Origin of the sequence: Curtobacterium sp. PhB128, from assembly GCF_004340725.1 — a bacterium.
Classification (GTDB): domain Bacteria; phylum Actinomycetota; class Actinomycetes; order Actinomycetales; family Microbacteriaceae; genus Curtobacterium.
Genome location: NZ_SLUR01000002.1, coordinates 170,461 through 394,462 on the forward strand (window position 1 = coordinate 170,461; position 224,002 = coordinate 394,462).

Genomic DNA, 224,002 nt, shown 5'->3' on the forward strand with positions numbered 1-224,002 from the left:
CGCGCCGCCGGTGCCGTGGGCTACACGGTGCTCATCGAGCAGACCGCGAGCGGTGTGCGCGAGGCGGACGCGATCACCCGGATGCGCGAACACTCGATCGACGGCATCATCTACAGCCCGCTGACGGTGCGGTCGAGCGATGCTCCTGCGCTCGAGGTGAAGTTCCCCCTCGTGGTGCTCGGCGAACCGATCCCGGACAGTCCGGTCACGTTCATCACGATGTCGAACGCGGACGCGCTGCACGACGCGACGGCGCACCTGCTCGACGCGGGCCGTCGTTCGATCGCCTTCATCGGTTCCGAACCGTCGGGGCCGGTACGGACGGCGCAGGAGCGGCTCCGCGGGTACCGCGAGGCGCTCGTCGAGCAGGGCGTGGCGTTCCGACCCGAACTCGTCGTCCCCACGGCGCTCTGGCACCGGGCTGAGGGGGCAGCGGCGGCGCGGGCACTGCTCGACTCCGGCGTCGAGGTCGACGCGATCGTCTGCTGCAACGACGCCCTGGCGCTCGGGGCGATGAGCGCGTTGCAGCTCGCCGGTCGGACCGTGCCGGACGACGTCGCGGTCGTCGGCTTCGACGACATCGAGGAGTCGGCGTACGCGACGCCCGCACTGACCACGGTGTCGGCCGACCTGGACCGGGTCGCGGAGACGGCGGTCGGGGTCCTCGTCGAGCAGCTCGAGGAGGACGCGGCCGTCGGTCCGGGCGTGCTGCGCTCGCCGCATGCGCTGGTCGTGCGGGCGTCGTCGGCGCCCGTCGCCGTGGAACGCACGGTCTCCGCCTGAGGTCTTGACCTGCCCGTCGAGCACAGACTACTGTCCAGATTTACACCGGTGTAAATCCGGCATGGACGAGGTCCCGCACACCGAAGTGCGGGACGGATGGCAGGTTTTCGATGAAGAAGCACATCGCGGTCGTCGCGCTCGCAACAGCGGCGGCGATCTCCCTGGCCGGGTGCGCCGGCTCCCCCGGATCGTCCGCGAACGCCCACGTCGACCTGACGTTCTGGCACGGGTACACCGAGGCTGACGGCAAGGTCCTGGACGGCATCGTCAAGGACTTCAACGAGTCGCAGGACAAGGTCACGATCACGACCCAGACGAAGACGTGGGCGGTCATCGACGACACGATGCTCCCCGCGCTGACGGCGAAGAAGGGCCCGGACATCGTCGCGATGACCTCGGACCGACTGCCCGTCTACGCCGAGAAGAAGGCCCTCGTCGACCTGAGCGACTTCTACGACGACGACACCAGCAACACCGGCGAGCTCAAGGAGCAGGCCGTCGCGATGGAGCAGGTCGACGGCAAGGAGTACGGCGTCCCGAGTGGCTTCGTGCCCCTGTCCGTGATCTACAACAAGAAGCTCTTCGCCGAGGCCGGCATCGACGCGTTCCCGACGACGTGGGACGAGTGGGTCGCCGACGCGAAGAAGCTGACGAAGGACGAGAACGGCGACGGCACCCCGGAGCAGTACGGGCTCGTGCTGCCGGACCACCAGACGGTCGGCAACGGCATCTGGCCGAGCCTGTTCGCGGGCAACGGCGGCTCGATCACGAACGACGCCGGCACGAAGTCGACGATCGACTCCGCTGCGAACGTCGAGACGCTCGAGTACTGGGCGAAGGCGATCCGGCAGGACAAGATCTCGCCGACCGGTGTCGACGGCATCGCGGCCGACAAGCTCTTCACCGCCGGCAAGACCGCCATGGAGATCGGCGGCCCGTGGATGGCCGGCGTCGCGAAGGCGTCCGACATCGACTACGGCATCGCCGCGATCCCGGCCGGGCCGAAGGCGCAGGTGGCCTCCGCCATCGGCATCTCGCTCGGCGTGACCGCACAGACCGACGACCCGAAGCAGGCCGCTGCCGAGGACTTCCTGCGGTACTTCAACGAGAAGAACGTCGCGACCAAGTGGGCGCTCGGGTCGGGTTGGCCGTCCCTGCGCACCGACGTGACCGCCGCCGACGTCGACGCGAACCCGACCGTCGCGGCGCTGACCGGTCTGCCCGGCACGACGATCCCGCTCCTCCCGGGCGTCGTGAACAGCGGTGACGTGCTCACCGCCCTCGACACCGCGACGCAGAAGTCGATCGCGGGCGGCGACCCGGAGTCGCTCCTCGGCACCGCCGACACCGACGTGCAGTCAGCCCTGAAGTAGAGGACCACGATGACCACGCAGCAACTCGGCCGACGCCGTCGGTACCGACCCCCGGGACAGCTCGGCGGCCGGACGCCCCTGAACGGGACCTTCCGCCGCCGTGCGACCGTCGTCGGCTTCCTCGCACCCGCGATCGTCATCCTCGGGGCGTTCGTCCTGTGGCCGATGCTCTCGGCACTGCGGCTGTCCTTCACGGACGCCAGCGGCTTCGGTGACCCGAGCTGGGTCGGCTTCGCGAACTACGTCCGGGTCTTCACCGACCCGGACGTGGTCCGCTCGATCGGCAACACGGCGCTGTACTCGGTGCTGTTCACGCCGGTCGCGATCGCCGTGGCGCTGGTGCTGGCCCTGGCGCTCAACCACCCGGCGCTGCCGTTCCGCGGGTTCTTCCGCTCGGCGCTGTTCCTGCCGTTCATCGTGTCCCTGGCGGTCGCCGCGTTCGCGTGGTCGTACCTGCTCGACCCGCAGATCGGCCTGCTGAACCACTGGCTCCAGGTGGGCGGCATCCGGCTCGGCAACGTCCTGCAGGACCCGACGCTCGCCATGCCGACCGTGGTGCTCGTCGCGGTCTGGAAGAACTTCGGCTTCTACATGGTCATCTTCCTGGCGGGGCTGCAGGAGATCCCGACCAGCCTGTACGAGGCGGCGCAGCTGGACGGCGCGAACGGCCGCCAGCGGTTCGCGAACGTGACGTTCCCGATGCTCAGCAACACCATGGCGTTCGTCGTCATCGTCGCGCTCATCGCCGCACTGCAGGCGTTCGACCAGATCTACGTCCTGACCGGCGGCGGGCCGTACCGGTCCACCGAGACGATCGTCATGCAGATCTACCAGTCCGGGTTCAAGGACCTCGACCTCGGCTTCGCGTCCGCACTGGCGTACGTGCTGCTCATCGCGACCCTGCTGCTGAGCCTCGTGCAGTTCCTGTTCTTCGGCAAGCGCGGAGAGGACACCGCATCATGACCGCACTCCCCCGTCCGGCCACCGCGGTCCGGCGCAGGACCGTGGCCCGTCGCCCACCGTCGATGCGCTGGCTCGGCTTCGCCGCGGTGCTCATCGTCACCCTCGCGGTGCTGCTCCCCGTGCTCGTCATCGTGTTCACGGCGTTCAAGCCGGCGAGCGAGGTGAACGCCTACCCGCCGACGCTGTTCCCGCACACGTGGACGCTCGACAACTTCCGGGCGATCTTCACGCAGCTGCCGTTCGGCCGGCTCATCCTGAACAGCTTCGCCTTCGCCGGCGGGGTGACCGTCTTCGCGCTGGCGTTCGACGCGCTCGCCGCCTACGCGCTGGCCCGGCTCGACTTCCGGGGCAGCAAGGTCCTGCTCATCGTGATCATCGCCAGCCTGATGATCCCGTTCCAGGCCACCCTGATCCCGATCTACCAGCTCGTGTCCGACCTCGGGTGGGTGAACACCTTCGCCGGCCTCATCGCACCGCGGGCGGCGGACGCCTTCGGCATCTTCTTCCTCCGGCAGTTCTTCGTGTCGCTCCCCCGCGACCTCGACAACGCGGCGCGCATCGACGGTGCGTCCGAGTGGCGGATCTTCCGGAGCGTCATCCTGCCGAACGCCGTACCGGCACTGCTCACCCTCGGCATCTTCACCTTCGTCAACAACTGGAACGACCTGCTCTGGCCGCTGGTGTTCACCACGGACCAGGACATGGGGACCATCACCTCGGGGCTGACCCTGCTGACCGGACCCGGCGGCATCATCCCGCAGGGCGTGATGATGGCCGGCGCCCTGATCGCCGTGCTGCCCCTCGCCGTCATGTTCCTGCTCGTGCAACGCCGCTTCATCGAGAGCGTCGCCAGCACCGGGCTCAAGTGACGACGACCCCGCGCGGTCCCCTCGGGGACGCGCCCACCACGAAACGAGACACCATGCACTGGTCCGACGACGGACGGCTGCACTTCGCCCTGGGCATCGAGGACACCTTCGTCCCGCAGGCCCGTCCGGGCGAGCGCCCCATCGACGAGTACGAACTCACCGACCACTACCGGCAGTACGCCGCCGACCTCGGCCTGGCCGTCGACGTCGGCGCCGAGCTGCTCCGCTGGGGCGTGCCCTGGTACCGGGTCGCCCCCGAGCCCGGTGTGTGGGACTGGTCGTGGGTCGACGATGTCATGCAGCGCTTCCGTGGGACCGGCCTGCGGCCCGTCATCGACCTGCTGCACTACGGCACACCGCTCTGGCTCGACGGTCAGTTCGCGAACCCCGACTACCCGGCGCACGTCACGGAGTACGCCGCCCGGTTCGCCGCCCGGTACGGCGACGTCGCGACCGACTACACGCCCGTCAACGAGCCCGTCATCCACGCCCTGTTCTCCGGCGAGTACGGGTACTGGCCCCCGTACCTGACCGGTGCCGAGGGTTCTGCCCGGATCGCCTCGGCGCTGGCGAAGGGGTTCGTCTCCACCCAGCACGCGATCGCCCGTGAACTCGGAGACGCCGCCACCTTCGTGCACGTCGACGCCGGCATCCGGTACGTCGGCGACGTCGATGCCCCCGAGCACCGCGACACCGTGGCGCGGCTCCGCGCCCAGACGTTCCTGGTCGAGGACCTCGTGACCGGCGGCGTCGACGACCACCATCCGCTCGTCGGACGGCTGCGCTCCGGCGGGGTCACCGACGCTGACCTGGACTGGTTCCGCCAGCACGCGGTCCGGCCGGACGTGATGGGCGTCAACTACTACCCCCTGCACTCCACCGAGGTCTTCGAGGCCGGCGTCCACCACGGCGGCGGCTTCGCGGACCCGCGTCCGTACCGGGACACGGGGGCCGAGGGACTCCGCGACGTGCTGACGACGTACGCCGAGCGGTACGGCGCCCCGGTCATGCTGACCGAGACGTGCGTCACCGGGTCCGTCGACGAACGCATCGGCTGGCTCGACGGCTCCGTGGCCGCCGTGCACGAGCTCCGTGCCGAGGGCGTCCCGGTGGTCGGGTACACCTGGTGGCCGCTGTTCGACATGTACGAGTGGACCTGGCGGCACACGGACGCACCCCGCCAGGAGCACCTGCTCACGATGGGCCTCTTCGACCTCGTCGAAGACGGCGACGGCGGGCTCGACCGCCGTCGCAACCCGGTCGCCGACGCCTTCGCCGCGCATGCGCGGCAGGAACGAGCCGTGGCAGCGGCCCTGTCGGCGACCCAGTGACGGACGGGAGGCGCGGGTCGGGTCGGTCCCGTGCCTCCCGTCCGCCCCGCACCACGTCTCAGGCCGCGACCGCTCCGTCTGCCGGCTCGCGCAGGGCCGGGCAGTGCTCGGCAGTCGGGTGCTCGCTGATGGCGATGACCTCGTCGAGCCGGCCACGCGCGGCCTCGAGCTCCGCCATCTGCGCCGTGATCCGGTCGCGCTCGGCGACGAGCAGCGCGAACGACTCCGGTGTCGTGTGGCCGCTGTCCACGCACGGCAACAGCTGCACGATGGTGCGGCTCGGCAGACCGGCGGCGAACAGCTGCTGCACGAGCTGGACGCGTTCGACCGCCGGGGTGTCGTAGACGCGCTGCCCGCTGGTGGTCCGAGACGCGGTGAGCAGTCCCTGCTCTTCGTAGTACCGCAGCGAGCGCACGCTGGCACCCGTCTCTGCGGCGAGGTCGCCGATCCGCATGCGGACTCCGATCCGGGGCTTGCCCCTGACATCGATGTGAGGTCTTAGCGTAACCGAGCCGCCGCGGGAGAGACCCGCGCGGCAGGAAGAGACACCATGGACATCGCTGGATCGGTCGCACTCGTCACGGGCTCGAACCGGGGCATCGGACGCCGCTTCGCCCTGCAGCTGCTGGAGCGCGGCGCCACCAAGGTCTACGCGACCGCACGCCGACCCGAGCTCGTGGACATCGAGGGCGTCGTGGCGCTGCCGCTCGACATCACCGACCCGGCGTCGGTCGAGGCGGCGGCCGCAGCCGCCGGCGACGTCACCCTGCTCGTGAACAACGCGGGCATCTCGACGACGGGCTCGCTGCTCACTGACGACCTGACCGATGCGCGCCGCGAGATGGACACGCACTACTGGGGGAACCTCGCGATGATCCGGGCGTTCGCACCGGTGATCGAGCGGAACGGCGGCGGCGGCATCGTGAACGTCCTGTCCGCACTGTCCTGGTTCGTCTACCCGGGATCCGGCGCGTACGCGGCGGCGAAGGCCGCCGAGTGGAACCTGACGAACGCCGTCCGGTTGGAGCTCGCCGGCAAGGGGATCAGCGTGCAGGGGCTGCACCTCGGGGCGGCGGACACGGACATGATGGACGGCTACGAGGGGCCGAAGGTCGACCCGGCCGACGTGGCGCGGGCCGCGCTGGACGGTGTCGAGCGGGGTGCGGCCGAGGTCGTCGTCGACGAGTGGAGCAGCGCGGTGAAGGCGTCGCTGTCGCAGGACCCGTCGGCGTTCTACGCGCAGTTCGCCTGAGCAGGGTGACGCCGGGGCGTGGTGGAGCCCCGGCGTCGGGCCGCGGCTGGGAGTGCTCACATCCGCGGGTCCCACACTGACGCCACGGTGTCGCCGTACCGAGTCCGAGATCCTCTCGAGCTCCCGCGGGGAACCGCCAAGGGAGTCATCATGACGGACCAGTCCGAGGCGGCCTCGACGCCGCTCGCGCTCACGAGTGTGGTGGCCTCCGGCCTGCCCACCGAGCTCGGCAAGCCCACGGCGGCGAAGTACTACGACGTCCCGGCGGTGTTCAACCGCCGACCCGACGCAGCCGAGATGGCCGGCCTCCGCGGTGCCGACGGACACGCGCAGCTCGTGACGGCCGGCTACCCCGACGTCACGCTCGACGTGCAGGACCGTCGTCTCGTCATCGGCAACACGAACCTCGGACAGCTCGAACGCGGTCTCGCCACGGTGGTGGCGACGATCGTCGACGTCGTGAGCCGGGCGTCGTTGTTCGACAAGGAGCAGGTCCGTGACGCAGCGCGCATCGAGTTCGACGACCGCACGGCCCGGGCCCGCGAGGTCACGCGAGCGGCGGAGCGGATCCACTTCGTGCCGGAGCCGTCGCGCGTCAGCGCGGGCTGACCGTGTCCGCGCGGGTCGACGTGCCCGGCGGGCGACGCCAGCGGGGCACTGCGCTAGCGTTGCAGCACGCGGGGACCGGATCAGCCCCGTGTTCACGGACCCGGATGGTTTCCTCGCGATGAACGACTTCACGACGGCAGTCTCCGCACTGCAGGCCGCACCCGACGGCACCGACATGTGCCCGCCGTTCCTGACGACGCTGCCCGTGACCGGGGTCGGCATCTCCACCCTCGGCAACCCACTCGGGTCGGCGACGGTGTGCGCGAGCGACGCGCGCGCCGCGCGGATCGACGAGATCCAGTTCGACCTCGGCGAGGGCCCGTGCTGGCAGGCGTTGACGACCCGCCGCCCGGTCCTGGAGTCCGACCTGTCCGGCACGACGAACACCGACTGGCCCCTCGCGCTCGAGGAACTCCTGCGCGCCGGGGTCGGGGCGGTGTTCTCGTTCCCGATGCGCATCGGGACGATCCCCGTCGGCGCCGTCGACCTGTCCGTGGACAGCGAGCGCACCCTGACCGTGGGGCAGATCCGCGGCGCCGTGGAGCTCACCGAGGTCGCAGCCCGTCGGGTGCTCCGTGGTGCCCTGCTCGCTGCGGCCGCCGACGGTCGTGCCGACATGGGCACCAGTCGCTACTCCCGACGAGAGGTGCACCAGGCGACCGGCATGGTCGCAGCACAGCTCGGGGTGGACGTCACCGACGCCCTCCTCGTGCTGCAGGCGCACGCCTTCGCCACCGAACGCACCGTCCGCGACGTCGCCACCGACGTCATCGCTCGCCGCATCGACCTCGCCCGGCCGTACGGTTCCGAGAACTGAGGAGCACGCACCATGGCACCGACCCGCGAGCGCCGGCTCATCGACACCTTCGTCACGCTGACCGACACCCTCGTCGACGAGTACGACGTCGTCGACCTGCTGCAGAACCTGGTCGACAGCGTCGTCGACATCTTCGACGCCTCGGCGGCCGGCATCCTGCTGGCCAACCAGCACCAGGAACTCGAGGTCGTGGCGTCGACCAGTGAGCGGTCCAGCTTCGTCGGACTCCTGCAGCTCGACGCCGGCGAAGGGCCGTGCGTGGAGTGCTTCGCGACCGGTCGTCCGGTGTCCGTCAGTGACCAGGCGGAGATGCAACGCCGGTGGCCGACGTTCGCGGCCGCGTCCGCCGAGTCGGGGTACGCGTCGGTGCACGCGATCCCGATGCGGTTGCGGGACACCACGCTCGGGTCGCTCAACCTGTTCCGCGAGACCGAGGGGGCGCTGAACCGCGACGACGCCCTGGCTGCACAGGCCCTGACCGACGTCGCGACCATCAGCATCCTGCAGCAGCGGACCCTGCAACACGCGGCGCTGACGCAGGCGCAGTTGCAGCGAGCCCTCGACAGCCGGGTCGTGATCGAGCAGGCGAAGGGCTTCGTCGCGTACACGCACTCGGTCGACACCGAGGCGGCGTTCGAACTGCTGCGGCAGTACGCGCGGTCGAACCAGGAGCGCCTCGCCGACGTCGCCCGAGCCATCGTCGAACGCCGCCTGGTCCTCCCCGCCTGATCCCGTGTGTCCCCGGTCCGGGCCGGCGTACGATCACGAGCAAGTCGTAGCCCCGGACCCCGGTTGCAGGCGCAGCACTGGATCCAGGAGGAAAGCATGGGCGACGAACTGGTCGTACCGACGGGCTACCGGAAGACCGAACGACGGTCGCCTCGGACCGACACCACCTCGACGTACACCGCGCTGCTCGCGCAGGTCCGCACCGCTGGGCTGCTCGGTCGCCGCACGGGCTGGTACTGGGGCCTCATCGCAGTGCTCGCCGCGCTGCTCGGCATCACCGGCGGGGCGTTCGCCGTGCTCGGCGGCTCCTGGTACCAGTTGATCGTCGCCGGGGTGCTGGGCGCACTGTTCACGCAGTTCGCGTTCCTGTCGCACGAGGCCGCCCACCGACAGGTCTTCGCGTCGCACCACTGGAACGACCGAGCGGCCCGGTACGCCGGCACGTTCCTGACCGGCATCAGCTACGCGTGGTGGATGAACAAGCACACCCGGCACCACGCCAACCCGAACACCGTCGGCAAGGACCCCGACATCTCGTTCGACGCGATCTCGTTCCGACCCGAGGACGCTGCCAGCCGGACCGGGTTCCTGCGTGTGCTCGTCCGCGTGCAGGGGTACGCGTTCTTCCCGATGCTCCTGGTCGAGGGTGTGAACCTGCACTGGCAGTCGATCCGCACGTACACGAGCCGTGGCCCGGTGAAGCGACGGTGGGCCGAGGGATCGGTCTTCGTCGGCCGGTTCGTGCTCTACCTGGGTGTCGTGTTCTGGTTCCTGCCGGTCGGCCTGGCCTTCGCGTTCCTCGGTGTGCAGCTCGCCGTGTTCGGGTTCCTCATGGGGATCGCGTTCGCGCCGAACCACAAGGGCATGCCCGTCATCGAACCCGGCCGCCGCGTGGACTTCTTCTCGCGCCAGGTCCTGACCTCGCGCGACATCGGTGGTGGCGCCTGGGTCGAGTACTTCATGGGTGGCCTGAACCACCAGGTCGAGCACCACCTGTTCCCGAGCATGGCCCGACCGAACCTGCGGGCCGCCCGGGACATGGTCCGGAAGTACTGCGCGGACCAGGACGTGCCGTACACCGAGACGACGCTGGTGCACTCCTACGTCATCGTGGTCCGCTACCTCAACGAGGTCGGTCTGGCGGCTCGCGATCCGTTCGCGTGTCCGATGGTCGAGCGGCTGCGCTGACCGACCGCGACGGCTGGGCGCTTCCTGTCCTGTTGGCGCAGCCCTGGACCTGACGGGGCTCATCGGCGAGCATGGACCCGATCAGGGACGGCGGGCACAGGGGCCCACCGCGGGAAGGGCAACCATGCGTCCTGTCAGGAACACGCTCACCACCGGAGCGGTCATCGCACTCGTCGTCGGCCTCACCGCGACGGCGGCACCCGCGCAGGCGGCGACGCCGGGGGCATCCACGCCGGGGGCCGGTACCCGCTGCGCCACGGGGACGCTCTCGGTGCAGACGCTCCGGTCGGGGTGCACGGTCTCGTCGGGCACGGTCGCGCTGCCGGACGGCCGCACCTTCGCCGTGCCGGCACCCGGTGAGAGCGTGATGGCCAGCAGCTCGGCTGCGCCGGGTGCTCCGGAGCTGGCGGAGGTCGTCATCGCGAACACCGGCACCGGCGGTGTCGCGGTCCGCATCGACGAGGGGTGGAGCGGTTCGGCGCCCGCCGTGCGCCGCGAGCAAGCGAGGAGCGCGGCGGCCAGCGCCGCCGCCAGCTCACCCGCGGCACCGGCCGCCACGGCCGCGGCCACCACCAAGTGCACCAGTACGGCCAACGCACGGAACCCGTACCGCTGGTCGAGCACGGTGCAGTGGTACTACAACGAGTCCGGCCAGAAGTCGTCGTACGCCAAGGACGCCCTGCGCAAGGCGGCGAACGCGTGGACCGGCACGATCGCGTCGTGCGACCGAACCGTGACCTCGTCGGCCCGGAACTCCTACGTGCGCCTGGCAACCCAGGTGCCCGGGCTCACCGACAAGGGCGGCTGCTCGGGGAGCAACGGCTACAGCGTCGTCGGATGGGGCAAGCTCCCTTCCGGCACCCTCGGCGTGACGTGCGTCTGGTACGACGGCAACGGCATTGCGAAGGAGTCCGACCAGCGGTACGCCACCAGCTACAAGTGGAGCTCGACGACCGCCTGCTCGGGCGCACGGTTCGACACCCAGGCCGTCGCCACCCACGAGTGGGGACACCTGTACGGACTCGGCCACGTCAAGACCGGAACCGGTCAGGTCATGGAGCCGTCCGGCGGGTACTGCGACACCGGCTCACGCACGCTCGGGCTCGGCGACATGACCGGCATCGCAGCGATCTACTGAAGCGCGGCTGCGGGCCGCGGGCCGTCGTCAGACCCCGTCGGGGTCCTCAGACAGCGTCGGCGCGGAGGAAGTCCGCGATCGGGGTCGATCCCGAGTTGAACCGGATGGTGTTGCCCGCCGTGCCGGGGGTCTCGAGCACGTCGGCGATCACGTGTGCGACGTCGCCGCGCGGCACGTCGCTCGACGAGCCCGCCCAGTCGACCGAGCCGGTGGCGTCGTCGTCCGTCAGGGTGCTCGGCGCGACGATGGTCCACTGCAGACCGGAGTCGCGCACCACGGCGTCGGCGATCGCCTTCGACTGCGCGTAGGCGAAGAAGTCGTTGTCCTGCGGTACCCCGTGGTCGAGCTGCGACCCGGACCACGACACCATGACGTAGCGGTCGACGCCGGCCTGCTTCGCGCCCTGCACCGACAGGATCGCGGCGTCGCGGTCGATCGCCCAGGTGCGGTCGACGGACCCGCCGCCGGCACCGGCCGACCACACGACGGCGTCGTGCCCGTGGACGAGCTCCGCGAAGTCGGTCAGGGACTGCTGCTGGATGTCCGCGACACGGGGTTCGCCGCCGTGGGCACGGATCTCGTCGGACTGGTCCGCGTCGCGGATGACCGAGGTGACCGAGTGGCCGCGGTCGCTGAGGATGCGGGTGGTGAGGAGTGCGACCTTGCCGTGGCCGCCGAAGACGATGACGTTGCTCATGCGGCGGACGATACTCGGGCCGGCTCAGTACCCGCAGTCCGTGAGGACCCTCGGAGCGCTCGCGGCCCGCGTGCGTACGGTCGGACCTGATCACGACTGGAGACACGATGAGCAAGCAGCACGAGCAGCACACCCTGGTCCGCACCCTGGTGCTCGGCATCCTGAGCGGCGGCCGCAGTGCCACCCCACTCGCGGTGCTGGCGCTGAACCACGACCGGTCCTCGCTGAAGGGGTCGTGGCAGGACTGGAAGGTCTTCAGCACCCCGCTCGGCCGCGGGCTGCTCGTCGCCTCGGCCGTCGGTGAACTCATCGGCGACAAGCTGCCGATGACCCCGAACCGCATCTCCCCCGCCGGCCTGATCGGCCGCATCGGGTCCGGTGCGCTCGTCGGCGCAGCACTCGGCACGACCGGCAAGCGCGACCTGCGCATCGAGGGCGCTCTCCTCGGCGGCGTCGGTGCGATCGTCGGGTCGTTCGTCGGGTGGGGTGCCCGCAAGCTCGTCGGTGCCACCACCCGCCTGCCCGACCCGGTCGTGGCGCTCGCCGAGGACGCCGCGACCATCGCCGGCTCCGTGAAGGTCATCACCGCCGACTGATGCGCATCGTCGTCATCGGAGCCACCGGCCACATCGGCACGTTCCTCGTCCCCCGCCTCGTCCGCGCCGGTCACGAGGTCGTCGCCATCAGTCGCGGCACCAGCACCCCCTACGCCGACTCCAACGAGTGGCAGCGGGTCGAACGCGTCACCGCGGACCGTGAGCAGGAGGACCGCGACGGCACGTTCGGAACGCGGATCGCTGCGCTCGGCGCCGATGCCGTCGTCGACCTGGTCTGCTTCACCGAGCCGTCCGCCGCCGCCCTCGTCGAAGCGCTCCGCGGCACGGGGACGCACCTCGTGCACTGCGGCTCGATCTGGCGCGCGGGTGCATCCCGTGTGCTGCCGATCACCGAGGACGACTTCACGCCGCCCTTCGGCGACTACGGCGTGCAGAAGGACGCGATTGCCCGGACGCTCAAGGCAGAAACCGCGTCAGGGGGTTTGGCGACCACGACGCTGCACCCGGGTCACATCAGCGGTCCGGGCTGGATGCCGATCGGTCCGCTCGGCAACCTCGACCCGTCGGTGCTGACGAGGCTGTCCGCCGGCCAGGCGATCAAGGTCCCCGGTCTCGGCGCCGAGACCATGGCCCACGTGCACGCGGACGACGTCGCGCAGGCCTTCCAGCTCGCCGTCGAACGCCGCGAGGCGGCGGTCGGCGAGGACTTCTTCATCACGGCCCCGACGGCGCTCACCGCGCGTGGGTACGCCCACCTGGCAGCGTCGTGGTTCGGCCAGGAGGCCCGGCTCGAGTCCGTCAGCTGGGACCGGTTCCGCGAGACCACCGCTCCAGAACACGCTGGTGCCAGCTGGGAACACCTGTCACGCAGCCAGGTGTTCAGCGTCGAGAAGGCCCGCCGTCTGCTCGGTCACGCGCCCGGGTTCACCGCCGAACAGACGGTGCTCGACGCCGTCCGCTGGCAGGTCGACCACGACCAGCTCGAGGTCGCCGGTCCCCTCGTCGTCTGAGTGACCGGCCGCGACCTCAAGCGGCGGGCGCACCCTCGTTCACGGCGGCGAGCCCGTTGAGCGTCCGCGGGTAGCCGATCACCGGCACCAGGACGGTGAGCACGTCGAGCAGCTGCTGCCGGGTGTTCCCGACGTGCAGGTTGCCCGCGACGTGTCCCGTGACCTGCGCGTCCGCGCCGCCGAGCGCGACGAGGACCGCGAACGTCAGCAGCTCACGCGTCGGCAGGTCGAGCCCGTCCCGTCCGACGGTGTCACCGAAGCAGTTGCCGGACAGGAACCGCTGGAAGTGCACGGTGTCGTCGGCTGCGTTCTCGTACATCGCGTCGACACGTCCGGCGCCGACGACGGCGCTCTGGACCGCACGGCCCCGTTCGAGTCGGTCGTCGGGGGTGGTCGTCGACCGGCCCGGGAGCGGCAACTCGACACCGCGCGCGATCAGCACGTCGTTGGTGATCGTGAGGAAGTCCGAGGCGCGTGCGGACCCGACGTAGGCGACGGCCTGGTACCCGATCTCCTTCGCCTCGACCGGGGTCAGTGACTCGTCGAGCGCGGTGTCGAGCAGCTGTCGGAAGGCGGACTGCGCGCCGGCGGCGATCATCGCGCCGAGCTGCACGACCGCGCGGTCGTGGCTGTTGAGGGACGCGTGCTGCAGCGTCTCGTCCACGAAGTCGGCGTGGTACTGGGCGAACTCGGGGTCGGTCTCGGCGAACGTCATGTCCCCGACGCTACGACCGCCCCGCCGACCGAGGGAGGTAAGGGCCTCCCCCCTTTCGCCGTGGGTGACCGGCCTAGCGTGGCAGCCGTGCCCGGCGAGACCCGCGGGCACGGAGAGGAAACCATGGAGTACCGCCAGCTCGGACGCACCGGCGTCGAGGTGAGCCCGCTCGCTCTGGGCACCATGATGTTCGGTCCGTGGGCGAACGCCGACGTCGACGACTCGATCCGGATCATCCACCGCGCCCTCGACGCGGGCATCAACTTCGTCGACACCGCCGACGCCTACTCGGACGGCGTCTCCGAGGAGATCGTCGGCAAGGCCATCAAGGACCGCCGTGACGACGTCGTGCTCGCCACCAAGTTCTTCATGCCGATGGGTGAGGGCCCGAACCGCTCCGGGGGCTCGCGCCGCTGGATCATGCAGGAGGTCGAGAACTCCCTGCGCCGCCTCGGCACGGACCACATCGACCTGTACCAGGTGCACCGTCCGTCCCCGACGACGGACGTCGAGGAGACCCTGGGCGCCCTGACCGACCTGGTCCGCCAGGGCAAGGTCCGGAACATCGGATCGTCGTCGTACTCGGGCGCCGAGATCGTCGAGGCCCAGTGGACCTCGGAGCGCCGTGGCCTGGAGCGCTTCCGCACCGAGCAGCCGCCGTACTCGATCCTGGTGCGCGGCATCGAGGAGGACGTCCTGCCGACCACGCAGCGCTACGGCATGGGCACCCTCGTCTACAGCCCGCTCGGCGGCGGCTGGCTCAGTGGCCGCTGGCGCAAGGACGCTCCCGGGACCCCGACGGCGAAGCACCGCCCCGCGGCCCGGTTCGACATGTCGACGCCCGCGAACCAGCGGAAGCTCGACATCGTCGAGGAACTCGCACTCCTGGCCGAGTCGCAGGACATGTCCCTCATCGAGATGTCGCTGGCGTGGGTGATCCGGCACCCCGGCGTCACGAGCGCGATCATCGGCCCGCGCACCATGGAGCAGCTCGAGTCGCAGCTCCCCGCCGCTGACCGCGTGCTCAGCGACGAGGTCCTGGACCGCATCGACGAGCTCGTCGCACCGGGCGTCACGATCAACCCCGACGACAACAGCTACGGGCAGCACACCCTGGTGCCCGCCGCACGTCGCCGGTGAGCGGCCTGACGGTCCTCGTCGTCGGGGCGACCGGCAGCGTCGGTCGCCTCGTCGTCGCGGAGTCGGTCCGCCAGGGGCACACCACCCGTGCCCTCGTGCGTGATGGGGCGCGAGCCGGTCGGCTCGACCCGGCCGCCGAGGTCGTCGTCGGCGACCTCACCCGCGCGGACTCGCTCCGCGACGCGGTGGCCGGCATCGACGCCGTGGTGTTCACCCACGGCGCGGCCTACGGCAGCGACGACGCCGAGGCGGTCGACTACGGCGCGGTCCGGAACGTCCTGACCGCGCTCGACGGTCGCCCGGTGCGCATCGCGCTGATGACGAGCATCGGCGTCACGCGACGCGGTACGACGCACGACTGGAAGCGCCGCGGCGAACGACTCGTGCGCGCCTCCGGCAACGCGTACACGATCGTCCGGCCGTCGTGGTTCGACATGAACGGCCCGGACCAGCTCGAGGTCACGTTCCTGCAGGGTGACACCCGTCACGCGGGCAGCCCTGCGGACGGGGTGATCGCCCGGCGGCAGATCGCGCGGGTCCTGGTCGACGCGCTGACCACGGAGACCGCTGTCGGCCGGACGCTCGAACTCGTCGCCGAGCGCGGTCCGGAGCAAGCCGACCTCGGGCCGGTGTTCGCGGCGCTCGACCCGGACACGGGTGTCGACGGGGTCCGCGACCAGGAGAACCAGCCGCTCGACGCGGAACCCGCGGCAGTCCGTCAGGACCTTGCGGACGCACGCGGCTGACCGAGACGCGACCGAGTGGTGGACGGGAGGCCCGTGGCGGCATCGCCACGTCCCTCCCGTCACGGCCGGCGCGCCGCTGGCGCGTCACGCCGGAACCGGCGGGTGGGGCCCACCTCCCGTCCGCCCTGTCGATGCGTCAACGACGTCGGAACAGCTCGCCGAGGTGCCACGGGCCGGGCGCGAGCCGCACAGCGGCCTCGGCACGCACGCGCTCCTCGAGCGCACGGTCGCGGGTCAGGTCGTGGATCTCCTGCTCCGCGCGCCAGCGGAACCGCAACCGGCCGAGGAACCCGAGCGGTGCGGCGGCTGCGGTCGTCGGGACGGACTCGGTCTCGCTCATGCGTCCTCCGGTTCCGGGACGGCTGCGGCCGTCGTGGCGACGAGGTTCGCGAGCAGCTGCAGGCGTTCCTCGGACGGTGAGCCCGGCTCGGTGCCGTAGGCGATGAGCGTCAGACCGGTGTCGGTCGCGAGCTCCATCGTCTCGTACGTCAGGTCGAGGTCGCCGACCTCGGGGTGGTGCACCCGCTTCGAGCCGTTCAGGTGTCGCATGACGCCGTGCGCGGCCCAGCGCTGCCGGAACTCCTCGCTGCGGGTGGAGAGCTCGCCGATCAGGTCGGTCAGTCCCTTGTCGTACGGCGACCGGGCTGCCTCGGCACGGAGCACGGCCACCATGTCGCTCGCGACGACGTCCCAGTCGCGCCAGAACTCCTGACCGCGTGGGTCGAGGAACGCGAAGCGGGCGGTGTTCGGGGTGCCGGCGGGGTCGAGGAACAGCGGCGAGTAGAGCGCACGGGCCAGGGCGTTGCCGGCCAGGAAGTCGGAGCGGCCGTTGCGCACCCACGCGGGCATGGTCATGCCGTCGAGCATGCGCTGCACGTTCGGTCGGACCTTCGACGTCGGGGGCTTCCGCCGCGTGGTCGCCGAGGCGTTCTGCACGCGGGCCAGGTCGAACAGGTGCGCGTGCTCGGCGTCGTCGAGGCGCAACGCGCGCGACAGCGACTCGAGCACGCTCTCCGAGACGCCGGTGAGGTTCCCGCGCTCGAGGCGGATGTAGTAGTCGACGCTCATGCCGGCGACGAGCGCGAGCTCCTCGCGGCGGAGACCCTTGACCCGTCGGGCGCCACCGAAGTCGGGCAGGCCGACCTGCTGCGGCGTGACGCGCTCGCGGCGGGTGCGGAGGAAGTCGCGCACTTCGCTCTTGGTGTCCATGCGTCCACGGTAGGACGGTGCCGGGCGGGGAAGAAGGGGTTGCTGGTACCCGTCAGGGTCAGGGGCACCGGCCTAGCGTCGTGGGCATGGACACACTCACCCTCAACAACGGACTCGAGATCCCCGCGATCGGCTTCGGCGTGTTCCAGAGCGCACCCGACGAGACCGTGGACGCGGTCCGCACGGCACTGGAGACCGGGTACCGCCACATCGACACCGCCGCCGCGTACGGCAACGAACGCGAGGTCGGCGAGGGCATCCGCGCCTCCGGCGTCGACCGCGACGAGATCGTGGTCGAGACGAAGATCTGGGTCTCCGACTACGGCTACGACGAGACCCTGCACGCGTTCGAGAAGGCCACCGGCAAGCTCGGGTTCGACCGCGTCGACGTGCTGATCCTGCACCAGCCCGCGCCGGACCGCTTCGAACGGACGGTGCAGGCGTACAAGGCGCTCGAGACGCTGTACGCCGACGGTCGGGTCGGAGCGATCGGCGTGAGCAACTTCATGCCGCACCACCTGCAGTCGCTGCTCGACGCGACCGACGTCATCCCGGCGCTCAACCAGGTCGAGCTGCACCCGTACTTCACGCAGCCGGACGTGCAGCGCGCCGACGCGGAGCACGGGGTCCTCGACCAGGCGTGGTCCCCCATCGGCGGGATCACCTTCTACCCGGGCTGGGGTGACGAGCGGGTCAGCGTGATGGACGACCCGACGATCCGGACCATCGCCCAGACGCACGGCAAGACGCCGGCTCAGGTGATGCTCCGCTGGCACGTGCAGCAGGGGCGGAACGCGATCCCGAAGTCGACGAACCCCGGACGGATCGCTGAGAACTTCGACGTCTTCGACTTCGTGCTGTCCGACGACGACCTCAGGGCCCTGGACGCGCTCGACACGGGCCGCCGGAACGGCCCGGACCCCGACGGTGCGGACACGAGCCGCTTCGAGCGGGTGATCCCGGAGGCCTGACGCGACCAGGAGACGGCCAGGAGGCCCGTGGCGGCGCCGCCACGGGCCTCCTGGCCGTCACGGGGTCGGCTCTCAGGCGAGCGGGTCGCCGTCCGGCGGCTCGTCCGTCCTCGTCGGGGCGCCCGGCACGGCGCGCTCCGGCAACCAGATGACGAAGGTCGACCCGTCGGAGCCGCGACTCTCGAGGCGGAGGCGGCCCTCGTGGCTCTCCACGATCTGGCGCGCGATCGACAGCCCGAGGCCGCTGCCGGTGGAGGCGTCCGAGGACTCCCGGTAGAAGCGGTCGAACACCCGTGGCCGGGCATCGTCGGCGATGCCGGGGCCCTCGTCACGCACCGCGAGCCACGCCCACCCACGGACGCTCCCGACGCCGATCGTCACGGTGGAGCCGACGGGTGCGAGCCGGACGGCGTTCGAGAGCAGGTTGCCGAGTGCGCGCGACAGGGCGTCGGGATCGGCGAACACCACCGGGCCACCGTGGATCCGCTCGCGGATCGTGAGGTCGCGGCGGCTCGCCAGGATCCCGTACTCCGCAGCAGCGGACGCGGCCAGCCGCGCGACGTCGACGTCGCGGTCGGTGAAGGCCTCGGACCGGGTGCGGGCGGTCGCGAGCAGGTCCTCGAGCAGGCGGCTCATCCGCCGGGTGGACTGCAGCACGACGTCGGCTGACGCCTGCCGTTCGGCCGGGGTGGCGGCGTCGTCGGCGAGGACGGCCTCGACGTTCGACTGCACGACGGCGACGGGGTTCCGCAGTTCGTGGGAGACGTCCTCGACGAGCATCCGTTCGGCCCGGAACGCGCGGTCGAGCCGGTCGAGCATCCCGTCGATGGTGTCGGCAAGGGTGTGCAGCTCGTCGGGAGGTCCTGACGCGTCGATGCGGCGTGACAGGTCGGTCGCGGTGATCTCCTGCGTCGCCCGGGTGATCGCACCGACGGGGCGGAGCGCGCGGCCGGCGACCCACCAGCCGATCGCCAGGCTCAGGACGAACATCACGACCAGGGCGATGATCGAGTACTGCTGCAGCGACTGCAGGGACGTGTAGTTGACGGCGCGCTGCACCGTCTCGAGGTCGGCGACCTGGAACTGCTCGCCGGGCTTGTAGACGATCGTGCCGTCGGCGGCCTTGTAGAACTTCTTCACCGTGACGGGGTTGAGGGGCTCGGCGCTGACCGTGCTCGACAGGGCGACGTAGACGGCGGCGAGAGCGAGTGCGGTGATCCCGAACAGGACGGCGCTGTACGTCAGGGTCAGGCGCATCCGGATCGTGCGCGCCCAGGCCGGCAGGCGCAGGAACCGGCGGTGGCCGGCCTCGCGCCTGGCGCGGTCGAGCGCGCTCACGACGCAGCGCCGGCCGCGCCGACCGCCCGTACCGGCGCGGCTGGCGCTCCGAGCGTCGACGGGTCCCCGGTGCCGTCCTCGGTGAGTTCCCGGAGCCGGTACCCGCGGCCGACGACGGTCTCGATCGCCGGCTCTTCGTCCGCGACGCTGAGCTTCCGGCGGAGCGTGCCCACCGTGACCCGGACGGTCTGCGTGAACGGGTCGGCGTTCTCGTCCCACACGTGCTCGAGCAGTTCCTCTGCCGACACCACGTAGCCGACACGGCCGAGCAGGTACCGCAGCACCCCGAACTCCTTCAGGGTCAGCGCGAGTTCGCGGTCGCCACGGCGCGCGAGCTGCCGCGCGGTGTCGACGACGATCGGGCCGTCGACGAGCACGGAGGACGCGGCCTCGCCCGAGCGCCGGGTGAGTGCGCGCATCCGGGCGGTGAGCTCGACGAGCGCGAACGGTTTCACCAGGTAGTCGTCGGCACCGAGGTCGAGCCCGCGGACCCGATCGCGCAGCTGGCCGCGGGCGGTGAGCATGAGGATCCGTGGGCCGGGGCCACCGGACCCACCGGGTTCGCCGGTCGACCGGAGTTCGCCGGCGAGCTCGAAGCCGTCCCCGTCCGGCAGGTTCACGTCGAGCAGGACGATGTCGTAGTCCGTGACGGCGAGCTTCCCGCGGGCGTCCCCGAGCGTGCCGGCGGCGTCGACCGCGTACCCCTCACGCTGCAGGGCGACGCGCAACGCGGTCACCAGACCGGCTTCGTCCTCCACCATCAGCACGCGCATGCCTCACGGTAACCAGGGCGGCTGGGCGACTGACAGGTACTGTCCGTTCCCCCTTTTCGGTCCGGTTTCGATCCGGCTTCCCGTCGTTTTCGCCCCTGGCGACTGGAGTGGGACGCACCCGAACGACAGGAGGACACCATGACCGAAGCCGCCCACGCCGACCCGTACACGACGCCGTCCGCGTCAGCCGTCCTCGAACGCGCACTGTTCGAGGTCAAGCACGTGGTCGTCGGCCAGGACGCCATGGTCGAACGGATGATGATCGGGCTGCTCGCCCGGGGCCACGTGCTGCTCGAGGGCGTCCCCGGCGTCGCGAAGACCCTCGCGGTGCGCACCCTGGCCACCGTCGTCGGCGGGGACTTCGTCCGCCTGCAGTTCACCCCCGACCTGATGCCGTCCGACATCGTCGGCACGCGGGTCTGGCGGCCGTCCACCGAGACCTTCGACGTCGAACCCGGACCGGTGTTCGCCAACCTCGTGCTCGCGGACGAGATCAACCGCGCTCCCGCCAAGGTGCAGTCGGCGCTGCTCGAGGCGATGGCCGAGCAGCAGGTCTCGATCGGTGGGCAGACCCACCGGCTCCCCGACCCCTTCATCGTGCTCGCCACCCAGAACCCGATCGAGAACGACGGCGTGTACGCGCTCCCCGAAGCGCAGCGCGACCGCTTCCTGCTCAAGGTCGACGTCGACCATGCCGACGAGCTCGGGGAGCTGACCATCGTGCAGCGGATGAGCGCCGACCGGCCACGCGCGCAGCAGATCCTGACGGTGCCGGACATCGTCCGGCTGCAGGCCGAAGCCGAGCAGGTCTTCGTGCACCACGCGGTCGCCATGTACGCCGTGCAGCTCGTGATGGCGACCCGCCACCCGCACCGGTACGGCGTGCACACCCTCGACGGAGTGCTCGAGTACGGCGTCAGTGCCCGCGGGTCGCTCGGCCTGGTCGCCGCGGCCCGTGCGCTCGCGCTCCTCCGGGGCCGCGACTACGTGCTGCCCGGTGACATCGCGGACGTCGCCTCCGACGTGCTCGCGCACCGCCTCGTGCTCACCTTCGACGCCGTCGCCGACGGCGTCGACCCCAGGACCGCTGTGGAGGCCGTGCTCGCGGCCGTCCCGCAGCCTCGGATCGCGGCGTCCGAGGACCCGAGCGCGGTCGCGGCGGGCGGTGACGTGCGGTACCCCCCAGCCGCACCGACCCCCGCCGCGGCCGCTTCCACCCCGTACGAGGCGACGCCGTGAGCGACGACGCACGGCTCCGCCGCCTCGAGCTCACCGTCCGGCGCCGTGTCGACGGCACGGTGCACGGCGACCACCAGGGCCTGTCCCTCGGCACGGGCAGCGACCCCGAGGAACTCGTGCGCTACCAGCCCGGGCACGACGTCCGCCGGATCGACTGGAACGCCACGGCTCGCGCCGGCGAACCGTACGTCTGGCTCACCCGCGCTGAGCACGCGCTCGAGACGTGGGTGCTGGTCGACCGTTCGCCGAGCATGGCCTTCGGCACCACCGACCGTGAGAAGGCCGACGTCGCCACCTGGACGGCGGCGGCGATCGGCCTGCTCACCACCGGCGCGGGTGACCGGGTGGGACTCGGCGTCGTCGGGCCCGAGGGGATCCGCTGGACCCCTCCGGGCGCCGGTCGCACCACCGCCCGCCGCGTGCTCCGTGCCGATCCGGGCCCCCGCGACGGCGTCCCGACGACCGACCTGGCCGCAGCGCTCCGCGTGTTCGCCGCCCAGGCGCCCCGCCGCGGTCTGCGGGTCGTCATCAGTGACCTGCTCGACCAGCCGGCGACCGACAGCGCGCGGCTGCCGTGGGAACCCGCCCTGCGTCGGCTGTCGGCACGCCACGAGGTCATCGTCGTCGAGGTGCTCGACCCCCGCGAGCTCGACCTGCCCGACGTCGGCGACGTCGTCTTCGTCGACCCGGAGTCCGGCGCCCAGCGCGTCGTCGCCACCTCGGACCGGGCACTCCGCACCGCTTACGCCGCCGGAGCAGCCGCCCACCGCGCGGCCACCGCCACCGCCCTCCGCGCCGCCGGGGCCGACCACCTGGTCCTGCGCACCGACGATGACCTCGGCCGCGAACTCACCCGCTTCATCCACCGCCGGCACCGCACGCCCGCCCGATCGGCACGGAGGACCCGATGACCTTCCTCACACCCTGGTTCCTGCTCGCCCTGGTGCCGGTGGCGGCGCTCGCCGTCGCGTACCTGCTCGTCCAGCGCCGACGCCGGCGGTACGCCGTGCGCTTCGCGACCCTGCCGATGCTCGACAAGCTCGTCCCGAAGCAGCCCCGGTGGCGTCGGCACCTGCCCGCGGCGCTCGTCCTGGTCGGCCTGACCGCCCTCGGCTTCGCCGGTGCGCGCCCCGAGATCGACGTCCGGGTGCCCTACGAGCGTGCCACGGTCATCGTCGCGATCGACACGTCCGGCTCGATGCAGGCCGACGACGTCGACCCGAACCGGCTCGAGGCCGCCAAGTCCGCCGCCGAGTCCTTCGTCGCCGAGATGCCGGAGACGTTCAACGTCGGGGCGATCGCCTTCGCCGGCGGCGCGGACGTCCTGGCTCCGGCCACCCGCGACCACGAAGCGGTCCGGGAGGCCATCGCCGGGATGGACGACGGCGGCGGTGGGACGGCGATCGGCGAGGCCGTCTTCGAGGCGGTCGGCGAGGTCGACCGCCTCAGTGACGAGGGTGCCACCGGCTCGGCGTCGCCGTCCCCGACCCCCGGCGGGTCCGGGGAACCGGAGCGCATCCCGGCGCGACTCGTGCTGCTCTCCGACGGCGCGAACACCACCGGGCGCGAACCCGCCGCGGCCGCCGAAGCAGCTCGCGAAGCCGGCATGCCCGTCTCCACCATCGCCTACGGCACCGACTCCGGGGTCGCGAACCTGTGGGGGACGCAGCAGGCCGTCCCCGTCGACGAGACCTCCCTCCGCCAGCTCGCGGACGAGACCGACGGACGGTTCTACCGGGCGTCCAGCACCGACGAACTCCGCGAGGTCTACCAGGACATCGGCTCGTCGATCGGTTGGCACGAGGAACCCGTCGAGATCACACCATGGCTCGCCCTGCTCGGCATGCTCCTCGCCCTCACCGCCGGCGCGCTCTCCCTCCGCTGGTTCGCCCGCATCGTCTGAACACGAGGACACGACCATGAGTGACACCCCTCCCGGCATCGGCCGGCCCGCAGGTCCACAGCACTGGTCCACCGGCGCACCGCCCGAGCGATCTGCGCGACCAGACGGCGGACGGGAGGCCCGGGACCAGCTCGCAACGGGCCTCCCGTCCGTCCCCACGCCCGTCCAGGGCCCCCCACCGGACCCGGCCACCCGCCGGTCCGAGTTCGACGAGCCGGCACCGCGCCGCGAGCGGCGGGGCGGCGGCCGGACCGCGACCGTCCTCGTCGCCGCGCTCGTCCTCGGCGGCACCGCGGGGGTCACCGGCGCCCTGCTCGTCACCCCGGACTCCCCGGTCAGCGCCCCGGTGGCCGGTCGGCAGCAGTCCGGTACGTCCGGCTCGTCGGGGACGTCCGGCTCGTCCGGCGGTACTGCGACCGACGCCGAGGACGCCGCCCAGCGGATGCTGCAGAGCGTCGTGCAGGTCCGCACGACCGGCGGGAGCGGCTCCGGCTTCGTCATCGACGACGCCGGACACGTCATGACGAACCACCACGTCGTCGACGGATCGTCGGCCGTCCGGCTCGTACTGCCCGACGGCACCAGCACCGATGGCCGGGTCGTCGGCAGCGACGAGGACAGCGACATCGCGGTCATCGAGGCGACCGGCCTGACCGTGCCCGCAGCCGACCTCGGACGCAGCGCCGACCTGCGGATCGGCGAGTCCGTCATCGCGGTCGGGTCTCCGCTCGGCCTGAACGGCACCGTCACCTCGGGCATCATCAGCGCCCTCGAACGGACCTCGCAGCGATCGGCGCAGCCGCTCGTGCAGACCGACGCGTCGATCAACCCCGGCAACTCCGGCGGGCCGCTCGTCGGGCTCGACGGCCGCGTCGTGGGGGTGAACACGTCGATCGCGACGCTCGGCTACTCCTCCGGCAACATCGGCATCGGCTTCGCGGTGCCCATCGACGATGCCGCACGGATCGCGGACGACATCATCCGGGGCTGACGCTCCGCGGGGCACCGCTCATCCGGGGCTGACCGCGCTGCGCGCACGTTCCGCGATCTGCTCCGTCGCCGCCCACGAGGCGAGCAGGCGGAGTGCGTCGGCGGTCGGGCTGCCCGGGGTCGCCGGGTAGATCGTGAGCGCGAGCCCGGGGTCCTCGGCGAGTTCGAGCGTCTGGAAGTGCAGCTCGAGCGGACCGACGACGGCGTGCCGGAAGGACTTCACGCCGGCGTAGTGGCGGCGGACGTCGTGCGCGGCCCACAGGGCGCGGAAGTCGTCGCTCCGCATCGACAGCTCGCCGATGAGGGCTGCGAGGTCGCGGTCGTTCGGCGTGCGGCCGGCCTCGCGCCGCAGGATCGCGACGTTCGTGTGCGCCGCCCGCTGCCAGTCCTGGTAGAAGTTCCGGGCCTGCGGGTCGAGGAAGATGAAGCGCGAGAAGTTCATCGGCCGGGCCGGTGCAGCCACCAGGTCGGAGTGCATCGCGTAGCCGAGCGCGTTGGCGGCGACGATGTCCTGCCGGTTGTTGATGATCATCGCCGGCGCATCGGTGATGACGTCGAGCAGGTACTGCAGCTCCGGGCGGACGGCCGCCACCGGCACGACCTTGCCCGCGCGCCGCGGTGTCGCGTTCTGGTGCCGGGACAGGTCGCGCAGGTGCTCGAGCTCGGCGGCGTCGAGCTGCAGTGCGCCGGCGACGGCCTCGAGCACGCTGTCCGAGACGCCCTGCAGGTTCCCCCGCTCCAGCCGCGTGTAGTAGTCGATGCTGACGCCCGCCAGCCGTGCGACCTCTTCGCGCCGGAGCCCGGTGACCCGACGGCGGGTGCCGAACGTCTCGACCCCGGCTTGCTCGGGGGTGATGCGGGCGCGACGGCTGGACAGGAAGTCGCGGGCTTCGTCGCGGTGGTTCATGCCGTCACGGTAACCGGCTGGGCAGCGTGCGAGCGAGGGGCTGCCGGAACCCCTGTGGCAGCGCTCCGTCGGCTCACCCCTCGGCGCGGGTCAGCGGCACGGACACGATGCGGTCGTCGCCCTCCGCAGGGTCACCACGGCCGTCGGTGTTGTTCGTGACGAACCACAGCGTGTCCGACGGCCCCTCGAGCACGGTCCGGATCCGGCCGAAGTCGCCCTGGAAGTACTCGGTCGACGTCCCCGGGTCGTCCGCCGGGATCGCCCGGAGCACCTCGCCGCGCAGGTTGGCCACGAACACGGTGTCGTCGACGACCGTCAGGCCGCTCGGGGACGCCTCGTCCGTCGACCACTGCTGCACCGGGTCGACGAAGCCCTGGTCCTCGCCGCCCTCACCCTCGACCTCGGGCCAGCCGTAGTTCTCGCCCGCCTCGATCACGTTCAGCTCGTCGAGGGTGTTCTCGCCGAACTCCGACGCGAACATCGTGCCGTCGGAGGACCACCCCAGGCCCTGCACGTTGCGGTGCCCGAGGCTCCAGACGGGTGACCCGTCGAACGGGTTGTCGTCCGGCACGTCGCCGTCCGGGGTGAGCCGCAGGATCTTGCCCGCGAGCGAGTCCTCGTCCTGCGCGTCACTGCTCGTGCCGGCGTCCCCGACGCTGGCGTAGAGCATGTCGTCGGGGCCGAACGCGATGCGGCCGCCGTCGTGGAACGTGTTCGACGGCAGTCCGTCGATGATCGTCGTGGCGTCGCCGAGCGCCCACGACCCGGCGCTGCCCGTCAGTTCGAACCGCTGGATCCGGTTGCCGTCTTCGGCCGTCGAGTACACGAACAGGTCGTCGTCGTGCAGGGCCAGCCCGAGCAGCCCGCCCTCGCCGCCGTGGCTGACGCCGTCGACGGTGCCGACCTCGCGCGTCGTGCCGTCGTCCTGCAGCTCGAGGACCTTCGCGGAGTCGCGTTCGCTGACCAGGGCGTCGCCGTCGTCGCCGGTGCGGACGACCGACCACGGTGCTTCGAGTCCGGTGACCACGTCGCTGGTGTCGCCGTCGAGCGCGATCTGCCCGGTGGGCAGGTCGGCGGGGGCGGTGGCGCGGGCGCTCGCCGACGAGCCGCGGTCGTCGTCCGGTGCGGCATCGGCGCAGCCGCCCAGGGCGAGGGCGGCCACCGCGGCGATGCCCGCAGCGGACCAGCCGCGTCGGGCTCGGGTGGGGTTCGGGCTCGGGTGCGGGTTCGGGTGTTCGCTGCTGTCCACGGTGGTCCTCCCGGATCGTGCGTCGATCACACACGTCGTGTTCGGGAAACGGCTGAGGGGTACGGCCGGCACCTCCCTCCGGTGCGCACATCGGCCTACCGTCGGGGCCATGGAGATCCAACCGAAGCAGCCGACCGTCAAGAACCCGGCCGCGCAGTTCACCGGCGACGTGTACCTCGACGCCATCGCCAGCCCGAAGGAAGCCGGCCAGTCGATGACCGTCGCGAAGGTCCGGTTCCTGCCCGGCGCCCGCACCGCCTGGCACTCGCACGCCATCGGCCAGACCCTGCACGTCACCGAGGGCGTCGCGCGCATGGGTACCCGTGACGGCGGCGTGTTCGAGGTCCAGCCGGGCCAGACCGTCTACACGCCTGCGGGTGAGGAGCACTGGCACGGTGCGACCCCGACGGACTACATGGAGCACCTCGCGATGCTCGACCTCGCCGACGACCCGGCGACCACCACCACCTGGCTCGAGCACGTCACCGACGAGGAGTACTCCGCATGACCACCATCGCCATCATCGGGGCCGGCAAGGGCCTCGGTCTCGCCGTCGCCGAGCGCTTCGGCCGCGAGGGCTTCTCGATCGCCCTCGTCTCCCGCAACCAGGACCGCCTGGACGGCCTCGCCGCGTCGCTGCGCGAGCAGGGCATCACGGCGGCCGGGTTCGCCGCGAACGTCCGTGACGGCGATTCGCTCCGCAGCGCCCTCGAGCGTGCGACCGAGCAGCTCGGCCCCATCGAGGTGCTGCAGTACAGCCCGCTCCCCGCCAAGGAGTACATGCGTCCGGTGCTCGAGACCACCGCGGAGGACCTGGTCGGCCCGATCGAGTTCTCGGTCTACGGCTCGGTCAACGCGGTCCGCCAGGTGCTGCCCGGCATGCGCGCGATCGGCCACGGCACGATCCTGTTCGTGAACGGCGGCAGTGCGGTGCGTCCCGGCGCCCGGGTCACCGGCACCTCGGTCGCCTTCGCTGCCGAGAGCGCCTACGCCCAGCTCCTGCACGACGCCGTGCGCGACGAGCAGGTCCACGTCGGTCAGCTCATCATCCCGTTCGGCATCGACGACGGGCAGCCGGAGCACTCCGGCGAGTCCATCGCGGATCGTCTGTGGGCGATCCACTCGGAGCGCGGCGAGTTCCGCACGTACGCGGAGGCGCTGCCCGACCCCGCTTGAGCGCGATGCGCGCCGCATCGAGTGAGCAGAAGGCGACGAGTCCGAGCGCGTGACCCGTCGCCTTCTGCTCACTCCGTGGCGGACGGGAGGCCCGGTGCCAGCTGGCCACGGGCCTCCCGTCCGCCCTGGGGTCACGTCGAGAGCACCGCGACGGCACGCGCGGCGCGTGCGGCGACCGCGGCCGCCGTCGGGGCCGGAGCCAGGCCGAGGAGCCGCTCGCGGTGGAGCTCCCCGAGCAGCAGGGTGAAGAGCTCGGCGGCGGTCTCCGGAGTCGCTCCGGCGCGGACCAGGGCCTGCTGGGCGGCGAGCGGGCCGGCCTCGTGGAACTCACGGGCGAGCTCGGGTGACCGCGTCGACTCCGCGATGACGAGCCGGTGCAGGGCGATAGCACGGTCCGAGAACAACGCGCTGCCGATCGCTGTAGCCGTGGACACGAGGTCCGCCGTGGGCTGGTCGGCGTACGGGTGCTGCCGCCGGACGACCGCTCGGAGGATCGCGGGCTTGTCGCCGAACGCCGTGTAGAGCGTGCGCTTGGTGACCCCGGCCTCGGCGGCGATGCGGTCGAGCGCGACCCCCGCGAACCCGTGCTCGAGGAACAGTGCGGCCGCGACGTCGAGGATCCGCTCGTCACGGGCGGTCCGCTCGTCGGCGGTCGGACGTCCACGCTTGTTCACAGACCCATCCTAGCGGTAATGATACGCTCCCGTTTCATTACCGAGGAGGGTTCATGACCGATGTGGTCTGTCACGTGGCGATCGCCGACGACTGGGAGATGAGCCGCGGGTTCGGCGAGTACGAGGTGTCCACCCGTGGTGTGCCGCTCGAGCCCGGCGGGTACGTCCGTGCCACCACGCCCGACCGGGTGTCCGAGGTCGTCACCGAGCGGTACGGCGACCTCGCGCTGCCCCTGCTCCGGATCGACCTGAGCGTCGAGGGGCTCGCAGCTGCGGGGGTGCCGGTCGAGTGGGTCGACGGTCTCCCCCGGGTGCGCGGTCCGATCCCGATGGACGACGAGGTCGTACTGGCCGAGGTGCCCATCCCGAACGTGTGACCACTTCGTGAGCAGAAATGGTCGAGTCCGCCGACGGCCACCCGACCATTTCTGCTCACGAAGTACCGCGCCCTAGGCTGGAAGCGATGTCCAGCGTCCTCCTCACCGTGCACGTCGTGGCGGCGCTGCTCACCCTCGGGCCCGTCGCGGTCGCCGGGAGCATGTTCCCGAAGCCGGCCCGCGCGCTCGTCGTCGATCCGGGCGACCAGGGGGCCCGAGCGGTCGCCGGGGTCCTGCACCGGATCTGCCACGTGTACTCGATCATCTCGCTCGCGGTTCCGACCTTCGGCACGGCCCTGGCGTTCGAGGTCGGGGCACTCGACGAGGCGTGGCTGCTCGTCTCGATCGGTCTGACCGCGGTGGCTGCGGGGATCCTCGCGCTCGGGGTCCTACCGGAACAGCGCGAGGTCCTGCGCGGGAACGGGACCGAGCGCTCGCCGCGGAAGCTCGCGGCCCTGGTCGGCCTGTTCAACCTGGTGTGGGTCGTCGTCGCCGTGCTCATGGTGGTGCAGCCCGGCGCCTGACTGGGCCGCACCACGGCAGCAGCACGCACTGTGCCGCCCCGCCTCAGTGCGCCCGCCGCACCGCCACCCGGCGTCGGCCGTGCGCGGTGAGCCATGCCCCTGCCGTCACCAGGAGCGGCAGACCGATCCCGAGCAGGGCCAGCATCGACCAGTCCGGCACGAACGGCATGTGGTTCGACCCGACCGCTGGCTCCGTGAACCGCAGGGTGAGTGCCCGCATCGGCAGCAGCCCCAGCAGGGTGCCGATCACCGCGCCCACCGAGGCCAGGATCGCTGCCTGCCAGGTCGACACCCGCCGTCGCAGTCGTGGTGCGGCACCGATCGCGTCGAGCACCTCGTCGTCTCGGCGCCCGTCGGACCGCGCGAGCCCGATGGCCACCGCCGTCGCACCGATCGTCACCGCCGCGGCCAGCGCGAGCACGATCGCCCGGATGAGCGCGCCGTTGTCGACCGGCCCGGCCTCGTAGGCGAACTGCGGGCCGTCCCACCGAGCGCGGTCCGCGCCACCGAAGCTCTGCCAGGCGGAACTCAGCTCGTCCCACTGCTCGGGCGCGATGTCCCCGGGCAGCGTCGTCACGAGCATGCCGTCGACGGCGCGCACCCCGTAGTGCGCAGCGGTCGCCTTCGTCATGAAGACGCCGACCTGGATCCGCGGCGACTGCACGTCGAGCACGGCCGGGATCGACACGCTGGCGTCCGGTTTCGTCGTCGTCGTGATCGTCGGGCTCTCCCACGTGCGGTCGTGGAACGTGTCGATGCGGACGGCACCGTCGTGGGCGTACTCCGGCCACAGTGACACCGCCTTGCCGCCCTCGAGTGCATCCCGCACGGCAGCAGACGGTCGGTGTCCGGTGAGCACCGCGTAGTCGTCGACGGTGCCCGTCCAGATGTGCGGGACGGTCGCGTCAGCGGTGTCGAGGTAGTACGAGCACGACGTGGAGTCGTAGCCGTCGCAGTCGAAGTCCGTCCACCGGTGCGGCATCGTCACGGACGACGGGGTGTCGCCCGCCCAGCCCTCGGCCACGCCGAGCACCCGGATCCGGTCGTGGTCGAGCACCCGCGCCACGACCTTCGCCGCGTGCGCCGTCAACGCCGCGTCGTGCCCGCTGGCGGCACCGTCCTCGCTGGACAGCTGCACCTCGGACGTCGCGACCCCGACCGCCGTCGTGTACTCGTACCCGCGGACGTACTGCGCGTGGCTCGACGCGCTCCACGTGATCACGACCGACGCGACGAACACGACGCTCATCACACTGGCGAGCACCGGCACCGTCCGGACCGGGTTGCGCCGGGCATCGCGGGCGGCCAACCGAGCCGACAGGCCCAGGCGTGCGGACATCCGGGACACCAGGGCCAGGAGCCACGGCGAGCAGATCGCGATGCCGAGCTGCATCAGGCACGGCCCGAGCGCGACCCCGGCACCGGCCACCCACGCCCAGTGGTCGTCCTGTACCCGGCGGTCGTTGAGCATGAGCACCCCGGCGCCGCAGGCCAGCGTCATCACGGCACCCGCGATGATGAGCACCGGCCCCCAGATGCGTCGCCGACGACGAGCAGGACGGTCGACGGGCGCGGGTCGGAGTGAACCCCGCAGCGCCGCGAGCACGTTGATGCGGGTGGCGGCCCGAGCGGCGACGAGTGCGGAGACCAGCCCGGCCAGGACGCCGGCGGCCGCGACCACGAGCAGCAGGAGCGGTGGCACGTGCAAGCCGGGGAACGACACGACGTCGCCGTTGTCGATCAGGCGGAACACCGCGACGCCGATCCCGGTGCCCACCGCGACGCCGAGGACGGCGCCGATGGACCCGAGCACGAGGCCGGACCCGGCGACGATCGTCCGGACGAACCGCTTGTCCCCGCCGACGCTCGTGACGATCGCGTACGAACGGGTGTCCGCCCGGGTGCCGACCAGGAACGCGGCCCCGGCGAGCAGCGCGACCTCGAACATCGCGAAGACCCCGAGCAGTGCCATCGCGCCGAGGTACCAGCCGAGTGACGAGCTCATCTGGCCGCCGGGCAGGCGGGCATCCGGCGGATCGAGCACGACCGGGCGGGACTGCACGACGATGCCGTGCGCGTTGAGCTGCCGGATCTCCGACCAGGTCGGCGCGTCCGACGGCAGGTAGACGGTGACGTCGGTCAGACCCGCGTCGTCAGTGGTCTCGGTCGTCGACAGGGTCGTCCCCCACGGCAGGAACACGCCCTGCTCGCTGGGCGCCGAGCCGAGGTCGCGCATCGTCCCGGTGATCGTGAACCGCTTCGTGACGGGATCGGTGATGTCGACGGTGTCACCGATGTGAGCGTCGAGCCGGTCGAGCGTCGCCGGCGTGACCATGAGTTGGTTGCGCGCGGTCGGCGCCGAACCGTCGAGGACACGCCAGTGGCCCTCGAGCGACGGGTCCCAGACGCTGCCCTCCACCGCGGCCAGGCCGACAGGTCCCTTGGGTCCCTGCACCACGACGGGCGTGCCGCCGACCGGGATCGACAGCGCACCGTCCGGCACGTGGGCGAGCACGTTCGCGAACGGCGGGTCCTCGTCGGCCTCCGTGACCGGGCTGTTCCGCTTCGCATCGGTGAACTGCCACTGCACCGGGTCCTGCCGCATGCCGGGCAGGTCCGGTCCAGACACCCGCATCTGCGCCGCTGCCTTGCCGAGGTCGTAGTCCAGCGACTCCGCGGTCGTGGGCTGCGTCGACTGCACGACGACCGCCACCGCGGCGAACCCGGCGGTGGGGATGCCGATGAGCGCGATGATCAGCGCCGCTCGTCCGGCCTTCGCGAAGGCCAGTCGACGCCCCAGACGGAGCGCCGGTCGGAGGGCGAACGGCGTCCGGCCGGTACCGGGACGCCGACGCCGGCTCACGACGCGGTCCGGTCCGACAGGGCGAGCTCCACGCCCGAGTACACGGTCTCGTCGACCACGCGACCGTCGCGCAGGAAGACGATCCGGTCCGCCCAGGCAGCGTGCCGGGCGTCGTGGGTGACGAGCAGTGCGCCGGCTCCGGCGTCCACGTGTCGTCGGAGCATGCGGAGCACGACCTCGCCGGTCTGCGAGTCGAGGGCACCGGTCGGTTCGTCCGCCAGCACGAGCCGACGTTCGCCGACCACGCCCCGGGCGATCGCGACGCGCTGCTGCTGCCCGCCGGACAGGTCGTCCGGGTAGGCGTCGCCGCGGTGTGCGAGTTCGACGTTGTCGAGTGCCAGTTCCGCGGCGCGGCGGGCCTGCGAGGCCTTCCAACCGTCGAGCTCGAGTGGTAGCGCCACGTTCTCGACCGCGGTGAGCGACGGGATCAGGTTGAAGTCCTGGAACACGAACCCGATGAGGCGACGGCGGAGGGCCGCGAGTTCCTTGGCGGGCCGGTCGGACACGAACTCGCCGTCGATCAGCACTTCGCCGCTCGTCGGCGGCAGCAGGGTGCCGGCGCAGGCGAGCAGCGTCGACTTGCCGGAGCCCGAGGTCCCCATGACGGCGACCATCTCACCGCGCTGGACGGCCAGGTCGATGCCGGCCAGTGCCGTGACGGCCTTCGCGCCGGAGCCGTAGTGCACGCTGACGGCGTCGAGCTGCAGGAGCGGTGCGGCGCTCACCGTGCACTCCGCGCGGTGTCGGCAGCGGCCGGGGACGAGGAGCCAGCGTCGGTCGCCGGGTGGTCGTCCGGCCGGTACCGCGCCACGGTCGACTCCACGTGGTCGAGCCACCGCACCTCGGCCTCGGCCTGGAACACCATCGACTCGAGCACGAGCGACCACGCCAGGTCGGTCGCGGGATCGGTCGTGCGCTTGAGTCGGGTCAGGTCCTGCAGGTTCCGGATCGCGGCACCGCGCTGCACCTGCACCAGACGCGCGACGTCGACGCCGGGCACCGTCACGGCGAGCGCGAACTTGATCGCGAGTTCGTCACGACCGCGCTTGGCGGGCACCGGCTCGCTGAACCAGCGCGCCACTTCCCCGCGACCCGCGTCGGTCACCGTGTAGACGACGTGGCCGTCGTCGTCGGTGTCGCCGCGGGCCACGAGGCCGTCGCGTTCCAGGCGGTCGAGTGTCGTGTAGACCTGGCCGATGTTCAGCGGCCAGCTCCCGCCGGTGCGGTGCTCGAACTCCCCCCGGAGCTGGTACCCGTACCCGGGTCCCCCCACCAGCAGCGCGAGTACGCCCATCCGTACGCTCATGACACTTCCCCCGTCTCTCGTCCACCATGGACATACCGAGTATGCCCATACCGCGTATGCATGCGCAACCAGAAGACGGACTGGAGGCCCGTGGCGGTGTCGCCACGGGCCTCCAGTCCGCCGTCTCGGTCGCGTCCGCGACCCCGGGTCAGGAACCCAGCTTCGACAGTTCCTCGAACTCGTCGTCGGTCAGCTCGATGGTCGCGCCCTGCAGGTTGTCCTCCAGGTGCGAGACGCTCGAGGTACCCGGGATCGGGAGCACGACGGGCGAGCGCTTGAGCAGCCACGCGAGGGCGAGCTGCGCCGGGGACGCACCCTTCCGCGACGCGATCTCGGTGAGCGGGGAGTCCTCGCCGGTCAGCCCGCCGGTCGCGAGCGGGAACCACGGGATGAACGCGATGCCCTGCTCGGTCGACCAGTCGAGGAGCTCTTCGGCGTCGCGCTTCTGCAGGTTGTACAGGTTCTGCACGGAGACGATCGTCGCGATCTCCTGGGCAGCCTTGACGTCGTCGACCGACACCTCGGACAGGCCGATGTGCCGGATCTTGCCCTCGTCCTGCAGCTTCTTCAGCTCGCCGACCTGGTCCTCGAGCGGGACCTTCGGGTCGATGCGGTGCAGCTGGAACAGGTCGATGCGCTCGAGGCCCAGACGGCGGAGGCTCATCTCGGCCTCCTGACGCAGGTACTCCGGACGGCCGACCGGCGGCCACTCGTTCGGGCCGGTCCGGGTGAGTCCGGCCTTCGTCGCGATGACGACGTCGTCCCCGTAGGGGTGGAGCGCCTCGTGCAGGAGCTCCTCGGCGACGTACGGGCCGTACGAGTCGGCGGTGTCGAAGAAGTCCACGCCGAGCTCGACGGCGCGCTGCAGCACGCGGACGGCCTCGTCGTGGTCCTTCGGAGGTCCCCAGACGCCGGGGCCGGTGAGCTGCATGGTGCCGTAGCCGAGGCGGTGGACCTCGAGGTCGCCCCCGATGCGGAAGGTGCCGGAGGCGGCGGCCGGACGGTTCGTGGTGTCGGTGCCAGTGGTCATGTCCCCGGTCTACGCCGGAGGCGTTGCCGGTCCCTGAGTCGGTGTCCCCCGCCGCTCCGACCGGTCCGGACGCGGGTGCGGCGTCTCACCCCGTTCCAGCCCTGCGACGAGCTTGGTCAGCCGGTTCGTCCGCGAGGTCGCACTCGGCGCGGTCGTGATCCGGTGCAGCACGGCGTACCGGTTCGTGCCGTCGAGCTCGGCGAACAGGGCGGCTGCCGCGGGTGACGCGTCGAGCGCGGCCTGCAGGTCCTCGGGGACGGTGGCGGTCGCCGGCCCGGCGTACGCGCGGTCCCACCGGCCGTCGCCCTTCGCCCGGTCGATCTCGGCCTGCCCGCGCTCGCGCATCCGGCCGTCGGCGATGAGCGTCGCCACGAGCCCGAGGTTGCGCTGCGACCAGAGTGAGGCCTTCCGCCGCGGGGTGAACCGCTGGCGGTAGGTCGTGTCGTCCCGCCCACGCCGCTGCCCGTCGATCCAGCCCGAGCACAGTGCCTCGTCGAGGGCGGTGTCGTAGGTCAGGGTCGTCGGCTCGGTGACGCCCTTCTTCGCGAGCACGAGCCACACCCCGTCCGCGTCACCCTCGTGCGCGTCGAGCCAGGCGCGCCAGGCAGCGACGTCCGGCAGCACCAGGTCGACGATGTCCATGCGGTCATCGTAGGACGGTCCGCCGGCCGGCCTTGGGCCCGGTCGACTTTCGCGCTGAGCGACAGTTCACGGCGTGCAGGACGCGTGAAGTGTCGCTGGGGCCGAAACCCGGACCGTGCGTCAGACCCAGTTCGGCTGGTCGAGCACGCCCGTCGGGTCCGCCTGTTCGGCGATGCGGTGCAGACGCGAGGTGTTGTCCCCGAAGTACGCCGACGGGTCCGTGATCGCCGCGTCGCAGTAGTTCGCGTACGCCGCGTCGCCCCACGCCGGCCGCATGGCCCGTCGGAACCCCCGCACGTACGCGTCGAACGGTGCAGGGTCCGCGCCGTCGGCGAAGACCGCGGTGTACTGCACTGTCATGAGCGCGGACCGCCACGGGAACGCCGAATCGGTCCGGCCGATGTCAGCCACGACGCCGCCGAGGGCGTCGAGCGCGACCCCGCCCTCGAGGTTGCCGTCGACGTCGCCCGCCGCGGCCGCCCGGGCGACGAGCACGTCGATCTGCGCGTCGGTGAGCTTCGCCGATCCGATCGACGACGTCGCTGCCTCGGACACCCGCTGCGGCTTCCCCGCCAGCGCGGACATCGCGGCGCCGTAGGTGAGCACCTGCCCGGTGTGGGCGAGGGGCTTCGCACCGGTGGCGGCGATGAAACCGTCGACGGAGGTGTCGGCGCCGGTCTTCGATCCGGTCCACACGCCGGTCACGGTGACCGTCGGGGCGGTGTGCCGACTGCCGTTCAGCAGCTTGAGCGTCGACCACAGCTTCGGGTCGGCGGTGGGCGCCCAGTCCTGCCAGGCGCGCACCACGGCAGCGGCGGCCGACCACGCGAACGTGATGGTGAAGAGCAGGACGGGAGGCGCGGCCTGCGTCCGGTACGTCAGTGCGGTCACGACGCCGACGGTTCCACCGCCCCCACCGCGGCAGGCCCAGAACAGGTCCGGTTCGCTGGACGTCGAGACCTCGTGCACGGCGCCGTCCGGAGTGACGAGCGTCACGCCGGTGAGCTGGTCGCAGGTCAGCCCGAACGAGCGGACGAGCACGCCGACCCCACCGCCGAGGGTGAGCCCGCCGATGCCGACGGTCGGACAGGAGCCGGCGCCGATCGCCCGTCCGGCCTTCGCGAGCGCGGCGTAGACGTCCCCGAGCTGCGCACCCGGGCCGATCGTGACGGTGTCGTCGTCGTGCAGTTCGATGCCGTCGAGGTCCTGCGTGCTGATCACGAGCGACCGCGGGACGTCGGTCCCGGGTGCGCCGCCGGCCGACCAGCCCGTGTACGAGTGCCCGCCCGCGCGCAGTGCGACGGGGGTGCGGGTGTTCCGCGCGAACGCGAGACCGGCCTGCACGTCCGGAGCCCCGGCGACGCGCAGGATGCCCTGCGGGTCGGCGTCGTCGTACCGCGGGTTCTCGAGCACGCGGGCGCTGTCCCACCCGTTCGACCCGGACCGGAGCACCGTGCCGGAGACCGCGGCGGCGAGGGCGTCCCACGAGTCGGGGCCACCGGGTGTCGGTGTGCTCGTCGGCTCGGCGGAGCCGCTGGAAGTCGGTCGCGGCGAACCCGACGGAGCGGGACCCGGCCGGCTGCACGCCGCCAGGACCCCGGCGAGCCCGAGTCCGACGCCCCCGGCGAGCAGGGCGCGCCGGGTCGACGTGCGGCTCACGAGCCGGCGAGTCCCCCGCTGGCACCGGTGATGCCGGGGTGTGCAGACTTCGCGAGGCCCTCGGTCATCGAGTGCGCCGCTTCGGCGTCGGCGAGGGATCGGGCTCCGAGGGTCGGGTCGACGGGTTCGAGGTGGGCGAGGCGCTTCGCACGACGGCGGTTCTGCACCTCGAGCACGGTGAGCAGCGCGGCGACGGCCACGACCACTCCGATGACGATCCACATGACGACCATGACGTTCCCCTTCCGTCCGGGGCATCCACCCCGTGCTCGCAGCGTAGCGCCGGCGGTGCGATGCCATCCAACGGAGCCGGGATCTGTCGCCGTTCCGTGACCGTCAGGCGGTGCTGCTGATCCGGACGGCACCAGCCCACCCGTGCACCCACGCGGGCAGTTCACGGTCGGCCGGTGCTCCGCCGACGGCGTCGAGCAGGTCCGCCATCGGGACCGTCCCGCCGGCGCGGCGCAGGAACCGCGCCTGCACGACGGCACGGGCGACGACGGCTCCGCGACGGACGAACGTCTGCTCCAGGTACACGGCCCGGTCGTCGACGCCGAGCACCCGGGTCACGAGCTCGAACCGCTGCCCGAGCGTCAGGGACCGCTTGTACGTGATGGTCTGCGCCGAGACGACCGGGTACCAGCCGCGCTCCGCGATCGCGCCCCAGAACCCCGACCGCAGCATCAGGTCGAGCCGCCCGAGGTCGAGCATCGACAGGTACTTCCCGTTGTTGACGTGCCGCAGCGGGTCCAGGTCGGTCAGGGTCACGCGGAACGGTGTGCGTGCCTCGTCCCAGAGCGACGGCCGCCGTCCACCCGTCGTCGGGCGGAGCCGGACACGCAGGCGCAACAGGAACAGCCGGAAGTACAGGTTCACGCCCCGATCACACCAGAAGGCCGCGCTGCCCCGCGTGGACCTTGGAGGATCCACACGAACGGTGCCCGTGTCTGACCGGCACAGGCAGTGCCTTCCTCCGAGCGGTGCTCCCGGAGTAGACCTGCACCATGCAAACACGCAAGCTCGCAGACCTCGAGGTCGGACCCGTCGGCCTCGGCACCATGGGCATGAGCGCCTTCTACACGGGCGCCGGCACCGACGACGCGGAGTCGATCCGCACCATCCACCGCGCGATCGACCTCGGCGTCACCCTGTTCGACACGGCCGAGGCGTACGGCCCCTACACGAACGAGGACCTGCTCCGCCGGGCCCTCGCCGACCGCCGCGACGACGTTGTGATCGCGACGAAGTTCGGTCTCATCACCCACACCGCCGGTGAGGAGACGCCCGCTACCGGCCGCGGCATCAGCTCCGCACCGGAGTCCGTGCGCGAGGCCCTCGAGGGGTCCCTGCGGCGCCTCGGCACCGACCACATCGACCTGTACTACCAGCACCGCGTCGACCCGGCCGTCCCGATCGAGGACGTCATCGGGCAGCTCGCCGGCTTCGTGCAGGAGGGCAAGATCCGGCACATCGGCCTGTCCGAGGCCGGTCCGGAGACGATCCGGAAGGCCCACGCGGTCCACCCGATCACCGCCCTGCAGAGCGAGTACTCGCTGTGGACGCGCGACCCCGAGGGTGCGGTGCTCGACACCCTGCGCGAGCTCGGCATCGGACTGGTGCCGTACTCGCCGCTCGGCCGCGGATTCCTGACCGGTGCGATCACGAAGCCGTCCGACCTGGACTCCGACGACTTCCGCCTGGCGAACCCGCGCTTCCAAGAGGAAGCGTTCGCGCAGAACATGCGCATCGTCGACGCCGTCAAGAAGATCGCTGCAGAGGCCGAAGCCACCCCGGCCCAGGTCTCCCTCGCTTGGCTGCTCGCCCAGGGCGACGACGTCGTGCCGATCCCGGGCACGAAGCGCGTGTCGCGCCTCGAGGAGAACGTCGGTGCCGCCGACCTGACCCTCACCGCGGACCAGGTCACGCGCCTGTCGGCGCTCCCGGTCCCGACCGGCGACCGCTACCCCGACATGTCGACCATCGGTCGCTGACGCAACCGGATGACGGCCGGGAGGCCCGTGGCGGATCCGCCACGGGCCTCCCGGCCGTCTCGGCGTGCGTTTCGGGCGCTGGTCCGGTGACCGACGCGACCCACGCCCGTCATCCCGGGGAAACACGGGGTGCATAGCGTCCGGAGCACAGGGAAACCACCGCTCGAAGGGGACGCCATGACGACCACGAAGACACCGCGCGCGACACCGACCGAGGACGGCGTCGACTCCGTCCCACCGCTCGCCAGGCTCCTGCCGCTCGGCCTGCAGCACGTGCTCGCGATGTACGCGGGCGCGATCGCCGTGCCGCTCATCGTCGGTGGGGCCCTCGGCTTCGACAGCGCCGACCTGGCGTTCCTCATCAGCGCCGACCTGTTCGTCGCGGGCCTCGCCACGATCGTGCAGTCCGTCGGCTTCTGGCGGTTCGGGGTCCGGCTGCCGCTCGTGCAGGGCGTCACCTTCGCCGCCGTCGGCCCGATGATCGCGATCGGCACCGAGCACGGCATCACCGCCGTCTACGGGGCGACGATCGCGTGCGGCGTGTTCATGGTGGTCGTCGCGCCGTGGTTCGCGCAGCTCGTCCGGCTGTTCCCACCGATCGTCACCGGCACGGTCATCCTGATCATCGGTCTGTCGCTCATGAGCGTCGCCGCCGGCTGGGTCACCGACGGCGGCAAGGACGGTGCTGCCGACCCGCTCGACGTCGCGTTCGCCGCCGGGGTCCTGCTCGCGATCGTCCTGGTCGAACGGTTCGCCCCGCGCGGGCTCGCCCGGGTCTCGGTGCTGTCCGGACTGCTGCTCGGCACGGTCGTGGCGCTGTTCGTCCCCGGCATGGTCGACGGGTCGGGCATCGGCGACGCGGGCTGGTTCGCCTTCGTCACGCCGTTCCACTTCGGGCTGCCGACGTTCGACCTCGCCTCGATCGTGTCGATGCTCGTCGTCGGGCTCGTGATCATGACCGAGACCACCGGCGACATGATCGCGGTCGGCGAGGTCACCGGGCGTCCCGTGTCGAAGCGCACGCTCGCCGACGGTCTGCGCGCTGACGGACTCGGCACCGTCGTCGGCGGGGTGTTCAACACGTTCCCGTACACGGCGTTCGCGCAGAACGTCGGGCTCGTCGCACTGACCGGCGTTCGCTCCCGGTACGTGGCGACGGCGGCCGGCGGCATCCTCGTGGTGCTCGGGCTGGTGCCGAAGGTGGCCGCGGTGGTCGAGGCGATCCCGCACGCGGTGCTCGGCGGTGCCGGTGTCGCGCTGTTCGGCATGGTCGCGGCGTCGGGCATCAGGACGCTGTCGAAGGTGCGGTTCGACAACCGGAACGTGCTCGTGGTGGCGCTGCCGCTCGGCATCGCGCTGCTGCCGACCGTCGCCCCGGAGATCTACGGGCAGTTCCCGACCTGGTTCACGCTGGTCTTCGACTCGGGGATCTCGGCCGGTGCCGTCGCGGCGATCCTGCTCAACCTGCTGCTCGGGTCGCGTTCCGTGGCCGAGCGGTACGGCGAGGACCCGGCGGTCGGTTCGTACGACGGGGTGCGGTCGACGGCGCCGATCGCGCTGCCGCGCGAGGAGCCCTCGGCCTAGACGAAGGCGGGCAGGTGCTCCCACGCTCGGGGCGCCTCGGCCACGCCGTCGCGGACGACCGTCCCCTCGATCAGCCCGTAGGGACGGTCGGCCGCGATGAACACCTCGTTCTCGTTCGCCAGGTCGAACGGCGACAGGTCCACGACGAAGTGGTGCTTGTTCGGCATCGCGAACCGCACCTCGGCGAGTTCGGGCCGCAGTTCGATCGCCGCCCGCCCCATCTCCCACAGCGTCTGCTGCAGGGCGAGCGAGTGCACCGTGGCGAACTGCTCGAGCATCACGGCGACGACTTCCTCGTACAGGTGGTCGTAGTCGATCCCGGCCTCGACGGCGGACGGCAGGTACCGCCACCGCGCCGTGACCTCGGTCGCCATGATCCGGTCCGTCGTCTCCGGCAGGGTCGTGAACCGCGACCGCGGGAACCCGTGGAACTCGGAGCCGGTCGACTTCAGGACGACCAGGTCCTTGACGCCGCCGGTGACGTGGCGCTCGCCGCCCTCGACGTGCACCGTCGCCAGACGGGTCCCGGTGCCGGTGCGGCGGAACGAGTGGTCGTGCGGTTGTCCGTCGACCGTGATGCGTTCCCACGGGTGCACCTCCGCCTGCCAGAGCCCGCCCTCGACCCAGTCGAACTCGCTCGTGAACTGGTCGGCGAGCAGGGCGAGGAAGTCCTCCGGAGCTCCGACGCCGTGCTCCTTCGCCAGGGCGAACACGGTGTTCTTCTGGGTGTCCGTCGCGACGATCCGGGAGTTGTCGCCGCTGGTGAACGACCCGGCGAACGCCTCGCCGATGAGCTGCGACGTCACGGTCAGGTCGGCGATCTCGTGCCGGTCCCCGTGCCGGGTCACCCGCACCAGGCGGTTCTCGGCCTTGCCGTACTTGTTCGGTCCCAGGTGGACGGTGGTCTCCGACATGGCGGTCAACTCCCTCGGTAGGTGCTGTAGGCGAAGGGGCTCAGCAGCAGCGGGACGTGCAGGTGCTCGGTTCCCGTGACGCGGAACGCCACGGTCACGAACGGGTGGAAGGTCGGCACACCGGCGGCGGCGAAGTACGGGCCGGTGTCGAAGCGCAGCACGTGGTCGGTGCGCGCGAGCACGTCGGGGCCGAGTGCCGCACGGCCGTCGGTATCGGTCGAGCCGGTCGCGACGACGTCACCGTCCACGGTGCTGAGCGTCAGGCCGACGCCGACCGCCGGGGTGCCGGTGGTGGCGTCGAGCACGTGCGTGGTCAGGTGCGGCACGGCGAAGGTCGCACGGATGCGGTGCAGGGCGATGTCGGCCAGGGCAGCGGCGGCCTCGCGCGTCTCGACCGCCGGGTCGCCCGCGAGGCGCCGGTCGAGCTCGGCCAGCAGCTCCTCGGGGGTCCGACCGGCGGCCCGCACCAGGAACACCCGCCCGAACCGTTGCTCGTACGCGACGTTGCCGTCGGCGATCCGGCCGGCCACCTCGTCGCCGGCGGTGCGCATCGACGACTGTTCGCGGGCGGACGAGGCATCGGTCGTCCGCTCCCCGATCCGCGGGTGCTGCGCGAGGGCGTGGTCGAGTTCCGGCCCACCCCACGACGCCGACTCGGCACGTGCCCGGTCGAGCAGCGCCGGCACCGAGCCGAAGGGGCGCGCGGCCACCAGGGCGTCGACCCAGGCGGGCACGTCGGCCCAGCTCCGGATCACCGCCGCGGCGTCGGGGGCGGTCGCGTCGTCGAGGTCGCCGAGGTCCATGTGGCGAGGCTACGGAACGACCGTTTCACCCGCGTTACCGGGCGGTTTCCCCCGCAACGCGACCCGCGGCCCTGAAACGGTCGCGTCTGCCGGACGGGAGGCCCGTGGCGGCCCCGCCCCGCGCCTCCCGTCCGCCGTCCGTCGCGTTGCGGACGCGAGACGCCGGCGGCTCAGACCTCGGCGGCTCAGACCTCCGTGGCGAAGGACGCTGCGCGCAGCTGCAGGTCCTCGATGCGCCGCAGGCGCGCGGCCTCGACGTCGTAGCCCTCGTAGGCGGGCGGCGGCAGCTTCCGGACGTTCCGCGAGCACTGGAAGTCCTGGCAGACGAGCGTGCCGACGGTGTCGCCGTTCCGCCCCGCCTTGCCGGACCGCTTCGCGCTGTAGAACACGACGTCGTTCGGCAGCTTCACGTCCTGGCACCACGAGCACTGGGCCCGCGAGCGCGACGAGGCCTCGGCCTGCCGGAACACGATGCCGACGAGCGTTCCCTCGAGCGTCGGTACGACGGCGTACGCACGCCGACCGATCTTCGGGTCGCGCCAGCCCAGGAAGTCGAGGGCGTCCCAGTCGATCGTCTCGAAGTCGGCGGGCAGCGTGATGTCGGTCGTCTCCTTGCGGGAGGCGTTGACGAAGGACGTGCGGAGGGTCTTCTCCGTGATGGGGAGCATGGTGCATCGCTTTCGAGCGGGCCCGGGGCGTGCGGACGCACACCGCACCGGGCGGAAGGAGGTCAGGGTTCGACGAGGGCGGCCGTGCCTGCGGGCACGACCGGGGGCCTCACGCCCTGATGCCGGCGTTACGGGCGCCGACCACCTCCTGGAAGCTCACGCGACCAGCCTACGTCGACGTGTCAAGCGGTGGGGACGGCCGTCACCAGGACGAGGGCGCCCTCGTAGGTCGGCCGGATCCGCAGCGCCCCGTGCCGCCGGTCCCACTCGCCGGAGTCGAGCGCGGTGCGGAGGGCGGCCACCGACCGCCGTGCGGTGAGCTCGTCGACGAAGCTCCACGCCGAGTTCGCCTTCCGGGCGCCCGGGTCGAGCAGGCGCTCCGGCCGGGCGTAGTACGCCTCGGAGAAGCCGTCGACGCACGTGAACGGGATCGGCAGCGGGGTGTTCGTGACGGTGTCGTCGCCCAGTGCGGCGGCGATGCGGTCGAGCGCGGGGTAGCGCCGGGCCTCGGTCGCCATCACCTCGGGTGCGTACTCGGCGAGCCAGAAGTCCTCGACGCGGGCCGGGTCGCACGTCAGGATCACGACCGGACCCCGGGTCACCCGGCGCAGCTCGGCCAGCCCGCGCTCGAGGTCGCCCCACTGGTGCACCGAGAACGTCGTCATCGCGGCGTCGAACGTGTCGTCGTCGAAGGGCAGGTCCTCGGCGGTGGCGTCGATCGCCCTCGACAGGGTGTCCGGCCGTTGGGCGCGCATCGACGCCGAGGGTTCGACCGCCGTGACGTCGCGATCGGTCGGCTCGTAGGATCCGGCACCGGCACCCACGTTGAGGACGGTGCGGGCGTCGCCGAGGGCCTTCGCGATCGCCCGGGCGAATGTCGGTTCGGGGCGCCGGTACTGCCGGTAGTCCTGCCCGATGCGGGCGTAGTCGGCGTCCCCCGCTGATCCGTCCGTCGTCCTCGTCACGGCCCCAGCCTACGAACCGTGCGCCGGGCCGACCAGCGGTTCAGTCGACCGACTCGGACTCGGACTCCGCCGCGCGCAGGGCCGCGTACTGCTCGGCCCGTTCCGTCGCGGCCCAGGTGCCGAGCAGGGCCAGCGACCGCTCGGACTCGCTGCCCGGCTCGGCCGAGTACGTGAACAGGGTCAGGCCGGGGTCGGCGACCAGGTCGAGCGCCTCGTACGCCAGGCGCAGCTCGCCGACGATCGGGTGGTCGATGCGCTTCCCACCGGCGCGCTGCAGCCGGACGTCGTGTGCTGCCCACCAGCCGCGGAACTCCTCGCTGCGGGTGGAGAGCTCCCCGACCAGGGTGATGAGTCCGGGCTCGCACGGGTTCGACACCGCAGCCGCCCGGAGCACGGCGACGGCGTCCTTCGCGGTCTGCGCCCAGTCCGGGAAGAAGTCTCGGGCAGCGGGGTCGAGGAACGTGAAGCGTGCGGTGTTCACGGGACGCCCCGGGCCGGCGAACATCGGCGAGTACAGCGCGCGACCGAGCTCGTTCGTCGCGACGACGTCACCGCGTTCGTTCCGCACCCAGGCAGGCGCGCCGGTGATGGCGTCGAGCAGGCGCTGGACGCCGGGGCGGACCCGCGTGGGGACGGTGCGGTGCATCGTCTTGACGCCGGAGTTCGCCAGTCGGGTGAGGTCCCACAGGTGGACGCGCTCGTCCTCGTCGAGCTGCAGGGCGCTCGCGAGGCCCTCGAGCACGCTGTCCGAGACCCCCTTGAGCGATCCACGCTCGAGCCGTGTGTAGTAGTCGACGCTCACGCCGGCGAGCATCGCGACCTCGTGCCGTCGCAGCCCGGGGACGCGTCGGACCCCGCCGCCGAACGACGGCATGCCGACCTGCTCGGGGGTGAGCCGCGCTCGCCGGGAGGACAGGAAGTCGCGGATCTCGTTGCGCACGTCGATACCCATGGGGAGAGCGTACGTGGCGGCGCTGTCCGTCCGGCAGGCACTGGCGGTACCCGCCGGGCGGACGGGAGGCCCGTGGCGGCGCCGCCACGGGCCTCCCGGTCAGCTGCGCGGAGTTCAGAGCGTGACGTCGGCCGTGATCCGGACGCGCGCCACGCGGTGACCGTCCATGGCGGTCACCTCGAGGCGGTGTCCGCCGGCGGCGACGACGTCGCCGACCTCCGGCACGCGGTCCAGGTGGACCTGGACGAGGCCGCCGACGGTCTCGTAGTCACCGTCGGGCAGCGCCGGACCGCCGTCGGCGACGAGGTCCTCGAGCACCGTGGACCCGTCCACGCCGTCGTGCTCGGCCGTGGGTTCGTCGTACTCGTCGCGAATTCGGCCGACGAGGTCCTCGAGCAGCGCCTCGAGCGTGACCATGCCCGCACTGCCGCCGTACTCGTCCACCACCAGGGCGATCTGGTGCCCGTCGGTCCGCATGTCCGCGATCGCGCTCGACAGCGACTTCGTCTCCGGCAGTGCGAGCACCGGGCGTACCAGGGTCGACACCGGTGCGGACGGGGCGCTCGGACGGAGCAGGTCGCGGAGGTGCACGAAGCCGTCGACCTCGTCGCGTCCGCCGGAGGTCACGAGGTACCGGGTGTGCCCGACCTCGATCGCGTGGTCGGTGGCCTCGGCGATGGTCAGCGCGGCGTCGATCGTGGACACGTCGTACCAGGGGCGCATCGACTCGCGCAGGATCCGGTCACCGGCGTCCAGCGCACTCCGGGCGATCCGGCGGCCCTGCTCGTCGACGCCGGTGTGCTCGTCGACGAGGCCGCGGAGCTCCTCGGTGCTCATCGACTCGCTGCGGGCGTACGGGTCGCCACCGAGTGCGCGGACGACCAGGTTCGTCGAGGCCGACAGCACCCAGATCACCGGGCGCATCAGGGTCGCGAAGCGGTCGAGGGTCGGTGCGACGAGCATCGAGAAGCCCTCGGCCCGCTGCAGGGCGAGTCGCTTCGGCACGAGCTCGCCGAACACGAGCGACAGGTAGGCGATGACGAGGGTCATCAGCACGAGAGCGACCGTCTCGGCAGCTCCCTGGCCGAGCCCGAGCCCGGTGAACACGGGTGCGACGTCGGGCGCGATCGACGAGGCGCCGTACGCGGCGGAGAAGAACCCGGCGACGGTCACGCCGATCTGCACGGCCGCGAGGAACCGGTTCGGGTCACGCCCGAGTTCGGCGACCCGCAAGCCACGGGAGCCCCGGCGTTCGAGTTGCTGCAGCTGCGACTCACGGAGCGAGACGAGTGCGATCTCGGCGGCGGCGAACACTCCGCCGACGAGCACGAAGAGGATGACGAGCCCGAAGGCGATCCAGGTGTCGGCGCCCATCAGCGGGCAGCTTCCTCGGATCGACGACGGGCGGGCGGTCTGTGGTGATCGTCCATGCCTGTGAGTCTGCACAGGGCAGCTGTGACGTCACCCCACCAGCGCTCGACGTCTGCTGTGCGTCCGGGGTGGGTGGTGTCGGGGGCTACGTCGTCAGTGAGCGGCCGATGCGGGCTTCGAGCCACGCCTCGGGGTCGATCGGGGTCACGCCGTCCATCAGGACCTCGAGGTGCAGGTGCGCACCGGTCGAGACGCCGGAGGAACCGACGAGTCCGATGAACTCGCCAGCCTCGACCTGGTCGCCGACCTTGAGCGGCGACGACCCCGGGATCATGTGCCCGTAGAGCGTCGACACCTGGCGGCCGTCGATCTCGTGGTCGATGATCACGGCGTTGCCGTACGAGAAGTACGTGCCCGAGATCCGGACGGTGCCCGCGGCGACGGCACCGATGGCCGTGCCCATGCCGGGCGTGAAGTCGAGTCCCTGGTGCAGGGAGGAGCACGCGCCGCACGGTGCCGAGCGGTAGCCGAAGCCCGAGCTCATCTGCACCGGGCCGGGGAACGGGGAGCGGACCGCGCCGCCGTACGAGACGGCTTCGCCCGCGATGCCACTCGTGTCGGCCGTGCCGCCGGTGGTGACGATCCGGCGCGTCGTGCCGCCGCCGACGGTGAACCCGTCGCGGTCGAGCCCGGTCGCGGTGACCGCCTGGGTGACCGCGTAGTCCTGGGTGCGCACGATCGGCGCGATGGTCGAGGTCGCCATCGAGGTGCCGGCGCTGGCGTGGGCGGGCATCGCCGAGGCGGCGAACATCGCGATCGCCGCAGCCGCGCTGGTCAGGGTGATCCGTCCGGCACGACCGGACCGGGAGGCCCGTGGGGCCTTCGTGACGCTCGTCACGGTGGCAGCGGGGCGGCGGACCACGCGCGTGATGCGGGTGTCGACGTGTTCGGTCGTCGCGCGGGCTGCGGTGGCGCGGCGGCCGACGGGCTTCGCGACCTTGGCGGGCTTCGCGACCTTGGCGGGCTTCGCGACCTTGGCGGGCTTCTCCGGCTTGTCCGCTCGGCGCTGGGGCTTCCGGGCTGCGGCGCGCTCCGCCTCGAGGGCAGCGCGACGGGACAGGTGCACCACCGGGGTCTCCGGGTGCTGGTCGAGTTCGGGTGCAGTCGTCATGGCCGCCCACCATTCTGCACGACTCTGTCGCTTTGTACAGGCCCCACCGTGATCTTTTCGTTACCGCGGGGCTGGGAGGCACCTGATCACCGCGGGCCCCGACGTCCCCCGGCCGTCCGACATCGGTAGCGTCGTGGGAAAGCGACGGAAGGACCCGCACCATGGCCCGATCGCCGCGAGAGCGGCCCGCGCAGGTCGACCTCGGCACCGCCGACGTCGTGCTCGCCGGCACCCAGGAACTCCTGCCCGTGCTCCGCGCTGCCGCGGTGCGCGCGGGCATCGACGCCGCACGCATGCGGGTCATCGGGGTCGACGACCTGCCGGACCCCGAGGAGACCTGGGACGCCGAACTCGCGGTCATCGCGATCCGGCGCCCCGGTGACGACCCCGCGTTCCACCGTGCGCAGGCGGCCGCTGAGCTCATCGACCCGCTGCTCGTGCCGCACGCCGTCCGGATCGTGGTGACGGTCTCGGGACTGACACGGCTCGCGCCCAAGGTCGAGCGCACCCTGACGTCCGAGGTGCTCCACCAGATCGACGCCGCATCGGCGCCGTCGGGGTTCGAGCGGCCGTTCCGCAGCATGCGGATGCGGCTCGGGCTCGCAGCACTCCGGGCGGCCGGCGTCCGGGTGTTCCGCGTCTCGATCGGCACCTGACCGGCCTGGCCGTCGTCAGCGGGCAGGCGCCCCGCGGAGTTCGAGGGCGATCTGCTCGGCGTCGAGGTTCTGCAGCATCGACTCGAGCACCTCGGCGTCGAAGGTGCCGTCGTCGCGGGCGTCGAGGATCGCGGCGCGTTGTGCCTCGAGCACGGCGAGCCGCCGCGCCTTCTCGCGGCCCATCCACGCGCGGAGTTCCGCCGGATCGGCTGCCTCCAGTTCCTCGCGCGTCCGGGGGCCGGCTTCGCTGGTACCGGGGACCTGCTCCGCCGCGGTCCGCATGAGTTCCAGCAACCGCCCGCGTTCCTCGGTGTCCTTCGCGGCGGTGTCCGGCACCGGTGCGGCGATCCGACGGAGCAGCGGGCCGATCGTGCTGCCCTGCACGACGAGCGAGAGCAGGGCCACCGCGAACGCGACGAACACCAGGAGCGACCGTTCCGGAGTGTCCGTCGGCAGGGTCTGCGCCGCCGCGACGGTCACCGCGCCGCGCATGCCCGCCCAGACCACCGCCGTGCCCTCGCGCCAGCCCAGCGGTGCCGTCGTGTAGTACGCGATGTCCGCCAGGGTTCGCCGGACGCGTGTCGTGAACCGGTCGAGTTCGCGCTCCGACGGCGCCCGGTTGCCCGGTCGGTGCTCGCGGATCACCTCGCTCATCGCGTCGCGGTCGCCGGCGTGCATCTCGGCGAAGCGGTCCTGCATCCGCTCACCGCGCTTGGCGGCCGCCGACAGCGCGAACAGGAGCGGCACGACGTACGCGGTCCGGACGAGCACGGTGAGCACGAGGGCGCCGACGGCGATGAGCAGCGCCGGGCCGATGCCGGAGTGGTCCTCCTGCACGTCGCGGAGGATCGTCGCGAGTTCGAGCCCCATCGTCAGGAACACCGCGCCCTCGAGCACGAGCTCGATGGTCTGCCAGTTCTGCGCGTCGGACAGTCGGTGCCCCGGCGGGAGCTTGCGCGGTCCGACGATGCCGGTGAACAGCCCCGCGACGACAGCGGCGACGAGTCCTGACCCGCCGAAGTGCTCGGTCGGTACCGCGGCGACGAACGGCACCGCGAAGGACAGCGCCGTGTTCACCGCTGCGCTCGGCACCCGGGAGCGCACGAACACGTTCAGCCAGCCGACGAACCAGCCGATGACCACCGCGATGGCCACGGCGCCCGCGAAGTCGCCGAGCGCTCCCCAGAACGAGAACGACGCGGCAGCGGCCACGATGGCCGTCCGCAGGAGCACCAGTGCGGTGGCGTCGTTGAGGAGCGATTCACCGTCGAGGATCGAGATCGCCCGGCGCGACACCGAGGTCTGCTTGACGATCGACGTCGCGACGGCGTCGGTGGGACTCACGATCGCACCGAGGGCGATCCCCCACCAGAAGCCGAGGCCCGGGACCACCCAGGCGAAGAAGAGCCCGAGCACGAGGCTGCTCGCGACGACGAGCAGCACCGACAGCCCACTGATGGCACCGAACTCGCGCCGGAAGTTCATCGACGGCATCGACACCGCCGACGAGTACAACAGCGGCGGCAGGACTCCGGCGAGGATCCACTCGGGCTCGATCTCCGCGTTCGGGATGAAGGGCAGCAGGCTCGCGACGACCCCGACGGCGACGAGCACGAGTGGCGCCGCGACCCCGATGCGGGGCCCGAGCACGGCGGCACCCGCGATGGCGATGACGGCGATGACGCCGACCACGAGGAGTTCGGTCACCGGTCCAGCGTGGCACCGTCCGCGCGATCAGGTCCTGTCGGGCTCACCGCTGTGGAGAGACCCCGCCTGGACCGAAGGGTGTGGAGGGGCGGCGTGGGCGACGACCGCGACGCTGCCGACGGCGAGCACGAGCGCCAGCGCCCCGGCGCTCACCGCTGTGCCGATGCGGCGGAGTCGGGAGCGTCCACCGCGGTCACGCGGGGCGAACCGTGCCAGCCCCCGGCGCGGTTCCGGCCCGACGAGCCACGGTCCGGAACCGTCGACGTCGTACGAGAACGGCCCCGAGCCGTCCGGCGCGTACCGGTACGGGCCGCTGCCGTCCGAGGCGTAGGCCGAGCGGAGGTCCTCCGCGGTCCACCCGAAGTCCTCCGGTGTCTCACGTGTCGTCGCCATGATCGCCCTCCTGCGGCTCTGGAACTGCGGAAGACCAGTCCACCGAGCGTTCCTATGAGCCGACAGTGCGCCTCCAGGACGTCTGCCGAGTACCTGCCGGACGCAGGCCGGACCATGTATCTTGATGTCGAGACATCCCGCACCACGAGTAGCGTGGACGTACCGACGGTCGAACAAGGGAGTACCCGCCAGCATGGCCAAGATCATCTACACCCTCACGGACGAGGCGCCGTTCCTCGCCACCCACTCCTTCCTCCCGGTCATCCAGGCCTTCGCCGGCACCGCTGGTGTCGACGTCGAGACCCGCGACATCTCGCTCGCCGGCCGGATCATCGCCCAGTTCCCGGAGCGGCTCACCGACGAGCAGCGCGTGGACGATGCCCTGGCCGAGCTCGGCGAGCTCGCGAAGACCCCCGAAGCGAACATCATCAAGCTGCCGAACATCTCGGCGTCGATCCCGCAGCTCAAGGTCGCGATCAAGGAACTGCAGTCGCAGGGCTACGACCTGCCCGACTACCCGGACGAGCCCACGACGGACGAGGAGCGCGACGCCCGCGCCCGCTACGGCCGCGTCCAGGGCAGCGCCGTCAACCCCGTGCTGCGCGAGGGCAACTCCGACCGCCGCGCTCCCCTGTCCGTCAAGAACTACGCCCGGAAGCACCCGCACCGCATGGGTGCGTGGAGCGGCGACTCGAAGACGAACGTCGTCACGATGGGCGTCGACGACTTCCGCTCGAACGAGAAGTCCTGGATCGCCCCCGCCGACGACGTCCTGACGATCACGTTCGTCGCCGAGGGCGGCGAGACCCAGGTCCTCAAGCAGTCGATCCCCGTCGTGCAGGGCGAGGTCGTCGACGGCACCGTGCTGCACGTCGCCGCACTCGAGGCCTTCCTGCAGGACCAGATCCAGCGCGCCGCAGCCGAGGACATCCTGTTCTCCGTGCACCTCAAGGCGACGATGATGAAGGTCTCCGACCCGATCATCTTCGGCCACGTCATCAAGGCGTTCTTCCCGTCGGTGTTCGAGCGCTTCGGTGCCGACCTGGCCGCCGCCGGGCTCACCCCGAACGACGGTCTCGGCTCGATCCTCGCGGGGCTCGACGCCCTGCCGAACGGCGCGGAGATCAAGCAGGCCTTCACCGACGGCATCGCCGCGGGCCCCGAGCTGGCGATGGTCGACTCGGACAAGGGGATCACGAACCTGCACGTCCCGAGCGACGTCATCGTGGACGCCTCGATGCCCGCGATGATCCGCACCTCCGGCCACATGTGGGGCCCGGACGGCGACGAGCACGACACCCTCGCCGTGATCCCGGACTCGAGCTACGCCGGCATCTACCAGACCGTGATCGACGACTGCCGCGTCAACGGTGCCTTCGACCCGGCGACGATGGGCTCCGTGCCCAACGTCGGGCTCATGGCGCTGAAGGCCGAGGAGTACGGCTCGCACGACAAGACCTTCGAGGTCCCCGGCGCCGGTGCCGTCCGCGTGACGAACGCCGCCGGTGACGTCGTCATCGAGCACGACGTCGAGCCCGGTGACATCTGGCGCGCCTGCCAGACCAAGGACATCGCCATCCGCGACTGGGTCAAGCTCGCGGTCACCCGTGCTCGCGCCTCGGAGACCCCGGCCGTGTTCTGGCTCGACGAGACCCGGGCGCACGACGCGAACCTGATCGGTCTGGTCCGCCAGTACCTGGGCGAGCTCGACACCGAGGGCCTGCAGATCGAGATCCTCTCGCCGGAGGACGCCATGCGTTTCTCGCTCGAGCGCATCCGCCGCGGCGAGGACACCATCTCCGTCACGGGCAACGTGCTGCGCGACTACCTGACCGACCTGTTCCCGATCATGGAGCTCGGCACCTCGGCGAAGATGCTCTCCGTCGTCCCGCTGCTCGGTGGCGGCGGCCTGTTCGAGACCGGTGCCGGTGGCTCCGCCCCGAAGCACGTCCAGCAGCTCGTGCAGCAGAACTACCTGCGCTGGGACAGCCTCGGCGAGTTCCTCGCCCTGGCGGTCAGCCTCGAGCACCTCGCCGGCGTGACGGGCAACGAGCGGGCGAAGGTCCTCGGTGAGACGCTCGACCGTGCCACCGGGACCTTCCTCGAGCAGGACAAGTCCCCGGGCCGCAAGCTCGGCTCGATCGACAACCGCGGCAGCCACTTCTACCTGGCCAAGTACTGGGCCGAAGAGCTCGCGGCGCAGACGACGGACACCGAGCTCGCAGCGTCGTTCGCCGAGATCGCGGGCAAGCTCGACGCGCAGGAGCAGCAGATCGTCGAGGAGCTGAACGGCGTGCAGGGCCACCCGGCCGACATCGGCGGCTACTACCGCCCGGATGACGCCAAGACGAGCGCGGTCATGCGCCCGTCCGCCACGTTGAACGCGACGCTCGCCGCGCTCTAGACGCACGCACCTGACGGACGGGAGGCCCGGTGCCAGCTGGCACCGGGCCTCCCGTCCGTCAGTGGTCGCGACCAGGGCCGCGCATCGTGAGCAGAAATGGTCGGGTCCGCATCACGAACCCGACCATTTCTGCTCACGAAGTCACGCGGGGCGGGCCCGCCGCCAGCAGCACCACGAAGACCAGAGCGACCGCCACGACCCCGATGACGACCGCGACTGCGGGGCGACGCACCACGAAGAACAGCAGACGGTCCCAGAAGCCCGAGCGCGCGTCGGGTGAGCGGCGCCACGGGCCCTCGAGCATGCCGCGTCGGGCGACCGCGACCTCGAACGGCACCGTGGCGTACGGCACGACGGCACTCGCCCAGCCGAGTACGAGTGCCCCGAGGGTCCAGCGCTGGTTGACCGCGACGACGGTCGTCACGACGAGGTACGCCAGGAACACGAAGCCGTGCACCCCGCCGCCGATCCGGACGCCCCAGTCGCCGGCGTCCAGGCCGTACTTGAGCACCATCCCGGCGATGAGCATGGTCCAGGTCACGAGTTCGGCGACCGCGGCGGCACGGAACAGGGAGCGGGGAGTCATGCCCACATCGTCGCGGACGTGTCCCGGGAAACCCCCGACACTCCGGTGGTCGTATCGATTCGACGCCCGGGGAGGCTAGCGTTGGAGCCATGTCAGTGCCGACCGAGAACCGTCCCCTGAACATCGTCGTCTGGAACGAGAACGTGCACGAGACCCGCGGTGACGCGACGGTCGTCGGGCACTACCCCGACGGCATGCACACCGTGATCGCGGCAGCGCTCCGCGAGCACCACCCCGACGCCACCGTGAGCACCGCCACGCTGCAGGAGCCCGACCACGGCATCACCGCCGAGCGCCTGGCCACGACCGACGTCCTGTTCTGGTGGGGCCACGCCGCCCACGACGAGGTCAGCGACGCCGTCGTCGACCTGGTCGTCGACGCCGTGCACGCCGGCATGGGCCTGGTGGTGCTGCACTCCGGGCACTACTCGAAGCCGTTCAAGCGCCTGATGGGCACCACCTGCTCGCTGAAGTGGCGGAACGACGGCGAACGCGAGCTCGTCTGGACGATCGCGCCGGAGCACCCGATCGCCGCCGGGGTGCCGCACCCGATCGTGATCGACCGGCAGGAGATGTACGGCGAGTTCTTCGACATCCCGCGCCCCGACGAAGAGGTCTTCCTGTCGACCTTCGCCGGCGGCGAGGTCTTCCGGTCCGGGGTCGCCTACCGCCGCGGTCTGGGGAAGGTCTTCTACTTCTCCCCCGGTGACCAGGAGTACCCCGTCTACCACCACCCGGACATCCAGCGCGTGCTGTCGAACGCGGCGGCGTGGGCCGCTCCGGTGTCCGAGCGACGCGAGTTGACGGCCGACCAGCACCCGCGGGACTGGTTCCTGACGGAGGGTGCGGGTAGACAGGGCGCATGACCCAGCTGGACCCCGCCGCGCACCGGACCGCCGTCGTCGAGGCACTCGGTGTCCTCGGCAGTGGCCCGGAGGAGCGGTTCGACCGCATCACCCGCATGACCCAAGAGGCGTTCGGGGTCCCGCTGACGTTCCTGAACCTGGTGCACGGCAACGTCGTGACGGCGCAGTCGACGCAGGGCTGGCGGCAGGGCGGGAGCGCCCCGGCGGAGCAGGTCTTCTGCTCGACGACGGTGCTCACGAACGAGCCGATGGTGGTGCCGGACGCGCTGCTGGACCCCCGGTTCCGCGACCTGGCGGCGGTCACGGAGCAGGGCATCCGGTTCTACGCCGGAGCCCCGTTGTCGATGCTCGACGGCACCCGTGTCGGCACGCTCTGCATCATGGACGCGACCCCGCGCGAGCTGTCGGCGGCCGACCTCGACCTGCTGCGTGACCTCGCACGGTGGGCGGAGCGCGAACTCGGCCACGCGATCGACCGCGATCGGGTGACCCGCGTGCTCGAGGGCCTGGTCCCCGGACCCGTCGAGGTCCCCGGACACGACCTCGACACCCTGGTGCTCCGCACGGAGGACGGCGGCGGGGACGTCGCCGACTGGCGACTCGCCACCGACGGTGCGCTGCACGTCACCATGGGCAGCGTCGCGGCGGCCGGACGCGCGTCCGGCCTGCTGGCCTCCGCGGTCCGCGGTGCCGTCGTCGCACGCACCGAGACCGCCATGCAGGACGCGATCGGCGGCCTGGAGGCCCAGATCACCGCCGACCTGTCCGCTGCGGACGCCGTCGGCTCGCTCTTCCACCTGCGGCTCGACCCGACGTCGGGGCACGTCGTCTTCGGGGACGCCGGCCACGGCCTCGCGGTGCTCGTCCGCGCCGACGGCACCAGCCGGGCGCTGCACTCGCTCGACCTGCCGCTCGGCCTGCAGCCGGAGTCCGTGCCGCGGTCCCCCGCCACGCTCGACCTGGCGGCGGGCGACCGGCTCGTGGTGTGCACCGAGGGCGTCCTGGCGCTCGAGGGGATCGGCCACCTCGACGATCTGGCCGCCCTGGTCGCTGCCGAGCCGACCGGTGCCGCGGTCGTCGAACGGGTCCGCGCCCTGGCGCCGGCCGGCGCAGCCCACGACGTGACGCTGGTCGTGCTCGGGCGGCGCTGAACACCGTCCGACGACGACGACGACGACGCCGCTGCCGCTGCCGCTGCCGCTGCAGTCGTGCGCCGCGGTCAGGAGCGGAAGCGGTCCTGCCGTGATCGCGGTGCGCCGGTGAGCGCGACGACGAGCAGCGTGGCCAGCAGTCCGAAGCCCGCGAGCTCGATGCCGAGGCCGGCGAGCTGCCAGTAGGCACTGCCGACCACCTGCGGTTGCGTGATCGACTCGGGCCACCACGCGTCGATCAGCGGGAACGAGCTGGGGAACGGGTCGAGGCCGAACACCACGAGCCCGCCGAGCAGCAGGACGACACCGAGCAGCGCCATCACCCCGCGGGAGCGCCCGAGCATGTGCACGACGAGCGCGGCTGCCATCCCGGCGAGCCCGACGACGGCGATCAGGAACGCGAGCACGACGATGGTCTGCGGCGCGAGGGCCACCCAGTCGAGCACCGCGATCGGCAGCAGCAGCCACCGTCCGGTCCGCGCCCACCGCGCGGGGTTCCGCCATCCGTCCATGGCGGCCAACCGTAGGGCACCCGCCCGAACGCGGGCCGTGCGCAGCCCCGGAGCGGGACTACGATCGGGAGGTGATGGCGCAGGACGGACGCACCCGGCAGCAGCGGGCGCTCGAGACCCGCGCGGCGATCATCGGGGCCGCGGCCGCCGAGTTCGACGAGCGCGGGTACCTCGGCGCGTCGATGGACGGCGTCGCCGAACGGATCGGGCTGACCAAGGGCGCGCTCTACTTCCACTTCGCGTCGAAGGCCGACCTCGCCGGTGCCGTGATCGCGCAGCAGCACGAGGTCTCGCGGCGCTACGGCGAGGCCGCGGTCGCCCGGAGCCGGACGCCGCTCGAAGCCCTCATGTGGATGTCGCAGGGACTGGCGACCCAGATGGTCACCGAGGTCGTCGTGAGCGCCGGCATCCGTCTGTCGACCGAGGTCGCGACGCACGACGTCCCCCGTCAGGACCCGTACACCGACTGGATGGCGCTCATCGCACAGACCGTGCGGCAGGCGATCGACGCCGGCGAGGTCGACCCGCGGTGGGACCCGGAGCTGGTCGGACGCGTGGTCATCCCCGCGTACACGGGCGTGCAGACGGTGTCGGACGTGCTCGCCGACCGCACCGACCTGTACGAACGCCTGCGGGAACTCTGGACGGTGCTGCTGGCCGCGCTCGTCACCGAACGCGTCCGACCAGAGGTCCCGCGACTCGTCGCCATCATCGCGCCGGAATGACGCGGGTCCCCCCAGGGAAACACCCACGTCACCGTCCCTGCGAGCATACCCAGCGGTCGGTTTCCGCACCCGCCCCCGTTCGCGGGCATGTGTCCACCGGCCCACTAGCCTGAGCCGGTGCCCACACCACCGGCAGAGGTCGACGTCGACGTCCCGCTCGTCCGGGCCCTGCTGCACGCCCAGCACCCCGACCTGGCGGACCTGACGCTCGTGGTCGTCGCGAACGGCTGGGACAACGTCATCGTGCGGCTCGGCGACGAGTACGCCGTGCGGCTGCCGCGTCGGGAGCTCGCAGCACGCCTGGTCGAGCACGAGCAGCGGTGGCTGCCGGAGATCGCCGTCCGCGTCGCACCCGTCGTCCCGGTGCCGGCTCCGGTGCGCGTGGGCCGTCCGGCGCTCGGGTACCCCTGGTCGTGGAGCATCGTCCCGTGGCTCCCGGGAGCACCCGTCGGTGAGCGTGCTGCCGGTGTCCGGGTCGCCGAGGCCCTCGCGGGGTTCGTGCGACTGCTGCACGTGCCGGCTCCGGCGGATGCTCCGGCGAACCCGTTCCGTGCGGTGCCGCTGGCGACGCGCAGCGACGCCGTCCTGACGCGACTCGCCACGCAGGACGTGCCCCGGGCCGTGGAGCTGGCAGCGGTCTGGCGGACCGCGGCGGCGCTGCCGACGCACACCGGGCCTCCCGTCTGGGTGCACGGCGACCTGCACCCGTTCAACCTGCTCGTGGACCGCATGCCGGACGGCGACGAACGCCTGTCGGCGGTCGTCGACTTCGGCGACGTGACCTCGGGGGACCCCGCCGTCGACCTCGCCACCGCCTGGCTGACGCTCGACCGGGAGGCCCGCCACGCGTTCCGGACGCTGGTCGCCGCTCCGGACGTCACCTGGGGACGCGCGCGCGGGTGGGCGATCGCGCTCGCCTCCGCGCTCGCGACGTCCGACGAACGCGCCTTCCGGAGCGTCGCGCGGCGCAGCATCGACGCGGTGCTGGACGGCTGAGACCCCGCGGGGCTATCGTGACCGCACCATCCGTGCACAGCCGATCGGAGGGGCCCTCATGACCCTCGAGTTCCGCGTCCAGCACGACGTCGCCACCGACGCCTCTCCCGCCCCCACCCGATCCGAGCGAACCGGCCTCCGCGGGTTCCTCGACCGCCTCGCCGAGCGCCGCGCCGCCGCACGCGTCCGACGGGTCGAAGCCCGGCTGCAGGAACTCGACGAGCTCGAGCACCTGCTGTCCGACGCGCGTGGCGTCGTCGAACGCGGCTGGATCCAGCACGCCTGGTTCGCGTACCTCGACGAGCACGGCCGGATGCGGAAGGCCACCAGTGCCGCAGCGATGGACGTGCAGGGGCGACCGCTCGTCGCTGCCTGCCTGGTCGGCGCGGTCGTCTCGGCCGCTGGCGGACCGCACGCCGTGCACTCGCCGCGGGTCCAGCACTCCCTCGACCTGGTCTGGCACGCGCTCGCCGTGGACGAGGGCGCGCCGGTGCTCTGGTGTCCGGCGCCCGACGTCCGGATGGGCCGCGTGCGTGACCTCACGAGCTGGAACGACGCCCCTGCGCGCACCTCGGCCGAGGTGGCCGGGCTGCTGCTCACCGCGGAGCGGGTGGCCGTGCAGGAATCGGCACGCCTGCAGGACGTCGTGGTGGCACGATCGAGGGCATGAGCAGCACCGACGCCGTCCCCGAGGTCCACCCCGCGACGACCACCGGCCTCGCGTCCAGCGGGAACTCGGCCCTGTCGGACGAGGGCGCGTCGTCGGGCACCGATCCCCTGGCCTCGGCCGCTGCGGTGAAGCGGACGCTGCACCGGTACCTGCAGAAGCACCGCGCCGCGCTCCTCGGCAAGCTCGACGGCCTGGCCGAACGGCAGGCCCGCTGGCCGGTGACCCCGACCGGCACGAACGTGCTCGGGCTGGTGAAGCACGTCGCCGGTGTGCAGGCCGGGTACTTCGGCGAGGTGTTCGGTCGGCCGCTTCCGGACCCGCCCGCCTGGCTCGAGTCGGAGGACGGCGAGGACATGTACGCGACCCTCGACGAGACCCTGGACGACGTCGTGGCCTTCCACCACCGCAGTGCAGCGCACGCCGACGCCACCATCGAAGCGCTCGACCTCGACGCCCGCGGCACCGTCCCCTGGTGGCCGGAGGAGCTCCGCGAGGTCACGCTCCACCGCATCCTGGTGCACATGGCGTACGAGACGGCCCGGCACGCGGGGCACGCCGACATCGTCCGCGAGATGCTCGACGGACTGGCGGGCGACGGGGACGGCAACCTGGCCGACAAGAGCCCGGAGGAGTGGGTCCTCTGGCGGGAGCAACTCGTCGACATCGCCGAGCGGTCCGGCCTGCGGGGCTTGGCCATGTAGCCGATGGCCCCTCACGATCGTTACCGTTCTCTCAGGCTCGACGGTCGAACTGCCCGCTGACCGGGGGTTTTCGTCATGCTGTCTGCACAGGAAACGATCGCTTACGCTCGGTTTCGACGTGCGACCGGTCCGTGCCCTGCGTAGCTTTGGCGCAGCTTGTGCCCCGACCCGTGGGCAGTTCGGCCGACCGGAAGGGGAGCGCCCACCCGTGTTCCAGTACGTCGTGGAGCGATGGAGCCAGATCTGGTTCTCGTCGTGGCAACACTTCTCACTGGTGGTCCAGTGCACGGTGCTCGCCACGGTCATCGCCGTGGTGCTCGCCACACTCGTCTACCGCAGTCCCCGCCTGACCTCCGTCGCGAACGGGGTGTCCGCCATCGGCCTCACCCTGCCGTCCTTCGCGGTCATCGGCCTGCTCATCGTCCCGCTCGGCTTCGGCGTGCTGCCGTCCGTCGTGACGGTCGTCTTCTTCGCCGCCCTGCCCATCCTGCGCAACGCGGTCGTCGGCCTCGCCGAGATCCCGCCGAGCGTGGTCGAGTCCGCGCGCGGCATCGGCATGAGCCGGTTCCGGACCCTCGTGCAGGTCGAACTGCCGATGGCCTGGCCGATCATCCTGAGCGGCGTCCGCGTGTCCGCCCAGATGGTGATGGGCATCGCGGCCATCGCGGCGTACGCGCTCGGCCCCGGGCTCGGCGGCTTCATCTTCTCCGGACTCTCGCGCCTCGGCGGCGCGAACGCCCTGTACTCCGTGGTCGTCGGGGTGGTCGGCGTCGTCCTGCTCGCCCTCGTCCTCGACCTGCTCCTCCTCGGCCTCGGCCGCCTGACCATCTCGAGAGGTATCCGTGTCCAGCACTGACTCCGCCACCACCACCGCGCCCGACGGGGACGTCACCGGCCGCAGCATCCTGCTCGACGAGGTCACCAAGCGGTACCCCGGACAGTCGAAGCCCGCCGTCGACGGCATCACCCTCGAGATCCCGGCCGGCAAGATCGTCATGCTCGTCGGCCCGTCCGGCTGCGGCAAGACGACGACCCTCAAGATGATCAACCGCCTGATCGAGCCCACCGAGGGCCGCATCGTCGTCGGTGACGACGACGTGACCGGCATCGACGCCGACGAGCTCCGCCGCCGGATGGGCTACGTGATCCAGGCCGGCGGGCTCTTCCCGCACATGACCGTCGCGGCGAACATCGCGATCGTGCCGAAGATGCTCGGCTGGTCGAAGGAGAAGATCGCGGCGCGTGTCGACGAGCTGCTCGACCTGGTCTCGCTCGACCCCGCCACCTACCGCGACCGCTACCCCCGCGAACTCTCCGGTGGCCAGCAGCAGCGCGTCGGCGTCGCCCGGGCGCTCGCCGCGGACCCGCCCGTCCTGCTGATGGACGAGCCGTTCGGTGCGGTCGACCCGATCACCCGGCAGCGCCTGCAGGACGAGCTCCTGCGGATCCAGGAAGAGCTGCACAAGACGATCGTCATCGTCAGCCACGACTTCGACGAGGCCGTGAAGCTCGGCGACTGGATCGTCATCTTCACCGAGGGCGCCCACATCGTGCAGTACGACACCCCGGAGCGGATCCTGGCGGAGCCGGCGAACGAGTTCGTCGAGAACTTCATCGGCTCGGGCGCCGGGCTGAAGCAGCTCACCCTGAACCGCGTCCGCGACGTCGAGGTCGTCTCCGCGGTGACCTGCTCCCCCGGCGAAGAGGCGAAGGCCGTCCTGCAGCGCATGCAGGAGGCCGGGGGTCACGGGCACGCCGTCGTGGTCGACCGTCGGCAGCGGCCGATCGGCTGGCCGTCCCGCCGACAGCTCGAGCGCCTGGACCGGATCCCGGACGGCGTCGACCCGGAGCTGCCCATCGTGGGCGAGGCCTCGACGCTCAACGACGCCCTCGACACCATGCTCGTCTCGAGCGCCGGGGCCGCACTGGTCACCGGTCGTGGCGAGGCGTTCCGCGGTGTCATCACGGTCGAGGTCGTCATGGAGGCCATCACCCGGTCGCGTGCAGCGGCCGCCGACGACCGCGCGTACACGCCGGTCGGCACGAACACCAACCAGATCGAGACGCTGCCGTCCTCGCCGGCCGCGCCCGTGATCGCGCCCTCCGGGGAAGACCTGTGAGTGCTGTCACCGCCGGACCCGCCACCGGCGCCAGCACGTCCTGGAAGGGCCTGCTGTTCCAGCCGATCGCGATCCTCGTCGTGCTCGCCGGGTTCGCGGTCTGGCTCGCCACGGCCGACCTCACGCCCACCGAACGCACGACGCTCAACCCGGCCGACATCCTCGACCTGACCGGGCAGCACCTCGTGCTGACCCTGCAGGCGACGGTGCTCGTGCTCGTGATCGGTATCCCGCTCGGCATCGTCCTCACGCGCGGACCGCTGCGTCGGGCGAGCCCGTACGTGCTCGCCGTCGCGAACTTCGGGCAGGCGGCCCCCGCTGTCGGCCTGATCGTGCTGCTCGCCGCGTGGCTCGGCCTGAACAGCTGGTCCGCCGTGGTCGCGCTCGTGCTCTACGCGATCCTGCCGGTCCTCCGGAACACCATGATCGGCGTGCAGAGCGTCGACTCGCGCCTCGTCGAGGCCGGCCGTGGCATGGGCATGAGCGCGTTCAGCGTCCTGATGCGCGTCGAGCTGCCCCTCGCGGTGCCGGTCATGCTGTCCGGCATCCGGACGGCGCTCGTGCTGCTCGTCGGCACCGCGAGTCTGGCCACCTTCGTCGGTGCCGGTGGTCTCGGTCTCCTCATCACCACGGGCGTGACGCTGTTCCTGCCGAAGGTGCTCGTCGCCGGGGCGCTGCTCGTGGCGCTCCTCGCCCTCTCCATCGACTGGCTCGGCCGTGTGGTCGAGACCGTCGCACGTCCGAAGGGACTCCGATGAACCGCCGTACCCGCCGCCTCCGCCGCGGGGCCGCCGTCGCCCTCGCCGGTGCCACCGCGCTCGTCCTGGCCGGCTGCGGCCTGCAGCCCGCGACGTCCTTCGTCCCCGAGGCCGGTCCGGGCACCATCGAGCGCATCGACGACCTGCCGGACGGTGCCCACATCACCGTGACGTCGAAGAACTTCACGGAGCAGCTCGTGCTCGGCAAGATCGCGGTCCTCGCCGCGAAGGCCGCTGGGTTCGACGTCACCGACGAGACCAACGTGCCGGGCAGCGTCGCCGTCCGCGAGTTGATGACCTCGCACGGTGCGGACTTCACGTACGAGTACACCGGCACCGCCTGGCTGACCTTCATGGGCCACGCCGAGGGGATCCCGGACAAGACCGAGCAGTGGGAAGCGGTCAAGAAGGAGGACGCCGGCAACGGGCTCACATGGCTGAACCCGGCGCCGATGAACAACACCTACGCGTTCGCGGTGCGGGACGAAGCGGTCAAGGAGCTCGGGGACATCAAGACCCTCTCCGACATCGCGAAGCTGCCCGTCGACGAGCGCACCTTCTGCGTGGAGTCGGAGTTCAACTCGCGAGCCGACGGGTTCAAGCCGATGCTCAAGAAGTACGGCTTGGAGCTCGGCGGCTCGGGGGAGAACGGGATCCCGAGCGACAACGTCAGCATCCTCGACACCGGCACGGTCTACACGGCCACCGACCGCGGCAAGTGCAACTTCGGCGAGGTCTTCACCACCGACGGCCGCATCAAGTCGCTCGGCCTGACCGTGCTCGAGGACGACAAGGGCTTCTTCCCGGCGTACAACGTCGCGCCGGTGCTCGACTCGGCCACGCTCAAGGAGTACCCGCAGCTCGCCGACGTCTACGACCAGATCTCGCCGAAGCTCACCGATGCGGTGCTGCAGGAGCTGAACCGTCAGGTCGACGTCGAGGGGCGCGAGCCGGCCGACGTCGCGTTCGACTGGATGGTGAAGGAGGGCTTCATCACGAAGCCGTGACGGCTCTCGACGCATCCACGTCACGGACGGGAGGCCCGGTGCCGGGTGGCACCGGGCCTCCCGTCCGTCCGTGGTTGCGTCTCAGGCCGCAGCGATGCGCGCAGCCGTGTCGCGGATCGACGCGACGACGCGGGCGCGGACCTCTTCCGGGTCGGAACCCTCGTGCCGCGCCGAACTCCGCAGGCCGGTCATACACATGCCGAGCAGCATCTCGGCGGCCTGCGGGGTCGCGGCGTCCGGCCCCCACGCCGGATCGCGTTCGAGGATCGTGCGCACCGCACCCGTCATCGCCTCGGCCACGGTCGTCATCCGGCTGACCTGGCGGCGCATGAGCTGCGGGAAGCGCACGATGACCTCCTTCCGGGCGAGCCGCTCGTGCTCGTCGCCGAACGACGAGCCGAACACCAGGAACGCGAGGTCGACCACGGCCTGCGCAGCCGGCTCCCCCGCGACGGTCTCGAGGTGCGCTGCCAGGGTCTCGGCGTCCAGGTCGAGCTCGGTGTGCCCGAGGACCGCGTCCTCCTTGCTCTCGAAGTAGTTGAAGAACGTGCGGGGTGACACCTCGGCGCGTGCGGCGATCTGTTCGATCGTGGTGTGGTCGATGTCCTGCTCGAGCGCGAGGGACCGAGCCGCCTCCGCGATGCGGTGGCGTGTCTCGATGCGCTTGCGGTCGCGCAGACCCATCTCGGTGGCGGGCGCGGTGTCGGGCATGGCCCGACTGTAACCGGAACGTCACATGATCTACAGCAAACGCAAACTTGCAGTCGTGCAGTGGACACTACGGTGGGGCCATGACCACTCCCGTGCTCGAGGCCCGTGACCTCGCCAGGACCTACGGCCGAGGCCCGACGCGGTTCGACGCGCTCAAGGGGGTGTCGCTCCAGGTGCACCAGGGCGAGAGCCTGGCGATCGTCGGCAAGTCCGGTTCGGGCAAGTCGACGCTCATGCACCTGCTCGCACTGCTCGACAAGCCGTCGACCGGGCAGGTCCTGCTCGACGGGACCGATGCGGCGACCCTCGGCGCGCGGCAGGTGAACCGCACGCGCAACAGCACCTTCGGGTTCGTGTTCCAGCAGTTCTTCCTGACCCCCAAGACCTCGGTCCTCGACAACGTCGTGCTCCCGCTCAAGATCGCGGGCGTCTCCGGAGCCGAGCGGAAGCGCCGCGGCATGGCGGCGCTCGACTCCCTCGGCCTGGCCGACAAGGCGAAGAACGACGCCAACGACCTGTCCGGCGGGCAGAAGCAGCGCGTGGTCATCGCACGCGCGCTGGTCGGTGAGCCGAGCGTCATCTTCGCCGACGAGCCGACCGGCAACCTCGACACGAACACCGGGCAGGTGGTCGAGGACATGCTCTTCGGCCTGCAGCGCGAACGCGGGATCACGCTCGTCGTGGTCACCCACGACGAAGAACTCGCCGCCCGCTGCGACCGCAGCGTCAACGTCCGCGACGGACTCATCGTCGGTGGATCGGACGGCACGCCCACCGCCGGTGCCGACGTCGACCAGCAGGCCACGCACGGAAGGCACTCCGCATGAACTTCCTCGACCTGCTCCGCACCGCGGTCTCGAACACCTTCCGGTCGAAGCTGCGCACGACCCTGACCGTCATCGCGATCTTCATCGGCGCCTTCACGATCACGCTGACCTCGGCGATCGGTACGGGTGTCAGCAACTACATCGACACCCAGGTCTCGTCGATCGGTGACACCGGTTCCCTGACCATCACGAAGGCCGTCGACACCGCATCGACCGACAGCGGGCCGGCGAAGTACGACCCCGACGAGTCCGGCCAGAGCGTCGACCGCGGTCCGGCGTCGTTCTCGTACCTGTCGCAGTCCGACGTCGACGACATCCGTGCGATCGACGGCATCAAGAGCATCCGTCCGGCGGTCGCCCTGGCGCCGAAGTACGCCGAGCACGGCGACGACGGCAAGTACGTCGTCTCCCTGACCGCCAACGCGGGAGAACTCGACGCCGACCTGGCGAGCGGGAAGCAACTCGACGACGACACCGACGCGAACCAGGTGATCCTGCCGACGAACTACCTGGAGAACCTCGGGCTCGGCAGCGCGAAGGCCGCCGTCGGCAAGGAACTCACCTTCGCGGTGGACGACTACCAGGGCAAGGAGCACACCCTCACCGCGACGGTGGTCGGTGTGCAGAACGAGTCGCTGTTCGGCGGCGGTGCCGGGGCGAACGCCGCGCTCACCGACGCGATGCAAGCCGCGCAGGAGATCGGCAAGCCGGACTCGATCGCGACCTCGTACGCCAGCGCCACGGCGACGCTCGACTCCGGGGCCTCCGCGACCACGGTCAAGAAGGCGCTGTCGGACGACGGGTTCCTCGGGCAGACCATCCAGGACCAGCTCGGCCAGTTCCAGACCGTCATCAGCGGCATCGTCGGGGTCCTGAACGCCTTCGCCGTCATCGCCCTGGTGGCAGCGGGCTTCGGCATCATCAACACGCTGCTGATGAGCGTGCAGGAACGCACCCGCGAGATCGGCCTGATGAAGGCGATGGGCATGGGCGGCGGAAAGGTCTACACGCTGTTCTCGCTCGAGGCGGTCTTCATCGGGTTCCTCGGCAGTGCCATCGGAGCCGGTGTCGCGATCCTGCTGGGGACGGGCATCTCGAACGTGCTCGCGGGCACGGTGCTCAAGGACCTGCCGGGCCTGCAGATCATGCAGTTCGCGCCGAGTTCGGTGGCGACGATCATCCTCGTCGTGATGTTCATCGCGTTCCTCGCCGGCACCCTCCCCGCGCGCCGCGCCGCACGGCAGAACCCGATCGAGGCGCTCCGGTACGAGTAGCGCCCGGCGTGCATAGTCTCTGACGGGTGGCGGCATTCGGGCGGGACCTCGGGGACGGGTACACGCTCACGCTGCGCGACCTGACCACGGTCGACCCGGTGCTCGAACTCGTGCGCGCGAACCTCGACCGGCTCCGGGCCGCCGAACCGTGGGCGTGGGATCCGCAGGACCGCGAGACCATCGGACTGCACACCGAACGGCTGCTCGGCCAGTTCGCGATGGACCGCGCGCTCCCCTGCGTCATCCGTTCCGACGACCGCATCGTCGGGGTGGCGTCGCTGACCTTCGACCCGTACCTGGGCCAGGCGTCACTCGGCTACTGGGTGGACGCCGGACACGAGGGCCGCGGTGTCGCGGGGCGGGCCGCCGGCGTGCTGGTCGAGGTCGCGCGGGCACGCGGCACCGCACGGCTCGAGATCCGGACCGGCGTCGACAACGTCCGCAGCCGCGCGCTCGCCGAAGGGCTCGGGTTCGCCCTCGAGGGCACTCTGCGGGGCGCGCTGCCGCTCGGGCCCGTCCGCGCCGACGTCGCCGTCTACGGCCTGCTGCTCTAGGCGAGACTCCCCGCCGCCCCCCTGCGCGTGCGCGTGCGTCAGGAGCCCTGCGTCGCGCCCTGCCAGACCGCGAACACACCGCCGACGACCGCCAGCACGAGCAGCAGGATCCAGACGGCGAGCGCGATGAGGTTCAGGAAGATCCCCCAGCCCGCGCGACCACGGGCGAGCGGTTCCCGGCTGCGCGACGCGACGCCCAGGCACAGCCCGACTATCGGCGCGACGAACGTCCAACCGGCGAGCAGCGAGCAGATCCCGAGGACGAGGCTCGCGGTGCCGAGACCGGTGCGGGGGGACTCCGTGTACGTGACCATGCACCCGACGCTACGGAACCACTCGTGGCGTGTCGTCCCTCCAGGGCGTGATCCGCGTCCACCTGCCGACGGATGGTCACCGGACGCCGGTATCGTCGGAGCATGGCCTTGTTCGGACGACGCAACCACGACGTGCGCGATCGACCCATCAGCCAGGTCGAACTGAAGCGGGCCGTCGACGAGGGGTTCCTCATCGCGAAGGCCGCGGTCACGATCGCGGTCGGCAACCGGATCATCACGAACGCGCTGCGCGACCAGGGGTACTTCGACCACGCACTGATCGCCGAGGCCGCGCGCGAGGAGCTCCACCGCATGGCCGAGGAGCAGCGGGGCGACGCCGCGCGCATGCGGGAGATCCGGTCGACGTCGAGCAAGTCGAAGGGCCGCTCGCGGCACCAGCACGACTACCGCCGGGGTGACGACCTCAAGCTGCGCACGCGAGAGGCGACGTACGAGCAACTCGCGACGATGCTCGACAAGCGCCGCGACGACCAGCACTTCGTCGACGGCATCGTGCTCGCCGCCCGCGCCCGAGCCTGGGACGACATCGGCACCACGGTGGTCGGGCGCCTCGGCTGGGCCCAGCGTCCGGCCGACGACTACGAGATCGGCCGCGACGACCGTCTGCAGCAGATGCTCGACGAGGACTTCGCGACGTTGCTGGCCGAGCACCCCGTGGGCTCGACCCCGGTCGACGCCGACGAACCCGACGACGCCGACGGCGACGAGGACGGCTCCGACCCTGCTGACCCCGACGTCGCTCGCCCCTGACCGGGACCACGCGCAGACACGAGTCCCTAGGCTCGGACCATGGTTGATGCGGTGGTCGTCGGGGCCGGACCGAACGGACTCGCGGCGGCGGTGACGCTCGCCCGTGCGGGCCTGTCCGTCGAAGTGGTCGAACGGAACGACACGATCGGCGGTGGTGCGCGCACCGCCGAGCTCACCCTGCCGGGGTTCCTGCACGACGTCTGCTCGGCCGTGCACCCGATGGCCCTGCAGTCCGAGTTCTTCCGGCGCTTCCGGATGGAGGAGCGCATCGAGCTCCGCCTGCCCGAGGTGCAGTACGGGCACCCGCTCGACGGCGGTCGTGCCGGCATCGCGTACCAGGACCTCGAGCGGACGGCCGCCGAGCTCGGTGTGGACGGCCCAGCCTTCCGGAACCTGATGGGCCCGCTCGCCCGCGCTGCCGACCAGGTCGCCGACTTCGCCACCGACGCCCTCCTGCACGTGCCGCGGCACCCGCTCACGGTGCTGCGGTTCGGCCTGCGCGCACTCGAGCAGGGCAGCAGCGCCTGGAACGCCCGCTTCCGGCAGGACGCCGCCCCGGCGATGGTGTCCGGCGTCGCCGCGCACTCCATCCAGCACATGCCCTCGCTGTCGACGGCCGCCGCGGCGCTGTCGCTCGGCGCCTACGCACACGCCCGCGGTTGGCCCGTGCCGATCGGCGGCAGCCAGGCGATCATCGACGCGCTCGCCGACGACCTCGTCGCGCACGGCGGACGGATCGTCACCGGGCACGAGGTCCGGTCGCTCGGCGACCTCACCCCGGCGAAGGCGGTGCTCTTCGACACGAGTGTCCCCGGAATGCTGCGGATCGCCGGCTCGCAGATCCCCACGCCGAAGCGCGGTGCGCTCCGCCGGTTTCGGTTCGGCAACGCGGCCGCGAAGGTCGACTTCGCGCTGTCCGATCCGGTGCCGTGGACGAACGAGGCGCTGCGCCGGGCCGGCACGGTGCACATCGGCGGGACACGAGCCGAGATCGCGGCGGCGGAGGGCTCGGTCGCGCACGGCCAGCACGCCGAACGGCCGTACGTGCTCGGTTCCGAGCCGACCGTCGTCGACCCGACCCGGGCGCCGAAGGGCAAGCACGTCTTCTGGGCCTACGCGCACGTGCCGGCGGGGTCCGACGTCGACCAGACCGAGGCGATCACGCGCCAGGTCGAACGGTTCGCGCCGGGGTTCCGCGACACGATCCTGCACACGTCGAGCCGGACGGCCGCGCACATGTCGGACCACAACCCGAACTACGTCGGCGGTGACATCGCCGCCGGTGCTGCGAGCTTCTGGCAGCTCGTGAAGCGCCCGGTGCTGTCCAGCGACCCGTGGCGGATGGGCGGCGGCATGTACCTGTGCTCCGAGTCGTCCGCGCCCGGCCCCGGCGTGCACGGCATGGCCGGTTGGCGTGCCGCGAAGAGCGCACTCCGGCACACCTTCGGGCTGCCCGACGACGTCGACCTCACCCCGGAAGGCTGATCACCATGGCGAAGAACGTCCGCATCCTCCACTGCGCTCCCGAGGACGTCTTCGACGTGCTCGGCGACGGCTGGCTCTACACGACCTGGGTGGTCGGTGCCTCACGCATGCGGAAGCAGGAGGCCGGTTGGCCGCAGGTCGGCACGCACCTGCACCACTCCTTCGGTGCCTGGCCGCTCGTCATCGACGACGTCACGACCTCGTTGGTGTGGGACCCGCCGCACCGCATGGTGATCCAGCCGAAGGGGTGGCCGATCGGCGAGGCCCGCGTGGAGCTGACCGTGGAGCCGCACCGCAAGGGCTGCAAGGTGACGATCGTCGAGAACGCCGTCGCCGGTCCGGGCGCCTGGGTCCCCGACTTCCTCATGCAGCCGCTCATCTGGGTCCGGAACCACGAGACGCTGCGCCGACTCGGGTGGGTGGCCGTCGGGCGCGCGACGAACGCCTGAGACGTTCCCACAAAGGCGGACGGGAGGCGCGGTGCCAGCTGGCCCCGTGCCTCCCGTCCGCCCTGTGGGTGCGTCGACTACTCGGCGCGCGAGAACTCGCTGGCGCGCGCCACCTGGTCGTCCGTCAGGGCGACGCCCGTGTACCGCTCGAACTGGCGGGCCGCCTGCAGCGCGATGACCTCGGCTCCGGTGATGACGTGCTTGCCGGCGTCCCGACCCGCACGGACCAGCGGGGTCTCCGACGGGAACGCGACCACGTCGAAGACCGTGTGGGCCGCCTCGATCCGGTCCTGCGCGAAGGCGAGCGCGTCCTGCTGGTCGCCCCGCATGCCGAGCGGCGTGACGTTGACCACCAGGTCGGACGCCCCGGCCTCGCGCTCCTCGGCGACCCACTCGTAGCCGTACTGCGACGCGAGCGCCGAACCGGTCTGCTCGTTGCGGGCGACGACCGTCAGGCGGTCGAAGCCGGCGCCGCGGAACGCCGCGGTCACGGCCTTCGCCATGCCGCCGGAGCCGCGGACCAGCACCCGGGACGCGGTGTCGACGTCGTGCGACCCGAGCAGCGCGGCGATCGCCTCGTAGTCGGTGTTCGATGCGGTGAGCACGCCGTCGTCGTTCACGACCGTGTTCACCGACTGGATGGCGGCGGCGGACTCCTCGACGTGGTCGACGAGCGGGATGATCGCCTCCTTGAAGGGCATCGACACCGAGCAGCCACGGATGCCGAGGGCGCGGATGCCGGCCACGGCGCCGGGCAGGTCGGTCGTGGTGAACGCCTTGTACAGGAAGTTGAGCCCGAGCTCGTCGTACAGGAAGTTGTGGAACCGGGTGCCGATGTTGCTCGGCCGGGCCGCGAGCGACATGCAGACCTGCATGTCCTTGTTGAGGATGGGCATGGGGCCAGTCTCCCACCGTCGTGCCGATGGAGCGGTCCACGCGGACCGTTCGTCGTGCTCGGGGTACCGTCGGACGCGATGACTGAGATCCCGGAGACCATGCGCGCCGTCCGCTTCGACGAGTGGGGCGACCGCTCCGTGCTGCACGTCGCCGAGGTCCCCGTCCCCGAGGCCACCGCCGGTCGGGTGCTCGTGCGCGTCCGCGCCGCCGGCATCAACCCGGGCGAGTCGGCGATCCGCCAGGGGCTGCTCGACGGCGGGTCCTCCGACGCGCTGCCGTCCGGTCAGGGCACCGACTTCGCCGGCATCGTCGTGGCCGTCGGCGAGGGCGTCGACGGCGTCGACGAGGGCGAAGAGGTCCTCGGGTGGTCGTGGGACCGCGCGAGCCAGGCCGAGTACGTCTCGGTGCCGGCCGAACAGGTCGTGCAGAAGCCCCGGCTGCTCGACTGGACCGTCGCTGGCGGGCTCGACATCGTCGCCACGACCGCTGCCGCAGCCGTCCGTGCCGTCGACCCCCGACCCGGCGAGACCGTCGTCGTGTCCGGTGCCGCCGGTGGTGTCGGCGGGTTCGTCACGCAGCTGCTGACGAACGAGGGCATCGACGTGATCGCGATCGCGTCCGAGGCGAACCACGAGTGGCTCCGGTCGAAGCGTGCGCGGCCCGTCGCGTACGGCGAGGGCCTGCAGGAGCGCATCACCGAGCTCGCCACCAACGGCATCGACGCCGTCATCGACACCTACGGTCCGGAGTACGTGCACCTGGGGATCGCCCTGGGCGTGCCGGTCGATCGCATCGAGACGATCATCGCGTTCGAGGCTGCCGCCGAGGTCGGTGCAAAGGCCTCCGGCAGTGCGGACACGGCCGACCCGGAGATCCTCGGCGCCCTCGCGATGCAGGTGGCGAACGGCGAGGTCGAGGTGCCGATCGCGGCGACGTACCCGCTCGACCGGGTGCAGGACGCCTACGAGCAGCTGGAGCAGCGGCACACCCGCGGGAAGATCGTGCTGATCCCCTGACGGGCATCGGGCCGTCGGGGTCGTTCGGGGGTTGTCCCCACCGTTCTCCGGGGTACTGCCCGGATGCCCTGGCCCGTCGCTGGTGCGTAGCGTCGTCCCCATGAGCACACTCTCCCGTCCCCGCAACGGCCGCATCCTCGCCGGTGTCTGCGCCGGCCTCGCCGATCGCTTCGGCCTGTCCCGCACCCTCGTCCGCATCGGCTGGGTGATCCTGAGCCTGTTCCCCGGGCCGCTGTGGATCGCCTACGTCGTCCTGTGGTTCGTGGTGCCGGTCGAGGGCAACACCCGCCGCTGAGCCCGGTCCGTCCGGACTGGGCCGTGCGCGGGGGCCGAGTCTCGCGGTGAGCGACAGTTCTCGCGCTCGTGAGTCCGTGATCTGTCGCTCAGCCCGAGACTCGGTGCGGCCAGCTCGAGTCCCGGTCCGTCCGGACGGGTTAGTGTGGCGGCGTGCCGGTCTCCGTCTTCGATCTGTTCAGCGTGGGTGTCGGTCCCTCGAGCTCGCACACCGTCGGGCCGATGCGGGCCGGCGCCGAGTTCGCGTCCCTGGTCGCCGGGCTGCCCGTCGCCTCCGTCGCCGTCGACCTGTACGGCTCACTGGCGTCGACCGGGCAGGGCCACGGCACCCTCGGCGCCGTGGTCGCCGGCCTGATGGGGTCCCACCCCGAGACCGTCGACCCGGACGCGATGTCGTCGGCGCTCGACGCCCTCGAACGCGACGGCCTGCTCCGGCTCGACGGTGGGGCGACCGTGCCGTTCCGGCTCGCCGACATCGTGCTGCATCCCCTGACCATGCTGCCCCGGCACCCGAACGCCATGCGGCTGCGAGCCCGTGACGGAGCCGGTGCCGACCTGGCCGACGAGACGTACTACTCGATCGGCGGCGGCTTCATCGCTCGCGACAGCGACAGCGACAGCGACGGCGACAGCGACGGCGACAGCGACGGCGACAGCGACGGCGACGGCGAGGACGGCGGTGCCGTGGACGACGGTGCCGTGGTCGCGGGGGCGGCGATCCCGGTCGACGACCGCGTGCCGTACCCGTTCTCGAGCGGCGCCGAGCTGCTGGCCGCCTGCGCTGCCTCCGGTCTGCCGATCAGCGGAGTGGCGCTCGCCAACGAGTCGGTCACCCGGACCGACGCCGACGTCCGCTCCGGGCTGCTCGACATCCACGCCGTCATGGACTCGTGCGTCGACCGCTCCGTCCGCCGTGACGGATGCCTGCCCGGCGGGCTCGATGTCCGGCGTCGTGCAGCCACCTGGCACGAGCAGCTCACCCGCGAGGACCCCGACCACGACCCGCTGTTCGCCATGGAGTGGGTGAACCTCGTCGCCATGGCGGTGAACGAGGAGAACGCCACCGGCGGCCGGGTCGTCACCGCACCCACCAACGGCGCCGCCGGCATCATCCCCGCGGTGCTGTACTACGCGCTCACCTACGTCCCCGCGATCACCGCTGCCGACCGCGACGACGCCGTCGTGCGGTTCCTGCTCACAGCCGGCGCTGTCGGGTCGATCTACAAGGAGCGCGCATCGATCTCCGGCGCCGAGGTCGGTTGCCAGGGCGAGGTCGGCTCGGCCGCGTCGATGGCTGCCGCCGGACTCGCCGAGGTCCTCGGGGGCACCCCGGAACAGGTCGAGAACGCCGCGGAGATCGCGATGGAGCACAACCTCGGGCTCACCTGCGACCCGATCGGTGGCCTGGTGCAGATCCCGTGCATCGAGCGGAACGCGATCGCGGCGAACAAGGCGATCAACGCCGCACGGATGGCCCTGCGTGGCGACGGCGTGCACCACGTGTCGCTCGACCAGGTCGTCGAGACGATGCGGCAGACCGGGGCGGACATGTCGACGAAGTACAAGGAGACCGCGATGGGCGGGCTCGCGGTGAACGTCCCGCTCTGCTGACCACGGCGGCTGCCCGGGCCGCCGCCGCTCAGCCGTGCAGGAGCGTCAGCAGCCGGGCGGTCTCGGTGGAGATCGCTTCGCGCCCCGCCGACACGTACTTCCGGGGGTCGACCAGGTCGGGCCGCTCGTCGAGCACGGTGCGCAGGGCACGCGTGAACAGGCCGTTCAAGTGCGTCGAGATGTTGATCTTCGTCATGCCGGCCTGCACCGCGCCGCGCAGTTCGTCGTCGGACAGCCCCGACGAACCGTGCAGGACCAGCGGGACCGGCACCGCGTCACGCAGGCGTTCCACCAGGTCGCGGTCGACCGAGGCTTCGCGGGTCTGCATCGCGTGCGAGGTCCCGACGGCGACGGCCAGGGCGTCCACCCCGGTGTCGGCCACGAACGCGGCGGCGTCGGTGGGATCGGTGCGGACACCCGGAGCGTGCACGCCGTCCTTGCCGCCCACCTCGCCGAGCTCGGCCTCGATGGCGACGCCGGCGGCGTGACACCGGACCGCGAGGGCACGGGTGGCGGCGACGTTCGCCGCGAAGTCCAGGTGCGAGCCGTCGTACATGACGGAGTCGACGCCCAGGTCGATGCCGGCGGCGACGAGGTCCGGGTCCTCGATGTGGTCGAGGTGGACCAGGACGTCGACGTCGGCGGCCCGGGCGATCGCCTGGGTCGCGGTCGTGATCGGCGCGAGCCCGCCGTGGTACCGGACGCAGTTCTCGCTGATCTGCAGGATGACGGGCAGTCCGGCCCGCTCGGCCCCGGTGACGATGGCCTCGGCGTGCTCGAGCAGCACGACGTTGAACGCGCCGACGCCGCGGTGTGCCGTGCGGGCGGTGTCGAGCAGGCCCGTCAGGGCGAGGTCGGTGATCATGCTGGGGTCCTCGTTCGGTCGGGGTGGGTCAGGAAGCGGTGGACGTCGGCGGGGTCGACCTCGCCCGCCACCGGGCGCAGGACGGCGGCGGCGCCGTGGGCGGCGGCGGACCGGAGTGCTCGGCGCAGGGTGTCGTCGGCGAAGGGGGCGCCGGTGCCCTGCTGGTGACCCGAGCGGACCAGGGCACCGACCAGACCGGCGGTCGCTGCGTCGCCCGCCCCGGTCGGGTTGCCCGAGACGCCGGGCACCGCTGGGACCTCGAGCACGTGGTCCGTGGTGTGGGCGGCGATGCCGTGCGCTCCGCGGGAGACCACCACGACGCCGGCGCCGCGTTCCAGCAGCCGGAGCGCGGCGGTGCGTTCGTCCGCGGCACCGGTGGCCTCGAGTAGTTCCTCGCGGTTGGGCTTGCAGACGGTGGCACCGGCGCTCGCCGCTGCCAGCAGTGCGGCACCGGAGCAGTCCACGACGCTCAGGACGCCGTGCTCGTGGGCCGTGGCGACCCAGCGCGCGACGACGTCGGGTGCGGCACCGCCGGGCAGCGAACCGGACACCACGAGGGCGGTGGCGTCGGCGCGGCCGAGCAGTCCGTCGACCGCTGCGGCGACGGCGTCCCACTCGGTGCTGGAGAGCACCGGGCCGGGCTCACCGAACATCGTCGGGTGGGCGACGCCGTCGACCACGGTGACGGTCGTGCGGGTCGTGCCGGACACCACGACGTCGGTGTGGTCGAGGCCGAGATCGTCGAGCGCGTCCGAGATCCAGCGGCCGGGCGTCTCCCCGAGGGGCAGGACGGCGTGCGTCGCGACACCCGTCGCCGCCAGGACCCGACCGACGTTCAGGCCCTTGCCACCCGGGTGCCGTGCGACGTCGAGGACCCGCTGGGTCTCGCCGATGCGCTGTTCGGCGACCCGGTACGTGACGTCGACGGCCGGGTTCGGGGTGACGACGACGATCACGAGACCACCGCCGTCCGCAGGGGGTTCCGCACCGCACAGGTGTCGGGATCGAGGACGAGGAGGTCGGCAGGTGCGCCGACCGTGAGCGGCGCCGGTCGGCCGAGCAGCCGAGCCGCACGTGTGGCAGAGGCCGCGACGACCTCGGGCACCGCGACCCCGCTCGTCAGCAGCGCACGGACCGCGTCGGCGACGGTGATTGTGCTGCCCGCCAACGACGACCCGTCGGCGAGCAGAGCGACCCCGCCGCGCACCGAGACCGCGGACCCGGCGATGGTGTGGTCACCGTCGGGGCAGCCCGTCGCCGACATCGCATCGGACACGAGCACCAGGCGGCCCGGTGCACTCCGCTGGACGAGCCCGATCGTGGTCGGGTCGAGGTGGTGTCCGTCGACGATGCACTCGAGCAGCACGCGGTCGTCGGTCAGGGCGACCCCGACCGGCCCCGGTGTGCGGTGGTGGAGCGGTGGCATGCCGTTGAACAGGTGCGTGACGAGCGTGGCGCCGGCGTCGATCGCCCGGCGGGTCTGCTCGGCGGTGGCATCGGTGTGCCCGATCGCCACGACGACCCCGGCGGCGACGAACCGCGCCACGGTGTCGAGGGCACCGGGGAGCTCAGGGGCGAGTGTCACGACCCGCAGCGCGCCGTTGGCGGCCGCCAGGTACGCGTCGACCTCGAGCGTGTCCGGGGCGTGGAGCAGGTCCACCCGGTGGGCTCCGCGGCGGGCCGGGGACAACCACGGCCCTTCGAGGTGCAGGCCAGCCAGCGTGCCGTCCGAGGTGAGCGGTCGCAGGCGCGTGAGGGCTGCGACGGTGTCGTCGGGACGCCCGGTCGCGATCGAGGCGACGAGGGTCGTGGTCCCCCGTGACCGGTGGTGCGCGGCCGCCGCTCGGGCGTCCGCGGCGGAACACGTCGCGAAGTCGTGGCCGAGTGCGCCGTGGGCGTGCAGGTCGACGAAGCCCGGCACGACGGTGCCCTCGACGGTGCCCGCGGAGTCCGCGCGCGGCGGTGTGCCGGCACCGACCGCGAGCACGGTGTAGTCGTCGCCGAGGACGAGCCACCCGTCGTGCAGGTCGTGGGCGGCGGTCACGATGCGTGGCGCACGGACGAGCGTGGTCACAGCAGCACCCCGTTCTCGAGCACCCGCCGTGCGAGCAGACCTGCGCCGATGGCTCCGGCGGCGTCGCCGTGGGCGGCCGGCAGGATCTCCGGTGCGCGGACCCCGACGAGCCGCTCGGCAACCGCCGCGCGGAGCGGCCCGAACAGCAGTGGGCCGGACTCGGCGAGTCCCCCGCCGACGATGACGGTGTGGCAGCCGGCGACCGCGGTCGTCCAGGCGAGGGCGTCCGCGAGCACGGCGACGCAGTCGTCCCAGACGGCGGTCGCCACGGGGTCGCCGTCGCGCACCCGGAGCATGGCTGCGTGCGCCGATGCCGACCCGGAGCGGCGTGCGACTCCCCCGGCCGATGCGATCTCCTCGACCCGGAGCCCCTCGTGCGGTCCGGACGGGATCAGCACCTGGCCGATCTCCCCCGCCCATCCGCCCCCGGACACGACCTGGCCGTCGACGACCAGCGCGCTGGCCAGGCCGGTGCCGACGGGTACGAACGCGACCGATCCGCGGGACAGCGCCGTGTCACCGGTGTGGGTCTCGGCGAGGGCACCGGCGCGGACGTCGTGGCCGAAGGCGATCGGGACGTCGACACCGCGTCGGACGAGCTCGGCCCGCACGAGGTCACGGACCGGCACGTCCCGCCACCCGAGGTTCACCGCGAGGACGACGGTGCCGGCGGCTTCGTCGACGACACCCGGCGTGACGAGCCCGACGGCGTCGAGCCGACCGCGGTCGAGTGCCCGCACTCCCAGGTCGGCGACGGCCACGGCCAGTCGGAGCCCCGACGGATCGTCGCGCGGCGTCGGGACCCGGGTCTCGTCCAGGACGAGTCCGTCGGCGTCGGTCAGCCGGGCCTTGGTGCCCGTGCCGCCGACGTCGACCCCGAGCACCGTGCCTGCGCCCGCCATCAGGTGAGGATGACCGACCGCGTCAGCGAACGGGGGTTGTCCGGGTCCAGCCCACGGCCCTCGGCCAGGGCGACGGCGAACCGGTGCACGACGACGAGGCCGGCGATCGGGTCGAGGTCGTGCTGCACGAAGCGCGCACCGGTGGCGGCGACCTCGTCGGCCAGCCCCTGCGGTGCGGCACCGAGCGACCAGACGAGCCGGCCGGGCTGCGCGATGGCGATCGGCCCGTGTCGGTAGTCCATCGCCGGGTAGGACTCGGCCCAGAACTGCGCAGCCTCCCGCGTCTTGAGTGCGGCCTCGAACGTCAGGCCGACGGCGGCACCGCGGCCCACGAAGGAGACCTGCTCGGCGTCGAGCAGGTCGTCGATCGGCAGGGTCAGCGCGATCTCGGCCTGGGCGGCGAGGGCCTCGACGTCGTCGCCGATCGACGCGCGCAGCAGGGCGAGCGCCGTGGTGGCGAACCGCGTCTGCACGACGGAGCGCTCGTCGGCGAAGGGCAGTGCGACCACGTCGTCGGCGACGGCCGCGGCGGGACTGTCCGCGACGGCCGTGATCAGGACGGTGCGCTGCGACGGCAGGGCCTGCAGCAGGTCGACGATCTCGGTCGTGGTGCCCGAGCGGCTGATGGTGAGCACGCGGTCGTACTCGCGCGATGCGGGGTACTCGGAGCCGGCGAAGGCGTCGGTGACCCCGAGGCCGGCCTGCTCACGGGCGACGGCGTAGCTCATCGCGATGAACCAGCTCGTGCCGCAGCCGATCACGGCGACGCGTTCACCGGGCTGGGGGAGCGCGTCCGAGAAGGTCGGCAGGAGTGCCGCGGCGGCGCGCCAGGTCTCCGGCTGGGAGGCCAGTTCGGCGCTCACGAAGGTGTCGGTCATGGGAGCCTTCCGGTCCGGTTCGATCCGGGTGATCGATGATCAGGAAGCGTAGCGAGCGATCGTGCGCGATGGAAGACCAAAGCGTCAATTCCGATCACCGAGCAGTCGCGATGGCACCGTAGGATGGCCGTCATGACCCCCCAACAGCGGCTGAACGCCCTGCTCGAACTGGTGAGCGAACGCGGCAACGTGTCGATCGCCGAGATCGGCGAGCTGCTGGGGATCTCGGCCGCCACGGCCCGACGCGACCTCACGACGCTCGCCGACCAGCGGCTCGTCACGCGCACGCACGGCGGAGCCGCGGCGCTCGGGGCCGGTTACGAACTGCCCCTGCAGTACAAGATCGCGCGCCAGGCCGAGGCGAAGACCGCCATCGCCCGTGCCGCAGCACGACTGGTGCAGCCGGGCGAGACCGTCGGACTGAACGGTGGGACCACCACGACCGAGGTCGCGCGGGAACTCGGCAAGAGCGAGCGGTTCATCCGTGCCGACGGTGAGTTCGGGATCACCATCGTGACGAACGCGCTCAACGTCGGGTACGAGCTGTCCGTCCGCGCCAACGTCAAGATCGTGGTCACGGGCGGGGTGGCGCGGCGGCAGTCGTACGAGCTCGTCGGCCCGCTCGTCCGCGACACCCTCGACGAGTTCGCGCTCGACCTCGTGGTCCTCGGGGTGGACGGGCTCACCGGGCAGTACGGCGCCACGACCATGCACGAGGGCGAGGCCGAGGTCAGCCGGCACTTCGCCTCGGTCGGCCGACGGGTCATCGTGGTCGCCGACTCGACCAAGATCGAGCGTTCGACGTTCGCCAGGATCTGCCCGTTGGACCGCATCGACGTCCTGGTCACCGACCAGCCCGTCCCACCGGCCTTCGCAGCCGACCTCGCCAGCGCCGGCGTGGAGCTCGTCGTCGCCGACTGAGCCGACGGACGAGCGCCCGGATCCCGGGCGCGACGTTTCGATCGTGTAAAACCCTCCCGTCGTGGACCCATGAGCGATCCGTGAGCGCCTATTGTGCATTCATGATCGATTCGGCATCATGGGCGTCACAATCACGCAAGGGAGCGAGATGAGCATGGGCGTTGACAACGGGATCCTCCGCGTCGCGGTGATCGGGATGGGCCAGCGGTCCGCCATCGCACGGCACGTCGCCGAGGCGGTCGCCGCGGACCCGGCCCTGCGGGCGCAGGTCGTCGCCGTGGCGGACGTCACCGCAGCGGGCCGCGAGCGCGGGCGGGCCGAGTACCCCGATGCGCTGGTGGTCGAGCACCACCGGGACCTCACCGACCAAGTCGACGCTGCGATCGTGACCACGCCGGACTGGACGCACGCCGAGATCGCGATCGACCTGCTCCGCGCGGGCATCGCCGTCTACCTCGAGAAGCCCCTCGCCATCACGGTCGAGGATGCCGACGCGGTCCTCAACACCGCCGCCGAGACGGGTACCTCGCTCTACGTCGGCCACAACTTCCGCCACGCGGCCGTCGTCCGCCTGATGCGCGAGATCGTCGACCGCGGCGAGATCGGCGAGGTCAAGGCCGTCTGGTGCCGCCACTTCGTCGGCAACGGCGGGGACTACTACTTCAAGGACTGGCACGCCGACCGCGCGAACGTCAACTCCCTGCTCCTGCAGAAGGCCAGTCACGACCTGGACGTCATCCACGCACTCGGCGGCGGGGACACCAGCCGCGTCGTGGGCATGGGGTCACTGTCGGTCTACGGCGACGTCACCGACCGACGGGACCGCAGCGGCGAGCTGATGGGGGACTGGTTCTCCCACGACAACTGGCCGCCACTCGCCCAGACCGGGCTGAACCCGGTCGTCGACGTCGAGGACGTCTCGATGGTGATGATGACGCTCGACAACGGCGTGCAGGCCAGCTACGAGCAGTGCCACTTCACCCCGGACTACTGGCGGAACTACACGGTCATCGGCACCGAGGGTCGCCTCGAGAACATCGGCGACACCGGCGGTGGCGTCGTGAAGGTCTGGACGCACCGTCGTGGCTGGGACACCGCGGGGGACCGCGAGTACCCGATCGACGGCGTCGAGGACGGTCACGCCGATGCCGATCTGATCACCATGACCGAGTTCCTGCGGTCCGTCGCCCTCGGCGAACCGACGGAGCTGTCCCCGATCGCGGCGCGCGCCGCGGTCGCCGCCGGTGCACTGGCGACCCGTTCGCTGCGCACCGGTTCCGTCCCCATCGACGTCCCGCCGCTGCCGGCCGAGACGATCGCGCACTTCAGCCGGCCCGCCACACCCTCCACACGACCCGCTCCGCACCCCACCCACCCCGCCCAGACCGTCGGTTCCTGACGGCCGTGCGAAAGGACCTCCCGATGACCGCACACATCCCCGCCCGAGGAACCGGCGTCCGCCGGATCCTCGTCGGCGCCGTCGCCGCCCTCGGCGCGGCCGCACTCCTCGCCGGGTGCTCCACGTCCTCCGGGGCGTCGAGCTCCGGCGGCGACTACACCGCCGCCGCGAAGGACACCAAGGCGAACCTGACGTACGCCGTCTGGGACGAGAACCAGGTCAAGGCGATCAAGGCCAACCTCAAGGGCTTCAACGAGGAGTACCCGGACATCAAGGTCAGCGTCGACGTCACGCCGTTCGCCAACTACTGGACGAAGCTGCAGACCCAGGGCTCGAGCAACACGCTTCCCGACCTGTTCTGGATGAACGGCCCCAACTTCCAGCTGTACGCGGCCAACGGCAAGCTCGCGCCGATCACCGGCGAGGTCAAGTCCGGCGACATCGACCCGGCGAAGTACTCGAGCGCGCTGAACGACCTGTACACGTACGACGACACCCAGTACGGCGTGCCGAAGGACTTCGACACCATCGGCGTCTGGGTCAACAAGGCCCTGTTCGAGAAGGCCGGCATGGACCTGCCGTCGAAGGACTGGACCTGGGACGACTTCCAGAAGACCGGCGCTGAGCTCAGCGAGAAGCTCAAGGCCGACGGCGCGTACGGCGCGGCCGGCGGCATGGACGGCCAGACGACCTACTACGACACGATCTTCCAGGCCGGGGGATCGGTCGTGAACGCGGACGGCACGAAGTCCGAGTACGCCTCGAAGGCCTCGGAAGCGGGCCTGCAGTTCTGGACGGACCTGATCGACTCGGGCGCTTCGCCGTCGATCAAGCAGCTCACCGACACCACCGCCGACCAGTGGTTCACGTCGGGCAAGCTCGCGATGTACCAGGGCGGCAGCTGGTTCCGCTCGGCCCTGACCGGCACCGCGATGGAGAAGGACATCGTCGTGTACCCCCTGCCGAAGGGCAAGGAGCAGGCGACCGTCATCCACGGTGTCTCGAACGTCGTGTCCGAGGCGAGCAAGAACAAGGCCGCGGCGCAGGCGCTCCAGGTCTACCTCGCCGGCAAGACCGCCCAGCAGCAGCAGGGCGACATGGGCGCCGTGATCCCCGCCTACGAGGGCACGCAGTCCGCCTTCACGAAGACGATGCCGGACGCCGACCTGCAGGTCTTCCTCGACGCCGTCGACTACGCCAAGCCCCTGCCGGTGTCGAAGAACACCGCCGCGTGGAACACCCTCGAGACCAACCTCCTGCCGAACGCCTTCGACGGTTCGACCCCGGTCGACGACGTCGCGAAGCAGCTCGCGCAGAAGATGGACGCCGCCCTCGCCAAGGAACAGTGAGTCCCGAGCCGATGACGATCAACACCGAGCGGCCGCAGGCCGCCTCCACCCCCGCCCGGACGACGCGTTCGTCCGGGCGGGGCGCCCCCGGCGCGACGGCCGGCGGCAAGCGCGCACCCCGACGGACCGACGGCTGGTGGCCGTGGCTGTTCGTCCTGCCGCTGCTCATCGGCGTCGGCACGTTCTACATCTGGCCGATCATCCAGACGTTCTGGTACTCCTTCACCAGCTGGGGCGTGTTCGGCGGTGCGACGTTCAGCGGCGTCGCGAACTACGTCCGACTCGCCGGTGACCCGCAGCTGTACCAGTCGCTGCTCAACACGATCGTCTACACGGTCATCGTGCTGGCCGGCATCCCGATCGCGGTGTGGCTCGCCAGCTTGCTGAACACCCCGGGCCTGCGGTTCGCGCAGTTCTACCGGGTGCTCTTCTTCCTGCCCTACGTCGCCATGCCGGCCGCGATCGCCCTCGTCTGGCGCATCATGTTCAACGGCGACTACGGCATCGTGAACTGGTTCATCGGACTGTTCGGCATCGACGGCCCGTACTGGATCTCGACGCCCGGGTTCGCGCTCGTCGCAGTGAGCTTCGTCGGCCTGTGGTCGTCCCTCGGGTTCTCGATGATCATCCTCGGCGCAGGCCTCAAGGACATCCCACCGGAGCTGTACGAGGCCGCCGAGCTCGACGGCGCGAGCCGCTGGCGGCAGTTCCGCTCCGTCACGGTCCCGCTGCTCAGCCCGAGCATCTTCTTCGTGGTCATCGTCACGACGATCTCGAGCTTCCAGCTGTTCGACCTGCTCTACGCCATCCTCGGCAGCACCAACCCGGTGATCCCGAAGACGATGTCGCTCGTCTTCTACTTCTACAGCGCCGGGTTCATCGACAACGACAAGGGCTTCGCGGCCGCGATCGCCATGGTGATCTTCCTGCTCATCGGCATCGTCACGCTCGTGCAGTTCCGTGTCCAACGGAAGTGGGTGCAGGCATGACCGCAACCGTCACACCGCCACGGGCAGCACGCCGGCCCGGTCGTCGCGGCGGCAGTCACTGGTGGATCCACGTCGTCCTCGGCGTCGGCGGCTTCGCGATGGCGTTCCCGTTCGTGTGGCAGATCATCATGTCGCTGTCCACGAACGCCCAGGTGCAGTCCGTCACCCCGACGTTCTGGCCGGGGGAGCTGCAGTGGCAGAACTACGCGCAGGTCTTCGAGCGTCTGCCGTTCCTCAGCCAGCTCGGTACGTCCGTGTACGTCACGATCATCCGCACCCTCGCGCAGATCGTGCTCTGCACGCTCGCCGGCTACGCCTTCGCCCGCATGCGGTTCCGCGGCCGGGCGATCCTGCTCGCGATCGTGCTGTCGATCCTGCTCGTGCCGTCGCAGGTCTACCTGATCTCGCAGTACCAGATCGTGCAGGGGCTCGGATGGCTCGACACCCTGATGGGGATCGTCGCGCCGGGCCTGTTCAGCGCGTTCGGCACCTTCCTGATGCGGACGGCGTTCCTGAACATGCCGCCCGAGCTCGAGGAGGCTGCGCGCATGGACGGCGCGAACCCGTTCCAGACGTTCTGGCGGATCATGCTGCCGCTCGCCCGTCCCTCGATCAGCGTGCTCGCGATCACGACGGTGCTGTGGTCGTGGAACGAGCTGCTCTGGCCGCTCGTGGTCTCGACCCGTGCCGAGGACATGCCCCTCGCTGCAGGACTAGCGACGCTGTCGAGCGACCGGACGATCGACTACCCGGTGCTCATGGCCGCGAGCCTGATGGCCATGGCCCCGGTGCTCATCATGTTCATCGTCCTGCAGCGGCGGGTGATGGACGGGCTCGCCTCGTCCGGTCTGAAGTGACCGCAGACACCCCCGACCAGGAGGCCCGTCCCGCGTCCGTCGCGGTCCTCGCCGCCGCCGTGGGGTCGCCGGACGACTCCGCCACGGTGGCGGCTGCACTGGCCGCCACCGTGGCCGACGCGGCGCCCGCGCAGCGGGACGCCCTGCTGGTCGCCGCGCTCCGCGCGGCCGTGCCCGGCAACGCTGCGGCGCTCGAGGCGCGGGGGCTCCCGCGCCGCCTCGCCGAGGCGTCCGTGGCGGACGTCGACCGCAAACTCGACCGGTACGGTCTGCGTGGCACGGGGGTGGACTGGCTCGTCGCGGTGGCGACCGGTCGCGTGGTGGCCGTGGGGCGCCTCCAGTACGAACTCGGCGACCACCTGCCCGACGGCCAGCCGGCCTGGGGCGTCCACGTACCGGAGGCCGGGCCGCTCGATCCGGACGCCTGCGACCGGTCCTTCGCCCGCGCGCCGGAGGTCCTGCGCGCCCTCGCACCGGCGCTCGCCGCCGACCGGTGGCAGTGCCGCTCGTGGATCCTCGATCCCGGTCTGGCCACGGTGCTCGGTCCCGACGCGAACCTGGTGCGCTTCGCCCGACGGTTCCGGCTCGCGCCACCCGGCCCGCACGACGCCGCCGAGGGTGACGAGAGCGTGGCGAAGTTCGTGTTCGGCGTGCCGCTGGCCACCGCGCGGGCCTCGAATGCGTCCGGTCGCCTGCCCCGTGCGGTGCTCGACCGGTGGGCGGCGGGCGCGCACTGGACCGAACGGACCGGCACCGCACCCGTCGTCTGATCGCGCGCAGCAGTCAGCGCGTACCGTGCAGCGCATGACGAAGCCCGACCACGACCACCTCGACGACGGCGTGGACATGACGTTCGAGGAACGACGCCAGGACACCTTCCGGCGCATGTCCGGGTCCGACGCGCACGACGCCGACCCCCGGGTCGAGGTGTCCCGCGCCGAGGACGGCGACGTCCGCATCGACGTGGCCGACACCGCAGCCGTGCGCCCCGGCGGTCCGAAGCGCGCCTGATCCCGGCGCGGGCCGATCGCGGGGCCGGATCGGCTCTTCCGCTCGGGATCGTCGACCGGTAGCGTGCGAGGTGATCCGCGTTCCGCGGACACCGTGCACCATCGCATCGACGCGAGGAGTCGACATGGCCGGCAAGTTCGAGATCTGGACCGACGCCAAGGGTGAGTACCGCTTCCACCTGAAGGCGGGCAACGGCGAGGTCATCGCAACGTCCGAGGGGTACACGACCAAGGCGAGCGCGAAGAGCGGCATCGCCTCGGTGCAGGCCAACGCGCCGGCCGCCGAGATCGTCGAACTCGACTCCTGATCGTCGGCGTCAGCCGGTGACGGTGGGGCACGGCATGATCGTTCCGTGCACCTCGTCCTCCGTCGCGTCGACGGCGGCGTCCTCGCGACGCCCCTGACCGACTCGGGGACCGCTGACGGTGAGCCGATGCGCGTGGACGAGTCGGGCCTCCCGGCCTTCGTCGCGGTGCACGACGCACCGAGCGTGCGCTGGGTGTGGGACGACACCGCGCGCTGGTACCCGGCCGTGCTCGCCGCCGGCGGACGCGTGGGGCGCTGCGTCGACCTGCGGTTGTGCCGACGGATCCTGCGCGCAGCGCTGGCCGCGCGTGGCTCCGCACTCGCGGCGGCACCGGCGGACGCGCTCGACGCTCCGGTGGCGGAGGCCCGGGTCGTCCGGCCGACGCAGGCCCAGCTCTTCGACGACGCCCTGTTCACCGCTTCGGTGCCGGACGACGACGTCGACCCGGTCGCCGAGTTCCGGGCACAGCTCGCGGCGGTCGCGGGGTCGACGTCGCCCGGTGCCCTCCGCCTGCTGACGACGGCGGAGTCCGCCGGAGCCCTCGTCGCGGCGGAGATGCTGCACGCGGGGCTGCCGTGGCGTGCCGACGTGCACGAGCGACTGCTCGAGGAGACGCTCGGGCCGCGCGTCCCGTACGGCGTGCGGCCGCGCCGGCTCGAGGAGATCGCCGCCGTCGTGCGCGAGCGCCTCGACGACCCGACGCTCAACCCGGACTCACCGGCCGACGTCCTGCGGTCGCTGCGCCGCGCCGGGCTCATGGTGACGAGCACCCGCAAGTGGGAGCTGCAGGAGGTCGAGCACCCCGTCATCGAGCCCCTGCTCGAGTACAAGCGACTCGCGCGGCTCCTGACGGCGAACGGTTGGACGTGGCTCGACGAGTGGGTGCGCGACGGCCGGTTCCACCCGAAGTACGTGGTCGGCGGCGTCGTCACCGGGCGCTGGGCAGCCGACGGCGGGGGAGCGATGCAGCTACCGAAGGGCATCCGCGGGGCCGTCATCGCCGACCCGGGCTGGAAGCTCGTCGTGGCCGACGCTGCGCAGCTGGAACCGCGCGTGCTCGCCGCGATGGCCGGTGACCGGGCGATGGCCTCCGCGGGCGACGGACGCGACCTGTACGACGGCGTCGTGGCCTCGGGCGCAGTCGAGACCCGGCAGCAGGCGAAGGTGGCCATGCTGGGCGCGATGTACGGCGCCACCCAGGGCGAGGGTGGTCGGCTCGTCCCGCGCCTGGTGCGGGCGTTCCCGCGCGCGCTCGACCTGGTCGAACGCGCCGCACGCGCGGGGGAGCGGGGCGAAGCCGTCACGACGTTGCTCGGTCGGACGTCACCCGTTCCGGAGTCGTCGTGGTTCGAGGCCAGGAACCAGGCCTACACGGTCGAGGGGACCCCGGCGATGCAGCGTGCCGTCGAGTCACGGGCGCGGAGCTGGGGGCGGTTCACCCGGAACTTCGTGGTGCAGGGGACCGCGGCCGAGTGGGCGCTCGCGTGGATGGGGTCGTTGCGCTCCCGGCTCACCGCGCGGTTCCCCGGGGCCGTGACGGACGGCCCGCACCTGGTGTTCTTCGTGCACGACGAGATCGTGGTGCACGCGCCGGAGGAGCACGCCGAGTGGGTGGCGACGCAGATCCGTGAAGCCGCGGTCGACGCCGGTCGGCTGTTGTTCCAGGACTTCCCGGTGACGTTCCCGCTGTCGGTCGCGGTGGTGGGGGCGTACTCCGAGGCGAAGGACTGACCGGTACCTGGTTGCATGGTGTCGTAACGACTCCGTACCGAAGGTCAGACCACCGGGGTGCCGCCGTACTGCTCATGGTGCTGGTGGTGGTCTCCTGGGTGGCCACGATCGCGTTGCCGATCGTCGCCCTGTCGTTGATGCTCCACGTCGAGGCGCCGGCGGAGCGGGCCGTCCCGATCGTCATCGCGTGGTTCGTGACCCCCTTCATGACCGCAGTCGGTGTGACCGTGGGGCTGGTCATCCTCCAGCGGTCTCGCCGGGCGAGCAGGCAGTAGTCGCGGCCTCGGCGGTTCCCGGGCGCTTCGGGCAGGCTGGAGGGATGGACACCGAACGCGGGGACTCCGCCGACCGCACCGTCGGCGAGGTCGACCTCACCCGCTGGCGCACCCGCGCGGGCCGGGCGACCGCGCAGGGGTGGACCACGCTCGGCCACCGGTACGGCGCGATGCCGCTCCTGCTGCTGACGCTGGCCGTCGGGATCGGCATCGCCGTCGTCGCGACCTGGCTCGCCTCCGAGGTCTACGACGCCGTCCGCGAAGCCGACGACGTCGCCGTGCTCGACCGTCCGGTGCTCGACTGGGCACTCACCCTCCGGTCGCCCGTGGGGGATCGCCTGGTCACGTGGTGGACCGACATCGCGGGCACGATCGGCATGCCCATCGTCGCCCTCGGGTTCCTCGTCGGGTTCACCGTCCAGCGTCGGGCGTGGACCCCGTTGGTGCTGCTCGTCGCGGCGAGTGGCGGCTCGCTGCTCATGACGATCGCGGGCAAGGACCTCATCGGTCGAGCGCGTCCGCCGCTCTCCGACGCGGTACCGCCGTACGAGCACTCGCCGTCGTTCCCGTCCGGCCACACCCTCAACGCGACGGTGATCGTGGGGACGATCGTGTACCTGTTGCTCCTGCGACAGTCGCGGGTCGTCACGCGGGTGTGGACGATCGTCGTCGGGACCCTGTTCGTGCTGTCGGTCGGGGCCTCGCGGGTGTTCCTCGGGCACCACTGGCTGACCGACGTACTGGCGGCGTGGGCGCTCGGGCTCGCCTGGCTCGCGCTCGTGATCACGGCGCACCGGCTGTACCTGACGGCGCTCCGCCACGGTGCCGAGCCCACCCCGGACTCGGGTCGCCCCGCTCAGTGAGCAGAAGACGTCGGGTCAGCCACGCGCACTCGACGTCTTCTGCTCACTCGACGGCCACACCACCCCGAGGGCAGAGCCCCGTCAGCCGCTACCGGTAGGTTGCCCGTCATGGAAGAACGGGTCTTCGGCGGCAGGTACCGCGTCACGGGCACGCTCGGACACGGTGGCATGGCGTCCGTGTACCGGGCGGTCGACGAGCAGCTCGGCCGCGAGGTCGCCGTCAAGGTGTTCCGCATCGGACCGGTCGACCACGGTGAACGCGCCCGCGCCGAGTCGGAGATCCAGACGCTCGCGACACTGCGCAGCCCGGCCCTCGTCACCCTGTACGACGCCGCCCTCGACGACGAGGACGGGGACTCGTACCTCGTCATGGAGCTCGTGCCCGGCAGCGACCTGGCCACCCGGCTGCGCGAAGGACCGCTCGACCCCACGACCGCCGCCCGCGTCGGCGCACAGGTGGCCGACGGGCTGAGCGCCGTGCACGCCCAGGGCATCGTCCACCGCGACGTGAAGCCCGCCAACGTGCTGCTCGAGCGCGACGGCAGCCACGTCAAGCTCGCCGACTTCGGCATCGCCCTGCTCCGTGACGCCTCGCGCGTGACGGGGACGGGCACCGTGATGGGAACAGCCGCGTACCTCGCGCCGGAGCAGGTCCTGGCGCAGGAGATCACCGGCAAGGCCGACGTCTACGCGCTCGGGCTGGTGCTGCTCGAGTGCTTGACCGGCGGGACACCGTTCCCGGGCAGCGCGATCGAGTCCGCGACCGCGCGACTCACCCGCAGCCCGGAGATCGACCAGCACCTGCCGACGGCCTGGCGCACGCTCCTGCACGTGATGACCGCGCAGGACCCGTCCGAGCGCCCGAGCGCGGCGGAGGCAGCCGAACGACTCCGCGCCCTGGGCCGCGACGAGCCCGGGCCCGCCACGCAGCTCTTGCCCGGTGGTCCCGGCACGTTGACGGCAGCCGGTGCCGGCGCGGCAGCCGGAGCAGCCGCGGCCGGTGCCGCCGCCGCAGCCACGGCTCCGATGGCCGCGCACGCGGACGACGCGACCCGCGTGATGCCGGCGAGTGGTGCCTCCCGTCCGGGTGGACAGCCGGGCGCGGACGACGCGACCCGCGTCATGGACGCCCAGCAGCCGAACGCCGCGGACGATGTGTCGACCACCGTCCTCGGTGCCCAGCGCGGCACCGGCGGTCCGACCGGCGGTGGCGGCGTGCCACCCGCGGCCCCACCCGTCCGTCCGGGCTCCGGTGACGACCCGGCGAAGCGCGAGAAGCGGCGCAAGGGACCGATCATCACGGCGATCGTCGTGGTCGTCCTGGTGCTGGTCGGCATCGGCGTCGCGGTGTTCGCGTTGAACGGTGACGACGACGGCACACCGGCTCCGACGGACACGAACTCGACCGCGCCGACGGAGCAGCAGCCCAGCGAGGAGCAGCAGCCGAGCGAGGAACAGCAGCCGAGCCAGGAGCAGCAGCAGCCGAGCGAGCCGGCTGAGCAGCAGCCCTCCGAGCCGGCCGAGCAGCCGTCCGAGCCCGCTGAACAGCCGAGCGAGCCCGCTGAGCCCAGCCAGGAGCCGTCCGTCGGTCCGGAGCCGAGCGCGCCGGTCTCGAACCCGGTGCAGGAGCCGCAGGACGGCGCCGACCCGGCTGACGGCGCAGCCGACACGACGACCGACACGTCGACCGACACGTCAGCGGACGCCGGTCCGGGCAACTCGGAGAACGCGCCCGGGCAGAACAAGGGCTGACACGCCGAGCGTTTTCGTCCAGACGCTGGACCAAATACGCTGGACCCGTGCGAGAACTGCAACGGAGCGGTGGGCCGACGACGGCCGTCGCGGCGCGGAACGGTGTCGGCTTCGGATCATCGGAGGGGTGGCTGGTCGAACGACCCGCGGGTGACGGCGCCGTCGTGGCGCTCGTCCCCGGGGCCGGTGGCCGGGTGGTCGCACCCGGCGACGAACTGTCGTGGGTCTGGTTCCCCGAACGCACGCTCCCGCAGGGCGCCGCCGAGCCCACCGAGGCGGACCTGCCGCACTTCTGGGACGCCACGGCCTTCACCGTGGACGTCGTCTTCACCGATGGCACGCGACTGAGCGAGCACGCGGCCGCGCACGGCGGACACGCCCGCGACCAGTACGGCGACGCGCTCACGCCCGAGGCGCAGGACGCAGCCCGCAAGCAGTGGGTCGACCAGTGGAACCGTCGTGCGGTGGACCTCACGCCGTTCGCGGGGCTGGTCGTCGACCGACTGGAGGCTCGGCTCGGCTCCGACACGCAGCCGTCGGACGCCGACGGGGAGCGTCCAGCCCTGCGCGGCTGGCTCGACGACGTCCGGATCGCCCCGGCACGCCCGGCACCGGTCACGCCGCTCGACCACGTCCGCACGACCCGCGGCACGCAGGCTTCGTCACGGTTCTCCCGCGGCAACAACGCGCCGCTCGTCGGCATCCCGCACGGCGGGGTCTTCGGCCTGCCGATGACCGACGCGTCGAGCAACCGCTGGCCGTACGCGTACCAGGAGCACGCGCGCACCGACGCCGACGGGCGGGTCCGCCCGGCGATCCAGGCCTTCGCGACGAGCCACATCCCGTCGCCGTGGATGGGGGACCGCGGCGTGTTCCAGGTCATGCCGTCGCCGCTCGACACCCCCGACGTCGACCGAGCCGCCCGCGCGCTCGGCTTCGACCACGACGACGAACTCGACGGTCCGCACCGGTACCGGGTCGCCCTCGACCAGGGTGTGACGGCTGAGATGACCGCGGGGGAGTTCGCCCTCGGCTTCCGGTTCACCGGTACCCGCAGCATCGTGCTCGACCACCACGGGTGGGTCTCCGACGTCTCCGTGACCGTCACCGACGGCACCGCCGTGGTCGAGGCCCTGCTCGACGACCGCCCCGGCACCCCGCCGCACCACGTGCACGTCCGGATCCCGCACGTGACCGCGGACCACACCAGCATCGGCGAGCACGAGCTGCGTGGCTGGCTGGCCGTCGACGGCGACGGAGCGGTCGACGTCCTGCTCGGCATCTCGACCGTCTCGATCGAGGACGCCCGCGCGAACCTCGACGACGCCGGCTCCTTCGACGCCATGTGCACCCGCGCCGAGGCGCTCTGGACGGAGAAGCTCGCGACCCTGTCGTTCGACGGAGCCACCCCGGACCAGCTGGTGAGCCTGTACTCCGGCCTGTACCGGCTGTTCCTCTACCCGAACCGTGCCGGCGAGGCCGCCCTGACCGGGTCGCCGCACCACCGTTCCCCGTACGGAGCCGTCCTCGCCGACCCGATCCGTGACGAGCCCGGGCCGGAGGTCGTCGAGGGGCCGTTCACCACCACGAACGGGTTCTGGGACACCTACCGCACCGCCTGGCCGCTCCTCGGACTCCTCACCCCGGAGACCGCCGGCGAGCTCGCGCAGGGCTTCGTCGAGCACCACCACGACGGCGGGTGGACCCCGCGCTGGAGCGCCCCCGGCGCCGAGGACTGCATGACGGGCACCACGAGCGACACCGTCTTCGCCGACCTCGCGGCGAAGGGCGTCACCGGGTTCGACCTCGCCGAGGCGTACCGGAGCGCAGTGCGGAACGCGACCGTCCCGCCGCGCGACGAGCGCGTCGGACGGAAGGGGAGCCTCCCGGGCGCCTTCCGCGGCCACGTCGACACCGCGACGTCCGAAGGGATGTCCTGGACCCTCGACGCCGCCATCAACGACTGGGGACTCGCGGTGATGGCGGGGCTGCTCGCGTCGCGGGCGGGCACGCCCGCCGACCTGTCCCGGTACGAGGCCGAGGCGGAGTGGTTCGCCCGGCGATCCCTGCAGTACCGGCACGTGTTCGACTCCGAGCGGGGCTTCTTCATCGGCCGCGACCCCGACGGCTCGTGGCGGGTCGGCACCGAGTTCGACCCGCGCGACTGGGGCGACGACTACACCGAGACGAACGCGTGGGGCACGGCCTTCACCGCACCCCACGACGGTGCCGGCATCGTGGACCTGCACGGCGGCCCGGCGCGGTTCGACGCCACGATCGACGCCTTCTTCGCGACGCCTGAGACCGGCGCGACCGTCCGCTCCGGCGCGTACGGCTTCCCCATCCACGAGATGACCGAGGCCCGCGACGTCCGGATGGGCATGCTCGGCCTGTCCAACCAGCCGGCGCACCACATCCCGTTCTTCCCGATGTTCACCGGTCGGCACGACGACGCGCACCGAATCGTCCGGGAGTCGCTCGAGCGGCTGTTCGTCGGTTCCGACCTCGGCCAGGGCTACCCCGGCGACGAGGACAACGGCGAGATGAGCGCCTGGTACGTCTTCGCGACGATCGGCCTGTACCCGCTGGCGCCGTCCACGGGCACCTACGTGCTCGTGCCGCCGTCGGTCCGCAGGACGGTGCTGCAGCAGCCGGGAGGAACGCCCACCGTCATCGAGGTCGCCGACGGTTCCGCAGGTGCCTACGTGGCGTCGGTGACGGTCGACGGCTCGCCCTGGACGTCCGTCAGCATCCCGCACCACGTGGTGGTGTCGGCGTCGCGCATCGTCTTCACGCTGTCGTCCGAACCGCAGGGCTGGGCATCGGACACCCGGCCGGTGTCGGCCTCCGAGGTCCACGGCTACCGGGACGCCCCGGTCGACCTGCTGCCCGTCGGGATGTCGCCGCTCACCGACGACACCGGGCGGACCCTCACGGCGGTCGCCACGGGGGAGTCGGTCTCGTTCGACGTGGACTGCCCCGCCGCGTCGCTGTACACGGTGACGGTGGCGACTCCGGGGTCGTACTCGTGGCAGGTGTCCCTCGGTGAGACCGTCACGGCCGTCGACGGCGCCGAGTTCACCTGGCCCGGGCAGACCCGGGTGTTCCGGATCATCGGCGGCGGCTCGTCGTTCGTGTTCACGGCGGGTACCGACGTCGCTCTGACGCAGCTCGAGCTGATCGCGGCGGACGGTGCCTGATCTCGACCGCTGATCGGGTCTTCTGCGGCGGTTCAGAGGCGGCACTCAAGGTCGCCCGGCATGCTCGTCGGCATGTCGATCGCGAACTCGTGGGACCCGTCTGGTGGCCGTGCAATCCCGGAGGACCAGGTCCGCGAGGACGGGCTGGAGCTCGACGAGGACCCGGCGATGCTCGGGATCTCCTTCGACGTCGTCGGTGGCGCCTCCGCCGACCCCGCCGCGGTGTCCCCGGTCGACGTGCGCGTCCCGTCCTCGGGGGCCCCGGCCTCCGCCGACTGAAATCCTGGGGTATCGGCCGCCGGGCCGATCGTTGTACCATCGGAGGGCGCGTTGCAGTAGCGGCGCGAAGTGAGCTCGGCAGCCTTCCGGACGGTCGGTGAGCCGAGCTTTGCGCTTTCTACGGTCTGATTGCTGCAGACACGATCATGGGTTGGGCGCGCCGGCGCCAATCGCCACCCTTGGCCTGGCTCCAAGCGATCGCGTCGGCCGCCCACAGAAGCGGCTCGTGGTGCGCGGTCTCGTGCGCGTACGTGAGCGCATCCCGCACCCCGTGTGCATGAACGGCGTCGTAGAGGACCTTCTTGTCAGCGCGCTCGATCGACACGTCTCGCTCGAGTACGATCCGCTCGTGTCCGGCGCTCGCCGCGAGCGCAACGAGCTCACGCAGGCACGCTGCACGGTCGCTCGGCTCGTGCTTCAGGTCGGAACGGACGAGGTGTGCGCGCACTCCGATCTGGTCCAGGGTCGACAGGACGTGACGCCGTCGAGAATCGCTCTCGCTGGTGAAGTGGAGTCGTCGCTGACCGGGCAGTACGAGGGCTCGTATCTTGCGGCGGAGCGTCGTCTGCTCACCTGGGGCAACGACGACGGCGACCATGAGGTAGCCCTTCGTCTTCGATTCGTCGACGAAGAGCGACGTCATCGACTCGAGTCGGTGGACCGGCCACCGAGAGAACTGGCGGGCTCCGGCATGGGACGAGTCTGCCACTGATGTTTCAGTGGGTCGGGCCGCCTCGCCGCCGCTAGGGAGACGCGCGGTTCACGCTTGCCGGTCTGCGCCGACGCCAGGGACGCGGTACTTGAAGCCGACGTGCGATCCGGTGAACCCGAGGCGCTCGTAGAACCGGTGCGCATCCGTCCGGGCGGCGTCCGAGGTGAGCTGCACGAGCGGGGTCCCGAGGTCCGGCGCTGCGACGTCGGTCACCCAGCGCATCAGCGCGCTGCCGATGCCGCCCGAGCGGAGCGCACTGCTCACGCGGACGGCCTCGACGAGCAGCCGCGTCGAACCCCGGCGAGCCATGCCCGGGATCCGGGTGAGCTGCAGCGTGCCGACGAGCCGACCGGCCTCGTCCTCGGCGACGAGCAGCGCGTTCGCCGGGTCGTCGGTGATCGATCGAAGGGCCGCGTCGTACTGCGGGCGGTCTTCCGGGGCGGCGACGTCCCCGCGGGCGGCACTGATCGGGTCGTCGGACAACAGCGCCATCAGGGCGTCGAGGTCGCCGTCGGCCGCGTTCCGCACCACCACCGAACCGGCGCGGGCGGACAGGCGGACGGGCAGGGTGAGGTCGTGGAGCACGACTCCACCCTGCCCGACGGACTCACGGAACGGTGTGCCCCGCAGCGGTGAAGATCCGGTACCACTCCTCGCGCGACAGCTCGACGTCCGAGCCGGCCGCCGAGTCGCGCACGCGCTGCGGGTTCGTCGTGCCGAGGACGACCTGGAAGTGCGCGGGGTGCCGGGTGATCCAGGCGACGGCGATGCCGGTCGGGGTGACCCCGTGCGCGGCGGCGATCTCCTCGAGGACGTCGTTGAGGTCGGCGTACTGCTCTCGGTCGCCGAGGAAGACGCCGTCGAAGAACCCCTTCTGGAACGGCGACCAGGCCTGCAGCGTGATGTCGTTGATCCGCGAGTAGTTGAGGATGTCGTTGTCGCGGGAGATCGACTGGTCGAGGCCACCCATGTTCGCCGTGAGGCCCTGCGAGATGACGTTGGCGTGCGTGATGCTCAGCTGCACCTGGTTGAAGGCGAGCGGCTGCTGGACGTGCTTCTTGAGCAGGTCGACCTGACCGGGGGTGTGGTTCGAGACCCCGAAGTGGTGCACCTTGCCGGCGGCGTGCAGCTCGTCGAAGGCCTTTGCGACCTCTTCCGGCTCCACCAAGGCGTCGGGGCGGTGCAGGAGCAGGATGTCGATGTACTCGGTCTGCAGCGCGGTGAGCGATTCCTCGACCGACTCGAGGATGTGCTCGTACGAGAAGTCGAAGTACGCGCCGTTCGGGGTCGGACGGATGCCGACCTTGGTCTGCAGCACGATCTCGGCACGCTCCGACGGTGACAGCGTCACGGCGGCACCGAACCGCTCCTCGCAGCCGTGCCACTCGCCGTACACCGCGGCGTGGTCGAACATGTTCACGCCCGCGTCACGCGAGGCGCTGTAGAGCGCGCGGATGTCCTCGTCGCTCATGTCGTTGATCCGCATCAAGCCGACGACGACGTCGGATGCGGTGAGGTCCGTCTGTGGCAACTCCAGTGTCTTCACGCCCACGATCCTGCCAGCCGGTCCCCGGTGCAGGCAGGCCCTGCCAGTACCTCAGGCGCGTTCGGGCAGCAGGACGGCGAGCACTCCGGAGTCGTCCGTCCACGTACCGGTCAGCTTCTCGCCCTCGGGCAGGGCGGTGCCGACGACCCGAGCGATGACGATCGTGCCGTGGTCGGTCGCGATCGACGTCACCGCGCCCGTCGTGGTCGCGTGCACCGAGGTGACATCGGGGGAGTCGGGTTCGGAGCCGCTGCCGTGGGCCCAGGCGTCCTTCGGCCGCCGTCCGGCATCGTTCGCCAGTTCGAGCTCCGCTTCGTGCCCGCCGGTGACGATCGCCCGGCGCAGGACGTCGGCGTGGACCGGATCGCCCACGGCGTCGTACACCCAGCGTCGCCCGAGCACGGAGTGGTCCATCTCGGTGACCAGGAACGCGTCGGCGCCGGGCAGCGGTGCATCCCGGTAGGTCAGTGGCGCCTGCAGGACCCGGCCGTCCTCGGTGCGGGCGAGCAGCACTTCGACGCCGACCTCGCCGGCGGGGTCGTCGAACCGGAACTGCCCGACGACCTGCAGCGGCGCTCCCGCGACGACGCCGCTCCACGCCTGGTCGGGCAGCCAGGCGGCGAGCGCCTCGGCCTTGGAGGGGCGGAGCGTTGCCTGCTCGATGACTGCCATGTCCTGACCGTACTGCTGCGCAGCACCCTGTCGTCGGCGCACCTCGAGGTCAGTGGACGGAGAACCCGCCGTCGACCGCGATGGACTGCCCCGTGACGTACGCCGAACCAGGGCCGGCGAGGAACACGGCAGCGGCGGCGAAGTCCGAAGCGAGTCCGTTCCGGCCGACCAGCGTCCGCGCCGCGAGGGCTGACACCGCGGCCGGGTCGGAACCGAGCCGCTCGTTGAGCGGCGTCCGTACGAAACCGGGGATGAGGACGTTGGAGGTGACCCCCTGCGCGGACCAGGCCTCCGCTTGGGACCGGGCCAGTGCCTCCAGGCCTGCCTTGGAGACCCCGTACGCGCCACTCGAGGCGAACGGACGGTGCGCCTGCTGCGAGCTGATGCTGATGATCCGGCCGTGGCCGCGCGCGGCCATGCCGGGCGCGAGCCGCTGGCCGAGCACGAAGGGTGCGTCGAGGTTCACGGCCATCGTGGCGTCCCAGGTGTCCTCGTCGAGGTCGGCCATCGGCGGCCGGAGGTTGATCCCCGCGGAGTTCACGAGGACGTCGACGTCGCCCGCCGCATCGGCGAGTGCGTGTGCTCCGGCGCGCGAGGACAGGTCGGCGACGATGCCGTCGGCCGATCCTCCAGCGGCGCGGACGTCGTCGACCGTCGCGTCGATGGTTGACCGTGTCCGAGCAGCGACGAGCACGTGCGCACCCGCGTCGGCGAGCGCGGTGGCGATGGCGCGTCCGATGCCGGAACTGCCTCCCGTCACCAGGGCGGTGCGTCCGTCGAGGCCGAAGAGCTGCTGCAGCGACATCCGGCCAGGCTAGCGAGGCCCCGTACGCTGGGCCGGTGCGTGACGACCTGCTGCCGATGCTCGCCTGCCCCGTGTGCGCCGAGCCCCTCGGTCGGGTCGACGGCGGCCAGGTCGGCTGTGCGACCGGGCATCGGTTCGACGAGGCCAAGCAGGGCCACCTGACGCTCCTGCCGGCGAAGCGTCGGGCGCTCACCGCGGACACCCCGGAGATGGTCGACGCGCGGCTGCGGTTCCTGGGACGGGGCCACTACGCGCCTGTCGAGCGGGCGCTCGCCGACGCCGTCGCCGAGGCGACGGCCCCCGGCATCGTGCTCGACGTCGGGTCCGGTCCGGGGACCTACCTGGCGCATGCGCTGGACGCAGCGCACGTTCCGGACGGTGCGGACGGGAGGCTCGGGGTCGCGTTGGACCTGTCGGCGATCGCGATCCGCCGCGCGGCCCGCGTCCACGAACGTGCCGGAGCCGTCGTCGGGGACGTGACCGAGCGCCTCCCGGTCGTCGACCACGCTGCCGCCGTCGTCCTCGACGTCTTCGCACCGCGCAACCAGACCGAGTACGCCCGTGTCCTGCACCCCGAGGGCGTGCTGGTCGTCGTGACCCCGCGCACCGGCCACCTGGCGGAGCTGGCCGAGGCGACGATCTCCGTCGACCCGGAGAAGGAGCGCCGGTTGCACGAGTCGCTCACGCCGTCGTTCGTCCTGCGGTCCTCCGAGGACCTGACCTGGACGATGGACCTCTCCGCCGAGGACGTCCACGACGTCGTGCACATGGGGCCGAGCCACCACCACGTCGCACCGGACGCGGCGTTCGCCCCAGCGACGGTGACGGCCGCGGTCACCGTGTCGACGTGGACGCCGACGCGCTGACCGCGGCCACGGGGAACTACAGGTAGCGGTCGGCCGGGGCGACGTCGAGCTGCCAGACCACGCCGAACCGGTCGCGGAGCTGCCCGGCGAGTGGCGCCCAGGCCGAGGGAGCGAGGGGCTGCCGGATCTCGGCGCCGTCGGACAGCACGGCCCAGTACCGCTCGATCTCGGCGGTGTCGTCGCCGTGCACGAACACGTAGAACGCGTTCGATCCCTGGTCGTAGGGCTGCCCGGGCCAGACGTCGAAGGCCATGACCCGGAACCCGGCGTCGGTGGAGACCTGCCCGAAGACGATGCGGTCGGCCCAGGCCTGGTCGTCCAGGGCGCCCATCTGGCCGTAGGTGGCGGCGGTGACCTCGCCGCCGAAGACCGATGCGTAGAAGTCGAGGGCCTCGCGGGCATTGCCGTCGAAGTTGAGGTGGGGTGTCGTTTCGATGCTCATGGAACGAGGATGACCGGCAATGCGGTCAGATCGTGTCCGCTTCTCCTACGAGAATGATCGACATGGCCGGACCCTCCTCGCGCATGCTCGCGCTGCTGTCGCTGTTGCAGGTGCACCGTGACTGGCCAGGCGACGAGCTCGCCGGACGCCTCGAGGTCAGCCCCCGCACGGTCCGCCGCGACGTCGACCGGCTCCGCGAGCTCGGGTACCGGGTGGAGGCGCTCCGCGGGCCGGCCGGGGGCTACCGGCTCGCAGCGGGCTCGGACCTTCCGCCGCTGCTGTTCGACGACGACCAGGCCGTGGCGATCGCACTCGCCCTGACCGTCGCCCCCGCCTCGGGCGCGGACATCGCCGAGTCGGCCGCCCGGGCGCTCGCGACGATCCGGCAGGTCATGCCAGCGCGGCTTCGGTCGCGCATCGACGCGGTGCAGGCGGTCACGACGTCCGGTCGGACCCGCACCGACCCGGGCGTGCTCGTCGCGGTGAGCGAGGCCGTCCACCTGCGCGAGGTGTTCCGCTTCGGCTACGGCGAGGACGAGACCCCGCACCGGGTGGAAGCGCACGCCGTGATCGCGCGGAACGGCCGCTGGTACCTGCTCGACTGGGATCTCGACCGCGACGACTGGCGCACCCATCGCATCGACCGGATCACCCCGCGGATGCGTACGCGGGTGCCGTTCACCCCACGGCCCGTACCCGGTGGCGACCCCGTGGCCTTCGTGTCGGCGCGCTTCAAGGGATCGGCGCAGGCCGACGTGTGGCCGTGCGTCGGCTCGGTCACCGTGACGGCCGCCGACGCACGGACGATCACGCCCTACCTGCCCGAGGACGCCGTCGTCGAACCCCTGTCCGACGAGCGGAGCCGCGTGACGCTCGGCTCGTGGTCCTGGCCGGGGCTCGCCGGAGCGTTCGCGGGGTTCGCGGTCGACTTCGTGGTCGAGGGTCCCGAGGACCTCCGCGACGCCGTCGGTGCGCTGGCCACGCGGCTCCGGGCGGTGAGCGCGCGTTAGCGGGGCGCATGCGTCCGCCAGGGCGGCGTGAGGAAACCGTTAGGAGCGGCCAGGAGGCCCGGCGCAGGACCCAGCATCGGTCCAGGCACCACACGTGGTGCCTTCCGCACCGCCCGGTGCGGGTACCACAGACCTTCTGGAGTCCCTCGTGTTCGACGTGTTCGTCGTCGCCGGTGTCCTCGCCGTGTTCGGCGTGGTGGCACTGATCGCCAAGGGGGTGGAACGGCTGTGATCGGCATCACCATCGCGGCCGCCGTCCTCGGCATCGCCGCAGTCGTGTACCTCGTCTGGGCGCTCGTGCGTCCGGAGCGGTTCTAGTGGGCGCCGTGGGCGCGTCGGGCGCCGCGGACGTCTGGGCGGGGATCGTCCAGGTCGCCACGCTCGTCCTGCTGCTCGTCGTCGCCTACCGGCCGCTCGGCGACTGGATGGCGAAGGTCTTCACGCCTGTCCGGCACAACCGGGTCGAGCGGGGGGTCTACCGGCTGATCGGGGTCGACCCGGACGCCGAGCAGTCGTGGCCCGTGTACCTGCGCGGCGTGCTGCTCTTCAGCGTCGTCGGCCTCCTGCTCGTCTACCTGCTGCAGCGCATCCAGGTCGTGCTGCCCGGCGACCTCGGGCTCCCTGCCGTCGGCCCGTCGCTCGCGTTCAACACCGCGGCGTCGTTCGTCGCGAACACGAACTGGCAGTCGTACTCGCCCGAGGTCACCGTCGGGTACAGCGTGCAGATGGCCGGCCTCGCGGTGCAGAACTTCCTGTCCGCAGCCGTCGGCCTCTCGGTCGCCGTGGCACTGGTGCGCGGGTTCGCCCGCCGCAAGTCCGGCACGCTCGGCAACGTGTGGGTCGACGTGGTCCGCGGCGTCGGTCGGCTGCTGCTGCCCGGTGCGTTCGTCTTCGCGATCGTGCTCGTCGCCGGCGGTGTCATCCAGTCGTGGGGGAGCGGCGCCGACGTCACCACGCTGGTCGGTGGCATGCAGCACCTGCCGGACGGGTTCGTGGCGTCGCAGGAGGCGATCAAGGAACTCGGCACGAACGGCGGTGGCTACTTCAACGCCAACTCGGCGCACCCGTTCGAGAACCCGCAGGCGTGGACGAACCTGGTCGAGGTCTTCCTGATGCTCGTCATCCCGTTCTCGCTGCCGCGCACCTTCGGCCGGATGGTCGGCGACGACCGCCAGGGCTACGCGATCCTCGCCGTGATGGGCGCGATCTTCCTCGTGTCCCTGTCGGTGATGTCGATCGCCGAGCTCAGCGGTGGGGGGCTCGCCACACACGCAGCCGGCGCCGCGATGGAGGGCAAGGAGACCCGGTTCGGGATCCTCGGCACCACCCTGTTCGGCACGACGTCGACCGCGACCTCGACCGGTGCGGTGAACGGCATGTTCGACAGCTTCACCCCGATCGGCGGGATGATGGCGATGCTCAACATGATGCTCGGCGAGGTCACCCCGGGCGGTGTCGGCTCCGGCCTGTACGGCATGCTCGTGCTGGCCGTCATCACGGTGTTCATCGGCGGCCTGCTCGTCGGCCGGACGCCGGAGTACCTCGGCAAGAAGATCCGCGCGAAGGAGATGACCTTCGCGGCGCTGTACATCCTGGTGACGCCGACCCTCGTGCTCCTCGCGACCGGACTCTCGCTCGTGATCCCCGGTGTCCGGGAGCAGGTACTCGGCACGTCGATCTTCAACCCCGGCAACCACGGGCTCTCCGAGCTGCTCTACGCCTTCACCTCGGGTGCGAACAACAACGGCTCGGCCTTCGGCGGGCTCACCGCGAACACCACGTGGATGAACTCCGCGCTCGGCGTCGTGATGCTGCTGGGGCGCTTCGTGCCGATGGTGTTCGTCCTGGCGCTCGCCGGGTCCCTCGCCGCCCAGGACCGGGTACCCGAGACCGCCGGCACGCTGCCCACCCACCGCCCGCTGTTCATCGGGCTGCTCGGCGGCGTCGCCGTCATCGTCACCGCACTCACCTACTTCCCGGTGCTCGCACTGGGCCCGCTCGCAGAAGGACTGTCATGACCGTGACCACCGAGCCGGAACCGCGCACCGCAGTGGAGCCGGCCACCCGCTCGTCCGCATTCGGACCCCGTCAACTGGTGGCGGGCCTCCCGGGAGCCCTGCGGAAACTCGATCCGCGACTGATGTGGCGGAACCCCGTCATGTTCATCGTCGAGGTCGGCGCAGCCCTGACGACGGCGGCCGCCGTCGTCGAGCCGTCCGCCTTCACCATCGCCATCGCGGTGTGGCTCTGGCTCACCGTCGTCTTCGCGAACCTGGCGGAGTCCGTCGCCGAGGGCCGGGGCAAGGCCCAGGCCGACACGCTGCGGAAGACCCGCTCGACCACGAGCGCCCGCCGGGTGCTCGGCTACGACCCGGCCGACGCCGCAGCCGTCGCCAACGAGACCGAGGAGGTCGCGTCGGTCGACCTGGCCAAGGGTGACGTGGTGGTCGTCGTCGCCGGCGAGGTGATCCCGGGTGACGGTGACGTCGTCGACGGCATCGCGTCCGTCGACGAGTCGGCCGTCACCGGTGAGTCCGCGCCCGTCATCCGCGAGTCCGGCGGCGACCGCAGTGCCGTCACCGGCGGCACCCGCGTGCTGTCCGACCGGATCATCGTGCGCATCACCTCGACCCCGGGTGAGACCTTCATCGACCGGATGATCCGCCTCGTCGAGGGTGCGGCCCGGCAGAAGACGCCGAACGAGATCGCGCTGAACATCCTGCTCGCCTCGCTGTCGATCGTCTTCGTGATCGTCTGCCTGACGATGCAGCCCATTGCGGGACTCGTCGGTGCCACGGTCAGCGTCCCCGTCCTGATCGCACTGCTCGTCTGCCTGATCCCGACCACCATCGGGGCCCTGCTCTCCGCGATCGGCATCGCCGGCATGGACCGGCTCGTGCAGCACAACGTGCTCGCGATGTCGGGCCGCGCGGTCGAGGCCGCCGGCGACATCACCACCCTGCTGCTCGACAAGACCGGCACGATCACGTACGGCAACCGTCGGGCGTCCCGCGTGGTGCCGGTGCCGGGCGTGAGCGAGGCCTCGCTGATGGCGGCAGCAGCCCTGTCGAGCGCGGCGGACTCGACGCCCGAAGGCCGCTCGATCGTGTCGCTCGCTGCCGAGGCCGGGGTCACGCCGGCTCTGCCGGACGGCGCCGTCGAGGTGCCGTTCACGGCGCAGACGCGCATGTCCGGCCTGGACCTGCCGGACGGGTCGCAGATCCGGAAGGGTGCCGCTGCGGCCGTACTGGCCTGGGCCGACACCCCCGACGCCGGTTTGGTTGCCGCGATCGACTCCACCGTCGCGGAGATCTCCGACCAGGGCGGCACCCCACTGGTCGTCGGCCGCCGCTCCTCGGACGGCGCGGTCGCCCTGCTCGGCGTCGTGCACCTGAAGGACGTCGTCAAGGACGGCATGGCGTCACGGTTCGCCGAGCTCCGGTCGATGGGCATCCGCACGGTGATGATCACCGGTGACAACCCCCGAACCGCGGCCGCGATCGCGCACGAGGCCGGCGTCGACGACTTCCTGGCCGAGGCCACCCCGGAGGACAAGCTCGCCTACATCAAGCGCGAGCAGGAGGGCGGCAACCTCGTCGCGATGACCGGGGACGGCACCAACGACGCCCCGGCCCTGGCGCAGGCGGACGTCGGCGTCGCGATGAACACCGGCACGACGGCGGCGAAGGAGGCGGGCAACATGGTCGACCTCGACTCCGACCCGACCAAGCTCATCGACGTCGTCCGCATCGGCAAGCAGTTGCTCATCACGCGCGGCGCCCTGACCACCTTCTCCATCGCCAACGACGTCGCGAAGTACTTCGCGATCATCCCGGCGATGTTCCAGGCGGCGTTCCCCGGGCTCGCAGCACTCAACGTCATGGGGCTGCACAGTCCGTCGTCAGCGATCCTGTCAGCGGTCATCTTCAACGCGCTCGTCATCGTGGCGCTCATCCCGCTGTCCCTGCGTGGCGTCAAGTACCGCGCGGCCGCAGCGTCGTCGATCCTCGGCCGGAACCTGCTCGTCTACGGGCTCGGCGGCGTGATCGTCCCCTTCATCGGCATCAAACTGATCGACCTCGTGGTCGGTCTCATCCCGGGGTTCTAGTCATGGCATCTGCACGTTCCACCGTCCGTTCCGCTGGTGTGGCGATCCGCCTCACCCTGCTCGCCACCGTCGTGCTCGGCGTCGGCTACCCGCTCGCCGTCTGGGGCGTCGGCCAGGGGGTGTTCCACGACCAGGCCAACGGCTCGGAGGTCACCGACTCGTCGGGCGCCGTCGTGGGGTCCTCGCTCATCGGGCAGTCGTTCTCCGGCAAGCAGGCTGATCGCTGGTTCCAGTCGCGGCCGTCAGTAGCTGGCGAGGACGGCTACGACGCGAACGCGTCCAGTGGCTCGAACCTCGGCCCGAACAACCCCGACCTGCTCAAGGCCGTCAAGGAGCGGCAGCAGGCGGTCGCGAAGGCCGACGGCGTGTCCGTGTCCGAGGTGCCGGCCGACGCCGTGACGGCCTCGGGCTCGGGTCTCGACCCGGACATCAGCCCGGCGTACGCGTCGCAGCAGGTGGCGCGTGTGGCTGCGGCGCGGGGGCTGTCCGAGGACCGCGTGCGTGCACTGGTGGTGCAGCACACCGAGTCGCGCCAGCTCGGGTTCCTCGGCGAGCCCGTCGTGAACGTGCTGGCCCTGAACCTCGCGCTGGCGAAGCTGTCCTGACATGCGGTCACCTCGCCGCCCAGCTCGGCCGTCCGCCGATGCCGTCGATCAGGTCGTCGTGCTCGTCGGGCAAGCCGGCAGCAACTACAGCGTGGGGAACGAACGTGAGCGGTGAAGAACTCCGTCCCGCGTCCGAGACGGACGCGGGACGGGACAGTCCCACCCGATTTGAGGAAGCCTGGGCTCGAGCCTTGGTGGGAACGGTTACGAGGAGTATATCAGTCGACCGGCCGCCCTGCAACAGCCGACGCGAGAGGATGAGCACGTGAAGCGCGGCAAGCTACGGGTCCTGCTCGGTGCCGCACCGGGCGTCGGCAAGACGTTCACCATGCTCGAGGAGGGCCGCCGACTGCTCGACGAGGGCCGGGACGTCGTGGTGGCGGTGGTCGAGACGCACGAACGTGCTGCCACCGCCGCGCTCGTCGACGGCCTCGAGGTCGTGCCGCGCCGCACCGTGGACCACCGCGGCGTGGAGCTCGACGACCTGGACCTCGACGCGGTGCTCCGGCGAGCGCCCGAGGTCGCCCTCGTCGACGAACTCGCGCACACGAACGCTCCCGGCAGTCCGAACGAGAAGCGCTGGCAGGACGTCGAAGCGCTGCGGGCCGCCGGCATCGACGTCATCTCGACGGTCAACGTGCAGCACATGCAGTCCCTCGGTGACGTGGTCCGCGAGATCACGGGCACCGTGCAGCGCGAGACCGTCCCCGACGCCGTGGTGCGCGCGGCCGACCAGATCGAGGTCGTCGACCTGGCACCGGCCGCCTTGCGCGAGCGGCTCTCCGACGGGCTTGTGTACCCGGCTGCCCGGATCGATGCGGCCCTGTCGAACTACTTCCGGCTCGGGAACCTGACGGCGTTGCGCGAGATCGCGCTGCTCTGGCTGGCGGACGAGGTCGATGACGCGCTCAAGGCCTACCGCGCCGAGCACGGCATCGAGCACCGGTGGGAGACCCGGGAGCGCGTGCTGGTCGCCCTGACCGGCGGCCCCGAGGGCGAGACCCTCCTGCGCCGCGGTGCCCGCATCGCTGCCCGCAGTGCCGGGGGCGAACTCGCGGCCGTGCACGTGACGACGAACGACGGCCTGCGCGAGCGCCACCCGGGGGCGCTCGGTGCCCAACGCACCCTGCTCGAACAGCTCGGTGGGACGTACCACCAGGTGGTCGGCGACGACGTGCCGTCGACCCTCGTGCGGTTCGCGCGGTCGATCGACGCGACCCAGATCGTCATCGGCGTCAGCCGTCGCAGTCGGCTCGCCGCGGCCCTGACCGGCCCGGGCATCGGCAACACGGTGATCCGGGAGTCGGGCGACATCGACGTGCACGTCGTCACGCACGAGCGCGCCGGTGGTGGCTTCGCCCTGCCCAAGCTCGGCGGCAGTCTGTCCCGCGGACGGGTCCTCGCTGCGTTCGTGCTCTCGGTCCTGGTCGGGCCCCTGCTCACCTGGGTCCTGTCGATCGGCAGCGACCCCGACGCCATCACCGTGGACGTCCTGGCGTACCAGTTGCTGGTGCTCGTCGTGGCGCTCGTCGGCGGGATGTGGCCGGCGGTGTTCACGGCGGTGCTGTCCGGACTGAGCCTCGACTTCTTCTTCGTCCAACCCCTGCACATGGTCACGGTGCAGCAGCCGTGGCACCTCTTCGCCCTGGTCATGTACGTCATCAGTGCCGTGCTCGTCAGCTTCGTGGTCGACCGGTCCGCCAGACGTTCGCGTGCTGCCCGTCGCGCCGCGGCGGAGTCGGGTCTGCTGATGGGGATCGCCGGCAGCGTCCTCCGCGGCGACGACGCCCTGCAGGCCCTGCTCGACCGCACCCGCGAGGCCTTCGGGTTCGCCGGTGTCCGGATCCGGCAGGGGAACGAGGAACCGGCCACGTCGGGGACGTTCGGCGAATCGCCGGACGCGTCCACGAGCCTCCCGTCCGGTGCCGTGCTCGAGTTCGCGGGCGCTCCGGACGACCCGACGCAGCGCCGGTTGCTGCGCGTCGTCGAGCAGCAGCTCGACGCCGCGGTCGAACACCGCGCGTTGACGCGCACCGCGCTGGACGCGGAGCGGATCGCGGCGGCTGACCGCGTCCGCAGCGCGATCCTCGCGGCCGTCGGCCACGACGTGCGTCGGCCGATCGCGGCCGCCTCGGCCGCCGTCCAGTCGTTGCGTGCGCTGGACGTCGACCTGTCCAGGGCCGACCGGGAGGCGCTGCTCGCGACCGCCGACGAGAGCCTCGGTCAGCTGGCGGTGCTGTTGGCAGACCTGTTGGACGTCAGTCGTGTGCAGGCGGGTGTGCTCGCGGTCGCGTCCGGGCCGCTGGCCCTCGACACCGTGGTCGCACCGGCGCTCGACGAGCTCGAGCTCGGGCCCGACGACGTCGACCTCGACCTGCCGGCGGACCTGCCGCCGGTGCTCGCCGACCCGGTCCTGCTGCAGCGGGTCGTCGTGAACCTGCTCGCGAACGCCGTCCGCTACGCACCCGACGGCACCCGCGTGCGCGTCGCGGCGAGCGCCTTCGGAGGCGGGGTCGAGCTCCGGATCGCCGACCACGGTCCGGGGATCCCGTCGGACCGGGTCGACGAGGTCTTCCAGCCGTTCCAACGGCTCGGCGACACCGACAACGAGACGGGCCTCGGGCTCGGTCTCGCACTCGCGCGGGGCTTCACCGAGGGCATGGGCGGCACGATCGAGGTCGACGACACCCCGGGTGGTGGGCTCACCGTCGTGGTGCGGCTTCCGATCTCCGGGCACGTGGGAGTGGAGCTCCGGTGAAGGTCCTGATCGCGGACGACGACGCGCAACTCGTCCGCGCCCTCTCCGTCACGCTCGCCGCCCGCGGGTACGAGGTCGTGACGGCGAAGGACGGGCGCGCGGCGATCGACGCCGTCATCACCGAACGGCCCGACCTGGTGCTGCTCGACCTGGGCATGCCCCGGCTCGACGGCATCGGGGTGCTCGAGGGCATCCGGGGGTGGTCGCAGGTGCCGGTGCTCGTGCTGTCCGGCCGGACCGACTCGTCCGACAAGGTCGACGCACTCGACGCCGGCGCGGACGACTACGTGACGAAGCCGTTCCAGATGGACGAGCTGCTGGCGCGGTTGCGGGCCCTCGGACGACGCCGTGCCCCGGCCGGCGTCGACAGCGCGCCGACGATCCGGATCGGCGACCTCGTCGTGGACCTCGTCGCGAAGCAGGTCACCCCGGCCAGCGGTCCCGCGATCCGGCTGACCCCGACGGAGTGGCGCCTGCTCGAGGTGCTCGTCACGAACCCCGACCGGCTGATGACCCGCGAGATGCTCCTGACCGAGGTGTGGGGGCCCTCGCACGGCAACGACTCCGGGTACCTGCGGCTGTACATGGCGCAGCTGCGGCGGAAGCTCGAGCCCGACTCGGCGACCCCGCGGTACCTGGTCACCGAGTCCGGCATGGGCTACCGCTTCGCGCCGGGAGGGCAGTGACGACGGCAGTCGGACTGTTGTCGGGTGACTGGCGGGTCGCTGTCGTGCAGGTGTCGGGTCCGTGTCGTGGTGCGTCGTTCCGGGGATCCCTAGTGTTCAGGGCATGAACGAGATGCGGATCGGGGAGCTGCGGCGACTGCGCGGGTGGACCCAGGAACGACTGGCCGAGGCGAGCGGCCTCGCGGTGCGGACGGTGCAGCGGATGGAGAGCGGCAACGACGCGAGCCTGGAGTCACTGTCGTCGGTCGCCGCGGCACTCGAGGTGCCCGTGCGGGACCTGTTCGTCACCGACGAGCGGGAGTCCCTCGAGCCCGGGGTGCGCGGACTCGACGAGCGTGCGGAGCAGCAGCAGGTGCAGCGCGACTCGGCGACCCGGGGGTGGCAGTACCTGTACTCGGGCGTGGGCATCGTCGTGACGCTCGGCACCATCGCCCTCATCGGCGCAGGGATCTGGACCGGGTTCGCGATCTTCGTTGTCCCCGTCTACTGGGCAGGGGGCAAGTTGCTCTCGCAGTTCCTGATGGCGACCGTCGTCGAACCCTCACTCGACCGCCGGTACCCACTGTCGCGGTCGCGGCGGGTCACGCCCGGGAACTGAAGGCGGCGAGCTCGGCACGGGTGCGGGCCCCGTGCTTCCGGAGCAGGTTCGCCACGTGGTACTTCACGGTGTTGACGGTGATGCCCAGGCCCTCGGCGATTTCGCGGTTGCCGATGCCCGTCGCGAGCAGCCGCAGCACGTCGCGCTCCCGCGGGGTGAGGTCGTCGTCCGCGACCGAGTCCACCTCGGTCGGCGAGGGGTCGAGGGGCAGCGAGATGTCGAGGACCGAGCCCCAGTCCGGCGTGCTCGACACCTGGACGCGGCCGTCGAGGGTGACGACCCGTTCTGCGATCGGCCGCATGGCGTCGTCGTGCACGTCGAGGGTGCCGGACCCGTCGTCACGGAGCTGCATGAGCAGGTTCCGGCCGTCGCAGTCCCACTGGATGCGGACCCGCTTGGCCGCACCACCGTCGACCAGGGCGAGCACGGCGGTCCGGACGATGGCGCGGGCCGCGTGAGCGACGTCGCCCGGCAGCGCACGGCCGGTGGTCGGCGGCTCGACGAACTGCACGTCGAGGTCGCCGAACCGGACGAGCGGGCGCAGGTCGGCTCGGAGGCGCGAGAACGCCCCGGTGACCGGCTCGAGCAGGGTGCTGCGCTGGTGGTCGGTCTCGGTGCGCAGGTCGACGAGTGCTGCCGACGCGATCTCGACGGCCTCGGCCCGCGCGGCGGCGTCCGACACCCGTGGTGACCGGAGCACGGCGAGCACGGACTCGAGGGTGAGCGCCTGACGGTCCGCCTGCTCGGCGACGGTCCGGGCGTGCTCCGAGGCGGCGAGCCGACTGGCGGGCTCGCCACGGGCCTCCCGGTCGGGTGCGATGGCGTCCATGGGAGCAGAACCTACCTGTCCCACCCGTGCGGACGGGGCCACCCGATCGGGTGGGATGCCTGCCGACGCGGGTAGCGGTGCGGCGGGCCGCGCGACGGCATGCTCGTGGACATGGCAGAACCCACCGTCCCCGCAGCGTTCGACGTGATCGTGCGCGAGGTCACCGACCTCGCCGCGAACGTCGACGACGCGTCGGCCGAGCGCGCCCTCGACCTGATCGACCGCTCCCACCGTGTCTTCGTGCACGGTGCCGGCCGTTCCGGACTCGCGCTGCGCATGACCGCGATGCGGCTCATGCACCTCGGTCGCGACGTCCACGTCGTCGGAGAGGTCACCACGCCCGCGATCCGGCCCGGGGACGTGCTCCTCGTCGCGAGCGGTTCCGGCACGACCACCGGCATCGTGCAGGCGGCCCGCACCGCGCACGACGTCGGCGCGTCCGTCGTCGCCCTGTCGACCACCGACGACTCCCCGTTGTCCGAGGTCGCGGACGTCACCCTCGTGCTACCGGCAGCGACGAAGACCGACCGCTCCGGCACGGCCTCGGCGCAGTACGCCGGCAGCCTCTTCGAGCAGGCCGTCGCCCTGGTCGGCGACGCCCTGTTCCACACGCTCTGGTCCCGCGGCGGGCAGTCCGCCGACGACCTCTGGCCCCGACACGCAAACCTCGAATGAAAGGCATCCACATGCAGCTCCAGTTCGCCATGGACACCCTGACCACCGAAGCCGCCCTCGAACTCGCCGCCGCGGCCGCGCCGCACGTCGACGTCCTCGAGCTCGGCACGCCCCTGATCAAGAGCGCCGGCCTGTCCGCCGTCACCGCGATCAAGGAAGCCCACCCGGACAAGATCGTCTTCGCCGACCTCAAGACGATGGACGCCGGCGAGCTCGAGGCCGACATCGCGTTCTCGGCGGGCGCCGACCTGGTGACCGTCCTCGGTGTCGCCGGTGACTCGACCATCGTCGGTGCCGTCAAGGCCGCGAAGAAGCACGGCAAGGGCATCGTCGTCGACCTGATCGGCGTCTCCGACAAGGCCGCCCGTGCCCGCGAGGTCGTCGCGCTCGGCGCCGAGTTCGTCGAGGTGCACGCCGGGCTCGACGAGCAGGCGGAAGAGGGCTTCACCTTCTCGACGCTGCTCGACGCCGGCAAGGAGTCGGGTGTGCCGTTCTCGATCGCCGGCGGCGTGAACGCGTCCTCCGTCGCCTCGGTGCAGGAGGCCGGTGCCCGGATCGCCGTCGCCGGCAGCGCGATCTACAGCGCGTCGGACGTCGGCGCAGCTGCCGCGGAGATCCGCGCCGCGATCACCGCGTAGCGCCCGCGGCGCCCGCGGCCGCGTGTGCCCGCGGCGCCCGCGCCGCGATGGTGAGCAGAAATGGTCGAGTGCGCATCACGCACCCGACCATTTCTGCTCACCGAGGGACCTCCGCCGGTACCGTCGAGGCGTGACGATCGAGCTGCGCCGGGTGACCGCGGACGAGTGGCAGACCTGGCGACCCGTCCGGCTGCGGGCGCTCGCCGACTCCCCGCACGCGTTCGGTTCGACGCTGCAGGACTGGGCGGACGCCCCCGAGCACCGCTGGCGGACACGCCTGTCGATCCCCGGTGCGCTCGACCTGCTGGCGGTCGCCGCCGAGGGCGACGTCGTCGGGATGGCGAGCGGTGTCCCGGGCGCCGACGCCGGTGCGCCAGCCGAACTCATCTCGATGTGGGTCGACCCCGCAGCCCGGGGCCGAGGCGTCGCACGTGCCCTGATCGAGACGATCGCGGAGTGGGCAGCGGCCTCCGGTGGCGGGGCGCTCGAACTCTCCGTGATGCCCGACAACACCGTCGCCCGGCACACCTACGAGCGCGCCGGGTTCACCGCACTCGACGAACCGGGCGCTCCCCTGCCCGACGGTCGGAACGAGGTGCTGATGCGTCGTACGGTGGTCGCATGAACCGAGTACTGCGGTGGACCGCGTGGATCGTCGCCGTGCTGCTGGTGGTCGTGGTGGTGTTCCTCGTCTGGGCGCACATCGTCATGCAGGGCACCCGCAGCGCTGCGCTGCAGGTCTGGCGCGACGACCGTGTGTCGGTCCAGGATGCCGGTGACTCCGTGGTGATGACGCCCACGGGGCAGGCCGACGGCAAGGGCATCGTGTTCATCCCGGGTGCGAAGGTCGATCCGTACGCGTACATGGCGACCTTCCGGCAGGTGGTCGCGAACGGCACGACGGTCGTCATCACGAAGCCGACGCTCAACCTCGCGTTCTTCGACACCCGGCCGCTCTCGACCTTCGAGGCGCACGCGCCGGACGTCGCGACCTGGGCGGTCGGCGGGCACTCGCTGGGCGGGGTCCGTGCCTGCCAGCTCGCGCAGGACGCGGACGGCCTGCTGCTGCTCGGCAGCTACTGCGCGAACGACATCAGCAGCTCGTACATCGACGTGCTGAGCGTCTCGGGCTCGCGTGACGGGCTCTCGACCCCCGACAAGGTCGACGCGGCCCGGCACCTGTTGCCGTCGACCGCGACGATGACCGAGGTCCAGGGTTCGAACCACGCCGACTTCGGCGCCTACGGGGACCAGCCGGGCGACCGCACGGCGACCATCAGCCGCGAGGCCGCCCGCGAGCAGATCTCCTCGGCGATCGAGGAATGGGCGCGCGACCTGCCGCCGGCCCCTGGCCTGCGCTGACGGCGCGGTCTGAACACGCGTGCTGGAGCGGTCCTAGACTCGACGAGAGCAACGTCCACGAACCCCGTTCCCTGAAGGGCTGCAGATGACGACGCCGACCCGGCGCACACCCGCGCGACTCGCGGACACGCGAGCGCTCCTGTTCGACCTGGACGGTGTCCTCACCCCCACCGCCGACGTGCACATGCGCGCCTGGAGCCGGCTCTTCACGCCGTACCTCGAAGCGCACGGGGTCGCGCCGTACACACAGGCCGACTACTTCGCGTACATCGACGGCAAGCCGCGGTACGACGGCGTGCGGTCGCTCCTCGAGTCGCGGGGGATCGACCTGCCGCAGGGCACCCCGGACGACGGCCCGGACGACGACACCGTGTGCGGTCTCGGCAACCGGAAGAACGCCGAGTTCACCGCCGAGCTGGACGAACACGGCGTCGAGCCGTACCCCGGCTCGCTCCGGTTCCTCACCGCCGCGATCGACGCCGGCTTCCACGTCGCGGTCGTCTCGAGCTCCGCGAACGCCGTCTCGGTGCTGCGGACCGCCGGCATCCTCGACCGGTTCACCGTCGTGGTCGACGGGCTCGTCGCCCGCCAGGACGGCCTGGCGGGCAAGCCCGCCCCCGACACCTACCTGGACGCCGCCGGGCGCTTCGGACTGACCGCCGCCGAGTGCGTCGTGGTCGAGGACGCCACCAGTGGTGTCGAAGCCGGCCGGAACGGGGCCTTCGGGCTCGTCGTCGGGGTCGACCGCGGAGCGGGCGCCGACGCGCTGCGTGAACACGGCGCCGACGTCGTCGTGACGGACCTCGCCGACCTGGTCGCGGACCTTCCCCACGCGACCACCAGCACGACGTAGCCAGCGCGCCGGAGGCGAGCCGCGCCTCCCGGTCGAACCGACGTCCCCACGCCACCCTCCCTTCCCACGGAGCACCATGAACCCCATCACCTCGGACCCGCTCGACCGCGTCCGGTACCCGATCGACGAGTGGGCACTCGTCGAGACCGAGTACACCCCTGACCAGCAGGGCGTCGCCGAGACGAACTTCGCCGTCGGCAACGGGTACCTCGGCCTGCGCGGCAACCTCGACGAGGGCCGCGGCGGTGTGCAGTACGGCACGTACATCAACGGGTTCCACGAGACCTGGCCGATCCGGCACGCCGAAGACGCCTTCGGGTTCGCCAAGACCGGCCAGACGATCATCAACGCGCCCGACGCCAAGGTGATCCGGCTCTACGTCGACGACGAACCCCTGGTGCTGGCCGAGGCGGACATCCTCCACCACACGCGGCGCCTCGAGTTCCGCGGCGGCTACCTGTTCCGCGAGACCGAGTGGTCGACGCCGTCCGGCAAGCGCGTGCTGATCCGGTCCCGCCGCCTGGTGTCGTTCACCGATCGGCACCTCGCCGTCATCGACTACGAGGTCACCGTGCTCGACGCGGACGCCTCGATCCTGCTGTCCAGCCAGATCCTGAACCGCCAGGACGTGCAGGACGAGTACCACGCGGGGATGCGGGCGGCCGCGAACGCCTTCGACCCGCGGAAGGCCGAGGCCTTCACCGACCGGGTGCTCGAACCGAAGCTCAAGCGCAGCACCGGTGCCCGTTCCCTGCTCGGGTACCAGGCGTCGAGTTCCGGCATGACGATCTGCGTCGGTGTGGAGCACCACCTCGAGACCGAGAACAGCTGGGACGAGTCGTCGTCGATCGACGACGACCTGGCGAAGCACGTCTACCGCGTCCAGGCGCGCGCCGGGCAGCCGATCCGACTCGTCAAGCACGTGGTGTACCACACCTCCCGCGGTGTCCCGGTGCGCGAACTCGCCGACCGCTGCGACCGCACGCTCGACCGGGCGCACGCCGAGAACATCGACGAGACGTTCGAGAAGCAGCGCGTCTGGCTCGACGACTACTGGGCACGCAGCGACGTCGAGATCGCCGGGCAGCCGGAGATCCAGCAGGCCGTCCGGTGGAACCTGTTCATGCTCGCGCAGGCCACGGCCCGCACCGACGGGCACGGCATCGCCGCCAAGGGCGTCACCGGCTCCGGCTACGGCGGGCACTACTTCTGGGACATGGAGATCTACGTCCTGCCGTTCCTGTCGTACACGGCGCCGATCGTCGCCCGGAACGCGCTGCGGTTCCGCTACAACATGCTCGACGCCGCACGCTCGCGGGCACGCGAGCTGAACCAGCGGGGTGCCCTGTTCCCCTGGCGCACGATCAACGGTGAGGAGTCGAGCGCGTACTACGCCGCCGGCACCGCGCAGTACCACATCGACGCCGACATCGCCCATGCCCTGATGCAGTACGTGCGGGCGTCCGGTGACACCGAGTTCCTGAAGCGCGGGGCGATCGACGTGCTCGTCGAGACCGCCCGGCTGTGGGCCGACCTCGGCTTCTGGCGCTCCAACGGCGACAAGAAGTTCCACATCGACGGCGTCACCGGGCCCGATGAGTACACGACCGTCGTCGACGACAACCTCTACACGAACGTCATGGCGCGGGCGAACCTGTGGTTCGCGGTGAACGCGTGCCGCGAACTCGCGGCCGACGACGTCGAAGAGTACGACCGGATGGTGCGCCGCACCGGTCTGCGCCCCGACGAGCTCGTCGAGTGGGAGCACGCCGCCGAGTCGATGGAGATCCCCTTCGATCCGCACCGCGGCATCCACCCGCAGGACGCCCAGTTCCTCGACAAGGAACTCTGGGACCTCGAGAACACTCCCGAGTCCAAGCGTCCGCTGCTGCTCCACTACCACCCGCTGGTCATCTACCGCTTCCAGGTGCTCAAGCAGGCTGATGTCGTGCTCGCGCTGTTCCTGCAGGGGCACGAGTTCACCGCGGCCGAGAAGCGCCGCGACTTCGACTACTACGACGCGCTCACCACGGGCGACTCGACGCTGTCGGCGGTCGTGCAGTCGATCATGGCGGCCGAGGTCGGGTACCACGACCTCGCCGACCAGTACTTCCAGACGGCGCTCTACGTCGACCTGGCCGACCTGCACGGCAACACCTCGGACGGCGTGCACATCGCGTCGACCGGGGGCATCTGGGGTGCGCTCGTCAACGGGTTCGGCGGCATGCGCGACCACGGTGGCCGGATGACGTTCAACCCGCGACTGCCGCGGCACTGGGACTCGTTGACCTACCGTCTGACCGTGCGCGGGTCGCGGGTCCGGGTCGACCTCGGGCAGGACGCCATGACCTTCACGGTCGAGACGGGTTCGGGCTTCACCGCCTGGGTGCACAACCAGCAGTGGGACATCGAGGCCGGCGAGCCGACCGTCGTGCCGTTGCCGCACCAGGGGCCGCGGATGTCCGGGCACGCACCGACCACGAGCGACATCCAGGGCACGCTCCGCGCCGACGGCTCCGTGATCACGGCGTCGATCCCGACGATCTCGCTCCAGCGCGACTTCGACGTGGACGAGACGACCGCGTAGGGCGTCACGCCGGCTGTCGGCAGGGGCCCGCTCGACCCGGTCAGCTCGCGACGAGCTCGACCTTGAAGCGTTCGGCGTCCTCCAGGAAGGCAGCACGGTGGTCTGGACCGCCGGCGTACGGGTGCCGGTCCTCGTAGAGGCGGGTCCAGCCGTGCGCCGGTGCGTCCGTCCACAGCTGCTCGACCTGTCCGGCGTCGCCGGCGTGGAACGCGAGGTGGCTCAGCCCGGGCCGTCGGCGGTCGTGCGCGCCGTCGAGCGGTGCGGCCTCGAGCACGACGTAGACGTCACCGAGTCGCCAGCTCCGGCCCGCTGGCCACTCCTGGAACGGCGTGTACCCGAGCTCGCCGAGCAGCCAGTCCCACGCCCTGCTCGCCGTGTCGAGGTGGGCGGTGCGGAGCTCGACGTGGTGCAGGGCTCCCCGGGTCACAGGAGCTTCCGGAGCGTGTTCGTGTTGCGCGTCGTGGTCGTGCGCTTGAAGCGTGCTGCTCCGGCCCGCTTCGCGAACGCGGTGTCCGTGCTCGACCCCTTCGGGCACGACCAGTACACGACCCCGTCACCCCGGGCGACCTGCTCGACCGTGGTGTCGAGCACGAGGTCGGCGAGCAGCGCATCGAGGGCGTCGTCGTCGGAGCCGAACACCACGTAGTCGTGCCGATCGTCGGCCCGGTCGAACGGGAACCGCTCGACGATGCCTTCGAGGTCGTCGTGCGGGACGAGCACGATCCACGCGTCGTAGCCGAAGCGGTCGCGGAGTGCCTGCTCGATCGTGGGCTTCAGGGTCGGCGCGTCGGCGTCCGTGCCGAACACCACGTTGCCGGACGCGAGCACCGTGCGGACGTCGTCGAAGCCGAGTCCACGGAGCAGTTCCGCGAGCTCGGCGTTCTTGATCGTGATGCCGTTGACGTTCACTCCGCGCAGCAGCGCGATCCACTTCGCCATGCCGGAACCGTAGCGCGGTGGCGGCCGTCTCAGCCGATCAACTACACAAGAAGCATTGCGCAAGAGTTCTTGTGCATCTATCGTCAGAGCATGACCGTGCGCAGACTCGACGACGCCGCCCACATGCGTGCCCTCGCCCACCCGACCCGACTGCGGATCGTCGGGCTCCTGCGTTCCGGTGGACCGCAGACTGCGGCGATGCTCGGCGACGAGATCGACGAGGCACCCGGCACGATCAGCTACCACTGCAAGCGCCTGGCCGACGCGGACTTCATCGAGCCGGCGCCGGAGCTCGGTTCGGACCGGCGGGAGCGGTGGTGGCGTGCGACTGCGGACCACACGTCGTGGGACCTCGCCGATGCGTTCGACGACACGGAACGGATGCTCGCCACGACGGCACTCGACCACACCGTCGCCGATGCGTACGCGGCCGAGTACGGGCGGTTCATCGACCAGGCGCCGGTACTCGGCCGTGAGTGGGTCGCGGCGTCGACCAGCTCCGACGAGGTGCTGCGGCTGACCGCCGAGGAACTCACCGGCCTCGGCGCCGAACTGCGTGCCGTCGTCGAGCGATGGACGGCCGTGAGTGACGCGCACACGCCGGGTGACGGGTCGGAGCGCGTCATCGCCGTCACGCAGAGCTACCGGATGGGGCGACCGTGAACGCCCGGGCACGGTTGCGGGCGCTGCTCGCGGTCCAGGTCGTCTCGCGGACCGGCAACGTCGTCACGACCGTGGCCGTGCCCTTCGCCGTCCTGGCCCGGGGCGGCTCGGCGACGGACGTCGGGATCGCCGCCTTCGCCGCGACGGTGCCGATCGTCCTCGGCGGCCCGTTCGGCGGGGCGCTCGTCGAGCGGGTCGGGTTCGTCCGTTCGAGTGTGGCGTCGGACCTCGTCAGCGGTGCGACCCTCCTGGCGATGCCGATCCTCGCCTGGACGGTGGGTCTGCCGTTCTGGGCACTCCTGGCGCTCGTGTTCGTGAGCGGCCTGTTCGACCTGCCCGGGGAGTCCGCACGCCGGGTCCTGCTCCCGGGGCTCGCACGATCGGCCGGCGTCCCGCTGGAGCGCGCGGTCGGTCACTTCGAGGCGTCCCAGCGACTCTCGGTGCTCATCGGCGCGCCGCTCGGCGGGGTGCTCGTCGCGGCTGCCGGACCGATGGCCGCCCTCGTCTGCACCGCGGTGGCGTTCAGTACCGCAGCGCTGCTCGCTGCGGTACTGGTCCGGCCAGCGGGCGACGACGCAGCGGGCGACGACGCAGCGGGTGCGAGCGCTGATGCGGCTCCGACCAACGGGTACTGGCGGGACATCGCCGAGGGCTTCCGGTTCTGCGTCCGCGACCCGTTCTTCCGGCTCGTGATCGCCCTCGTGCTGATCACGAACCTGCTCGACGCGGCCCGGTCGACGACGTTGCTCCCGCTCTACGCCGCCGACACACTCGGCGGGGCGCAGGCGCTGGGCTTCGTGACCGGGACCTTCGGCGGTGCGGCGTTCCTCGGCTCGGTGGCCTTCGGGTACGTCGCACACCGCGTCCCCCGTCGGATCACGTTCGTCGTGTGCTTCGTGCTCGCCGGTGGGCCTTCACTCCTGGTGCCGGCGCTCGGCCTCGGGCTGCCGTGGATGCTCGTTGCCTCGGCGCTGTCGGGCCTCGCCGCCGGCGCACTCAACCCGATCCTCGGTGCGGTCGAGCTCGAGCGCATCCCGGTGCACATGCGCGCCCGGGTGTTCGGGCTGCTCGGAGCTGGGTCGTGGGCGGGCATCCCGCTCGGCGGACTGCTCGCCGGGTTCGCGGCCGAGGGCGTCGGTGTGCAGGCGACGTTCGGAGCGGTCGTCGTGCTCTACACCGTCGTGACGCTCGCGCCGCTGACAGGTGGCGCCTGGCGTCTCATGGAACGACCGGCTCCGGAGCGGGCGCCGGTCGAGCGCGTGACGACGTAGTCCGCATCCGGGGCGGCGCTCACGTCCACGTCCGCGCGACGCCCCAGCCGCTGCCCTCGGGCACGATGTCGACCACCAGCGTGTCCCCGTCGTCGGCCGTGGCCTGGAAACGCCAGCCGACCGTGCGCTCGGGGGCGTGGGTGATGGCGGTCGGCAGCTCGGCCCGCGTCACGGTCAGACGGGTCGGGGTGTCGCTCACCCGCCAACGGCGCCCGCCCCAGACCAGCCGGCTCGGTGCGCCCTCGGACCACCACACCGTGGCGGCCGTCTCCGTGATCATCATCGGGTCTCCTCGTTCGAACGTGTGTTCGAATGCTAGGTCGCAATCGAACGGCGAGCAACTGCGGGTTGTGTTCAGAACGCGTTCTGAATACGCTGGATCCATGACCCTGACCGCCCCTCCTCGCTCGCGTCGTGCCGTCCAGTCGTCCGACCTCTCCCGCCATTCGAGAGAAGTGTTCGCCGCGGCTGAAGAAGAGCCGCTCGAAGTCACGCGGCGCGATGGAAAAGCGCTCGTGCTCACCACGAAGGAACGCTCGGACGACGATGATGCGGTCCTCGAGATCGCTGCGCAGCTGATCGCTGCGGTGACCGTCAACGAGGGGCTGCCGCTCCACGATCGACTCGCCATCCCCTACCCGTGGATCAAGCTCCTGAGTCGAGACGACCAGCAGCGATTCGCACGTGAGATCGTCGACGTGGCTCGTGGATCGTTCTCGCTCAGGCAGCCGCGTGCCTTGCTCGTCGAGATGCAGGCGTGGCGCAGCAGTGCCGAGGCGATCGCGGCGGGCTGGAGCACCGGCGAACCCGAACTCCTCGAGCACCCGATCGTCCTCGACGCGCCGTGAAGCCGTGGTCAGTCGCGGCACCGGTGTCCCCCGTCCGGTACGGACGACGGAGTTCACGGTCGTCCTCGGTACGCGCTCGGCAGAACACGGCTGGCGAGACGTCCTGGCGACACAGCGGAACGCAGTCGTGTCAGCCTGGGAGCGGTTGACCAGCGATCCCTTGTCCGAAGACCTGGCCTGCCATGCGCTCCGCGGTGCGCTCGGCGTCGTCCGGTACTCGGGTCGCGAATGGACACGTCGGCAGCTCGAACTGAAGCGGGGCGCGCGGATCTGGTTCACGGTGGACGAGGCGGATCGAGTCGTCTGCATCACAGACGTCCACACGCGCCATCCCAACCAGACGAAGTGACTGCGCCTGACCTCGGATGCCCTCGTGTAGACGGGGAGCATGACGAACGACGATCAGGGCCCCGACGAAGAGCACCAGGTCCCCGCGGGGGTCTCCGACGCCACGGTGGAGGCACTCGGCACACTGTCGGCTGCGGTCGAGGTCATCGAGCACGCCCGCGGCCTGCTCTACGGCTTCCACCGCCTGACGGGCACCGCCGACCTGAACCTCGGCGAAGCCGTCGAGCAGCTCCGGAAGGCCGGCCACACCGAACTCGCCGACCGCATCGACACGGAGCTCGTGGGTCGCAACGTCATCGCCGGCCGCTGGACGTTCCAGGTCGTCGAGGACTACGACGACGGGTACTACGCGCTCGCGAAGGAGCTGGAGCGCACTGCGCGGGACGAACTCGTGCAGGGGCGCCGTCACCTGTTCGAGGCGGGCATGAAGGAGGACCGGCGGTCCGGCGGTCGACGCCACCACGAGGCGACGCCGGGCGACCTGCCGGACTGAGCACGGGCCTCCCGGCCGGCCCGAACGCGAAAGCGACAGTTCTCCGCGGATGTTTCGCGGACAACTGTCGCTTTCGTGGACCACCCTCGGACGGCCCCACAGGAACTGTCGCTCTTGCAGACCAGCCCCGGCCCGGCCCGGCCAGCCCCTGCCCAGCCCCCCGGCCTCAGCCGACGCCGAGCAGCGCCTCGAGCGGCCCTCGTGCGAAGTACAGCAGGAAGCCCGCGGCGACGACGTAGAGCAGCCACGACACCTCGCGACCCCGGCCGGACAGCAGCTTGATGAGGACCCAGCTGATGAAGCCGACGCCGATGCCGTTCGCGATCGAGTAGGTGAGCGGCATGACGACGATCGTCAGGAACGCGGGCAGGGCCGAGCCGAAGTCCGTCCAGGAGATGTCCGCGACCTGCGCGACCATCAGGGCGCCGACGACGACGAGTCCGGCGGCGGCGACCTCGAGCGGGACGACCTGCGTGAGCGGGGTGAGGAACATCGACGCCAGGAACAGCAGGCCGGTGACGACCGACGCCATGCCGGTGCGTGCGCCCTCGCCGATGCCGGCGGCGGAGTCGATGAAGACGGTGTTCGACGACACCGAGGCGCCACCGCCGGCGATCGCGCCGACGCCCTCGACGACGAGCGCCGACTTCAGGCGGGGGAACGTGCCGTCGGGCTTCGCGACGCCGGCGGCCTTCGCCAGGCCGGTCATGGTGCCCATCGCGTCGAAGAAGTTCGTGAACACGAGGGTGAAGACGAGCATCGACGCGGCCAACGGCCCGATGCGGCTGAATGCACCGAACAGGTCAGCGTGGCCGACGAGCGACAGGTCGGGGAACGCGAAGAGCGCACTCGGCAGGCCCGGGGCGTTGAGGTTCCAGCCGGTCTTCGAGTCGACCGACGTCGGCACCTGGAAGATCGCCTGCAGGATGATCGCGATGATCGTCGTGGCGACGATCCCGATGAGCAGGGCGCCCTTGACCTTGCGGGCCATGAGCGTGCCGATGATGACCAGGCCGATCAGGAACACGATGGTCGGCAGGGCGCCGACGGAGCCGTCCTCACCGAGCTGCAGGGGCGGCGACGCGAGCCCGGACGAGCGCACGAAGCCCGAGTCGACGAGGCCGATGAAGGCGATGAACAGGCCGATGCCGACGGTGATCGCTGCCTTCAGCTGCGCCGGGACGGCGGTGAAGATCATCGTCCGGATCCCCGTCAACGCCAGGACCACGATGATCACGCCGTTGATGACGACGAGTCCCATCGCCTCGGCCCAGGTGACCTGCTGCACGACGCTGACGGCCAGGAACGAGTTGATCCCGAGGCCCGCGGCGATGCCGAACGGCAGGTTCGCGATGACGCCCATGGCGATGGTCATCAGGCCGGCGACGAGGCCGGTCGCGGCGGCGACCTGCGCGTTCTCGAGCCAGCCGCCGGAGACGTCCTTGGCGGCCTGGTCGGCGCTGAACCCACCGAGGATCAGCGGGTTGAGGATGACGATGTACGCCATCGTCACGAACGAGACGAGTCCGCCTCGCACCTCGCGCGGGATCGTGGATCCGCGCTTCGTGATGGAGAAGTATCGATCGAGGCCGGTCGCGAAGCGGTTCCGGGGTGGGGTGTCGGTCTTCGTGGCGCTCACCGAGCAAGTTTAAAGCCTGCTGGGTTTCCGGCATGTCACAGGATCCTCACAGGGCGCGCAGGGTGCGCCGATGTCCGACCGGGAGGCCCGACCCGCGTGATCGGGGGACGTCACGCCGTGCGCCGGCTCGCGTTCTCCGGCCATGGCTGGTGTTGGATGGACCGGTGACGTCACGCATGGACCGTGCCCGCGTCGAGGCCGCGGTGCGCGAACTCCTGCTCGGCATCGGCGAGGATCCCGACCGCCCCGAACTCGAACGCACACCCGCTCGGGTCGCCGACTCGTACGCCGAGTTCTTCGCCGGCATCGGCACGGACGCCGTGGCCATCGCCCGCGACGGCACCGTGCACGCCGAGGACGGTGAACGCGGCCGACTCGTCATCGTCCGCGACGTGAAGTTCCGGTCCGTCTGCGAGCACCACCTGCTGCCGTTCCTCGGGGTCGCGCACCTGGCCTACGCGCCGGGTGACCGTCTGATCGGGCTCGGAACGCTCTCGCGGGTGCTCGACGCCGTGGCCTCGCGTCCGCAGCTGCAGGAGCGGCTGGGCGAGCAGGTCGCCGCGACGATCGCCGAGGGGCTCGGTGCCGAGGGGGTCCTCGTGGTCCTCGACGCGCAGCACCAGTGCGTGACGACCCGTGGGGAGCGCCAGACCGGGTCGACGACGGTCACGGTCGCGGCGAACGGCTCGCTGGCCGACGCCGCGGGCCGGGCCGAGGCGATCGCGCTCATCGGTGCGGGGCGAGTACCCGACCCCGAGGCGGACGCGTGACGTCTGAGGGGGCCGCCACGGGCCTCCAGGCAGGATCGACCGCACCCGGCTGGGTCGTGCCGGACCTGCGGCAGCCGGTCCGCACGATCGGACGCCGAACGTTCGACTTCGACCACCGCATCGCCGTGATGGCGATCGTGAACCGCACGCCCGACTCGTTCCACGACCGCGGTGCCACCTTCGAGCTCGACCGCGCCGTCGCCGCCGCCGTCCGGGCTGCCGAACAGGGCGCCGACTGGGTCGACATCGGCGGCGTGAAGTTCGCTCCGGGGCCGGAACTGCCCGCTGCGGACGAGGTCGACCGCGTCGTGCCCGTCGTCGAGCAGCTCGCCCAGGAGTCCGACGTCACCATCAGCGTCGACACGTTCCGCCCCGAGGTCGCCGCAGCGGCGATCGCAGCTGGCGCGAGCGTGGTCAACGACACCACCGGCCTGTCCGATCCCCGGATGGCGGCCGTCGTCGCGGACTCCGAGGCGACGATCGTCATCACGCACTCGCTCGCCGAACCCCGACGGCCCCTCGCAGCGCCGCCGCAGTACGACGACGTCACCGCGTCCGTCGTCGGGTTCCTGCGGGAGCGCGTCGACCGGGCGCTCGCCGCGGGGATCCCGGAGTCGCGGATCGTCGTCGACCCGGGCCACGACCTCAACAAGAACACCGTGCACACGCTCGAGGTGACCCGGCGCCTGCCCGAGGTCGTGGCGCTCGGCTACCCGGTGCTCGCGGCGGTGTCGAACAAGGACTTCGTGGGGGAGTCGCTCGGGCGTCCCCGCGGCGAACGCCTGGCGGGGTCGCTCGCCGTCGCGACCGTGAGCGCGATGCTCGGGGCGCGGATCGTCCGGATGCACGACGTCGCCGAGAGCGTCGACGCGATGCGCATGGTCGAGGCGACGCTCGGCTGGCGCGCCCCGGTGGAAGCACGGCACAACACGTGAACCTCCTGCCCCCGTCGATCGCGGACCTGTCCGACGACGGCCTCATCGACCTGTACACCGCGGGTGCCTCGGCGCCGTGGCTGCGGGTGAACTTCGTGGCGACGCTCGACGGGTCCGCCTCGGCCGCCGGGGTCTCGGGGTCGCTCGGCGGCCCGGACGACCTGCGCGTGTTCGACCTGCTCCGCCGGGTCGCCGACGTGGTGCTCGTCGCAGCCGGCACCGTGCGTGACGAGGGCTACGGGCCGATGGTCCTGCACGACGCCGACGTGGCCTGGCGCCGGGCGCACGGCCTGCCCGACCACCCGGTGTTCGCGATCGTGTCGCGGTCACTGTCACTGGACGCCGGATCCCGGGTGTTCACCGAGGCCCCGGTCCGGCCCGTCGTCCTGACCTCCGCGGCTGCGGCGGCGTCGGACGCCGGGGTCGCGCTGTCGTCCGTCGCCGACGTCGTGCCCTGCAGTACCGACACCGACACCGACCCCGACTCGGTCGACGTGTCGCTCGTCCGCGACGCACTGGTGGCGCGGGGGCTCGGCACGATCCACTGCGAGGGCGGGCCGTCGTTCCTCGGGTCGCTCATCGCCGCGGACGCCGTCGACGAGCTGACCTTGACGATCGACCCGTCGCTCGAGGGCGGCGCCGGGCCCCGGATCGCCCGCGGCAGTTCCCCGGAGCTGCGACGGATGCGGCCCGCGCACGTGCTCCGCGGTGCGGGTGACGTGCTGCTGACCCGGTACGTCCGGGCGGAGCCGTCCGCCCGAGTCTCGGTGCCGGTCGACCGCGTCGGCTAGGGTCGGGCGCGTGATCGACATCGTGGCGTCCGGGGTCCTCTTCGACATGGACGGGACGCTCGTCGACTCGACCGCGGTGGTCGAGGCGACCTGGACGAGGTTCGGTCAGGACCGCGGCATCGAGCCCGCCGAGATCCTCGCCTTCTCGCACGGCCGGCAGGCGATCAGCACGATCGAGCACTTCCTGCCCGGACTGGACCGCGACGAACAGCTCCGCATCGCCGCCGCACTGGTCGCCGAGGAGAGCGCGAGCAGCGAGGGCATCTTCGAGATCCCCGGCGCCGCAGCCTTCGTCGACCGGCTCCTCGACGCGGGGGTCCCGGTGGCGCTCGTGACGAGTGCGCCGCGCGACCTGGCCGCCGGCCGGATGGCGGCAGCGGGCCTGACCATGCCGACGGCGTTCGTGCCGTCCGAGGACGTCGAGCACGGCAAGCCGCACCCCGACGGGTACCTGCGCGGTGCCGCACTGCTCGGTGTCGCGGCAACCGACTGCGTGGCGTTCGAGGACGCCCCCGCCGGCCTCGAGTCGGCCATCGCCTCCGGAGCGACCACGGTCGTCGTCGGCCCGCACGAGTCGGACGTCACGGCGGGGCTCTACCGGGTGTCGGGGTACGAGGGCATCACCGTCGAGCCCGAAGGGTCCGCTTTCCGCATCCGCGGCTGAGGACCCGCTGCGTCCTGCGGGAACGCCCAGCGCTCCCCGACGACCCTCGGGTGTGCGGCCGGAACAACCGGGCCGCACGTGCGGCCGGAACCACCGTGCCGCGGAAGGAGCGACCATGGCAACCCTGGACGGCAAGAAGGTCCTCGTCATCGCGACGAACTACGGCGTGGAGCAGGACGAGATCGTCGTGCCCGTCGACCAGCTCCGCGAGCGCGGCGCGACGGTGACCGTGGCGGCGCAGGACTCCGGTTCGATCGCGACCCTCGTCGGCGACAAGGACCCCGGCAAGTCCCTCGACCCCGACACCACCATCGCCGGTGTCAACGTGACCGGGTACGACGCGCTCGTGGTCCCCGGTGGCACCATCAACGCCGACACCCTGCGACAGGACAACTCGGCGGTCTCCCTGGTGACGGCCTTCGTCGAGGCGAACAAGCCCGTCGCGGCGATCTGCCACGGCCCGTGGACCCTCATCGAGGCCGGTGTGCTGCGCGGACGGACGATCACCTCGTTCCCGTCGCTGCAGACCGACGTCCGGAACGCCGGCGCCGAGTGGGTCGACCAGGAAGTCCAGGTCGACGGCGGCATCATCACCTCGCGGAACCCCGACGACCTGCGGGCCTTCGTCGACGCGATCGAGAGCGCGCTGACCGCGTGAGCACGGTGCGCTGCCGCTGACGGCCCTGCCGCTGCCGGCGCTGCCTCTGTGGGCGCCGCCGTCAGCCCAGCGCGACGGGGCGGGTCGTCCGGAGCACCGCGGGTCCGAGGGTGAGCACGCCGTCGGACTCGGGGTCGCACCGCACCCCGCCCCGTCCACGCATCGCCCGGAACGCACCCGGCGCCACCTCGTGGTCCATCCAGGCGCACGGGTTCGCCGGCCGGTACCCGCGGAACAGCACGGCACCGCTGCCGGGGCTCTGCAGCAAGAACGGCTCGCCCCGGAGCGCCTCGACGTCGGCGCCCCGCAGGAACACGTTCCGCCGGGTCGCCACGGGGTCGACCGGCACGCCGAGTGATCGTCCGACCTCCTCGAGGCCCTCGAGCCCGATGACCGTCACCGAGGCGTGCACGTGCGCCCGCGCCGCGAAGTAGCGGTCGCCGACGATGCCGAGTCCCGCACGCAGTTCGATGCGGTCGCGCAGCTCGTCCGGGTCGTCCGACCGGACCGGCACGGCACCGTCGGCCGGCCTGCCCTCGTAGCGGTGGCGGCGCGACACGAGCAGCAGCGCGACCTCGACGTCGGTCCGGAACGGCAGGTCGACGGAGTCGGCGACCTCGGCGAGCCCGGCGAGCTCGTCGGAGCCGACCCGGTGGTCAGACCCGGCCACGTCGTCTCCGGAGGTCACCCGCCCAACGCTAGCCGGGCCTCCCGGTCGACGCCGTGCCGTCGTCGGTACTGCGCCGAGGTTCCACAACACGCCGTCGGTGTGGCGCCGAGGTTCCACGGGCGAGCACATCGAGCGCCGACATGCCGAGATCTCGGAACCTCGGGCCGCCCGCCACCCGCACCACGCGACGTGCCGCGGCGTCCGATTTCCGCCAGTCGCGGTCGGTGGTGCGTGTCAGGCTGGGCCCGTGACCATCCCCGGAACCGACCAGCTGCATGCCGAGCGCTACCGCGTCGTCGCCTCGCGCGACGCACGCTTCGACGGCCAGTTCGTCACCGCCGTGCACTCCACGGGCATCTACTGCCGACCGAGCTGCCCGGCACGCACGCCCCGCGAGACCGGCGTCACCTTCTACCGCACGAGTGCAGCAGCGCACCTGGCCGGCTTCCGTGCCTGCAAGCGCTGCCTGCCCGAAGCGACCCCCGGCAGCCCCGAGTGGGACCTGCGCGAGGACGTCGCCGGCCGCGCCATGCGCCTCGTCCTCGACGGCGTCGTCGAGCGCGACGGCGTCCCGGGGCTCGCCGCACGGGTCGGCTACTCCGAACGCCAGCTCAACCGCATCATGACGGCCGAGCTCGGTGCCGGCCCGAAGGCGCTCAGCCGCGCACACCGCGCCCAGACGGCACGCACGCTGCTGACGTCGTCGGACCTGCCCATCGCGGACGTCGCCTTCGCGGCCGGGTTCGCGAGCGTCCGCCAGTTCAACGAGACCGTCCGCGAGGTCTTCGCCGTCACCCCGTCCGAGCTGCGCGCCCGTCGGACGCTCCGGCCCGCGTCCGACGGCGCACTGCACGTGCACCTGCCCGCGCGGTCGCCGTTCGACGCGCAGGGGCTCCTCGACTGGCACGCACTGCACGCCCTGCCGGGCCTGGAGCAGGTGGACACCGACGAATCCGGGCGGGTCACCTCCTACGGACGGCTGCTCGACCTGCCGGGAGGCCCGGGCTGGTTCAGCGCATCGGCCGCGGTCGCAGGGACGGCCGGTTCCACGGCCGCCGGTCGCGGTACCGGGATCGACCTGCGGGTGCGCGTCACCGACCTGTCCGACCTGCCGACGCTCGTCGCCCGCGTCCGGTCGTACTTCGACCTCGATGCCGACCCGGTCGCCGTCGACGCGGTGCTCGGCTCCGTGCCCGAGCTCGCTGCGGCCGTGCAGCGGGTCCCCGGCCTGCGGCTGCCCGGTGCCGTCGACGCGCACGAGATCGTGTTCCGCACCCTCATCGGGCAGCAGGTCTCCGTCGCCGCGGCCCGGACGGCCCAGACGCGGCTCGTGGCGGCGCTCGGTACCGCGGTGCCGTCGGCGATCCTGCCGGACGGCCTGCTGTTCCCGTCCGCCGAGGTCATCGCTGGCCGTGGGCGCGAGGTGCTGCGCGGTCCTGCCGCCCGCGTCGACACGATCCTGCGGGTCGCCGCGGCGTTCGCCGACGGGTCGCTCGTGGTCGACGGCGGACAGTCCCTCGACGAGCTGCGCGAGCGGCTGTTGGCGGTGAAGGGCATCGGGCCGTGGACCGCCGACTACGTGGCGCTCCGGGTCCGGCACCACCCCGACGTGTTCCTCCACAGCGACCTCGCGGTGCGCAACGGTGCACAGGAACTCGGACTGCCCGGTACGGCGCGCGAGCTCTCCCTATGGTCGGAGCAGGTGGCGCCCTGGCGGAGCTACCTGACGATGCACTGCTGGCGACCGATCATCGACCGCGCGATCGCGACGGCCGCCGGTGCGCGGGTGCACGGCACCGGCCGTGCGCGGCACGAAGACAACGACCCTCGGAAGGACGAACGATGACCGACGCAACCATCCAGACCCTGGACACCCCGGACGGGGCCTTCACCGTGCTCGAGGACGCCGAGGGCCGTGTCCTCGCCTCGGGCTGGACCGACTCCGTCGACCGGATCCTCGGGCGGCTCGCCGACCGGTACCGGCCCAGTCGCATCGTCGACGGCACGGTCGCCGCCGCTGATGCCGTGGACGCCTTCTACTCGGGCGAGGTCGAGCACGCCATGCAGGTGCCGGTGCGGCAGTTCGGCACCGACCTGTTCACCGAGGGGTGGCGGCAGCTCCGCCGCATCCCCGCCGGCGGCACCCTGACCTACACCGAGTTCGCGGGGGCGATGGGTCGCCCGGACGCCGTGCGGGCCGCCGCCAGCGTGTGCGCACGGAACGCTCCCGCACTGTTCGTGCCGTGCCACCGGGTGCTGCGGTCGGACGGCACGCTCGGGGGCTTCGCGTGGGGGCTCGACGTCAAGCGATCGTTGCTCGAACGGGAGTCGGTCGGCACCACGGCGCTCGTCTGAGTTGTACAAAACGCTCTAGAATGTACAGGTGAGCGAAGTGTCGATCTCCGAAGCACGTGGCCGCCTGGCGTCGATCATCGACGACGCCCGGCACGAACCCGTCTACCTGACCCGGCGCAACAAGCGCGTCGCGGCGGTGGTGGACGCGGATGTCCTGGACCGCCTGCTCGAGGCGGCCGAGGACCTCGACGACCTGGTCGCGTACGACGCTGCCATCGCGGAGAACAAGCGCATCGGCGGCGAGAACGTGCAGTGGGACGATCTCAAGCGCGAACTCGGACTCGGATGACCTGGTCGGTCGAGGTCATCCCGTCCGCGCAACGTGTCATCCGCAAGCTCCCGCCCGACGGTCGTCGGCGGATCGAGGGACTCCTCGCGATCCTCGCCGACCACCCGCGGCCCCCGGCAGCTCGGAAGCTCGTGAACCGACCCGGTTGGCGGGTGCGATCAGGTGACTACCGTCTGATCTACGAGATCGACGACGGCCGACTCATCGTGATCGTCGTCGATGCCGGCCACCGCCGAGCGATCTACCGCGACCGCTGAGCGGAGCCGGAGCCGGACCCGGACCCGGATCGGTCGTCTCCCCCTGGTTGCGGGTGGTGACGTGGGAGCGCTCCGATGCCATGCTTCGAGGACCGACCCGCCCGGTCCCTCCCGAGGACCCGACGCAGCGCCGTCGAACCACCCTCGGAAGGCCCCCAATGGACCAGCACGTCGACCGCACGGTCGTCTCCGCCGACGGCACGGTGATCGCCGTGTCCGACGCGGGGACCGGTCCGGCGCTCGTCGTGGTCGGTGGCGCCTTCGACCACCACGGCACCCCCACCGTCGAGCACCTGACCGGCGGCCTGCAGGACCGCTACCGGGTCATCACGTACGACCGGCGGGGCCGCGGTGCGAGCGGCGACACCACCCCGTGGACGATCGAACGCGAGGTCGAGGACCTCGCGGCCGTCGTCGCGAGTGTGGACGGACCCGTCGCCGCGCTCGGCCTCTGCGTCGGCGCGGGGGTGGTCCTCCGGGGCCTCGCCGCCGGCGTCGCGCTCGGGGCCGCCGTGCTGTGGGAGCCGCCGTACCGAGCGACGGTCGACCCGCACGCCGACGACGTCGTCTTCGCCGACCTGCTCGACGAGCACGTCGCCGCCGGCCGTCGCGCCCAAGCGGTCCGGGCGTTCCTCGCGCACGTCCTGGGGGTGCCGATGGGGCAGATCTCGGCGCTGCGGCTGAAGGGTGCGCTCTGGCGGTCGCTCGTCGTCGACGCCCACGTGCTCAGCCGCGACGTGCGGGTGCTCAACGGCCTGGCGATCCCGGAGCGGGTGGCAGCAGCGGTCGGTGTCCCGGTGCTCGTCGCCGCGGGCAGCGACGGCCACGAGTGGATGCGGCAGGCGGCCCGAGCGGTCGTCGAGGCCGTGCCGGGCTCGGGCTACGTCGAGGTCCCCGGGCAGGGTCACGTGCCCGACCCGGCTGCGATCGGCGCCGTGCTCGACGGGTTCCTGGTCCGGGTCGTCTCACCGAGCAGCTGACTGCGAGAGGATGGCGTGGTGAACGCACCTCGTCTCGGTCTCCTGCTCGACGTCGACGGGCCCATCGCCAGCCCCGTCTCCCGCACCATCGCGATCCCGAGCATCATCGAGGACCTCGTCGCCCTCGCCGCCGAGGGCATCCCCGTCGTCTTCAACACCGGCCGGAGCGACGCATTCATCCGGAGCGAGGTGGTCGGTCCGCTGCTCGCCGGTGGTCTCGCCGAGGGTGGACGCGTGCACGCCGTCTGCGAGAAGGGCGCCGTCTGGTGCTCGATCGGCCCGCAGTACGAGGGCGGGATGAGCGAGCTCACCGTCGCCGACGACCTGGCGCTCCCGCGCGACTACGCCGACGAGATGCGCGAGCTCGTCCGCACCGAGTACGCCGACCTGGTGTTCTTCGACGAGACGAAGCGCGCCATGGTGTCGATCGAGCAGCGGGTGGAGGTGCCGAACGCCACGTACCTGGCCCGGCAGCCCGAGTTCGACGCGAAGGCGATGGCGGCCCTCGAGCGTCGCGGCCTGGGCGTGCGCCGTCTCGACGACGTCCGACCCGACGCCGACGGCGCCGTGCAGTGGCGGATCGACCCGACGATCATCTCGACCGACGTCGAGTCCGACCGCAGCGGCAAGGACATGGGCGCCGAGCGGTCGCTCGAGCTCCTGGCGCAGGACGGCGAGCTGCCGACGGCCTGGCGCACGATGGGCGACTCGCGCAGCGACTACGCGATGGCGGACTGGCTGCACGCGAACGGCCACGAGGTCGCGCACGTCGACGTCCGTCCCTCGGACGGCGTGCCGGCGACGCCGTACCCGGTGCTCACCGCACCCGACGGGGTGATCCACGACGAGGCCGGAGCGCGGTTCCTGGCGGACTGGCGCCGATCCGCCTGAGCCGAGCCGGGCCTCCCGGTCGACCCGCTCTGCCCACGGAACCTGGTTCCGGACACCGCACCGCGCCGTTCCCTGGTTCCGCGTCCGGAACCTGGTTCCCATGCGCCCAGCGGCTCCGCTGTTTGCGTGTCGGGGTGGTACACCAGTAATGTCACGGGGTCCGCCGCCCAGTCGATGACGGGATCCACCCCATGGCAACGAAGCTCCGCATCAAGTCGATCGAGGCCTCACTGGCCGACTCCGAGGAGCAGGGCCGGTCCCTGAAACGCTCCCTGAAGACGTTCGACATCGCCGCGATGGGCATCGCGGTCGCCGTCGGCGCCGGCATCTTCTCGGTCGGCGCGAACGCCGCCGCGAACTTCGCCGGGCCCGGCGTCATCATCTCGTTCCTGCTCGCCGCGGTCACGTGTGGCCTGGCGATCATGTGCTACGCCGAGTTCGCCTCGACGATCCCCGTCGCCGGCTCCGCCTACACGTTCACCTACGCCACGATGGGCGAGCTCCTCGCCTGGATCGTCGGCTGGGACCTCATCCTCGAGACCCTCACCGCCAGCGCCGTCATCGCGAAGTACTGGGGCATCTACCTCAGCACCGCGTTCGACGTGTTCGGTGTGACCCTGCCGAGCACGATCCAGCTCGGCCCGATCCCGTTCACCTGGGGCCCGGTCCTGATCGTCGGTATCTTCACGGTGCTGCTCGCCTTCGGCACCCGCCTGTCGTCGCGGGTCTCGGCGGTCATCACGATCATCAAGGTCGCCATCGTGGTGTTCGTCATCGTCGCCGGCGCGTTCTTCGTCAAGGCCGCGAACTTCACCCCGTTCATCCCGCCGTCGGAGCCCGCCAAGGGCGCGGAGGGCAGCGTCTGGACCCAGTCGCTCGTGTCGTGGTTCACCGGTTCCGAGCCCGCGCAGTACGGCGTCTTCGGGCTGCTCGCCGCGGCGTCGCTCGTGTTCTTCGCGTTCATCGGCTTCGACGTCGTCGCGACCAGCGCGGAGGAGACCGAGAACCCGCAGAAGACGCTGCCCCGCGGCATCTTCATCGGCCTGGGCATCGTGACGCTGCTCTACGTCGGCGTCAGCATCGTCATCACCGGCATGGTCTCCTACCAGCGCCTGGCGCAGGAGGACGCACCGTCCCTGGCCTCGGCCTTCGACATCGTCGGGCTGCCGTGGGCTGCCGGCATCATCGCCATCGGCTCCCTGATCGGCCTGACGACCGTCGTCATGGTGCTGCTGCTCGGTCTGTCCCGCATCGTCTTCGCGATGAGCCGTGACGGTCTGCTGCCGCGCTGGTTCTCGAAGACGAACCCGAAGACGCAGACGCCGGTGCGCGTGCAGGTCGTCGCGGGCGTCGTCGTCGCGCTGCTCGCCGGGTTCACGGCGGTCGACAAGCTCGAGGGCATGATCAACATCGGCACGCTGTCGGCCTTCGTGCTGGTGTCGATCGGCATCATCGTGCTCCGCAAGTCGCGTCCGGACGCCCCGCGCTCGTTCCGGGTGCCGTGGTCGCCGGTGATCCCGATCCTGTCGGCGGTGCTGTGCTTCTGGCTGATGCTCAACCTCGAGGTCGAGACCTGGCTGCGGTTCGTCGTCTGGCTCGTGATCGGCTTCGCGATCTACTTCGGCTACAGCCGCCGCAACAGCCGGGTCGGCAAGGGCCAGCAGTAGCGGGCTCCGGCCTCCTACGCGCCGACGACCAACAGGACGCCGAAGCCCAGCATCACGACGGCGACCAGGCCGTCGAACACCCGCCACGTCAGCGGCTTCTCGAACAGCGGTCGGAGCAGTCGCCCGCCGAACCCGAGCGCGCCGAACCACAGGCAGCTCGCCGCAACCGCGCCGACGGTCCAGAGCCAGCGGTCGTCCGGGCCCTGCTGGTTCGCGACGGACCCGAGGAACACCAGCGTGTCCAGGTACACGTGCGGGTTCGCCCACGTGAAGACGAGCATGGTCGCCACCGCCGTGCGCATGGTCACCGCCTGGCCGGGAGGCACGGTGCGCGTCCGCCCCGCCACCACCGTCCCCGGGCGCTCGGGTCCACTGCCCGCGGCCGGCTCCGGCACGCCGTCGTCCGACGCCTCGTCGGCGACGCGAGTCGCGATGGTCACGTCGTCCGCCGCCTCGTCGGCCACGCGCATGGCGTCGCGCGACGGCCGCAGTGCCCGTCGCGCGGCGAGCACGCCGTAGGTCACGAGGAACGCGGCCCCGACGAACCGTACGACGACGAGCGCCACCGGGAACCGCTCGACCACGGCCCCGACGCCGAGCACCCCGGCGACGATGAGCACGGCGTCCGACACCGCGCACACGACGACCGCCGCCGTCACCACCCGCAGACTCGAGCTGACCGCCAACCGGAGCAGGTAGGTGTTCTGCACACCGATCGCGACGATCAGGGCGAGTCCGGTGCCGAGGCCGGCGAGCAGGGGGAGGAGTGCGGTCACGTCCACGACGCTAGGTGCTCCCTCGTCTGTAGAACAGCTCACGTTCCTACAGCGCCGTAAGCTGCACTGCATGGTCCGGTTCCAGCGCGAGCACCTCGAGACCCTGTTGGCCGCCGTCGACCACGGCACCCTCGACGCGGCCGCCCGGGCCCTGGCGATCACCCCGTCGGCGGTCTCGCAGCGCATCAAGTCGATGGAGCAGCAGGTCGGCCGGGTCCTGCTGCAACGGACGACCCCGGTCACCCCGACTGCCGACGGAGCGGTCGTGCTCCGGCACGCACGTCAGGTGCGGTTGCTCGACGACGAGACCGCTCGCGCACTCGGCGAGACCGATGCCGACGGTGCGGGGTCTGCGGTGCCGTCGATCCCGCTCGCCGTCAACGCCGACTCGCTCGGCACGTGGTTCCTTGACGCGCTCGCACTCGTCCGTGCCGACACCGAGGTGGTCTTCGACCTGCACCGCGAGGACCAGGACCGCACCGCCGAGCTGCTGCGCGCCGGCACGGTGATGGGTGCCGTGACGGCCGAGGCGGACCCCGTGCAGGGCTGCTCGTCGGTGCCGCTCGGCATCGACCGGTACCGGGCGGTGGCGTCGCCGGCGTTCGTCGACCGCTACCTGGCCGACGCCGACACCGAGCGGCGGATGCTGAGCCGCCTCGACCTGGTGCCCCTCGTCGACTACGACCGTGACGACGACCTGCAGCAGGGCTACCTCCGCCGGGTGCTCGGCCACGCGCCCTCCGGTCCACGCCACTTCGTCCCGACCTCGGCCGACTTCGCACGGGCGGTCTCGCTCGGCTTCGGGTGGGGGATGCTGCCCGAAGCGCAGTGCCTCGATGCCCTGGCGCGGGGCGAGCTGCTCGAGCTCACCCCGACGCGCCGAGCCGACGTCGCCCTGTGGTGGCAGCGGTGGAACCTGGCGTCACCCTTGCTCGAGCGGGTCACGGACGCGGTGCGGTCGACCGCCGCCGAGCGCCTGCACCCCGTCACCCGGTGAGCAGGCACGTGCCGGTGCTCGTCGCTGCGCCCGCGGCTCAGGTCTGGCAGCGCGGGCACCAGTAGGTGTCCCGCAGGGTGAGTTCCGAGTCACCGAGGTCCCCTCGCCGGATCCGGGTGCCGCACCGCAGGCACGGCTTGCCCGCGCGTCCGTAGACCCAGAACCGACGCCCCGGGCGATCGATCCCCGTCGTCACCCGGTGGCTGCGGTCCCGGTTCGCCAGGATGAGCCGGCTCGCCAGGGAGATCGTCCGGCCGGCGTCGTGCACCTCGGCCACCGGGCGGGTCGGCAGGACCCCGCGCAGGAAGCAGAGCTCGTTGCGGTAGACGTTGCCGAGGCCGGCGAGCACCCGCTGGTCGAGCAGCGCCAGGCCGACCGGCCGCGACGGATCCCGCGTCAGGTTCTCGAGCGCCAGGTCGGCGTCCCAGTCGGGGCCGAGCAGGTCCGGGCCGAGGTGTCCGACGACCTCGGACTCCTGGTCGCGGGGGATCACCTCGAGCACCCCGAGTGTGAACCCGACCGTGGAGACGTCCTCGGTGTCGAGGATCGCGCGTGCCTGGTGCGCCGGGCGTCGCCAGCGCTCGCCGGGGGCGTAGACGTCCCACCGCCCCTCCATCTTCAGGTGGGAGTGCACGGTCAGGTCCCCGATCCGGTGCAGCAGGTGCTTGCCACGGGGCACGACCTCGTCGACGGTGCGGCCGACCAGGTCGACGGTCGCGAACGCGGGCACCCGGAAGTCGCTCCGGGTCAGGACCTTGCCCGCGAGCGCCGTGTGCAGCCGGTGCGCTGCCCGGTAGACGGTGTCGCCCTCAGGCACGGAGCCGGAGTCCCTGCGGGGTGGCGGTGAACCCGGCGTCGCCCAGCGCGGTGCCGAGCGGGGTACCGAGCACGAACTCGCCGTCGACGCGCTCGACCGCGAGCTTCCGCAGTCCGGTGCGCACGATGCCCGCGATCGACGCCGCTGCGACGGCCAGGTCGGCGGGGTCGTCGGTGAAGGTCAACACCGACTTGCCGCCGCGCTCGACGTACACCGCGAGCCGGCCGTCGACGGTGGTGACGAGTGCTCCGGCCTTGCGCCCGGGCCGGTGGCCGCGTGCGCCGGTGGTGGCCGGTGCCGGGGCCTTCTGCGCAGCCGCAGCGACAGCAGCGACGTCGGCGCCCGTGACGTCCGTGTCGGCCGCCGCGCGGTCGTCGGACGGCCAGTGCAGCGATGCGCCGTACGGGTTCGCGGGGTCGGTCGCGGCCAGGGTCAGTGCCTCGCGCTTCCGGTCCGGGTCGACGCGTTCGTCGTCGTCGAGGTCACGGGCGTAGGTCCGCAGCCGGTCGATGGTCGGACCCGTGGCGAACTGTGCGGCCCCGAGGCCCTCGATGAAGTAGCCGCGGCGCGCCCGCCCGGACTCCTCGAACCGCGAGAGCACCCGGTACACGCCCGCGAACCCACCCCGGACCCCCTCGACCTGGACGGCCCCGCGGGTGACGACCCCGTAGCGCTCGAGCAGCTGCTCGGCGGTCGCGGCGGCCCGCACGGTCGAGTCGGACTCGGCCAGGGGGAGCAGGGACCAGCGGCCACCGACGGACGGCGGGCCGGACTGCGTCGGCATCGTCGGACGGCGGCGCCCGCGGTACGCACGAGCCCGCGGGGCGCTGCTGCTCTTCGCCTTGCCGCCGAGCATCGAGCGCAGCGGAGCGAACGTGTCGTTCGTGATCTGTCCGGCCCAGACGAGGTCCCACAGCGCCGTCGTCAGGGCCGGGTCGTCGGTGCTGCCGACGGCCTGCCCGAGCTGGCGGAAGAAGTACGCGCCGCCGCCGGCCAGGGCACCGAGCACGTCGCGCTGCAGCTCGGTGGTCTCGTCGCCGGAGGGCTCGGCGAGCGTCGTCGACGCCGTCTCGGCGAGGTGCAGGCGCACCCACCCGTCGTTGCCGGGCAGGGTCCCGCCGCCGGACCACAGGACCTCGCCGGTGGCGGTGAGCTCGTCGAGCATGTTCGTGGAGTAGTCGGTCACCCGCGCGGGCAGCACCAGGGTCTCCCAGGCGCTGGCGGGCAGGGCGACGCCGGCGAGCTGGTCGATCACCTGCAGGACCCCGTCGACCCCGCGCAGGCCGCCGCGGGTGCCGGGGGTCTGCACGTGCTGCCAGGCGGGCAGGAAGCGCGCGAGCGTGTCCGGCGACACCGGCTCGACCTCGTGGCGGAGCGCGGCGAGGGACTTCGTGCGGATCCGGCGCAGGACCTCGGCGTCGCACCACTCGGCGCCCTGCCGATCCGGGCGGAACTCGCCCTCGACCACACGTCGGTCGGCGACCAGACGGCGCAGGGTGTCCTGCACGACGGCGACCCCGAGGCCGAGGCGACCCGCGGCCTCCTGCGCCGAGAACGGCCCGTGCGACCGGGCGTACCGGCCGACCAGGTCGCCGAGCGGGTCGGCGACGGGTTCGACGAACGCGGTCGGCACGCCGATCGGCAGCGGGACCCCGAGGGCGTCACGCAGGCGCGAGGCGTCCTCGATGACGGCCCAGCGGGTGGACCCGGCGTGTGAGAACGACAGGACACGGCGGTCGCGCTCGAGCGCGGTGAGCACGGTCTGCACCTCGGTCGCAGCGGCGGAGCGGTCGTCCGACGCCGCCAGCCAGCTCCGGTCGACGGCTTCGTCGAGGTCGAGCGCGCCGACGAGCCGCAGCACGTCGACCAGCCCCTCGGCGTCGCGCGCCCGGCGGTCCGGCGACAGCCGCTGCAGGTCCTGTTCGACCGAGGCGATGACCGCCGGGTCGAGCAGCTCCCGCAGTTCCGCGCGGCCGAGCAGTTCGCCGAGCAGGGTCGAGTCGAGCGACAGTGCCGCGGCCCGGCGCTCGGCGAGCGGGGAATCGCCCTCGTACATGAACGCGGCGACGTACCCGAACAGGATCGAACGGGCGAACGGGGACGGCGTCTCGGTCTCGGTCTCGACCAGGCGGATGCGGCGGCCGGCGATCTCGTCGGCGATGCCGAGCAGGGCGGGCACGTCGTAGACGTCCTGCAGCACTTCGCGCACGGTCTCGAGCACGATCGGGAACGACGGGTACTTCCGGGCCACCTCGAGCAGCTGCGAGGCGCGTTGCCGCTGCTGCCACAGGGGCGAACGCTGCCCGGGGTTCCGACGGGGCAGCAGCAGGGCGCGCGCCGCACACTCGCGGAACCGCGCGGCGAACAGCGCCGAGCCACCGACCTCGTCCGTGACGAGTGCCTCGAGGTCGTCGCGCTCGAACACGAACAGGTCGGCGCCCGGCGGTTCGGCGTCGGTCTCGGGGATGCGCACCACGATGCCGTCGTCGGCGGCCATCGCGTCGCCGTCGATGCCGTGGCGTTCGCGCAACCGTGCCGCGACCGCCAGGGCCCACGGCGCGTGCACCTGCATGCCGTACGGCGAGTGCAGGATGAGCCGCCAGTCGCCGAGTTCGTCGCGGAAGCGCTCGACCACGAGCGTCGTGTCGTTCGGCACGTGACCGGTGGCCGCCCGCTGGTCGCGCAGGAAGGTCAGCAGGTTCGTGACGGCACGCTCGTCGAGGCCGCCAGCGGCGACCCGGGCGCGGGCGTCGTCGTCCGAGGCGCCCTCGACCTCGCGCACGAACGCCCCCGTCGCGCGACCGAGTTCGGCGGGGCGGCCGATGCCGTCGCCCTTCCAGAACGGCACCCGACCGGGCTGTCCGAACGCCGGGCTCACGATGACCCGGTCGTGGGTGATCTCCTCGATCCGCCAGCTCGTGGCACCGAGCGCGAAGACGTCCCCGACGCGGGACTCGTAGACCATCTCCTCGTCGAGCTCGCCGACGCGGGAGGCCTTCTCGCCGACCATGAACACGCCGAACATGCCGCGGTCCGGGATCGTGCCGCCGCTCGTCACCGCGAGCCGCTGGGCGCCGGGGCGTCCGGTCAGGGTGCCGTGCACGCGGTCCCACACCAGCCGCGGGCGGAGTTCGGCGAACTCGTCGCTCGGGTACCGCCCGGTGATCAGGTCGAGCGTGGCGTCGAACGCCGAGCGGGGCAGCCCGCTGAACGGAGCGCTCCGCCGGACCAGGTCGAACCAGTGCTCGACGTCGACGGTGTCGATCGCTCCCGCGGCGACGGTGTGCTGCGCCAGCACGTCGAGGGGGTTCGCCGGCACCGAGATCGACTCGATCTGCCCCGAGACCATCCGTTCGACCGTGACCGCACTGTTGACGAGGTCGGCGCGGTGCTTCGGGAACAGCACTCCGCGGGAGATCTCGCCCACCTGGTGCCCGGCACGCCCGACGCGCTGCAGACCGCTCGCGACCGAGGGCGGCGCCTCGACCTGGACGACGAGGTCGACCTCGCCCATGTCGATGCCGAGCTCGAGCGAACTCGTCGCGACGACGCACCGCAGCCGACCGGACTTCAGGTCGTCCTCGATGATGGCGCGCTGGTCCTTTGACACCGAGCCGTGGTGGGCGCGGGCGAGCACGGGCACTGCAGTGTCGGAGCCGCCGCCACCGGTCTGCCCGGACGCGCCGATCATCTGCGCCGGCGGCCGCTTCGTGCCCTGGGGTGCGACCGCGTGCGCCGAGGTCCGGGCGGGCGACTGTGGGCGACCCCGCGCCACCGGCAGTCCGTCGTCGGCCGGCGAGACACCCGCCGGCACCAGCGCATCGCCCTCCGCGGCCGAAGCCGGAGCCGCCGCGGCGAGGACGCGCTCTTCGTGGATCTCGTTCAGCCGCGCGGTGAGTCGCTCGGCCAGTCGCCGCGAGTTCGCGAACACGATCGTCGACCGGTGCTCCTCGATGAGGTCGACCACACGCTCTTCGACGTGCGGCCAGATCGAGCCGTTCGCGGGAGCGTCGGACGCGTCCGCACCGACCGGCGGAGCACCGAGCTCGGCCATGTCGTCGACCGGCACGACCACGCGCAGGTCGAAGGTCTTCTGCGCCGGCGGGGCGATGATCGTCACCGGCGCACGGCCGCCGAGGAACCGAGCGACCTCTTCCGGCGGCCGGACCGTGGCGGACAACCCGATGCGCTGCACCGGCTTGTCGAGCAGGTCGTCGAGCCGCTCGAGCGAGACGGCCAGGTGCGCCCCGCGCTTGGTCGAGGCGACCGCGTGCACCTCGTCCACGATGACGGTGTCGACGTTCACCAGGGTCTCGCGCGCCTGCGAGGTGAGCATGAGGTACAGGGACTCGGGCGTGGTGATGAGGATGTCGGGCGGCTGGCGGAGCAGCTTCTGCCGGTCCGACGACGGGGTGTCGCCACTGCGCACCCCGACGGTGACCTCGGGTGGTTCGGTGCCGAGCCGCCGGGCCGTCTGCGTGATGCCGACGAGCGGGCTGCGCAGGTTCCGCTCGACGTCGACGCCGAGGGCCTTGAGCGGCGAGACGTACAGGACCCGCGTGCGCTGCTTGGCCGGGGGCCGGTCGGTCGCGCTGATGAGCCGGTCGATCGACCACAGGAACGAGGCCAGGGTCTTGCCGGATCCGGTCGGCGCGATGACGAGAGCGTGCTGCCCCGTCGAGATGGCGTCCCAGGCGCCCGCCTGCGCCGGTGTCGGGGCGTCGAACGCACCTCGGAACCACTCCGCGGTCGCGGGGGAGAAGCGCTCGAAGACGTCCGTCATGGTCCGCCCATCCTGCCCGCCACCACCGACAGCAGGCCGAGCGGTGAGTACCCCTTGACAAGACGATAGTTAGCGATCTATCGTAAACACATCGCGATACGACGAAGACGAAACCAGTCTGACCGACCGCGAGCCGACTCAGCAACAAGGAAGGACGCACCATGCGCCCCATGCACAACGACAACGAAAGCAACCACCACCCGCGCGGCCCCCGTTTCGGCGGCGCGCGGCAGCACCACGGCGCCGGCTTCCCCGGCCGCGACCGCGGTGACCACGAGCACGGCGGCCGAGGCGGCCGTGGCTTCGGCCCGGGCTTCGGGCCGGGCATGGGCATGGGCTTCGGCCCCGGCTTCGGCGGCTTCGGCGGACCCGGCTTCGGGCGCGAACGCCGCCGCCGCGGTGACGTCCGCCTCGCGATCCTCGGCCTGCTGGCCGAGGGGCCGCAGAACGGCTACGCCGTGATCAAGACCATCGCCGAGCGCACCGGCGGCGCCTGGAAGCCGAGCCCCGGCTCGGTCTACCCGACGCTCCAGCAGCTCGTCGACGAAGACCTCGTGGTCTCGTCGGGCGACGGCCGCAAGACCCTCTTCGAGCTCACCGACGCCGGCAAGGCCGAGGCCGAGGCGAAGGCCGACGAGATCGCAGCGGCACTCGACGCGGCCCCCGGGATCCCGGACGCGCAGCGCGAGTTCTTCGAAGCGCTCCGGAAGACCATGGGCGTCCTGCAGATGTACCGGACGACCGCGACGGAGGACCAGGCCAAGGCCGCCACCGCCAAGGTCGACCAGCTCCGCAAGGACCTCCTGCAGATCCTCGCCGACTGACGGCGGAACCCACGAACGGGAGGCACGGTGCCAGCCCGCACCGTGCCTCCCGTCCGTCGTCGCCGGGGCTAACCCCGGCGCATCGTGAGCAGAAAAGGTCGAGTCCGCACGCCTGGACTCGACCTTTTCTGCTCACCAAGCGCGCCCCGCGCCTACGCCCCGATGAACGCGGCGACGTCCGACAGCTCCGCTGCCGACACCGCGTGCGGCAGCCCCTCGTACGTCCGGTCCGTCACGGTGGTGTTCGCCGCCGCCCACGCCTGCGTCCGCGCGGTGGCCTCCGCCGGGATCACCGGGTCGAGGTCGCCGTGCCCGAGGAACACCCGCGGCCGGACGGCGGCGACGGTCTCGTCACGCCCATCCGTCACCCCCGGCACGACGAACCCGGACAGCGACACCGCGAACGCGAACGCCGCGGGCCGTGCGCGCAGCAGCTGCAGCGCCATCGACCCGCCCTGCGAGAACCCGAGCAGCCCGATCCGCGGGTGGTCGGCGGCGACGGAGTCGACCCACGCGAGCACCTCGGCGACTGCGGTGTCGACGGGCTCGAGTGCGGGGGAGCCCGGCGTCCCGAGCGGGTACCAGCTGAACCCCTGGCCCCACGGCATCGGTGCCCGCAGTGACGCCATCGTCCAGGCCGCCGGCAGCGCGGGGGCGAGTCCGAGCAGGTCGCGTTCGTTCGACCCCACCCCGTGCATGGTCACGAGCAGCGGTGTCCCTGCGCGTTCTTCCGCGGGACGGGTCCACTGCACCAGGTCTGCATCGATCATGTGGACAACGCTAACCATCCCCAAGTCCCGCGCCTTCCGCCGAACTCGACGCCGTCCCTGGTAGACACGGTGCATGGCCTCGTTGCAAACCCCCGACCCCGACTCCGGCTGGCTGTCCGACGAGGAACTCGCCAACGCGCGTCGTCGACTCCCCATCTGCTACGTCGAGGCGATCCCCGTCCGTACCGACGGGCTCGGCGTCGTGACCGAGGTCGGAGTGCTGCTGCGTGTGGCCCCGAGCGGCTCGATCGTCCGCACCCTGGTGTCCGGTCGCGTGATGTTCGGCGAGTCCATCCGCACGGCGCTCTTCCGTCACCTCGAGAAGGACCTCGGCCCGATGGCGTTCCCGCAGCTGCCGTCGAGCCCGACGCCGTTCACCGTGGCCGAGTACTTCCCGCTGCCCGGCGCCTCGGTCTACACCGACGAGCGACAGCACGCGATCTCGCTGGCCTACGTCGTCCCGGTCACCGGCACGTGCGAGCCCCGGCAGGACGCCCTCGAGCTCACCTGGATGACCCCGATGGAAGCCGCGTCCGACGGCGTCGCCGACGACATGGAGGGTGGCCGCGGCGCCCTGCTGCGCGCGGGCCTCGCGTCGGTCGGCGCGCTCATGTAGCGACCCGCCCGGTTCTGGAACACGACGGAGCACCCGCGCACGACGAAGCCCCCGGATCCGATCGGATCCGGGGGCTTTGCAGCGCGGTAGTGAACCGGCTTCTTACTTCGTGTCGCGGTCGCTCTTGAGGCTGTCGGCGACGCCGGAAGCGGCGTCCTTGACGTTCGTACCCGCCTGCTTGGTGTCGGCCTTGACCTGATCGGTCTTGCCCTCAGCCTTGAGGTGGTCGTTGTCCGTCGCGTTCCCGACGGCCTCCTTGACCTTGCCTGCCGCCTTCTCAGCGGCGTTCTTGATGTCTTCGATCCCAGCCATAGGCACTCCTTCCAACAGCGGACGTTTCCCCGTCAGCCGCTTGCGCGGCATCCGGTGAAGGAGAACCTACGCCTCGGGGGCGTCCGCTTCGCAGGCGCCCCCAAGGTTGTCCCCCGCTGGTCAGCGCGGGCCGGGTCGACAGGTCAGTGGCGGTCGGCAGCGCCGGCCGGACGGGAGGCACGGCGCGACGAGCCACGACGGCCCCCGCCCGACTCCTGGCCGGCTCCACGGCCCGCGGCGTAGCCACCGTCCGAGGACCAGACGGCAGAGGACCCACCGCGCACGGTGTCGCTGCCGGCGCGACGGCTGCCGCCGCTGCGGCGACCACCCGTCGAGCCCGCGCCCGCTGCGGCGGAGCGCCCGGTGCCCTCGGAACGTGCGCCGCGAGCCGGACGGCCCTGACGGCCCCCGGCCGAACCGGCGGACTCGGAAGCCGAGCCGGAGCGCGCGGGCTGACCCGAGCCTCCCGGACGGCCGCCGCGACCACGACGACCACGGTCACCGGCGGAGTCGGCGGAGCGCTGCTTCGGCTGACGCTGGTGCTGCGCGGGCTGGTCCTCGGCGACGTGGCGGATCGGGGCGATCTCGCCGACGAGCGTGGTGACCGCCGGGGAGGTCGCGGTGACCTGCTGCGGGGTGACCTTGATCGCGGCGGCACGCATCATCTGTGCGACGTCGCGACGCTCGGCGGGCATCGTCACCGTGACCACGTCACCGGACGAACCGGCACGGGCGGTACGGCCCGAGCGGTGCAGGTACGCCTTGTGCTCGGTGGGCGGGTCGACGTGCACGACGAGCTCGACGTTGTCGACGTGCACACCACGGGCGGCGACGTCGGTGGCGACGAGGACGAGGGCCTCGCCGGACGAGAACTTCGCCAGGTTCCGCTCACGGGCGCCCTGCGACAGGTTGCCCTGCAGGTCGACGGCCGGGATCCCCTGGCTGCTGAGCTGCTTGGCGAGGCGCTTGGCGTGGTGCTTGGTGCGCATGAAGAGGATGCGGCGACCGTTGCCCGAGGCGAGGGTGCTCACGAGGTGCTTCTTCGCGTCGGCGTCGGCGACCTCGAACAGGTGGTGGGTCATCGCCTCGACGGGGCTGTTCGCCTCGTCGACGGAGTGCATCACCGGGTTGTGCAGGAACTTCTTGACGAGCTTGTCCACGCCGTTGTCGAGCGTGGCGGAGAACAGCAGACGCTGCCCCTGCTCGGGCGTCGCCTGCATGATCTTGGTCACGCCGGGCAGGAAGCCCATGTCGGCCATGTGGTCGGCCTCGTCGAGGACGGTCACCTCGATGTCACCGAGGTTGACGTGGCCCTGCTGCATGAGGTCGGCGAGGCGACCCGGGCACGCCACGACGACGTCCACGCCGCCGCGCAGGGCGTCGACCTGACGGCCCTGTCCGACGCCACCGAAGATGGTCGTGGTGTTGAGGCCCATGGCCTTGGCGAGCGGGGCGAGGGCGACGTCGATCTGGGTCGCGAGCTCACGGGTCGGGGCGAGCACCAGGGCGCGGGGGCGGCCGGCGCGGCGCTTGCGGCCACTGGCGGCGAGGCGGGCGACGAGCGGGATCGCGAAGGCGATCGTCTTGCCGGAGCCGGTGCGGCCACGGCCGAGGACGTCCTTGCCCTGCAGGGAGTCGGGGAGCGTGTCCTCCTGGATCGGGAACGCGGTCTCCTTGCCCTGGTCGGCGAGGACGGCGACCATCGGCGCTGGGACGCCCAGGTCGGAGAAACGGAGGTCATTGGTGGTCATGGTGACCTTTCGAGCCGGATGAGACCGGCTGTGGGCGCGCTCTGAGGCAGCGCGCGGGCGGGATGCGCGCCAACAGAGGTGGCTGGCGCAGTCGCCGCAGCAGAGAAGCCTGGGCACCTTCGGGAGGTGCTCGATCATCGACCAGAGGATCAGTGGAACGTGGTCGGGAGTTCGGGGCGTCCGTACGACGCACGAGACGATCGGCGTCTCGAGTACCACCAGCATAGCGTGTCGACCCCGCAGAACCCAGGACCGGTCCGTTCGCCGTGCGCATGCGAGGATTCCCGGGTGCGTACGCGAACCGTCCTGATCACCACCGCGATGGCCCTGGTGGCCGTCCTCGGCACGGCCGGTTGCGCCGAAGCTGCTCCGACCAGCGCTGCGGCGAGCTACCGCAACCTGCCGACCTCGGGGCGCCCGGACTACCAGCTCGGCGGCTCCTACACGCCGCCGTCCGGTGTGACGATCGTCGAGCGGGACAGCACCGCGAAGCCCGCGAAGGGCAAGTACGACATCTGCTACGTCAACGGGTTCCAGACGCAGCCCGAGTCCGCCCGCACGTGGACGGGGTCCTACCCGTCGGCGATCCTGCGCGACCGGGCCGGCAAGCCGGTGTCCGACCCGGGTTGGCCGGACGAGATGCTCCTCGACACCCGGACGGCCGCGAAGCGCGCGCTCATCACGAAGGTGCTCGCGAAGTCCATCGCCCGCTGCGGCGACCGCGGGTTCGACGCGGTCGAGTTCGACAACCTCGACTCGTGGACCCGGAGCGGGAAGCGTCTGACGCGCGCCGGCAACCTCGCGCTGGCGAAGTCACTCGTCGACACCGGGCACCGCCACGGCCTGGCCGTCGGGCAGAAGAACACGCCGCAGCTCGGGGCCTCCGGCCGGAAGCAGACCGGGTTCGACTTCGTCGTCGCCGAGGAGTGCGTGCAGTACCGGGAGTGCTCGGCGTACACGAAGGCCTACGGCAAGCGGGTCATCGACATCGAGTACGCGGACACCCTCGAGCGCTCCTGGGGGTCGGTCTGCAAGCTGAAGAGCCGCCCGGCGATGACGATCCTGCGCGACCGCGACCTGGTCACGCCGACCGACGACGCCTACGTCTTCGAGCACTGCTGATATTTACCCGGCAGCGGCTAAGAGCACATCTCCACGGAAATCGGACGCCGTGCTAGCAACCAAAGGGCCGAGATATTCGCGCGCCAGCCATGATACGACTGGCACGCAAACTGCATCTCCGAATGCCCACAGCTGATCAGACCGGCGGAGATGTGCGGTGACTGGGTGGTTGACGCCCATCAGCTCAGCGTACTCAGCTGGACCCATCCATCGAATATTTACAACACCGCGTCCCGCTCGAAGCACGGCTTGCACCGACGAACCTCCTTTTGGAGTCCGCAGGCATCCGGCCCGCTCGTCCGCGCGGAACTCCCAGGTGGGGACACCGAGTCGCATCCGTCGATACCCCGTCCGGTAGGAGGTAACGCTGGAGTCGCGAAGAGATGCGATCCTAGCTGCCTGTCGCGGAGAAAGAGACTTGAGAGCTGCACTTACCGACGAGGCGTCCCACCAAGTCACCTGAGTGTCCTCTTCAACCCGGGCTGCCAGCGAGGAGAAAGTCTCAGGGTGCTGGGTCGTCGGCAATGCGGGTGCGTACGAAACGAGCTTCTCATTCAGATATGGGAGTAGGCCACTGAGTCGGCTGGCTTCCCTCGATTCCGCAGCCGAAACCGGAGGTTCGGGAACCGACTTTGAGCCCACGATGAACAAGCGCGGACGCGATTGGGCAACGAACATCGCGGCGTCGAGCGGGATCACGTCAAGTTGGTATCCAAGTTCCTTTAAGTCCATTAGGACGGCAGAAAGATCCTTTCCTTCGTTCCCGCTGACAAATCCCCCGACGTTCTCGATCGCGATCACGGAGGGCGCGCGATCACCCATCTCTTTCAGTACTCGAGAGAAATGCCAGTAGGCACCACTTTCTCTGCCCCGAATGCCAGCGCGAAGACCGGCTTGCGATAGATCGGTACAAGGGAATGATGCCCAAGCAAGGTCTATATCTGGGATATCCGCTCCACGGATATTTGCCACATCGCGCTCGTCATAGACGTGTTCCGGCCCATGAATCGCGTCAAAGACTCGCTTCTTTCGCGGGTCATAGTCGTTAGACCAGACTACGGTGAATTCCCCATCTTCCAGGCCAAGCTTCGCGAGCCCTACCCCGGCAAAGAACTCGGCGACCTTGAAGCTGTCGCTCGCAATAACAGATGAGAGGACCACGGGCCGACCTTCTACAGTTTGAAATGCTGCACTAGAAACCACCCGGCACCCGCTCGGAGCCGTTGGCCTGCCGTGATCCTACCTCATGACACCAGCATGACGACGCCCCGCGGTCTCAGTGTGTTTCAGTTGCGAGTTCCAAATAAGCCTCGGCTTCGTCCTTGAGACTTGTCCTACCGCCGAGCTCCGAAGCGCCTTGATTACCGTCTGAGACATCGTCCTCAATGGACGCAGAACTCGACGTTGCGATGGCGTCGAGAAGCTTCTGAATTCTCCCAACGGACTCGTTTGCATTCAAGTAGTCCTGATAGGAGGAACGTGCGTTATCGATCAGTTCGTCGTAGAGCACCACTCGGGCCTTACGTGCGGCGAGCTGCTCGTTACTTATACTGCGGCCGTCTACGTCGGACCAGTCACTTAGCGGTTTGCCGACGACGCAGACGACCGCCACCGTCTCATTCTCTCGGCCGTTGTCCCGAAGCCACTCGCGGACGGCGTTATAGTACTTTCTGATCTGCCTGTCCAGCTCGTTCGTATTCGTGACGACAGTTGCCCGCTTGAGTTCAATGATGACGTGTTGGCCCGAGGTCCGTTGATAGCGAATGTCGTAGCGACTGTTTCGTTCCTCATCAGAAAGGCGATCTGCAATCTCAGCAAAAGCTGTCGCCATTCGCTGCTCCATTGTTACAGCGGAAGCGCGTTCCCAGCCTGGGTCCAAAAGCCATACGTGGTTGAAGAGATGCTCCTGTAGAAACTTTTCTTTCGCATTACTGTCCGTCAGCGTCGCAAGCTTCTCAATCACCGCTAGGCGAGAACGGACGATCTTGTGGTAAAGGGCGGCCTCTAGGTCGGCACTGGTGGTGAGCACTTTACCAAGAGATTTCAAATCTTCGGGGTCGAGTTCCTCGAGCGCGTCCAGGTTATCTCGTTGCTTCATAAGTTCGAACGCGAGTACGCTTTGGGCCAGCAGCTCGGCGCTACTGGTTTCTGAGAGACCAAGTTGATTTATTTTGCGGAACAACCGCTCCGCCTTCGCACGGGTGTCACGACCAAGAGTCAGATACCACTCTTTGACCTCGGGAATAGCGAGAGCAGCATCTACGCCTGCCTTGCCCCTTAGTTCCGTCCACTGTCGTTTAATGGTCTGCAACTCTGCCCTCAATGCACTTTTGAGGGCTACGAAGCGTTCGTCATCCTCCCGAATAGATTGCCGACTGCTTGTCGCGATATCCTCACTATCCTCGTCATCGAGGAAGTCGGCGTGTATCTCGCCGAATAGATAATTTCGGTAGATTCCTACATCGTTGAGACTATCTAGAAGATCTTCTTGTGCAACTTTGCCGCGGATCAGAAGTGGGATGCGATTCAATGAGTCGCCGTTAGCCTCTTCGCTCAACTTGCTGGTATCGCGCGCTGTGGCGATCCAGCCCCTCAGGGACGACGGTTGGACCCCGCGGTGCTCAAAGTATTCGGCATTTGTGTAGTCCGTCTGGCTGGGTTCGCCGTTCAACTGCCACACGTACTGCGCCATCTTCTGGAGCCCCCGTTGTGCGGGTTCGATTGGCTCTCCGTTGAGTATCACTTCAAAGTTGCTCGCCGGACCAATAATGCTGAATCGACGTGCGAGGCGCCGCATTAGATGGGAGCTCGTTTTACCGGGGTCATTCTTTAATGCCCGCAGAGTGAGTCGAGTTCCCTTTGGGAAATCGATACTCCCGGTGTCCTGCGGAACGGGATGGTATTTACCTGTAGCTGTCGGATCGTCAGTACCAATAGCTTCCGTAATGCCTTTCATCTCCAGAAGAAACGCTTCAGGCTGGCCGCCCGTAGTTGTTTCGACGAGGATTTCATCGGCGATGCTGAACAAAGCGAGCTTGCCGATGCCTTTGCGCCCCATTACTGGCCGCCCGGACGCCGTCACCGCCCTGTCGTCTTCTCGCCGCTGGTAGCCGACACGCAGGAAGCGTTCATTGACATCACTCAGAGTCATACCTGTGCCGTCGTCGGCGACGATGATTTCTCGACGGGCGCTGTCGATATCGATCTGCACGGTCGACGCATCTGCGTCCCAGGCGTTCGCAACGGCTTCGGAGAGTACTGCCGGATTGTTGCTATAGAGGCCGATACCCAGATGGCGAAGGACATTCATGCTGAGCGTCATTGCATAGCGTTCACTGGTCATATTTCCCCCTACAGCTTGTGGTATTTAAAATTATCCTAGCGTACGCTTCTCGCGTCAGGCGGGCCAGGCGTCCTTGAGCGCGGTGGCCGCCTGATCGGCGGACAGTCCGGCGGCGCGGGCAGCGGCAGCCAGCGCGCGGGCCGCATCGGCCACGGCGTCGGGCACCTCGGCCGGCCGCACCACCCGGGTGCCGGCACCACGCGCGGTGTGCACGAGCCCGGCCTCCTCGAGCAGCTGGTAGGCCTTCGCGACCGTGCCGGCCGCCAGCCCGAGCTCGTCGGCCAACCCCCGCACGCTCGGCAGCCGTTCGCCGTCGACGAGGTACCCCGCGCCGATCTGTGCCGCGATCTGCGAGCGGACCTGCTCGAAGGGCGGCACGCGTCCGCCGGCGTCGAGTGCGACCAGTCCTGCCATGCGTTCCACCCTAGAAGTCGTACTGCTCGCCGACCGGGATCGGCACCGGCACGGTGTTGCCGGGAGGCGCGAGCGGGCACGCCCACGCCGGGTCGTACGCGCACGACGGGTTGTACGCGAAGTTGAAGTCCAGCACGAGCGAGTCGGCGTCGTCGCCGCCCAGGTCCGAGCCCTTGATCGTGTCGAGCAGGTAGCGTCCGCCGCCGTACGTGCCGCGGGCCTTGCCGGCGCTGGAGTCCTTCACGGGGACGAACAGCCCGCCCGCGTAGCCGCCGTGCGACCAGACGTCGAGCGTGCCGACGCCCGGGACCGTCACGACACCGAGGCGGTCGAAGTGCACGGTTCCGTCGGTGCCGGTCTCGTAGTCGAACTCGGCGGGCTCGGCCGGTTCGATGCGCACCTGGAACCGCCAGGCGGGGTCGTAGTCCGGCACGGGCAGCGACTCGAAGTCGCGGGCGTCCTCGTCCAGGAGCGGCGACGCGGGGTGCTCCGCGAACATCGCGTCGCGGGTCTCCCGCCACAGTGCGTGCGCGATCTGGGGATCGGGCGTCGCGCGGACACGGCGGTACAGGTCGAACGTCATGCGCCGCCAGTCCACGGTCGCCAGCGTGCTGCGCACATGGTCGTCGGTCGTCGGCTCGTGGGGGCGCGTCTGGCTCACGTGGTCGAGGCTACGCCCGCTCCGCGGTGGACGGGAGGCCCGACTCGCCTCGGTCAGGCAGCATCCGTCCGCCAGGTGGGCGCGAGCGCACGCATCCGGTACGCCCGCCACTGCCAGATGACCCACATCCCCGGCCACAGCAGTGCGCCGAGGGGCCACGGCCGCATCCGGTAGGTCAGGCGGTCGATGAGCAGCGTCCGGTCGCCGGGAGCCGGCACGACCGCCATCCGGTGGCGCATCGTCATGCGGCCGAACAGCCCGCTCGTGCCGCCGCCGTTGTCACGCTGCACGGGGACGCCGTCGATCTCGTACAGGTCGAGGTCGACGTGCGTGTCGCCGCTCGGCACGAGGCCGAACGCACTCGCGGTGATCGGGTGCGGGTGCCCCGGTTCCCACCGCTCGGGGAACCCCTCGGGGCCGCGCGAGCGGTACACCAGGAACGGCTTCGTCACCGCGACCATCACGGACGGGGACAGCAGGGCATCGCGCACGGCGTCGACCGGCGCATCGAGGACGATCCGGATACCGACGTGCATGCCCAGGACCCTACGCTCGCGGGCGACGGCCGCTCTCGGCAAATGTGAAATACGAGTATGTGAGTGTGTGCAGCATGCGATCCACTCATCCCCGCCTCCCCCTGCTCGCCGCCCCCGCCGTCCTCCTCGTCCTCGCCGGGTGCGCGGCCGGAACGCCTCCCGAGGCCGACGCGCACGACGCCGGCACGTCGTGGTCGTACGAGGGAGCAGGCGCCCCGCAGCACTGGGGTGGTCTCACCGACGAGTACGGCACGTGCGGCACCGGCGACCAGCAGTCCCCGATCGACCTCCCGCCCGCCCGCGGTGGCGCCGACCTCGACCTCGTGGGCTCGGGCGCCGTCCGGGGTCTGACGGCGGACAACGGGCACACCGTGCAGTTCACCGCCGGCGACGGTGCCTCGACGACCATCGCCGGCGCGGACCTCGACCTGGTGCAGATGCACTTCCACGCGGGCTCGGAGCACACCGTCGACGGCGATCCGGCCGACGCGGAGTTCCACTTCGTGCACGCCGACGACCGCGGGACCCTGACCGTCGTCGGGGTCCTCGCCGAGCGGGGCGCGCACAACCCCGCCTACGAGAGCTACCTCGCCGGGGCGACGGCGGGTGCCGGCCGGGAGAGCACGGTGGACGTCGAGGCGATGCTGCCCGCGTCGCGCTCCTTCGCGACCTACGAGGGCTCGCTCACCACGCCGCCCTGCACCGAGGGGGTGCGGTGGATCGTGCTCGAGGACCCGATCGAGCTCGGCGCCGACCAGCTCGCCGACCTCGAGGCAGCGCACGTCGAGAACGCGCGTCCGGTCCAGCCGCTCGGTGACCGGACGGTCCGTCACACGCTCTGACGGTCAGGCGTGCCGGGCGGACCGGCGGCGCGACCCCTCGGCGCGGTCGTGCCGCCGGAGCCGCTCGGCCAGGGACAGCCGGACCGCCGGCCACTCCGAGGCGATGATCGAGAACACCACGGTGTCGCGGAGCGTGCCGTCGCGACCGATCGAGTGGTTCCGCAGCACGCCGTCCTGCTTCGCGCCCAGACCGGCGATCGCGGCGCGGGACTGGTGGTTGTGCCAGTGCGTGCGGAACTCCACCGCGATGCACTGCCAGGCCTCGAACGCGTGGGACAGCATCAGCAGCTTCGCCTCGGTGTTGATGCCCGAACGCTGCGCCGACTTCGCCAGGAACGTGCTGCCGATCTCGACGTGCCGGTTGCCCGCGTCGATGTTCATGAAGGTCGTCGAGCCCACCACGCGGCCGGTCGGACGGTCACGCACCGCGAAGGGCACCATGCGGCCGGCATCGTGCTCGGCGAGGCGCCGGTCGATCTCGTCCTCGACCTGGGCCGGCGCGGGGACCGAGGTGTACCAGGTGCGCCACAGATCGCCGTCCGTCACCGCTGCCCGCAGGTCTTCCGCGTGCTCCTGCGCGAGGGGCTCGAGCGTCACACGGTCGCCGGTCAGGGTGGGCGCGGGGGCGATCTCCATGGAAGTGCATCCTACGGTCGTCGACCATGGTGGAGCCTGTCGGGACGGCCACCCTGTGGAGAGGGACAGCATCGCCCGGACGGCTATCGTGACGGACGTGGCAGAACGCACCCAGGAGCAGTACCAGGTCCGGTTCGCGTGGGGCACCGGTGGTGCGGCACGCATCGCCCACGGCGCACACCTCGTCGTCTGGGTGGACGTCCTGCCGAGCTCGCCGGACGCGGCGGCGCAGCGCCGCGCGCTGCGGAACGCGACCGTCCAGCTGCCGGACGGTCCGGAGGTCGTGCTCGGCCACCTCGGCAACGCGAGTGCGATCGCGGAACGGGTGACGGGCCTCCAGGCCGATCGTGGCGACCGGTGCGTCGTCGCGGTCGTCGCCGCCGGGCTGCACCATCCCGGAGCGCTGGACGACGCGGCCGAGGCCGCGGGCGAGACCGTCGACGTGCCCGACGCACCCGACTTCGCCGTCGAGGACCTGCTCGCCGCCGGCGCCGTCGTCGACGCGCTCGCCGCGGTCGGGATCGACCACACCTCACCGGAGGCCGCCGCGGCCTGCGCGGCGTACACCGGGCTCCGGCGCGCGGTGAAGCACCTGGTCACGGCCTCCGAGAGCGCGGCCGTCCTCGGTCGCGAGCCGGTGCACGCGGCGCTCGCCGTCGGACCGGAACTGGTCGTCCTGCGGGAATCGCGGGGCCGGGCGTAGCGTTCGGGCGGACAGGGACCGGAGCGCCGTCCAGGCCGTCCGGCACCAGCGAGCGAAGGAGCAACGCATGAAGGCAGTCGTCGGCGACACGGTGATCGCGGAGGCCCCGGAAGAGGACCTCATCAAGATCGAGGGCAACTGGTACTTCCCGCCGTCGAGCGTGAAGTCCGAGCTGTTCACCGAGAGCCCCACCCAGTACCACTGCCCGTGGAAGGGCGACACCCAGTACTTCACGGTGAACGTGGACGGACAGGCGCTGCAGGACCGCGCGTGGTCCTACCCGACGCCGATCCCGTCATCGTTCGACCGCGTCGGCAAGGACTACTCGGGCTACGTCGCGTTCTGGAAGGACGTCACGGTCGTCGAGTGACGACGGACGTCGTGCCGCGCACCGCGTCGCCGCGCACCGCGTCGCCGCTCACTGCGTCACCGTGAGCACGATCAGCGCGACGTTGAGCGCCACGATGACCGCCGCGATCACCCACGCCACCACGCGGGTGGTCGCGGCGTTCACGTCCGTGCCCATGATGCTGCGGCGCGACGTGTAGACGACCAACGGGACGATCGCGAAGGCGATCCCGAAGCTCAGCACCACCTGGCTCACCACCAGCAGCATCGTCGCGTCGGCACCGATCGCGAGCAGCACGATCGCCGGCACCAGGGTGATCACGCGCCGTGCCACGAGCGGGATCCGGACGTGCAGCAGCCCCTTCATGATCTCGGCGCCGGCCATGCAGCCGACCGAGGTCGAGGCCAGCCCCGACGCCAGCAACCCCACCGCGAACAGCACCCCGACGACGGGCCCGACGTGGTCGGCGATCGCCCGCTGGGCACCGGGGATCGAGTCGGTGTCGGCGACGCCGGGCAGGGTCGCCGCGGCCAGGACGAGCATGCAGATGTTCACGCCGCCGGCGACCACCAGCGCGAGACCGACGTCCCACCGGGTCGCGACGAGCACGCGGCGGCGCTCGGGGCCGGCGGGGACGTCGCCGTGCCGGTCGCGGGCCAGCGCGGAGTGCAGGTACACCGCGTGCGGCATGACCGTCGCGCCGAGCATCGACGCCGCGAGCATCACCGACTCGGAGCCCTCGAACCGCGGCACCAGGCCGCTGACGAGCTCGGCGGGGGAGACCTGCGCGAAGAGCAGCCCGGCGCAGAAGCCGACGGTCAGGATCGCGAGCATCGCCGTGACGACGGCTTCGAAGGTGCGGGTCCCGCGGCGGCTGTGCAGGGTCAGCAGGAGCATCGAGACCACGCCCGTGATGAGCCCACCGGCGACGAGCGGCAGGCCGAAGAGCAGGTGCAGGGCGAGTGCGCCGCCGATCACCTCGGCGATGTCGGTCGCGGCCGCGACGATCTCGGCCTGCCCCCAGAACAGCAGCCTCGGGGTGCGACGCATCCGCAGGCCGAGGTGCTCCGGCAGGGACTTGCCCGTGACGACGCCGAGCTTGGCGGACAGGTACTGCACGACGACCGCGCTCGCGTTCGCGGCGACCAGGACCCAGAGGAGCAGGTAGCCGTACTTCGCCCCGGCGGTGAGGTTGGCCGCCACGTTGCCGGGGTCGACGTAGGCGATGGCCGCGACGAACGCCGGGCCGAGCAGGGTGAGGCCGGCGGCGCGGCGCCTCGGGGTACCCGTGGGTTCCTCGGTGGTCCTGGCTGCGGCGGTGTCGGTCACGGGACCCAGCATGCCAGAGAATTCGGCGCACCGAATCTTTTTCTTCGCGATGCCTTGTCGGCCGGCTGGAGGGTGGTCAGACCGCCGCGCGCCGAGCGCGGTGCGCACGGACCTTGGCGCGGTTCCCGCACCGCTGCATCGAGCACCAGCGACGCGTCCCGCCCCGCGAGGAGTCGTAGAAGACCAGCGCGCAGTCGTCGGCCGAGCAGCGGCTCAGACGCGTCGGACGGCCGTCGGCCTCGACGTCGTCGAAGCCGACCTCGGTGAACAGCGCGACGGCGTCGCGCGCGACGCTGGACAGTGCCTGGGCCAGGCGGACACGGTTCGCTCCGGCACGTCGGCGGCCACCCGGGAGGCTCGGGGGCACGTCCGGCAGGGCGGCGAACAGGTTGACGGTGTCGATGTCGTCGGGCGCGGGGCGCGTGCGGCCGGTCCCGGCACGAAGGCCCGCCGCGACGGCGGTGCGCTCGGCCGCGGTGGTCGCCGGGCCGGGGGCTGCGGCGACGGCGAGTCGGGCGATCGCCGCGCGGAGCGCGCGGGCGTCCTGCAGCTCGCGCGCGCTCGCCCCGACGTCGATCGGTTCGGTGTGGTCGCTGAGCCACTCGTCGAGGTCCGCCGGGCTCGCGAGCAGCTCGCCGAGCTGCGATCGGGGACGCCGGCCGTCCGGGTCGTCGGCGAACCCACCGGTGTGCGCGAAGTCCAGGGCGATCCGACCGGCGTCGAAGAACCAGGTGGATCCGGCGTCCGTGCGGATGTGCTGCCCCGTGTGCATCCGTCCAGGCTAACGGGTTACCGGCGCGCCTCCGCGCGCGGGCGGACTCATACGGTAGTCGAGGCCACCGTCGACGGGGTGTCAGCCTCGCTCCGGCGCCGCCAGACGATGGCGTTGCGGGGATCGAACCGGCGGGAGCACCGGGCACAGGCGAGCGGGCGGGTGGGCGTTCGGTAGCGGAAGTGCTCGTGTCCGGCGGGGCATGTCCCGATCCACGGTGCGAGCTCGCTGGCGATCGGGCCGTCGTGCAGCCGTGAACCCGTGTACCCGATGGCGGACGCGGTCCGCTTCCACTTCGGGCCGTGGCCCGCACGGGCGCCGGCGAGGGCGTGGGCGACCTCGTGCAGCAGGACCTGCTCGACGTCGTCGTCCGAGAACCGTGTCGCCAGGTGCCGGCTGACGGTGATGCGCTTCCGGGCGAAGTCGCACTGTCCTGCGCGGGTCTTCGCGTGGTCGAACCCGAAGGCCCACGAGCCCGCGCCGAGGTGTTCGGTGATGAGTGCCTCGGCTCGGGAACGGACCGTCTCGAGTGCGGTCACTGGTCGGCGCGGGGGTCGGCCTGGCCCTTCTTGGCTGCCCGGGCGGCGATCCGTCCCCAGATGTCGTCGGCCTCGGTGCGAGCAGCGTCCGGCGCCCCGAGCACCCGGCGGCGGATCGGGGGGACCTGCTTGACCGGCTCGGCGACGCGCATGGGCGGTTCGTCGTCCTCGGCGCGGCGGGCGGCGACCTCGCGGGCCGTCCGCGGCTTGTCGGCGGGTTCGGCGGGGTGCGTGATCGAGGCACGCATCGCCGCCTCGACCGCGGTGCGCAGGGCGTCGGTGCGCTCGGACGGGGCACCGGCCTGGCGGAACGCCTGGTAGGCGCGGGACAGCGCGGCGCGGGCCTCTTCGAAGCGGTCGTTCTCGAACAGCGACCACCCCTCGATCTCGGCGGCGGCACCCTCGAGCTCCGGCCACTCCTCGGTCGCGGCGGTGTCGCGGGCCAGGGCAGCCTCGGTCGCGGCACGCTCGTGGCGACCCAGGTCGTGCAGGATGTGCGCGCGCCGGATCCGGGCGGCGACCTTGTCCTGACGCTCGCCCGTGAACATCGCGAGGCGGAAGACCTCCTCCGCGACGACGAGGGATTCGTCGAGACGGCCGAGCAGGCGGAGGAGCTCGGCACGTTCCGCGAGCGCCTCGGTGCTGCGGCTCTGGCCGAGGTCGCGCAGACGCTGGTGCACGGCGTCGACGTCGACCGCCGGCCGCAGGCTGATGGGCGCGAAGGTGCTGCCCGGGCTGACCCCGGCCGTCACGGGAGCCGCGTGGCGCGGTTCACGGGACGGGTCGGACGGGTCGGGCTGCTGGCGGTCGTCGGGCGGGAGGGACATCGGTTCGAGGGTAGCCGCGCTCTGCCGGGAGCGGCCGGTGCGACGCGCTCAGGCTTCGCGGCGGTGGACGCAGAACGGCCCGCCGTGCCGGAGCACGACGGGCCGTTCCGGACGGGCTCAGCGGATCAGGACATCCCGCTCGCCGCGACCGCAGCGACGCCGACCGCCACGACGAAGACGATGAGCGCGACGACGGCGAGGACGATCGCGAAGACGCCCCAACCGCGGCCACGCTTGGTGACGGCAGCGATGATGCCCTGCACGATCGCCCACAGGCCGAGGGCCGTGCCCAGGTAGAACATGAGGGACCCGGTGATGACGTTTGACGAGGTCATCAGCTCGGTGATCTGCGCGTCGCTCGGCGTCGCTCCGCTGTTCTGCATCGAGTCGCGGAAGGCGTCGGAAGCGCCGAACGACTGCCCGAACAGGTACCCGCCGATGGCTCCGACGACCAGGGCGGCGAGGCCGACCACGAACGCGATCACGCCGACGGTCTTCTTCTTGGCCTTCGGTTCCTCGTAGCTCTGCCATGCGGGCGAACCGGAGCTCGCGGGCGCCGCGGCGTACGGCTGCTGGCCGTACTGCTGCTGGCCGTACTGGTCCTGCTGCTGGCCGTACTGGTCCTGCTGCTGCCCGTACTGCTGCTGCCCGTACTGGTTCTGCTGTTCGCCGTACTGCGGGGCGGACTGCCCGTACTGCGGCGTCGGGTCGCTCCGCTCGCCGTACCGCGGTGCGTCGGCGGCGGGCTGCTGCTGCGGGGCTTCGCCCCAGCTCGGCGCCTGGCCGTCGCCCGTCCGGTCCTGGTTGCTCCGGTCGTCGTTCGTCATCAGGGGATCCCATCGCTCGGTCGCGCACCTGCGCGGTCGTTCAGACCATCCTGACAGCCGCACCCGCCGAGTGCCCGGGAACGGCCTCGCGCGCCGCCACGTCGTCACCGCGGGGTCAGGCGCCGAACACGCTCCGGTTCGGCTCTGGTGACGCCACGGCCGTCGCGTCGGTGACGATCGGCGCCCCGGCGATGAACGCCCGCAGCTCGGCCCCGTGCACGACCTTCGCCGGCATCGGGTCCGACGAGTACCGCCGCGGCATCTCGGCGATCGGCAGGTCGGTCGGCGAACCGAGCAGCACGATGTTCCCGAACCGGCGCCCCTTGAGCATGCCGGTGTCCGCCACCGCTGCGACCGACGGCAGCACGGCCTGCAGCGTCGACGCCTGCCCCCGCGCGAACGCGAGACCCGCGCCGTCGGCCACGTTCACGGCGACGATGCCGGTCGGCGACAGGAACGCGGCGACCTCGCGGTAGAACTCGATGCTCGTCACGTGCGCCGGGATCTGCGAGCCGCCGAAGACGTCCACCACCGCCAGGTCCACCGTGCCGCGCAGCCCGGAGGGGAGCTTGCCGAGCACCTCGCGCGCGTCGCCGTACCGAACCCGGATCGACGCGCCGCGGGGGAACGGCAGGACCTCGCGGACGTGGTCCACCAGGTCGCGCTCGAGCTCGATGACCTGCTGGCGGGAGCCCGGCCGGGTCACCGCGACGTACCGGGGGAGCGTCAGGGCACCGGCGCCGAGGTGCAGCGCCGTGACCGGGCCGGACGGCAGCAGGTCGATGGCGTGCCCGATCCGTCGGATGTACTCGAACGCCAGGTGGGTCGGGTCCTCGAGGTCGACGTGCGACTGCGGCGTGCCGTCCACCACGAGCGTGAAGGACCCGGGGCGGTGCCGGTCCGGCTCGACCACCGAGTACCCCGCACCGATCCGGAACCCGTCGAACGCATCAGCCATGCGGTCAATCGAACACCACCCGACCGGCACCGCGATCACCACCCGGCCCCCACCCCTGGTTGGTGTGCCCGCGAACGCACCGGAACGAGGCTGGATCCATCGGTCGGGGACGTCCCGCCGGGTCACCTCGAAAGGCACACCATGTCGGTCCAGCTCCTCGTCAACGTCCTGATCGGCGTCGCCCTCGTCGGCTTCCTCGGGTACCGCCAGGCCACCTGGCAGTACCTCGACCCGGCGCGCATCTGGCGCACGCCGATGATCATGGCGATCGTCGGTGTGGTGGTGCTGTCCCAGTCGGGGGCGACGATCACCACGACCGACGTCGTGTTCCTCGGCATCGAGGCCCTGATCACGATCGGTGTGGGCCTGACGATGGGCACCATCACCCGGTTCCGCACGGTCGCCACCCCGGACAGCAAGGGGCGGACGATCCAGTCCCGCACGGGCTGGCTCGGTGCGTCCCTCTGGATCGTGCTCATCGCCGTGCGCGTCGGCCTCGATGTGCTCGGCGGCCACCTCGGTGCGCACCTGCTCACCTCGACCGGCGCGATCCTGCTCGTGCTCGCCCTGAACCGCGCCGCCCGCGCCGTCGTCATCGACCAGCGCATCCCGCGCGGAGACCGCGGAGACCGCGGAGACCGGACCGCCAGCCGCCGCACCACCCGCGGCATGATGGTCCGGTGACCCTGCTGAGCGGACAGGACCCGACCGACCTCCCCGGGGGTCGGTCCCGTTCGGCAACCGCCTGGGGACTCAACGCCCTCGGCATCGCGATCGTCGGGTTCTGGTTCGTGAAGAACGGACTCGAGCTGCAGCCCCCCGCGTGGGTGTGGGTGCTCGGCGCGGTGGCGCTCGCCGCGTGGGCGCTCCGTGAGTTCGGCCGGACGCCGCAGCTGCTCGTCGTCGCGGGCGCGGTGATGATCGCCGCCGGTTCCCTGACCGTGGTGGCGACCGACTCGCTCATGATCGTCCCCGTGATCGTCGGGATCGTCCTGCTCGGCGCGAACCTCCGGGTGCCGGTCTGGCTCGCGGCGGTGGCCGCGGTGGGGGCGATGGTGGTCATCGCCGTCTGCGCGACGATCGAGCACGCCTCGGTCCAGTTCGTCCTCGGCACGAGCGGCGGACTGCTGCTCGGCGTGCTCATCGGGTTCAGCCGCCGGCAGTTCCGGGTCGCGGCGCAACGTGCGCGGCAGGCCGAGCGGGACCAGCAGCGGGCGCAGCTCCTCGCCGACCGGTCCCGGGCCTCGCGGGACATCCACGACGTCCTCGCGCACTCGCTGGGCGGACTCGTGCTGCAGCTCGACGCGGTCGAGGCCCTGCTCGAGGCCGGCCGGGTCGACGACGCGACGAAGCGTGCCGGCGAGGCCAGGACCCTGGCGGCGGACGGCCTCGCCGAGGCCCGCCGAGCCGTGCACGCCCTCCGCGACGACGCGGACGCCGAGCCCGGTGCCACCCCGGACGGGGCCGCCGTCCCCGATCCGACCACGACCGCGGACCGCGCCACCACGCCGGACCGGACCACGGCCCCGGACCGGGCCACGCGGACCACCGGAGCCGACGTGCCGGACGCGAGCCGCGCCTCCCGGCCGTCCACCGACCACGTGCCGGACCGCACCGACCGCGCCGACCGCACCGACCTGACCGCCCTGGTCGCCGCCCACCGCTCGTTCGGCGGCACCATCGTGGTGCAGGGCGACGCGACCCTGGCCGCACTCGACGATGCGCACCGCGCCGCCGTCGTCCAGGTCGTCCGCGAGGCCCTCAGCAACGCCCGCCGGCACGCCCCCGGCCGCCCCGTGTCGCTGTCCGTCAACCGTGACGGCGACGCCGTGGACGTCGTCGTGGCCAACCCGCTCACCGGCGGCGGTCAGGGCCTGCTCGGGATGCGCGAGCGCGTCGAGGAGCTCGGTAGCGGCGCGACGGTCGAGGCGGAGCGATCCGACGACGAGTTCGTCGTCGCGCTGCACCTGCCGGTGGACCGGGTGGGCGAGCACGAGGTGGACGCCTCGTGACCATCCGTGTCCTCGTCGTCGACGACCAGGCGATCGTCCGCGACGGCCTGGTGACGGTGCTGTCGCTCGTACCGGACCTGCAGGTGACGGGTGAGGCTGCCGACGGCGCCGAGGCCATCGCGGCGGTGGACCGTGACGCTCCGGACGTCGTGTTGATGGACCTCCGTATGCCGGGCACCGACGGGCCGACGGCGACCGCGCGCATCGTGGCCGACCACCCGCAGGTGGCGGTGCTCGTGCTGACGACCTACGCGGACGACGAGTCGATCGTGACCGCGCTCCGGGCGGGTGCGCGCGGGTACCTGACGAAGGACGCCGGACGGACTGAGATCGCGACGGCGATCCGGGCGGTCGCGTCGGGGCAGTCGACGTTCGACGCGACGGTGGGGGCGCGGCTGGTGGCGCAGCTCGCGGGCGGCGGGGCGACGGGGCCCACACCCGCTGTGCCGGCGCTGCGTGACCGGTTCCCGGACCTGACCCCGCGCGAGGCCGACGTGCTCGAGCGCATCGCGGCCGGCCGGACGAACCCGCAGATCGCGGCGGAGTTGTTCCTGACGGTGCCGACGGTGAAGTCGTACGTGAACCAGGTGTTCGCGAAGCTCGGGGTCGCCACCCGCGCCGAGGCGGTCGCGCGCGTCCTGCGCTGACCGGTCCTGGCCGGTACGTGAATGCGTACACATGGACGGCCAGCGGACGCCAAGACTCGTTCCGTACTGTTCATCCGGTCGTCACGCGGGACCGCGTCGATGCGTGCAGTGCCCCACACCTCGCGCGTCCGCCCTCCCGACGTGACCACGACGTGCCGTCGAGCGCCCCCACCGCTCGAGCGTGCGCGCCGTCGGCATGCGTCCGCGTGCCCCTTCCGGTCACCCGCGCGCGCTGGCCGTGATCACATCGCACCCGTCATGTAAAATACGGGATGCAACACTCCGCCGAGCCGCAGGAGACCCGACATGACCGCTGACACCATGAGCGTGCCCACTGCACGCCTGGCCGCACCGACGACCCGCGCCACCATGCGCACGACCGCGAGCCGGACGACGCGGGTGCCCCGCGCCTCCCGTCCGGCCCACGCCGACCACGAGACGGCGCCCACCTGGATGCGTGTCGTCGGCGCGGTCCTGCTCCTCGGTGGCCTCGGCCTGACCGCGGCGGTGACCGCCTGGCCCGGCGACGCACCGGAGACCGCGCTCATCGTTCCGGCGCTCGTCGCCGTCGTGGCGGGCGTGCTCCTGCTGCTCGCGCGGGCCGGGTTCGCTGTCACCGACACGCACGTCACGCTGCACTTCCGGCCGCTGCCGCCACGGCGCATCGCGCGTCGGCGCATCGCCGACGTCCGACTCGTCGAGGCGGACGCCCGCACCTACGGCGGCGTCGGCCTGCGGATCGGCCGCGGTGTGCGCGCCCTGATCCTCACCCCCGGACTCGGGATCGAGCTCACCGACGACCGTGGTCGCGTCACCTTCGTGCGCACCCGTCGGCCCGAGGACGCCTTCCGTGCGCTGGCCGGACTGCAGGGCCAGCCGGGAGGCGCGGGGCACGTCGAGCGCGAGCGCCTCGGCTGAGCGCACGGCCGGGTCCACTGCGCGGGCCGGGTGCGCAGGCCCGTTGCGGGCAGCCGCGGGCCGGACGCGGGCCGTTGCGGGCCGGGCGCGGGCCGGGAATTCCGCGGGCACGGAGCGGCTTATACACGCCACTGCCGAATCTGGTCAAGCCAGGACTGGACAGCACGACTCGGCGCGAACTATGATGGCAGTTCGCGCTCCCTGGCATCCGTGTCGTCATATTGCGGTCGACGCAGAGTTCTGAGTTGGACAAGCTCAACTCGCCCTGGTGCAGCCGGACCCGTATATGGCGGCGGGTCCCGCTCACGGAGATCATCCCACACGTGCACCGACGTTCCGCGTCAGGCACGCGTCGGCGTGGTCGCAGGGCATGAACTCGCGGGGATCGCCGAGCGATCATCTACTCACCTACATGCTGCTCGTCAGTATCGGCCCGACGGGGCCTACGGAGGTCACACCCTTGGCTGCTGCGCCCAACGCATCCACCAACCCCAAGAACGGTCGCAACCACTCGCGACTCTCGTTCGCCAAGATCACGGACACCCTCACGGTTCCTGATCTGCTCGCACTCCAGACGGAGAGCTTCGACTGGCTCGTCGGCAACGACGTCTGGAAGGCCCGTCTCGCAGAGGGACAGGAGCAGGGTCGCACCGACCTCGCCCTGCACTCCGGGTTGGAGGAGATCTTCGAGGAGATCTCCCCGATCGAGGACCTCGGCGAGACCATGCAGCTCTCGTTCACGGCGCCCGAGCTCGAGGACCCCAAGTACTCGATCGACGACTGCAAGGAGCGCGGCAAGACCTACGCCGCTCCGCTGTACGTCAACGCCGAGTTCATGAACCACATGACGGGTGAGATCAAGACGCAGACGGTCTTCATGGGCGACTTCCCGCTCATGACCGAACGCGGCACGTTCATCATCAACGGCACCGAGCGCGTCGTCGTGTCGCAGCTCGTCCGTTCGCCCGGCGTGTACTTCGAGCGCCAGCAGGAGAAGACGTCCGACAAGGACATCTACTCCGCTCGCGTCATCCCCTCGCGTGGTGCGTGGCTCGAGTTCGAGATCGACAAGCGCGACCAGGTGGGCGTGCGCATCGACCGCAAGCGCAAGCAGTCGGTCACGGTCTTCCTCAAGGCGCTGGGTCTGACCAGCGAGGAGATCATGGAGGAGTTCCAGGGCTTCGCCTCGATCGAGTCGACCCTCGAGAAGGACGCCATCCTCACGAAGGAAGAGGCGCTCAAGGACATCTACCGCAAGCTGCGCCCGGGCGAGCAGGTCGCTGCCGAGGCCGCGCGTGCGCTGCTCGACAACTTCTACTTCAACTCGAAGCGCTACGACCTGGCGAAGGTGGGCCGTTACAAGGTCAACCGCAAGCTCGGGATCGACGCCCCGCTGTCCGACTCGGTGCTGACCGTCAAGGACATCGTCGCGACGATCAAGTACCTCGTGTCCCTGCACGCCGAGAAGACCACGCTGAACGGCGTGCGTGACGGCGAGCCGGTGCAGCTGCGCCTCGACGTGGACGACATCGACCACTTCGGCAACCGTCGCATCCGCGCCGTCGGCGAGCTCATCCAGAACCAGGTCCGCACGGGTCTGTCCCGCATGGAGCGCGTCGTCCGCGAGCGCATGACCACGCAGGACATCGAGGCGATCACGCCCCAGACGCTCATCAACGTGCGTCCGGTCGTCGCCGCGATCAAGGAGTTCTTCGGAACCTCCCAGCTGTCGCAGTTCATGGACCAGAACAACCCGCTCGCGGGCCTGACGCACAAGCGTCGTCTCTCGGCCCTCGGCCCGGGTGGTCTGTCCCGTGAGCGTGCCGGCGTCGAGGTCCGTGACGTCCACCCGTCGCACTACGGCCGCATGTGCCCGATCGAGACCCCGGAAGGCCCGAACATCGGCCTGATCGGTTCGCTCGCGTCGTTCGGTCGGATCAACTCGTTCGGCTTCATCGAGACCCCGTACCGTCGCGTCGTCAACGGCGAGGTCACGAAGACCATCGACTACCTGACCGCCTCGGAAGAGGACGAGTTCGTCGTCGCGCAGGCCAACGCGCCGCTGACCGACTCGTTCCACTTCGCCGACGACAAGGTCCTCGTCCGCAAGAAGGGTGGCGAGGTCGAACTCGTCGCCAAGGGCGAAGTCGACTACATGGACGTCTCGCCGCGCCAGATGGTGTCGGTCGCGACCTCGCTCATCCCGTTCCTCGAGCACGACGACGCGAACCGCGCCCTCATGGGTGCGAACATGCAGCGTCAGGCCGTCCCGCTGCTCCGTTCCGAGTCGCCGCTCGTCGGTACCGGCATGGAGGGCTACACCGCGATCGACGCCGGTGACGTCGTCACCGCCGACAAGGCCGGTGTCGTCTCCGAGGTCTCGGCAGACGCCGTGACCCTGCAGCTCGACGAGGGTGGCACGCAGACCTTTTACCTGCGCAAGTTCGACCGCTCCAACCAGGGCACGAGCTACAACCACCGCGTGGTCGTCTCGGCCGGCGAGCGTGTGGAGCAGGGCGAGGTCATCGCCGACGGTCCCGCGACGGAGAACGGCGAGCTCGCGCTCGGCAAGAACCTCCTCGTCGCGTTCATGCCGTGGGAGGGCTACAACTACGAGGACGCGATGATCCTGTCGCAGAACCTCATCAAGGACGACACGCTCTCCTCGATCCACATCGAGGAGTACGAGGTCGACGCCCGCGACACGAAGCTCGGCAAGGAGGAGATCACCCGTGACCTCCCCAACGTCAGCCCGGACCTGCTGGCCGACCTCGACGAGCGCGGCATCATCCGCATCGGTGCCGAGGTCCGCCCCGGCGACATCCTGGTCGGCAAGGTCACGCCGAAGGGCGAGACCGAGCTCTCCGCTGAAGAGCGCCTCCTCCGCGCCATCTTCAACGAGAAGTCGCGCGAAGTGCGCGACACCTCGCTGAAGGTGCCCCACGGTGAAGAGGGCACGATCATCGGCGTCAAGGTGTTCGACTCGCAGGACGGCGACGACGAACTCGGCTCTGGTGTCAACCAGCGCGTGGTCGTCTACATCGCCCAGAAGCGCAAGATCACCGCGGGTGACAAGCTCGCCGGTCGTCACGGCAACAAGGGCGTCATCTCGACCATCCTCCCGGTCGAGGACATGCCCTTCCTCGCCGACGGCACCCCGGTCGACATCGTCCTGAACCCGCTCGGCGTCCCCGGCCGCATGAACTTCGGCCAGGTCCTCGAGATCCACCTCGGTTGGCTCGCCAAGCAGGGCTGGAACGTCGAGGGCATCCAGGAGTGGGCATCGGCCCTCCCCGAGGCAGCGCACAGCGCCGCTCCGGGCACGAAGGTCGCCACCCCGGTGTTCGACGGTGCGTACGAGCGCGAGATCGAGGGCCTCCTCGACTCGACCCTCCCGAACCGCGACGGCGAGCGCCTGATCGGCTCGTCCGGCAAGGCGCAGCTCTTCGACGGTCGCTCCGGCGAGCCGTTCCCCGAGCCCGTCTCGGTCGGCTACATGTACATCCTCAAGCTGCACCACCTGGTCGACGACAAGATCCACGCTCGTTCGACGGGTCCGTACTCGATGATCACGCAGCAGCCGCTGGGTGGTAAGGCGCAGTTCGGTGGCCAGCGATTCGGTGAGATGGAGGTGTGGGCGCTCGAGGCGTACGGCGCCGCCTACGCCCTCCAGGAGCTCCTGACGATCAAGTCCGACGACATCCTCGGCCGCGTGAAGGTCTACGAGGCGATCGTCAAGGGCGAGAACATCCAGGAACCCGGCATCCCCGAGTCCTTCAAGGTCCTCATGAAGGAGATGCAGTCGCTCTGCCTGAACGTCGAGGTCCTCTCGGCCGACGGCCAGGCGGTCAGCCTGCGCGACAACGATGACGAGGTCTTCCGCGCTGCGGAGGAGCTGGGCATCAACATCTCCTCGCGGTTCGAGTCGTCGTCCGTCGACGACATCTGATCCCGCCCGTACATCGAAGCCTGAATCAAGCAAGAGAGAAGAACATTGCTCGAAGCAACTTCCTTTGACGCCATTCGGATCGGCCTCGCGACCGCCGAGGACATCCGTCAGTGGTCGTACGGCGAGGTCAAGAAGCCGGAGACCATCAACTACCGCACCCTGAAGCCCGAGAAGGACGGTCTGTTCGGCGAGCAGATCTTCGGACCTTCCCGCGACTGGGAGTGCGCCTGCGGCAAGTACAAGCGTGTCCGGTTCAAGGGCATCGTCTGCGAGCGCTGCGGCGTCGAGGTCACCAAGTCCTCGGTCCGTCGTGAGCGCATGGGCCACATCGAGCTCGCTGCCCCCGTCACGCACATCTGGTACTTCAAGGGCGTCCCGTCGCGCCTCGGGTACCTCCTCGACATGGCGCCGAAGGACCTCGAGAAGGTCATCTACTTCGCGGCGTACATGATCATCGACATCGATGAAGAGGGCCGTCACGCGGACATGCCGGGCCTCGAGAACGAGATGCGTCTCGAGATCAAGACCCTCGAGGGCCAGCGCGACTCGATCATCGCCGACCGCCTCAAGAAGCTCGAGGACGACCTCGCAGCCCTTGAGGAAGAGGGAGCGAAGGCCGACGTCAAGCGGCGCACCAAGGACACCGCTGAGAAGGAGATGTCCCAGGTCCGCAAGTCGTTCGACGAGGACATCACCCGTCTCGAGCGTGTGTGGGAGGACTTCCGCAACCTCAAGGTGGGCGACCTCAAGCCCGAGGACGCCGTCTTCCACGAGCTCCAGGACCGGTTCGGGATCTACTTCGACGCCTACATGGGCGCCGAGGCGATCAAGCTCCGGCTCGAGGCGTTCGACCTGGCTGCCGAGGCCGAGGCGCTGCGCCTGCAGATCGCCGAGGGCAAGGGCCAGAAGAAGATCCGCGCGATCAAGCGTCTGCGCGTCGTCAGCTCCTTCCTCGCCACCGGCAACTCGCCTGCAGCGATGGTGCTCGGCGTCGTGCCGGTCATCCCGCCGGAGTTGCGCCCGATGGTGCAGCTCGACGGTGGCCGTTTCGCCACGTCGGACCTCAACGACCTCTACCGTCGTGTGATCAACCGCAACAACCGTCTCCGCCGCCTGCTCGACCTCGGTGCCCCCGAGATCATCGTGAACAACGAGAAGCGCATGCTGCAGGAAGCCGTTGACGCGCTGTTCGACAACGGTCGTCGTGGACGTCCGGTCACGGGTACGGGCAACCGCGCCCTGAAGTCCCTGAGCGACATGCTCAAGGGCAAGCAGGGTCGTTTCCGCCAGAACCTGCTCGGTAAGCGCGTCGACTACTCGGGCCGTTCGGTCATCATCGTCGGCCCGCAGCTGAAGCTGCACCAGTGTGGTCTGCCCAAGCAGATGGCGCTCGAGCTCTTCAAGCCGTTCGTGATCAAGCGCCTGATCGACCTGTCGCACGCGCAGAACATCAAGTCGGCCAAGCGCATGGTCGAGCGTTCGCGTCCGCAGGTGTGGGACGTGCTCGAGGAGATCATCCGCGAGCGCCCCGTGCTGCTGAACCGTGCGCCGACGCTGCACCGTCTGGGCATCCAGGCGTTCGAACCGCAGCTCGTCGAGGGCAAGGCCATCCAGCTCCACCCGCTCGTGTGTGCTGCGTTCAACGCGGACTTCGACGGTGACCAGATGGCCGTGCACCTGCCGCTGTCGGTGGAGGCCCAGGCCGAGGCCCGCATCCTGATGCTCGCCTCGAACAACATCCTGAAGCCGTCCGACGGCCGTCCGGTGACCCTGCCCGCACAGGACATGATCATCGGTCTGCACCACCTGACGACCGTCCGCGAGGGCGCCGTCGGTGAGGGCCGTGCGTTCTCGTCGGTCGCCGAGGCGATCCTGGCCAACGACCAGCACACGCTGCACCTCAACGCCATGGCGAAGATCCGCATGACGGGTGTCCACTTCGCCGAGGGTGAAGCTCCCGAGGGCTACGAGCAGGGCGACACCGTCCTCCTCGAGACGACCCTGGGCCGTGCGCTCTTCAACGAGACCCTCCCGGCGAACTACCCGTTCGTCCAGAAGGTCACCGACAAGGGTGTGCTGTCCGCGATCGTCAACGACCTCGCCGAGCGGTACTCCAAGACCGAGACGGCCGCTGCGCTGGACCGGATCAAGGACGCCGGCTTCTACTGGGGCACGCGCTCCGGTGTGACCGTCGCCCTGTCGGACGTCGTGACGCCTCCTCGCAAGAAGGAGATCATCGCGGGCTACGAGATCCAGGCCGCCAAGGTGCAGGGCGAGTTCGACAAGGGTCTGATCACCGACTCCGAGCGTCGCGCCGACCTGATCAAGATCTGGACCGAGGCCACCAACGAGATCGCGCAGGAGATGCGGGACAACTTCCCCGTCGACAACACGATCAACCGCATGGTGTCGTCGGGTGCTCGTGGTAACTGGCTGCAGGTCCGCAACATCGCGGGTATGCGTGGTCTGGTGAACAACCCGAAGGGCGAGATCATCGCCCGCCCGATCATCAACTCGTACCGCGAGGGCCTGACCGTGGCGGAGTACTTCATCGCCACCCACGGCGCTCGTAAGGGTCTTGCCGACACCGCGCTCCGTACCGCGGACTCCGGGTACCTCACCCGTCGTCTCGTGGACGTCTCGCAGGACGTCATCATCCGCGAGGACGACTGCGGTACGACCCGTGGCCTCGAGCTGCCGATCGCGACCGTGGACGCCGACGGCAAGCTGGTCCGCGACCCGCGCGTCGAGAACACCGTGTACTCGCGCACCCTGGCCACCGAGGCCGTGGACGCCAAGGGCACGGTCGTCGCCGAGGCTCGTGAGGACGTCGGTGACGTGCTCCTCGAGAAGCTGCTGGCAGCCGGTGTCGAGAGCATCAAGGTGCGCTCGGTCCTGACCTGCGAGTCGGCCGTCGGTGTCTGCGCGAAGTGCTACGGCCGTTCGCTCGCCACCGGCAACCTGGTCGACATCGGTGAGGCAGTCGGCATCATCGCCGCGCAGTCCATCGGTGAGCCCGGTACCCAGCTGACGATGCGTACCTTCCACACGGGTGGTTCGGCCTCGGCCGACGACATCACCCAGGGTCTGCCGCGTGTCACGGAGCTCTTCGAGGCCCGTACGCCCAAGGGCGCGTCCCCGATCGCCGAGGCCCCCGGCCGCGTCGTCGTCGAGGACACGGACAAGGGTCGTCGGATCATCCTCACGCCGGACAACGGTGACGAGCCGTTCATCTACCCGGTGCTCAAGCGTGCGACGCTCCTCATCGAGGACAACCAGCACGTCGAGCTCGGCGAGCAGTTCATCGCCGGCACCGTCGACCCGAAGGAAGTCCTCCGGGTCAAGGGTGTCCGAGAGGTCCAGAAGCACCTGGTCAACGGTGTGCAGGACGTCTACGGCTCGCAGGGTGTGCCGATCCACGACAAGCACATCGAGGTCATCGTCCGTCAGATGCTCCGCAAGGTCACCGTCGTCGACCACGGCGACACCGACCTGCTGCCGGGTGAGCTCGTCGACCGGTCGCGCTACAACATGCTGAACCGTGCGGCGCTGCAGGAGGGTCGCAAGACCGCCTCGGCTCGCCAGGAGGTCATGGGCATCACGAAGGCGTCCCTCGCGACCGAGTCGTGGCTGTCCGCCGCTTCCTTCCAGGAGACCACCCGCGTGCTCACGCAGGCGGCCATGGAGGGCAAGCAGGACCACCTCGTCGGCCTCAAGGAGAACGTCATCATCGGTAAGCTCATCCCCGCCGGGACGGGCCTCAGCCGGTACCGCGACGTGGACGTGAACGCGACGGAAGAAGCGAAGGCAGAGCGGTACCCCAACCGCATCTTCGCGGACGACTCGTCGTTCTCGGACGCCGACCTGAGCTTCGTCGACTTCGACAGCTTCTCGTCGGACGACTTCACGCCGGGCACGTACAACTGAGTCTGATGTGATCCCACGAAGGCCCCGTCTCCGCAAGGAGGCGGGGCCTTCGTCGTGTCGTCACCACGTGACGGACAGGAGGCCCGGTGCCAGGCCGCCACGGGCCTCCCGGCCGTCGAGCGGGTGCGTCTAGAGCGCGCGGTCCGCGCCGTTGTCGCGTCCCGATCCGCGACCGGTCTCGTCCACGAGCGAGAACAGGCTGAGGACGTTGCCGTCGGGGTCGCGGACGTCGAACCAGTTCACGGCGCCGTCGACGCACTCGACCGGTCCGATGTCGATGCCGAGCGAGCCGATGCGGGCGTGCTGCGCGCCGACGTCGTCGACGCCGAACCGGACGCTCACGGGGTTCTCCTCGGCGGAGTCGTCCTCGTAGAGCTGGACCCAGATCCCGCCGACCTCGTACTCGGCGACACCGTCCTCGGGTTCGAGGTCCGGTTCGGTGCGCTCGAAGACCGCGCCGTACCAGAGGCAGGACGCCTCGATGTCGGTGACGGGCAGCCCCACGGTCACGCTCGTGATGTCCATGACTCATCATGGTCCCGGTCGGGCCTGCTCGTCGAGGGGCTTTCGGCGGCGTCTCGCTGCGCGGCGGAACTGGCAGGGTGGAGGGATGGCGACCCTGCGCGAACGGATCACGGCCCCGGCACACCTCTCGTTCCCCACGCCGATCGGCGGCTTGACGTTCCGGGCGGGCGGGCTCGACGACGTCGGCGCGATGCACGCCGTCGCGGTCGCGTCGGCCGCGGTGGACGACCCGCACGCTCGTCCCTCCACAGCCGACCTCGAACGGTCGTTGTCCACCGAGGGGCTGGACGTCATCAGGGACACCGTGGTGGGCGTCGATGCTGGAGGGCATGTGCAGGCCTACGGCATCGTCATCGACGTCCCCTCCCGCGTCACCGCTGCGCGCGCCGTGCTCGACGGGGCGGTCCACCCCGACCTGCGCGGGCAGGGGATCGGACGCCGGGTGCTCGCCTGGCAGGTGGGCCGCGCCCGGCAGCGCCTGGCGACGCTCGACGTCGACCTGCCGGCGACGCTCGACGTCGGTGGGCGGCAGGGGTCCTCGGCGTTGCGGCTGGCGGCGCACCACGACTTCGCGCCGGTGCGCACGTGGCTCGACATGCAGGTCGTGTTCGACGACCGCGCGTCGGACGCCGACGCAGTGCCCGTCCTGGGGGACGGGCTCGTCCTGCGGCCCGTCACGGCGGACGACATCGAACCGCTCCGGACGGCCAAGAACGACGCCTTCCGCGACCACTGGGGTTCCCAGCCGATGGTCGCGTCGGACTGGCGGGGGTTCCTCACCTCGGACAAGAGCCGGCTGGACCTGTCGCGGGTCGTCGTCGGTGCCGACGGTTCGGTCGTGGCGTTCACGATCGTCGAGGTGGAGCCCGACGGGTTCGCTGCCCGGGGCCGTTCGTACGGGTACGTGCACTGGGTCGGCGTCGTGCGTGCAGCACGGGGGACGGGGCTCGCCCCGATCGTCCTCGACGCCACGCTGCAGGCGATCCGCGCCGACGGGTTGTCCGCGGCGGTGCTGCACGTCGACGCCGAGAACCCGAGCGGAGCCGGGCGCATCTACGAGCGACTCGGGTTCGTCGCCGGCGAGGTCCACGTCACCGCGTCGACGTCGCTCTGACCGTCACGTCGGGGGTCCTGGACCCCAGTTCTGGGTGCATCCGGACCCCCTCCGCCCCCTCCTTCTGGGACTGCGGCCGACGGCTGTCGCAGAAGTAGCGTGGTCGAGCGCCACATCCCTGGTGGTGCGCAACCCGACCACGTCTCGCCGCGCGCGAGTCCAAGGAGGCACAGGACTCATGGCGACCCTGTCCGAGATCCTCATCCTGAACGGCGCCCTGCCGATCGAGCACCTCGACTCGATGACGGGCGACGAGGACCTGGACGAGCGCGCCATCCGCGGCCTGGTCGACCAGGGCGTCGTGAGCGAGGCGCAGTTCATCACCGCCCGCGCAGCGTCGAACAACTCCCGCACCGTCCCGTTGACCGACTACCCGGTCGACGGCACCGCTGTCTCGATCCTCCCCGCTGCGCTCTGCCGGCGCCACGGCGTCCTCGGCGTCGGGTTCGAGGGCGAGCTGCTCATCCTCGCTATGGTCAACCCGACCAACGTGCTCGCGATCGACGACGCCCGCGCTGCGTCCGGCCGGCCGATCAAGCCGCTCCAGGTCGACGAGCGCGACCTGCTCACCGCGCTCGACCGCTACCTGCGTGCCGACGACGAGCTCAACGACCTGACCTCGTCGCTCGAAGAAGAAGCCTCGGTCAGCTCCTCGGCCCAGGTGGACCTGGCCGACGGTGCCCTCGACGACGTCCCGATCGTCCGCTTCGTGAACCTGCTCGTGTCGCAGGCGATCCAGGACCACGCCTCGGACATCCACATCGAGCCCGGCGAGCACGAGGTCCGGATCCGCTACCGCATCGACGGTGTGCTGCACGAGATGGCCCCGGCGCCGAAGAACATCCAGAACGGCGTCATCAGCCGCCTGAAGATCATGAGCGACATCGACATCGCCGAGCGTCGCAAGCCGCAGGACGGCCGCATGTCGGTCCGCCACGGTGGCCGCCAGATCGACCTCCGCGTGGCGACGCTGCCCACCGTGTGGGGCGAGAAGGTCGTCATGCGGATCCTCGACAACACGAACACGTCGCTGACCCTCAAGAACCTCAACCTCCTCGAGCAGAACTTCCAGGCGTACCAGCGGTCGTACTCGAAGCCGTACGGCATGATCCTGGTCACCGGGCCCACCGGCTCCGGCAAGTCCACGACGCTGTACACGACCCTGAACGCGGTCGCGAAGCCCGAGATCAACGTCATCACGGTCGAGGACCCGGTCGAGTACCGGATGGCCGGCATCAACCAGGTGCAGGTCAACCCGAAGGCCGGGCTCACCTTCGCCTCGGCGCTGCGCTCGATCCTGCGCTCCGACCCCGACGTCGTCCTGCTCGGTGAGATCCGCGACCACGAGACCGCCCAGATCGCCATCGAGGCATCTCTCACCGGCCACCTGGTGCTGTCCACCCTGCACACGAACGACGCCCCCTCCGCCGTGACCCGACTCACCGAGATGGACATCGAGCCGTTCCTGGTCGGCTCCGCCCTCGACTCCGTCGTGGCCCAGCGTCTGGCGCGACGGCTGTGCGACCGGTGCAAGGCCCCCGCCGTGTACGAGGCCGAACAGCTCCGCACCCTCGGGTTCCTGCGCCCCGGCGACGAGGTCCCGGCGTTCTTCGCCCCCATCGGCTGCGCGGTCTGCTCGAACACCGGGTACCGCGGCCGCATCGCCCTGCACGAGGTCATGACCGTCACCGAGGAGATCGAGCGCCTCGCCGTCTCGCGCGCCTCGAGCGCCGAGATCAGCCGTGTCGCCCAGGCGCAGGGGATGCTCACGCTCCGCCAGGACGGCTTCGAGAAGGTCAAGCTCGGTCTCACGAGCGTCGACGAGATCCTGCGCGTGGTCGCGTAGTCACGAGAGAGCGCAGCAGATGACCGACTCCGTGTACGACATCACGATCCCCGGCGACGAACCCGTCGCCGGCTGGCACCCGGGCAACCCCGGCACCGAGGTGGGCTCCCGCCGTGCAGCACGGCTGGCTGCAGCCGCAGCGTCGGCCCCTCCGGAGCAGGTGTACGACCTCGGGGACGACACCGCCGGATGGCCGGCACCGTCAGGGTCGCCCGTCGCCGTGCCCGTCGCGCAGCCGCTCGCCGCTCCGGCGACGCCGCCCGCCGGCGTGCCGTCGTCGATCGCGACCTACGGCTACGCCGAGGCGCCGACGCAGCAGCTCCCCACGGCTGGCGCCCCGGCACCGACCGCCACGATCGGCGGCGACATCGAGTTCTCGCGCCACGCGCGCGAGGTCGCCGACCCCGACCTGATCACCGCGCTCGCCCAGGTCGTGTACCAAGGCGCATCCGACTTGCACGTCACCGCCGACGCCCCGCCCACGGTCCGCGTCGACGGCTCGCTCCGTCCCGCAGTCCCCGGGGGCGCGTGGTCGCGCGGCAAGGTCATCGCCGCACTCAAGACGATGCTGTCGGTCGAGCAGGCCGGCCAGTTCGACCAGGAGCAGGAACTCGACTTCGCCTACTCGCTGTCGCCGGAGTACCGCTTCCGCGTGAACTTCTACCAGCAGCGCGGCAACTGGGGCGCAGCCTTCCGCATCATCCCCACCAAGATCAAGACGCTCAAGCAGCTCGGCATCCCCGAGCACGTCGGCGACTTCGCCGGCCTGCCCCGCGGACTCGTCCTGGTCACCGGCCCGACCGGCTCCGGCAAGTCCACGACCCTCGCCGCCCTGATCGACCTGGTGAACGAGAGCCGGGCCGACCACATCGTGACGGTCGAGGACCCGATCGAGTTCATGCACGAGCACAAGAGGGCGATCATCAACCAGCGCGAGGTCGGTGCCGACACGCACTCCTTCGCCGCCGCACTGAAGCACGTGCTGCGTCAGGACCCCGACGTCATCCTGATCGGGGAGCTCCGCGACCTCGAGACCATCTCGGTCGCGCTCACCGCGGCCGAGACCGGTCACCTGGTGTTCGCCACCCTGCACACGCAGAGCGCCCCCGGCACGATCGACCGTGTCATCGACGTCTTCCCGCCACACCAGCAGGGCCAGATCCGCACGCAGCTCGCGGCGACCCTGCAGGGCGTCGTCTGCCAGACCCTGGTGCCGAAGGCCAACGGCGTCGGCCGGGTCGTCGCCACCGAGATCATGACGATCACCCCCGCCATCGGCAACCTGATCCGCGAGGGCAAGACCTACCAGATCACGTCCGCCATGCAGGCCGGCCGTGACCTGGGCATGCACACCATGGACCAGGACCTCGCCGAACTGGTCAACGTCGGCACGATCTCGCGCAAGGCCGCGATGGACAAGGTGCACGACGAAGAGGGCTTCGACCGGCTGGTGCAGCGCGTCGAGTCCCCGTCCGACTCCTCGGCAGCCGCGATCGCCGCCAGCGGGATCGACTTCGGCGACAAGTTCTCCGGAGGCTACTGATGTCCCTCGCATTCGACTACCGCGGGCGCGATGGTGCCGGCAAGCTCGTCAAGGGTCGTCTCGACGCCTCGTCCGAGGGCGCGGTCGTCCAGCGGCTCCGGGGCATGGGTGTCTCGCCGATCGCGATCACGGAGTCCAAGGCCGGCACCGGCCTGCAGACCGAGATCAAGATCCCCGGGTTCGAGAAGGGCGTCGGGCTCAAGGACCTCGCGATCATGTCGCGCCAGGCCTCGACGATGCTCACCTCGGGACTCTCGCTGCTGCGCGCGCTGTCGATCCTCGCCGACCAGACCGAGAACAAGAAGCTCAAGGACATCCTCGGCAAGGTCCGCGACGACGTGGAGCGCGGTGTCTCGTTCTCCGACGCGGTGGCGAAGTTCCCGGTCGACTTCCCGCCGATCATGATCAACATGATCCGTGCGGGGGAGACCGGCGGGTTCCTCGACCAGGCCATGGACTCCATCGCCACGAACTTCGAGAAGGAGCACAAGCTCCGCTCGACCATCAAGTCGGCGATGACCTACCCCGTGGTCGTGCTGTGCATGTCGCTGGCCGCGGTCGTCATCATGCTCATCTTCATCGTGCCGATCTTCCAGAACATGTTCTCGTCGCTCGGTGGACAGCTCCCGATCCCGACCCAGATCCTCGTCTCGATGTCACACGCCATGCGTTGGCTGGCGCCGGTACTGGCCGTGATCGCGGTGGTCGGCTGGTTCTGGTACCGGGCCAACAAGAACACGGATCGGTTCCGGGCGTTCCGCGACCCGATCCTGCTGCGTCTCCCCGTGTTCGGCGCATTGGCGAAGAAGATCGTGATCGCGCGGTTCGCGCGCAATTTCTCGAACATGATCGGTTCCGGAGTTCCAATTCTGCAGGCCTTGCAGATCGTCGGAGAAGTGTCGAACAATTTCGTCGTGCAAAGCGCGCTCGTCCGCGTTGCCGAAGCCGTTCGGAAAGGTGAATCCATCGCAGCGCCGATGGCGGTGGAAAAAGTGTTCCCGAGCATGGTCTCGCAGATGATCGCCGTTGGTGAGGACGCCGGCTCGCTCGAGACGATGCTCGAGAAGATCGCTGTCTTCTACGACGCCGAGGTCGAATCCACCACCGAATCGTTGACGGCACTCATCGAGCCGCTGCTCATCGCGTTCCTCGGAGTCGTCGTCGGCGGGATGATCGTCGCGCTCTACCTGCCGATCTTCCAGATCACCTCGCTCGTCAAGTAACCACTCGGAGGCCATGCCCCTCGTGCGGGGGCATGGAAGCACGAAATGCCCCCGTTACTGGGGGCATTTTGGTACCCCCGGACCCCCCGTTCTCGGGATTACGCACGGAAACACCCCTGAATACTCTTGTGACCGGCGGCGGAGCACTCCCCGGCACAATCCCCATCGCATTCCCAGAAGAATGGAAACCACCATGTACTTCGCTCTCATGGGCAAGCTCGACGCTCGCCGCAAGGGTCTCCTCGAGGACAACGAAAAGGGCTTCACGCTCATCGAGCTCCTCGTCGTCGTCATCATCATCGGCATCCTCGCGGCCATCGCGATCCCGGTGTACCTCAACGTCCAGAACAACGCGAAGGACGCGACCGTCAAGTCGGACCTCGCGAACGCGAAGACTGCCGTCATCGCGTTCCAGACGGACAAGAACGGCGTTCTCCCGACCGCGACCGAGTTCGGCACTTCCGCGACGATGACCCCGTACGGCTACACCCAGAGTGATGGCACGACCTTCACCTACAAGCCGGCCGCGACGGGCTCGAGCTTCGCGATCTGCGCTGTCGGTGCGACGAAGACCAGCTTCAAGATCACTGACACGGCGGCTGCCGCGGCAGGCACTTGCTGACCTGACCACGTCGAAAAGGCGGCTCGTCGTGAGACGAGTCGCCTTTCGTGCAAGAGCCAACTGGAGGAGGTGACCATGTTCCGTCGAATGAACCGCGTCCTACAACGCGCGGAGTCCGGGGATGCCGAGGCCGGCTTCTCCATCATCGAGGTCATGGTCGCGATGATGGTGTTCGCCGTAATGTCGGTGGGGATCGCCTACGGCATCGCGAACACCCTGCAGCTCACCCAGACCAGCCGCGGACGTGAAACCGCCGTCGCACTCGCGTCACAGGACATCGACACGCTCCGCCAGACGGCAGCTGCTTCGACCGGCGGCATCTTCAAGGTCGTGAGCAAGGCCGGCGCTGACAACACGAAGACCATCGGCGGGGTGACCTACAAGATCGAGCGCGCCGTGACCTGGGTTCAGAGCGACGGAGCCAGCGGTGCCTGCGGCACGTCGAACGGCAAGCTCGCCTACAAGAGCGTCGTCGAGACCGTGAGCTGGCCGAACCCTCGTGGCGGCGGAGCAAGCTCGACGACTGTCACCTCCGCGATCGCCCCGAGCGACGCCGTCACCGACCCTGGGTACGGGACGATCATTATCTCGGCAGTGACGGCGTCGGGAAGCCCCTACCAGGGCGTCTCGATCACCGTCACGCCGCTCGCCGGGGGCGGCGGTTCGCCGCTCACCACCGCGGTGCAGTCGACGGACGCGCAGGGCTGTTCGTACGCGGTCAACGTGGCGCCGGGCGACTACACGGTGACGGCGACCACGACCGGAGGCATCGACACCAACCAGGCGCAGCCGTCCTCGCAGACTCCGATCACGGTTTCTGCAGGCGCGAGCTCCCCGGTGCCGTTCGTCTACGACCGCGCGAGCCAGCTGACCCTCCAGTACGCGAAGACCTACAATGCCACCCTGCCGACGAACATGGTGACGGTGCTCTCGAGCTCGGTGGGGGGGCTCGACACCATCAAACCGTGGGACGTCGCGAGTACGTCCCTCGTGGTGACCTCGACGTCGAAGCCGTCAGTGCCGGTGTTTCCCTTCACCTCGGGCTACGCGGCGTACGCCGGGCCCTACTCCAACAGTCCAAGCTCCACGGTGAGTTGTCTGAGCCCGAACCCCTCAGCGTGGTCGACACCGAACGCCGCCGGGGCCATCGGGGCCATCCCGCCCACGATCGAGGCGTCGCCGGGCGCTCCTGCGTCGGCGTCTGTCATGACCGGCGTCGCCACGGTGAGTGGAGTGAAGGGCCGGTACATCACCGCGGTCTCCTCGGCGAGCCCGGCGGCGGGCGACCCCGGATGCTCAGCCGGGATGACGATGAAGTTCCCGGTCTCCTCGACAGACGCCGCCACGGTGGCGCTACCGTTCGGGACCTGGACCATCTACTCGGGCACGAGCTTCGGATCCACGACGAAGAACGAGATCGCGTCGAACGCATCGAACGTGAAGCCGGTGACCAATGGCTCCATCAACCAGAAGACCGCACTGGTGGTCATCAGCTTCGACAACACGTTGACCCTCGACCCGCGAGGCCAGACGTCGTGATCCGCCTTCTCCGCCGTGTGCACCGTGATCAGGCCGGCATCAGCCTCTCCGAGCTGCTCGTCGCCGTGAGCGTCTCGATGGTCATCCTCGTCGCGGTGGGGGGTTTCTTCACCGCCACGTTGCGGGCGGGTGCGACCAACACCTCGTCCGACCAGAACGCGCGGTACGCATCGGTCGTGATGAACTCCGTCACTCGGTACGTCCACGCCGCCAGCCTGCTGCCCAAGTCCGACGGTAGCTACGCCGCAGCCGTCACCGAGGCGGCCCCGACGCGACTGACCTTCTACGCCTACATCAACCTCGACGGGAGCGGTACCGACAACCCGGTCCAGATCCGCTACTCCCTCAACGCGGCGAAGAAGGTCGTCCTCGACCAGTGGGACGGCACGGCGTCGAACGGCTTCTGGACCTTCCCGTCGACGGCGCAGGCGCCGACTCGTTCGATGGTGATCGGAGGCCCGGTGGCTTCTCCCACCGGTGGCGCACCGATGTTCGAGTACCTCGGGGCGGACGGCAGCCCGCTGCCGGCGCAGAGCGACGGCACCATCTCGACCACGCAACTCAGCAACGTCCGCGCCGTCCGGGTCAACCTGGAACTCGGGTCGACCGTGAGTGGGGCAGCAGGGAACACGACCATCCAGAACACGCTCTACCTCTTCAACGTCGTCTACGGGACCAGCAACGGAGGAACGCCATGACCCGGCTCCGGAGCGTGCTCGAGCGGGCGCGCGACGACGACCGAGGGATGATCCTCGGCAACGTCCTGATCTTCGGGACCGTGATGATGCTGCTTGTCGCAACGATGATCGCCGTGTCGACCTCCGGGGCGGTGAAGTCAGCGACGGACCGCAACTTCCAGAACGCGATGGCGGCCGCATACGCAGGACTGGCCGACTACCAGTCCAAGCTGTCCAATGACAACGGCTACGCGCTCTACGGAAACTCGAGCGCGCAGTTCAGCAAGGCGAGCGGTTCGAGCTTCAGCGGGCAGGCGGACAACATCGCCTTCACGAATGCCGGCTCCACCTGGGCCAAGCTGGTTGGTTCAACCGACCAGTGGTACCGGTACGAGGTGGACAACTCGAACTACTCCGCAAAGGGCGTCCTGAAGGTCCGTGTCACGGGGAAGTCGGGGGGTAGCGTCCGGTCGTTGGTCGCGAACCTCAAGGGTGACGGGTTCATCAACTACCTGTACTTCACCAACTACGAGTCGTCGAACCCGGCGATCACCGGAAGTACCTGCACGACCGTCTACCAGTGGCAGTCTGCAAGCAACAAGTGCGCGGCGGTCCAGTTCGCCGGTACCGATGTCCTCAACGGTCCGATCCGGACCAACGACGTCTTCACCGCGGCCTGCGCGACCGTGTTCAACGGGCCGGTCGAGCAGCACGACACCTCGGTCCGCCCCGCGAGTGGGACCTGCGCTGGCGCTTTCAACGGGGGTGCCGCGAGTGCGGTGCCCTACCTCGGGCTGCCTGCGCTGAACTCGAACCTCTCGCAGGAGACACGCGTCGACCTCCCGACCTCGGTACCTCGGCCGGGCTGCCTTTACACCGGCCCGACCCGGGTGTCGTTCCTGGGCAACGGCAAGATGACTGTCTGGTCGCCGTGGACGAAGGCAACGCAGGTGCAGGTGAACGGTTCGACCGGTGAGGTCAAGGCGGGTGCCGACATCGCGAAGGCCGCTGCGCTGTGCGGAGCCGTCGCTGACCTGCAGAGTTCGGCAGGCGCCACGATCCCGACGCTCCCGACGAACCTGATGTACGTCCAGGACATCCCTTCTGCCGCGAACGACGTGAACGCTTGGGCCGCCAACACCTTCCCTTCCCGGTACACGAACACCTACTGCACGACGACGGTGACCGTCCGGTCGAACGGGACCGCGACGACCACCAGCAACCAGGCCTTCAACAACGGTCAGGGTTTCCCGGCGTCGGGGGAGTGGGTCAACGGAGGGCAGTCTGGGTCCTACTACCAAACCGGATCGGCATCGGACACGTACAGCTGCTCAGCTGGCGATGTCTTCGTCAGCGGGGGCTTCAGCGGCGCCATGACGATCGCTGCATCGGGGACGGTCTGGGTCACCGACGACATCACCTACGCCAGCGCCACCAACGACGTCCTCGGACTCGTGGGCCAGAACGCGGTCGAGATCTACAACCCCGCGCGGTGCAGCTCGTACCCGACGACGTACCAGCCGCGGGTCGGCTACGTGACTGACACCACCCGTTGCAACCAGAGCGGCGTCGGCCTCCTGAACCGCAGCAGCGGCGCGGGCATAACGATCAGCGCTGCTATGGCGAGCAACGCCGGCACGTTCTGGAACCAGAACTACGACATCGGGCCCAAGCTCGGCGTGCTCAAGGTCGTCGGATCGATCGCGCAGAACTGGCGTGGTGCGGTCGCGACGACCGGCAGCACGGGGTTCTCGAAGAACTACGTGTACGACCAGCGGCTCCTCACGACGGCACCACCGAAGTTCCTGCAGCCCGTCTCGACGTCGTACGGCGTCACCACGCAGGTCGAGGTCCAGACGGCGTACAAGGTAGACGGATCGTGCGCGACCACCAGCAGCGGGGCATGCCGGTGACCGCGGTCCGTGAGCTCCTTCCGGTGACCCTGGCACTGGCAGGCGTCTTCGGTCTCGTCGTCGGGTCGTTCCTCAACGTCGTCGTGTACCGGGTACCCGCAGGATTCTCGGTGGTCGCACCGCCGAGTGCCTGCCCGCGTTGCGGTCACCAGATCCGGCGCCGCGACAACGTTCCGGTGCTCTCGTGGTTGGCCCTGCGCGGTCGGTGCCGGGACTGCGGCGCGCCCATCTCGGCGCGCTACCCGTCGGTCGAGCTGGCGACTGCCGCCCTGTTCGTGGGCGTGGCGTGGTCGTGGTCGTGGTCCTCGTCGGTAGCCGTGATGCCGCCCGGGGCGGCCGTGCTCGCTGAAGCCATCGACTTCGCAGCACTCCTCTTCCTGATGGCCGTCTCCGTGGCACTGGCACTGATCGATGTCGACACGCGCCGACTACCGAACGCCATCGTCTACCCGTCCGCAGGCGTCCTCGGGATCCTGCTCGTCACGGCTACCGTCCTCAGCGGTGATGTCGGTGCGCTCGTGCGAGCTGTGGCTGGTGCTGCTGTGCTCGGCGGCGCCTATCTCGTGCTCGCGCTCGCGGTCCCCGGGGGAATGGGGCTCGGGGACGTGAAACTCGCCGTGGTCCTCGGCTTCGTGCTCGCGTACCTCGGATGGGGACCCCTCGCAGTGGGTGCTTTCGGAGCCTTCGTCGTGGGCGGTACCGTCGCGATCGCACTGCTCGTGAGCGGGCGAACACGGTGGCGCGGCGGTCTGCCCTTCGGGCCGTCGATGCTCGCGGGCGCCTGGATCGGGATCTTCTTCGGCCAGGACCTCTGGACCGCCTACCTCCGGCTGCTCGGGCTCGCCTGACTTCTCCGGCAACCAGACTCCAACCAAAGCGAAAGCAGCATCATGGGCAAGAGCATCGTCGGCATCGACATCGCGGGTACCGCGATCCGCGCGGTCGAGGTCGCGAACGCAGACCGCGCTCGGCCGACCGTGTTGCGTTTCGCCGAGGTCCCGACGCCGCCCGACGCCGTCAGTCGCGGTGAGGTGCTCGAACCGAACACCGTGGCTGCGGCGCTGCGCTCGCTGTGGTCCACCGGCCGCTTCCGCTCTCGGGACGTCGTGCTGGGCATGGGGAACCAGCGTGTCCTGTCCCGCGACCTCATCGTCCCGGCAGCACCCCTGGAGCAGATTCGAGAGAGCCTGCCGTTCCAGGTGCAGGACATGCTCCCTGTGCCGGTCGGTGATGCGATCCTCGACTTCTACCCGACCTCAGAGGGCATGAGTGAGGACGGCCCGGTCGTGCACGGGCTCCTCATCGCGGCGATCAAGGACGCAGTCCTCGCCAACGTCCACGCGGCGCAGCTCGCCGGGCTGAACCCCGTCGGGGTCGACCTCATCCCGTTCGCGTTGACCCGGGTGCTCGTCGGCCGCCCTGGCCTGCCGGGCACCACAGTGCTGGTGCAGCTCGGCGCGGACACGACCACCGTCGTCCTGTCGACCGACGGCATTCCGCAGTTCGTCCGGATCATCCCCATCGGGGGCAACGACGTGACCCGCGCGCTCGCCGGCAACCTCGACATCGAGTTCGCGCAGGCGGAGGCCGTCAAACGTCACCTCGGGATCGGGCAGGGTGCGAGAACGCCTGATGACGGCCGGGCAGTGGCGATCATCAGCGATTCAGTACTCGAGCTGATCGCGAGCCTGCGGAACACCATCAACTACTACGTGAACACCCGACCCGGCGAGCGGGTCGAACGGATCGTCCTCGTCGGCGGCGGAGCCCGACTCGTCGGGTTCCGGAACGCGCTCGCTGAGCACACGCGGCTCCCGGTAGAGTTCCGGTCCGCATTCGCAGGAGCCGACGTCGCTCGGTCGATCCCGGCCGACGACATCGCAGTACACGAGGACGCGATCGCCGTCGCCTACGGGCTGGCAGTAGGGAGCCGGGCAGCATGACTGCAACCGAGATCAGACCGATCGTCGCCAGTTCGGACGCGACCGGCGAACAGCGTGGTCGAGGCCGTCGACCGAAGAAGGCTGCCTCGACGACGTCCATCGTCGGCCGTGAGCCGCGCGTCGACCTGCTCCCGGCCGAGGTGCACACGGGGCGCCGAGAGCGTGCGCTTGCCCGCCGGGCCTGGCTCGGAGTCGTGGTGGCGGCCGCCGTGGTGGTCGTCGGATCGGGGGTGGCGTACGTGCACCAGCTCGAGACCGCCGAAGCCCTCCGCAGTGCACAAGCGGAGACGACGTCGTTGCTCCAGCAGCAGCTGCGGTACTCGGACGTGCGACAGGCGGAGCGGGACGCAGCGCTCCTCGAGGCGGCGCAGGCAGTCGGCGGGTCGACGGAAGTCGACTGGAACGCGACCCTCGCACAACTCGAAGCCGTCCTCCCTGCGGGGGTGTCGATCACAGCGATGTCCATCGACTCGGCAGATGTGACGAAGGCGTTCACGCAATCGACAGTGCCGTTGGAGGGAACGCGGATCGCCACGATGCAACTGACCATCGAGAGCCCGAGCATCCCGTCCGTCCCCGACTGGACTGCCCGCTTGTCGACGATCAAGGGGTACGCGGATTCGACCATCACCTCGGTCTCGCTCGAGGCCGACACCGGTACGTACTCGGCGACGATCGAAGCGCACCTTGGCGACAAGGCCTACGACGACAAGTACACGAAGGACGATGCCAAGTGAACAAGAGCCGCCTCTCGCTGATCGTCGCTCTCGCCGCCGCGCTCGCCGTCCTCGCTGGCGGGTGGTTCCTCGGTGCGCAGCCGCAGATCGCACAGGCGTCCACCAACGCGTCGCAGCGAGCGGACATCGCAGCGACGAACTCGGGCAACCGCGCTGAACTGCGCCGCCTCGAGAAAGCGTCCGAGTCGCTCGACTCGACGAAGCGAGAGCTTGCAGCGCTGCGCGCGTCAGTTCCTGCAGCGCCCGAGACTGACTCCTTGTTGTCCCAGCTGAATCTCGCGGCCTCTTCGAGCGCCGTCACCGTGACCTCGGTCACCTTCGGCGAGCCGAAGGCCTACCTGCCGGAGGGCTCCGGATCAGCGGCGGCGCCGAGCCCGTCAGCATCCCCGAGCGCTGCGAGCTCGAGTGCCACGCCGACGGCGGCAGCGACGCCGGCTGCGCCCACCCCGTACAGCGATGACCAGATCACCGCGTCGAACTTCGTGCTCATCCCCGTCACCGTTGCCGTCACGGGCTCATACGACCAAGCGCTGAGCTTCACGAAGGCCGTCCAGGGCGGCGAGCGGCTGTTCCTGGTGAACGGCATCGCTGCGACGAGTGCGGATGAGGGGGACTCGCCGATGGCGAGCCAAGCATGGTCGCTCTCCGGTTCGGTCTACGTGCTCTCGGACGCCGCAGCCGCGGCCTCCGCGAAGGGCTGATACGACCCCCTCCCACTGGGGTGTGACGCGCCACGCCGACCCCTCTTCCGCGACACCCGTCGGTGTGCGTACGATGCTCACGACGCCGTGATCGCGGCTGCTCATCTCCCTCTCGAACGGTCGGCTCGAACCGGCCGTTCCCGTCGTGCCCGGAGTCGCGCGTGTTGGTCGGAATCGTGGAATTCCTCGGTTGGTTCGGCGCTGTAACCGTGCTGGCTGGTTACATTCTCTTCTCCACGGGGAAGCTCCCGAACGGGCCGGTCTACCAGCTCTTCAACCTCGTCGGCGGGCTGGCCGTCGCCGTCAACGTGGCCGCGCACCACGCGGTGCCGTCCACCATCGTCAACGGCATCTGGGCGATCGTCGCCGTGGTCGTCCTGGTGAAGATGGGACGCGCCCGTCGCGCGGCGAAGCGCGGCGAGCCGGCGGCCTCCGAGGCGACCGTGCTGCACGCCGAGCCGGCGTCGACCACCGGCGTCCTGCCGATCATCGGCCCGGCCCTGCGCGACCACGAACCGGAGGAGCCCTCCGAGGCGGACGCAGCCCCGGGCCTCCAGGCAGCGCCGACCACGAGCACGACGCAGGTCGCTCCGATGACCGAGACCGTCCCGATCATCACCGCGACGATCGCACTGGCCCTGGTCGCCGCAGCGCAGGGGCACGTGGAGCGTGCAGACAGCGCGGAGGGCGCAGGCTCCCCTGAAGGCGCCGACCACGCGGAGCGGACCGAAGCCACCCGCTGACGGTCCCGTCGGCGATACGATCACCTCATGTCCCGGTGGTTGATCGCGACGATGACGTCCGTCCTCTTCATCGCGCTCGTCGTCGCCGTCGCGGGGTTCGAAGCGCTCCTCGCCGACGTCGAGGCGATCGCGCAGCCGGACGCGACCCCGTACCTCGGCCCGGCCATGGTGATCGGCGCCGCAGTGGTGGTGTTCCTCGCGACCGCGGTCGGCGCGCGAGAGGGCAACCCCGGTGTCACCGGCCTGGTCGCCGCCGCGACCGCCTACCTGGTCATGCTCGGCGTCGGTGCCGTCGGGTACGCGGCGATCCGCCGCGACCTGACCGAGCTCCTCGTCTTCCCGGCCGGCTACGCACTCGGGCCGTTCGTCGTCGGCTCCGTCGTGGTGGCGCTCCTGTCGGTGATCGGCGGGATCTCCATGGCCCGGCACCAGGCCCGGACGACGGGCTCGACACCGACGGCAGGGCAGCGGCAGGAGCCGACCGTCGCGGGTGACGACACCGTCGGGCGGTAGTCTGCCCGGGCAGGACGCACACGCAACGGGGGAACGATGAGCGACGAGAACACGCCGGATCCGGACCAGCAGGACGGTTGGGGAGCCGTGCCGTCGGTGGCGTCGATCCGTGGGACGCAAGAGACGCCAGCGACCGCGCAGAACGCGCAGGCCGGGTCGACGGCGCAGGCCGGGACGACCGCGCACGGCGCGCAGTACGCCCCGACCGCGTCGCGCGCTCCGCGCCGGAAGCTCCGCCGCGGCCAGCTGGTCGGGATCATCGCCGGCAGCACCGCCGTCGTGCTGTTGCTCGTCGCCGGTGTCGTCGGGTTCTCGGTCGGCTCGGCCACCCACTCGGCCGACCGCCCCGTGCGGGCGTTCCTCGACGACCTGACCGCGGGGAAGGTCACCGACGCCCTCGACGCAGCGGGCATCGACCGGACGAAGTCGGACGTGCTCCTGACCGACGCCGCGTACGCGAAGGCGACCGCGAAGGTCACCGGCTACCGCGTGGCCGCGACGCGCACGGACGGCGACACCGCCACCGTCCGCGCCTACCTGCGCCAGGCAGGCCGGGACGTCGCGGCGACCTTCACACTCGACAAGACCGGCACCGACTGGGGCGTGTTCCCGGTGTGGGAGCTGCAGGCGCCGGAGCTCGGCAGCGTCGACGTCAGCGTCCGGGGTCCCTCCGGCGCCTCGGTGCAGGTCGCGGGCACGTCGACGAAGACCCCGAAGGACGGCACGGTTGGTCTCCGCGCCCTCCCCGGCACCTACGCGGTCACGTACGACGGCGGCAAGTGGACGAAGGCCACGGGTGGCAGCGCCGTCGTGGGCGGGTTCGGTGGCAGTACCTCGACGCCGGTGCAGATGACCGCGACGCTCACGAACGCGGGCGACCAGGCGGCGAAGCGGGCCGTGGACGCCTGGGTGGACGGCTGCATCGCCTCGAACGACGCCGCGCCGGCCGGGTGCAGCTTCTACGCGTACGGCGAGAACCCGGCGTACACCTACACGAACGAGAAGTGGACGCTCGAGTCGCGGCCGACCGTCACCGTCGGCAGCTGGACCACGAACGGCTGGCTCGTCTCCACCACCACCTTCGGCCGGGCCACCTTCACGGCGGACATCGCCGGCGCGGGCGGCACCGGGACGGCCACGGCCGGACCGCTCAACGTCAACGCGAGCGGGTACATCACGGGGTTCTCGAGCTCGGGTGCGACGTTCCGGTCGGCGGTCGGCAACGGGTCCTCGGACACCGGCTCATGACGGTGTCCGGCGTGGTGCCGGCCCGGATTGATTTCGTCCCGTTACGCGGGTAGTCTCTTCTGGGTGTGCGCCCTCGGGCGCGCCCGAAAAGTCCGGCGAGCGAGATCGCCCAGTCGGACCACTCCGTCCCCCCGCAGGTTCCTCCGCCGTCAGGCGGTCATCAGCGTGGGACGAGGAAGCCGGCGGATCGCGCCGGCCAGAGAGCACGAGCGAAGAACCAGGAGAACAGTTGCCTACTATTCAGCAGCTGGTTCGCAAGGGTCGTACGCCGAAGGTCACCAAGACCAAGGCGCCCGCCCTGAAGGCGAACCCCCAGCAGCGTGGTGTGTGCACCCGCGTCTACACCACCACCCCGAAGAAGCCGAACTCTGCACTGCGCAAGGTCGCTCGTGTGAAGCTCTCGAACGGCACCGAGGTCACGGCGTACATCCCCGGTGAGGGCCACAACCTCCAGGAGCACTCGATGGTGCTCGTCCGTGGCGGTCGTGTGAAGGACCTCCCCGGTGTGCGGTACAAGATCATCCGTGGCGCCCTGGACACCCAGGCCGTGAAGAACCGTAAGCAGGCTCGTAGCCGCTACGGCGCGAAGAAGGGTTGAGTTAGATGCCTCGTAAGGGTCCCGCCCCCAAGCGTCCCGTCGTCGCCGACCCGGTCTACGGTGCGCCGATCGTCAGCCAGCTCGTCAACAAGATCCTGCTCGACGGCAAGAAGGGCCTCGCCGAGCGCATCGTCTACGGTGCACTCGAGGGCGTCACTGCCAAGAACCAGCAGGATGCTGTCGTCACGCTCAAGAAGGCGCTCGACAACGTCCGTCCGACCCTCGAGGTCCGCAGCCGCCGCGTCGGTGGCTCGACCTACCAGGTCCCGGTCGAGGTCAAGCCGCACCGCGCGAACACCCTCGCGCTCCGCTGGCTGACCTCGTACGCCAAGGCCCGTCGCGAGAAGACGATGACCGAGCGTCTCATGAACGAGATCCTCGACGCGTCGAACGGTCTCGGTGCCGCGGTCAAGCGCCGCGAGGACACGCACAAGATGGCCGAGTCGAACAAGGCCTTCGCCCACTACCGCTGGTAGTCCCGGCACCGTCCGGGCACCGGTGGTCAAGAACCCCGGCGCCCGGACGGCCGCCAACCTCTCCTACAACTCTTCCGGAGGAACCCTGTGGCACAGGACGTGCTCACCGACCTGAACAAGGTCCGCAACATCGGCATCATGGCGCACATCGATGCCGGCAAGACCACGACGACCGAGCGCATCCTGTTCTACACGGGCATCACGCACAAGATCGGTGAGGTCCACGACGGCGCTGCCACGATGGACTGGATGGCGCAGGAGCAGGAGCGCGGCATCACGATCACGTCGGCCGCGACGACCTGCTTCTGGGACAACAACCAGATCAACATCATCGACACCCCCGGTCACGTGGACTTCACGGTCGAGGTGGAGCGTTCGCTCCGCGTCCTCGACGGTGCGGTTGCCGTCTTCGACGGCAAGGAGGGCGTCGAGCCCCAGTCCGAGACCGTGTGGCGTCAGGCTGACAAGTACAACGTCCCGCGCATCTGCTTCGTCAACAAGATGGACAAGCTCGGCGCGGACTTCTACTACACCGTCGACACGATCATCAACCGCCTCGGTGCGGAGCCCCTCGTGCTCCAGCTGCCGATCGGTTCGGAGAGCTCGTTCGAAGGCGTCGTCGACCTCGTTCAGATGCGTGCACTCACCTGGCGCGGCGACGCCAAGGGTGACGTCGCGATGGGTGCGAAGTACGAGATCGAAGAGATCCCGGCCGACCTGCAGGACCGCGCCGCCGAGTACCGCGAGAAGCTCATCGAGCGCGTGGCCGAGGCGGACGACGTCCTGATGGAGCGTTACCTCGAGGGCGACACCGACTTCTCGGTCGACGAGATCAAGGCCGCGATCCGCGCCCTCACCGTGAGCAGCACGCTCTACCCGGTGCTGTGCGGTTCCGCGTTCAAGAACCGCGGTGTCCAGCCGATGCTCGACGCCGTCATCGACTACCTCCCGTCCCCGCTCGACGTGCCGCCGATGATCGGCCACGACGTCAAGGACGAGGAGAAGGAGATCATCCGCAAGCCCGACGCGTCGGAGCCGTTCTCGGCTCTCGCGTTCAAGGTCGCGGTGCACCCCTTCTTCGGTCGCCTCACCTACGTCCGCGTGTACTCCGGCTCGATCGAGTCCGGCGCACAGGTCATCAACTCGACCAAGGGCAAGAAGGAGCGCATCGGGAAGATCTTCCAGATGCACTCCAACAAGGAGAACCCGGTCGCCAACGTGACCGCTGGCCACATCTACGCGGTCATCGGCCTCAAGGACACCACCACCGGTGACACCCTGTGCGACCCGACCAACCAGGTCGTCCTCGAGTCGATGACGTTCCCGGAGCCGGTCATCGAGGTCGCGATCGAGCCGAACACGAAGGCTGACCAGGAGAAGCTCTCCACGGCCATCCAGAAGCTCGCCGAAGAGGACCCGACGTTCCGCGTCGAGCTCAACGCCGAGACCGGTCAGACGACGATCAAGGGCATGGGCGAGCTCCACCTCGACATCCTCGTCGACCGCATGAAGCGCGAGTTCCACGTCGAGGCGAGCGTCGGCAAGCCCCAGGTGGCCTACCGCGAGACGCTCACCAAGATCGTCGAGCGCTACGACTACACCCACAAGAAGCAGACCGGTGGTTCCGGTCAGTTCGCGAAGGTGCAGATCGCGCTCGAGCCGATGGAGGTCACGAGCGAGAAGGTCTACGAGTTCGTCAACGCGACCTCCGGTGGCCGTGTCCCGCGCGAGTACATTCCCTCGGTCGACGCCGGTATCCAGGACGCCATGCAGGTCGGCATCCTCGCGGGCTACCCGACCGTCGGCGTGAAGGCCATCCTCAAGGACGGCGCGGCGCACGACGTCGACTCGTCCGAGATGGCGTTCAAGATCGCCGGTTCCATCGCCTACAAGGAAGCGGCCCGCAAGGCCGGTCCCGCGATCCTCGAGCCGATCATGGCCGTCGAGGTCCGTACTCCTGAGGAGTACATGGGCGACGTCATCGGTGACCTGAACTCCCGTCGTGGCCAGATCGCCTCGATGGAGGACGCCTCGGGCGTCAAGGTGGTCCGCGCGAGCGTGCCGCTGTCCGAGATGTTCGGCTACGTCGGCGACCTGCGGTCGAAGACCTCTGGTCGTGCGGTCTACTCGATGACCTTCGAGACCTACAGCCAGGTCCCGGCCAAGGTCGCCGAGGAGATCATCGCGAAGAACGCGGGGGAGTAGCGCTCAGCGCTTCTCCACAGGCGGGGGTGCCCGGCGACGGGCCCCTCGCCACCAAGTAAAGTACAGACACACACCGCGCATCAACGGTCGCGAGCCCATCCAGGGCCGGCCGGGGATGACGCTTCCGAGTCCTGAGGAGGACCCACAGTGGCCAAGGCCAAGTTCGAGCGCACCAAGCCGCACGTCAACATCGGAACCATCGGTCACGTCGACCACGGCAAGACCACGCTCACGGCGGCGATCACCAAGGTTCTGCACGACCAGTACCCGGACCTCAACGAGGCCCGTGACTTCGCGCAGATCGACAACGCTCCCGAGGAGCGCCAGCGCGGCATCACGATCAACATCTCGCACGTCGAGTACCAGACCGAGAAGCGTCACTACGCGCACGTCGACGCCCCCGGTCACGCCGACTACGTGAAGAACATGATCACGGGTGCGGCGCAGATGGACGGCGCGATCCTCGTGGTCGCCGCCACCGACGGCCCGATGCCCCAGACGCGTGAGCACGTGCTGCTCGCCCGCCAGGTCGGCGTCCCCTACATCGTCGTCGCGCTGAACAAGTCCGACATGGTGGACGACGAGGAGATCCTGGAGCTCGTCGAGCTCGAGGTCCGCGAGCTCCTCGGCTCGCAGCAGTTCGACGAGGACGCCCCCGTCGTGCAGGTCTCGGCGCTCAAGGCGCTCGAGGGCGACGAGAAGTGGGTCAAGTCGGTCCAGGAGCTCATGGCCCAGGTCGACGAGCACGTGCCGGACCCGGTGCGCGCCACCGACCAGCCGTTCCTGATGCCGATCGAGGACGTCTTCACGATCACCGGTCGTGGCACGGTCGTCACCGGTCGCGTCGAGCGTGGAACGCTCAACCTGAACGCCGAGGTCGAGATCGTCGGCATCCGCGCGACGCAGAAGACCACGGTCACGGGCATCGAGATGTTCCGCAAGCTGCTCGACCAGGCGGTCGCCGGTGACAACACCGGTCTGCTCATCCGTGGCCTCAAGCGCGAGGACGTGGAGCGCGGCCAGGTCGTCGTGAAGCCGGGTTCGGTCACGCCGCACACCGAGTTCCAGGCGAACTCCTACATCCTGACCAAGGAAGAGGGCGGGCGTCACAACCCGTTCTACGCGAACTACCGTCCGCAGTTCTACTTCCGCACCACGGACGTCACCGGCGTCATCACGCTGCCCGAGGGCACCGAGATGGTCATGCCCGGTGACACCGTCGCCATGACCGTCGAGCTGATCCAGCCGATCGCCATGGAAGAGGGCCTCCGCTTCGCCATCCGTGAGGGTGGTCGTACGGTCGGCGCCGGTACGGTCGAGAAGATCCTCAAGTAACTCCGGTTACCTGCCGCAGCGGGGTCGAGCCTTCGGGCTCGGCCCCGCTGTGTCGTTGCCCCGGTCGACGTGGCAGCGCTCGGAGCCACTGTCGGCCGCTCACGGCCCTGGCGGGCGGCGGACGGGAGGCCCGGGGTACGCTCGCCACGACGGCGTCCGTCCGCCCCGTACGGCGTCCCAGGCAGCGGGGAGTTGGCTCGGCCGGGTGACTCGTCTGCGCCGTTCCACGACCTCCGGTCGTGGCTACCACCGTGTCCGGAGCGGCCGCGGCTTCTCGTACCGCGACCCCGACGGTGCGACCGTCACCGATGCCTCGGTGCGTCAGCGGCTCGAGGACCTCGTCATCCCGCCGGCCTGGGACGACGTCTGGATCTCGCCGTACGAGAACGGGCACGTCCTCGCGACCGGCATCGACGGAGCCGGACGCCGCCAGTACATGTACCACCCGTCGTGGCGCGAACGGATGGACCGGATCAAGTACGACCGGGCGCTCGCCCTCGCGGAGTCGCTGCCGGTCGCACGGCGCGGGGTCACGCAGGACCTCCGACGACCGGAACCCGATCGCCGCCGAGCGCTGGCCGCAGCGTTCCGGATGCTCGACCAGGGCTCGCTGCGGGTCGGATCGGAGCGGTACGCCAGCGAGCACGGCAGCCGCGGACTGTCGACCCTGCTGTGCGCGCACGCCCACGTCTCCGGTGAAGACATCGAGCTCGACTTCCCCGGCAAGAGCGGGCAGGAGTGGTCGTCGTCGATCCACGACGCCGACCTCGCGACGGTGATCGCCGGCATGAAGCGCCGTGGGCCGAACGCCCGACTGCTGTCGTTCCGCGAACGCCGCGGTGACGAGTGGGAGCCGTTGTCCGCCGAGGACATCAACGCCTACGTCAAGGAGCGTGCTGGTGACGACTTCACGGCGAAGGACTTCCGCACCCTGCACGGCACGGTGGCCGCGGCCGTCGACCTTGCCCAGACCGGTCCGCTGTCGTCGCAGGCGAAGCGGAAGCGTGCGGTGTCCCATGCCGTGGAGGCCGCGAGCGACGAGCTCGGCAACACCCCGACGGTGTGCCGGCAGAGCTACATCGACCCGCGGCTGCTCGACGCCTACGAGCACGGCGAGACCATCGATCCGGCCCGGATCCACGCCGCCGAGTCCGAGGTCCGGGCACTGCTCTACCGACAATGACCCCGGGAGCGTCCGGATGACGTAGCGTTGGTCGACGTGCCGGACCACCCCACACGGCACGGAAGGACCCACAACAGTCGTGACTGACGAGTGCATCCACGGTTTCCCCACCGAGCTCTGCGACATCTGCGCGCCCCGGCAGCGTGAGGAGTCGGCGATCCCAGCCGCTCCGGCGCCACGGCGGACCCGCATCACCACCAACCTGCGCGTCGACCCGCCGGCCTCCGGCCCCGGGACGTCGCTGCGCTCACCGACGTCGCTCCGGTCGTCGTCGGCCGACCTGCCCGAGGCTCGGGTGTTCGCGTCGCTGCGTGCGCACCACGTGACCCACATCGACAACCTCGACGGCATCGTCGGGTCCGGCGCCATCCTGGCGGCCGACCAGGCGGAGCCCGCCGTCGACGTCAGCAGCCCCGAGACCCGGGCCGCACGCGCCGAGGCCGAAGCGCCCGACGGCAGCACCATCGCGAGCCACGTGCCGTTCACCCTGTCGCCGGATGCCGTCCGGTGGGACGAACTCCGCACCGGCGCCGTCGGGGAGCGGTGGTCCGACGCCGCCCGACGCACGCGCGCGGTGGACTACGTCGTGCTCGTCGTCCCGGTCTCGGCGTTCGGTGACTCGGTGGTCGTCGCCGACCAGGACGCCGACGCCGACGACGTCCGGTTCGCCGTCGGCCCCGACGCCGGGACGAACCTGATCCGCCGCACCGACTTCTCCGACCCCGAGATGCTCGGACTCGAGCTCCTCGCGGGGCCGAGCGTGCCGTTCTCGTCCGTCGCGGTGATCGGTGTCCCGAACGACAAGGCCCGTCAGACGGTCCGTGCGGTGCTCGCCGACCACGGCGGCCACGCGCCGCGCGTGGCGGTCTTCCCGCCGTGGTTCGTCCCTCCGGTGACGGCCGAGTAACCGTCTCCACGAGCGCCCTCCGGACCATGTCCGGAGGGCGCTCCGCGTTGCGGCGGCGACCCGTGCCTCCAGGCCGTCCGATCCGCGTGGATCCGGGGAAGCGAGCCGGTGTCGACACGCCCGGCACATCGCGACACGCCCGGGTTGCACGTGGGCTCGGGACATGCGAGACTTGTCCGGTTCCGAATTCCCCGCGGGTGCGAGTCCGCAGGATCACTGCTCTGGCAGTGCACAACCCCCCTGTTCAGCAGGGCTGGGTTGGGCCGCAGGCAGCAGAACACGACTCCCCGAGGTCATGACGGACGCGACACTGTTGCGCCCGGAGTGCGAGGAAGTCGATTGCCCACGCTGGACGGCCAAGGTCGCCCGCGCGGTTGACAGGTGAACAGCGGTCATCCCCAGCGGATGCGGCCGGTTGGTTCAGGAAAACAGCACGGTCTGCAGCAATGCGGAGCCGAGCGGCGTCAGGCGGCCTGCGGGTGCGCGGCGCAGAGAGAGGACAAGAGACACATGGCGGGACAGAAGATCCGCATCCGGCTCAAGTCGTATGACCACGAGGTCATCGACACGTCGGCCCGGAAGATCGTCGACACGGTGACCCGTGCCGGTGCAACCGTGGTCGGCCCGGTGCCACTCCCCACCGAGAAGAACGTGATCGCAGTGATCCGTTCCCCTCACAAGTACAAGGACTCGCGCGAGCACTTCGAGAAGCGCACGCACAAGCGGGTCATCGACATCGTCGACCCGACGCCGAAGGCCGTTGACTCGCTCATGCGACTCGACCTGCCGGCAGACGTCAACATCGAGATCAAGCTGTAAGGGGGCTGACCAATGGCGAACTCAACCAAGACCGTCAAGGGCCTCCTCGGCAAGAAGCTCGGGATGACCCAGGTGTGGGACGAGAACAACAAGTTCATCCCCGTCACCGTGATCGAGGTCGGCCCGAACGTGGTCACCCAGATCCGCAACGCTGAGCGCGACGGCTACGAGGCGATCCAGATCGCCGCCGGTGCCATCGACCCGCGCAAGGTCAACAAGCCGGCCGCTGGCCACTTCGAGGCCGCTGGCGTGACCCCGCGTCGCACCCTCACCGAGATCCGGACCAACGACTCCGCTGAGTACACGCTCGGCCAGGAGCTCACCGTGGACGGCACGTTCACGGCGGGCCAGAAGGTCGACGTCGTCGGTACCTCCAAGGGCAAGGGCTTCGCCGGTGTCATGAAGCGCCACGGCTTCCACGGCGTCGGCGCCTCGCACGGTGCACACCGCAACCACCGCAAGCCCGGCTCGATCGGTGCTTCCTCGACCCCGTCACGTGTCTTCAAGGGCATGCGCATGGCCGGTCGTATGGGTGGCGACCGCGTGACCGTCCTCAACCTCACGGTGCACGCCGTCGACGCCGAGAAGGGTCTGCTGCTCGTCAAGGGCGCCGTCCCCGGTGCTCGTGGCCGCTCCGTCTTCGTCCGCACCGCCGTGAAGGGTAAGTGATCATGGCCACCACGACCGCAACCACGATCGACGTCCTCGACGCATCGGGTGTCAAGTCCGGCACCGTCGAGCTGCCCGCAGCTCTCTTCGACGTCGAGACCAACGTCCCGCTGATCCACCAGGTCGTCACCGCGCAGCTCGCAGCCGCGCGTCAGGGCACCCACAAGACCAAGAACCGCGGCGAAGTCCGCGGTGCCGGTCGCAAGCCGTTCAAGCAGAAGGGCACCGGCCGCGCCCGTCAGGGTTCCGTCCGTGCTCCCGAGCACACCGGTGGTGGCGTCGTCCACGGACCGACCCCCCGCGACTACTCGCAGCGCACCCCCAAGAAGATGATCGCCGCAGCGCTGCTCGGCTCGCTCTCGGACCGCGCCCGCGGTGGCCGCATCTCGGCTGTCGACGGCTTCGTCGAGGCCGACGTGCCGTCGACCAAGGTCGCTCGCACGCTCCTCGAGAAGGTCGCGCCCGTCAAGCACGTGCTGATCGTGCTCGAGTCGAACGACGAGCTGACGCTCAAGTCGATCCGCAACCTGCCGAACGTCCACGCGCTCTCGTACGGCCAGCTGAACGCCTACGACGTCCTCAAGTCGGACGCCGTCGTCTTCAGCAAGAGCGCCCTCGACGCCTTCATCGCGTCGAAGACCGCGAAGGAGATCACCGCATGAGCGGCTTCAACAAGGACCCGCGCGACGTCATCATCTCGCCGGTCGTCTCGGAGAAGAGCTACGCGCTCATCGACCAGGGCAAGTACACGTTCATCGTGGACCCCCGTTCGAACAAGACCGAGATCAAGCTCGCCATCGAGAAGATCTTCGAAGTCAAGGTCGCGAGCATCAACACGCTGAACCGCCCGGGCAAGACCCGTCGCACCAAGTTCGGTCTCGGCAAGCGCAAGGACACCAAGCGCGCCATCGTGACGCTCAAGTCCGGTTCGATCGACATCTTCACGGCTGTCGGCTGAGGACCAGAGGGATAAATCATGGCTATTCGTAACTACAAGCCGACGACCCCCGGTCGTCGCGGCTCGTCGGTCGCCGACTTCGCTGAGATCACCCGTTCGACTCCGGAGAAGTCCCTGCTTCGTCCGCTGCCGAAGACCGGTGGTCGCAACAGCTCCGGCCGCATCACCACGCGTCACATCGGTGGTGGCCACAAGCGCCAGTACCGCGTGATCGACTTCCGTCGCTCCGACAAGGACGGCGTGGACGCCAAGGTCGCTCACATCGAGTACGACCCCAACCGCACTGCGCGCATCGCGCTCCTGCACTACGTGGACGGCACGAAGCGGTACATCATCGCGCCGAACAAGCTCAAGCAGGGCGACGTCATCGAGCAGGGCCCCGGCGCCGACATCAAGCCCGGCAACAACCTGCCGCTGCGCAACATCCCCGTGGGTACCGTCGTGCACGCCATCGAGCTCCGCCCCGGTGGCGGCGCGAAGATGGCCCGCTCGGCCGGCGCCTCGGTGCGTCTCGTCGCCAAGGACGGCCCCTACGCGCAGCTCCGTCTGCCGTCGGGCGAGGTCCGCAACGTCGACGCACGCTGCCGCGCCACGATCGGCGAGGTCGGCAACGCCGAGCAGTCGAACATCAACTGGGGCAAGGCCGGCCGCATGCGCTGGAAGGGCGTCCGCCCGACCGTGCGTGGTGTCGCGATGAACCCGGTCGACCACCCCCACGGTGGTGGCGAGGGCAAGACCTCCGGTGGTCGTCACCCGGTCAGCCCCTGGGGCCAGGCCGAGGGTCGCACGCGCAAGCCGAACAAGCCGAGCGACAAGCTCATCGTCCGTCGCCGTAACGCCGGCAAGAAGCGCAAGTAGGAGTTCAGAAGATGCCACGCAGTCTGAAGAAGGGCCCCTTCGTCGACGAGCACCTGCTCCGCAAGGTCGTCACGCAGAACGAGGCCAACACCAAGAACGTGATCCGTACCTGGTCGCGACGGTCGATGATCGTCCCGAACATGCTCGGTCACACCATCGCGGTGCACGACGGCCGCAAGCACATCCCGGTGTTCGTCACCGAGTCGATGGTCGGTCACAAGCTCGGCGAGTTCGCGCCGACCCGCACCTTCCGTGGTCACGTGAAGGACGACAAGAAGGGCCGTCGCCGCTAACGCGGGGACGCAGAGGAGGAACGAAATGGTGGAGTCGATCGCACGCGTGCGACACATCCGCGTCACGCCTCAGAAGGCCCGTCGCGTCATCGAGCTGATCCGCGGCAAGCAGGCCCACGAGGCGCTCGCCATCCTGAAGTTCGCCCCCCAGGGCGCTTCGGAGCCCGTGTACAAGCTGGTCGCCTCGGCGATCGCGAACGCCCGGGTGAAGGCTGACTCGACGAACAGCTTCCTCGACGAGCGCGACCTCTACGTGAGCCGCGTCTTCGTCGACGAGGGAACGACCCTGAAGCGGTTCCAGCCGCGCGCCCAGGGCCGGGCCTTCCGCATCAACAAGCGCACCAGCCACATCACGGTCGTCCTCGCGACGCCGGAAGAGGCCGAGGCTGCCGCGACGAGCAAGAAGGCGAGCAACTAATGGGCCAGAAGGTCAACCCGTACGGCTTCCGTCTCGGGATCACGACGGACCACGTCTCGCACTGGTTCACCGACAGCAAGAAGGCCGGTCAGCGCTACGCCGACTACGTGGCCGAGGACATCAAGGTGCGCGAGTACCTGAAGAAGACCCTCGACCGCGCCGGTGTCGCTCGCATCGAGCTCGAGCGCACCCGTGATCGTGTCCGCGTGGACATCCACACGGCGCGTCCGGGCATCGTCATCGGCCGCCGCGGCGCCGAGGCGGAGCGCGTTCGCGGTGAGCTCGAGAAGCTCACCAAGAAGCAGATCCAGCTGAACATCCTCGAGGTCAAGAACCCCGAGACCGAGGCCCAGCTCGTCGCGCAGGGCATCGCCGAGCAGCTCTCCGCTCGTGTCGCGTTCCGTCGCGCCATGCGCAAGGGCCTGCAGGGTGCACAGCGCGCCGGCGCCAAGGGTGTCCGCATCCAGGTGTCGGGCCGTCTCGGCGGCGCCGAGATGTCCCGTTCGGAGTTCTACCGCGAAGGCCGTGTGCCGCTGCACACCCTCCGCGCGAACATCGACTACGGCTTCTACGAGGCCCGGACCACGTTCGGCCGCATCGGCGTGAAGGTCTGGATCTACAAGGGCGACATCACGAACAAGGAGCTCGCTCGCGAGCAGGCGAACCAGCGTTCGTCGCGCCCCGAGCGTCGTGGCGGCCCGCGCGGTGAGCGTGGCGACCGTGGCGGCGACCGTCGTGGCGGCGACCGCGGTGACCGCCGCCCGCAGCAGGCCCCGCAGGACGCGCCGGCCGGCGCAGGAGTTGAGGCGTAACCATGCTTATTCCCCGTCGAGTCAAGCACCGTAAGCAGCACCACCCGAAGCGTTCGGGTCAGGCAACCGGTGGTACCAAGGTCAGCTTCGGCGACTACGGCATCCAGGCCCTCACCCCGGCGTACGTGACCAACCGTCAGATCGAGTCCGCTCGTATCGCCATGACGCGTCACATCAAGCGTGGCGGCAAGGTCTGGATCAACATCTACCCGGACCGCCCGCTCACGAAGAAGCCGGCTGAGACCCGCATGGGTTCCGGTAAGGGCTCGCCCGAGTGGTGGGTCGCCAACGTCAAGCCGGGTCGTGTGCTCTTCGAGCTCTCCGGCGTCACCGAGGACATCGCCCGTGAGGCGCTGACCCGTGCAATCCACAAGCTGCCCCTCAAGGCACGCATCATCAAGCGCGAGGAGGGCGACGCATAATGGCGATCGGTTCCAAGGAGCTCCGTCCGACGGAGCTCGACACGTTCGAGAACGAGCGTCTCGCTGACGAGCTGAAGAAGGCCAAGGAGGAACTCTTCAACCTCCGCTTCCAGTCGGCCACCGGCCAGCTGGAGAGCCACGGTCGTCTCCGTGCCGTCAAGCGCGACATCGCTCGCATCTACACCGTCCTCCGCGAGCGCGAGCTCGGCATCCGTGCCACTCCCGCGCCCGTCGAGACCGCCACCAAGGCCAAGAAGACGACGAAGAAGGCTGACAAGCCGGCTGAGTCGACCGAGGCCGAGACCGCCGAGGAGAAGTAATGGCGAACGAAGAGAAGACCTCCGCCGCCCTCACTCGCGGCTACCGCAAGACGCGTCGCGGCTACGTGACCAGCGACAAGATGGACAAGACCATCGTGGTCGAGGTCGAGGACCGCGTGAAGCACGCGCTCTACGGCAAGATCATCCGTCGCACGTCCAAGGTGAAGGCCCACGACGAGCTCGGCACCGCTGGTGTCGGCGACCTCGTCGTGATCAGCGAGACCCGTCCCCTCAGCGCTTCCAAGCGCTGGCGCCTGGTCGAGATCCTCGAGAAGGCCAAGTAGGCCTCGGCCTGCTTCGGAATAGGAGACAGCAGTGATTCAGCAGGAATCCCGCCTGAAGATCGCCGACAACACGGGTGCCAAGGAGATCTTGACCATCCGCGTGCTCGGTGGTTCGGGTCGTCGCTACGCCGGTCTCGGTGACGTCATCGTCGCCACGGTGAAGGACGCCATCCCCGGCGGCAACGTGAAGAAGGGTGACGTCGTCAAGGCGGTCATCGTTCGCACCAAGAAGGAGACCCGTCGTCAGGACGGCTCCTACATCAAGTTCGACGAGAACGCGGCAGTGATCCTCAAGGCCGACGGCGACCCGCGCGGCACGCGCATCTTCGGTCCGGTCGGTCGCGAGCTCCGTGACAAGAAGTTCATGAAGATCATCTCGCTCGCGCCGGAGGTGCTGTAAGCCATGGCGAACATCAAGAAGGGTGACCTCGTCCAGGTCATCACGGGCGCGACGCAGGAGCGTGGCGGCGACCGTGGCAAGCAGGGCAAGGTCATCGAGGTCCTCAAGGACAAGCAGCGCGTCGTCGTCGAGGGCGTGAACTTCGTCACGAAGCACGTCCGCGTCGGCCAGACGCAGCGCGGCTCGAAGACGGGTGGCATCGAGAAGCACGAAGCCTCGATCCACGTGTCCAACGTCGCTCTCGTCGACCCGAAGACGAAGAAGCCGACCCGCGTCGGCTTCCGTACCGAAGAGGTGGAGAAGGGCGGGGTCAAGAAGACCGTCCGTGTCCGCTACGCCAAGAAGTCAGGTGAAACGCTCTGATGACTGACACGACTGCAACGACTGAGGCCCCCAAGGCCCAGCCGCGCCTCAAGCAGAAGTACAAGGACGAGATCAAGGCCACGCTCACCGAGCAGTTCGGCTACGCGAACGTCAACCAGGTCCCCGGCCTGGTCAAGGTCGTCGTGAACACCGGTGTCGGCGAGGCCGCTCGCGACTCGAAGATCATCGAGGGGGCCATCAAGGACCTCACGGCGATCACGGGTCAGAAGCCCCAGGTCAACATCGCTCGCAAGTCCATCGCGCAGTTCAAGCTGCGCGAGGGTCAGGCGATCGGTGCGCACGTCACCCTCCGGGGTGACCGCGCCTGGGAGTTCCTCGACCGCCTGATCTCCCTCGCACTGCCCCGCATCCGCGACTTCCGCGGTCTCAGCGACAAGCAGTTCGACGGGAACGGCAACTACACGTTCGGTCTCTCGGAGCAGTCCGTGTTCCACGAGATCGACCAGGACCGCATCGACCGTGTCCGCGGCTTCGACATCACTGTCGTCACCACCGCGAAGACGGACGACGAGGGACGCGCGCTGCTCCGTCAGCTCGGCTTCCCGTTCCGCTCCAACGAGCAGACGGTCTAAACTACTTCGGGCGGTGCGGGCCGGAGGATTCACGTCCTCCGGCCCGCACGCACGAACACACCGATCCTGGGGAACCGCCCCGGGATCACTCGATCGCTCAGGTCGGCATTCGTGGAACGGGTGTCGAAACCAGGCGAGAAATGGACGAACATCATGACGATGACCGATCCGGTCGCAGACATGCTGACCAGATTGCGGAACGCGAACTCCGCGCACCACGACGCCGTCGCGCTCCCGAGCTCCAAGCTCAAGAAGAACATCGCCGACATCCTCAAGCGTGAGGGCTACATCAGCGAGTGGAAGGTGGAGGACGCCCGAGTCGGGCAGACCCTCACCATCGACCTGAAGTACGGCCCCGAGCGCGAGCGTTCGATCGCCGGCATCAAGCGCGTGTCGAAGCCGGGTCTCCGGGTCTACGCGAAGTCGACGGAGATCCCCCAGGTCCTCGGTGGCCTCGGCGTGGCGATCCTCTCGACCTCGTCCGGCCTGCTGACCGACCGCGAAGCCGAGCAGAAGGGCGTGGGTGGGGAAGTCCTCGCCTACGTGTGGTGATCGACAATGTCACGAATCGGACGTCTTCCCATCGACATCCCCGCCGGCGTGACCGTCTCCGTTGACGGTCAGAGCGTGGCGGTCAAGGGCCCGAAGGGCGAGCTCGCGCTCGTCATCGCGGAGCCCATCCAGGCCAAGGTCGAGGAGAACCAGGTTCTCGTCACCCGTCCGGACGACGAGCGCGAGTCGCGTTCGCTCCACGGCCTGACCCGTACCCTCATCGCCAACAACATCATCGGCGTGACCCAGGGCTACACCAAGGGCCTCGAGGTCGTCGGCACCGGTTACCGCGTGCAGGCGAAGGGCTCGAACCTCGAGTTCGCGCTCGGGTACTCCCACTCGATCACGGTCGAGCCGCCCGCGGGCATCAGCTTCGCGGTCGAGGGCAACAACAAGGTCACGGTCGCCGGCATCGACAAGCAGGCAGTCGGCGAAGTGGCGGCGAACATCCGGAAGCTCCGGAAGCCCGAGCCGTACAAGGGCAAGGGTGTCCGTTACGCCGGCGAGAACGTGCGCCGCAAGGCCGGAAAGTCAGGTAAGTGATCATGGGACTCCTCAAGACACGAGGCAAGAGCAAGGCGGCCGCCAAGGCGCGTCGTCACAACCGTCTCCGCAAGAAGATCACCGGCACCGAGGCTCGTCCCCGTCTCGCCGTCACCCGCTCGTCGCGTCACGTGTTCGTGCAGGTCATCGACGACGCGAAGGGTCACACCCTCGCAAGCGCCTCGACGATGGAGGCAGACCTCCGCTCGTTCGACGGCGACAAGACCGCCAAGGCCCGTCGCGTCGGTGAGCTCCTCGCCGAGCGCGCGAAGTCGGCTGGCGTCGAGGCCGTGGTCTTCGACCGCGGTGGCAGCAAGTACGCCGGTCGCGTCGCCGCGATCGCCGATGGTGCCCGTGAAGGAGGGCTGAACCTGTGAGCGACAACGCGAACACCAACGAAGACGCCAAGACCGAGGCCGCCGAGGCCACGGACGCCGTCGAGACCACCGAGGCGAGCACGGAGGCCCCCGAGGCCACCGAGGCGACCGCTGAGGGCACCGAGGCAACTGCTGAGGGCACCGAGGCAGCCGCTGAGGGCACCGACACCGCCGCGAAGGGCAAGGAGGCGGAGGCACCTGCCGTCGCCGAGCGTCCCGTCGAGACCGCTGCCGGTTCCGCATCGAACAACCGCGACTCGGCTGACAACCGCGGCCGTCGTGGTGGCGGTCGTGACCGTCAGCAGGGCCGCGACCGCAACAACCGCGGTGGCGACAGCCAGTTCCTCGAGCGCGTGGTGACCATCAACCGCGTGTCGAAGGTCGTCAAGGGTGGTCGTCGCTTCAGCTTCACGGCGCTCGTCGTCGTGGGTGACGGCAACGGCCTCGTGGGCGTCGGCTACGGCAAGGCCAAGGAGGTCCCCACGGCGATCTCCAAGGGTGTCGAAGAGGCGAAGAAGAACTTCTTCCGCGTCCCCCGCGTCGGCAACACCATCCCGCACCCCGTGCAGGGTGAAGCCGCTGCTGGCGTCGTCCTCCTGCGTCCGGCTGGCCCGGGTACCGGTGTCATCGCCGGTGGTCCCGTCCGCGCCGTGCTCGAGTGCGCCGGCATCCACGACGTCCTGAGCAAGTCGCTCGGTTCGTCGAACACCATCAACATCGTGCACGCGACCGTCGAGGCTCTGAAGCAGCTCGAGGAGCCCCGCGCCGTCGCGAGCCGTCGTGGCCTCGACGTCGAGCGGGTCGTCCCGGCTCGTCTGCTCCAGGCCGAGGCCGCAGCACTGCGTGCCGCGACCGAGAAGGCAGGTGCGTGATGGCGACGCTGAAGATCACGCAGATCAAGTCCGTTATCAGCGAGAAGCAGTACCAGCGCGACACGCTCCGCAGCCTGGGTCTCAAGCGCATCGGCCGTACGGTCGAGCGTGAGGACAACGCCCAGAACCGCGGGTACATCGCAACGGTGGCGCACCTCGTGAAGGTCGAGGAGGTCGACGCATGAGCGACGAGAAGAACGAGCGCGTGCAGGTGCTGAAGCTGCACCACCTCCGCCCCGCAGAGGGCGCCAAGAAGGACCGCACCCGTGTGGGTCGCGGTGAGGGCTCGAAGGGCAAGACCGCTGGGCGTGGTACCAAGGGCACGAAGGCCCGTTACCAGGTCCGGGTCGGCTTCGAGGGTGGGCAGATGCCGCTGCACATGCGCACCCCGAAGCTCCGCGGGTTCAAGAACCCGTTCCGGGTCGAGTACCAGGTCGTGAACCTGGACAAGATCTCGGAGCTCTACCCCGATGGTGGCGACGTCACCGTTGCGGGCCTGGTCGCCAAGGGCGCCGTCCGCAAGAACGAGAAGGTCAAGGTTCTCGGTCAGGGTGACATCACCGTGAAGATCACGGTCACGGTCGACAAGGTCTCGGCGTCCGCCGCCGAGAAGATCGTGGCTGCTGGCGGCACCGTCTCCCAGTAACCCCCGTCGGCGGCCCGTGCGTTTGCGCACGGGCCGCCGTTACGGTTTCCTTGACAGTGGCCGGCATCCGCCAGCCTGGTCGGCCCTGCCGACCGACACCGGAACGGCCGCGATCGACGGCCCCGGTCCCAGAAGTTCGGAGTCCTCGTGTTCAGAGCGGTCGCGCGCATCATGCGCACCCCTGATCTTCGCAAGAAGATCGGCTTCACCCTCGCGATCATCGCGCTGTTCCGGCTCGGGTCGTACATCCCCGCACCGTTCGTCGACTACGCGGCCGTGCAGAGCTGTCTCGCCAGCGCCTCGTCGTCCGGCGGTCTCTACGACCTGATCAACCTGTTCTCCGGCGGCGCGCTGCTGAAGCTCTCGGTCTTCGCGCTCGGCATCATGCCGTACATCACGTCGTCGATCATCGTGCAGCTCCTGCGCGTGGTCATCCCGCACTTCGACTCCCTCTACAAGGAGGGCCAGTCCGGTCAGGCGAAGCTGACGCAGTACACGCGCTACCTCACGATCGCGCTGGGCGTGCTGCAGTCCACCACCCTGATCACGGTCGCCCGCTCGGGTGCCCTCTTCGGCACGAACGCGTCGTCCTCCTGCTCGTCGATCATCTCGAACGACAGCTGGTACGCGATCATGCTCATGGTCGTCACGCTGACCGCCGGTACCGGCCTCATCATGTGGATGGGCGAGCTCGTCACCGAGCGCGGCATCGGCAACGGCATGTCGCTCCTCATCTTCACGTCGATCGCGGCGCAGTTCCCGTCGGCGCTCTGGGCCATCGAGCAGTCGCAGTCGTTCGAGCTCTTCCTGTTCGTCATCCTGGTCGGACTGGTCATCATGATGGCCGTCGTGTTCGTCGAGCAGTCGCAGCGGCGGATCCCGGTCCAGTACGCCAAGCGCATGGTCGGCCGACGCACGTACGGCGGCAACAACACGTACATCCCGATCAAGGTGAACATGGCCGGCGTCGTGCCCGTCATCTTCGCGTCGTCGCTGCTGTACCTGCCGGCCCTGGTCGCGCAGTTCAACAAGCCCTCGGACGGCTCCGAGCCCGCGGCGTGGGTCACCTGGATCGAGAACAACCTCGTCTCCGGCGACAACCTGTTCTACATGGTGCTGTACTTCCTGCTCATCGTCGGGTTCACGTACTTCTACGTGGCGATCACCTTCAACCCTGAAGAGGTCGCCGACAACATGAAGAAGTACGGCGGGTTCATCCCCGGCATCCGTGCCGGTCGTCCGACCGCCGAGTACCTCGACTACGTCCTCACCCGGGTGACGCTGCCCGGCTCGCTCTACCTCGGTTTCATCGCGCTCATCCCGCTGGCAGCACTGGCGCTGTTCGGCGCGAACCAGAACTTCCCGTTCGGTGGCGCGAGCATCCTGATCATCGTGGGTGTCGGTCTCGAGACCGTGAAGCAGATCGACTCGCAGCTGCAGCAGCGTCACTACGAAGGGCTTCTCCGTTGAGCGCACGTCTCATCATCGTCGGACCCCCCGGAGCGGGGAAGGGCACCCAGGCCGGACGGATCGCCGAGTCCTTCGGGATCCCGGCCGTCTCGACGGGCGACATCTTCCGCAAGAACGTCGCAGAGGGCACGCCGCTCGGTGTGCAGGCCAAGGCGATCATGGACGCCGGCGACTACGTGCCGGACTCCTTGACGAACGAGCTCGTGAAGTCGCGCCTGAACGAGGCCGACGCAGCCGAGGGGTTCCTGCTCGACGGGTACCCCCGCACGGTCGGGCAGGTCGAGTACCTCGACGCGCTGCTCGCCGAGCAGGGCACCGGGATCGACGCGGTCGTGCAGCTCGTCGCCGACCAGGACGAGCTCGTCGGCCGGTTGCTCAAGCGTGCCGAGCAGCAGGGCCGCAGTGACGACAACGAGGAGACGATCCGTCGTCGCCAGCAGGTCTACACCGAGCAGACCGCCCCGATCGTCGGCGCCTACGGCGACCGCGGTCTCGTGCTCGACGTCGACGGCCTCGGCGCGATCGACGAGGTCGGCGACCGCATCCAGGCCGCGCTGTCGGCTCGCGGGCTGACAGCGGGCGTCTGACCCGGCGTGGTCCGCTTCCGCAAGCCCTCGATCTACAAGACGCCGGACGAGCTCCGCGCCATGGTGCGCCCCGGGCTGCTGACCGCCGAGGCGCTCGACGCCGTGCGTGCGGCGATCCGTCCCGGCATCACGACGGGTGAGCTCGACGCGATCGCCGAGCGGACGATCCGCGACGGCGGCGGGATCCCGAACTTCCAGCTCGTGCCGGGCTACCGGCACACGCTGTGCGTGTCCGTGAACGACGAGATCGTGCACGGCATCCCCGGTGACCGCGTGCTCGCTCCCGGTGACATCGTGTCGGTGGACGCCGGTGCCGAGGTCGACGGCTGGAACGGCGACAGCGCGTTCACCACGGTCGTCCCCGGTGGTGACGCCGAGGTGTCCGCAGCACGCCAGACGCTCTGCGACACCACGGAGCGCTCGCTCTGGCACGGCATCGCGGCGCTCGCCCACGCGAAGAACCTGCACGAGGTCGGTTCCGCGGTCGAGGACGCGATCGACGAGACCGGCGCCTGGGGCATCGTCGAGGACTACACGGGGCACGGCATCGGTCGCTCCATGCACGAGGACCCGCCGGTCTTCAACTACCGCGTCCGCGGTGCCGGTCCGGCGGTGAAGCCCGGCCTGGTGGTGGCCATCGAGCCGATGGTCACCGCGGGCACGATCGACAGCTCGACGGACGACGACGACTGGACCGTCCGCACGATGGACGGCGGGGATGCCGCGCACTGGGAGCACAGCGTCGCGGTGCACGCCGACGGCGTGTGGGTCCTGACGGCCGCCGACGGCGGTGTTGCGGGCCTGGCCCCGCTGGGCGTGACGCCCGTCCCGATCCCGTAGGACGGGCCTCCAGGCTGCCTCGGTCGCGACGGCCAGGAGGCGCGGGTCGTCCCCGCCTCGTCGCCCGCCCTGCGCAGACGCGTCTGCCCAGTGCCCGGAGGGCGTCGCGCCGTCAGCCCTGTCCGGCGGTCAGTTGCCGACGGAGCAGGTCTGCTCGGAGGCGCTCTGCCCGGTGATCGACGACGGCAGCGGGGTCGACGTCGCCGTGCTCGTGGCGGACGAGCTCGGTGCGGACGACGTCCCCGACGATGCGCCGCTCGACGCGGGCGCCGACGCTGTGTCGGACGGTGTGGTGCCGGTCGACGGTGCGGTCGTCGCGGTGCCCCCGGCGGTCGGTGACTCCTCGGACGCGCGCCCGGTGCTCGAGTCGCTCAGCGAGGACTTCACGTCGTTCTGCAGCGCCACGTTGAGCGTGTGGGCGGTCTCCTGGTCGACGATCACCCGCGCGCTGTCGTCGGGGTCGTCGGCGACGGGGTACTGCACGAAGAGCATGTTGGCGGTGCTCATGCCGCGCAGTGCCGAAGCGAGGCCGACGAGGGTGCGGGTCTGGGCCAGGCCGTCGGACAGCGTCATGTTCGACAGGGCCGCGCCGGCGAGCTTGTAGAGCGTGATGGGGTTCGACAGGGTCCCGTCGGAGGTGACCTTGCGGAGCAGCGCCGACAGGAACACCTGCTGCGAGCTGATCCGGGCCAGGTCGCTGCCGTCGCCGACGCCGTGGCGGGTGCGCAGGAAAGCGAGGGCGTCGGAGCCCTCGAGGTTGTGCGAGCCGGCCGTGAGGTGCAGCCCGGTGAAGGTGTCGTCGATCGGCTCCGCGACGCAGACGTCGACGCCGCCCAGGGCGTTCGACATCTCGATCACGCCGTCGAAGGTGATGAGCCCGGCGTAGGGGATGCTCAGGCCGGTGAGGTTCTCGACGGTGTCGACGACGCACGAGACGCCACCGTTGCCGAGCGCCGTGTTGAACATGGCGGAGGTCGAGGCCGGGTACGTCGTCCCGCTCGCGGGGTTGGTGCAGGCCGGGATCGGGACCATCAGGTCGCGGGGGAAGCTGACCGCGGTGAGCTGCTGGTGGTCCTCGGAGATGTGGATGAGCATCGTGACGTCGTTGCGGGCGCCCTCGACGTCCTCGTCGGAGTCGAACTGTCCGACGCGGGTGTCGCTGCCGATGAGCAGGATGTTCGCCCCGCCCTTGATCGCCGTGATGTCGGCGGTCTTCGCGGTGCTCTGGTCGTCGGTGCTGAGCTGCACGGTCTGCGGTGCGGTCGCCAGCTGGGCGCCGGCGATGGCGGCGACGCTCGTCCCGCTCACGAGCACGACGGCCAGCGCCGAGGCCACGACGGTCACGAGCGTGGTCCAGCCGCGACGGCGGGCCTGCTTGCCGTGTGCGGCGAAGGGGCGTCGTGTGGCGTCGGGCACGTGGTCTCCGTTCGGTGGTCCGCGCAGGGTACGTGGGCGGCGGACGTGGCTGCGGAGCAACGCTACGGTCCGGGCACAAGCTCCGGCCCGGAGCACGCCGTCAAACCACTGTGGAACACTCAGGCGTGCTCGCGGAAGCCCCAGGTGAGGGGGCGTGCCGCGCCTGCACTTGGCAATTGCGGGTTTACCACATAGGATCGATCTTTGGTGTGTCATGCCCTCTCGGGTGTGGCGACCGACCCGCAGACCGGTTCGGGGATCACACCTGTTCCACAACCAAGCGACAGTGAGGCTATGGCCAAGAAAGACGGCGTCATCGAGATCGAAGGCTCGGTGCTCGAAGCTCTGCCCAACGCGATGTTCCGCGTTGAGCTGACGAACGGACACAAGGTCCTCGCGCACATCTCCGGGAAGATGCGCCAGCACTACATCCGCATCCTCCCCGAGGACCGCGTGATCGTGGAGCTGAGCCCGTACGACCTGACCCGCGGCCGGATCGTCTACCGCTACAAGTGATCCGCGAGCTGGAAAGGAACGGCTCGGCAATCCTGCCGCGCACGAAGCCAGCGAGCACGAGGAAAGAACAATGAAGGTCAACCCCAGCGTCAAGCCCATGTGCGAGCACTGCCGAGTGATCCGCCGCAAGGGCCGCGTCATGGTGATCTGCAAGAGCAACCCGCGTCACAAGCAGCGCCAGGGCTAGTCCCGGGCGCGTGACCGGCGCCGACGCTGTCCCTCGGACAGCAGGCTGCTCGAGCACGACCCACAACTGAAGATCGACAACGCAGTACCAGAACCCGGTCGCACGACGGCCGGGGGACACCTCGGGTCGGAGGCCCGGGCACCGGTACTGCTCCACACCTCCATCGACAACAGGAGCAGCCATCACATGGCACGTCTAGCAGGCGTCGACATCCCGCGCGAGAAGCGCGTGGAGATCGCACTCACGTACATCTACGGCGTCGGCCGTACCCGCGCGGTCCAGGCACTCGCCGAGACCGGTATCTCCGGTGACATCCGCGTCAAGGACCTGACCGACGACCAGCTCGTCGCCCTCCGTGACTTCATCGAGGGCAACTTCAAGGTGGAGGGTGACCTCCGCCGCGAGGTGGCAGCCGACATCCGTCGCAAGGTCGAGATCGGTAGCTACGAGGGTCTTCGCCACCGTCGTGGTCTCCCGGTGCGCGGTCAGCGCACCAAGACCAACGCGCGTACCCGCAAGGGACCGAAGCGCACCGTGGCAGGCAAGAAGAAGGCTCGATAGGAGACCCCGATGGCTACCCCCAAGACTGCCGCGCGCAAGCCGCGCCGCAAGGAGAAGAAGAACGTCGCAGTGGGCCAGGCCCACATCAAGAGCACGTTCAACAACACGATCGTCAGCATCACCGACCCGTCGGGTGCCGTCCTCAGCTGGGCGTCCTCGGGTGCCGTGGGCTTCAAGGGTTCGCGCAAGTCGACGCCGTTCGCGGCGCAGCTCGCCGCCGAGTCCGCTGCGCGTCAGGCGCAGGAGCACGGCGTCAAGAAGGTCGACGTCTTCGTGAAGGGTCCGGGTTCGGGCCGCGAGACCGCGATCCGTTCGCTCCAGGCCGCTGGCCTCGAGGTCGGTTCGATCAACGACGTCACTCCGCAGGCGCACAACGGTTGCCGCCCGCCGAAGCGTCGTCGCGTCTGACGCGAGGAGCAACCGGCCGCGCCCTGCTCGTCCCCTGACGGGGTCGGGCAGGGCCCGCGGCCATTCCTGGTCGTTCGATCGCGCACATCGGTGCGCGTGATCACAACTCAACAGACCCGTCGGGGCCCACGCGGCCCCGTCGTACCGCCAAGTGTCATATAGCGGACACTTCGCCGAAAGGAATCCCACAGTGCTCATTGCACAGCGCCCCACCCTGACCGAGGAGTCGATCTCCGAGCACCGCTCGCGCTTCGTCATCGAGCCGCTCGAGCCGGGCTTCGGTTACACCCTCGGCAACTCGCTGCGCCGCACGCTCCTCTCCTCGATCCCCGGCGCGGCTGTCACCAGCATCCGCATCGACGGTGTCCTCCACGAATTCAGCACCGTTCCCGGTGTGAAGGAAGACGTCACCGAGATCATCCTCAACATCAAGAGCCTCGTCGTCTCCAGCGAGCACGACGAGCCGATCACCGCGTACCTGCGCAAGCAGGGTGCCGGTCAGGTCACCGCAGCGGACATCTCCGCTCCGGCCGGCGTCGAGATCCACAACCCGGAACTCGTCATCGCGACCCTGAACGACACCGCGCGGTTCGAGCTCGAGCTCACGATCGAGCGCGGCCGCGGCTACGTCTCGGCCACGCAGAACCGTTCCGAGTTCTCCGAGGCCGGTCAGATCCCGATCGACTCGATCTACTCGCCGGTCCTCAAGGTCACCTACCGCGTCGAGGCGACGCGTGCCGGTGAGCGCACGGACTTCGACCGCCTGGTCGTCGACGTCGAGTCGAAGCCGGCGATCACGCCGCGCGACGCCATCGCGTCGGCCGGTCGCACGCTGGTCGAGCTGTTCGGGCTCGCTCGCGAGCTCAACACGGCCGCAGAGGGCATCGAGATCGGCCCCGCGCCGGTCGACGCTGTCCTGTCGAACGAGCTGCAGACGCCGATCGAGGACCTCGACCTGTCGGTCCGCAGCTACAACTGCCTGAAGCGCGAGGGCATCAACACGGTGTCCGAGCTCGTCGCCCTGTCGGAGACGCAGCTCATGAACATCCGCAACTTCGGTCAGAAGTCGGTGGACGAGGTCAAGGACAAGCTCACCGAGCTCGGCCTGTCCCTCAAGGACACCGTCCCCGGATTCGACGGCGCCCACTTCTACAGCGGGTACGACGAGGACGAGTCCAACAACTGATCTCGCGCTCACGCGCAAGCGCGCTGACACCGCGCGCACCACTTTCACCACTGGAGAACTGACATGCCGAAGCCCACCAAGGGCCCCCGCCTCGGTGGCGGTCCCGCTCACGAGCGCCTGCTCCTGAGCAACCTCGCCAACGCCCTCTTCACGCACGGTCGCATCACGACCACCGAGACGAAGGCCAAGCGCCTCCGTCCGGTCGCCGAGCGGCTCATCACGTTCGCGAAGCGCGGCGACCTGCACGCTCGTCGTCGGGTCATCGCGACCCTGCGCGACAAGTCCGTCGTGCACACGCTGTTCACGGAGATCGCCCCGCAGGTCGAGGACCGTCAGGGCGGCTACACCCGCATCACGAAGCTCGGCTTCCGCAAGGGCGACAACGCCCCGCTGGCGTCGATCGAGCTCGTCCTCGAGCCGGTGTCGGGCACGCCCGCCCCGGTGAAGCGCACCGCGGCTCCGGCCGCCGCCGCTCCGGTCGAGGAGCCGGCTGCCGACGAGACCACCGAGGAGGCCCCGGTCGAGGAGACCGAGACCACCGAGGAGTCCGCGCCGGTCGAGTCGGAGACCGAGACCGAGGCTGCCGCCGAGGTCGAGGCCGACGCCGCCGAGAAGAGCGACGACACCAAGTAGGACCCCGCGTCACCACGAAGCCCCCGCGACCCAGGTCGCGGGGGCTTCGTCGCGTTCGGGAGCGCTACCCCTGCTCCCCGACGTCCGGAGAACGCAGGACCGTCGCCTTCCCAGTGGGCGCCCCGTAGCGTGTCCGCCCGACAGGGAGAGTCACCACATGGAGTTCCAACACATCGCGGGCGTCGGTCGCCGCGCGTGGCGGTGGAGCCGTACGTCCGGCACACAGCCGCGACTGCTGCACGCAGCCAAGGCCGCCGGCGCCGCGGCACTGGCCTGGTTCATCGCCAGGCACGTGCCCGGGGTCGCGTCCGACTACCCGTACTACGCACCGCTCGGGGCGATCGTCGCGATGCAGACGACGGTCTACGCGGGGCTGCGCAACGGCATCCAGACGCTCGTCGGCATCCTGCTCGGCATCGCCGTCGCGGGCTTCACGATGATCGTGGGCGACCCGGGGATCCTCGCCGTGGCCCTGGCGGTCGGCATCGGCGTGCTCGTCGGCGGGTTCCGGGTGCTCGGCGAGGGCAGCACCTGGGTCTCGACGGCGGCGCTGTTCGTGCTGCTCGTCGGCGGGGCGAACGCCGAAGGCTACTCGTTCGGGTACCTGGTGCAGATGGGCGTCGGCGTCGTCGTCGGCCTGCTCGTGAACTTCCTGGTGTTCCCGCCGCTGCACTTCTGGGACGCCGAACGTCGGATCGACGAGGTGAACGCCGTGTTGGCCGAGCACCTCGAGGGGCTCGCGCGCGTGCTGGAGACCGGCAAACGCGACGAGGACGCCTGGAACCGGCAGCAGGACAAGCTCGACCGTGCGATCGCCGACGTGCGCGCGCGGGTGTCCGTCGCGCACGAGAGCCGGAAGATCAACCCCCGCGGGGCGCTCCGCGGGTCACGGGCTCGGCTCCAGCAGGACGGGGCACGCTTCCGGGCGCTCGAACGGGTCGCCTGGTACACGACGGACCTCACCGAGCTCGTCGCCCGGTCGGGTCCGGTGTCGGCGAACATCGGGCGTCCGGATCCGGCGTTCACCGAGCCCCTCACGGAGGCGCTCCGTCAGCTCGCGTGCATGATCCGCGGGGAGTGCCCCGAGGACGAAGGCGACAAGGCGATCGAGCGACTCGAGCAGGCGCTCGACGCTTCGCGCGAGAACCCCTCGCACGTCGCGGTGACGGCGTCCGCGCTCGTGGCGCTCCGCGGCATCGTGGAGTCCGAGCGCCGTGCGACGGACAACCTCGACACCCGCACGGGGCCGTCGGCGTTCCACCGTCCGCGCGGCTGACGCGAGGACCCCGTGACACCGGCGCTCCGTAGACTCGCACCGTGACCGTCCCGCCCCGAATCAACGTCCTCGGACCGGTCACGGTGACGGGTGCGGACGGCCGGCAGTCGCCGGTGCCCGGTGCGCTCGCTCGGTCGTTCGTGACGGCGCTGGTGCTCGCGCGCGGCCACGCCCTGACCACCGAGTCCCTGATCGACGACCTCTGGCCGGACGTGCAGCCGCGGGGTGCCCGTGCGGCGCTGCAGACGCTCGTGTCCCGACTGCGCCGGAGCGTGGCGGACGGCCTCGTGGTGTCGACGAGCACCGGGTACGCGTTGGGCGGCGACCCCGAGGACGTCGACCTCGCCCGCGCCGAGCGTGCGGTGGGCGAGGCAGAGCCGGCAGCGGTCCGTGCCGCCCTCGACCTCTGGCGTGGTGAACCGGGCGCCGACGTCGACGGCGACCTGGGCGCAGCACTCGCGGACCGTGCGGCAGCGCTCCGGCGGACACTCCGACGCGCGCTCGGCGGTGCACTGCTCGACGAGGGCGACGCCGACGAGGCCGCCGCACTCTGGGCAGCAGAGGCCGTCGCCAACCCCTACGACGAGGTCGCGGTCGCCGGTTCGATGCGTGCCCTCGCCGCGGCCGGCCGCACGAGCGAGGCCATCGCCGCCTTCGCAGCGCACCGTGACCGGCTCGCCGACGAACTCGGCGCCGACCCCTCGGCCGACCTGGTCCGCCTCAACGCCGAGTTGCTGCGTCGGTCCGGCCCCGCCACGGGCAGCGTCCGCCGCGTCGGCCTGCGTGCTGCGCCGAACACCTTGGTCGGGAGGGAGGCCGACCTCGCCGCCGTCTCGGACCTGCTGTCCGCCGGACGGCTGGTCACGATCCTCGGTGCGGGTGGGCTGGGGAAGACCCGCCTCGCGCAGGCGGTCGCCGCCGGCCTGCCGCCGACACAGGGCGTCGTCGTGTTCGAGCTCGCGCCGCTCGCCACGGCTGACGACATCGTGCCGGCCCTCGGCGCGCTGCTCGGGATCGCCGAGTTCCGTTCCACCAGGTCGCTCCGGGACGCCGTCGCGGCCGACCTGCGCACCCGGGTCGTGCGGGCGCTCGCCGACGGGCCGACCGTGCTCGTCCTGGACAACTGCGAACACCTGGTTGCCGAGGTCGCCGCCTTCGCCGCGGACCTGCTCGCGACCGTGCCCGAGCTGCGGATCCTGACGACGTCACGCGCGCCGCTCGCCATCGCCGGCGAGGTCGTGGCTCCCCTCGCGCCCCTGCCCGTCGAGGCCGACGGGGCAGCCGTCCGGCTGTTCACCGAGCGGGCGCGGGCCGCACGACCCGGAGCCGTGCTGCCGGTGGACGCGGTGCGCCGGATCTGCACGCGGCTCGACGGGTCACCGCTGGCCATCGAGCTCGCGGCCGCACGCATCCGGGGGATGAGCGCCGACGAGATCGAGCGCCGGCTGGACGACCGGTTCGCGCTGCTGCGCGGCGGCGACCGGAGCGCCCCGGAGCGGCACCGCACCCTGCTCGCCGTGATCGAGTGGAGCTGGCGCCTGCTCGACGACGGGGCCCAGGACCTGTTGACCCGGCTGGCGCTCTTCCCGGACGGACTCGCGGTCGACGCCGTCGAGGCCGTCGCCGCCCCGGACCGCCGGGCCGACGCGCTCGACGACCTCGCCGAGCTCGTGGAGCAGTCGCTCGTGCAGCTCGTCGAGCACGAGGGCGAGCCCGTGCGGTACCGGCTGCTCGAGACCGTGCGGGAGTTCGGTGCCGCCCGGCTGGGGGACCGCGGCGCCACCGAGGCCGTCCGAGCGGCCATGATCGGCTGGGGCCGTGGGTTCGCGGCCGAGCGCAACCTCCTCACCATCACGGGTTCCGCCCAGCTCGAGCGGTTCCGCGAGGTCGCCCGCGAATCCGACAACCTCGTCACGCTGCTCCGCTGGAGCCTGGCGGCCGACGACACCGCGGCGGTCGCGCACCTGTTCGCGGCCCTCGGCGGCTACTGGTCGCTGCGCGGTGCCCACGGTGAGGTCGTCGCACTCGGCCCCGAGGTCGTCCCGGTCCTGCGCCGTACCGGACCGGCGATCGAGGACCGTGCCGCGACCGTGCTCGGACTCGTCGTCACCGGCGGGTCCTCCGCGTTCAGCGACAAGCGCACCGCAGCCCTGGCCGTGTCGACCCTGCGCCGCGTGATGCGCGACGGCACCACCGGGTTCGCGGTGCTCGACGCCCAGGCAGCGCTGCTCCTCACCCTGGGGCGACCGGCCGACGGGTACGCCCTGCTCGCCCGCTACCGCGACGACCCGGAGCCCGGGGTCGCCTGCCTGGCGAACATGCTCAGCGCGCCGCTCGCCGAGAACGACGGGGAGTCCGCCGTCGCCCTGCGGTACGCGACCCGCGCCGAGACGCTCTCGCGGTCGAGCGACGACGCCTGGACCACCGGGTCGATCGCCGTCACCATGACCCAGCTCCTGGCGCAGACCGGCCGGCACGCCGACGCACTGCGGTCCGCCGAGGTCGCCCGCGAGCAACTCGAACGGTTCGGGGCCGACGACGACCTGTACGAGATCGGCTGGACCGTCGGCCTCTGCGCCGCGAGCACCGGCGACGTCGTGCGCGCCCGGCAGGTCGCTGACGACCTGCAGCACCGTCCGGTCGAGGCCCGCGGCGGGTTCGACGAGGACCGGGTGCAGATCGGCGTGCTCGCGATGGCCATCGGTGCGGAGTGCTCGCGCTGGGAAGGAGCCCTCGACGACGCTGCGGCGGAGTACGCCCGCGCCTGGGACTCCGTGCTGCCCCTGCGGAAGCAGACGCCGCACTGGACGCTCATGGCGGGCTCGGCGCGGATCGCGGCGCGGGACGAGGCGGCGGTGCACCGGACCGACGGAGCCGCGCCGGGCCTCCCGGTCGACGACGTGGCGGTCGCGAGACGCCTGCGCGTCGGTGCGCTCGTGATGCTGCGCGTCCACCCGTGGTGGCTGGACCTGCCCGTGATCGGGACCGCCCTGCTCGGCCTGGCGCTCGCCGCCGCCCGTGACGGACAGCCTGAGCACGCCGCTCGCTGCTGGGGGCTGGCGACCCGACTCGGTTCGCGGCAGGACTTCGGCGTGCTCGCGCACCCACGGATGCGGTCGGTGCTGGCCGACGCCCTCGGCGACGCGGTGCTGGCGGACGCCGAGACGGCCTCGGCCGGATCGAACCGGACCGAGGCCGTATCGGAGGCGCGGCTCCTGCTCGAGGAGCTGCGGTTCCGCGTGCGCTGACCGGCGCCCGTCAGGCCTTCCGCATGTACGCGCGGACCGTCAGCGGCGCGAACACCGCGACCACGACCGCTGCGCCGAGCAGGCTGATCCAGAGGTCGACGCCCACCGTGCCGTGGTTCACGAGCTCGCGGACCGCCGTGATGAGGTGCGAGATCGGGTTCACCTCGGAGAACCAGCGCAGCCAGTCCGGCAGGGTGTCCGCCGGCACGAACGCGTTCGACAGGAACGTCAGCGGGAACAGCACCATGTTGGAGATGCCGGAGACGCTCGACGCCGTCCGCGCGACGACGCCGAAGTAGGCGAAGATCCAGCTGATCGCCCACGCGACGACGATGACCAGCAACCCGGCCAGGACGACCGCACCGAAGCCGCCGGCCGGACGCAGACCCATGATGATGCCGACCGTGAAGGTGATCGTCGTGGCGATCGCGTACCGGACGGTGTCGGCGAGCAGCGCACCCGCGAGCGGGGCGATCCGGGCGATGGGCAGGGACTTGAAGCGGTCGAAGACGCCCTTGTCCATGTCCTCGCGCAGCTGCACGCCCGTGACGATCGACGACGTGATGTTCGTCTGCACCAGGATGCCGGGGATGATGATCGGCAGGTAGCTCGCGACGTCACCCGCGATCGCACCACCGAAGATGTACGTGAACATCACGGTGAAGATGATCGGCATCAGGGTGACGTCGAACAGCTGCTCGGGAGTGCGCCGGACCTTGATCAGGCCGCGGTACGCCATCGTGAGCGACTGCCGGACGGTGGCGCCGAGGCCGGTCGCACCGACGCCGGGGCGCGGGGTGATCCGGGGCGCAGCGGTGCCCGTGGTGGTGGTGATGGTGGTCATGCGATGCTCCCTGCGAGTTCGCGGTCGGTGCTGTCGTTGTCGTCGTCGGTGCCGTCGTCGTCGGTGGTCGCCGGTGCGCCGGTGATCGTCAGGAAGACCTCGTCGAGGGTGGGCTTCTGCACGCTCATCTCGGCGAGGGTGATGCCGGCCTCGCGGAACGACACCAGCAGGTCCGTCACGCGGTCGGGGTCCGACATCGGTGCGGTGAGACGCGAGCCCTCGGGGCTGGCCACCGCGTCGACACCGAGGGTGTTCCGGACGATCGTGCGCGCGGCGTCGAGCCGGAGCGCATCGGTCAGGCGGAGCTGCAGCGACGAACTGCCGATCGAGGCCTTCAGCTCGTCGCTCGTGCCCTCGGCGACGACCTTGCCGTGGTCGATGACCGCGATGCGGTCGGCGAGCTGGTCCGCCTCGTCCAGGTACTGCGTCGTCAGCAGCACCGTCGAACCCGTCGCCACGAGCTCGCGGATGGTGTCCCACATCTGCGCACGGGTCCGGGGGTCGAGCCCCGTCGTCGGCTCGTCGAGGAAGATCAGCGGCGGCTGCGCGATGAGGCTCGCAGCCAGGTCGAGCCGGCGACGCATGCCACCGGAGAAGGCCTTGAGCGGGCGCGACGCGGCCTCGGTCAGCCCGAAGCGTTCGAGCAGCTCCACGGCCTTCCGCTTCGCGTCGGCGCGGGACAACCCGAGCAGGCGCGCGAAGATCACCAGGTTCTCGGTCGCGCTGAGCGTCTCGTCGACGCTGGCGTACTGCCCCGTCACCCCGATCAGGGTGCGGACGGTCTGCGCCTCGCGCCGGACGTCGTGCCCGAAGATCCGGGCCTCGCCGCCGTCCGCCTTGAGCAGGGTCGCGAGCATGGAGATGGTGGTGGTCTTGCCGGCGCCGTTGGGACCGAGCACGCCGTAGACCGTGCCGGCCTCCACACGGAGGTCGACACCGTCCACTGCGCGGTTCGTCCCGAAGGTCTTCACGAGGCCGGAGGCCTCCACCGCGAGCGGTGTCGTGGTCATCGAAATGTCCTTTCGTCGATGTCGAGGACGATGGTGCCGCGGGGCGCTCACGCGGCACTGACGTGGCGCTGACACCGGTGGACAGCGCGCGTCAGCGGCGCAGCGGCCTTCGGTTGTGCAGACGGGTGTCCGCCGACTGCCGGGAGGCGCGGTGCAGCCCCGGTACGGTGGTCGCGTGGACGAGACGGCGGGCCCGCAGAGCGGCGGCGAGGTTGCCGGGATCCGGCTGCGGCTGGACATCGCGTACGACGGGGCCGCGTTCTCCGGGTGGGCCCGGCAGCCCGGGCTGCGGACCGTGCAGGGCGCGCTCGAGGCCGCCCTTGCCACCGTCTTCACCCGGTGGGGCGAGCCGCCACTGCTCACCGTCGCCGGACGCACCGACGCCGGCGTGCACGCCACCGGCCAGGTCGCCCACCTCGACCTGTCCGCCGAGCAGTGGGACGCGCTCAGCGCCAAGCGCGGCACGGGGCGCTCGCCGCTGGACGGGCTCGTCAAACGCGTGAACGGCATCGCGGCACCAGAGGGCGACGTCGTCGTCACCCGGGCGTCGGTCGCACCCGACGGGTTCGACGCACGGTTCTCGCCGCTCTGGCGACGGTACGAGTACCGGATCGCGGACGCCGACGCCCCGCGCGATCCACGTCGGCGCGGGCACACGGTCTGGCACGGGGCGAGCCTCGACCCGGCAGCGATGGAGCGCGGTGCGCTGACGCTGTTGGGGCTGCACGACTTCGCGACGTTCTGCAAGCCGCGCGAGGGCGCGACGACCATCCGGACGTTGCAGGAGTTCCGCTGGGACCGCGAGCCGGACGGCGTGCTGGTGGCGCGCCTCCAGGCCGATGCGTTCTGCCACTCCATGGTGCGCGCGATGGTGGGGGCGACCATCGCCGTCGGCGAGGGGCGGTTCGGGCCGGAACGGCTCGAGGAACTCCGCGTCGCCGAGACGCGGACGAGCGCGTTCAAGACCGCTCCGGCGAAGGGGCTGACCCTGACCGAGGTGGGGTACCCGGCCGACGCGGAGCTCGCGGGGCGGGCGGAGCAGACGCGGGCGCGGCGGGAGTGAACGCCCGGTCCTGATGTTGCCGAACGCAATCATTTACCTCGACGCAACCTGAGGGACTCCGCAGGTCGGTAGCGTGCGGGCATGCCCAACTCCCTCGGGCGCACTCTGCTGTGCGCCACGGCTGCCGCGACACTCCTCGCGGCCCCGCTCGTCACCGTCACCGCAGCGACCGCGAACCCCGAGGGGAGTGGCCTCGTCATCGAGGAGGCCTACCTGAAGGCGGGCAGCAACGGCGCCTTCTACAACCAGAAGTTCATCGAGATCGGCAACCCGACCGACGCCCCGGTGTCGCTCGACGGCTGGTCGCTGCAGTACCGCTCGGCGACCAGCACCGGCGCCTTCTCGACGAGCGCGCTCGAGGGGACGGTGCCGGCCGAGGGCACGTTCCTGGTGTCGATGGCCGGCAACGGCGGCGCCACCCCGGTCGGAGCGGATCTGCCGACGGCGGACGACACCGCCTCGCTGAACCCCTCCGGAACCACGGGCACGCTCGTGCTGTCCGACGCCTCCACGCCGGTGGCGCTCGCCGCGGGTCCCGTGACGACCGGCACCGCTGGCGTCGTCGACCTGCTCGGCTACGGCGCCTCGAACACCTTCGAGGGCACCGTGCGCACCGTCGAGGGTGCGAACGCCGTGCCGAACGGCCTGGTCCGCCAGGGCACCACGGACACCGACGACAACGGCGCGGACTTCTCGGTGACGACGACCCTGACCCCGCGGAACGCCGCGGGTGAGACGGCTGCGCCGACCGACCCGACCGAGCCCACCGACCCGACCGACCCCGGCGCCCCCGCCGAGGCCGTGACCATCGCCCAGCTGCAGGGCACCACGGACACCTCGCCCTACGCCGGCAAGACCGTCACCACCGACGGAGTCGTCACCGCGGTCTACGCGTCCGGCGGCTTCAACGGCTACACGATCCAGACCCCGGGGACCGGCGGCGCGATCGACCCCGGCACCCACACCGCGTCCGACGCCGTGTTCGTCTTCTCGTCCGCGACCGCCGGGCTGGTGGCCGAGGGCGACCACGTGCGGGTCACCGGTGCGGTCTCCGAGTACTTCGGCCTGACCGAGCTGACGGTGTCGGGGGCATCCTCGCTCGAAAAGCTCAGCGACGCCGTCGTCGCTCCGCAGCCCGCCGCGGTCGCGTTCCCGTCGTCGGACGCGCAGCGCGAGTCGCTCGAGAGCATGCTCATCGCCCCGCAGGGCTCCTTCACGGTCGCCGACAACTACACGACGAACCAGTACGGCGAGGTCGTGCTCGCCAGCGGTGCCGGCCGCCTCGTCCAGCCGACCGAGGTCGGTCGTCCGGGCAGCGCCGAGGCGACGGCCGCCGCGGTGTCCAACGCCGCGCGCAAGGTCACGCTCGACGACGGTGCCAGCACCAACTTCCTGACGAAGGCCAACCAGGGCATCCCGGTGTCCTGGCTCACCCAGGGCCCGGTCACCGTCGGTGCGACCGCCACGTTCGAGGGTCCGGTCGTCCTCGACTACCGCAACAGCGGGTGGAAGTTCCAGCCGACCGCGCCGATCACCGGTGCGACCCCGGCGGCGGACCTGCCCGCGTCGTTCTCGAACGTGCGCCAGGCGAAGCCGCAGGACGTCGGCGGCGACCTCAAGCTCGCCGGGTTCAACGTGCTGAACTACTTCCCGACCACGGGTGACCAGCTCACCGGCTGCTCGTACTACACCGACCGTGCGGGCGACCCCGTCACGGTGAACTCCGGCTGCGACGCCCGCGGTGCTGCCGAGGAAGAGGACTTCCTGCGCCAGCAGGTCAAGATCGTCAAGGCGATCAACGGCCTCGGTGCCGACGTCGTCTCGCTCGAGGAGATCGAGAACTCGGCGCGCTTCGGCCAGGACCGGGACGCCGCGGTCGCCACGCTCGTCGACGCCCTGAACGCCGCCACCGGCGAGGACACCTGGGCCTACGCGAAGTCGCCCGCGACCGTCCCGGCGAGCGAGGACGTCATCCGCCTCGCGCTCATCTACAAGCAGGACCGCGTCGAACCCGTCGGCGAGTCGACGATCCTGCTCGACGACGCCTTCACGACCGCCCGGCAGCCCGTCGCGGACGCGTTCCGCCCCGTCGGCGGCACCGCGGACGACGACTTCCTGGTGATCGCGAACCACTTCAAGTCGAAGGGCTCCGGCACCGGCGAGAACGCCGACCAGGGTGACGGCCAGGGCGCCTCGAACGCCGACCGGGTGCGCCAGGCGAAGGCCCTCGTGACCTTCTCCACCGACATGCAGGCGCAGTACGGCACCGACAAGGTGTTCATGCTCGGCGACTTCAACGCCTACAGCAAGGAGGACCCGGTGGTCGTCCTCGACGACGCCGGCTACACCGACCTCGGCCCGGCGCTCGACGCCACCGAGTACTCGTACGTGTTCTCCGGCCTGAGCGGGTCGCTCGACCACGTGTTCGCGTCCCCGGCCGCCACCGAGACGGTCACGGGCGTGGACATCTGGAACATCAACTCGGTCGAGTCGGTGGGTCTGGAGTACAGCCGCTACAACTACAACGCGTCGGACCTGTACACCGACGACGTGTTCCGCGCGAGCGACCACGACCCGATCCTGGTCGGGTTCGACCTCGACGCTGCGGGCACGGACCCCGGCACCGACCCGACCCCGGTGCCGACCCCGACCCCGACGCCGGGTGACGGCGGCACTAGCCCGACCCCGACCCCGACGCCCACGTCGAAGCCGACTCCCGCTCCGACCCCGTCGGCTCCGGGGGCGGTGCCGCCGGTGGCCCCGTCGGAGACCGGTCTGACCGACGCGAACCGCGGGAGCGTCTCGGCGCCGTCGTCGGCTCGTGCGGGGGAGACCATCACGGTGACCGTCGGCACGCAGTACGCGGGTGACGTCGTGAACGTGTGGCTGTACTCGACGCCGACGCTGCTCGGCACGGTGACGGTCGCTGAGGACGGCACGGTGCGCGTCACGATCCCGTCGGACACCCCCGCTGGTGCACACCGCCTCGCGGTGACGGCCGCGGACGGGAGCCTGATCGGCTGGACCCCGATCACGATCACCGCTGACGGGCAGCTCGCGTTCACGGGTGCCGAGGGCCTCGGTGCCGGTGCGCTCATCGCGTTCCTGCTGCTCGCCGCGGGTGCGGGTGTGCTGATCGTCCGCCGTCGCAAGGCGGCGGCTGCGGAGTAGTCCCCACGCCCCACTGGGGTACTTCGTGAGCAGGAATGGTCGGGTTCGCCGTGCGCGACCCGACCATTGCTGCTCACCATGCGGGGGTGGGCGCGACCCACGGACGGACGGGAGGCCCGTGGCCAGGCCGCCACGGGCCTCCCGTCCGACAGTGGCTGCGTTTGACCGACGCGACCCACGTCGGCTAGGCTCTCACCTTGGTCTGTGCGCCACGCGCGCCGGACAGTCAGATGAGCCCTCCATCCGGGCGTTCCGCCGGCTTCTGCCGTGGGGAACCCCGACCGGAGTGGGATTCACGGACTCCTCACCTCGACACGAAAGCAGCACTCCTGTGACTCGCACGTTCTCACCGAAGCCGGCAGACGTCCAGCACGACTGGATCGTCATCGACGCGACCGACGTCGTCCTCGGCCGTCTCGCCACCCACGCCGCGGCGCTCCTGCGCGGCAAGCACAAGGCCACCTTCGCCCAGCACATGGACATGGGTGACTACGTCATCATCGTGAACGCCGACAAGGTCGCCCTGACCGGTTCGAAGCTCGCGAAGAAGGTCTACTACCGCCACTCCGGGTACCCGGGCGGCCTGACGGCGACCTCCTACCCGGAGATGCTCGAGAAGCACCCCACCCGCGCCGTCGAGAAGGCGATCCGCGGCATGCTGCCGAAGAACACCCTCGGTCGCGAGCAGCTCAAGAAGCTGAAGGTCTACGCCGGCGCGGAGCACCCGCACTCCGCGCAGCAGCCCAAGGCGTACATCTTCGACCAGGTCGCACAGTAGTTCCGGCCACGACGACTTCAAGGACACAGAAAACTCATGGCTCAGATCGCTGATTCCCTCGACCAGACCCCGGAGAGCTTCACCACGGAGAGCGCACCCGCCGCTGCCGAGGCTGCTCCCCGTCAGATCCTCAACGTCTCCGGCGGTGCCGTCGGGCGCCGCAAGGAGGCCATCGCGCGCGTTCGCCTCGTTCCGGGCTCCGGCACGTTCGTCGTGAACGGTCGCTCGCTCGAGGACTACTTCCCGAACAAGCTGCACCAGCAGCTCATCAACGACCCGTTCAAGGTCCTCGAGCTCCTCGGCTCGTACGACGTCGTCGCCCGCATCACCGGTGGCGGCCCCTCGGGTCAGGCCGGCGCACTCCGCCTCGCCATCGCCCGCACGCTGAACGAGATCGACCGCGAGAACAACCGCGCGACCCTCAAGAAGGCCGGCTTCCTCACCCGTGACGCCCGCGTCATCGAGCGCAAGAAGGCCGGTCTCAAGAAGGCCCGCAAGGCTTCGCAGTTCTCGAAGCGCTAGTCGTCACCGGCTGAAGATCGCAATGCCGCGTCTGTTCGGTACCGACGGGGTTCGTGGTCTCGCCAACGGCGAGCTGACGGCCGCGCTCGCACTGGGTCTTGCCCAGGCGAGCGCGGCCGTTCTCACACACGGACACCATGCCGACGCCCGCCGGGCGTCCGGTCGACCGCGCCCGCGCGCGGTCCTCGCGCGTGACCCGCGCGTCTCCGGCGAGTTCCTCGGTGCCGCCGTCGCGGCCGGGCTCGCTTCCGCCGGCGTCGACGTGCTCGACGCCGGAGTCATCCCCACCCCCGCTGCGGCGTTCCTCGTCGCGGACATCGACGCCGACTTCGGCGTGATGATCTCCGCGTCGCACAACCCTGCCCCGGACAACGGGATCAAGTTCTTCGCCACGGGTGGTCGCAAGCTGCCGGACGAGGTCGAGGACCGCATCGAAGCGGCCATGCACGACCACTCCGCGCCGACCCCCACCGGCATCGACGTCGGTCGGATCACCCGGTTCGCCGACGCCGAGGACCGCTACGTCGTCCACCTGCTCGGCACGCTGCCGCACCGGCTCGACGGCATCCACGTCGTGCTCGACTGCGCCAACGGTGCTGCCGCCGGCGTCTCGCCCGAGGTGTTCGTGAACGCCGGGGCCCGCGTGACGCTCATCGGCGCCGAGCCCGACGGCTGGAACATCAACGACGGCGTCGGCTCGACCCACATCGACAACCTGTCCCGCGCCGTCCTGGCTGCCGGCGCGGACATCGGCATCGCGCACGACGGCGACGCCGACCGCTGCCTGGCGGTGGACGCCGCGGGCAACGCCATCGACGGTGACCAGATCATGGCGATCCTGGCGCTGTCGTTGCAGGAGCGCGGCCGGCTGAAGGACGACACCCTCGTCGCGACGGTCATGTCCAACCTCGGGCTGAAGCGCGCCATGGCAGACGCGGGCATCACGGTGATCGAGGCCGGCGTCGGCGACCGCTACGTGCTCGAGAAGATGAACGAGGGGGACTACTCCATCGGTGGCGAGCAGTCCGGCCACATCATCTTCAACGAGTACGCCACCACGGGCGACGGCATCCTGACCGGGCTGCACCTGGTCGCCGAGATGGCGCGCACCGGGAAGTCGCTGCAGGAGCTCGCCTCGTGCATGACGGTGTTCCCGCAGGTGCTGCTCAACGTGCGCGGGGTCGACCGGCACGGGCTGGCCGACCAGGGTGTGCAGGACGCGGTCGCCGCGGCTTCAGCAGCGCTCGGTGACACCGGTCGCGTCCTGCTCCGTCCGTCGGGCACCGAGCCGGTCGTGCGCGTGATGGTCGAGGCCGCCTCGCAGGACGACGCCCAGCGCATCGCCGAGGAGCTCGCCGCCGTCGTGCAGGAGCGCCTGGCGCTCGACGCCGCGTAGGGCGGGCGCGACTTCGCGCTGCGCGCGCGCCGCGTTCGCGCCCCGCTGCGGTCGTTGCGCCCCGACTCTTCGGGGCGCGATGCCCGTACCGGGGCGCAATCGGGCGAGCACGCGACCGCGTCGCGCCCCGCTTGCGTCGCGCGCCCCGACTCTTGGGGGCGCGACGCCCATACCGGGGTGCAAGCCCGCGCGCACCCGCGCGCGCCCGCGCTAGATCTTGCGGAGCAGGACCGAGTTCACCTTGTGGTCGGCAGCCTTCTTCAGCACCAGGGTCGCGCGGGACCGGGTCGGCAGGACGTTCTCGAGCAGGTTCGGCTCGTTGATCGCCCGCCAGACCTCGGTCGCCGTCCGGACCGCGTCGTCGCGCGACAGTGAGGCGAACCGGTGGAAGAAGGAGTCCGGGCTCGAGAACGCCTCTTCCTGCAGGGCCAGGAACCGGTCGACGTACCAGGCCTCGATGTCCTTGGTCTTGGCGTCGACGTAGATCGTGAAGTCGAACAGGTCGGACAGCGCGAGCCGCCCGTGCACCGGCGGGGCGAGCACGTTCAGGCCCTCGACGATGAGGATGTCCGGCTGGCGGACGACGATCTCGGCGTCTGGCACGATGTCGTAGACCAGGTGCGAGTAGTACGGCGCCCGGACCTCGGTCGCGCCGCTCTTCACCTGGCTGACGAACCGCAGCAGGGAGCGACGGTCGTAGGACTCCGGGAAGCCCTTCCGGTCCATGATCCCGCGACGCTCGAGCTCGGTGTTCGGGTACAGGAAGCCGTCGGTGGTCACCAGCTCGACGCGTGGGGTGTCCGGCCAGCGCTTCGTCAGCTCGCGGAGCAGTCGGGCGACGGTCGACTTGCCGACGGCGACGGAGCCCGCGACGCCGATGACGAACGGCGTGCGTCCGGCGCGGTCACCCAGGAACGCCGATGTCGACGCGTGCAGGTTGCGGGCGCCGGCCGCGTAGAGCGTCAGCAGCCGTGACAGCGGGAGGTAGAC

General features: G+C 70.6%; 235 protein-coding genes and 1 pseudogene (2 of these 236 running past the window's edge). 164 read left to right on the forward strand and 72 right to left on the reverse strand.

The window, feature by feature from the left end; genetic code table 11:
- The 5 genes from EDF23_RS04845 to EDF23_RS04865 all read left to right on the forward strand — a co-directional run.
- Window positions 1-783, forward strand: the 3' portion of a protein-coding gene (locus EDF23_RS04845) for a LacI family DNA-binding transcriptional regulator (RefSeq protein ID WP_165901009.1). The gene continues 237 nt to the left of window position 1, outside the view; 783 of the gene's 1,020 nt are visible here — the last part of the coding sequence; the start codon falls outside the window, past its left edge; its stop codon occupies window positions 781-783.
- 110 nt (window positions 784-893) lie between these two features.
- A complete protein-coding gene (locus tag EDF23_RS04850) occupies window positions 894-2,156 on the forward strand; it encodes an ABC transporter substrate-binding protein (RefSeq protein ID WP_123937085.1) in 1,263 nt (420 codons plus the stop codon).
- A gap of 9 nt (window positions 2,157-2,165) precedes the next feature.
- Window positions 2,166-3,119 (forward strand): sugar ABC transporter permease, encoded by a 954-nt coding sequence (locus EDF23_RS04855; RefSeq protein ID WP_111083634.1) that lies wholly within the window; start codon window positions 2,166-2,168, stop codon window positions 3,117-3,119.
- The gene (locus EDF23_RS04860; RefSeq protein ID WP_123292968.1) at window positions 3,116-3,988 is read left to right on the forward strand and encodes a carbohydrate ABC transporter permease; all 873 of its coding nucleotides are present in this window, start codon (window positions 3,116-3,118) and stop codon (window positions 3,986-3,988) included. The genes EDF23_RS04855 and EDF23_RS04860 overlap by 4 nt, the downstream gene beginning before the upstream one ends.
- A 53-nt stretch (window positions 3,989-4,041) precedes the next feature.
- Complete coding sequence (locus EDF23_RS04865; protein WP_131920865.1) at window positions 4,042-5,319, forward strand: family 1 glycosylhydrolase; 1,278 nt, start codon at window positions 4,042-4,044, stop codon at window positions 5,317-5,319.
- Between the two features lie 58 nt (window positions 5,320-5,377).
- Here EDF23_RS04865 and EDF23_RS04870 read toward each other — a convergent pair whose 3' ends face one another.
- A complete protein-coding gene (locus EDF23_RS04870; protein ID WP_131920867.1) occupies window positions 5,378-5,773 on the reverse strand; it encodes a MerR family transcriptional regulator in 396 nt (131 codons plus the stop codon).
- A gap of 96 nt (window positions 5,774-5,869) precedes the next feature.
- Between EDF23_RS04870 and EDF23_RS04875 the strand changes: the two genes are divergently transcribed.
- The 6 genes from EDF23_RS04875 (at window position 5,870) to EDF23_RS04900 (ending at window position 11,052) form a co-directional block, all read left to right on the forward strand.
- A complete protein-coding gene (locus EDF23_RS04875; RefSeq protein ID WP_123292971.1) occupies window positions 5,870-6,571 on the forward strand; it encodes an SDR family oxidoreductase in 702 nt (233 codons plus the stop codon).
- Window positions 6,572-6,721: 150 nt separating this feature from the next.
- Window positions 6,722-7,180 (forward strand): hypothetical protein, encoded by a 459-nt coding sequence (locus tag EDF23_RS04880; protein WP_123339352.1) that lies wholly within the window; start codon window positions 6,722-6,724, stop codon window positions 7,178-7,180.
- Window positions 7,181-7,298: 118 nt separating this feature from the next.
- Window positions 7,299-7,997: a GAF and ANTAR domain-containing protein gene (locus EDF23_RS04885; protein WP_131845127.1), complete on the forward strand. Its 699-nt coding sequence runs from the start codon at window positions 7,299-7,301 to the stop codon at window positions 7,995-7,997.
- Window positions 7,998-8,009: 12 nt separating this feature from the next.
- On the forward strand, window positions 8,010-8,726 hold the full coding sequence (locus EDF23_RS04890) for a GAF and ANTAR domain-containing protein (RefSeq protein ID WP_123339354.1): 717 nt from the start codon (window positions 8,010-8,012) through the stop codon (window positions 8,724-8,726).
- Between the two features lie 96 nt (window positions 8,727-8,822).
- Complete coding sequence (locus tag EDF23_RS04895) at window positions 8,823-9,914, forward strand: acyl-CoA desaturase (protein ID WP_123937079.1); 1,092 nt, start codon at window positions 8,823-8,825, stop codon at window positions 9,912-9,914.
- Window positions 9,915-10,038: 124 nt separating this feature from the next.
- Window positions 10,039-11,052 carry a matrixin family metalloprotease gene (locus EDF23_RS04900; protein WP_131920869.1) on the forward strand — a complete coding sequence of 338 codons (1,014 nt, stop codon included), beginning with the start codon at window positions 10,039-10,041 and terminating at the stop codon, window positions 11,050-11,052.
- Between the two features lie 46 nt (window positions 11,053-11,098).
- Here EDF23_RS04900 and EDF23_RS04905 read toward each other — a convergent pair whose 3' ends face one another.
- Window positions 11,099-11,749 carry an SDR family oxidoreductase gene (locus EDF23_RS04905; protein WP_123292977.1) on the reverse strand — a complete coding sequence of 217 codons (651 nt, stop codon included), beginning with the start codon at window positions 11,747-11,749 and terminating at the stop codon, window positions 11,099-11,101.
- A gap of 107 nt (window positions 11,750-11,856) precedes the next feature.
- On the opposite strand from EDF23_RS04905, the gene EDF23_RS04910 reads away from it, so the two are divergent.
- Both EDF23_RS04910 and EDF23_RS04915 read left to right on the forward strand, forming a co-directional pair.
- Window positions 11,857-12,345 (forward strand): DUF4126 family protein, encoded by a 489-nt coding sequence (locus EDF23_RS04910; RefSeq protein ID WP_131920871.1) that lies wholly within the window; start codon window positions 11,857-11,859, stop codon window positions 12,343-12,345.
- Window positions 12,345-13,316: an NAD(P)-dependent oxidoreductase gene (locus EDF23_RS04915; protein WP_131920873.1), complete on the forward strand. Its 972-nt coding sequence runs from the start codon at window positions 12,345-12,347 to the stop codon at window positions 13,314-13,316. The genes EDF23_RS04910 and EDF23_RS04915 overlap by 1 nt, the downstream gene beginning before the upstream one ends.
- Before the next feature lie 16 nt (window positions 13,317-13,332).
- Here EDF23_RS04915 and EDF23_RS04920 read toward each other — a convergent pair whose 3' ends face one another.
- The gene (locus tag EDF23_RS04920; protein ID WP_131920875.1) at window positions 13,333-14,031 is read right to left on the reverse strand and encodes a carboxymuconolactone decarboxylase family protein; all 699 of its coding nucleotides are present in this window, start codon (window positions 14,029-14,031) and stop codon (window positions 13,333-13,335) included.
- Between the two features lie 123 nt (window positions 14,032-14,154).
- On the opposite strand from EDF23_RS04920, the gene EDF23_RS04925 reads away from it, so the two are divergent.
- Together EDF23_RS04925 and EDF23_RS04930 are read left to right on the forward strand one after the other, a co-directional pair.
- Window positions 14,155-15,171 carry an aldo/keto reductase gene (locus EDF23_RS04925; protein ID WP_123292981.1) on the forward strand — a complete coding sequence of 339 codons (1,017 nt, stop codon included), beginning with the start codon at window positions 14,155-14,157 and terminating at the stop codon, window positions 15,169-15,171.
- A complete protein-coding gene (locus EDF23_RS04930; RefSeq protein WP_207895442.1) occupies window positions 15,168-15,917 on the forward strand; it encodes an SDR family oxidoreductase in 750 nt (249 codons plus the stop codon). Before EDF23_RS04925 ends, EDF23_RS04930 begins: the two co-directional genes overlap by 4 nt.
- Before the next feature lie 136 nt (window positions 15,918-16,053).
- On the opposite strand, the gene EDF23_RS04935 is transcribed toward EDF23_RS04930, so the two are convergent.
- Both EDF23_RS04935 and EDF23_RS04940 read right to left on the reverse strand, forming a co-directional pair.
- On the reverse strand, window positions 16,054-16,257 hold the full coding sequence (locus EDF23_RS04935; RefSeq protein WP_123671333.1) for a hypothetical protein: 204 nt from the start codon (window positions 16,255-16,257) through the stop codon (window positions 16,054-16,056).
- On the reverse strand, window positions 16,254-17,126 hold the full coding sequence (locus EDF23_RS04940; protein ID WP_165901010.1) for a helix-turn-helix transcriptional regulator: 873 nt from the start codon (window positions 17,124-17,126) through the stop codon (window positions 16,254-16,256). The genes EDF23_RS04935 and EDF23_RS04940 overlap by 4 nt, the downstream gene beginning before the upstream one ends.
- Window positions 17,127-17,212: 86 nt before the next feature.
- Here EDF23_RS04940 and EDF23_RS04945 point away from each other — a divergent pair, with 86 nt between their 5' ends.
- Window positions 17,213-18,097, forward strand: coding sequence for an aldo/keto reductase (locus tag EDF23_RS04945; RefSeq protein ID WP_131920877.1), 885 nt, complete (start codon window positions 17,213-17,215; stop codon window positions 18,095-18,097).
- A 72-nt stretch (window positions 18,098-18,169) separates the two neighbouring features.
- Here EDF23_RS04945 and EDF23_RS04950 read toward each other — a convergent pair whose 3' ends face one another.
- Window positions 18,170-19,435, reverse strand: a complete 1,266-nt coding sequence (locus EDF23_RS04950; RefSeq protein WP_207895443.1) for a HAMP domain-containing sensor histidine kinase — start codon at window positions 19,433-19,435, stop codon at window positions 18,170-18,172.
- Between the two features lie 92 nt (window positions 19,436-19,527).
- A pseudogene (locus EDF23_RS04955) lies at window positions 19,528-20,208 on the reverse strand (response regulator transcription factor); the annotation flags it as partial.
- A 138-nt stretch (window positions 20,209-20,346) separates the two neighbouring features.
- On the opposite strand from EDF23_RS04955, the gene EDF23_RS04960 reads away from it, so the two are divergent.
- Genes EDF23_RS04960 through EDF23_RS04975 form a run of 4 tightly spaced genes read left to right on the forward strand, consistent with a single transcriptional unit; the run spans window position 20,347 to window position 24,341 of the window.
- Window positions 20,347-21,447: an AAA family ATPase gene (locus EDF23_RS04960; RefSeq protein WP_131920881.1), complete on the forward strand. Its 1,101-nt coding sequence runs from the start codon at window positions 20,347-20,349 to the stop codon at window positions 21,445-21,447.
- Window positions 21,444-22,358, forward strand: coding sequence for a DUF58 domain-containing protein (locus tag EDF23_RS04965; protein ID WP_131920883.1), 915 nt, complete (start codon window positions 21,444-21,446; stop codon window positions 22,356-22,358). The genes EDF23_RS04960 and EDF23_RS04965 overlap by 4 nt, the downstream gene beginning before the upstream one ends.
- A complete protein-coding gene (locus tag EDF23_RS04970; protein ID WP_123311449.1) occupies window positions 22,355-23,350 on the forward strand; it encodes a VWA domain-containing protein in 996 nt (331 codons plus the stop codon). The genes EDF23_RS04965 and EDF23_RS04970 overlap by 4 nt, the downstream gene beginning before the upstream one ends.
- A gap of 16 nt (window positions 23,351-23,366) precedes the next feature.
- Window positions 23,367-24,341, forward strand: a complete 975-nt coding sequence (locus EDF23_RS04975; protein ID WP_131877841.1) for a trypsin-like peptidase domain-containing protein — start codon at window positions 23,367-23,369, stop codon at window positions 24,339-24,341.
- Between the two features lie 18 nt (window positions 24,342-24,359).
- Here EDF23_RS04975 and EDF23_RS04980 read toward each other — a convergent pair whose 3' ends face one another.
- Both EDF23_RS04980 and EDF23_RS04985 read right to left on the reverse strand, forming a co-directional pair.
- Window positions 24,360-25,247: a helix-turn-helix transcriptional regulator gene (locus EDF23_RS04980; RefSeq protein ID WP_123937069.1), complete on the reverse strand. Its 888-nt coding sequence runs from the start codon at window positions 25,245-25,247 to the stop codon at window positions 24,360-24,362.
- A 73-nt stretch (window positions 25,248-25,320) separates the two neighbouring features.
- The gene (locus tag EDF23_RS04985; RefSeq protein WP_243648812.1) at window positions 25,321-26,496 is read right to left on the reverse strand and encodes a PQQ-dependent sugar dehydrogenase; all 1,176 of its coding nucleotides are present in this window, start codon (window positions 26,494-26,496) and stop codon (window positions 25,321-25,323) included.
- Window positions 26,497-26,605: 109 nt separating this feature from the next.
- Here EDF23_RS04985 and EDF23_RS04990 point away from each other — a divergent pair, with 109 nt between their 5' ends.
- Together EDF23_RS04990 and EDF23_RS04995 are read left to right on the forward strand one after the other, a co-directional pair.
- On the forward strand, window positions 26,606-27,004 hold the full coding sequence (locus tag EDF23_RS04990) for a cupin domain-containing protein (protein ID WP_131920885.1): 399 nt from the start codon (window positions 26,606-26,608) through the stop codon (window positions 27,002-27,004).
- Complete coding sequence (locus EDF23_RS04995; RefSeq protein WP_131877833.1) at window positions 27,001-27,672, forward strand: SDR family NAD(P)-dependent oxidoreductase; 672 nt, start codon at window positions 27,001-27,003, stop codon at window positions 27,670-27,672. The genes EDF23_RS04990 and EDF23_RS04995 overlap by 4 nt, the downstream gene beginning before the upstream one ends.
- 131 nt (window positions 27,673-27,803) lie before the next feature.
- Here EDF23_RS04995 and EDF23_RS05000 read toward each other — a convergent pair whose 3' ends face one another.
- A complete protein-coding gene (locus tag EDF23_RS05000; RefSeq protein ID WP_131920887.1) occupies window positions 27,804-28,346 on the reverse strand; it encodes a TetR/AcrR family transcriptional regulator in 543 nt (180 codons plus the stop codon).
- 53 nt (window positions 28,347-28,399) lie between these two features.
- Between EDF23_RS05000 and EDF23_RS05005 the strand changes: the two genes are divergently transcribed.
- Together EDF23_RS05005 and EDF23_RS05010 are read left to right on the forward strand one after the other, a co-directional pair.
- Entirely contained in the window at window positions 28,400-28,723 is a 324-nt protein-coding gene (locus EDF23_RS05005; RefSeq protein ID WP_131920889.1) for a DUF952 domain-containing protein, read from the forward strand.
- Window positions 28,724-28,809: 86 nt separating this feature from the next.
- Complete coding sequence (locus EDF23_RS05010) at window positions 28,810-29,247, forward strand: hypothetical protein (RefSeq protein WP_131920891.1); 438 nt, start codon at window positions 28,810-28,812, stop codon at window positions 29,245-29,247.
- Window positions 29,248-29,290: 43 nt separating this feature from the next.
- Here EDF23_RS05010 and EDF23_RS05015 read toward each other — a convergent pair whose 3' ends face one another.
- From EDF23_RS05015 to EDF23_RS05045, 8 genes are all read right to left on the reverse strand, one after another.
- Window positions 29,291-32,110 (reverse strand): ABC transporter permease, encoded by a 2,820-nt coding sequence (locus EDF23_RS05015; protein WP_131920893.1) that lies wholly within the window; start codon window positions 32,108-32,110, stop codon window positions 29,291-29,293.
- Window positions 32,107-32,835, reverse strand: a complete 729-nt coding sequence (locus tag EDF23_RS05020; protein ID WP_123292992.1) for an ABC transporter ATP-binding protein — start codon at window positions 32,833-32,835, stop codon at window positions 32,107-32,109. The genes EDF23_RS05015 and EDF23_RS05020 overlap by 4 nt, the downstream gene beginning before the upstream one ends.
- Window positions 32,832-33,416, reverse strand: coding sequence for a PadR family transcriptional regulator (locus EDF23_RS05025; protein WP_243648813.1), 585 nt, complete (start codon window positions 33,414-33,416; stop codon window positions 32,832-32,834). Before EDF23_RS05025 ends, EDF23_RS05020 begins: the two co-directional genes overlap by 4 nt.
- 148 nt (window positions 33,417-33,564) lie before the next feature.
- Window positions 33,565-34,446, reverse strand: coding sequence for an aldo/keto reductase (locus EDF23_RS05030; RefSeq protein ID WP_131920895.1), 882 nt, complete (start codon window positions 34,444-34,446; stop codon window positions 33,565-33,567).
- Between the two features lie 9 nt (window positions 34,447-34,455).
- A complete protein-coding gene (locus tag EDF23_RS05035; RefSeq protein WP_131920897.1) occupies window positions 34,456-35,088 on the reverse strand; it encodes a YdeI/OmpD-associated family protein in 633 nt (210 codons plus the stop codon).
- 120 nt (window positions 35,089-35,208) lie between these two features.
- Window positions 35,209-36,747: an FAD-binding protein gene (locus EDF23_RS05040; protein WP_165901011.1), complete on the reverse strand. Its 1,539-nt coding sequence runs from the start codon at window positions 36,745-36,747 to the stop codon at window positions 35,209-35,211.
- Window positions 36,744-36,980 carry a hypothetical protein gene (locus EDF23_RS19115; protein ID WP_165901012.1) on the reverse strand — a complete coding sequence of 79 codons (237 nt, stop codon included), beginning with the start codon at window positions 36,978-36,980 and terminating at the stop codon, window positions 36,744-36,746. Before EDF23_RS19115 ends, EDF23_RS05040 begins: the two co-directional genes overlap by 4 nt.
- Before the next feature lie 103 nt (window positions 36,981-37,083).
- Window positions 37,084-37,623, reverse strand: coding sequence for an acyl-CoA thioesterase (locus EDF23_RS05045; protein ID WP_131920901.1), 540 nt, complete (start codon window positions 37,621-37,623; stop codon window positions 37,084-37,086).
- Between the two features lie 128 nt (window positions 37,624-37,751).
- On the opposite strand from EDF23_RS05045, the gene EDF23_RS05050 reads away from it, so the two are divergent.
- Window positions 37,752-38,738 (forward strand): aldo/keto reductase, encoded by a 987-nt coding sequence (locus tag EDF23_RS05050; protein ID WP_131920903.1) that lies wholly within the window; start codon window positions 37,752-37,754, stop codon window positions 38,736-38,738.
- Between the two features lie 177 nt (window positions 38,739-38,915).
- The gene (locus EDF23_RS05055) at window positions 38,916-40,322 is read left to right on the forward strand and encodes a nucleobase:cation symporter-2 family protein (protein WP_243648814.1); all 1,407 of its coding nucleotides are present in this window, start codon (window positions 38,916-38,918) and stop codon (window positions 40,320-40,322) included.
- On the opposite strand, the gene pucL is transcribed toward EDF23_RS05055, so the two are convergent.
- The 7 genes from pucL to EDF23_RS05090 all read right to left on the reverse strand — a co-directional run bounded on the left by pucL (window position 40,319) and on the right by EDF23_RS05090 (window position 47,166).
- A complete protein-coding gene (pucL, locus tag EDF23_RS05060) occupies window positions 40,319-41,236 on the reverse strand; it encodes a factor-independent urate hydroxylase (RefSeq protein ID WP_131920904.1) in 918 nt (305 codons plus the stop codon). The two genes, EDF23_RS05055 and pucL, sit on opposite strands and share 4 nt — an antisense overlap.
- Window positions 41,237-41,241: 5 nt before the next feature.
- Window positions 41,242-42,039, reverse strand: coding sequence for a 2-oxo-4-hydroxy-4-carboxy-5-ureidoimidazoline decarboxylase (gene uraD / locus EDF23_RS19775; protein WP_131920906.1), 798 nt, complete (start codon window positions 42,037-42,039; stop codon window positions 41,242-41,244).
- A 185-nt stretch (window positions 42,040-42,224) separates the two neighbouring features.
- Complete coding sequence (locus EDF23_RS05070) at window positions 42,225-42,707, reverse strand: FBP domain-containing protein (protein WP_123293001.1); 483 nt, start codon at window positions 42,705-42,707, stop codon at window positions 42,225-42,227.
- A 182-nt stretch (window positions 42,708-42,889) separates the two neighbouring features.
- The gene (locus tag EDF23_RS05075) at window positions 42,890-43,672 is read right to left on the reverse strand and encodes a class I SAM-dependent methyltransferase (protein ID WP_131920908.1); all 783 of its coding nucleotides are present in this window, start codon (window positions 43,670-43,672) and stop codon (window positions 42,890-42,892) included.
- Window positions 43,673-43,712: 40 nt separating this feature from the next.
- The gene (locus tag EDF23_RS05080; RefSeq protein WP_111083595.1) at window positions 43,713-44,624 is read right to left on the reverse strand and encodes a helix-turn-helix transcriptional regulator; all 912 of its coding nucleotides are present in this window, start codon (window positions 44,622-44,624) and stop codon (window positions 43,713-43,715) included.
- A 114-nt stretch (window positions 44,625-44,738) separates the two neighbouring features.
- Window positions 44,739-45,998, reverse strand: a complete 1,260-nt coding sequence (locus tag EDF23_RS05085; RefSeq protein ID WP_131920910.1) for a hemolysin family protein — start codon at window positions 45,996-45,998, stop codon at window positions 44,739-44,741.
- A 142-nt stretch (window positions 45,999-46,140) separates the two neighbouring features.
- Window positions 46,141-47,166, reverse strand: coding sequence for a M23 family metallopeptidase (locus tag EDF23_RS05090; protein ID WP_131920912.1), 1,026 nt, complete (start codon window positions 47,164-47,166; stop codon window positions 46,141-46,143).
- A gap of 161 nt (window positions 47,167-47,327) precedes the next feature.
- Here EDF23_RS05090 and EDF23_RS05095 point away from each other — a divergent pair, with 161 nt between their 5' ends.
- Complete coding sequence (locus tag EDF23_RS05095; RefSeq protein WP_111083592.1) at window positions 47,328-47,822, forward strand: hypothetical protein; 495 nt, start codon at window positions 47,328-47,330, stop codon at window positions 47,820-47,822.
- A gap of 15 nt (window positions 47,823-47,837) precedes the next feature.
- Here the strand turns inward: EDF23_RS05095 and EDF23_RS05100 are convergent, their stop codons facing one another.
- Both EDF23_RS05100 and EDF23_RS05105 read right to left on the reverse strand, forming a co-directional pair.
- Entirely contained in the window at window positions 47,838-49,529 is a 1,692-nt protein-coding gene (locus EDF23_RS05100; RefSeq protein ID WP_131877804.1) for a cation:proton antiporter, read from the reverse strand.
- Window positions 49,530-49,556: 27 nt separating this feature from the next.
- The gene (locus EDF23_RS05105) at window positions 49,557-49,922 is read right to left on the reverse strand and encodes a hypothetical protein (RefSeq protein ID WP_131877802.1); all 366 of its coding nucleotides are present in this window, start codon (window positions 49,920-49,922) and stop codon (window positions 49,557-49,559) included.
- A gap of 193 nt (window positions 49,923-50,115) precedes the next feature.
- Between EDF23_RS05105 and EDF23_RS05110 the strand changes: the two genes are divergently transcribed.
- On the forward strand, window positions 50,116-52,326 hold the full coding sequence (locus tag EDF23_RS05110; RefSeq protein WP_131920914.1) for an NADP-dependent isocitrate dehydrogenase: 2,211 nt from the start codon (window positions 50,116-50,118) through the stop codon (window positions 52,324-52,326).
- Between the two features lie 133 nt (window positions 52,327-52,459).
- On the opposite strand, the gene EDF23_RS05115 is transcribed toward EDF23_RS05110, so the two are convergent.
- A complete protein-coding gene (locus EDF23_RS05115; protein ID WP_131877800.1) occupies window positions 52,460-52,912 on the reverse strand; it encodes a DUF3817 domain-containing protein in 453 nt (150 codons plus the stop codon).
- A gap of 89 nt (window positions 52,913-53,001) precedes the next feature.
- Between EDF23_RS05115 and EDF23_RS05120 the strand changes: the two genes are divergently transcribed.
- Window positions 53,002-53,778 carry a ThuA domain-containing protein gene (locus EDF23_RS05120; RefSeq protein WP_243648815.1) on the forward strand — a complete coding sequence of 259 codons (777 nt, stop codon included), beginning with the start codon at window positions 53,002-53,004 and terminating at the stop codon, window positions 53,776-53,778.
- On the forward strand, window positions 53,775-54,929 hold the full coding sequence (locus EDF23_RS05125; protein ID WP_131920916.1) for a GAF domain-containing protein: 1,155 nt from the start codon (window positions 53,775-53,777) through the stop codon (window positions 54,927-54,929). Before EDF23_RS05120 ends, EDF23_RS05125 begins: the two co-directional genes overlap by 4 nt.
- A gap of 68 nt (window positions 54,930-54,997) precedes the next feature.
- Here EDF23_RS05125 and EDF23_RS05130 read toward each other — a convergent pair whose 3' ends face one another.
- Window positions 54,998-55,441 (reverse strand): hypothetical protein, encoded by a 444-nt coding sequence (locus tag EDF23_RS05130; RefSeq protein WP_131920918.1) that lies wholly within the window; start codon window positions 55,439-55,441, stop codon window positions 54,998-55,000.
- Between the two features lie 74 nt (window positions 55,442-55,515).
- Between EDF23_RS05130 and EDF23_RS05135 the strand changes: the two genes are divergently transcribed.
- The 8 genes from EDF23_RS05135 to EDF23_RS05170 all read left to right on the forward strand — a co-directional run bounded on the left by EDF23_RS05135 (window position 55,516) and on the right by EDF23_RS05170 (window position 62,418).
- On the forward strand, window positions 55,516-56,166 hold the full coding sequence (locus EDF23_RS05135) for a ScbR family autoregulator-binding transcription factor (RefSeq protein WP_131920920.1): 651 nt from the start codon (window positions 55,516-55,518) through the stop codon (window positions 56,164-56,166).
- A gap of 117 nt (window positions 56,167-56,283) precedes the next feature.
- Complete coding sequence (locus tag EDF23_RS05140; RefSeq protein ID WP_131920922.1) at window positions 56,284-57,162, forward strand: aminoglycoside phosphotransferase family protein; 879 nt, start codon at window positions 56,284-56,286, stop codon at window positions 57,160-57,162.
- Between the two features lie 58 nt (window positions 57,163-57,220).
- Window positions 57,221-57,832, forward strand: coding sequence for a hypothetical protein (locus EDF23_RS05145; protein WP_131920924.1), 612 nt, complete (start codon window positions 57,221-57,223; stop codon window positions 57,830-57,832).
- Window positions 57,829-58,533, forward strand: coding sequence for a DinB family protein (locus tag EDF23_RS05150; protein ID WP_123671357.1), 705 nt, complete (start codon window positions 57,829-57,831; stop codon window positions 58,531-58,533). Before EDF23_RS05145 ends, EDF23_RS05150 begins: the two co-directional genes overlap by 4 nt.
- A gap of 208 nt (window positions 58,534-58,741) precedes the next feature.
- A complete protein-coding gene (locus EDF23_RS05155) occupies window positions 58,742-59,389 on the forward strand; it encodes an ABC transporter permease (RefSeq protein ID WP_111083581.1) in 648 nt (215 codons plus the stop codon).
- On the forward strand, window positions 59,376-60,653 hold the full coding sequence (locus EDF23_RS05160; protein WP_123339391.1) for an ATP-binding cassette domain-containing protein: 1,278 nt from the start codon (window positions 59,376-59,378) through the stop codon (window positions 60,651-60,653). Before EDF23_RS05155 ends, EDF23_RS05160 begins: the two co-directional genes overlap by 14 nt.
- A complete protein-coding gene (locus EDF23_RS05165) occupies window positions 60,650-61,411 on the forward strand; it encodes an ABC transporter permease (RefSeq protein ID WP_123937044.1) in 762 nt (253 codons plus the stop codon). Before EDF23_RS05160 ends, EDF23_RS05165 begins: the two co-directional genes overlap by 4 nt.
- Window positions 61,408-62,418 carry a glycine betaine ABC transporter substrate-binding protein gene (locus EDF23_RS05170; protein ID WP_131877788.1) on the forward strand — a complete coding sequence of 337 codons (1,011 nt, stop codon included), beginning with the start codon at window positions 61,408-61,410 and terminating at the stop codon, window positions 62,416-62,418. Before EDF23_RS05165 ends, EDF23_RS05170 begins: the two co-directional genes overlap by 4 nt.
- Before the next feature lie 81 nt (window positions 62,419-62,499).
- Here the strand turns inward: EDF23_RS05170 and EDF23_RS05175 are convergent, their stop codons facing one another.
- Window positions 62,500-63,129 (reverse strand): TetR/AcrR family transcriptional regulator, encoded by a 630-nt coding sequence (locus EDF23_RS05175; protein WP_123293018.1) that lies wholly within the window; start codon window positions 63,127-63,129, stop codon window positions 62,500-62,502.
- An 80-nt stretch (window positions 63,130-63,209) separates the two neighbouring features.
- Here EDF23_RS05175 and EDF23_RS05180 point away from each other — a divergent pair, with 80 nt between their 5' ends.
- From EDF23_RS05180 to EDF23_RS05190, 3 genes are read left to right on the forward strand one after another with little or no spacing between them, the layout of a single operon-like run.
- Window positions 63,210-63,956, forward strand: coding sequence for an ABC transporter ATP-binding protein (locus EDF23_RS05180; protein ID WP_131920926.1), 747 nt, complete (start codon window positions 63,210-63,212; stop codon window positions 63,954-63,956).
- On the forward strand, window positions 63,953-65,230 hold the full coding sequence (locus tag EDF23_RS05185; RefSeq protein ID WP_123293020.1) for an ABC transporter permease: 1,278 nt from the start codon (window positions 63,953-63,955) through the stop codon (window positions 65,228-65,230). Before EDF23_RS05180 ends, EDF23_RS05185 begins: the two co-directional genes overlap by 4 nt.
- A 26-nt stretch (window positions 65,231-65,256) precedes the next feature.
- Entirely contained in the window at window positions 65,257-65,784 is a 528-nt protein-coding gene (locus tag EDF23_RS05190; RefSeq protein WP_131920928.1) for a GNAT family protein, read from the forward strand.
- A gap of 38 nt (window positions 65,785-65,822) precedes the next feature.
- Here EDF23_RS05190 and EDF23_RS05195 read toward each other — a convergent pair whose 3' ends face one another.
- Window positions 65,823-66,098, reverse strand: a complete 276-nt coding sequence (locus tag EDF23_RS05195) for a hypothetical protein (RefSeq protein WP_123339397.1) — start codon at window positions 66,096-66,098, stop codon at window positions 65,823-65,825.
- A 102-nt stretch (window positions 66,099-66,200) separates the two neighbouring features.
- On the opposite strand from EDF23_RS05195, the gene EDF23_RS05200 reads away from it, so the two are divergent.
- The 3 genes from EDF23_RS05200 to EDF23_RS05210 are packed head-to-tail and all read left to right on the forward strand — an operon-like array spanning window position 66,201 to window position 68,803.
- Window positions 66,201-66,869, forward strand: coding sequence for a hypothetical protein (locus tag EDF23_RS05200; RefSeq protein WP_111083572.1), 669 nt, complete (start codon window positions 66,201-66,203; stop codon window positions 66,867-66,869).
- Window positions 66,870-66,908: 39 nt separating this feature from the next.
- Window positions 66,909-68,354 (forward strand): NAD(P)/FAD-dependent oxidoreductase, encoded by a 1,446-nt coding sequence (locus EDF23_RS05205; RefSeq protein ID WP_131920930.1) that lies wholly within the window; start codon window positions 66,909-66,911, stop codon window positions 68,352-68,354.
- 5 nt (window positions 68,355-68,359) lie between these two features.
- The gene (locus tag EDF23_RS05210; protein WP_123293024.1) at window positions 68,360-68,803 is read left to right on the forward strand and encodes an SRPBCC family protein; all 444 of its coding nucleotides are present in this window, start codon (window positions 68,360-68,362) and stop codon (window positions 68,801-68,803) included.
- Window positions 68,804-68,880: 77 nt separating this feature from the next.
- On the opposite strand, the gene EDF23_RS05215 is transcribed toward EDF23_RS05210, so the two are convergent.
- Window positions 68,881-69,699 (reverse strand): shikimate 5-dehydrogenase, encoded by an 819-nt coding sequence (locus EDF23_RS05215; protein WP_131920932.1) that lies wholly within the window; start codon window positions 69,697-69,699, stop codon window positions 68,881-68,883.
- Window positions 69,700-69,777: 78 nt separating this feature from the next.
- Between EDF23_RS05215 and EDF23_RS05220 the strand changes: the two genes are divergently transcribed.
- The 3 genes from EDF23_RS05220 to EDF23_RS05230 all read left to right on the forward strand — a co-directional run bounded on the left by EDF23_RS05220 (window position 69,778) and on the right by EDF23_RS05230 (window position 72,621).
- Window positions 69,778-70,716, forward strand: a complete 939-nt coding sequence (locus EDF23_RS05220; protein WP_243648816.1) for an NADP-dependent oxidoreductase — start codon at window positions 69,778-69,780, stop codon at window positions 70,714-70,716.
- 100 nt (window positions 70,717-70,816) lie between these two features.
- A complete protein-coding gene (locus tag EDF23_RS05225) occupies window positions 70,817-71,011 on the forward strand; it encodes a PspC domain-containing protein (protein ID WP_131920934.1) in 195 nt (64 codons plus the stop codon).
- A gap of 152 nt (window positions 71,012-71,163) precedes the next feature.
- A complete protein-coding gene (locus EDF23_RS05230) occupies window positions 71,164-72,621 on the forward strand; it encodes an L-serine ammonia-lyase (RefSeq protein WP_131920936.1) in 1,458 nt (485 codons plus the stop codon).
- A 28-nt stretch (window positions 72,622-72,649) separates the two neighbouring features.
- Here EDF23_RS05230 and EDF23_RS05235 read toward each other — a convergent pair whose 3' ends face one another.
- Genes EDF23_RS05235 through EDF23_RS05255 form a run of 5 tightly spaced genes read right to left on the reverse strand, consistent with a single transcriptional unit; the run spans window position 72,650 to window position 77,340 of the window.
- Complete coding sequence (locus tag EDF23_RS05235; RefSeq protein WP_194671778.1) at window positions 72,650-73,486, reverse strand: class II fructose-bisphosphate aldolase; 837 nt, start codon at window positions 73,484-73,486, stop codon at window positions 72,650-72,652.
- Window positions 73,483-74,442 carry a hexose kinase gene (locus EDF23_RS05240; protein WP_131920938.1) on the reverse strand — a complete coding sequence of 320 codons (960 nt, stop codon included), beginning with the start codon at window positions 74,440-74,442 and terminating at the stop codon, window positions 73,483-73,485. The genes EDF23_RS05235 and EDF23_RS05240 overlap by 4 nt, the downstream gene beginning before the upstream one ends.
- Entirely contained in the window at window positions 74,439-75,560 is a 1,122-nt protein-coding gene (gene nagA / locus EDF23_RS05245; RefSeq protein ID WP_131920940.1) for an N-acetylglucosamine-6-phosphate deacetylase, read from the reverse strand. The genes EDF23_RS05240 and nagA overlap by 4 nt, the downstream gene beginning before the upstream one ends.
- The gene (locus EDF23_RS05250; protein ID WP_131920942.1) at window positions 75,557-76,462 is read right to left on the reverse strand and encodes an ROK family protein; all 906 of its coding nucleotides are present in this window, start codon (window positions 76,460-76,462) and stop codon (window positions 75,557-75,559) included. Before EDF23_RS05250 ends, nagA begins: the two co-directional genes overlap by 4 nt.
- Window positions 76,462-77,340: an SIS domain-containing protein gene (locus tag EDF23_RS05255; RefSeq protein WP_123293030.1), complete on the reverse strand. Its 879-nt coding sequence runs from the start codon at window positions 77,338-77,340 to the stop codon at window positions 76,462-76,464. Before EDF23_RS05255 ends, EDF23_RS05250 begins: the two co-directional genes overlap by 1 nt.
- Window positions 77,341-77,472: 132 nt before the next feature.
- Here EDF23_RS05255 and EDF23_RS05260 point away from each other — a divergent pair, with 132 nt between their 5' ends.
- The 14 genes from EDF23_RS05260 to EDF23_RS05325 all read left to right on the forward strand — a co-directional run bounded on the left by EDF23_RS05260 (window position 77,473) and on the right by EDF23_RS05325 (window position 92,273).
- Window positions 77,473-78,261 (forward strand): DeoR/GlpR family DNA-binding transcription regulator, encoded by a 789-nt coding sequence (locus tag EDF23_RS05260; protein ID WP_165901013.1) that lies wholly within the window; start codon window positions 77,473-77,475, stop codon window positions 78,259-78,261.
- 148 nt (window positions 78,262-78,409) lie between these two features.
- Complete coding sequence (locus tag EDF23_RS05265; RefSeq protein WP_131920944.1) at window positions 78,410-79,660, forward strand: Gfo/Idh/MocA family oxidoreductase; 1,251 nt, start codon at window positions 78,410-78,412, stop codon at window positions 79,658-79,660.
- A 23-nt stretch (window positions 79,661-79,683) separates the two neighbouring features.
- Complete coding sequence (locus EDF23_RS05270) at window positions 79,684-81,009, forward strand: sugar ABC transporter substrate-binding protein (protein WP_111083560.1); 1,326 nt, start codon at window positions 79,684-79,686, stop codon at window positions 81,007-81,009.
- A gap of 11 nt (window positions 81,010-81,020) precedes the next feature.
- On the forward strand, window positions 81,021-81,998 hold the full coding sequence (locus EDF23_RS05275) for a sugar ABC transporter permease (protein WP_131920946.1): 978 nt from the start codon (window positions 81,021-81,023) through the stop codon (window positions 81,996-81,998).
- The gene (locus EDF23_RS05280) at window positions 81,995-82,855 is read left to right on the forward strand and encodes a carbohydrate ABC transporter permease (protein WP_165901014.1); all 861 of its coding nucleotides are present in this window, start codon (window positions 81,995-81,997) and stop codon (window positions 82,853-82,855) included. Before EDF23_RS05275 ends, EDF23_RS05280 begins: the two co-directional genes overlap by 4 nt.
- Window positions 82,852-83,625, forward strand: a complete 774-nt coding sequence (locus tag EDF23_RS05285; RefSeq protein WP_131920948.1) for a hypothetical protein — start codon at window positions 82,852-82,854, stop codon at window positions 83,623-83,625. The genes EDF23_RS05280 and EDF23_RS05285 overlap by 4 nt, the downstream gene beginning before the upstream one ends.
- Window positions 83,626-83,659: 34 nt before the next feature.
- Complete coding sequence (locus EDF23_RS05290) at window positions 83,660-83,866, forward strand: hypothetical protein (protein ID WP_111083557.1); 207 nt, start codon at window positions 83,660-83,662, stop codon at window positions 83,864-83,866.
- Between the two features lie 124 nt (window positions 83,867-83,990).
- Entirely contained in the window at window positions 83,991-84,173 is a 183-nt protein-coding gene (locus tag EDF23_RS05295) for a YegP family protein (protein WP_123937030.1), read from the forward strand.
- Between the two features lie 45 nt (window positions 84,174-84,218).
- On the forward strand, window positions 84,219-85,904 hold the full coding sequence (locus tag EDF23_RS05300) for a bifunctional 3'-5' exonuclease/DNA polymerase (protein ID WP_131920950.1): 1,686 nt from the start codon (window positions 84,219-84,221) through the stop codon (window positions 85,902-85,904).
- A gap of 86 nt (window positions 85,905-85,990) precedes the next feature.
- Window positions 85,991-86,179 carry a hypothetical protein gene (locus EDF23_RS05305; protein WP_131920952.1) on the forward strand — a complete coding sequence of 63 codons (189 nt, stop codon included), beginning with the start codon at window positions 85,991-85,993 and terminating at the stop codon, window positions 86,177-86,179.
- A 44-nt stretch (window positions 86,180-86,223) separates the two neighbouring features.
- On the forward strand, window positions 86,224-87,042 hold the full coding sequence (locus EDF23_RS05310) for a phosphatase PAP2 family protein (protein WP_131920954.1): 819 nt from the start codon (window positions 86,224-86,226) through the stop codon (window positions 87,040-87,042).
- Between the two features lie 108 nt (window positions 87,043-87,150).
- On the forward strand, window positions 87,151-88,794 hold the full coding sequence (locus EDF23_RS05315) for a serine/threonine-protein kinase (RefSeq protein WP_131920956.1): 1,644 nt from the start codon (window positions 87,151-87,153) through the stop codon (window positions 88,792-88,794).
- A 47-nt stretch (window positions 88,795-88,841) separates the two neighbouring features.
- Window positions 88,842-91,994, forward strand: a complete 3,153-nt coding sequence (locus EDF23_RS05320) for a GH92 family glycosyl hydrolase (RefSeq protein WP_243648817.1) — start codon at window positions 88,842-88,844, stop codon at window positions 91,992-91,994.
- A gap of 72 nt (window positions 91,995-92,066) precedes the next feature.
- Window positions 92,067-92,273: a hypothetical protein gene (locus tag EDF23_RS05325; protein WP_159571926.1), complete on the forward strand. Its 207-nt coding sequence runs from the start codon at window positions 92,067-92,069 to the stop codon at window positions 92,271-92,273.
- 118 nt (window positions 92,274-92,391) lie between these two features.
- Here EDF23_RS05325 and EDF23_RS05330 read toward each other — a convergent pair whose 3' ends face one another.
- The 5 genes from EDF23_RS05330 to EDF23_RS05350 all read right to left on the reverse strand — a co-directional run bounded on the left by EDF23_RS05330 (window position 92,392) and on the right by EDF23_RS05350 (window position 96,008).
- A complete protein-coding gene (locus EDF23_RS05330; protein WP_131920959.1) occupies window positions 92,392-92,871 on the reverse strand; it encodes a hypothetical protein in 480 nt (159 codons plus the stop codon).
- 162 nt (window positions 92,872-93,033) lie between these two features.
- Window positions 93,034-93,570 carry a GNAT family N-acetyltransferase gene (locus EDF23_RS05335; protein WP_131920961.1) on the reverse strand — a complete coding sequence of 179 codons (537 nt, stop codon included), beginning with the start codon at window positions 93,568-93,570 and terminating at the stop codon, window positions 93,034-93,036.
- A gap of 22 nt (window positions 93,571-93,592) precedes the next feature.
- Window positions 93,593-94,531: an aldo/keto reductase gene (locus EDF23_RS05340; RefSeq protein WP_131920962.1), complete on the reverse strand. Its 939-nt coding sequence runs from the start codon at window positions 94,529-94,531 to the stop codon at window positions 93,593-93,595.
- A 51-nt stretch (window positions 94,532-94,582) separates the two neighbouring features.
- Complete coding sequence (locus tag EDF23_RS05345) at window positions 94,583-95,203, reverse strand: hypothetical protein (RefSeq protein ID WP_131920964.1); 621 nt, start codon at window positions 95,201-95,203, stop codon at window positions 94,583-94,585.
- A gap of 49 nt (window positions 95,204-95,252) precedes the next feature.
- Complete coding sequence (locus EDF23_RS05350; RefSeq protein ID WP_123937018.1) at window positions 95,253-96,008, reverse strand: SDR family oxidoreductase; 756 nt, start codon at window positions 96,006-96,008, stop codon at window positions 95,253-95,255.
- Window positions 96,009-96,043: 35 nt separating this feature from the next.
- Here EDF23_RS05350 and EDF23_RS05355 point away from each other — a divergent pair, with 35 nt between their 5' ends.
- Window positions 96,044-96,874 carry a putative RNA methyltransferase gene (locus EDF23_RS05355; RefSeq protein WP_131920966.1) on the forward strand — a complete coding sequence of 277 codons (831 nt, stop codon included), beginning with the start codon at window positions 96,044-96,046 and terminating at the stop codon, window positions 96,872-96,874.
- A 16-nt stretch (window positions 96,875-96,890) separates the two neighbouring features.
- On the opposite strand, the gene EDF23_RS05360 is transcribed toward EDF23_RS05355, so the two are convergent.
- Window positions 96,891-97,316, reverse strand: a complete 426-nt coding sequence (locus EDF23_RS05360) for a VOC family protein (protein ID WP_123937016.1) — start codon at window positions 97,314-97,316, stop codon at window positions 96,891-96,893.
- 62 nt (window positions 97,317-97,378) lie between these two features.
- On the opposite strand from EDF23_RS05360, the gene EDF23_RS05365 reads away from it, so the two are divergent.
- The 9 genes from EDF23_RS05365 to EDF23_RS05400 all read left to right on the forward strand — a co-directional run bounded on the left by EDF23_RS05365 (window position 97,379) and on the right by EDF23_RS05400 (window position 107,081).
- Complete coding sequence (locus EDF23_RS05365; protein ID WP_131920968.1) at window positions 97,379-98,326, forward strand: WYL domain-containing protein; 948 nt, start codon at window positions 97,379-97,381, stop codon at window positions 98,324-98,326.
- A gap of 94 nt (window positions 98,327-98,420) precedes the next feature.
- Window positions 98,421-98,558 (forward strand): hypothetical protein, encoded by a 138-nt coding sequence (locus EDF23_RS19130; protein ID WP_165901015.1) that lies wholly within the window; start codon window positions 98,421-98,423, stop codon window positions 98,556-98,558.
- On the forward strand, window positions 98,555-98,644 hold the full coding sequence (locus tag EDF23_RS05370; RefSeq protein WP_017887940.1) for a potassium-transporting ATPase subunit F: 90 nt from the start codon (window positions 98,555-98,557) through the stop codon (window positions 98,642-98,644). Before EDF23_RS19130 ends, EDF23_RS05370 begins: the two co-directional genes overlap by 4 nt.
- 8 nt (window positions 98,645-98,652) lie before the next feature.
- Window positions 98,653-100,344, forward strand: coding sequence for a potassium-transporting ATPase subunit KdpA (kdpA, locus tag EDF23_RS05375; protein WP_131920970.1), 1,692 nt, complete (start codon window positions 98,653-98,655; stop codon window positions 100,342-100,344).
- Complete coding sequence (kdpB, locus tag EDF23_RS05380) at window positions 100,341-102,434, forward strand: potassium-transporting ATPase subunit KdpB (protein WP_131920972.1); 2,094 nt, start codon at window positions 100,341-100,343, stop codon at window positions 102,432-102,434. Before kdpA ends, kdpB begins: the two co-directional genes overlap by 4 nt.
- A gap of 2 nt (window positions 102,435-102,436) precedes the next feature.
- Entirely contained in the window at window positions 102,437-103,039 is a 603-nt protein-coding gene (kdpC, locus tag EDF23_RS05385; RefSeq protein ID WP_131920974.1) for a potassium-transporting ATPase subunit KdpC, read from the forward strand.
- 265 nt (window positions 103,040-103,304) lie between these two features.
- Window positions 103,305-105,797 (forward strand): ATP-binding protein, encoded by a 2,493-nt coding sequence (locus EDF23_RS05390; protein WP_131920976.1) that lies wholly within the window; start codon window positions 103,305-103,307, stop codon window positions 105,795-105,797.
- Window positions 105,794-106,483, forward strand: coding sequence for a response regulator transcription factor (locus tag EDF23_RS05395; protein ID WP_111083540.1), 690 nt, complete (start codon window positions 105,794-105,796; stop codon window positions 106,481-106,483). Before EDF23_RS05390 ends, EDF23_RS05395 begins: the two co-directional genes overlap by 4 nt.
- A gap of 103 nt (window positions 106,484-106,586) precedes the next feature.
- Entirely contained in the window at window positions 106,587-107,081 is a 495-nt protein-coding gene (locus EDF23_RS05400; protein WP_131920978.1) for a helix-turn-helix transcriptional regulator, read from the forward strand.
- Here EDF23_RS05400 and EDF23_RS05405 read toward each other — a convergent pair.
- Window positions 107,065-107,910, reverse strand: coding sequence for a LuxR C-terminal-related transcriptional regulator (locus tag EDF23_RS05405; RefSeq protein WP_131920980.1), 846 nt, complete (start codon window positions 107,908-107,910; stop codon window positions 107,065-107,067). The genes EDF23_RS05400 and EDF23_RS05405 overlap by 17 nt on opposite strands.
- 111 nt (window positions 107,911-108,021) lie before the next feature.
- Here EDF23_RS05405 and hxlB point away from each other — a divergent pair, with 111 nt between their 5' ends.
- The 6 genes from hxlB (at window position 108,022) to EDF23_RS05435 (ending at window position 114,025) form a co-directional block, all read left to right on the forward strand.
- Window positions 108,022-108,585, forward strand: coding sequence for a 6-phospho-3-hexuloisomerase (gene hxlB, locus EDF23_RS05410; protein ID WP_123339553.1), 564 nt, complete (start codon window positions 108,022-108,024; stop codon window positions 108,583-108,585).
- 11 nt (window positions 108,586-108,596) lie between these two features.
- Window positions 108,597-109,223, forward strand: coding sequence for a 3-hexulose-6-phosphate synthase (gene hxlA, locus EDF23_RS05415; RefSeq protein WP_111083537.1), 627 nt, complete (start codon window positions 108,597-108,599; stop codon window positions 109,221-109,223).
- Between the two features lie 130 nt (window positions 109,224-109,353).
- Window positions 109,354-109,848, forward strand: coding sequence for a GNAT family N-acetyltransferase (locus tag EDF23_RS05420; protein WP_131920982.1), 495 nt, complete (start codon window positions 109,354-109,356; stop codon window positions 109,846-109,848).
- The gene (locus EDF23_RS05425) at window positions 109,845-110,585 is read left to right on the forward strand and encodes an alpha/beta hydrolase (protein WP_123339425.1); all 741 of its coding nucleotides are present in this window, start codon (window positions 109,845-109,847) and stop codon (window positions 110,583-110,585) included. The genes EDF23_RS05420 and EDF23_RS05425 overlap by 4 nt, the downstream gene beginning before the upstream one ends.
- 85 nt (window positions 110,586-110,670) lie before the next feature.
- The gene (locus tag EDF23_RS05430) at window positions 110,671-111,438 is read left to right on the forward strand and encodes an HAD-IA family hydrolase (RefSeq protein ID WP_111083533.1); all 768 of its coding nucleotides are present in this window, start codon (window positions 110,671-110,673) and stop codon (window positions 111,436-111,438) included.
- Window positions 111,439-111,514: 76 nt separating this feature from the next.
- Window positions 111,515-114,025 carry a glycosyl hydrolase family 65 protein gene (locus EDF23_RS05435; RefSeq protein ID WP_123293055.1) on the forward strand — a complete coding sequence of 837 codons (2,511 nt, stop codon included), beginning with the start codon at window positions 111,515-111,517 and terminating at the stop codon, window positions 114,023-114,025.
- A 40-nt stretch (window positions 114,026-114,065) separates the two neighbouring features.
- Here EDF23_RS05435 and EDF23_RS05440 read toward each other — a convergent pair whose 3' ends face one another.
- Both EDF23_RS05440 and EDF23_RS05445 read right to left on the reverse strand, forming a co-directional pair.
- Window positions 114,066-114,452 (reverse strand): VOC family protein, encoded by a 387-nt coding sequence (locus EDF23_RS05440; protein WP_131920984.1) that lies wholly within the window; start codon window positions 114,450-114,452, stop codon window positions 114,066-114,068.
- Window positions 114,449-114,964 carry a DUF1697 domain-containing protein gene (locus tag EDF23_RS05445; RefSeq protein ID WP_131920986.1) on the reverse strand — a complete coding sequence of 172 codons (516 nt, stop codon included), beginning with the start codon at window positions 114,962-114,964 and terminating at the stop codon, window positions 114,449-114,451. Before EDF23_RS05445 ends, EDF23_RS05440 begins: the two co-directional genes overlap by 4 nt.
- 90 nt (window positions 114,965-115,054) lie before the next feature.
- Here EDF23_RS05445 and EDF23_RS05450 point away from each other — a divergent pair, with 90 nt between their 5' ends.
- Both EDF23_RS05450 and EDF23_RS05455 read left to right on the forward strand, forming a co-directional pair.
- On the forward strand, window positions 115,055-115,627 hold the full coding sequence (locus EDF23_RS05450; RefSeq protein ID WP_131920988.1) for a helix-turn-helix domain-containing protein: 573 nt from the start codon (window positions 115,055-115,057) through the stop codon (window positions 115,625-115,627).
- Complete coding sequence (locus tag EDF23_RS05455) at window positions 115,624-116,898, forward strand: MFS transporter (protein WP_131920990.1); 1,275 nt, start codon at window positions 115,624-115,626, stop codon at window positions 116,896-116,898. The genes EDF23_RS05450 and EDF23_RS05455 overlap by 4 nt, the downstream gene beginning before the upstream one ends.
- Window positions 116,899-116,917: 19 nt before the next feature.
- Here the strand turns inward: EDF23_RS05455 and EDF23_RS05460 are convergent, their stop codons facing one another.
- Window positions 116,918-117,181, reverse strand: coding sequence for a hypothetical protein (locus tag EDF23_RS05460; RefSeq protein ID WP_111083527.1), 264 nt, complete (start codon window positions 117,179-117,181; stop codon window positions 116,918-116,920).
- Between the two features lie 100 nt (window positions 117,182-117,281).
- On the opposite strand from EDF23_RS05460, the gene EDF23_RS05465 reads away from it, so the two are divergent.
- From EDF23_RS05465 to EDF23_RS05475, 3 genes are all read left to right on the forward strand, one after another.
- On the forward strand, window positions 117,282-117,746 hold the full coding sequence (locus EDF23_RS05465; protein ID WP_131920992.1) for a prevent-host-death protein: 465 nt from the start codon (window positions 117,282-117,284) through the stop codon (window positions 117,744-117,746).
- Between the two features lie 127 nt (window positions 117,747-117,873).
- Window positions 117,874-118,095: a hypothetical protein gene (locus tag EDF23_RS19560; protein ID WP_243648818.1), complete on the forward strand. Its 222-nt coding sequence runs from the start codon at window positions 117,874-117,876 to the stop codon at window positions 118,093-118,095.
- Between the two features lie 39 nt (window positions 118,096-118,134).
- Entirely contained in the window at window positions 118,135-118,587 is a 453-nt protein-coding gene (locus EDF23_RS05475; protein WP_131920995.1) for a hypothetical protein, read from the forward strand.
- A 166-nt stretch (window positions 118,588-118,753) separates the two neighbouring features.
- Here the strand turns inward: EDF23_RS05475 and EDF23_RS05480 are convergent, their stop codons facing one another.
- Complete coding sequence (locus EDF23_RS05480) at window positions 118,754-120,226, reverse strand: NCS2 family permease (RefSeq protein WP_123293062.1); 1,473 nt, start codon at window positions 120,224-120,226, stop codon at window positions 118,754-118,756.
- A gap of 176 nt (window positions 120,227-120,402) precedes the next feature.
- Between EDF23_RS05480 and folE the strand changes: the two genes are divergently transcribed.
- From folE to EDF23_RS05505, 5 genes are all read left to right on the forward strand, one after another.
- Window positions 120,403-120,996, forward strand: a complete 594-nt coding sequence (gene folE, locus EDF23_RS05485; RefSeq protein ID WP_123293064.1) for a GTP cyclohydrolase I — start codon at window positions 120,403-120,405, stop codon at window positions 120,994-120,996.
- A complete protein-coding gene (gene folP / locus EDF23_RS05490) occupies window positions 120,993-121,931 on the forward strand; it encodes a dihydropteroate synthase (protein WP_131920997.1) in 939 nt (312 codons plus the stop codon). Before folE ends, folP begins: the two co-directional genes overlap by 4 nt.
- Entirely contained in the window at window positions 121,928-122,722 is a 795-nt protein-coding gene (locus EDF23_RS05495; protein WP_131920998.1) for a pyrimidine reductase family protein, read from the forward strand. Before folP ends, EDF23_RS05495 begins: the two co-directional genes overlap by 4 nt.
- A gap of 10 nt (window positions 122,723-122,732) precedes the next feature.
- Window positions 122,733-123,386 (forward strand): HAD-IA family hydrolase, encoded by a 654-nt coding sequence (locus tag EDF23_RS05500; RefSeq protein WP_131921000.1) that lies wholly within the window; start codon window positions 122,733-122,735, stop codon window positions 123,384-123,386.
- 115 nt (window positions 123,387-123,501) lie between these two features.
- A complete protein-coding gene (locus EDF23_RS05505) occupies window positions 123,502-124,044 on the forward strand; it encodes a type 1 glutamine amidotransferase domain-containing protein (RefSeq protein WP_131921001.1) in 543 nt (180 codons plus the stop codon).
- A 61-nt stretch (window positions 124,045-124,105) separates the two neighbouring features.
- Here EDF23_RS05505 and EDF23_RS05510 read toward each other — a convergent pair whose 3' ends face one another.
- Entirely contained in the window at window positions 124,106-124,642 is a 537-nt protein-coding gene (locus EDF23_RS05510) for a molybdenum cofactor biosysynthesis protein (RefSeq protein WP_131921117.1), read from the reverse strand.
- A gap of 319 nt (window positions 124,643-124,961) precedes the next feature.
- Between EDF23_RS05510 and EDF23_RS05515 the strand changes: the two genes are divergently transcribed.
- From EDF23_RS05515 to EDF23_RS05545, 7 genes are all read left to right on the forward strand, one after another.
- Window positions 124,962-126,560 carry an AlkA N-terminal domain-containing protein gene (locus tag EDF23_RS05515; RefSeq protein WP_243648819.1) on the forward strand — a complete coding sequence of 533 codons (1,599 nt, stop codon included), beginning with the start codon at window positions 124,962-124,964 and terminating at the stop codon, window positions 126,558-126,560.
- Window positions 126,557-127,069, forward strand: a complete 513-nt coding sequence (locus tag EDF23_RS05520; protein WP_111083519.1) for an MGMT family protein — start codon at window positions 126,557-126,559, stop codon at window positions 127,067-127,069. Before EDF23_RS05515 ends, EDF23_RS05520 begins: the two co-directional genes overlap by 4 nt.
- 28 nt (window positions 127,070-127,097) lie before the next feature.
- Window positions 127,098-127,358 carry a type II toxin-antitoxin system Phd/YefM family antitoxin gene (locus EDF23_RS05525; RefSeq protein WP_123293073.1) on the forward strand — a complete coding sequence of 87 codons (261 nt, stop codon included), beginning with the start codon at window positions 127,098-127,100 and terminating at the stop codon, window positions 127,356-127,358.
- On the forward strand, window positions 127,355-127,615 hold the full coding sequence (locus EDF23_RS05530; RefSeq protein WP_123293075.1) for a type II toxin-antitoxin system RelE/ParE family toxin: 261 nt from the start codon (window positions 127,355-127,357) through the stop codon (window positions 127,613-127,615). The genes EDF23_RS05525 and EDF23_RS05530 overlap by 4 nt, the downstream gene beginning before the upstream one ends.
- Window positions 127,616-127,773: 158 nt before the next feature.
- Entirely contained in the window at window positions 127,774-128,595 is an 822-nt protein-coding gene (locus EDF23_RS05535; RefSeq protein ID WP_165901016.1) for an alpha/beta hydrolase, read from the forward strand.
- Between the two features lie 18 nt (window positions 128,596-128,613).
- Complete coding sequence (locus EDF23_RS05540; protein WP_131845918.1) at window positions 128,614-129,486, forward strand: hypothetical protein; 873 nt, start codon at window positions 128,614-128,616, stop codon at window positions 129,484-129,486.
- 191 nt (window positions 129,487-129,677) lie between these two features.
- Window positions 129,678-131,153: an amino acid permease gene (locus EDF23_RS05545; protein ID WP_123293079.1), complete on the forward strand. Its 1,476-nt coding sequence runs from the start codon at window positions 129,678-129,680 to the stop codon at window positions 131,151-131,153.
- Window positions 131,154-131,167: 14 nt separating this feature from the next.
- Here EDF23_RS05545 and EDF23_RS05550 read toward each other — a convergent pair whose 3' ends face one another.
- The gene (locus EDF23_RS05550) at window positions 131,168-131,929 is read right to left on the reverse strand and encodes a LysE family transporter (protein ID WP_207895444.1); all 762 of its coding nucleotides are present in this window, start codon (window positions 131,927-131,929) and stop codon (window positions 131,168-131,170) included.
- A 70-nt stretch (window positions 131,930-131,999) separates the two neighbouring features.
- Between EDF23_RS05550 and EDF23_RS05555 the strand changes: the two genes are divergently transcribed.
- Complete coding sequence (locus tag EDF23_RS05555; protein ID WP_131921006.1) at window positions 132,000-132,926, forward strand: LysR family transcriptional regulator ArgP; 927 nt, start codon at window positions 132,000-132,002, stop codon at window positions 132,924-132,926.
- 37 nt (window positions 132,927-132,963) lie between these two features.
- On the opposite strand, the gene EDF23_RS05560 is transcribed toward EDF23_RS05555, so the two are convergent.
- Window positions 132,964-133,743 (reverse strand): DNA-formamidopyrimidine glycosylase family protein, encoded by a 780-nt coding sequence (locus EDF23_RS05560; RefSeq protein ID WP_131877700.1) that lies wholly within the window; start codon window positions 133,741-133,743, stop codon window positions 132,964-132,966.
- The gene (locus EDF23_RS05565; protein WP_131921008.1) at window positions 133,736-138,526 is read right to left on the reverse strand and encodes a DEAD/DEAH box helicase; all 4,791 of its coding nucleotides are present in this window, start codon (window positions 138,524-138,526) and stop codon (window positions 133,736-133,738) included. Before EDF23_RS05565 ends, EDF23_RS05560 begins: the two co-directional genes overlap by 8 nt.
- Window positions 138,527-138,696: 170 nt before the next feature.
- On the opposite strand from EDF23_RS05565, the gene EDF23_RS05570 reads away from it, so the two are divergent.
- A complete protein-coding gene (locus EDF23_RS05570) occupies window positions 138,697-139,350 on the forward strand; it encodes a PadR family transcriptional regulator (protein WP_243648820.1) in 654 nt (217 codons plus the stop codon).
- A gap of 152 nt (window positions 139,351-139,502) precedes the next feature.
- Here the strand turns inward: EDF23_RS05570 and EDF23_RS05575 are convergent, their stop codons facing one another.
- Window positions 139,503-140,120 (reverse strand): alpha/beta hydrolase-fold protein, encoded by a 618-nt coding sequence (locus EDF23_RS05575; protein ID WP_165901017.1) that lies wholly within the window; start codon window positions 140,118-140,120, stop codon window positions 139,503-139,505.
- Between the two features lie 73 nt (window positions 140,121-140,193).
- Here EDF23_RS05575 and EDF23_RS05580 point away from each other — a divergent pair, with 73 nt between their 5' ends.
- Window positions 140,194-140,736, forward strand: a complete 543-nt coding sequence (locus tag EDF23_RS05580) for an NUDIX hydrolase family protein (RefSeq protein ID WP_111083509.1) — start codon at window positions 140,194-140,196, stop codon at window positions 140,734-140,736.
- A 102-nt stretch (window positions 140,737-140,838) separates the two neighbouring features.
- Here the strand turns inward: EDF23_RS05580 and EDF23_RS05585 are convergent, their stop codons facing one another.
- The gene (locus tag EDF23_RS05585; protein WP_111083508.1) at window positions 140,839-141,048 is read right to left on the reverse strand and encodes a CsbD family protein; all 210 of its coding nucleotides are present in this window, start codon (window positions 141,046-141,048) and stop codon (window positions 140,839-140,841) included.
- A 143-nt stretch (window positions 141,049-141,191) separates the two neighbouring features.
- Window positions 141,192-142,799 (reverse strand): DEAD/DEAH box helicase, encoded by a 1,608-nt coding sequence (locus EDF23_RS05590; RefSeq protein ID WP_131921014.1) that lies wholly within the window; start codon window positions 142,797-142,799, stop codon window positions 141,192-141,194.
- Window positions 142,800-143,087: 288 nt separating this feature from the next.
- On the opposite strand from EDF23_RS05590, the gene EDF23_RS05595 reads away from it, so the two are divergent.
- Window positions 143,088-143,921, forward strand: coding sequence for an endo alpha-1,4 polygalactosaminidase (locus EDF23_RS05595; RefSeq protein WP_123293090.1), 834 nt, complete (start codon window positions 143,088-143,090; stop codon window positions 143,919-143,921).
- Between the two features lie 3 nt (window positions 143,922-143,924).
- On the opposite strand, the gene dcm is transcribed toward EDF23_RS05595, so the two are convergent.
- The 5 genes from dcm to EDF23_RS05620 form a co-directional block, all read right to left on the reverse strand.
- Window positions 143,925-145,082: a DNA (cytosine-5-)-methyltransferase gene (gene dcm, locus EDF23_RS05600; RefSeq protein WP_131921016.1), complete on the reverse strand. Its 1,158-nt coding sequence runs from the start codon at window positions 145,080-145,082 to the stop codon at window positions 143,925-143,927.
- Window positions 145,083-145,197: 115 nt separating this feature from the next.
- Window positions 145,198-147,264 (reverse strand): ATP-binding protein, encoded by a 2,067-nt coding sequence (locus tag EDF23_RS05605; protein WP_131921018.1) that lies wholly within the window; start codon window positions 147,262-147,264, stop codon window positions 145,198-145,200.
- 54 nt (window positions 147,265-147,318) lie between these two features.
- Window positions 147,319-147,678: a GntR family transcriptional regulator gene (locus EDF23_RS05610; protein ID WP_165901018.1), complete on the reverse strand. Its 360-nt coding sequence runs from the start codon at window positions 147,676-147,678 to the stop codon at window positions 147,319-147,321.
- Window positions 147,679-147,688: 10 nt separating this feature from the next.
- Window positions 147,689-148,261 (reverse strand): DUF1684 domain-containing protein, encoded by a 573-nt coding sequence (locus tag EDF23_RS05615; RefSeq protein WP_131921119.1) that lies wholly within the window; start codon window positions 148,259-148,261, stop codon window positions 147,689-147,691.
- A gap of 131 nt (window positions 148,262-148,392) precedes the next feature.
- Window positions 148,393-148,875 (reverse strand): hypothetical protein, encoded by a 483-nt coding sequence (locus EDF23_RS05620; protein WP_131921020.1) that lies wholly within the window; start codon window positions 148,873-148,875, stop codon window positions 148,393-148,395.
- 74 nt (window positions 148,876-148,949) lie between these two features.
- Between EDF23_RS05620 and EDF23_RS05625 the strand changes: the two genes are divergently transcribed.
- The gene (locus tag EDF23_RS05625; protein ID WP_131921022.1) at window positions 148,950-149,717 is read left to right on the forward strand and encodes a carbonic anhydrase family protein; all 768 of its coding nucleotides are present in this window, start codon (window positions 148,950-148,952) and stop codon (window positions 149,715-149,717) included.
- A 3-nt stretch (window positions 149,718-149,720) separates the two neighbouring features.
- Here the strand turns inward: EDF23_RS05625 and EDF23_RS05630 are convergent, their stop codons facing one another.
- Complete coding sequence (locus tag EDF23_RS05630) at window positions 149,721-150,353, reverse strand: GNAT family protein (RefSeq protein ID WP_131921024.1); 633 nt, start codon at window positions 150,351-150,353, stop codon at window positions 149,721-149,723.
- 97 nt (window positions 150,354-150,450) lie between these two features.
- On the opposite strand from EDF23_RS05630, the gene EDF23_RS05635 reads away from it, so the two are divergent.
- Complete coding sequence (locus EDF23_RS05635; RefSeq protein ID WP_243648821.1) at window positions 150,451-151,056, forward strand: hypothetical protein; 606 nt, start codon at window positions 150,451-150,453, stop codon at window positions 151,054-151,056.
- Window positions 151,057-151,123: 67 nt separating this feature from the next.
- Window positions 151,124-151,426 carry a DUF427 domain-containing protein gene (locus tag EDF23_RS05640; protein ID WP_111083501.1) on the forward strand — a complete coding sequence of 101 codons (303 nt, stop codon included), beginning with the start codon at window positions 151,124-151,126 and terminating at the stop codon, window positions 151,424-151,426.
- Window positions 151,427-151,474: 48 nt separating this feature from the next.
- Here the strand turns inward: EDF23_RS05640 and EDF23_RS05645 are convergent, their stop codons facing one another.
- The 6 genes from EDF23_RS05645 to EDF23_RS05670 all read right to left on the reverse strand — a co-directional run bounded on the left by EDF23_RS05645 (window position 151,475) and on the right by EDF23_RS05670 (window position 156,657).
- The gene (locus tag EDF23_RS05645) at window positions 151,475-152,734 is read right to left on the reverse strand and encodes an Nramp family divalent metal transporter (RefSeq protein ID WP_207895445.1); all 1,260 of its coding nucleotides are present in this window, start codon (window positions 152,732-152,734) and stop codon (window positions 151,475-151,477) included.
- 76 nt (window positions 152,735-152,810) lie between these two features.
- Window positions 152,811-153,506: a CGNR zinc finger domain-containing protein gene (locus EDF23_RS05650; RefSeq protein WP_111083499.1), complete on the reverse strand. Its 696-nt coding sequence runs from the start codon at window positions 153,504-153,506 to the stop codon at window positions 152,811-152,813.
- A 47-nt stretch (window positions 153,507-153,553) separates the two neighbouring features.
- Window positions 153,554-154,045: a SprT-like domain-containing protein gene (locus tag EDF23_RS05655; protein ID WP_131921026.1), complete on the reverse strand. Its 492-nt coding sequence runs from the start codon at window positions 154,043-154,045 to the stop codon at window positions 153,554-153,556.
- Window positions 154,042-154,872: a hypothetical protein gene (locus tag EDF23_RS05660; RefSeq protein ID WP_131921028.1), complete on the reverse strand. Its 831-nt coding sequence runs from the start codon at window positions 154,870-154,872 to the stop codon at window positions 154,042-154,044. Before EDF23_RS05660 ends, EDF23_RS05655 begins: the two co-directional genes overlap by 4 nt.
- A gap of 125 nt (window positions 154,873-154,997) precedes the next feature.
- Entirely contained in the window at window positions 154,998-155,699 is a 702-nt protein-coding gene (locus EDF23_RS05665; protein ID WP_131921030.1) for a DUF4064 domain-containing protein, read from the reverse strand.
- Between the two features lie 115 nt (window positions 155,700-155,814).
- Window positions 155,815-156,657 (reverse strand): fused MFS/spermidine synthase, encoded by an 843-nt coding sequence (locus tag EDF23_RS05670; protein WP_123339452.1) that lies wholly within the window; start codon window positions 156,655-156,657, stop codon window positions 155,815-155,817.
- A 141-nt stretch (window positions 156,658-156,798) separates the two neighbouring features.
- Between EDF23_RS05670 and EDF23_RS05675 the strand changes: the two genes are divergently transcribed.
- From EDF23_RS05675 to rpoC, 6 genes are all read left to right on the forward strand, one after another.
- Window positions 156,799-157,341 carry a hypothetical protein gene (locus tag EDF23_RS05675; RefSeq protein WP_131921032.1) on the forward strand — a complete coding sequence of 181 codons (543 nt, stop codon included), beginning with the start codon at window positions 156,799-156,801 and terminating at the stop codon, window positions 157,339-157,341.
- Window positions 157,338-158,669 (forward strand): histidine kinase, encoded by a 1,332-nt coding sequence (locus EDF23_RS05680; protein WP_131921034.1) that lies wholly within the window; start codon window positions 157,338-157,340, stop codon window positions 158,667-158,669. Before EDF23_RS05675 ends, EDF23_RS05680 begins: the two co-directional genes overlap by 4 nt.
- Window positions 158,666-159,316: a response regulator transcription factor gene (locus EDF23_RS05685; RefSeq protein ID WP_123293106.1), complete on the forward strand. Its 651-nt coding sequence runs from the start codon at window positions 158,666-158,668 to the stop codon at window positions 159,314-159,316. The genes EDF23_RS05680 and EDF23_RS05685 overlap by 4 nt, the downstream gene beginning before the upstream one ends.
- A 306-nt stretch (window positions 159,317-159,622) precedes the next feature.
- Window positions 159,623-160,234 (forward strand): hypothetical protein, encoded by a 612-nt coding sequence (locus EDF23_RS05690; RefSeq protein WP_131921035.1) that lies wholly within the window; start codon window positions 159,623-159,625, stop codon window positions 160,232-160,234.
- 460 nt (window positions 160,235-160,694) lie between these two features.
- A complete protein-coding gene (gene rpoB / locus EDF23_RS05695; protein ID WP_111083490.1) occupies window positions 160,695-164,183 on the forward strand; it encodes a DNA-directed RNA polymerase subunit beta in 3,489 nt (1,162 codons plus the stop codon).
- 45 nt (window positions 164,184-164,228) lie between these two features.
- Window positions 164,229-168,110 (forward strand): DNA-directed RNA polymerase subunit beta', encoded by a 3,882-nt coding sequence (rpoC, locus tag EDF23_RS05700; RefSeq protein ID WP_111083489.1) that lies wholly within the window; start codon window positions 164,229-164,231, stop codon window positions 168,108-168,110.
- A gap of 129 nt (window positions 168,111-168,239) precedes the next feature.
- Here rpoC and EDF23_RS05705 read toward each other — a convergent pair whose 3' ends face one another.
- Window positions 168,240-168,635 (reverse strand): VOC family protein, encoded by a 396-nt coding sequence (locus tag EDF23_RS05705; protein WP_131921037.1) that lies wholly within the window; start codon window positions 168,633-168,635, stop codon window positions 168,240-168,242.
- A gap of 85 nt (window positions 168,636-168,720) precedes the next feature.
- Here EDF23_RS05705 and EDF23_RS05710 point away from each other — a divergent pair, with 85 nt between their 5' ends.
- From EDF23_RS05710 to map, 44 genes are all read left to right on the forward strand, one after another.
- Window positions 168,721-169,749 (forward strand): GNAT family N-acetyltransferase, encoded by a 1,029-nt coding sequence (locus EDF23_RS05710; RefSeq protein ID WP_165901019.1) that lies wholly within the window; start codon window positions 168,721-168,723, stop codon window positions 169,747-169,749.
- 178 nt (window positions 169,750-169,927) lie between these two features.
- Window positions 169,928-171,595: an ATPase, T2SS/T4P/T4SS family gene (locus EDF23_RS05715; RefSeq protein ID WP_131921041.1), complete on the forward strand. Its 1,668-nt coding sequence runs from the start codon at window positions 169,928-169,930 to the stop codon at window positions 171,593-171,595.
- Window positions 171,596-171,614: 19 nt separating this feature from the next.
- Entirely contained in the window at window positions 171,615-173,138 is a 1,524-nt protein-coding gene (locus tag EDF23_RS05720; RefSeq protein WP_131921043.1) for a type IV pilus twitching motility protein PilT, read from the forward strand.
- Window positions 173,138-174,361, forward strand: coding sequence for a type II secretion system F family protein (locus EDF23_RS05725; protein ID WP_123293117.1), 1,224 nt, complete (start codon window positions 173,138-173,140; stop codon window positions 174,359-174,361). The genes EDF23_RS05720 and EDF23_RS05725 overlap by 1 nt, the downstream gene beginning before the upstream one ends.
- A 193-nt stretch (window positions 174,362-174,554) precedes the next feature.
- Window positions 174,555-174,983, forward strand: a complete 429-nt coding sequence (locus tag EDF23_RS19780; RefSeq protein WP_311316835.1) for a prepilin-type N-terminal cleavage/methylation domain-containing protein — start codon at window positions 174,555-174,557, stop codon at window positions 174,981-174,983.
- 75 nt (window positions 174,984-175,058) lie between these two features.
- Window positions 175,059-176,522 carry a prepilin-type N-terminal cleavage/methylation domain-containing protein gene (locus EDF23_RS05735; RefSeq protein WP_131921045.1) on the forward strand — a complete coding sequence of 488 codons (1,464 nt, stop codon included), beginning with the start codon at window positions 175,059-175,061 and terminating at the stop codon, window positions 176,520-176,522.
- On the forward strand, window positions 176,519-177,220 hold the full coding sequence (locus EDF23_RS05740; protein WP_131921047.1) for a hypothetical protein: 702 nt from the start codon (window positions 176,519-176,521) through the stop codon (window positions 177,218-177,220). Before EDF23_RS05735 ends, EDF23_RS05740 begins: the two co-directional genes overlap by 4 nt.
- Entirely contained in the window at window positions 177,217-179,112 is a 1,896-nt protein-coding gene (locus tag EDF23_RS19135) for a hypothetical protein (RefSeq protein ID WP_243648822.1), read from the forward strand. The genes EDF23_RS05740 and EDF23_RS19135 overlap by 4 nt, the downstream gene beginning before the upstream one ends.
- Entirely contained in the window at window positions 179,103-179,960 is an 858-nt protein-coding gene (locus tag EDF23_RS05750; RefSeq protein ID WP_131921049.1) for an A24 family peptidase, read from the forward strand. Before EDF23_RS19135 ends, EDF23_RS05750 begins: the two co-directional genes overlap by 10 nt.
- A 42-nt stretch (window positions 179,961-180,002) precedes the next feature.
- Window positions 180,003-181,055, forward strand: a complete 1,053-nt coding sequence (gene pilM, locus EDF23_RS05755) for a type IV pilus assembly protein PilM (protein ID WP_131921051.1) — start codon at window positions 180,003-180,005, stop codon at window positions 181,053-181,055.
- A complete protein-coding gene (locus EDF23_RS05760; protein ID WP_131921053.1) occupies window positions 181,052-181,792 on the forward strand; it encodes a hypothetical protein in 741 nt (246 codons plus the stop codon). The genes pilM and EDF23_RS05760 overlap by 4 nt, the downstream gene beginning before the upstream one ends.
- Window positions 181,789-182,493, forward strand: coding sequence for a hypothetical protein (locus EDF23_RS05765; RefSeq protein ID WP_131921055.1), 705 nt, complete (start codon window positions 181,789-181,791; stop codon window positions 182,491-182,493). Before EDF23_RS05760 ends, EDF23_RS05765 begins: the two co-directional genes overlap by 4 nt.
- Before the next feature lie 176 nt (window positions 182,494-182,669).
- Complete coding sequence (locus EDF23_RS05770) at window positions 182,670-183,236, forward strand: hypothetical protein (protein WP_131921057.1); 567 nt, start codon at window positions 182,670-182,672, stop codon at window positions 183,234-183,236.
- A gap of 27 nt (window positions 183,237-183,263) precedes the next feature.
- Window positions 183,264-183,749 carry a DUF6121 family protein gene (locus EDF23_RS05775; RefSeq protein WP_123936962.1) on the forward strand — a complete coding sequence of 162 codons (486 nt, stop codon included), beginning with the start codon at window positions 183,264-183,266 and terminating at the stop codon, window positions 183,747-183,749.
- A gap of 36 nt (window positions 183,750-183,785) precedes the next feature.
- On the forward strand, window positions 183,786-184,997 hold the full coding sequence (locus EDF23_RS05780) for a hypothetical protein (RefSeq protein WP_131921059.1): 1,212 nt from the start codon (window positions 183,786-183,788) through the stop codon (window positions 184,995-184,997).
- 229 nt (window positions 184,998-185,226) lie between these two features.
- Window positions 185,227-185,595: a 30S ribosomal protein S12 gene (rpsL, locus tag EDF23_RS05785; protein ID WP_017885540.1), complete on the forward strand. Its 369-nt coding sequence runs from the start codon at window positions 185,227-185,229 to the stop codon at window positions 185,593-185,595.
- Window positions 185,596-185,600: 5 nt separating this feature from the next.
- The gene (gene rpsG / locus EDF23_RS05790; protein ID WP_055950927.1) at window positions 185,601-186,071 is read left to right on the forward strand and encodes a 30S ribosomal protein S7; all 471 of its coding nucleotides are present in this window, start codon (window positions 185,601-185,603) and stop codon (window positions 186,069-186,071) included.
- An 87-nt stretch (window positions 186,072-186,158) separates the two neighbouring features.
- Window positions 186,159-188,276, forward strand: a complete 2,118-nt coding sequence (fusA, locus tag EDF23_RS05795) for an elongation factor G (RefSeq protein ID WP_111083473.1) — start codon at window positions 186,159-186,161, stop codon at window positions 188,274-188,276.
- A gap of 147 nt (window positions 188,277-188,423) precedes the next feature.
- Window positions 188,424-189,611 carry an elongation factor Tu gene (tuf, locus tag EDF23_RS05800; RefSeq protein WP_123293136.1) on the forward strand — a complete coding sequence of 396 codons (1,188 nt, stop codon included), beginning with the start codon at window positions 188,424-188,426 and terminating at the stop codon, window positions 189,609-189,611.
- A 205-nt stretch (window positions 189,612-189,816) separates the two neighbouring features.
- Window positions 189,817-190,794, forward strand: a complete 978-nt coding sequence (locus EDF23_RS05805) for a DNA topoisomerase IB (protein ID WP_131921060.1) — start codon at window positions 189,817-189,819, stop codon at window positions 190,792-190,794.
- Window positions 190,795-190,873: 79 nt separating this feature from the next.
- Window positions 190,874-191,701 carry a DarT ssDNA thymidine ADP-ribosyltransferase family protein gene (locus EDF23_RS05810; protein ID WP_123293140.1) on the forward strand — a complete coding sequence of 276 codons (828 nt, stop codon included), beginning with the start codon at window positions 190,874-190,876 and terminating at the stop codon, window positions 191,699-191,701.
- Between the two features lie 510 nt (window positions 191,702-192,211).
- A complete protein-coding gene (gene rpsJ, locus EDF23_RS05815) occupies window positions 192,212-192,520 on the forward strand; it encodes a 30S ribosomal protein S10 (protein ID WP_017885534.1) in 309 nt (102 codons plus the stop codon).
- A gap of 12 nt (window positions 192,521-192,532) precedes the next feature.
- Complete coding sequence (gene rplC / locus EDF23_RS05820; protein ID WP_027466731.1) at window positions 192,533-193,189, forward strand: 50S ribosomal protein L3; 657 nt, start codon at window positions 192,533-192,535, stop codon at window positions 193,187-193,189.
- 2 nt (window positions 193,190-193,191) lie between these two features.
- A complete protein-coding gene (rplD, locus tag EDF23_RS05825) occupies window positions 193,192-193,851 on the forward strand; it encodes a 50S ribosomal protein L4 (RefSeq protein ID WP_111083469.1) in 660 nt (219 codons plus the stop codon).
- On the forward strand, window positions 193,848-194,147 hold the full coding sequence (rplW, locus tag EDF23_RS05830) for a 50S ribosomal protein L23 (protein ID WP_111083468.1): 300 nt from the start codon (window positions 193,848-193,850) through the stop codon (window positions 194,145-194,147). The genes rplD and rplW overlap by 4 nt, the downstream gene beginning before the upstream one ends.
- 18 nt (window positions 194,148-194,165) lie before the next feature.
- Window positions 194,166-195,005: a 50S ribosomal protein L2 gene (rplB, locus tag EDF23_RS05835; RefSeq protein WP_111083467.1), complete on the forward strand. Its 840-nt coding sequence runs from the start codon at window positions 194,166-194,168 to the stop codon at window positions 195,003-195,005.
- An 11-nt stretch (window positions 195,006-195,016) separates the two neighbouring features.
- Entirely contained in the window at window positions 195,017-195,298 is a 282-nt protein-coding gene (rpsS, locus tag EDF23_RS05840; protein ID WP_017885529.1) for a 30S ribosomal protein S19, read from the forward strand.
- Between the two features lie 25 nt (window positions 195,299-195,323).
- Window positions 195,324-195,716 (forward strand): 50S ribosomal protein L22, encoded by a 393-nt coding sequence (gene rplV / locus EDF23_RS05845; RefSeq protein WP_111083466.1) that lies wholly within the window; start codon window positions 195,324-195,326, stop codon window positions 195,714-195,716.
- Window positions 195,716-196,528: a 30S ribosomal protein S3 gene (rpsC, locus tag EDF23_RS05850; protein WP_017885527.1), complete on the forward strand. Its 813-nt coding sequence runs from the start codon at window positions 195,716-195,718 to the stop codon at window positions 196,526-196,528. The genes rplV and rpsC overlap by 1 nt, the downstream gene beginning before the upstream one ends.
- Window positions 196,529-196,530: 2 nt before the next feature.
- Entirely contained in the window at window positions 196,531-196,950 is a 420-nt protein-coding gene (gene rplP, locus EDF23_RS05855) for a 50S ribosomal protein L16 (protein ID WP_111083465.1), read from the forward strand.
- Entirely contained in the window at window positions 196,950-197,270 is a 321-nt protein-coding gene (rpmC, locus tag EDF23_RS19710) for a 50S ribosomal protein L29 (RefSeq protein ID WP_111083464.1), read from the forward strand. Before rplP ends, rpmC begins: the two co-directional genes overlap by 1 nt.
- On the forward strand, window positions 197,270-197,554 hold the full coding sequence (rpsQ, locus tag EDF23_RS05865; RefSeq protein ID WP_111083463.1) for a 30S ribosomal protein S17: 285 nt from the start codon (window positions 197,270-197,272) through the stop codon (window positions 197,552-197,554). Before rpmC ends, rpsQ begins: the two co-directional genes overlap by 1 nt.
- Window positions 197,555-197,585: 31 nt before the next feature.
- Window positions 197,586-197,954: a 50S ribosomal protein L14 gene (rplN, locus tag EDF23_RS05870; protein WP_111083462.1), complete on the forward strand. Its 369-nt coding sequence runs from the start codon at window positions 197,586-197,588 to the stop codon at window positions 197,952-197,954.
- A gap of 3 nt (window positions 197,955-197,957) precedes the next feature.
- The gene (gene rplX / locus EDF23_RS05875; protein WP_111083461.1) at window positions 197,958-198,317 is read left to right on the forward strand and encodes a 50S ribosomal protein L24; all 360 of its coding nucleotides are present in this window, start codon (window positions 197,958-197,960) and stop codon (window positions 198,315-198,317) included.
- Window positions 198,317-198,910, forward strand: coding sequence for a 50S ribosomal protein L5 (gene rplE / locus EDF23_RS05880; RefSeq protein WP_111083460.1), 594 nt, complete (start codon window positions 198,317-198,319; stop codon window positions 198,908-198,910). Before rplX ends, rplE begins: the two co-directional genes overlap by 1 nt.
- Window positions 198,911-199,063: 153 nt before the next feature.
- A complete protein-coding gene (rpsH, locus tag EDF23_RS05885) occupies window positions 199,064-199,462 on the forward strand; it encodes a 30S ribosomal protein S8 (RefSeq protein WP_017885519.1) in 399 nt (132 codons plus the stop codon).
- 6 nt (window positions 199,463-199,468) lie between these two features.
- A complete protein-coding gene (gene rplF, locus EDF23_RS05890) occupies window positions 199,469-200,005 on the forward strand; it encodes a 50S ribosomal protein L6 (RefSeq protein ID WP_111083459.1) in 537 nt (178 codons plus the stop codon).
- A gap of 2 nt (window positions 200,006-200,007) precedes the next feature.
- Window positions 200,008-200,382 (forward strand): 50S ribosomal protein L18, encoded by a 375-nt coding sequence (gene rplR, locus EDF23_RS05895; RefSeq protein WP_031259041.1) that lies wholly within the window; start codon window positions 200,008-200,010, stop codon window positions 200,380-200,382.
- Window positions 200,379-201,254: a 30S ribosomal protein S5 gene (gene rpsE / locus EDF23_RS05900; RefSeq protein WP_131921062.1), complete on the forward strand. Its 876-nt coding sequence runs from the start codon at window positions 200,379-200,381 to the stop codon at window positions 201,252-201,254. Before rplR ends, rpsE begins: the two co-directional genes overlap by 4 nt.
- Window positions 201,254-201,439 carry a 50S ribosomal protein L30 gene (rpmD, locus tag EDF23_RS05905; RefSeq protein WP_173168934.1) on the forward strand — a complete coding sequence of 62 codons (186 nt, stop codon included), beginning with the start codon at window positions 201,254-201,256 and terminating at the stop codon, window positions 201,437-201,439. Before rpsE ends, rpmD begins: the two co-directional genes overlap by 1 nt.
- Window positions 201,436-201,900 (forward strand): 50S ribosomal protein L15, encoded by a 465-nt coding sequence (rplO, locus tag EDF23_RS05910; RefSeq protein ID WP_027466723.1) that lies wholly within the window; start codon window positions 201,436-201,438, stop codon window positions 201,898-201,900. Before rpmD ends, rplO begins: the two co-directional genes overlap by 4 nt.
- 147 nt (window positions 201,901-202,047) lie before the next feature.
- Window positions 202,048-203,370: a preprotein translocase subunit SecY gene (gene secY / locus EDF23_RS05915; protein WP_111083457.1), complete on the forward strand. Its 1,323-nt coding sequence runs from the start codon at window positions 202,048-202,050 to the stop codon at window positions 203,368-203,370.
- A complete protein-coding gene (locus EDF23_RS05920; protein WP_123293144.1) occupies window positions 203,367-203,957 on the forward strand; it encodes an adenylate kinase in 591 nt (196 codons plus the stop codon). Before secY ends, EDF23_RS05920 begins: the two co-directional genes overlap by 4 nt.
- Window positions 203,958-203,963: 6 nt before the next feature.
- Window positions 203,964-204,797, forward strand: coding sequence for a type I methionyl aminopeptidase (gene map, locus EDF23_RS05925; RefSeq protein ID WP_131921064.1), 834 nt, complete (start codon window positions 203,964-203,966; stop codon window positions 204,795-204,797).
- A gap of 129 nt (window positions 204,798-204,926) precedes the next feature.
- On the opposite strand, the gene EDF23_RS05930 is transcribed toward map, so the two are convergent.
- On the reverse strand, window positions 204,927-206,213 hold the full coding sequence (locus EDF23_RS05930; RefSeq protein WP_165901022.1) for an LCP family protein: 1,287 nt from the start codon (window positions 206,211-206,213) through the stop codon (window positions 204,927-204,929).
- Between the two features lie 294 nt (window positions 206,214-206,507).
- On the opposite strand from EDF23_RS05930, the gene infA reads away from it, so the two are divergent.
- The 8 genes from infA (at window position 206,508) to EDF23_RS05970 (ending at window position 214,228) form a co-directional block, all read left to right on the forward strand.
- A complete protein-coding gene (gene infA / locus EDF23_RS05935; RefSeq protein ID WP_017885509.1) occupies window positions 206,508-206,729 on the forward strand; it encodes a translation initiation factor IF-1 in 222 nt (73 codons plus the stop codon).
- 70 nt (window positions 206,730-206,799) lie between these two features.
- Complete coding sequence (gene rpmJ / locus EDF23_RS05940; RefSeq protein ID WP_071276701.1) at window positions 206,800-206,916, forward strand: 50S ribosomal protein L36; 117 nt, start codon at window positions 206,800-206,802, stop codon at window positions 206,914-206,916.
- Window positions 206,917-207,102: 186 nt separating this feature from the next.
- Window positions 207,103-207,477 carry a 30S ribosomal protein S13 gene (gene rpsM, locus EDF23_RS05945; RefSeq protein ID WP_058728274.1) on the forward strand — a complete coding sequence of 125 codons (375 nt, stop codon included), beginning with the start codon at window positions 207,103-207,105 and terminating at the stop codon, window positions 207,475-207,477.
- A 9-nt stretch (window positions 207,478-207,486) separates the two neighbouring features.
- Complete coding sequence (rpsK, locus tag EDF23_RS05950; RefSeq protein WP_017885507.1) at window positions 207,487-207,885, forward strand: 30S ribosomal protein S11; 399 nt, start codon at window positions 207,487-207,489, stop codon at window positions 207,883-207,885.
- A gap of 190 nt (window positions 207,886-208,075) precedes the next feature.
- Window positions 208,076-209,071: a DNA-directed RNA polymerase subunit alpha gene (locus tag EDF23_RS05955; RefSeq protein ID WP_071259847.1), complete on the forward strand. Its 996-nt coding sequence runs from the start codon at window positions 208,076-208,078 to the stop codon at window positions 209,069-209,071.
- Between the two features lie 63 nt (window positions 209,072-209,134).
- Window positions 209,135-209,704: a 50S ribosomal protein L17 gene (gene rplQ / locus EDF23_RS05960; protein ID WP_131845954.1), complete on the forward strand. Its 570-nt coding sequence runs from the start codon at window positions 209,135-209,137 to the stop codon at window positions 209,702-209,704.
- Window positions 209,705-209,861: 157 nt separating this feature from the next.
- Complete coding sequence (locus tag EDF23_RS05965) at window positions 209,862-210,980, forward strand: aromatic acid exporter family protein (protein ID WP_123293150.1); 1,119 nt, start codon at window positions 209,862-209,864, stop codon at window positions 210,978-210,980.
- A 41-nt stretch (window positions 210,981-211,021) separates the two neighbouring features.
- The gene (locus tag EDF23_RS05970; protein WP_131921067.1) at window positions 211,022-214,228 is read left to right on the forward strand and encodes a BTAD domain-containing putative transcriptional regulator; all 3,207 of its coding nucleotides are present in this window, start codon (window positions 211,022-211,024) and stop codon (window positions 214,226-214,228) included.
- A 10-nt stretch (window positions 214,229-214,238) separates the two neighbouring features.
- On the opposite strand, the gene EDF23_RS05975 is transcribed toward EDF23_RS05970, so the two are convergent.
- Window positions 214,239-215,072, reverse strand: coding sequence for an ABC transporter permease (locus EDF23_RS05975; protein WP_123339476.1), 834 nt, complete (start codon window positions 215,070-215,072; stop codon window positions 214,239-214,241).
- Window positions 215,069-216,082, reverse strand: a complete 1,014-nt coding sequence (locus tag EDF23_RS05980; protein WP_123339477.1) for an ATP-binding cassette domain-containing protein — start codon at window positions 216,080-216,082, stop codon at window positions 215,069-215,071. Before EDF23_RS05980 ends, EDF23_RS05975 begins: the two co-directional genes overlap by 4 nt.
- Before the next feature lie 175 nt (window positions 216,083-216,257).
- On the opposite strand from EDF23_RS05980, the gene truA reads away from it, so the two are divergent.
- From truA to glmM, 5 genes are all read left to right on the forward strand, one after another.
- Entirely contained in the window at window positions 216,258-217,145 is an 888-nt protein-coding gene (gene truA, locus EDF23_RS05985; RefSeq protein ID WP_243648823.1) for a tRNA pseudouridine(38-40) synthase TruA, read from the forward strand.
- Between the two features lie 81 nt (window positions 217,146-217,226).
- Window positions 217,227-220,316 (forward strand): ExeM/NucH family extracellular endonuclease, encoded by a 3,090-nt coding sequence (locus tag EDF23_RS05990; RefSeq protein ID WP_207895446.1) that lies wholly within the window; start codon window positions 217,227-217,229, stop codon window positions 220,314-220,316.
- A 331-nt stretch (window positions 220,317-220,647) separates the two neighbouring features.
- Entirely contained in the window at window positions 220,648-221,094 is a 447-nt protein-coding gene (rplM, locus tag EDF23_RS05995; RefSeq protein WP_071259898.1) for a 50S ribosomal protein L13, read from the forward strand.
- Between the two features lie 36 nt (window positions 221,095-221,130).
- A complete protein-coding gene (gene rpsI, locus EDF23_RS06000) occupies window positions 221,131-221,616 on the forward strand; it encodes a 30S ribosomal protein S9 (RefSeq protein ID WP_111083442.1) in 486 nt (161 codons plus the stop codon).
- Between the two features lie 22 nt (window positions 221,617-221,638).
- On the forward strand, window positions 221,639-223,012 hold the full coding sequence (glmM, locus tag EDF23_RS06005) for a phosphoglucosamine mutase (RefSeq protein ID WP_123936954.1): 1,374 nt from the start codon (window positions 221,639-221,641) through the stop codon (window positions 223,010-223,012).
- Between the two features lie 210 nt (window positions 223,013-223,222).
- Here glmM and coaA read toward each other — a convergent pair whose 3' ends face one another.
- On the reverse strand, window positions 223,223-224,002 hold the 3' portion of the coding sequence (coaA, locus tag EDF23_RS06010; RefSeq protein ID WP_131921069.1) for a type I pantothenate kinase. The gene runs 165 nt beyond the window's last position; 780 of the gene's 945 nt are visible here — the last part of the coding sequence; its start codon lies off the right edge, out of view; the stop codon is at window positions 223,223-223,225.

Bases quoted from the DNA above. Each gene is read 5' to 3' on its own strand.
- EDF23_RS04850 (WP_123937085.1), top strand. From the start codon at position 894: ATGAAGAAGCACATCGCGGTCGTCGCGCTCGCAACAGCGGCGGCGATC.
- EDF23_RS04855 (WP_111083634.1), top strand. From the start codon at position 2,166: ATGACCACGCAGCAACTCGGCCGACGCCGTCGGTACCGACCCCCGGGA.
- EDF23_RS04860 (WP_123292968.1), top strand. From the start codon at position 3,116: ATGACCGCACTCCCCCGTCCGGCCACCGCGGTCCGGCGCAGGACCGTG.
- EDF23_RS04865 (WP_131920865.1), top strand. From the start codon at position 4,042: ATGCACTGGTCCGACGACGGACGGCTGCACTTCGCCCTGGGCATCGAG.
- EDF23_RS04870 (WP_131920867.1), bottom strand. From the start codon at position 5,773: ATGCGGATCGGCGACCTCGCCGCAGAGACGGGTGCCAGCGTGCGCTCG.
- EDF23_RS04875 (WP_123292971.1), top strand. From the start codon at position 5,870: ATGGACATCGCTGGATCGGTCGCACTCGTCACGGGCTCGAACCGGGGC.
- EDF23_RS04880 (WP_123339352.1), top strand. From the start codon at position 6,722: ATGACGGACCAGTCCGAGGCGGCCTCGACGCCGCTCGCGCTCACGAGT.
- EDF23_RS04885 (WP_131845127.1), top strand. From the start codon at position 7,299: ATGAACGACTTCACGACGGCAGTCTCCGCACTGCAGGCCGCACCCGAC.
- EDF23_RS04890 (WP_123339354.1), top strand. From the start codon at position 8,010: ATGGCACCGACCCGCGAGCGCCGGCTCATCGACACCTTCGTCACGCTG.
- EDF23_RS04895 (WP_123937079.1), top strand. From the start codon at position 8,823: ATGGGCGACGAACTGGTCGTACCGACGGGCTACCGGAAGACCGAACGA.
- EDF23_RS04900 (WP_131920869.1), top strand. From the start codon at position 10,039: ATGCGTCCTGTCAGGAACACGCTCACCACCGGAGCGGTCATCGCACTC.
- EDF23_RS04905 (WP_123292977.1), bottom strand. From the start codon at position 11,749: ATGAGCAACGTCATCGTCTTCGGCGGCCACGGCAAGGTCGCACTCCTC.
- EDF23_RS04910 (WP_131920871.1), top strand. From the start codon at position 11,857: ATGAGCAAGCAGCACGAGCAGCACACCCTGGTCCGCACCCTGGTGCTC.
- EDF23_RS04915 (WP_131920873.1), top strand. From the start codon at position 12,345: ATGCGCATCGTCGTCATCGGAGCCACCGGCCACATCGGCACGTTCCTC.
- EDF23_RS04920 (WP_131920875.1), bottom strand. From the start codon at position 14,031: ATGACGTTCGCCGAGACCGACCCCGAGTTCGCCCAGTACCACGCCGAC.
- EDF23_RS04925 (WP_123292981.1), top strand. From the start codon at position 14,155: ATGGAGTACCGCCAGCTCGGACGCACCGGCGTCGAGGTGAGCCCGCTC.
- EDF23_RS04935 (WP_123671333.1), bottom strand. From the start codon at position 16,257: ATGAGCGAGACCGAGTCCGTCCCGACGACCGCAGCCGCCGCACCGCTC.
- EDF23_RS04940 (WP_165901010.1), bottom strand. From the start codon at position 17,126: ATGGACACCAAGAGCGAAGTGCGCGACTTCCTCCGCACCCGCCGCGAG.
- EDF23_RS04945 (WP_131920877.1), top strand. From the start codon at position 17,213: ATGGACACACTCACCCTCAACAACGGACTCGAGATCCCCGCGATCGGC.
- EDF23_RS04960 (WP_131920881.1), top strand. From the start codon at position 20,347: ATGACCGAAGCCGCCCACGCCGACCCGTACACGACGCCGTCCGCGTCA.
- EDF23_RS04970 (WP_123311449.1), top strand. From the start codon at position 22,355: ATGACCTTCCTCACACCCTGGTTCCTGCTCGCCCTGGTGCCGGTGGCG.
- EDF23_RS04975 (WP_131877841.1), top strand. From the start codon at position 23,367: ATGAGTGACACCCCTCCCGGCATCGGCCGGCCCGCAGGTCCACAGCAC.
- EDF23_RS04980 (WP_123937069.1), bottom strand. From the start codon at position 25,247: ATGAACCACCGCGACGAAGCCCGCGACTTCCTGTCCAGCCGTCGCGCC.
- EDF23_RS04990 (WP_131920885.1), top strand. From the start codon at position 26,606: ATGGAGATCCAACCGAAGCAGCCGACCGTCAAGAACCCGGCCGCGCAG.
- EDF23_RS04995 (WP_131877833.1), top strand. From the start codon at position 27,001: ATGACCACCATCGCCATCATCGGGGCCGGCAAGGGCCTCGGTCTCGCC.
- EDF23_RS05005 (WP_131920889.1), top strand. From the start codon at position 28,400: ATGACCGATGTGGTCTGTCACGTGGCGATCGCCGACGACTGGGAGATG.
- EDF23_RS05010 (WP_131920891.1), top strand. From the start codon at position 28,810: ATGTCCAGCGTCCTCCTCACCGTGCACGTCGTGGCGGCGCTGCTCACC.
- EDF23_RS05025 (WP_243648813.1), bottom strand. From the start codon at position 33,416: ATGAGCGTACGGATGGGCGTACTCGCGCTGCTGGTGGGGGGACCCGGG.
- EDF23_RS05030 (WP_131920895.1), bottom strand. From the start codon at position 34,446: ATGACCACTGGCACCGACACCACGAACCGTCCGGCCGCCGCCTCCGGC.
- EDF23_RS05035 (WP_131920897.1), bottom strand. From the start codon at position 35,088: ATGGACATCGTCGACCTGGTGCTGCCGGACGTCGCTGCCTGGCGCGCC.
- EDF23_RS19115 (WP_165901012.1), bottom strand. From the start codon at position 36,980: ATGGTCGTCATGTGGATCGTCATCGGAGTGGTCGTGGCCGTCGCCGCG.
- EDF23_RS05050 (WP_131920903.1), top strand. From the start codon at position 37,752: ATGCAAACACGCAAGCTCGCAGACCTCGAGGTCGGACCCGTCGGCCTC.
- EDF23_RS05055 (WP_243648814.1), top strand. From the start codon at position 38,916: ATGACGACCACGAAGACACCGCGCGCGACACCGACCGAGGACGGCGTC.
- pucL (WP_131920904.1), bottom strand. From the start codon at position 41,236: ATGTCGGAGACCACCGTCCACCTGGGACCGAACAAGTACGGCAAGGCC.
- uraD (WP_131920906.1), bottom strand. From the start codon at position 42,039: ATGGACCTCGGCGACCTCGACGACGCGACCGCCCCCGACGCCGCGGCG.
- EDF23_RS05070 (WP_123293001.1), bottom strand. From the start codon at position 42,707: ATGCTCCCCATCACGGAGAAGACCCTCCGCACGTCCTTCGTCAACGCC.
- EDF23_RS05080 (WP_111083595.1), bottom strand. From the start codon at position 44,624: ATGGGTATCGACGTGCGCAACGAGATCCGCGACTTCCTGTCCTCCCGG.
- EDF23_RS05085 (WP_131920910.1), bottom strand. From the start codon at position 45,998: ATGGGCGCCGACACCTGGATCGCCTTCGGGCTCGTCATCCTCTTCGTG.
- EDF23_RS05090 (WP_131920912.1), bottom strand. From the start codon at position 47,166: ATGACGACTGCACCCGAACTCGACCAGCACCCGGAGACCCCGGTGGTG.
- EDF23_RS05095 (WP_111083592.1), top strand. From the start codon at position 47,328: ATGGCCCGATCGCCGCGAGAGCGGCCCGCGCAGGTCGACCTCGGCACC.
- EDF23_RS05105 (WP_131877802.1), bottom strand. From the start codon at position 49,922: ATGGCGACGACACGTGAGACACCGGAGGACTTCGGGTGGACCGCGGAG.
- EDF23_RS05110 (WP_131920914.1), top strand. From the start codon at position 50,116: ATGGCCAAGATCATCTACACCCTCACGGACGAGGCGCCGTTCCTCGCC.
- EDF23_RS05115 (WP_131877800.1), bottom strand. From the start codon at position 52,912: ATGACTCCCCGCTCCCTGTTCCGTGCCGCCGCGGTCGCCGAACTCGTG.
- EDF23_RS05120 (WP_243648815.1), top strand. From the start codon at position 53,002: ATGTCAGTGCCGACCGAGAACCGTCCCCTGAACATCGTCGTCTGGAAC.
- EDF23_RS05125 (WP_131920916.1), top strand. From the start codon at position 53,775: ATGACCCAGCTGGACCCCGCCGCGCACCGGACCGCCGTCGTCGAGGCA.
- EDF23_RS05130 (WP_131920918.1), bottom strand. From the start codon at position 55,441: ATGGACGGATGGCGGAACCCCGCGCGGTGGGCGCGGACCGGACGGTGG.
- EDF23_RS05135 (WP_131920920.1), top strand. From the start codon at position 55,516: ATGGCGCAGGACGGACGCACCCGGCAGCAGCGGGCGCTCGAGACCCGC.
- EDF23_RS05145 (WP_131920924.1), top strand. From the start codon at position 57,221: ATGACCCTCGAGTTCCGCGTCCAGCACGACGTCGCCACCGACGCCTCT.
- EDF23_RS05150 (WP_123671357.1), top strand. From the start codon at position 57,829: ATGAGCAGCACCGACGCCGTCCCCGAGGTCCACCCCGCGACGACCACC.
- EDF23_RS05170 (WP_131877788.1), top strand. From the start codon at position 61,408: ATGAACCGCCGTACCCGCCGCCTCCGCCGCGGGGCCGCCGTCGCCCTC.
- EDF23_RS05175 (WP_123293018.1), bottom strand. From the start codon at position 63,129: ATGCCCGACACCGCGCCCGCCACCGAGATGGGTCTGCGCGACCGCAAG.
- EDF23_RS05180 (WP_131920926.1), top strand. From the start codon at position 63,210: ATGACCACTCCCGTGCTCGAGGCCCGTGACCTCGCCAGGACCTACGGC.
- EDF23_RS05185 (WP_123293020.1), top strand. From the start codon at position 63,953: ATGAACTTCCTCGACCTGCTCCGCACCGCGGTCTCGAACACCTTCCGG.
- EDF23_RS05195 (WP_123339397.1), bottom strand. From the start codon at position 66,098: ATGGTCACGTACACGGAGTCCCCCCGCACCGGTCTCGGCACCGCGAGC.
- EDF23_RS05200 (WP_111083572.1), top strand. From the start codon at position 66,201: ATGGCCTTGTTCGGACGACGCAACCACGACGTGCGCGATCGACCCATC.
- EDF23_RS05205 (WP_131920930.1), top strand. From the start codon at position 66,909: ATGGTTGATGCGGTGGTCGTCGGGGCCGGACCGAACGGACTCGCGGCG.
- EDF23_RS05210 (WP_123293024.1), top strand. From the start codon at position 68,360: ATGGCGAAGAACGTCCGCATCCTCCACTGCGCTCCCGAGGACGTCTTC.
- EDF23_RS05215 (WP_131920932.1), bottom strand. From the start codon at position 69,699: ATGCCCATCCTCAACAAGGACATGCAGGTCTGCATGTCGCTCGCGGCC.
- EDF23_RS05220 (WP_243648816.1), top strand. From the start codon at position 69,778: ATGACTGAGATCCCGGAGACCATGCGCGCCGTCCGCTTCGACGAGTGG.
- EDF23_RS05225 (WP_131920934.1), top strand. From the start codon at position 70,817: ATGAGCACACTCTCCCGTCCCCGCAACGGCCGCATCCTCGCCGGTGTC.
- EDF23_RS05235 (WP_194671778.1), bottom strand. From the start codon at position 73,486: ATGATCACCGACCTCGCCCTGACGGGCCTGCTCGACACCGCCCGCACG.
- EDF23_RS05250 (WP_131920942.1), bottom strand. From the start codon at position 76,462: ATGGCGGGCGCAGGCACGGTGCTCGGGGTCGACGTCGGCGGCACGGGC.
- EDF23_RS05255 (WP_123293030.1), bottom strand. From the start codon at position 77,340: ATGACCGACACCTTCGTGAGCGCCGAACTGGCCTCCCAGCCGGAGACC.
- EDF23_RS05260 (WP_165901013.1), top strand. From the start codon at position 77,473: ATGACCCCCCAACAGCGGCTGAACGCCCTGCTCGAACTGGTGAGCGAA.
- EDF23_RS05265 (WP_131920944.1), top strand. From the start codon at position 78,410: ATGAGCATGGGCGTTGACAACGGGATCCTCCGCGTCGCGGTGATCGGG.
- EDF23_RS05270 (WP_111083560.1), top strand. From the start codon at position 79,684: ATGACCGCACACATCCCCGCCCGAGGAACCGGCGTCCGCCGGATCCTC.
- EDF23_RS05275 (WP_131920946.1), top strand. From the start codon at position 81,021: ATGACGATCAACACCGAGCGGCCGCAGGCCGCCTCCACCCCCGCCCGG.
- EDF23_RS05280 (WP_165901014.1), top strand. From the start codon at position 81,995: ATGACCGCAACCGTCACACCGCCACGGGCAGCACGCCGGCCCGGTCGT.
- EDF23_RS05290 (WP_111083557.1), top strand. From the start codon at position 83,660: ATGACGAAGCCCGACCACGACCACCTCGACGACGGCGTGGACATGACG.
- EDF23_RS05295 (WP_123937030.1), top strand. From the start codon at position 83,991: ATGGCCGGCAAGTTCGAGATCTGGACCGACGCCAAGGGTGAGTACCGC.
- EDF23_RS05310 (WP_131920954.1), top strand. From the start codon at position 86,224: ATGGACACCGAACGCGGGGACTCCGCCGACCGCACCGTCGGCGAGGTC.
- EDF23_RS05315 (WP_131920956.1), top strand. From the start codon at position 87,151: ATGGAAGAACGGGTCTTCGGCGGCAGGTACCGCGTCACGGGCACGCTC.
- EDF23_RS05325 (WP_159571926.1), top strand. From the start codon at position 92,067: ATGTCGATCGCGAACTCGTGGGACCCGTCTGGTGGCCGTGCAATCCCG.
- EDF23_RS05330 (WP_131920959.1), bottom strand. From the start codon at position 92,871: ATGGTCGCCGTCGTCGTTGCCCCAGGTGAGCAGACGACGCTCCGCCGC.
- EDF23_RS05345 (WP_131920964.1), bottom strand. From the start codon at position 95,203: ATGGCAGTCATCGAGCAGGCAACGCTCCGCCCCTCCAAGGCCGAGGCG.
- EDF23_RS05350 (WP_123937018.1), bottom strand. From the start codon at position 96,008: ATGTCGCTGCAGCAGCTCTTCGGCCTCGACGGACGCACCGCCCTGGTG.
- EDF23_RS05360 (WP_123937016.1), bottom strand. From the start codon at position 97,316: ATGAGCATCGAAACGACACCCCACCTCAACTTCGACGGCAATGCCCGC.
- EDF23_RS05365 (WP_131920968.1), top strand. From the start codon at position 97,379: ATGGCCGGACCCTCCTCGCGCATGCTCGCGCTGCTGTCGCTGTTGCAG.
- kdpB (WP_131920972.1), top strand. From the start codon at position 100,341: ATGACCGTGACCACCGAGCCGGAACCGCGCACCGCAGTGGAGCCGGCC.
- kdpC (WP_131920974.1), top strand. From the start codon at position 102,437: ATGGCATCTGCACGTTCCACCGTCCGTTCCGCTGGTGTGGCGATCCGC.
- EDF23_RS05400 (WP_131920978.1), top strand. From the start codon at position 106,587: ATGAACGAGATGCGGATCGGGGAGCTGCGGCGACTGCGCGGGTGGACC.
- EDF23_RS05405 (WP_131920980.1), bottom strand. From the start codon at position 107,910: ATGGACGCCATCGCACCCGACCGGGAGGCCCGTGGCGAGCCCGCCAGT.
- hxlB (WP_123339553.1), top strand. From the start codon at position 108,022: ATGGCAGAACCCACCGTCCCCGCAGCGTTCGACGTGATCGTGCGCGAG.
- hxlA (WP_111083537.1), top strand. From the start codon at position 108,597: ATGCAGCTCCAGTTCGCCATGGACACCCTGACCACCGAAGCCGCCCTC.
- EDF23_RS05425 (WP_123339425.1), top strand. From the start codon at position 109,845: ATGAACCGAGTACTGCGGTGGACCGCGTGGATCGTCGCCGTGCTGCTG.
- EDF23_RS05430 (WP_111083533.1), top strand. From the start codon at position 110,671: ATGACGACGCCGACCCGGCGCACACCCGCGCGACTCGCGGACACGCGA.
- EDF23_RS05435 (WP_123293055.1), top strand. From the start codon at position 111,515: ATGAACCCCATCACCTCGGACCCGCTCGACCGCGTCCGGTACCCGATC.
- EDF23_RS05445 (WP_131920986.1), bottom strand. From the start codon at position 114,964: ATGGCGAAGTGGATCGCGCTGCTGCGCGGAGTGAACGTCAACGGCATC.
- EDF23_RS05450 (WP_131920988.1), top strand. From the start codon at position 115,055: ATGACCGTGCGCAGACTCGACGACGCCGCCCACATGCGTGCCCTCGCC.
- EDF23_RS05460 (WP_111083527.1), bottom strand. From the start codon at position 117,181: ATGATGATCACGGAGACGGCCGCCACGGTGTGGTGGTCCGAGGGCGCA.
- EDF23_RS05465 (WP_131920992.1), top strand. From the start codon at position 117,282: ATGACCCTGACCGCCCCTCCTCGCTCGCGTCGTGCCGTCCAGTCGTCC.
- EDF23_RS05475 (WP_131920995.1), top strand. From the start codon at position 118,135: ATGACGAACGACGATCAGGGCCCCGACGAAGAGCACCAGGTCCCCGCG.
- folE (WP_123293064.1), top strand. From the start codon at position 120,403: ATGGACCGTGCCCGCGTCGAGGCCGCGGTGCGCGAACTCCTGCTCGGC.
- EDF23_RS05505 (WP_131921001.1), top strand. From the start codon at position 123,502: ATGGCAACCCTGGACGGCAAGAAGGTCCTCGTCATCGCGACGAACTAC.
- EDF23_RS05520 (WP_111083519.1), top strand. From the start codon at position 126,557: ATGACCGACGCAACCATCCAGACCCTGGACACCCCGGACGGGGCCTTC.
- EDF23_RS05530 (WP_123293075.1), top strand. From the start codon at position 127,355: ATGACCTGGTCGGTCGAGGTCATCCCGTCCGCGCAACGTGTCATCCGC.
- EDF23_RS05535 (WP_165901016.1), top strand. From the start codon at position 127,774: ATGGACCAGCACGTCGACCGCACGGTCGTCTCCGCCGACGGCACGGTG.
- EDF23_RS05545 (WP_123293079.1), top strand. From the start codon at position 129,678: ATGGCAACGAAGCTCCGCATCAAGTCGATCGAGGCCTCACTGGCCGAC.
- EDF23_RS05555 (WP_131921006.1), top strand. From the start codon at position 132,000: ATGGTCCGGTTCCAGCGCGAGCACCTCGAGACCCTGTTGGCCGCCGTC.
- EDF23_RS05565 (WP_131921008.1), bottom strand. From the start codon at position 138,526: ATGACGGACGTCTTCGAGCGCTTCTCCCCCGCGACCGCGGAGTGGTTC.
- EDF23_RS05570 (WP_243648820.1), top strand. From the start codon at position 138,697: ATGCACAACGACAACGAAAGCAACCACCACCCGCGCGGCCCCCGTTTC.
- EDF23_RS05575 (WP_165901017.1), bottom strand. From the start codon at position 140,120: ATGATCGATGCAGACCTGGTGCAGTGGACCCGTCCCGCGGAAGAACGC.
- EDF23_RS05580 (WP_111083509.1), top strand. From the start codon at position 140,194: ATGGCCTCGTTGCAAACCCCCGACCCCGACTCCGGCTGGCTGTCCGAC.
- EDF23_RS05585 (WP_111083508.1), bottom strand. From the start codon at position 141,048: ATGGCTGGGATCGAAGACATCAAGAACGCCGCTGAGAAGGCGGCAGGC.
- EDF23_RS05590 (WP_131921014.1), bottom strand. From the start codon at position 142,799: ATGACCACCAATGACCTCCGTTTCTCCGACCTGGGCGTCCCAGCGCCG.
- EDF23_RS05605 (WP_131921018.1), bottom strand. From the start codon at position 147,264: ATGACCAGTGAACGCTATGCAATGACGCTCAGCATGAATGTCCTTCGC.
- EDF23_RS05610 (WP_165901018.1), bottom strand. From the start codon at position 147,678: ATGGCAGGACTGGTCGCACTCGACGCCGGCGGACGCGTGCCGCCCTTC.
- EDF23_RS05615 (WP_131921119.1), bottom strand. From the start codon at position 148,261: ATGACGTTCGACCTGTACCGCCGTGTCCGCGCGACGCCCGATCCCCAG.
- EDF23_RS05620 (WP_131921020.1), bottom strand. From the start codon at position 148,875: ATGCACGTCGGTATCCGGATCGTCCTCGATGCGCCGGTCGACGCCGTG.
- EDF23_RS05625 (WP_131921022.1), top strand. From the start codon at position 148,950: ATGCGATCCACTCATCCCCGCCTCCCCCTGCTCGCCGCCCCCGCCGTC.
- EDF23_RS05630 (WP_131921024.1), bottom strand. From the start codon at position 150,353: ATGGAGATCGCCCCCGCGCCCACCCTGACCGGCGACCGTGTGACGCTC.
- EDF23_RS05640 (WP_111083501.1), top strand. From the start codon at position 151,124: ATGAAGGCAGTCGTCGGCGACACGGTGATCGCGGAGGCCCCGGAAGAG.
- EDF23_RS05650 (WP_111083499.1), bottom strand. From the start codon at position 153,506: ATGCACACGGGGCAGCACATCCGCACGGACGCCGGATCCACCTGGTTC.
- EDF23_RS05660 (WP_131921028.1), bottom strand. From the start codon at position 154,872: ATGTCCCTCCCGCCCGACGACCGCCAGCAGCCCGACCCGTCCGACCCG.
- EDF23_RS05665 (WP_131921030.1), bottom strand. From the start codon at position 155,699: ATGACGAACGACGACCGGAGCAACCAGGACCGGACGGGCGACGGCCAG.
- EDF23_RS05670 (WP_123339452.1), bottom strand. From the start codon at position 156,657: ATGGCTGATGCGTTCGACGGGTTCCGGATCGGTGCGGGGTACTCGGTG.
- EDF23_RS05675 (WP_131921032.1), top strand. From the start codon at position 156,799: ATGTCGGTCCAGCTCCTCGTCAACGTCCTGATCGGCGTCGCCCTCGTC.
- EDF23_RS05690 (WP_131921035.1), top strand. From the start codon at position 159,623: ATGACCGCTGACACCATGAGCGTGCCCACTGCACGCCTGGCCGCACCG.
- EDF23_RS05705 (WP_131921037.1), bottom strand. From the start codon at position 168,635: ATGGACATCACGAGCGTGACCGTGGGGCTGCCCGTCACCGACATCGAG.
- EDF23_RS05710 (WP_165901019.1), top strand. From the start codon at position 168,721: ATGGCGACCCTGCGCGAACGGATCACGGCCCCGGCACACCTCTCGTTC.
- EDF23_RS05715 (WP_131921041.1), top strand. From the start codon at position 169,928: ATGGCGACCCTGTCCGAGATCCTCATCCTGAACGGCGCCCTGCCGATC.
- EDF23_RS05720 (WP_131921043.1), top strand. From the start codon at position 171,615: ATGACCGACTCCGTGTACGACATCACGATCCCCGGCGACGAACCCGTC.
- EDF23_RS05725 (WP_123293117.1), top strand. From the start codon at position 173,138: ATGTCCCTCGCATTCGACTACCGCGGGCGCGATGGTGCCGGCAAGCTC.
- EDF23_RS19780 (WP_311316835.1), top strand. From the start codon at position 174,555: ATGTACTTCGCTCTCATGGGCAAGCTCGACGCTCGCCGCAAGGGTCTC.
- EDF23_RS05735 (WP_131921045.1), top strand. From the start codon at position 175,059: ATGTTCCGTCGAATGAACCGCGTCCTACAACGCGCGGAGTCCGGGGAT.
- EDF23_RS19135 (WP_243648822.1), top strand. From the start codon at position 177,217: ATGACCCGGCTCCGGAGCGTGCTCGAGCGGGCGCGCGACGACGACCGA.
- EDF23_RS05750 (WP_131921049.1), top strand. From the start codon at position 179,103: ATGCCGGTGACCGCGGTCCGTGAGCTCCTTCCGGTGACCCTGGCACTG.
- pilM (WP_131921051.1), top strand. From the start codon at position 180,003: ATGGGCAAGAGCATCGTCGGCATCGACATCGCGGGTACCGCGATCCGC.
- EDF23_RS05760 (WP_131921053.1), top strand. From the start codon at position 181,052: ATGACTGCAACCGAGATCAGACCGATCGTCGCCAGTTCGGACGCGACC.
- EDF23_RS05775 (WP_123936962.1), top strand. From the start codon at position 183,264: ATGTCCCGGTGGTTGATCGCGACGATGACGTCCGTCCTCTTCATCGCG.
- EDF23_RS05780 (WP_131921059.1), top strand. From the start codon at position 183,786: ATGAGCGACGAGAACACGCCGGATCCGGACCAGCAGGACGGTTGGGGA.
- rpsG (WP_055950927.1), top strand. From the start codon at position 185,601: ATGCCTCGTAAGGGTCCCGCCCCCAAGCGTCCCGTCGTCGCCGACCCG.
- rpsJ (WP_017885534.1), top strand. From the start codon at position 192,212: ATGGCGGGACAGAAGATCCGCATCCGGCTCAAGTCGTATGACCACGAG.
- rplC (WP_027466731.1), top strand. From the start codon at position 192,533: ATGGCGAACTCAACCAAGACCGTCAAGGGCCTCCTCGGCAAGAAGCTC.
- rplD (WP_111083469.1), top strand. From the start codon at position 193,192: ATGGCCACCACGACCGCAACCACGATCGACGTCCTCGACGCATCGGGT.
- rplW (WP_111083468.1), top strand. From the start codon at position 193,848: ATGAGCGGCTTCAACAAGGACCCGCGCGACGTCATCATCTCGCCGGTC.
- rplB (WP_111083467.1), top strand. From the start codon at position 194,166: ATGGCTATTCGTAACTACAAGCCGACGACCCCCGGTCGTCGCGGCTCG.
- rpsS (WP_017885529.1), top strand. From the start codon at position 195,017: ATGCCACGCAGTCTGAAGAAGGGCCCCTTCGTCGACGAGCACCTGCTC.
- rplV (WP_111083466.1), top strand. From the start codon at position 195,324: ATGGTGGAGTCGATCGCACGCGTGCGACACATCCGCGTCACGCCTCAG.
- rpsC (WP_017885527.1), top strand. From the start codon at position 195,716: ATGGGCCAGAAGGTCAACCCGTACGGCTTCCGTCTCGGGATCACGACG.
- rplP (WP_111083465.1), top strand. From the start codon at position 196,531: ATGCTTATTCCCCGTCGAGTCAAGCACCGTAAGCAGCACCACCCGAAG.
- rpmC (WP_111083464.1), top strand. From the start codon at position 196,950: ATGGCGATCGGTTCCAAGGAGCTCCGTCCGACGGAGCTCGACACGTTC.
- rpsQ (WP_111083463.1), top strand. From the start codon at position 197,270: ATGGCGAACGAAGAGAAGACCTCCGCCGCCCTCACTCGCGGCTACCGC.
- rplX (WP_111083461.1), top strand. From the start codon at position 197,958: ATGGCGAACATCAAGAAGGGTGACCTCGTCCAGGTCATCACGGGCGCG.
- rplE (WP_111083460.1), top strand. From the start codon at position 198,317: ATGACTGACACGACTGCAACGACTGAGGCCCCCAAGGCCCAGCCGCGC.
- rpsH (WP_017885519.1), top strand. From the start codon at position 199,064: ATGACGATGACCGATCCGGTCGCAGACATGCTGACCAGATTGCGGAAC.
- rplF (WP_111083459.1), top strand. From the start codon at position 199,469: ATGTCACGAATCGGACGTCTTCCCATCGACATCCCCGCCGGCGTGACC.
- rplR (WP_031259041.1), top strand. From the start codon at position 200,008: ATGGGACTCCTCAAGACACGAGGCAAGAGCAAGGCGGCCGCCAAGGCG.
- rpmD (WP_173168934.1), top strand. From the start codon at position 201,254: ATGGCGACGCTGAAGATCACGCAGATCAAGTCCGTTATCAGCGAGAAG.
- rplO (WP_027466723.1), top strand. From the start codon at position 201,436: ATGAGCGACGAGAAGAACGAGCGCGTGCAGGTGCTGAAGCTGCACCAC.
- infA (WP_017885509.1), top strand. From the start codon at position 206,508: ATGGCCAAGAAAGACGGCGTCATCGAGATCGAAGGCTCGGTGCTCGAA.
- rpmJ (WP_071276701.1), top strand. From the start codon at position 206,800: ATGAAGGTCAACCCCAGCGTCAAGCCCATGTGCGAGCACTGCCGAGTG.
- rpsM (WP_058728274.1), top strand. From the start codon at position 207,103: ATGGCACGTCTAGCAGGCGTCGACATCCCGCGCGAGAAGCGCGTGGAG.
- rpsK (WP_017885507.1), top strand. From the start codon at position 207,487: ATGGCTACCCCCAAGACTGCCGCGCGCAAGCCGCGCCGCAAGGAGAAG.
- rplQ (WP_131845954.1), top strand. From the start codon at position 209,135: ATGCCGAAGCCCACCAAGGGCCCCCGCCTCGGTGGCGGTCCCGCTCAC.
- EDF23_RS05965 (WP_123293150.1), top strand. From the start codon at position 209,862: ATGGAGTTCCAACACATCGCGGGCGTCGGTCGCCGCGCGTGGCGGTGG.
- EDF23_RS05975 (WP_123339476.1), bottom strand. From the start codon at position 215,072: ATGACCACCATCACCACCACCACGGGCACCGCTGCGCCCCGGATCACC.
- EDF23_RS05980 (WP_123339477.1), bottom strand. From the start codon at position 216,082: ATGACCACGACACCGCTCGCGGTGGAGGCCTCCGGCCTCGTGAAGACC.
- EDF23_RS05990 (WP_207895446.1), top strand. From the start codon at position 217,227: ATGCCCAACTCCCTCGGGCGCACTCTGCTGTGCGCCACGGCTGCCGCG.
- rpsI (WP_111083442.1), top strand. From the start codon at position 221,131: ATGGCTCAGATCGCTGATTCCCTCGACCAGACCCCGGAGAGCTTCACC.
- glmM (WP_123936954.1), top strand. From the start codon at position 221,639: ATGCCGCGTCTGTTCGGTACCGACGGGGTTCGTGGTCTCGCCAACGGC.